The organism is Pseudoalteromonas atlantica, assembly GCF_043641955.1.
GTDB lineage: Bacteria > Pseudomonadota > Gammaproteobacteria > Enterobacterales > Alteromonadaceae > Pseudoalteromonas > Pseudoalteromonas atlantica_A.
Genome location: NZ_JBHZRV010000001.1, coordinates 1 through 230686, shown reverse-complemented (window position 1 = coordinate 230686; position 230686 = coordinate 1). Strand labels below are relative to the sequence as shown.

Annotated in this window: 208 protein-coding genes and 2 pseudogenes (1 of these 210 cut by a window edge); 129 read left to right on the top strand and 81 right to left on the bottom strand. The window is 39.3% G+C overall.

Annotation, left to right across the window (positions count from 1 at the left end; all coding sequences use genetic code 11):
- Together ACHUE3_RS01045 and ACHUE3_RS01040 are read left to right on the top strand one after the other, a co-directional pair.
- Positions 1-888, top strand: the 3' portion of a protein-coding gene (locus ACHUE3_RS01045; RefSeq protein WP_394189303.1) for a RecQ family ATP-dependent DNA helicase. Its footprint begins 1050 nt before the window's first position; 888 of the gene's 1938 nt are visible here — the last part of the coding sequence; the start codon falls outside the window, past its left edge; the stop codon is at positions 886-888.
- 45 nt (positions 889-933) lie between these two features.
- The gene (locus ACHUE3_RS01040) at positions 934-1251 is read left to right on the top strand and encodes a YkgJ family cysteine cluster protein (protein ID WP_394189301.1); all 318 of its coding nucleotides are present in this window, start codon (positions 934-936) and stop codon (positions 1249-1251) included.
- 43 nt (positions 1252-1294) lie between these two features.
- On the opposite strand, the gene ACHUE3_RS01035 is transcribed toward ACHUE3_RS01040, so the two are convergent.
- Together ACHUE3_RS01035 and ACHUE3_RS01030 are read right to left on the bottom strand one after the other, a co-directional pair.
- Positions 1295-2662, bottom strand: a complete 1368-nt coding sequence (locus ACHUE3_RS01035) for a TrkH family potassium uptake protein (RefSeq protein WP_394189299.1) — start codon at positions 2660-2662, stop codon at positions 1295-1297.
- Positions 2659-3318 carry a potassium channel family protein gene (locus tag ACHUE3_RS01030; RefSeq protein WP_394189297.1) on the bottom strand — a complete coding sequence of 220 codons (660 nt, stop codon included), beginning with the start codon at positions 3316-3318 and terminating at the stop codon, positions 2659-2661. Before ACHUE3_RS01030 ends, ACHUE3_RS01035 begins: the two co-directional genes overlap by 4 nt.
- Before the next feature lie 181 nt (positions 3319-3499).
- Here ACHUE3_RS01030 and ACHUE3_RS01025 point away from each other — a divergent pair, with 181 nt between their 5' ends.
- Both ACHUE3_RS01025 and ACHUE3_RS01020 read left to right on the top strand, forming a co-directional pair.
- On the top strand, positions 3500-4822 hold the full coding sequence (locus tag ACHUE3_RS01025; protein WP_394189295.1) for a DUF4118 domain-containing protein: 1323 nt from the start codon (positions 3500-3502) through the stop codon (positions 4820-4822).
- Positions 4815-5483 (top strand): response regulator, encoded by a 669-nt coding sequence (locus ACHUE3_RS01020; protein ID WP_394189293.1) that lies wholly within the window; start codon positions 4815-4817, stop codon positions 5481-5483. The genes ACHUE3_RS01025 and ACHUE3_RS01020 overlap by 8 nt, the downstream gene beginning before the upstream one ends.
- 66 nt (positions 5484-5549) lie before the next feature.
- Here ACHUE3_RS01020 and ACHUE3_RS01015 read toward each other — a convergent pair whose 3' ends face one another.
- Positions 5550-6167 carry a glutathione S-transferase family protein gene (locus ACHUE3_RS01015; protein WP_394189291.1) on the bottom strand — a complete coding sequence of 206 codons (618 nt, stop codon included), beginning with the start codon at positions 6165-6167 and terminating at the stop codon, positions 5550-5552.
- A 41-nt stretch (positions 6168-6208) separates the two neighbouring features.
- A complete protein-coding gene (locus ACHUE3_RS01010) occupies positions 6209-7240 on the bottom strand; it encodes an NADP-dependent oxidoreductase (protein ID WP_394189289.1) in 1032 nt (343 codons plus the stop codon).
- 426 nt (positions 7241-7666) lie between these two features.
- Between ACHUE3_RS01010 and ACHUE3_RS01005 the strand changes: the two genes are divergently transcribed.
- The 4 genes from ACHUE3_RS01005 (at position 7667) to ACHUE3_RS00990 (ending at position 9831) form a co-directional block, all read left to right on the top strand.
- Positions 7667-7918: a hypothetical protein gene (locus ACHUE3_RS01005; RefSeq protein ID WP_394189287.1), complete on the top strand. Its 252-nt coding sequence runs from the start codon at positions 7667-7669 to the stop codon at positions 7916-7918.
- A gap of 425 nt (positions 7919-8343) precedes the next feature.
- A complete protein-coding gene (locus ACHUE3_RS01000; RefSeq protein ID WP_394189285.1) occupies positions 8344-8904 on the top strand; it encodes a GNAT family N-acetyltransferase in 561 nt (186 codons plus the stop codon).
- A gap of 102 nt (positions 8905-9006) precedes the next feature.
- Entirely contained in the window at positions 9007-9483 is a 477-nt protein-coding gene (locus ACHUE3_RS00995) for a hypothetical protein (RefSeq protein ID WP_394189283.1), read from the top strand.
- Between the two features lie 135 nt (positions 9484-9618).
- The gene (locus ACHUE3_RS00990) at positions 9619-9831 is read left to right on the top strand and encodes a hypothetical protein (RefSeq protein WP_394189281.1); all 213 of its coding nucleotides are present in this window, start codon (positions 9619-9621) and stop codon (positions 9829-9831) included.
- Between the two features lie 72 nt (positions 9832-9903).
- Here the strand turns inward: ACHUE3_RS00990 and ACHUE3_RS00985 are convergent, their stop codons facing one another.
- Positions 9904-10518, bottom strand: coding sequence for a response regulator (locus tag ACHUE3_RS00985; RefSeq protein WP_394189279.1), 615 nt, complete (start codon positions 10516-10518; stop codon positions 9904-9906).
- The gene (locus tag ACHUE3_RS00980; RefSeq protein ID WP_394189277.1) at positions 10496-11641 is read right to left on the bottom strand and encodes a sensor histidine kinase; all 1146 of its coding nucleotides are present in this window, start codon (positions 11639-11641) and stop codon (positions 10496-10498) included. The genes ACHUE3_RS00985 and ACHUE3_RS00980 overlap by 23 nt, the downstream gene beginning before the upstream one ends.
- A gap of 153 nt (positions 11642-11794) precedes the next feature.
- Here ACHUE3_RS00980 and ACHUE3_RS00975 point away from each other — a divergent pair, with 153 nt between their 5' ends.
- From ACHUE3_RS00975 to ACHUE3_RS00955, 5 genes are all read left to right on the top strand, one after another.
- A complete protein-coding gene (locus ACHUE3_RS00975) occupies positions 11795-12961 on the top strand; it encodes an acyltransferase family protein (protein ID WP_394189275.1) in 1167 nt (388 codons plus the stop codon).
- 71 nt (positions 12962-13032) lie between these two features.
- Positions 13033-13338: a hypothetical protein gene (locus ACHUE3_RS00970; RefSeq protein ID WP_394189273.1), complete on the top strand. Its 306-nt coding sequence runs from the start codon at positions 13033-13035 to the stop codon at positions 13336-13338.
- 101 nt (positions 13339-13439) lie between these two features.
- Positions 13440-14024 (top strand): DUF6630 family protein, encoded by a 585-nt coding sequence (locus ACHUE3_RS00965; protein ID WP_394189271.1) that lies wholly within the window; start codon positions 13440-13442, stop codon positions 14022-14024.
- Positions 14025-14222: 198 nt separating this feature from the next.
- A complete protein-coding gene (locus ACHUE3_RS00960) occupies positions 14223-14642 on the top strand; it encodes a hypothetical protein (RefSeq protein ID WP_394189269.1) in 420 nt (139 codons plus the stop codon).
- A 255-nt stretch (positions 14643-14897) separates the two neighbouring features.
- Entirely contained in the window at positions 14898-16103 is a 1206-nt protein-coding gene (locus ACHUE3_RS00955) for an anhydro-N-acetylmuramic acid kinase (RefSeq protein ID WP_394189267.1), read from the top strand.
- A gap of 16 nt (positions 16104-16119) precedes the next feature.
- Here the strand turns inward: ACHUE3_RS00955 and ACHUE3_RS00950 are convergent, their stop codons facing one another.
- A complete protein-coding gene (locus ACHUE3_RS00950; RefSeq protein ID WP_394189265.1) occupies positions 16120-16617 on the bottom strand; it encodes a hypothetical protein in 498 nt (165 codons plus the stop codon).
- Between the two features lie 958 nt (positions 16618-17575).
- On the opposite strand from ACHUE3_RS00950, the gene ACHUE3_RS00945 reads away from it, so the two are divergent.
- From ACHUE3_RS00945 to ACHUE3_RS00925, 5 genes are all read left to right on the top strand, one after another.
- Positions 17576-17893, top strand: coding sequence for a hypothetical protein (locus ACHUE3_RS00945; protein WP_394189263.1), 318 nt, complete (start codon positions 17576-17578; stop codon positions 17891-17893).
- Positions 17894-17923: 30 nt separating this feature from the next.
- The gene (locus tag ACHUE3_RS00940) at positions 17924-18109 is read left to right on the top strand and encodes a hypothetical protein (RefSeq protein WP_394189261.1); all 186 of its coding nucleotides are present in this window, start codon (positions 17924-17926) and stop codon (positions 18107-18109) included.
- Between the two features lie 167 nt (positions 18110-18276).
- The gene (locus ACHUE3_RS00935; RefSeq protein ID WP_394189259.1) at positions 18277-19371 is read left to right on the top strand and encodes a serine hydrolase domain-containing protein; all 1095 of its coding nucleotides are present in this window, start codon (positions 18277-18279) and stop codon (positions 19369-19371) included.
- A gap of 110 nt (positions 19372-19481) precedes the next feature.
- Entirely contained in the window at positions 19482-20918 is a 1437-nt protein-coding gene (locus tag ACHUE3_RS00930; protein ID WP_394189257.1) for an MBL fold metallo-hydrolase, read from the top strand.
- 629 nt (positions 20919-21547) lie between these two features.
- Positions 21548-22078, top strand: coding sequence for a DedA family protein (locus ACHUE3_RS00925; protein ID WP_394189255.1), 531 nt, complete (start codon positions 21548-21550; stop codon positions 22076-22078).
- 23 nt (positions 22079-22101) lie between these two features.
- Here ACHUE3_RS00925 and ACHUE3_RS00920 read toward each other — a convergent pair whose 3' ends face one another.
- Positions 22102-22809 carry a hypothetical protein gene (locus tag ACHUE3_RS00920; protein WP_394189253.1) on the bottom strand — a complete coding sequence of 236 codons (708 nt, stop codon included), beginning with the start codon at positions 22807-22809 and terminating at the stop codon, positions 22102-22104.
- 464 nt (positions 22810-23273) lie between these two features.
- Between ACHUE3_RS00920 and ACHUE3_RS00915 the strand changes: the two genes are divergently transcribed.
- A complete protein-coding gene (locus ACHUE3_RS00915; protein ID WP_394189251.1) occupies positions 23274-23693 on the top strand; it encodes a hypothetical protein in 420 nt (139 codons plus the stop codon).
- A 43-nt stretch (positions 23694-23736) separates the two neighbouring features.
- Here ACHUE3_RS00915 and ACHUE3_RS00910 read toward each other — a convergent pair whose 3' ends face one another.
- Positions 23737-24627, bottom strand: coding sequence for a LysR family transcriptional regulator (locus ACHUE3_RS00910; protein ID WP_394189249.1), 891 nt, complete (start codon positions 24625-24627; stop codon positions 23737-23739).
- Between the two features lie 120 nt (positions 24628-24747).
- Here ACHUE3_RS00910 and ACHUE3_RS00905 point away from each other — a divergent pair, with 120 nt between their 5' ends.
- The 6 genes and pseudogenes from ACHUE3_RS00905 to ACHUE3_RS00880 all read left to right on the top strand — a co-directional run bounded on the left by ACHUE3_RS00905 (position 24748) and on the right by ACHUE3_RS00880 (position 29546).
- Entirely contained in the window at positions 24748-25233 is a 486-nt protein-coding gene (locus ACHUE3_RS00905) for a VOC family protein (RefSeq protein ID WP_394189247.1), read from the top strand.
- Between the two features lie 163 nt (positions 25234-25396).
- Positions 25397-25711, top strand: a complete 315-nt coding sequence (locus ACHUE3_RS00900; protein WP_394189245.1) for a hypothetical protein — start codon at positions 25397-25399, stop codon at positions 25709-25711.
- A gap of 37 nt (positions 25712-25748) precedes the next feature.
- Positions 25749-26573, top strand: a complete 825-nt coding sequence (locus ACHUE3_RS00895; RefSeq protein ID WP_394189243.1) for an alpha/beta hydrolase — start codon at positions 25749-25751, stop codon at positions 26571-26573.
- 183 nt (positions 26574-26756) lie between these two features.
- On the top strand, positions 26757-28418 hold the full coding sequence (locus ACHUE3_RS00890; RefSeq protein ID WP_394189241.1) for a GGDEF domain-containing protein: 1662 nt from the start codon (positions 26757-26759) through the stop codon (positions 28416-28418).
- Between the two features lie 14 nt (positions 28419-28432).
- Positions 28433-28897, top strand: a complete 465-nt coding sequence (locus tag ACHUE3_RS00885; RefSeq protein ID WP_394189239.1) for a TlpA family protein disulfide reductase — start codon at positions 28433-28435, stop codon at positions 28895-28897.
- A 56-nt stretch (positions 28898-28953) separates the two neighbouring features.
- A pseudogene (locus ACHUE3_RS00880) lies at positions 28954-29546 on the top strand (DUF4202 domain-containing protein).
- 296 nt (positions 29547-29842) lie between these two features.
- On the opposite strand, the gene ACHUE3_RS00875 reads toward ACHUE3_RS00880, so the two are convergent.
- Positions 29843-32260: a YbcC family protein gene (locus ACHUE3_RS00875; RefSeq protein ID WP_394189237.1), complete on the bottom strand. Its 2418-nt coding sequence runs from the start codon at positions 32258-32260 to the stop codon at positions 29843-29845.
- Positions 32257-33828, bottom strand: coding sequence for an NADH-quinone oxidoreductase subunit L (locus tag ACHUE3_RS00870; RefSeq protein WP_394189235.1), 1572 nt, complete (start codon positions 33826-33828; stop codon positions 32257-32259). The genes ACHUE3_RS00875 and ACHUE3_RS00870 overlap by 4 nt, the downstream gene beginning before the upstream one ends.
- 97 nt (positions 33829-33925) lie before the next feature.
- On the opposite strand from ACHUE3_RS00870, the gene ACHUE3_RS00865 reads away from it, so the two are divergent.
- The gene (locus ACHUE3_RS00865; protein ID WP_394189233.1) at positions 33926-34804 is read left to right on the top strand and encodes a LysR family transcriptional regulator; all 879 of its coding nucleotides are present in this window, start codon (positions 33926-33928) and stop codon (positions 34802-34804) included.
- Positions 34805-34863: 59 nt separating this feature from the next.
- On the opposite strand, the gene ACHUE3_RS00860 is transcribed toward ACHUE3_RS00865, so the two are convergent.
- The 11 genes from ACHUE3_RS00860 to ndk form a co-directional block, all read right to left on the bottom strand.
- Positions 34864-35100: a hypothetical protein gene (locus tag ACHUE3_RS00860; RefSeq protein WP_394189231.1), complete on the bottom strand. Its 237-nt coding sequence runs from the start codon at positions 35098-35100 to the stop codon at positions 34864-34866.
- Between the two features lie 112 nt (positions 35101-35212).
- The gene (locus tag ACHUE3_RS00855; protein ID WP_394190248.1) at positions 35213-35593 is read right to left on the bottom strand and encodes a VOC family protein; all 381 of its coding nucleotides are present in this window, start codon (positions 35591-35593) and stop codon (positions 35213-35215) included.
- A 150-nt stretch (positions 35594-35743) separates the two neighbouring features.
- A complete protein-coding gene (gene der / locus ACHUE3_RS00850) occupies positions 35744-37207 on the bottom strand; it encodes a ribosome biogenesis GTPase Der (RefSeq protein WP_394189229.1) in 1464 nt (487 codons plus the stop codon).
- Positions 37208-37280: 73 nt separating this feature from the next.
- Positions 37281-38459 (bottom strand): outer membrane protein assembly factor BamB, encoded by a 1179-nt coding sequence (gene bamB / locus ACHUE3_RS00845; protein ID WP_394189227.1) that lies wholly within the window; start codon positions 38457-38459, stop codon positions 37281-37283.
- Positions 38460-38468: 9 nt separating this feature from the next.
- Positions 38469-39089 carry a YfgM family protein gene (locus ACHUE3_RS00840; RefSeq protein ID WP_394189225.1) on the bottom strand — a complete coding sequence of 207 codons (621 nt, stop codon included), beginning with the start codon at positions 39087-39089 and terminating at the stop codon, positions 38469-38471.
- A 16-nt stretch (positions 39090-39105) separates the two neighbouring features.
- Complete coding sequence (hisS, locus tag ACHUE3_RS00835) at positions 39106-40386, bottom strand: histidine--tRNA ligase (protein ID WP_394189223.1); 1281 nt, start codon at positions 40384-40386, stop codon at positions 39106-39108.
- Positions 40387-40507: 121 nt separating this feature from the next.
- Positions 40508-41626 carry a flavodoxin-dependent (E)-4-hydroxy-3-methylbut-2-enyl-diphosphate synthase gene (gene ispG, locus ACHUE3_RS00830; RefSeq protein WP_394189221.1) on the bottom strand — a complete coding sequence of 373 codons (1119 nt, stop codon included), beginning with the start codon at positions 41624-41626 and terminating at the stop codon, positions 40508-40510.
- A gap of 5 nt (positions 41627-41631) precedes the next feature.
- Positions 41632-42471 (bottom strand): RodZ domain-containing protein, encoded by an 840-nt coding sequence (locus ACHUE3_RS00825; protein ID WP_394189219.1) that lies wholly within the window; start codon positions 42469-42471, stop codon positions 41632-41634.
- Entirely contained in the window at positions 42468-44402 is a 1935-nt protein-coding gene (gene pilW, locus ACHUE3_RS00820) for a type IV pilus biogenesis/stability protein PilW (protein ID WP_394189217.1), read from the bottom strand. The genes ACHUE3_RS00825 and pilW overlap by 4 nt, the downstream gene beginning before the upstream one ends.
- A gap of 114 nt (positions 44403-44516) precedes the next feature.
- Entirely contained in the window at positions 44517-45647 is a 1131-nt protein-coding gene (gene rlmN, locus ACHUE3_RS00815; RefSeq protein WP_394189215.1) for a dual-specificity RNA methyltransferase RlmN, read from the bottom strand.
- A 156-nt stretch (positions 45648-45803) separates the two neighbouring features.
- Positions 45804-46235, bottom strand: a complete 432-nt coding sequence (gene ndk / locus ACHUE3_RS00810; RefSeq protein ID WP_008111339.1) for a nucleoside-diphosphate kinase — start codon at positions 46233-46235, stop codon at positions 45804-45806.
- 230 nt (positions 46236-46465) lie between these two features.
- Here ndk and ACHUE3_RS00805 point away from each other — a divergent pair, with 230 nt between their 5' ends.
- Entirely contained in the window at positions 46466-47062 is a 597-nt protein-coding gene (locus tag ACHUE3_RS00805; protein ID WP_394189213.1) for a hypothetical protein, read from the top strand.
- Positions 47063-47180: 118 nt separating this feature from the next.
- Positions 47181-48575 carry a prephenate-dependent tRNA uridine(34) hydroxylase TrhP gene (trhP, locus tag ACHUE3_RS00800; RefSeq protein WP_394189211.1) on the top strand — a complete coding sequence of 465 codons (1395 nt, stop codon included), beginning with the start codon at positions 47181-47183 and terminating at the stop codon, positions 48573-48575.
- A gap of 79 nt (positions 48576-48654) precedes the next feature.
- Here the strand turns inward: trhP and ACHUE3_RS00795 are convergent, their stop codons facing one another.
- From ACHUE3_RS00795 to ACHUE3_RS00750, 10 genes are all read right to left on the bottom strand, one after another.
- Complete coding sequence (locus ACHUE3_RS00795) at positions 48655-49941, bottom strand: type II toxin-antitoxin system HipA family toxin (RefSeq protein WP_394189209.1); 1287 nt, start codon at positions 49939-49941, stop codon at positions 48655-48657.
- The gene (locus ACHUE3_RS00790) at positions 49931-50221 is read right to left on the bottom strand and encodes a helix-turn-helix domain-containing protein (RefSeq protein ID WP_394190246.1); all 291 of its coding nucleotides are present in this window, start codon (positions 50219-50221) and stop codon (positions 49931-49933) included. The genes ACHUE3_RS00795 and ACHUE3_RS00790 overlap by 11 nt, the downstream gene beginning before the upstream one ends.
- A 528-nt stretch (positions 50222-50749) precedes the next feature.
- Positions 50750-51199: a hypothetical protein gene (locus ACHUE3_RS00785; RefSeq protein WP_394189207.1), complete on the bottom strand. Its 450-nt coding sequence runs from the start codon at positions 51197-51199 to the stop codon at positions 50750-50752.
- 545 nt (positions 51200-51744) lie between these two features.
- Positions 51745-53565, bottom strand: coding sequence for a hypothetical protein (locus tag ACHUE3_RS00780; protein ID WP_394189205.1), 1821 nt, complete (start codon positions 53563-53565; stop codon positions 51745-51747).
- On the bottom strand, positions 53562-54017 hold the full coding sequence (locus tag ACHUE3_RS00775) for an ABC-three component system middle component 2 (protein ID WP_128583087.1): 456 nt from the start codon (positions 54015-54017) through the stop codon (positions 53562-53564). The genes ACHUE3_RS00780 and ACHUE3_RS00775 overlap by 4 nt, the downstream gene beginning before the upstream one ends.
- Positions 54005-55078 (bottom strand): ABC-three component system protein, encoded by a 1074-nt coding sequence (locus tag ACHUE3_RS00770; protein ID WP_394189203.1) that lies wholly within the window; start codon positions 55076-55078, stop codon positions 54005-54007. The genes ACHUE3_RS00775 and ACHUE3_RS00770 overlap by 13 nt, the downstream gene beginning before the upstream one ends.
- Before the next feature lie 233 nt (positions 55079-55311).
- The gene (locus ACHUE3_RS00765) at positions 55312-55602 is read right to left on the bottom strand and encodes a hypothetical protein (RefSeq protein ID WP_394189201.1); all 291 of its coding nucleotides are present in this window, start codon (positions 55600-55602) and stop codon (positions 55312-55314) included.
- Between the two features lie 147 nt (positions 55603-55749).
- Positions 55750-56190 (bottom strand): MerC family mercury resistance protein, encoded by a 441-nt coding sequence (locus ACHUE3_RS00760; RefSeq protein ID WP_394189199.1) that lies wholly within the window; start codon positions 56188-56190, stop codon positions 55750-55752.
- Between the two features lie 102 nt (positions 56191-56292).
- A complete protein-coding gene (locus ACHUE3_RS00755) occupies positions 56293-56670 on the bottom strand; it encodes a MerR family transcriptional regulator (RefSeq protein WP_004588890.1) in 378 nt (125 codons plus the stop codon).
- A gap of 42 nt (positions 56671-56712) precedes the next feature.
- Complete coding sequence (locus tag ACHUE3_RS00750) at positions 56713-57102, bottom strand: Cd(II)/Pb(II)-responsive transcriptional regulator (RefSeq protein WP_004588889.1); 390 nt, start codon at positions 57100-57102, stop codon at positions 56713-56715.
- Positions 57103-57179: 77 nt separating this feature from the next.
- Here ACHUE3_RS00750 and ACHUE3_RS00745 point away from each other — a divergent pair, with 77 nt between their 5' ends.
- The 7 genes from ACHUE3_RS00745 to ACHUE3_RS00715 all read left to right on the top strand — a co-directional run bounded on the left by ACHUE3_RS00745 (position 57180) and on the right by ACHUE3_RS00715 (position 65710).
- A complete protein-coding gene (locus ACHUE3_RS00745) occupies positions 57180-57794 on the top strand; it encodes a cation efflux transmembrane domain-containing protein (protein WP_004588888.1) in 615 nt (204 codons plus the stop codon).
- Positions 57795-57849: 55 nt separating this feature from the next.
- Complete coding sequence (locus ACHUE3_RS00740) at positions 57850-58581, top strand: transglutaminase-like domain-containing protein (protein ID WP_069439206.1); 732 nt, start codon at positions 57850-57852, stop codon at positions 58579-58581.
- Positions 58568-59470 carry a cation diffusion facilitator family transporter gene (locus ACHUE3_RS00735; RefSeq protein WP_004588886.1) on the top strand — a complete coding sequence of 301 codons (903 nt, stop codon included), beginning with the start codon at positions 58568-58570 and terminating at the stop codon, positions 59468-59470. Before ACHUE3_RS00740 ends, ACHUE3_RS00735 begins: the two co-directional genes overlap by 14 nt.
- Before the next feature lie 55 nt (positions 59471-59525).
- Positions 59526-59876, top strand: a complete 351-nt coding sequence (locus ACHUE3_RS00730; protein ID WP_004588885.1) for a hypothetical protein — start codon at positions 59526-59528, stop codon at positions 59874-59876.
- Positions 59877-59959: 83 nt separating this feature from the next.
- A complete protein-coding gene (locus tag ACHUE3_RS00725) occupies positions 59960-61177 on the top strand; it encodes a TolC family protein (RefSeq protein ID WP_008468875.1) in 1218 nt (405 codons plus the stop codon).
- Between the two features lie 64 nt (positions 61178-61241).
- A complete protein-coding gene (locus ACHUE3_RS00720; RefSeq protein ID WP_069439205.1) occupies positions 61242-62498 on the top strand; it encodes an efflux RND transporter periplasmic adaptor subunit in 1257 nt (418 codons plus the stop codon).
- Positions 62499-62509: 11 nt separating this feature from the next.
- The gene (locus tag ACHUE3_RS00715; RefSeq protein ID WP_069439204.1) at positions 62510-65710 is read left to right on the top strand and encodes an efflux RND transporter permease subunit; all 3201 of its coding nucleotides are present in this window, start codon (positions 62510-62512) and stop codon (positions 65708-65710) included.
- 248 nt (positions 65711-65958) lie between these two features.
- Here ACHUE3_RS00715 and ACHUE3_RS00710 read toward each other — a convergent pair whose 3' ends face one another.
- A complete protein-coding gene (locus ACHUE3_RS00710) occupies positions 65959-66582 on the bottom strand; it encodes a tyrosine-type recombinase/integrase (protein WP_004589486.1) in 624 nt (207 codons plus the stop codon).
- Positions 66583-66731: 149 nt separating this feature from the next.
- Between ACHUE3_RS00710 and ACHUE3_RS00705 the strand changes: the two genes are divergently transcribed.
- The 4 genes from ACHUE3_RS00705 to ACHUE3_RS00690 all read left to right on the top strand — a co-directional run bounded on the left by ACHUE3_RS00705 (position 66732) and on the right by ACHUE3_RS00690 (position 68365).
- Entirely contained in the window at positions 66732-67109 is a 378-nt protein-coding gene (locus tag ACHUE3_RS00705) for a MerR family transcriptional regulator (protein WP_010557530.1), read from the top strand.
- Between the two features lie 65 nt (positions 67110-67174).
- Complete coding sequence (gene merC / locus ACHUE3_RS00700) at positions 67175-67564, top strand: organomercurial transporter MerC (RefSeq protein WP_024601094.1); 390 nt, start codon at positions 67175-67177, stop codon at positions 67562-67564.
- Positions 67552-67767, top strand: a complete 216-nt coding sequence (locus tag ACHUE3_RS00695; protein WP_076916053.1) for a GDCCVxC domain-containing (seleno)protein — start codon at positions 67552-67554, stop codon at positions 67765-67767. The genes merC and ACHUE3_RS00695 overlap by 13 nt, the downstream gene beginning before the upstream one ends.
- 178 nt (positions 67768-67945) lie before the next feature.
- Positions 67946-68365, top strand: a complete 420-nt coding sequence (locus ACHUE3_RS00690; RefSeq protein WP_394189195.1) for a hypothetical protein — start codon at positions 67946-67948, stop codon at positions 68363-68365.
- A 503-nt stretch (positions 68366-68868) separates the two neighbouring features.
- Here the strand turns inward: ACHUE3_RS00690 and ACHUE3_RS00685 are convergent.
- The 3 genes from ACHUE3_RS00685 to ACHUE3_RS00675 all read right to left on the bottom strand — a co-directional run bounded on the left by ACHUE3_RS00685 (position 68869) and on the right by ACHUE3_RS00675 (position 70486).
- Positions 68869-69483, bottom strand: a complete 615-nt coding sequence (locus tag ACHUE3_RS00685) for a hypothetical protein (protein ID WP_394189193.1) — start codon at positions 69481-69483, stop codon at positions 68869-68871.
- A gap of 193 nt (positions 69484-69676) precedes the next feature.
- A complete protein-coding gene (locus tag ACHUE3_RS00680; protein ID WP_248527526.1) occupies positions 69677-69955 on the bottom strand; it encodes a hypothetical protein in 279 nt (92 codons plus the stop codon).
- A gap of 195 nt (positions 69956-70150) precedes the next feature.
- A complete protein-coding gene (locus ACHUE3_RS00675; RefSeq protein WP_394189191.1) occupies positions 70151-70486 on the bottom strand; it encodes a hypothetical protein in 336 nt (111 codons plus the stop codon).
- A 446-nt stretch (positions 70487-70932) separates the two neighbouring features.
- Between ACHUE3_RS00675 and ACHUE3_RS00670 the strand changes: the two genes are divergently transcribed.
- The gene (locus ACHUE3_RS00670) at positions 70933-71244 is read left to right on the top strand and encodes a hypothetical protein (RefSeq protein WP_394189189.1); all 312 of its coding nucleotides are present in this window, start codon (positions 70933-70935) and stop codon (positions 71242-71244) included.
- A 54-nt stretch (positions 71245-71298) separates the two neighbouring features.
- Positions 71299-71700, top strand: coding sequence for a hypothetical protein (locus ACHUE3_RS00665; protein ID WP_394189187.1), 402 nt, complete (start codon positions 71299-71301; stop codon positions 71698-71700).
- 174 nt (positions 71701-71874) lie between these two features.
- On the opposite strand, the gene ACHUE3_RS00660 is transcribed toward ACHUE3_RS00665, so the two are convergent.
- From ACHUE3_RS00660 to ACHUE3_RS00650, 3 genes are all read right to left on the bottom strand, one after another.
- Complete coding sequence (locus tag ACHUE3_RS00660) at positions 71875-72372, bottom strand: hypothetical protein (protein WP_394189185.1); 498 nt, start codon at positions 72370-72372, stop codon at positions 71875-71877.
- Positions 72373-73562: 1190 nt separating this feature from the next.
- Entirely contained in the window at positions 73563-74108 is a 546-nt protein-coding gene (locus ACHUE3_RS00655; protein WP_394189183.1) for a tetratricopeptide repeat protein, read from the bottom strand.
- Positions 74109-74300: 192 nt separating this feature from the next.
- The gene (locus tag ACHUE3_RS00650) at positions 74301-75278 is read right to left on the bottom strand and encodes a hypothetical protein (RefSeq protein WP_394189181.1); all 978 of its coding nucleotides are present in this window, start codon (positions 75276-75278) and stop codon (positions 74301-74303) included.
- A 1049-nt stretch (positions 75279-76327) separates the two neighbouring features.
- On the opposite strand from ACHUE3_RS00650, the gene ACHUE3_RS00645 reads away from it, so the two are divergent.
- The 8 genes from ACHUE3_RS00645 to ACHUE3_RS00610 all read left to right on the top strand — a co-directional run bounded on the left by ACHUE3_RS00645 (position 76328) and on the right by ACHUE3_RS00610 (position 87349).
- A complete protein-coding gene (locus ACHUE3_RS00645) occupies positions 76328-77950 on the top strand; it encodes an AAA family ATPase (RefSeq protein ID WP_394189179.1) in 1623 nt (540 codons plus the stop codon).
- Between the two features lie 2 nt (positions 77951-77952).
- Positions 77953-78804, top strand: coding sequence for a hypothetical protein (locus ACHUE3_RS00640; RefSeq protein ID WP_394189177.1), 852 nt, complete (start codon positions 77953-77955; stop codon positions 78802-78804).
- A gap of 31 nt (positions 78805-78835) precedes the next feature.
- Positions 78836-80074, top strand: coding sequence for a DUF6361 family protein (locus tag ACHUE3_RS00635; protein WP_394189175.1), 1239 nt, complete (start codon positions 78836-78838; stop codon positions 80072-80074).
- Positions 80058-81899, top strand: a complete 1842-nt coding sequence (locus ACHUE3_RS00630) for a phospholipase D family protein (protein WP_394189173.1) — start codon at positions 80058-80060, stop codon at positions 81897-81899. The genes ACHUE3_RS00635 and ACHUE3_RS00630 overlap by 17 nt, the downstream gene beginning before the upstream one ends.
- Positions 81892-85131 (top strand): DEAD/DEAH box helicase, encoded by a 3240-nt coding sequence (locus ACHUE3_RS00625; protein ID WP_394189171.1) that lies wholly within the window; start codon positions 81892-81894, stop codon positions 85129-85131. The genes ACHUE3_RS00630 and ACHUE3_RS00625 overlap by 8 nt, the downstream gene beginning before the upstream one ends.
- 103 nt (positions 85132-85234) lie before the next feature.
- A complete protein-coding gene (locus tag ACHUE3_RS00620) occupies positions 85235-85471 on the top strand; it encodes a hypothetical protein (protein ID WP_394189169.1) in 237 nt (78 codons plus the stop codon).
- 93 nt (positions 85472-85564) lie between these two features.
- Entirely contained in the window at positions 85565-85951 is a 387-nt protein-coding gene (locus ACHUE3_RS00615; protein WP_394189167.1) for a hypothetical protein, read from the top strand.
- Between the two features lie 1212 nt (positions 85952-87163).
- Positions 87164-87349: a helix-turn-helix domain-containing protein gene (locus ACHUE3_RS00610; RefSeq protein ID WP_150111322.1), complete on the top strand. Its 186-nt coding sequence runs from the start codon at positions 87164-87166 to the stop codon at positions 87347-87349.
- Positions 87350-87449: 100 nt separating this feature from the next.
- On the opposite strand, the gene ACHUE3_RS00605 is transcribed toward ACHUE3_RS00610, so the two are convergent.
- Positions 87450-89156, bottom strand: a complete 1707-nt coding sequence (locus tag ACHUE3_RS00605; protein ID WP_394189164.1) for a hypothetical protein — start codon at positions 89154-89156, stop codon at positions 87450-87452.
- A gap of 269 nt (positions 89157-89425) precedes the next feature.
- Here ACHUE3_RS00605 and ACHUE3_RS00600 point away from each other — a divergent pair, with 269 nt between their 5' ends.
- From ACHUE3_RS00600 to ACHUE3_RS00515, 18 genes are all read left to right on the top strand, one after another.
- Positions 89426-89671, top strand: coding sequence for a YfhL family 4Fe-4S dicluster ferredoxin (locus ACHUE3_RS00600; protein ID WP_394189162.1), 246 nt, complete (start codon positions 89426-89428; stop codon positions 89669-89671).
- 417 nt (positions 89672-90088) lie between these two features.
- On the top strand, positions 90089-92605 hold the full coding sequence (locus ACHUE3_RS00595) for a hypothetical protein (RefSeq protein WP_394189160.1): 2517 nt from the start codon (positions 90089-90091) through the stop codon (positions 92603-92605).
- Positions 92606-92731: 126 nt separating this feature from the next.
- On the top strand, positions 92732-93598 hold the full coding sequence (locus ACHUE3_RS00590) for a WYL domain-containing protein (RefSeq protein ID WP_394189158.1): 867 nt from the start codon (positions 92732-92734) through the stop codon (positions 93596-93598).
- A 50-nt stretch (positions 93599-93648) separates the two neighbouring features.
- Positions 93649-96129 (top strand): N-6 DNA methylase, encoded by a 2481-nt coding sequence (locus tag ACHUE3_RS00585; RefSeq protein WP_394189156.1) that lies wholly within the window; start codon positions 93649-93651, stop codon positions 96127-96129.
- 1 nt (position 96130) lies between these two features.
- Positions 96131-97486 (top strand): restriction endonuclease subunit S, encoded by a 1356-nt coding sequence (locus ACHUE3_RS00580; RefSeq protein ID WP_394189154.1) that lies wholly within the window; start codon positions 96131-96133, stop codon positions 97484-97486.
- A 5-nt stretch (positions 97487-97491) separates the two neighbouring features.
- A complete protein-coding gene (locus tag ACHUE3_RS00575; RefSeq protein WP_394189152.1) occupies positions 97492-99033 on the top strand; it encodes a DUF262 domain-containing protein in 1542 nt (513 codons plus the stop codon).
- A complete protein-coding gene (locus tag ACHUE3_RS00570; protein ID WP_394189150.1) occupies positions 99030-101060 on the top strand; it encodes a DUF262 domain-containing protein in 2031 nt (676 codons plus the stop codon). Before ACHUE3_RS00575 ends, ACHUE3_RS00570 begins: the two co-directional genes overlap by 4 nt.
- Before the next feature lie 248 nt (positions 101061-101308).
- Positions 101309-102241 carry a retron St85 family RNA-directed DNA polymerase gene (locus ACHUE3_RS00565; protein WP_394189148.1) on the top strand — a complete coding sequence of 311 codons (933 nt, stop codon included), beginning with the start codon at positions 101309-101311 and terminating at the stop codon, positions 102239-102241.
- Positions 102234-103838 carry a retron Ec78 anti-phage system effector ATPase PtuA gene (gene ptuA, locus ACHUE3_RS00560; RefSeq protein ID WP_394189146.1) on the top strand — a complete coding sequence of 535 codons (1605 nt, stop codon included), beginning with the start codon at positions 102234-102236 and terminating at the stop codon, positions 103836-103838. The genes ACHUE3_RS00565 and ptuA overlap by 8 nt, the downstream gene beginning before the upstream one ends.
- A complete protein-coding gene (locus ACHUE3_RS00555; protein ID WP_394189144.1) occupies positions 103835-104452 on the top strand; it encodes a retron system putative HNH endonuclease in 618 nt (205 codons plus the stop codon). Before ptuA ends, ACHUE3_RS00555 begins: the two co-directional genes overlap by 4 nt.
- A 3-nt stretch (positions 104453-104455) precedes the next feature.
- Complete coding sequence (locus tag ACHUE3_RS00550; RefSeq protein WP_394189142.1) at positions 104456-107482, top strand: type I restriction endonuclease subunit R; 3027 nt, start codon at positions 104456-104458, stop codon at positions 107480-107482.
- Positions 107483-107619: 137 nt separating this feature from the next.
- Positions 107620-108705, top strand: coding sequence for a hypothetical protein (locus ACHUE3_RS00545; protein WP_394189140.1), 1086 nt, complete (start codon positions 107620-107622; stop codon positions 108703-108705).
- Position 108706: 1 nt separating this feature from the next.
- Complete coding sequence (locus ACHUE3_RS00540) at positions 108707-109885, top strand: hypothetical protein (RefSeq protein WP_394189138.1); 1179 nt, start codon at positions 108707-108709, stop codon at positions 109883-109885.
- Positions 109870-111657: an Hsp70 family protein gene (locus tag ACHUE3_RS00535; protein WP_394189136.1), complete on the top strand. Its 1788-nt coding sequence runs from the start codon at positions 109870-109872 to the stop codon at positions 111655-111657. Before ACHUE3_RS00540 ends, ACHUE3_RS00535 begins: the two co-directional genes overlap by 16 nt.
- 323 nt (positions 111658-111980) lie before the next feature.
- Positions 111981-112955 carry a helix-turn-helix transcriptional regulator gene (locus ACHUE3_RS00530; RefSeq protein WP_394189134.1) on the top strand — a complete coding sequence of 325 codons (975 nt, stop codon included), beginning with the start codon at positions 111981-111983 and terminating at the stop codon, positions 112953-112955.
- Between the two features lie 77 nt (positions 112956-113032).
- Positions 113033-114130 carry a cell division protein FtsZ gene (locus tag ACHUE3_RS00525; RefSeq protein ID WP_394189132.1) on the top strand — a complete coding sequence of 366 codons (1098 nt, stop codon included), beginning with the start codon at positions 113033-113035 and terminating at the stop codon, positions 114128-114130.
- Between the two features lie 340 nt (positions 114131-114470).
- Complete coding sequence (locus ACHUE3_RS00520) at positions 114471-114797, top strand: cyclic-phosphate processing receiver domain-containing protein (RefSeq protein WP_394189130.1); 327 nt, start codon at positions 114471-114473, stop codon at positions 114795-114797.
- 25 nt (positions 114798-114822) lie between these two features.
- A complete protein-coding gene (locus tag ACHUE3_RS00515) occupies positions 114823-115539 on the top strand; it encodes an SIR2 family NAD-dependent protein deacylase (protein ID WP_394189128.1) in 717 nt (238 codons plus the stop codon).
- A gap of 126 nt (positions 115540-115665) precedes the next feature.
- Here ACHUE3_RS00515 and dld read toward each other — a convergent pair whose 3' ends face one another.
- The 4 genes from dld to ACHUE3_RS00495 form a co-directional block, all read right to left on the bottom strand.
- Positions 115666-117354, bottom strand: a complete 1689-nt coding sequence (gene dld, locus ACHUE3_RS00510) for a D-lactate dehydrogenase (protein WP_394189126.1) — start codon at positions 117352-117354, stop codon at positions 115666-115668.
- Positions 117355-117367: 13 nt separating this feature from the next.
- Positions 117368-117766 carry a ribbon-helix-helix domain-containing protein gene (locus tag ACHUE3_RS00505; protein WP_394189124.1) on the bottom strand — a complete coding sequence of 133 codons (399 nt, stop codon included), beginning with the start codon at positions 117764-117766 and terminating at the stop codon, positions 117368-117370.
- Between the two features lie 39 nt (positions 117767-117805).
- Positions 117806-118363 (bottom strand): DJ-1/PfpI family protein, encoded by a 558-nt coding sequence (locus ACHUE3_RS00500; protein WP_394189122.1) that lies wholly within the window; start codon positions 118361-118363, stop codon positions 117806-117808.
- A 162-nt stretch (positions 118364-118525) separates the two neighbouring features.
- A complete protein-coding gene (locus tag ACHUE3_RS00495; protein WP_394189120.1) occupies positions 118526-119410 on the bottom strand; it encodes a LysR family transcriptional regulator in 885 nt (294 codons plus the stop codon).
- A gap of 127 nt (positions 119411-119537) precedes the next feature.
- Here ACHUE3_RS00495 and ACHUE3_RS00490 point away from each other — a divergent pair, with 127 nt between their 5' ends.
- From ACHUE3_RS00490 to ACHUE3_RS00480, 3 genes are all read left to right on the top strand, one after another.
- Entirely contained in the window at positions 119538-120167 is a 630-nt protein-coding gene (locus ACHUE3_RS00490; protein WP_394189118.1) for an NAD(P)-dependent oxidoreductase, read from the top strand.
- Between the two features lie 62 nt (positions 120168-120229).
- A complete protein-coding gene (locus ACHUE3_RS00485) occupies positions 120230-121252 on the top strand; it encodes a Kelch repeat-containing protein (protein WP_394189116.1) in 1023 nt (340 codons plus the stop codon).
- A complete protein-coding gene (locus tag ACHUE3_RS00480) occupies positions 121249-121968 on the top strand; it encodes an SIR2 family NAD-dependent protein deacylase (RefSeq protein ID WP_394189114.1) in 720 nt (239 codons plus the stop codon). Before ACHUE3_RS00485 ends, ACHUE3_RS00480 begins: the two co-directional genes overlap by 4 nt.
- Before the next feature lie 58 nt (positions 121969-122026).
- Here the strand turns inward: ACHUE3_RS00480 and ACHUE3_RS00475 are convergent, their stop codons facing one another.
- From ACHUE3_RS00475 to ACHUE3_RS00465, 3 genes are all read right to left on the bottom strand, one after another.
- Positions 122027-124099 (bottom strand): EAL domain-containing protein, encoded by a 2073-nt coding sequence (locus tag ACHUE3_RS00475; RefSeq protein WP_394189112.1) that lies wholly within the window; start codon positions 124097-124099, stop codon positions 122027-122029.
- A gap of 162 nt (positions 124100-124261) precedes the next feature.
- Positions 124262-124942 carry an SDR family oxidoreductase gene (locus ACHUE3_RS00470; protein ID WP_394189110.1) on the bottom strand — a complete coding sequence of 227 codons (681 nt, stop codon included), beginning with the start codon at positions 124940-124942 and terminating at the stop codon, positions 124262-124264.
- A gap of 473 nt (positions 124943-125415) precedes the next feature.
- Positions 125416-126411, bottom strand: coding sequence for a DUF4382 domain-containing protein (locus ACHUE3_RS00465; RefSeq protein ID WP_394189108.1), 996 nt, complete (start codon positions 126409-126411; stop codon positions 125416-125418).
- Between the two features lie 257 nt (positions 126412-126668).
- On the opposite strand from ACHUE3_RS00465, the gene ACHUE3_RS00460 reads away from it, so the two are divergent.
- Entirely contained in the window at positions 126669-127109 is a 441-nt protein-coding gene (locus tag ACHUE3_RS00460; RefSeq protein WP_394189106.1) for a hypothetical protein, read from the top strand.
- An 84-nt stretch (positions 127110-127193) separates the two neighbouring features.
- On the opposite strand, the gene astB is transcribed toward ACHUE3_RS00460, so the two are convergent.
- Positions 127194-128534 (bottom strand): N-succinylarginine dihydrolase, encoded by a 1341-nt coding sequence (gene astB, locus ACHUE3_RS00455; RefSeq protein WP_394190244.1) that lies wholly within the window; start codon positions 128532-128534, stop codon positions 127194-127196.
- Between the two features lie 59 nt (positions 128535-128593).
- A complete protein-coding gene (locus tag ACHUE3_RS00450) occupies positions 128594-128824 on the bottom strand; it encodes a hypothetical protein (RefSeq protein WP_394189105.1) in 231 nt (76 codons plus the stop codon).
- A gap of 506 nt (positions 128825-129330) precedes the next feature.
- On the opposite strand from ACHUE3_RS00450, the gene ACHUE3_RS00445 reads away from it, so the two are divergent.
- Positions 129331-130020 (top strand): alpha/beta hydrolase, encoded by a 690-nt coding sequence (locus ACHUE3_RS00445; protein ID WP_394189103.1) that lies wholly within the window; start codon positions 129331-129333, stop codon positions 130018-130020.
- Positions 130021-130029: 9 nt separating this feature from the next.
- Positions 130030-131043, top strand: a complete 1014-nt coding sequence (locus tag ACHUE3_RS00440; RefSeq protein ID WP_394189101.1) for an acyltransferase family protein — start codon at positions 130030-130032, stop codon at positions 131041-131043.
- A gap of 64 nt (positions 131044-131107) precedes the next feature.
- Here the strand turns inward: ACHUE3_RS00440 and ACHUE3_RS00435 are convergent, their stop codons facing one another.
- On the bottom strand, positions 131108-132118 hold the full coding sequence (locus tag ACHUE3_RS00435; RefSeq protein WP_394189099.1) for a zinc-binding alcohol dehydrogenase family protein: 1011 nt from the start codon (positions 132116-132118) through the stop codon (positions 131108-131110).
- Positions 132119-132209: 91 nt separating this feature from the next.
- Positions 132210-132644 carry a MarR family winged helix-turn-helix transcriptional regulator gene (locus tag ACHUE3_RS00430; protein ID WP_394189097.1) on the bottom strand — a complete coding sequence of 145 codons (435 nt, stop codon included), beginning with the start codon at positions 132642-132644 and terminating at the stop codon, positions 132210-132212.
- 125 nt (positions 132645-132769) lie between these two features.
- On the opposite strand from ACHUE3_RS00430, the gene ACHUE3_RS00425 reads away from it, so the two are divergent.
- The 8 genes and pseudogenes from ACHUE3_RS00425 to ACHUE3_RS00395 all read left to right on the top strand — a co-directional run bounded on the left by ACHUE3_RS00425 (position 132770) and on the right by ACHUE3_RS00395 (position 140465).
- Positions 132770-133198 carry an organic hydroperoxide resistance protein gene (locus ACHUE3_RS00425; RefSeq protein ID WP_394189095.1) on the top strand — a complete coding sequence of 143 codons (429 nt, stop codon included), beginning with the start codon at positions 132770-132772 and terminating at the stop codon, positions 133196-133198.
- A 366-nt stretch (positions 133199-133564) separates the two neighbouring features.
- Entirely contained in the window at positions 133565-135685 is a 2121-nt protein-coding gene (locus tag ACHUE3_RS00420) for a methyl-accepting chemotaxis protein (protein ID WP_394189093.1), read from the top strand.
- Positions 135686-135956: 271 nt separating this feature from the next.
- Positions 135957-136490, top strand: coding sequence for a hypothetical protein (locus ACHUE3_RS00415; RefSeq protein WP_394189091.1), 534 nt, complete (start codon positions 135957-135959; stop codon positions 136488-136490).
- 265 nt (positions 136491-136755) lie between these two features.
- Positions 136756-137049 carry a hypothetical protein gene (locus ACHUE3_RS00410; RefSeq protein ID WP_394189089.1) on the top strand — a complete coding sequence of 98 codons (294 nt, stop codon included), beginning with the start codon at positions 136756-136758 and terminating at the stop codon, positions 137047-137049.
- Between the two features lie 65 nt (positions 137050-137114).
- Positions 137115-137316 (top strand): annotated as a pseudogene (locus ACHUE3_RS19870) (transposase); the annotation flags it as partial.
- A gap of 199 nt (positions 137317-137515) precedes the next feature.
- Positions 137516-138499 carry a PH domain-containing protein gene (locus ACHUE3_RS00405; RefSeq protein ID WP_394189087.1) on the top strand — a complete coding sequence of 328 codons (984 nt, stop codon included), beginning with the start codon at positions 137516-137518 and terminating at the stop codon, positions 138497-138499.
- A 325-nt stretch (positions 138500-138824) separates the two neighbouring features.
- Positions 138825-139574: a type 1 glutamine amidotransferase domain-containing protein gene (locus tag ACHUE3_RS00400; protein ID WP_394189085.1), complete on the top strand. Its 750-nt coding sequence runs from the start codon at positions 138825-138827 to the stop codon at positions 139572-139574.
- A gap of 273 nt (positions 139575-139847) precedes the next feature.
- Positions 139848-140465 carry a suppressor of fused domain protein gene (locus tag ACHUE3_RS00395; protein WP_394189083.1) on the top strand — a complete coding sequence of 206 codons (618 nt, stop codon included), beginning with the start codon at positions 139848-139850 and terminating at the stop codon, positions 140463-140465.
- 232 nt (positions 140466-140697) lie between these two features.
- On the opposite strand, the gene ACHUE3_RS00390 is transcribed toward ACHUE3_RS00395, so the two are convergent.
- Entirely contained in the window at positions 140698-141285 is a 588-nt protein-coding gene (locus tag ACHUE3_RS00390; protein WP_394189081.1) for a TetR/AcrR family transcriptional regulator, read from the bottom strand.
- Between the two features lie 109 nt (positions 141286-141394).
- On the opposite strand from ACHUE3_RS00390, the gene ACHUE3_RS00385 reads away from it, so the two are divergent.
- Positions 141395-141937, top strand: a complete 543-nt coding sequence (locus ACHUE3_RS00385; protein WP_394189079.1) for a carboxymuconolactone decarboxylase family protein — start codon at positions 141395-141397, stop codon at positions 141935-141937.
- 243 nt (positions 141938-142180) lie between these two features.
- Here the strand turns inward: ACHUE3_RS00385 and ACHUE3_RS00380 are convergent, their stop codons facing one another.
- A complete protein-coding gene (locus ACHUE3_RS00380) occupies positions 142181-142669 on the bottom strand; it encodes a hypothetical protein (protein WP_394190242.1) in 489 nt (162 codons plus the stop codon).
- Between the two features lie 86 nt (positions 142670-142755).
- Between ACHUE3_RS00380 and ACHUE3_RS00375 the strand changes: the two genes are divergently transcribed.
- A complete protein-coding gene (locus tag ACHUE3_RS00375; protein ID WP_394189077.1) occupies positions 142756-143115 on the top strand; it encodes a DUF1294 domain-containing protein in 360 nt (119 codons plus the stop codon).
- Positions 143116-143208: 93 nt separating this feature from the next.
- Positions 143209-144399, top strand: a complete 1191-nt coding sequence (locus ACHUE3_RS00370) for an iron-containing alcohol dehydrogenase (RefSeq protein WP_394189075.1) — start codon at positions 143209-143211, stop codon at positions 144397-144399.
- A gap of 32 nt (positions 144400-144431) precedes the next feature.
- Here ACHUE3_RS00370 and ACHUE3_RS00365 read toward each other — a convergent pair whose 3' ends face one another.
- The 3 genes from ACHUE3_RS00365 to soxR form a co-directional block, all read right to left on the bottom strand.
- Complete coding sequence (locus ACHUE3_RS00365; protein ID WP_394189073.1) at positions 144432-145517, bottom strand: rhomboid family intramembrane serine protease; 1086 nt, start codon at positions 145515-145517, stop codon at positions 144432-144434.
- Complete coding sequence (locus ACHUE3_RS00360; RefSeq protein ID WP_394189071.1) at positions 145507-146145, bottom strand: hypothetical protein; 639 nt, start codon at positions 146143-146145, stop codon at positions 145507-145509. The genes ACHUE3_RS00365 and ACHUE3_RS00360 overlap by 11 nt, the downstream gene beginning before the upstream one ends.
- Positions 146146-146325: 180 nt before the next feature.
- Positions 146326-146790, bottom strand: a complete 465-nt coding sequence (soxR, locus tag ACHUE3_RS00355) for a redox-sensitive transcriptional activator SoxR (protein ID WP_394189069.1) — start codon at positions 146788-146790, stop codon at positions 146326-146328.
- Positions 146791-146889: 99 nt separating this feature from the next.
- Between soxR and ACHUE3_RS00350 the strand changes: the two genes are divergently transcribed.
- The 3 genes from ACHUE3_RS00350 to ACHUE3_RS00340 are packed head-to-tail and all read left to right on the top strand — an operon-like array spanning position 146890 to position 148525.
- Positions 146890-147354 (top strand): flavodoxin family protein, encoded by a 465-nt coding sequence (locus tag ACHUE3_RS00350; protein ID WP_394189067.1) that lies wholly within the window; start codon positions 146890-146892, stop codon positions 147352-147354.
- 47 nt (positions 147355-147401) lie between these two features.
- Positions 147402-147926: a DsrE family protein gene (locus ACHUE3_RS00345; RefSeq protein ID WP_394189065.1), complete on the top strand. Its 525-nt coding sequence runs from the start codon at positions 147402-147404 to the stop codon at positions 147924-147926.
- Entirely contained in the window at positions 147926-148525 is a 600-nt protein-coding gene (locus ACHUE3_RS00340; RefSeq protein WP_394189063.1) for a GDSL-type esterase/lipase family protein, read from the top strand. Before ACHUE3_RS00345 ends, ACHUE3_RS00340 begins: the two co-directional genes overlap by 1 nt.
- Here ACHUE3_RS00340 and ACHUE3_RS00335 read toward each other — a convergent pair.
- Positions 148522-149196 carry a LytR/AlgR family response regulator transcription factor gene (locus ACHUE3_RS00335; protein ID WP_394189061.1) on the bottom strand — a complete coding sequence of 225 codons (675 nt, stop codon included), beginning with the start codon at positions 149194-149196 and terminating at the stop codon, positions 148522-148524. The two genes, ACHUE3_RS00340 and ACHUE3_RS00335, sit on opposite strands and share 4 nt — an antisense overlap.
- Positions 149193-150701: a sensor histidine kinase gene (locus tag ACHUE3_RS00330; protein WP_394189059.1), complete on the bottom strand. Its 1509-nt coding sequence runs from the start codon at positions 150699-150701 to the stop codon at positions 149193-149195. Before ACHUE3_RS00330 ends, ACHUE3_RS00335 begins: the two co-directional genes overlap by 4 nt.
- A 226-nt stretch (positions 150702-150927) precedes the next feature.
- On the opposite strand from ACHUE3_RS00330, the gene ACHUE3_RS00325 reads away from it, so the two are divergent.
- The 6 genes from ACHUE3_RS00325 (at position 150928) to ACHUE3_RS00300 (ending at position 157677) form a co-directional block, all read left to right on the top strand.
- A complete protein-coding gene (locus ACHUE3_RS00325) occupies positions 150928-151800 on the top strand; it encodes an ABC transporter ATP-binding protein (RefSeq protein ID WP_394189057.1) in 873 nt (290 codons plus the stop codon).
- Entirely contained in the window at positions 151791-154955 is a 3165-nt protein-coding gene (locus ACHUE3_RS00320) for a M1 family aminopeptidase (protein WP_394189055.1), read from the top strand. Before ACHUE3_RS00325 ends, ACHUE3_RS00320 begins: the two co-directional genes overlap by 10 nt.
- 165 nt (positions 154956-155120) lie before the next feature.
- On the top strand, positions 155121-156326 hold the full coding sequence (locus tag ACHUE3_RS00315; RefSeq protein ID WP_394189053.1) for a sugar efflux transporter: 1206 nt from the start codon (positions 155121-155123) through the stop codon (positions 156324-156326).
- Between the two features lie 246 nt (positions 156327-156572).
- Entirely contained in the window at positions 156573-156926 is a 354-nt protein-coding gene (locus ACHUE3_RS00310; RefSeq protein ID WP_394189051.1) for a hypothetical protein, read from the top strand.
- A 38-nt stretch (positions 156927-156964) separates the two neighbouring features.
- Positions 156965-157264, top strand: coding sequence for a response regulator transcription factor (locus ACHUE3_RS00305; RefSeq protein WP_394189049.1), 300 nt, complete (start codon positions 156965-156967; stop codon positions 157262-157264).
- A 41-nt stretch (positions 157265-157305) separates the two neighbouring features.
- Positions 157306-157677, top strand: a complete 372-nt coding sequence (locus ACHUE3_RS00300; RefSeq protein WP_394189047.1) for a hypothetical protein — start codon at positions 157306-157308, stop codon at positions 157675-157677.
- A gap of 207 nt (positions 157678-157884) precedes the next feature.
- Here the strand turns inward: ACHUE3_RS00300 and ACHUE3_RS00295 are convergent, their stop codons facing one another.
- From ACHUE3_RS00295 to ACHUE3_RS00275, 5 genes are all read right to left on the bottom strand, one after another.
- Complete coding sequence (locus ACHUE3_RS00295) at positions 157885-158361, bottom strand: ankyrin repeat domain-containing protein (protein WP_394189045.1); 477 nt, start codon at positions 158359-158361, stop codon at positions 157885-157887.
- A gap of 83 nt (positions 158362-158444) precedes the next feature.
- The gene (locus ACHUE3_RS00290) at positions 158445-159983 is read right to left on the bottom strand and encodes a catalase (RefSeq protein WP_394189043.1); all 1539 of its coding nucleotides are present in this window, start codon (positions 159981-159983) and stop codon (positions 158445-158447) included.
- Between the two features lie 174 nt (positions 159984-160157).
- Positions 160158-161108 carry a carbohydrate kinase family protein gene (locus tag ACHUE3_RS00285; RefSeq protein WP_394189041.1) on the bottom strand — a complete coding sequence of 317 codons (951 nt, stop codon included), beginning with the start codon at positions 161106-161108 and terminating at the stop codon, positions 160158-160160.
- A 64-nt stretch (positions 161109-161172) separates the two neighbouring features.
- Complete coding sequence (locus tag ACHUE3_RS00280) at positions 161173-163569, bottom strand: TonB-dependent siderophore receptor (RefSeq protein ID WP_394189039.1); 2397 nt, start codon at positions 163567-163569, stop codon at positions 161173-161175.
- A gap of 164 nt (positions 163570-163733) precedes the next feature.
- Positions 163734-164954: an MFS transporter gene (locus ACHUE3_RS00275; RefSeq protein WP_394189037.1), complete on the bottom strand. Its 1221-nt coding sequence runs from the start codon at positions 164952-164954 to the stop codon at positions 163734-163736.
- A gap of 176 nt (positions 164955-165130) precedes the next feature.
- Here ACHUE3_RS00275 and gtfA point away from each other — a divergent pair, with 176 nt between their 5' ends.
- Positions 165131-166609 carry a sucrose phosphorylase gene (gene gtfA / locus ACHUE3_RS00270; protein ID WP_394189035.1) on the top strand — a complete coding sequence of 493 codons (1479 nt, stop codon included), beginning with the start codon at positions 165131-165133 and terminating at the stop codon, positions 166607-166609.
- A gap of 189 nt (positions 166610-166798) precedes the next feature.
- Here the strand turns inward: gtfA and ACHUE3_RS00265 are convergent, their stop codons facing one another.
- Positions 166799-167830, bottom strand: coding sequence for a LacI family DNA-binding transcriptional regulator (locus ACHUE3_RS00265; protein ID WP_394189033.1), 1032 nt, complete (start codon positions 167828-167830; stop codon positions 166799-166801).
- Between the two features lie 402 nt (positions 167831-168232).
- Between ACHUE3_RS00265 and ACHUE3_RS00260 the strand changes: the two genes are divergently transcribed.
- A complete protein-coding gene (locus ACHUE3_RS00260) occupies positions 168233-171007 on the top strand; it encodes a collagenase (RefSeq protein ID WP_394189031.1) in 2775 nt (924 codons plus the stop codon).
- A gap of 69 nt (positions 171008-171076) precedes the next feature.
- On the opposite strand, the gene ACHUE3_RS00255 is transcribed toward ACHUE3_RS00260, so the two are convergent.
- The 5 genes from ACHUE3_RS00255 to ACHUE3_RS00235 form a co-directional block, all read right to left on the bottom strand.
- Positions 171077-172087, bottom strand: a complete 1011-nt coding sequence (locus ACHUE3_RS00255; RefSeq protein WP_394189029.1) for an ABC transporter ATP-binding protein — start codon at positions 172085-172087, stop codon at positions 171077-171079.
- 14 nt (positions 172088-172101) lie between these two features.
- The gene (locus ACHUE3_RS00250) at positions 172102-173601 is read right to left on the bottom strand and encodes an ABC transporter permease (RefSeq protein ID WP_394189027.1); all 1500 of its coding nucleotides are present in this window, start codon (positions 173599-173601) and stop codon (positions 172102-172104) included.
- The gene (locus ACHUE3_RS00245; RefSeq protein WP_394189025.1) at positions 173601-174641 is read right to left on the bottom strand and encodes an extracellular solute-binding protein; all 1041 of its coding nucleotides are present in this window, start codon (positions 174639-174641) and stop codon (positions 173601-173603) included. The genes ACHUE3_RS00250 and ACHUE3_RS00245 overlap by 1 nt, the downstream gene beginning before the upstream one ends.
- Complete coding sequence (locus ACHUE3_RS00240; RefSeq protein ID WP_394189023.1) at positions 174641-175453, bottom strand: hypothetical protein; 813 nt, start codon at positions 175451-175453, stop codon at positions 174641-174643. The genes ACHUE3_RS00245 and ACHUE3_RS00240 overlap by 1 nt, the downstream gene beginning before the upstream one ends.
- A 243-nt stretch (positions 175454-175696) precedes the next feature.
- Positions 175697-178174, bottom strand: a complete 2478-nt coding sequence (locus tag ACHUE3_RS00235) for a hypothetical protein (RefSeq protein WP_394189021.1) — start codon at positions 178172-178174, stop codon at positions 175697-175699.
- A gap of 67 nt (positions 178175-178241) precedes the next feature.
- Between ACHUE3_RS00235 and ACHUE3_RS00230 the strand changes: the two genes are divergently transcribed.
- From ACHUE3_RS00230 to ACHUE3_RS00210, 5 genes are all read left to right on the top strand, one after another.
- On the top strand, positions 178242-179993 hold the full coding sequence (locus ACHUE3_RS00230) for an MFS transporter (protein ID WP_394189019.1): 1752 nt from the start codon (positions 178242-178244) through the stop codon (positions 179991-179993).
- A 4-nt stretch (positions 179994-179997) separates the two neighbouring features.
- Complete coding sequence (ygjK, locus tag ACHUE3_RS00225; protein WP_394189017.1) at positions 179998-182367, top strand: alpha-glucosidase; 2370 nt, start codon at positions 179998-180000, stop codon at positions 182365-182367.
- Between the two features lie 75 nt (positions 182368-182442).
- Positions 182443-182859 (top strand): thiol-disulfide oxidoreductase DCC family protein, encoded by a 417-nt coding sequence (locus tag ACHUE3_RS00220; protein ID WP_394189015.1) that lies wholly within the window; start codon positions 182443-182445, stop codon positions 182857-182859.
- Between the two features lie 43 nt (positions 182860-182902).
- Complete coding sequence (gene ppiC, locus ACHUE3_RS00215; RefSeq protein ID WP_058561577.1) at positions 182903-183181, top strand: peptidylprolyl isomerase PpiC; 279 nt, start codon at positions 182903-182905, stop codon at positions 183179-183181.
- 260 nt (positions 183182-183441) lie between these two features.
- On the top strand, positions 183442-185436 hold the full coding sequence (locus tag ACHUE3_RS00210) for a beta-propeller domain-containing protein (RefSeq protein ID WP_394189013.1): 1995 nt from the start codon (positions 183442-183444) through the stop codon (positions 185434-185436).
- 446 nt (positions 185437-185882) lie between these two features.
- Here the strand turns inward: ACHUE3_RS00210 and ACHUE3_RS00205 are convergent, their stop codons facing one another.
- Positions 185883-187295, bottom strand: a complete 1413-nt coding sequence (locus tag ACHUE3_RS00205) for a YfcC family protein (protein ID WP_394189011.1) — start codon at positions 187293-187295, stop codon at positions 185883-185885.
- Between the two features lie 568 nt (positions 187296-187863).
- Between ACHUE3_RS00205 and ACHUE3_RS00200 the strand changes: the two genes are divergently transcribed.
- Complete coding sequence (locus tag ACHUE3_RS00200) at positions 187864-189195, top strand: ABC1 kinase family protein (RefSeq protein WP_394189009.1); 1332 nt, start codon at positions 187864-187866, stop codon at positions 189193-189195.
- A gap of 24 nt (positions 189196-189219) precedes the next feature.
- Here ACHUE3_RS00200 and ACHUE3_RS00195 read toward each other — a convergent pair whose 3' ends face one another.
- Positions 189220-189870 carry a DsbA family oxidoreductase gene (locus tag ACHUE3_RS00195; protein WP_394189007.1) on the bottom strand — a complete coding sequence of 217 codons (651 nt, stop codon included), beginning with the start codon at positions 189868-189870 and terminating at the stop codon, positions 189220-189222.
- 208 nt (positions 189871-190078) lie between these two features.
- Here ACHUE3_RS00195 and ACHUE3_RS00190 point away from each other — a divergent pair, with 208 nt between their 5' ends.
- Entirely contained in the window at positions 190079-190537 is a 459-nt protein-coding gene (locus ACHUE3_RS00190) for a hypothetical protein (RefSeq protein ID WP_394189005.1), read from the top strand.
- A gap of 16 nt (positions 190538-190553) precedes the next feature.
- On the opposite strand, the gene ACHUE3_RS00185 is transcribed toward ACHUE3_RS00190, so the two are convergent.
- Positions 190554-191771 (bottom strand): M24 family metallopeptidase, encoded by a 1218-nt coding sequence (locus tag ACHUE3_RS00185; RefSeq protein WP_394189003.1) that lies wholly within the window; start codon positions 191769-191771, stop codon positions 190554-190556.
- Between the two features lie 22 nt (positions 191772-191793).
- Entirely contained in the window at positions 191794-193083 is a 1290-nt protein-coding gene (locus tag ACHUE3_RS00180) for an NAD(P)/FAD-dependent oxidoreductase (RefSeq protein WP_394189001.1), read from the bottom strand.
- 271 nt (positions 193084-193354) lie between these two features.
- On the opposite strand from ACHUE3_RS00180, the gene ACHUE3_RS00175 reads away from it, so the two are divergent.
- From ACHUE3_RS00175 to ACHUE3_RS00135, 9 genes are all read left to right on the top strand, one after another.
- Positions 193355-193579 carry a hypothetical protein gene (locus ACHUE3_RS00175; protein WP_394188999.1) on the top strand — a complete coding sequence of 75 codons (225 nt, stop codon included), beginning with the start codon at positions 193355-193357 and terminating at the stop codon, positions 193577-193579.
- Between the two features lie 3 nt (positions 193580-193582).
- Positions 193583-194584, top strand: a complete 1002-nt coding sequence (locus tag ACHUE3_RS00170) for a 4-hydroxyproline epimerase (RefSeq protein ID WP_394188997.1) — start codon at positions 193583-193585, stop codon at positions 194582-194584.
- A 13-nt stretch (positions 194585-194597) separates the two neighbouring features.
- Positions 194598-196094, top strand: a complete 1497-nt coding sequence (locus tag ACHUE3_RS00165) for an aldehyde dehydrogenase (NADP(+)) (RefSeq protein ID WP_394188995.1) — start codon at positions 194598-194600, stop codon at positions 196092-196094.
- 132 nt (positions 196095-196226) lie between these two features.
- Positions 196227-196895, top strand: coding sequence for a GntR family transcriptional regulator (locus ACHUE3_RS00160; protein ID WP_394188993.1), 669 nt, complete (start codon positions 196227-196229; stop codon positions 196893-196895).
- Positions 196896-197227: 332 nt separating this feature from the next.
- Positions 197228-198670 carry an amidohydrolase family protein gene (locus tag ACHUE3_RS00155; RefSeq protein WP_394188991.1) on the top strand — a complete coding sequence of 481 codons (1443 nt, stop codon included), beginning with the start codon at positions 197228-197230 and terminating at the stop codon, positions 198668-198670.
- Positions 198671-198906: 236 nt separating this feature from the next.
- The gene (locus tag ACHUE3_RS00150; RefSeq protein ID WP_394188989.1) at positions 198907-199557 is read left to right on the top strand and encodes a hypothetical protein; all 651 of its coding nucleotides are present in this window, start codon (positions 198907-198909) and stop codon (positions 199555-199557) included.
- Positions 199558-199956: 399 nt separating this feature from the next.
- Positions 199957-200979 carry a sensor histidine kinase gene (locus tag ACHUE3_RS00145; RefSeq protein WP_394188987.1) on the top strand — a complete coding sequence of 341 codons (1023 nt, stop codon included), beginning with the start codon at positions 199957-199959 and terminating at the stop codon, positions 200977-200979.
- A complete protein-coding gene (locus tag ACHUE3_RS00140) occupies positions 200973-201683 on the top strand; it encodes a LytR/AlgR family response regulator transcription factor (protein ID WP_394188985.1) in 711 nt (236 codons plus the stop codon). Before ACHUE3_RS00145 ends, ACHUE3_RS00140 begins: the two co-directional genes overlap by 7 nt.
- Positions 201684-201701: 18 nt before the next feature.
- Entirely contained in the window at positions 201702-202559 is an 858-nt protein-coding gene (locus ACHUE3_RS00135) for an acyl-CoA thioester hydrolase/BAAT C-terminal domain-containing protein (RefSeq protein ID WP_394188983.1), read from the top strand.
- Between the two features lie 40 nt (positions 202560-202599).
- Here the strand turns inward: ACHUE3_RS00135 and ACHUE3_RS00130 are convergent, their stop codons facing one another.
- Positions 202600-203364, bottom strand: coding sequence for an AraC family transcriptional regulator (locus ACHUE3_RS00130; RefSeq protein ID WP_394188981.1), 765 nt, complete (start codon positions 203362-203364; stop codon positions 202600-202602).
- Complete coding sequence (locus ACHUE3_RS00125) at positions 203342-203803, bottom strand: carboxymuconolactone decarboxylase family protein (protein ID WP_394188979.1); 462 nt, start codon at positions 203801-203803, stop codon at positions 203342-203344. The genes ACHUE3_RS00130 and ACHUE3_RS00125 overlap by 23 nt, the downstream gene beginning before the upstream one ends.
- Before the next feature lie 336 nt (positions 203804-204139).
- On the opposite strand from ACHUE3_RS00125, the gene ACHUE3_RS00120 reads away from it, so the two are divergent.
- From ACHUE3_RS00120 to ACHUE3_RS00110, 3 genes are all read left to right on the top strand, one after another.
- Complete coding sequence (locus ACHUE3_RS00120; RefSeq protein ID WP_394188977.1) at positions 204140-204493, top strand: hypothetical protein; 354 nt, start codon at positions 204140-204142, stop codon at positions 204491-204493.
- A 150-nt stretch (positions 204494-204643) separates the two neighbouring features.
- Positions 204644-204997 carry a DUF6559 family protein gene (locus ACHUE3_RS00115; protein WP_394188975.1) on the top strand — a complete coding sequence of 118 codons (354 nt, stop codon included), beginning with the start codon at positions 204644-204646 and terminating at the stop codon, positions 204995-204997.
- Positions 204998-205184: 187 nt separating this feature from the next.
- Complete coding sequence (locus tag ACHUE3_RS00110) at positions 205185-205598, top strand: hypothetical protein (RefSeq protein WP_394188973.1); 414 nt, start codon at positions 205185-205187, stop codon at positions 205596-205598.
- Positions 205599-205699: 101 nt separating this feature from the next.
- On the opposite strand, the gene ACHUE3_RS00105 is transcribed toward ACHUE3_RS00110, so the two are convergent.
- Positions 205700-206668 (bottom strand): dihydrodipicolinate synthase family protein, encoded by a 969-nt coding sequence (locus tag ACHUE3_RS00105; protein WP_394188971.1) that lies wholly within the window; start codon positions 206666-206668, stop codon positions 205700-205702.
- Positions 206669-207155: 487 nt separating this feature from the next.
- Here ACHUE3_RS00105 and ACHUE3_RS00100 point away from each other — a divergent pair, with 487 nt between their 5' ends.
- From ACHUE3_RS00100 to ACHUE3_RS00070, 7 genes are all read left to right on the top strand, one after another.
- A complete protein-coding gene (locus ACHUE3_RS00100; RefSeq protein ID WP_394188969.1) occupies positions 207156-208019 on the top strand; it encodes a PhzF family phenazine biosynthesis protein in 864 nt (287 codons plus the stop codon).
- Positions 208020-208155: 136 nt separating this feature from the next.
- On the top strand, positions 208156-208515 hold the full coding sequence (locus tag ACHUE3_RS00095; protein ID WP_394188967.1) for a hypothetical protein: 360 nt from the start codon (positions 208156-208158) through the stop codon (positions 208513-208515).
- Between the two features lie 393 nt (positions 208516-208908).
- Positions 208909-211902 carry a TonB-dependent receptor gene (locus ACHUE3_RS00090; protein WP_394188965.1) on the top strand — a complete coding sequence of 998 codons (2994 nt, stop codon included), beginning with the start codon at positions 208909-208911 and terminating at the stop codon, positions 211900-211902.
- Between the two features lie 215 nt (positions 211903-212117).
- Positions 212118-213164 (top strand): proline racemase family protein, encoded by a 1047-nt coding sequence (locus ACHUE3_RS00085; RefSeq protein ID WP_394188963.1) that lies wholly within the window; start codon positions 212118-212120, stop codon positions 213162-213164.
- Positions 213161-214246 carry a M24 family metallopeptidase gene (locus ACHUE3_RS00080; protein WP_394188961.1) on the top strand — a complete coding sequence of 362 codons (1086 nt, stop codon included), beginning with the start codon at positions 213161-213163 and terminating at the stop codon, positions 214244-214246. The genes ACHUE3_RS00085 and ACHUE3_RS00080 overlap by 4 nt, the downstream gene beginning before the upstream one ends.
- Before the next feature lies 1 nt (position 214247).
- Entirely contained in the window at positions 214248-215192 is a 945-nt protein-coding gene (lhpI, locus tag ACHUE3_RS00075; RefSeq protein WP_394188959.1) for a bifunctional Delta(1)-pyrroline-2-carboxylate/Delta(1)-piperideine-2-carboxylate reductase, read from the top strand.
- Positions 215193-215198: 6 nt separating this feature from the next.
- Positions 215199-215597, top strand: a complete 399-nt coding sequence (locus ACHUE3_RS00070) for a hypothetical protein (protein ID WP_394188957.1) — start codon at positions 215199-215201, stop codon at positions 215595-215597.
- Positions 215598-215639: 42 nt separating this feature from the next.
- Here the strand turns inward: ACHUE3_RS00070 and ACHUE3_RS00065 are convergent, their stop codons facing one another.
- The 3 genes from ACHUE3_RS00065 to ACHUE3_RS00055 are packed head-to-tail and all read right to left on the bottom strand — an operon-like array spanning position 215640 to position 217363.
- On the bottom strand, positions 215640-216257 hold the full coding sequence (locus ACHUE3_RS00065; protein WP_394188955.1) for a flavin reductase family protein: 618 nt from the start codon (positions 216255-216257) through the stop codon (positions 215640-215642).
- 9 nt (positions 216258-216266) lie between these two features.
- Positions 216267-216998: an SDR family NAD(P)-dependent oxidoreductase gene (locus tag ACHUE3_RS00060; protein ID WP_394188953.1), complete on the bottom strand. Its 732-nt coding sequence runs from the start codon at positions 216996-216998 to the stop codon at positions 216267-216269.
- The gene (locus tag ACHUE3_RS00055; protein ID WP_394188951.1) at positions 216998-217363 is read right to left on the bottom strand and encodes a thiol-disulfide oxidoreductase DCC family protein; all 366 of its coding nucleotides are present in this window, start codon (positions 217361-217363) and stop codon (positions 216998-217000) included. The genes ACHUE3_RS00060 and ACHUE3_RS00055 overlap by 1 nt, the downstream gene beginning before the upstream one ends.
- Before the next feature lie 381 nt (positions 217364-217744).
- Here ACHUE3_RS00055 and ppc point away from each other — a divergent pair, with 381 nt between their 5' ends.
- On the top strand, positions 217745-220390 hold the full coding sequence (gene ppc / locus ACHUE3_RS00050) for a phosphoenolpyruvate carboxylase (RefSeq protein ID WP_394188949.1): 2646 nt from the start codon (positions 217745-217747) through the stop codon (positions 220388-220390).
- Here ppc and ACHUE3_RS00045 read toward each other — a convergent pair whose 3' ends face one another.
- Positions 220391-222433 (bottom strand): tetratricopeptide repeat protein, encoded by a 2043-nt coding sequence (locus tag ACHUE3_RS00045; RefSeq protein ID WP_394188947.1) that lies wholly within the window; start codon positions 222431-222433, stop codon positions 220391-220393.
- Between the two features lie 250 nt (positions 222434-222683).
- Between ACHUE3_RS00045 and ACHUE3_RS00040 the strand changes: the two genes are divergently transcribed.
- Both ACHUE3_RS00040 and cdd read left to right on the top strand, forming a co-directional pair.
- The gene (locus ACHUE3_RS00040) at positions 222684-223061 is read left to right on the top strand and encodes a hypothetical protein (protein ID WP_394188945.1); all 378 of its coding nucleotides are present in this window, start codon (positions 222684-222686) and stop codon (positions 223059-223061) included.
- Between the two features lie 49 nt (positions 223062-223110).
- The gene (gene cdd / locus ACHUE3_RS00035; RefSeq protein ID WP_394188943.1) at positions 223111-224043 is read left to right on the top strand and encodes a cytidine deaminase; all 933 of its coding nucleotides are present in this window, start codon (positions 223111-223113) and stop codon (positions 224041-224043) included.
- Here the strand turns inward: cdd and udp are convergent.
- A complete protein-coding gene (gene udp / locus ACHUE3_RS00030; protein WP_394188941.1) occupies positions 224035-224790 on the bottom strand; it encodes a uridine phosphorylase in 756 nt (251 codons plus the stop codon). The genes cdd and udp overlap by 9 nt on opposite strands.
- A gap of 522 nt (positions 224791-225312) precedes the next feature.
- Between udp and ACHUE3_RS00025 the strand changes: the two genes are divergently transcribed.
- From ACHUE3_RS00025 to ACHUE3_RS00005, 5 genes are all read left to right on the top strand, one after another.
- Positions 225313-226422, top strand: coding sequence for an arginase family protein (locus tag ACHUE3_RS00025; RefSeq protein WP_394188939.1), 1110 nt, complete (start codon positions 225313-225315; stop codon positions 226420-226422).
- 129 nt (positions 226423-226551) lie between these two features.
- The gene (locus ACHUE3_RS00020) at positions 226552-227244 is read left to right on the top strand and encodes an amino acid ABC transporter substrate-binding protein (RefSeq protein WP_394188937.1); all 693 of its coding nucleotides are present in this window, start codon (positions 226552-226554) and stop codon (positions 227242-227244) included.
- Between the two features lie 120 nt (positions 227245-227364).
- Positions 227365-228651, top strand: coding sequence for a polyamine export protein PaeA (paeA, locus tag ACHUE3_RS00015; RefSeq protein WP_394188935.1), 1287 nt, complete (start codon positions 227365-227367; stop codon positions 228649-228651).
- 333 nt (positions 228652-228984) lie between these two features.
- Positions 228985-229824 carry a hypothetical protein gene (locus tag ACHUE3_RS00010; protein ID WP_394188933.1) on the top strand — a complete coding sequence of 280 codons (840 nt, stop codon included), beginning with the start codon at positions 228985-228987 and terminating at the stop codon, positions 229822-229824.
- Positions 229825-229948: 124 nt separating this feature from the next.
- Positions 229949-230470, top strand: coding sequence for a GNAT family N-acetyltransferase (locus ACHUE3_RS00005; protein ID WP_394188931.1), 522 nt, complete (start codon positions 229949-229951; stop codon positions 230468-230470).
- Positions 230471-230686: the final 216 nt, after the last annotated feature.

The window sequence follows — 230686 nt, the reverse complement described above, 5'->3', positions numbered from 1 at the left end:
GAGCTTAGTGGAATCGAGCATGTAATAAAGGATATTCGCCAGCATACTAGTGCTAATCAGCAATGGGAAATGCAAGAATATAGCCTATCTAGTGACAGTAATATTCGCCAGTTAGCACTTAAAACCTTATTAGTGCAATTAGAAATGCAAGGTGCGATAACTCCGCTCTATGCCTATTATGCTGATTTTAAATATAAATTTTTGGTTGATAAGTCACAGTTACTTTCGCAGTTTGATGCCGATAGGCAAGCTTTTTTAAACCAAATATTTAGCCATACTCAGTTTAAAAAAATATGGGGCACACTCAATTTCGATAGCCTAACACAAGCAGCACAAGTAGACCGTAAACGTGTTGTTGCAGCGCTTGATTATTTAGCCGAAAAGAATCTAATTACGCTTGAAACAAAGCGCATTACCCAAGTGTACCAAGTACATAGCGATGTTATTAATAACCCTGAATTAGCACAGCAGTTACATGATTACTTTGTAGATAAAGAGCAGGCTGAAATTAAACGTATTGCAGCATTAATTCGCTTTTTTGAGCTTAAAAACTGCTTGAGTTATAACCTAGCGCGTTATTTTGACGACCATCAAGCGCCAGAGCAGTGCGGCCATTGCTCTGTTTGCCGAGGCCAAGCTGTAACACTTGAGTATTCATTAGCGCATGAGTTTGCAGCAGATGAGGTGATTTATCAAAAAGTAGATGAGTTACTTAGCCACTTGGCTGGTAAAGGTATTGATACGGTTGGCATTGAAACTCAATGTCGCTTTTTAGCCGGTATGAGTGTTCCTCTTTTTGCACGCAATAAGGTACGTCAGCTCAGTGGTTTTGGCTTATGTGAGCAGCAGCGTTACAGTGAAATAAAAGCAAAATTACTGGCGCGATAGGCTCACTCAGGTATGCTAGGGGCTTATTCTTAAAAGTAAGCACCTATGCCCCATACCGTCATACCTAATCAGATCCCAATTGTTGTCAGTAATGAAAATGAACCTGTCTTATGCAGCAACTGCCAAGCGTGTTGTTGCCAATTAGAAGTACAAATACTCACAGACACAGGCGTGCCTTTTCATTATATTGATTATGACCAATGGGGCAGTGAAGTGATGAAACGTGCGGATGATGGCTGGTGCCAAGCCTTAGATCGTAATACTTTAATGTGTTCAATCTACGAAAACCGCCCGCTTATATGCCGCGAGTTTGAAATGGCATCAGACGAGTGTATAACAGAGCGTGAAATCGCAGGAATATGAGTTGTCGTATCATTTTGTCCCTTTGTTAAGTATTTAATTGTTGTCAGCCAATTTGTATTGATGTGGCTGGGTAAGTTAGCGGTTGCTTTTTTTGTCTGGCAAAACAATACGCAAACGTTAGTGGGCCAACACGGCCAATTAGCATTAATAATATAATCAAGCATTGGCTTGCAGTCCCAAGCTCCCCCGTGATGCCTCTTGAAAGACCAACCGTACTCAGAGCTGAAATTACTTCAAAGCTAATATCCATGACCGCGAGTGGCTCAATACGTGCGATGATCATAATGCTGGTGAAGGCGATAAACATATATAAAATCATCACACTCAATGCTTTTATCACTAGCTTGTCACTGAGCTGGCGATTAAACACAGTCACCGTGGCTTGTTGGCGTAAGTAGCTGTACATGGCTAATAATAAAATAACAAAAGTGCCCAATTTTATACCGCTTGCTGTACTTACCGATCCGCCACCAATCAGCATTAGTAACATAGTGAATAATGTTGAGTCGGTAGTCAGCGATTCAATTGGTAACGTATTAAACCCAGCGGTACGCGGGGTTACAGCTTGAAACCATGCACTGATAAGCTGCTCATTCAAAGGTAAATTTGCCAGTGTTAGCGGGTTGGCATACTCAAATAAAAATATCAGTACAAAAGCCAAACTATTAATGATTAAAGTAGCAAGTAGCACAATACGGGTATTGGTTGCTAGCTTCTGCCAACGGCGCTGCTGGTAAATATCAATTAGCACAGTAAAGCCTAATCCGCCGATTATAAACAGCGCGGTGATCACAAAATTGACCATCAAGTCACCACGAAACTGACTAAGGCTATCAGAGCTTAATGCAAAGCCTGCATTGTTAAAGGCTGAGATGGTATAAAATAGGCTTTGATAAGCGCCCTGCCAAAAGCCGTAGTCATCAAACCAACTAACCCAAAGGAGTAAAAAAGCAACGCTTTCGATAATTAATGAATACACCACCACATACTTTGCCACTTTGATCACACCTGATAAGTCGTTAGTATCAAGCGCTGTACTTGCTAGTAACCGCTGTTGTAAGCCCAAAGTTTTACCTAAGCTCAACAGTGAAATGACCGCGACTGTCATAAAGCCAATACCGCCAATTTGAATAAGTACCATAACCACACTTTGGCCAAATACCGTCAGTGCATTTGCAGTATCAATGATGACCAGCCCTGTAACTGTTACCGCAGAAGTGGCGGTAAACATAGCTTGCATTAAACTTAGCGGCTGTATGCTGGCAAGCGGAGTCAGTAATAAACCGGTGCCGATAATAATTAAAACAATAAAGCCACAGGTTAGAATAAGTGGTGGATTTAACTTGCGCTGTTTATAGCGGCTACCTTGTACAAAAGTTTTGGGGTAGCTATTTGCCTGCCAATTGATCATAGCGCTTTGAACCTTTTGGCTAGTTTGGTTAGGTAGGTTTTTGAGCCTAAAAGCACTAAACTGTCGCCATGGCGCAGCTCGGTATCTAAGTTTAATTCAGTATTAAAGTTTTCGTCGCGGCGCAGAGTCAGTGGCTTAATATCGCTGCCACGTTCTTTTAATAACCAGCCGATGGAGCGCCCTGATAAGTGTAAATCAATCGCCAGCTCTACAATAAATGTGCTTTGAGTTAACGCAAAATATTGATTCACCATTGGATAATTAAGCGCTTGTGCAACGCGTACACCCATTTCTTCCTCAGGGTGAATAATTCGCGAGACACCCAACTTACTCAAAATTTGGTGGTGGCTTTTTGTGCAGGCTTTTACCCAAATTTCTTTAGCACCTAAGTTTTTAAGATGCAAAACGCATAAAATACTGGCTTCAATGTTTTCACCTATAGCAACGAGTACTGCCTGGCAGCTGACCAAATCAAGACGTGCTAATTGTGCTTCATCGCTGGCGTCAATCACGACGGTATAGTTAAGTTGATTCGCATAATGATTCACCGTGCTGTCACTTATATCAGCAGCGCAAACATTATGGCCATGATGAGCCAGCTCTAAACAGGCGGTTACACCAAATCGCCCTAAACCAATAACTGCAAACTGCGCCATGTTCATTACTCAATAAAATTAAAAGACCAGCAGAGTGTAAGCTGTGCAAATTAAAAGTCAGTGGCTCAGCGCTAAGCTTTATAAAGATTTAATACTCAGGATAAAAATCTTTATAAAAACTTTATAGTCCCCGCCCAGTAATCGCAGTAAGCTAAGGTGTAAACCTTTACCGAGCGATATAATGAAGATACAACAATACCTCAGTGCAACTGCTGCGAGTGTGCTCATGCCAATACTGATTGTGTTGGCTATTTTTCCGGTGCGTGATTGGTTTACCACCACTGACATTGTAATGCTGCAACTGTTATGGGTTACTTTAGTGGCACTGCGCAGTAATCGTCGCGTAGCGGCTATGACCACCTTAGTCAGTGTGGCCTGCACTGATTGGTTTTTTGTTAGCCCGTATTTCACGTTTCACATTGAAAATATTGAATATGTTGTGACCTTTGCAGTAATGCTGATCGTGGGGTTGGTGATAAGCCAATTAGCAGGCCAGCTTACGAGTAAAATTAGTGATATTAAACATCATGCGAGTAACACCAGTTGCCTATACGAGCTTGCTAAAGGATTAAATGGACTCGATGAAGTAGGCAGTCAGCGCGACTATTTCCAAGCAGTAGTTGAGCAACACTTACACATAGAACTTGATTGGCAACAAGCTAGAATGACTCAAAAAGCACAATCAGCACATTACTTTGCGATCGGTGATATCGATAGTTGTTGGGGCGGTTTTATTGCCTCAGAACCACTTGATGAGGCGCAAAGTGCATTTTTAAATACTGCAATTTCAGTTCTATATCAGGCACATGAGAACACTCAGCTACGTAAGCAGTCAGCTGCTATATCAGTGCAAGCAGAGCTCGAGCGTGCTAAAAATGCTTTATTACGCAGTCTGTCACATGATTTACGAACCCCGCTTGCGACTATTATGGGGGCATCGAGCATGCTAGCGGATAAAAACATTGTGCTCAATGAGGCAATGGCCGCAGAGCAAGCACGTAATATTTATGAACAGAGTAAAATTCTTAACGAACATTTTGATAAAGTGATGGAGCTTAGTCGGGTTAATAAGATGGGCGAAGACTTGCAATGGCAAACGATTAGCTTGCAAACTTTGATCAGCGAAGCCCAAGCGCGTCGCCAGCAGCTATTATTTGATTTTGAGCTAGCAACCCACATAGGTGAACAAGACAACTGCGAAGGTGATATCACCTTACTTGAAATTGCCTTGGCGAATATGCTTGAAAACGCCAGTCGTTATGGTGATGGTCACGCAGAGCTCACCTTTAGTTATCAACAACATGGGCAACAAATTGACTACCAACTTTGCGTTACTAATCAATTGCCAAGCCCTGTGCTAACCAGCACTGATCAAGGTGTTGGTTTAGGTAGTGTGATCTGTGATGTAGTGGCTAAATTTCACCATGGTAGCTTTATGTTAGATATAAATGGCCAACAACAAACTGCCAGCGCTTGCTTAGCATGGAGTAAGTTAAATGATTAATATTTTAGCTTTAGAAGATTCGCCGCCGTTACAAAGCTTTCTAAAAACCCTATTAGCTGCCAGCGGTTATCAGGTGAGTATGAGGGCTAAAGGGCTGGATGGTTTTGCGCTTTTAAGTGAACAACAGTTTGATTTAGTATTATTGGATTTAGGCTTACAAGATATGGATGGCCAAGATTGGTTACTCGAACTGAGGCAGTGGAGTCAATTACCCGTATTGGTACTGTCAGCACGTGATGGCGAAGTTGAAAAAGTCACTGCACTTGATAACGGGGCAAATGATTATATAACCAAACCATTTAGCGCGAATGAGTTACTAGCGCGAATTAGGGTTTTATTGCGCACCCAAAATAAGCCGAGTGCGGCATTTACTTGTGGAAATATAAAAGTAGATCCTCAAAAACATGTAGTAACAGCCTCGGGGAGTGAGATAAAACTAACTAAAAAAGAGTACGCTATATTGCTATTGCTGTTTCAAAATAAAGATAAAGTACTCACGCATAATACAATTTTAAGCCATGTCTGGGGGGAGCAATATATTAATCGCCCTGAATATGTGCGCGTACATATGGCCCAGTTAAGACAAAAGCTCGAACAGAACCCAGCAAGTCCAAAGCATTTACTTACAGAGCCTGCAGTCGGTTACCGTTTAGTTGATTGAGGTGGTTTGAGTATATGAAGCGTAAAGGGGCTTTACACCCCTTTAATTAAACGTTTATAAAAAACATTAATCATATTTCTGCTCGAGTTCCTCGGCGGTATGAAACTTCTCATGAGTTTGCAATTGTTCATCGTATCGCACTAAATTTTTAAAATGACCTAGTTGACCCGCGTTTTTTACAATTTCAACAATAAACGACATCATAAAATCTGCGCCAGTGAGCATGTCGCCTACTAGGTACTTTTTGCCTTCAAGGCGACTGTTAAAATAGCTAATTACTTTAGCGGTTTCAGCATCGGCGTAACCTTCTAGAAACTGTGTTTTAGCGCCATCTTTTTGCACAAACATTTTTAGTAAAAGCGGTAAAATAGCTGAGCTTTCAGCGAAGTGTAGCCATTGTTGATAATCAACATAGTCTTTACTGTCACGGCTTGGAGCAAACTTGCCATTACCGTATTTAGTAATAAGATAATCAGTAATAGCGCCTGATTCAGTAACAATTAAACCGTCGTCTTCGATTACAGGTGACTTACCCAGTTGATGTACGTTTTTTAATTCATCAGGTGCTAAAAAGGTTTCACTGTTGCGCTGATATGCAACAATTTCGTAATCGACTTCGAGCTCTTCTAGTAACCAAATAATCCGTTTTGAACGAGACTTGTTTAGGTGGTGTAATTTAATCATGGTTGTCCTTAAAAGCGCAGCCTTTGCTGCGCATGGTAAATTTAAAGTGGTTGATTGACTTGCACGACTGTTTTGCCGAAGTTTTTGCCGTCAATCATATCGTTAAATGCTGATATTGTGTTTTCAAACCCTGTAACTAGATGCTCACGGTAGTGAATTTTTCCTTCACTCAGCCACTTTTGCATGTCAGTCGCAAACTCATCATAACGATGGCCGTAGTCATCAAAAATAATGAAGCCTTGCATTTTTATACGCTTAGTAAGTATTTGACCCATTAAAGCGCCCATTCTATCTGGCCCTTGGGGTAACTCAGTCGCGTTATACTGTGATACTAATCCGCACAGCGGTACGCGAGCAGCGGTGTTTAATAAAGGTAATACGGCATCAAATACTTTTCCGCCTACGTTTTCATAATAAACATCAATTCCAGCGCCACAGGCTGTGGCTAATTGCTCATTAAAATTATCACTGCGGTGGTCAATACAGGCATCAAAGCCTAAAGTATCGACTGCGTATTGGCATTTTTCATTGCCGCCAGTAATGCCAACTACTTTACAGCCTTTGAGTTTAGCTATTTGCCCAACAGTTGCCCCAACTGGCCCTGTAGCCGCTGCTACAACAACGGTTTCACCTTCTTTAGGATCGCCAATATCAAGTAAACCCATATAAGCGGTAAAACCAGGCATGCCCATAATACCCAGTGCGTAAGATGGGTTAATTGGGTTTTCCCCCAGAGGCATTAAACCCTCACCATTTGAAATAGCGTAGTCTTGCCAACCTGTATAAGCTAGTACCCATTCACCCACGGCAAATTTATCGTTATTTGACTGCTCTATTTGACACACGGTAGCGCCTACCATCACATCACCAATTGCCACAGGTTCAGCATATGATTTTGCATCGCTCATACGTCCACGCATATAGGGGTCGAGCGATAAATAAATAGTACGCAATAATACTTCGCCTTGTTTTAAGGCATCAACAGCCACAGTTTTCAATGAAAAGTTATCGTTTGTAGGTGCCCCATGTGGGCGCGATGCTAAAGTAAATTGCCTGTTTTCAATGGTCTGCATAAAACCTCTCTATCCGTTGTAAGGACTAATAAATCTTGAATAGTAAAGAGGTGGGGTTTTAGAGTATTAATTCAATTGTTTGTTTATCTCTGTGTGGGTAATCACTATTGCAAGGCTGCAACAGTCTCCTTCTGGCGCGGTTTTAGCGGGCTATTTGTATTTTCTGTTCCAAAGTTGGAATGGTTTCTTACAAGGCTGAAATGCAGAGTCATATGCAGCAAAGCCTAAAGAAGAGGTGCTAACGTTCCTTAATTGGGTTTTCTGATAGAACTTTAAAATATATGGGGTAGGTATAAGCGATTAAATAGGTTAACTGTACTTTGATAAAGCTGTTATGCTTTTATTTTGCATAGTCATCTAATAATGAGTTATATTTTATCTCGTAAATTGACTCTTATTAACAATTAATAAATAAAGGAATATCTTATGAAAAATATTATTTTAATTGGTTCAATAATTTTACTTTCGGCTTGTAGTACTAATTCAAATCAATCTCAAACATATACTCTTGCAAATTCAAATGGTACTCCAATTAGTACCCATAAAAGTGTAAATGAATGCCAAGCTGCGGCAATAAGGGCTAATATTCGTAAAACTAATGATTGGAATGCAACTCATAAATCTCATCAAAGCGTCCCTGTGAAAGATGGCTCTCTAAAAAAGGTAAGTTGTAAATAAGCATAACAACACGCCCTGGGGTGGCTAGCAAGCACTAAAGATCCCTTTTCACCGCAAGTTCTAACAGCGGTGATCCCTTATTTTCAATGCCGTTAAGTAAGTTGATTCGTACTCGGGTGAGTCTGTACTCAAGCACCTAAATTGGGTTCGTATCTACTTAAATGCTAATGATCTGATGATGACATTATGAGTTTTTCCTTTGGCTTCTTGTTGCCGGTAATAGGCTTTTTCCCTGAAAGGGTAAGGTACGTATAAAGCCGCTTATTTAAAGTAGCATTTAGATATCAATTAAACACCTCCCCTTTTTTTGTAATGTCAGCAAAATAGATACCACCGATTGAACCAACATAAGAACTCAGATATAGTTGAGCCATTACTAAAATCGATTAAATTGACAAGCCGTTATATTTCAAGGAGAAGACAGGTTGTTATTTCCAGTATTAGAGACGCATCGGTTAACGTTAGATCACTTATCAAAAGAAGACTCAATGAGCTTATTTGAGTTGTTCTCGGATAAGCGAGTTGTCGAATATTATGATTTGGCAGCTTTTACCGAGTTGTCGCAAGCAAGTAATTTAATCGCGTTCTTTAACTCGCGCTTTAATGAAAATTCGGGGGTACGCTGGGCTATTCGTTTAAAAGAAACAAATGAATTTATCGGAACGTGTGGCTTTAATAGTTGGAACCTTAAAATGCAGAGCGCTGTTATTGGGTATGATTTGCTCCCTAAATATTGGGGGATGGGTTTTAGCACTGAAGCAGTACACCGAATAGTGAAAGCAGCATTTTTAGGTGAATTACCTTGTGGTAAGCTTAATCGTATCCAAGGCGATACTGTGCCTGGAAACTCAGCTTCTGAAGCGCTGCTTTTAAAAGTAGGTTTTAAAGAGGAAGGCATAAGGCGTCAAAGTGGTTATTGGAAAAATCAGTTTCATGATCTCACATGTTTTGGGTTAATTAAGTCAGAGTATCGTGAAATAGAATAAAGCGTGAATAAAACACAAATATCACAGCTGACAGTGTTGGCTGCGACCATGATTTTAACCAGCTATGTGCTGCACATGTTGCGTGTTTAGAGGCGTTCATTGATGTATCGAAATGTATTAACAGTGGTTGTTGTTTTGATTTTCCTTTCAGGTTGTGCTGAACGCGCAATTGATATTACTGATAAAGAGGGAAAAATCGTAGTAGGCTGTAATGCCGGTTATGATTGGCACTTTTATGGCTTACAAGACTCAATTGATTATATGCTTTATGAGTGTGCGAAAGGGTCAATAGCAAACGGTTTCAAAGTATCAGATGAAAGACTGCTTACGCTTGATTTTACACTGCCGCCGCCAGAAGGTGAGTCGTGGAATAAACAATTAGCGATGTATCACTTTCATAAAAATACGATTACTGAAAGAAAGCTCGGTTATATTCTTGCCGCTATAGAGTTTGACTATCAGAAGATCGTTTGGTCAGCTGAAAATGATTTAGCCAGCGGAGACATCACGCAAGCTGAATTTAATGACATTGTGAAAGAGGCCAAATTAAGGTGGCTTGGCGAAAAAAATACATCGTAAAACTTCTAAAAAAGCAAGTGAAACTATCCGCCATGAAAATTAAGTTATTCATTGAGTAGGATTAGGAATTTAGCTATTGTTAGGCCATAAAAACGGTTGAATTTATGGGCTCATCAAAGGTTAATAAAGGAATTTATGATGGATAACATTGCTCAAATATTTATATCTTGGTTTCCCTTACTGATTGTTTTATTCATTATGTGGGTGATGCCAATTATACTTATTGCTAGGTCACAAAAAGTGGGACGTCAAGAAAAGCTCGCATGGATAGTCGCCAGTTTGTTTATAAGTTGGTTTTGTTTACTTTTATTTATGTTGATTGCACCACTTAAGCCTGATGACAAATAGTGGCACATAAAAAGCGTTCTGTGTTCATTAATATACTCTAATCAAAAATAGTAATTTAGTGCTGTTAGCGCATTAAATTAGATTTTGATTTATGGCTTTTATAACGGCTTGAGTGCGGTCTTTTACGTCTAATTTAGCAAGGATTTGTGACACATGATTGCGGATAGTCCCCTCAGAATTATCTAATTTTTTGGCAATCACTTTGTTCGACATCCCCAAAGACAAACACTGTAATACGGTTTGTTCTTTGTCCGTTAAGCAGAGCTGAGGACTTAATTGCTTTTTGAGTAAAAAATCAGTCACCGCACTTTGCAATACTCGCTCACCCGCGACGACCTGCTTGATAGCGCTAATGAGTTCTTCAAGCTCAATGTTTTTAAGCACATAGCCACGAGCACCTAGGTTAAGGGCTTTGACTAATACATCACAATCTTCAAATGTGGTTATGATCAGCACGGGGGTTTTATCACCCTTTTCGCGCATTTTTTGCAGCACGCCGAGCCCATCTAAATTCGGCATTCTCATATCGAGTAAAACAATATCAACGCTATGCTCTGCTAATTGGGCAAGCGCTTGTAAGCCATCTTCAGCTTGGGCTTCGATGTTAATGGCGCTATCAAGGTTAAGTAAATTAGCGAGGCCTAAACGAACTAAGGTCTGATCTTCAACTAGTAGGCACTTTATCATGGCTATGTTCTTCTAAATTTAGTGGTAATGTCATGGTGTTGATCAGAGTTTCTTGTTCAAGATGTTGTGAAAATTCACCGCCAAATTGTGTCATTCGCTCATTTAACCCTGCTAGCCCATTCCCTTGTTTTGGTAGGTGGGTCTCTGGTTGATTGTGATACGCTTTTGCAATTAACTGCGGGTGTTGGTTAACGTGGGTGACATTCACCTGCAAAGTAAAATGGTTTGCTTGGGTGTGTTTAAGGGTGTTGCTGATCATCTCTTGGGTAAACCGTAATACACAAAGGGCGAAGTCTTGAGGGAGTTGCTCTGTCTCCTTACTTAGCTGGAGATCGCAGCGTAAATTAGGTGTCAGTTCGCAAATGGCTTCAAGTGCTTGTTTAAGTATCGTTTTGTCGTTGCGCTGAGTGGAAACGATTTCGCGTACTTCTGCTAATACTTCTTGGCTAAGTTGGTGGCAAAGAGATAGGGTTTCAACGGTTGCTTCATTTGCTGCTCTTTTGGCAAAATCTAAGTTAATGCTAAGCGCAGTAAGCTTATGACCGAGTGAGTCATGTAGCTCGCGTGATATATTTTGCCGCTCTTGCGCTGCATGCATTGCCCCCATCATATGTTGGGTGGCTTTTAACTCTTTGTAGTTTTGACGGGATTGATAATGTGTATTTAAACTTTCGACAATACGCCGGCTAACAAACCAATTCATCAAGCAAAAGAAAAACCAAATAGTAAAGGTGATCCAAGGAATGCCATTTTCCCAGCGCGCATAATGCGTTAAACCATACACCAGCATGGCGGCCACAACACAAGCCAGTATTTTAGGCAGTGAAAAGTGAGGGCTAAAAACAGCGGTAAACATAACCAAGTGAATAAAAACTAGGGACGTTGAGCTAAGTTGCATCATTGCTAAAATGAGCAGTAAATAACTTACCGCCACAGCATAAACATATTTATTGGGTTGTTTTAACACATACAACAAAATAGCTAATATAGAGCTACTCACCAAAATTTGTAAATACAGTGCTAGTTCAGAGTTTGCATAATATGCACATGCTGATGTAACACCCAGCCATGAGGCCAATGTTGAGAAACGCCAATCGGTTGTATGTCGTATAGTTGATTCCATTACTACGGCCATGTTTTTTATCAATTATTACAGAACTCGCGTTGTAAAAACAGTGACATCTGTCATAGCGCTCGCTATGAGTTTTGTGACTAGTGCTGCGCCACCCCATTCATTTATTCTTTTATTTATACAGGATATTAGTTGGGTGTATTAATGAATAAAGACAGTCGATTACATTACATTGATAATTTACGAAGCCTCGCACTATTACTCGGCATCGTATTTCATGCTGCTTTGGCCTATAGTCCGTTTTTTAGCAATATTTGGTTTACGGCTGATCCAAGCACACATCGCCTATTTGACTACATCACGCATACTCTGCACTTATTTCGTATGCCATTGTTTTTTATTATTGCAGGGTTTTGCAGTGTATTATTAATTGCTAAATCGAGTAGCCAGCATTTTTTATGTCATCGCAGTAAACATATTTTACTGCCTTTTATTGTTTTTTTACCTTTAGGTTTTGCTGTTTATTACCATGCATTAAGTTTTGGGGCCGGTATAGCTAAACCAATACCACCGATATTTGCTGTGTTTAAAGTCATTAAAGAGCCTGTTCTTAGCACTATGCACTTATGGTTTTTGTGGAACTTATTTCAGTTTTGTCTCATTCACTGGCTGTTGAAAACAAGTCGCTTTTTAGGTAATAAACTCGATGCGCTTAGCGTTCACCCTTTATTTATGTGGATTGTGCTTCCTATCGTGTTAACGCTCTCGTTAATGGGGCAATCTATTCCATTTCCTGCTCCTGATAAACTCACGCCTCAGTTGTGGTCGTATGGTTTTTACGGCAGCCTTTATTGGTTAGGGGTGGGGCTTTATAAAAAACAACCTCTCATTTGGTCATATCATAAGTACTTATGGCCTATTAGCGTTGGTGCGGCTTTATCCCTTATTGCTTATTTTGCTTTGCTGCCAGCGGCGCCGACCCTAGATGAAGTGATAGCTGCTGCCACCACGGGGCATTTTGCAGCAGACCAACAACACGTTCTGCATGTGCTCACTCAGGTCGCAAGTATCATCTTATTAACCGCCATGGTGTTTTTACTTGGGCATCGTTTTTTAAATCACCAAAGTAAGCTAAGCCGCAGCATTTCAAATGCGTCATATTGGGTTTACTTGATACATGTGCCGGTGTTGATTTATATCCAGATGCCATTGATTAACACTGATTTGCCTGTTTTGGTTAAATTTATTATCAGCGTATTTGTAACCTTGCTGATAGGTCAAATAAGTTATTTATTATTAGTTAAAAATACATGGTTGGGCGCACTACTTAACGGTAGGCAAACCAAGAAAAAAGTAATACAGCCAGCTTAAATGTCGTCACTTGGTAATGACTTAAAAACAGCAAAACTGACACATTAATAGCTACATAAAGGAATATTATTATGCAAGCAATAACAATCAAATCGACAATCGCCACGATTCAAAAAGGGGCGATTAAAGCCGATGGTAAGTTTACGTTAACCGATAGCGATGTAACCTTTACCCCATTTAACATGCAATTTGGGCTTGGGCCCTACACTTTTGCACGACATGAAATTGTAAAAGTGAGTAAATGCCTAGGCACAGGCGCGGGTATTTTCCCGTTGACACAGGATGCGATTGAGGTCGTATTAAAAGACAACAGTCACTATCAGTTTATCGTGTCAAACGCAGAGGAGTGGATTAAATTACTTACTCATAGGGCGTAGCGCAATGGCTGGTAATTCATCAAAATAGGTGTTGTTTTAATGTACCTAATAATGCACGATAAAAATATGACGCTATTTAAATTTGGTATTCAGTGAAGAACATGGATTTAATAAACACGTTATTGCTTAAGCTCGGTTTGGCTAAAAAGGCTCATCCACTCATCGTGTTAGGGAAGAAACTATCAAATAACAATAACGCGGTAGTTAAGTCGCTCGAGTTATATTGTGTTTCGCCTGATGCATATTTCGAGGATATTAGTGAGTTTGAGAAAGACAATTGTTTTATTGAATCTGTAGATGATATAACCCCTGTTGATGCATTGGTGAGAGCGCTGAGTAGCACAGGTGTTGTTATTTGTGTAGATAACCGCTCTGAGCCTTTACGTGTTTTGCCACTACTGCAAAAGCTCACGCCCATTCGTTTTGAAGCATCAGGTTTATTTAAAGATCTTGAGACTTTTTACAGGGAAACGAACTATGGTTTTGGCTCTCTAGTGGGAGGAGGAGGGAGTATTGAGCACTCACCCACGCTGTTTGATTGCTTGGATTCAGTTAGACTTAAAATGCTGGCAATAAACGATGATTCAGATGCATTAATCTTGTTTCTTTGCCATGAAGATGAACATACAAAAATTATTGAGCTGGCTAAGGAAGCCAAAATTAATTTATATTTTGAGCACATGTAAATTAATGTTTAGGGTTAGGTCGTTGAGTTTAGGCGTTATTAGGAACTTACTTAACGTAACCAAAGTACTGACACTATGGTTGAGTTTACTGCCTTTAGACTAACAGGTAATCACAGTGTTTGCTTTAAAATCAAGGTTTTATCGAATTGGGTAATACATAGTGGTAAATACCAAAGTTACTTATTTATAAGGAATAGCATGAATAAAAACTTATTACTCCCTTGCGTTGTTTTGCTATGTGCTGGGTTCAGCGTTAATGCAAATAATCACGTGTTATCTGTTGACCAAGTTGCGTTGCAAGGAATGCAGTTTGCATTTGAAAATGATGCGCATATAAAACCAAAAAACAGTGACTTTACGCTGCTCAATACCGTACTTATGAGTAGTGAGCAAGGCCATCGCGTAGCGGTTGTTACAGTACGTAATGATGCTTCTGGTTCTCGTATACTCGAAGGTGCCCATCTTATGGCATTGTTTGCAGATGGTCAGCGTAAAGCGCCTTTGTCTATGTCTGAAGGTATTAAATTAGTGGGTGGTGAGCAGCGCTCGTTTACAGTATCTTTTGGTGAGGCTGATTATCCAATATTAAGCGTTTATAGTAGTAATGATATCAATTAGATAAGTTGTAAATGGCATTAAAAAGCGCACAGGGCAGCGTGCGCTTTAGGGGAATCCATGTGTATTTTCTTACAAATAATTTTGAGTTTGGTGTCGTGTATAAAACATCCAACCTACATGCTAGCTTAGGTGAAAACACTAAAATAACAATAAAAACCTCCTCTTTTAGCCAATTTTATTTATTGCAGTAATTATTTTTACCATTAGTATGACATTCGGTAAATTTAATTGATGCGTATTTAAAAGGTAACCTACATGCACCCACACATTGCTAAGCTTTATGAAAGTGCGAACAAACCGCATAAGCTAATTATTGGCTTAATGAGTGGCACCTCGTTAGATGGCCTTGATGTAGCACTGTGCAAAATATCAAACCATGGCATGAACACTAATATAGCGTTGCTAGCGTTTGATACCATAGCCTATGATGACAATTATAAACAAAAAATTAAAACGGTATTTGCCAAACGTGAATGCGACCTAGAGCAGGTGACTCTGTTGCACCCCTGGGTAGGCCAGGTACATGGCACCATGGTGAACCAATGCCTTGCAAAATGGGGAGTCGCTGCTGATTCTATCGATGTGATCGCAAGCCATGGGCAAACAATTTATCACTGCCCTAAAAATCAACATGGGCGACCTGATTTTGGTAACGGGACATTACAAATTGGTGATAGCGATCATATTGCTGTCGTGACTGGTATCACTACTATTGGCGATTTTCGCCAAAAGCATATTGCTACTGGTGGTGAAGGTGCCCCACTAGCTGTTTATGGTGATTATTTATTTTTTACCAGCCGCGACGAAAATCGAATTTTGCTTAATATGGGAGGCATCGCTAATCTAACCTTCCTCCCTAAATCCGCAGATTCAAGCGCCGTATTCAGTTCAGACATAGGCCCTGGCAATACCATTATGGATGCCTATATTCAGCAATATTTTAAGCCACTAAGCTACGATGTTGACAGTAAAATAGCGCATCAAGGACAAATAAACCAAGCTCTATTAGATGCGTTGTGTGATGACCCGTTTTTTAAACAACCTTTTCCAAAGACAACCGGCCCTGAAGTATTTAACTTGCAATACTTAGCACGTGCTCAAGCTTTATCAAATACAACTGACCTTGCTCATAGCGATGTAATGGCTACATTAACACGCTTTTCAGCGCAGATAATTGCCGATGCAATTAATCATAGTAGTGCAGCTTTAGATAGTGTGAATGTATACGCCAGTGGAGGAGGGGTTCATAACCCATTGTTGATGGAACATATTTTATCTTTATGCCCTCAGTTAACGGCGATTCAAAATACGCAAGCATTGGGTATTAACCCTGACGCAAAAGAAGCTGTTTTGTTTGCTATTTTAGCGAATGAATGCCTCAGCGGGGGGCAAATGCGTTTTGGTAATACAGCACAAGGTATTCCTAATGTAACAATGGGCAAAGTAAGTTTTGCTGATTAGTCCCAGTTTACCAGTGCTAAAAAATAGATAATAACGCACTGCTACAGCTAGCAAAAAAATGGCGAATCGAGAGGTTTTTAGGTGCGTTGACTGTCGTAGGTAGCTGCTCAATATAGCCTTTTTCGTGCGGGGTGATCACAACATCAAACTGGGCACTATCTTTCAAGGTTGCATGTAAGCCATGCAGCATTAACTGCATCACAAACTCATTGCTACCATCTGGCACATCTATTTTAGATAACACTAAATTGACTTCACCAGCTTCAAGATCTTGTTGGGTAACTGTGTGTGCCACTGTGTAACGCGCATTTCTAGCAAGCAAGTGTGTAACATTAACCGAAATGACATCATTCTCATGGGCATCGTCTGGTAAAGCGCAGACGAGGTTGACCTCGTGCTGATCGTTAGCAACTAGGTGCAAGCTATCGAATTCAGATGTGTGGGCCATTGCAGCCGACAATGGATCTTCAAGAGATTGTAATGCGAAGTTCAATCTCACATGAGCGGTGTTCATTTAATTCTGTCATCTTTTAGTCGTTATACCAATTCGCTTAATTAAGTGATCTATTTTGAGGGTAGAAAAACGTGTTGATAGCAAGGCAAAAAACTCACTATTTAGTTGTTCTAAATGAGAATTTTTTAACGCAGGTAGCGACACGTTTAGCCCCGCAAAATGATTAAGTATTATTGCGGATTGGTATTAGTTAAATTGAATAGAAATTATCCTTTAGTTAGATTACAGAATTATGACTGTTGAATAAATCGGCATAGTTTAGTGGTCAAAACATGAATTTTTGTTTTTTCTGTTCCAAAACTGGAATGGTTTCTTACAAGGCTGCAATAGTAAGCTTTTGTAGCAGTGTGCTGCCCTAGAGAGTTTTTAACTAACAATATGCCACTCAACCACTAGAAATCCCCTCTAAACATTAGCAAATCCTCTTGTTATATTTTTCGTAAAATTGAAGTGGTTGACCCAAAATAGGAACTCGGTTATTTTTGATGCATCAATAGAAATAAAGTTAAGATGAGTTAACCTACAAGTTCGTTAGGTTTACTAATTGGTTAAGGATAGAAAATTGAATTATTTAAAATGGTTAAAAAAGACATTTCCTAATTTGTGTGATACTCCAGAGGAAATCGTCCATTCATATATCATAGAAGCAAAATCTAATAGTCAACTGTTCAGGGAGTTTATAAAAGTATTAGGGTTTTTGTTTTTCGTTATACCATTTAATTTGTTTCTTTTGGCTTCAGGAATTCAGTCGCCGTTATACTGGGTGTTACTGCTAGCATCTTTCTTGGTTGGTAGCTTTGTTTCTCTTTATTGTGAACAGCTGTTAATTAAAAAGCGTTTACGCAAAATAGTTTCGTTAACTTAAAACAATAAAAATAGCATGCTGGAAAATTTACTCGCTGAAAAAGCGCAGCTAAAACCCCTCCATGTTAAGCGTTATATTTGTAAAGGAGTATCTATGAAATATCTAGGATTGTTATCAATAATACTATTGGCGGGGTGTAAGTCTACGCCTAATTTTTGTGAAAAAGAGCCTGATTCAAATTTATGTAATCAAAAAACCTATCAATATAGTACAAAAAAAGCGCTAAAAGAGTTTAAAAGCAGAAAATCTAACAAAGCTTTTGCACTTGGACAAACATCTGATGGCTGGGAGTTCTACGGTTACTCTGAAGGTTATAGCTCAACTCATAAAGCGAAAAAGGAAGCTCTTGCACAATGCCAAAAAAGGCTAGATAAACATAGTACGGGTGGTAAGTGCGAGTTAATTCGTTAGCTAATAAATATTTCACATTTGGAGTTGCCAATGGAATCAGGTACAAATAAGTCAAGGCAAAGAGGTGGCGTAAATTCAAAGGAATTAATAAAAATGCAAACAGAAGTAGGTTTGATTGAATCAATGTCACAGTCAAAAACACTTACAGTAGTAGTGATCGTTGCTGTAGTTTTAATTGGTGGTCTTTTTATATTTTTATCTAAAATGGCTAGCTAGGCAAAGTCAATAAATAAATGGGGTAAATCTTACTTTTTATATAAGTGACTTGCACTTTGTTGGCTATACCCTTAGATAAATAGACGGTTGTATAAATTACATGATCCGATGGTAAACAAAACAGTGGTAAAGAGCAAAACCAGATCCTTATAACCACAAGGAAAGTTATGATTAAATCTATTTTAGTAATATCGGCGCTTGTTTTCGCCAATTTTGTTAATGCCGAAGAAATTACGGATGTGTCTGAGCTTACAAAGCGTTTGGACGATGCTGTTCCCAAAATTTTAGATAAACACAAAGCACCGGGTGTCGCAATTGCGCTCGTTGATGGTAAAAAAATCGTTGGGTTTCGCTCCTATGGTTTTGCCGATGTAGCAACTAAAACACAAATAACCCAACGTACAATGTTTAATGTAGGTTCTATTTCTAAGTTGGTGACTGCGTGGGGAGCAATGCAGCTAGTAGCCCAAGGTAAAGTCGATTTAGATGCGCCAATTAATCAATATCTTAAACGCTGGCAGATTCCTAACTCTGAGTTTGACGTACAAAAAGTAACGTTAAGAAATATCCTATCTCACACTTCGGGTTTGTCACTGGGACCCTATTCAGGATGGGACTCTCGTGAAAAGTTATCCTCTATTGTTGATTCACTAAATGGTGATAATAATAATGCTGGGCCCGTTGAACTTATCCACTCGCCAGATACAAAATGGTCTTATTCTGGTGGTGGGTATTCAGTGGTGCAGCTGTTAATTGAAGATGTATCCGGCATGACATTTGATGGCTACATGCAGAAATATGTATTCGCCCCACTAAATATGCAGGATTCTACTTTTAATATTACTGAAAAGGTAATGAATAGGTCGGCAACACCTTATGATGATACTGGCAAAATAACGGGTATGGTGTACTTCAACGAAAAAGCTGCGGCAGGTTTACAAACTACGCCTCTAGACTTAGCACGCTTTAATATGGCTGTATTACGCAACAAAGATGGTCATTATAACGGTTTAACATTGTTATCAGAAAAACTTATTGATCAGATGATAAAGCCAGCACCGAACACTAATGGACGTTGGAGTATGAGCTACGTCGTGGACGCAGAAAACAATAGTCTCGGCTTTGCTGGGTTTAATCGGGGTTGGGTTTCGCTATCACGCTCTGTTACTGACTTAAACTTTGGCTATGTAATATTAAATAACAGCAGCATTGGTGCTGTAAATAACGAAATTGATAGCCTTATTCTCTCTACTGTTAAGTAGAGTCATAATTAAAATATAAGCATTTAGCGGATAAACCGCTTAATGCATTTACTATTTTTATCAGGAAGTTTGGTGGGGCATCTCACTTAATCTATAACAAGGAATTTATTTTGAGGTATTACTTTAAAGCACTTCTGTCTGTAGTGGCTCTTAGCAGCTTTACTTTCAGCACATATGCCAATGAGGCTAAATCACTTATCAGCTTCATTAAGACTCACTATCAAAGTACATCTTCCATTGAAACTTTTTCATTAACTCATAGTTATTTAGGACGAAGTGATCCTTATCAGTCATGGGATTTTCAGGCGCCTACACGCTATAAAGCATTTAAAATCACCGAGATCGATACTAAAAAACAGCGTTACTATCAAAATGTTGTTCATAATTTTACCGGAGGCCAGTATTTTGATGAAGTTCACTTTCAAAATGACGAAGAAAGCTTGCGTTACGAACGCAATGGGATCTCTTTGGGTAAAAGTGTGATTGAACAAAACTTGAATAGCTTTAAACGGTATAAGAACCTTACATTAATGAATTTAGATTTTATGGCAGTGAGACCGTTAATAAACGAAGTCAATATTGATGAAAAAATAGCATATCATCAGGATGATAAGGCAGATACAGTAACGTTAATTCATCGTCCATCTGAAAAGAGCACGATGGAATATGTATTTAATATTGAGCCTTTGCGTCTAGTGTCAATCAACAATAAAAGTAGAAAGCGCATTTATCTTTATGACGACTACAGATATAACAATGGTTTCTATTTTGCTCACTCGCTTATCAAGAAATATAATGGCAACACTATGCCTAGTTTTATTACCCGAATTGAAAAATTTGAAGAAATAGACCAAATTGATAAAGAAAAGTTAATGCTGCCCGATGGCTACTATAAAGCTACTTCAAGCAAAAAGTTAGACCTAGTGGTTAAAGCGATAGCAAATGATCTCTACCTAGTGACCGACGCCTCAGCAACCAGAAATACTCTATTAAAAATAAATAATAACGATATTACAGTGTTCGGTGTTTCAACAAATACTAAATCGTCGCAACAAGTAATCGACGTTATTAAACAGCGGTTCCCAGCTCAAGAAATTACAGCGGTCTTTGTTACTCACCCTTATAGCGACCATATTTCAGGTTTATTACCTTATGTGGAGCGGGGGGCGACGATCTATGCGGATGCTTATACTGTTAAAGCCATTATGGCTTTTCCTCGTTTTTCTAAGGTAATACATAAATTCAGCTTTGAAATTATTTCTAATGAACAAGTTATTGATGGTGTACGTTTTTACGTTTTAGAAAATACGCGGTCAAAACGTCAAAGTTTTGCCTTTTTTGAGCAAGAGGGGATTATATTTCAAACTGACTTTTTGGAAGTCGCTTTCGATAATACCATCGCTAAAATACTGCCAAGTTATAGTAAGCGATTTATAGAATTTGTGAGAAGTGAAAATTTGAAAGTAAATCGGATAGTAGGATTTCATCGAAATAATGATATATCGCCAGAAGTTATGAATAAGTCATATCAAACGAATACAATGTGATGAAAAATACCCTACATACTCATTAATTCAGGTGCGTAACAGCTTGTTCAGTCCAGATGTGTGTGTATGTTTGCAAGTCACAACAGTCGATTATGGCGGCGACAATGTTGTAGGGTTCTTTTTAGGCCCAAAAACATGCGTTTACATGGATTGACCATTGTTTGCTGAATCACCAAATGAATTACCTAACAGCTAGCTTTTAATAAGAGTTGTGTGCGGTAAATTCCCTAGCTTAGATCCTTCGCTACATCTTATTCGTTTGATAATGTGGATAAGTGAGTATTTTTACTTTATAGCTAGATTATAAGGGATGGGAATGGAAGGTTTTTTGGCGCTACTTCAGCAATATGGCAGATTAGTGTATATACCCAAGCCACCTCAAGGTACAGAATTCAGCGTTTCACAGGGGCTTAATATCAAGGCGTTACTTTGCAGCAATGGCAGTCCCTTTTAAGAAGGAACAACGATGAGAGTAAGTGCCTGTGAAACGCCCAACGGGTTGGCTTAAAAGCGATTTATACTGCGTTATTGATTTTAACAAGGGAACAACCATTATTTGCAATCAAATGCCTTGCCTAAATCGCTTTTAATTCCAACGATGCTCGCACCTTGAGGTGGTTTGGGTATAGTTGCTCTTTGCCTATTGTGCCTTAAAAAGTGGCTGGTTACCCCTGTTTGCAGGGTATGCTGCACATACCGGTGCACTCGAAATAAGTATTGTCGCGCTATCCACTTTTTTGGGGGGCTATTTAGGTGACGAATTACGTTTTGCAATTGCTAAAAAATATGGTGTTCGTTGGCTTGAAAAGCCGACACGGTTGGGGTTGTTATTCAAAAAAGCGAGTGAGCTTGCTAACCGCCATGGCGCTGCGTATATGTTTTTGTATCGTTATCCTAAGGGGCTGAGAACAATTGGTGCGCTTCCTGTTGGGTTAACTGACATAACTTGGCGACGCTTTAGTGTATTAAATTCTTGTTCAGCATTATTGTGGGTCATTATTCTAGTGGGAGGGGGATACATCTTTGGTGCGACGTTTGATGCCTTTGGAGCTGAAAACTTAACAGTAATTAGCCTTTTATTTCTGTGTGTATTTTTAGTTTCTCTGTATCGGATTTGGCATAAAAGTGTGGTTCCTGATAATCATGATTATAAAAGCTAAGCAGGAGCGTTTTGTAAAACAGATTAATACTGCAATTTGAGTTTATTATATAGAGCGAGATCATGGGTCAATAAATGCTTGGGCTCAATATTTGCTATTGCTGACTTGGCGAGTTTTAACTTTTTTTGCTCAACTGCGATTTGGGCAATACGTAAATTAGTTAAGCTTTGGTATGAAGCTTCATTTATCTTTTTAGCTTGTAGGACTACACCTTGGAATAAAGGCAAAGCTTCATCCAAACGACCCATAAAATGCAGTGCGCGCGCAATGTTATAGTGCGCCATGACTAAGTAGTGAATATCGTCATCTTTTTTTGCATTTTCTAATGCAATTTGCAAATAAGTCAGAGTTGCGTCTAAGTCATTTTGTTTATGAGCTAAGTAGCCCAATATTGTGTAAATTTGTTTTTTTAAATGGCTGTTTGGGTGGTTTTTAAATTTTTCTTCTAACGCTAATAGCAGCGATGTTCCTTTTTTATAATCACCGGTATAAAGTTGAAAAGTGGCGTAATCAATAATACTTTGCGCATCCCATTGTGCCATATCCGAAAAGGCGGCATCTACACTTTCAATATACTCACCTAAATCAGCTTTTTCATCTTGGCTTGCAAGTTTAACTTTGTACATATTACTATGTATTTCAACCCGTTTAGGCAAAGAAGGGCGATTGAGTAAGTTATCTACTTCTTTATGTAAACGCTCATATTCCTGCGCTTTAAATAGCAGGTCCATTAATGTAAGTTTTTGATGGAACCAAAGGTGAGTAGCTTCAGGGGTATGTTCTAAATTTGTTGATAGATCAATGATGCACTGTGATAAATTTTTCTTACAGATACCGCTTTTAAGTTCGCTAGTTGATGCAAATAGAAGGCAGGAGCTCAATGTAAGAAAACATATTACTGTTCTTATGATCGTCTTCAACGTAATTTATTCCCTAATATTACTTTTTAATAAGATAAACTATTTTAGTGAAAAAGATAAGTCATTATGTTCTATAAGTAAAAATAGCTCAATAACATTGCTCATTTACTGTGTTAAGCGCATGAATTTATCGCAACTAAGCTGCCATATGTATAGCAAAAGCAGCCCGTATGGTGATTTTTTAGCAGGGGGTAAATCACTTTATTGATTTAATGTTTTAATTTATGTGTAATGAAATTTATAAGTTAAATAATGTCATGGAAGAAGGTAAGTATATGAATATTTGGTTGGTTATTGCGGGTGCATTAAATGCAATTGCAGCACTTTTACACTTGGGGTGTATTTATTTTGGTGCTCAATGGTATCGCTTTTTTGGTGCTGGTGAGCACATGGTCATGCTGGCTGAGCAGGGCAGCATTGAGCCAGTACTTATCACTTCTGCAATAGCGTTAGTGCTTGTTACCTGGTCGTTGTATGCACTTTCTGCCGCGGGGCTTATATTTAAATTGCCACTTACCCGAACCGCACTTTTACTTATTACGCTTATCTATTTAATAAGAGGTGCAGCTGGATTTTTGTTGATCCAAAACCCTATGGGACGTACGCCAGACTTTTGGGTTTGGAGCTCATTAATTTGTTTGGCCTTTGGCGTTGTTCACCTTGTTGGTTTAAAAACACAGTGGAAAAACCTTTAACTTCTTACTTTTTAGCCTCACTTTTTTCTATGCTTATATTTTCTCAGTTAATCATTAATTTATTAATAATGGTCATGAGTGCTTTATAGCGCTCGGGTAACTCTCTGTTTTTCTTTTTTACTGTATAAAGTGTTTCTATCACTGGTGTTACTGGCTCAAAAACAGTGAGTAACTGCTGTTGAGTAAAGTTTGCAAGGGCACTTCTAGGTAATACAGTGAAACCCACTCCCTTTGCGACTGGATGCAGAATCTGACTGAGTTGGTTAATGTAGCTAACAACGGGTATATCAGCGGGATTGAGTTTTTTTAGGCTAGACTCTTGGCATTGTTCGAAGTACAGAGACAAGTAGTGCTTAGCATCGGGATGATCGACTAAACCCTTGCTTTTAAGTGTATCTGCTATTGAATGAGTTGGTGTGGTATTTTTAGGTAGTACTAAACACAATTCTTCATTGCCGAGCTTATTTATATCAAACGCGTGCTTATTAGGTGCGTCAGTAACAATACCTAAATCAATGTTGCCCGATTGAATATCATTTAATATTTGATGATTAGGTGCCGCTGTTAGTTTGATAACGAGAGAAGGGTAGCTAATTTGTAAGTCCAACAAGGCAGGATACAGCACAAGCGCCATTGCGCCTGAGCACGCTATGGTACAGTCACCCGCATGCGGGTTATCAAATGCTAAAGTTTCAAGGAGTTTTTGTTCGTTCTGTGCAAGCGTTTTAGCATAACGATAAACAAGGCGGCCTTGCTCTGTTAACTCGAAACTTTTGTTGTCTCTTTTAATGAGCGTAAAACCGCACGCTTGTTCAAGTTTACTTACATGCTGACTAACACCCGGCTGAGTCATAAATAGCTTGTCGGCTGTTTTAGTAAAATGCCCTGTGCTGATCAAGGTTACAAATGTATTTAACCAAATAGGATTTAGCATGTTCATCCATAATTTTAAATTATTAAAACGATTATATTTGATAATTTAATTTAATCAACATTCTGCTCTACACTGGCGTTACTGGTTTAATTGTTAAGTGAACTTTTATAGGAGCAAATTATGAAGATGAATCATGTAGGCCTAATGGTTGGCGATATGGATAAGGCGGTTGAATTTTATACTAAAGTGCTTGGTTTACGTATTATAATGAATAACACTAAGGTACAAGAAGAGCGTGAAACCGCTATTGGCAGAATGTGTATTGCGGTTTTTGGCGAAGGTTTTAAAGGGTTCAACATTGCACACTTAGTAACTACAGATGGTATAGGCGTTGAATTATTTGAAATGAAAGAGCGTGATGAGCGTCATCATGTTGATTTTTCACGGTTAGGGATTTTTCATTTTTGCTTACAAACAGATGACTTTGAAGGTGTGATGAAAAAGACAGAGGAATTTGGTGGCAAAGTTAGAATGGATGTCATGCGATATCACCCTGAAGATGATAATAGACCCGCTAAAATGGTGTACCTAGAAGACCCATTCGGCAACTTATTTGAGCTTTACTCTCATACCTATGAAGAAACATATTCTTCAGATTATGATTAAGTAAACCTTAGAGCGACAATTAAGTCGCTCTTTTTTGTATGTAAAGCGAGATCGCGAGTGACCTTTAGAGTTTAGCATGGCGTGACTCTTTGGGTTGTGCTACGTTTCTTTATTATTGTTATGTAGCATTTTCATCTAGTTGTAACCTTAAGGAGTACAGGCTTTGGAGGTCGTAATTTTAGTTACGTTGGTAAGTGTTTGGGCATTACTCATGCTGCGCTCAGTGATTGCTGAATATACTTATTATCAATCAGTCAAAACTCGTGAACCGCAAATATGGCAACAGCTAGGTGCTCCTCGGTTTCTTAAAATCCCTATGGTGTTTGTTTCAGCTAAAGGCAAGCAATTGCTGAAACAGGTAACCGATACTACGGTGCGTGAAAATGCATTAAAGCACCACCGTGCTGGCAGACAATTTTTGTTTTATATTGTTGCTGTATTGGTGATAGGTATTGTTTATTTAAAACAGGCTCAATAGACTAGCAGACCTTTTATAATTGAATAAGTATTTGCCTATGAAGCCCTTTTTTATCATTATTTTTTTATTATGTGCGTTTGCTACTAGTGCAGAGACTAAATTTGAAATCCCCCGCAGTAATATTGTTCAAATTAAAGACCCTCTTTCAGGTCGCACTTATCCTCTTTTCATTAAATTACCGCGTACTTATGCAGCGAACAGTAACAAAACTTACCCTGTTATTTATTTAACGGACGCGATGTACAGTTTTCAAGTTGTTTCTGGTGCCACCCGTTTTGCGATGAACAGTGCCAAAATGGATGAAGCTATTATTGTGGGTATTTCATACTCAAAAGGATCACGAGGTCCATCAAGTCGGGTGCGCGATTTTACCCACCAGGTAGCCCCCAATTGGAAACTAGAAACGGGTGAAGCCAAAGCGCACGCTCAATTCATTAAAAAATCTGTTTTTGGCTATCTCAACAACCACTACAGAGTGAATGGCTCGCGTACATATGTTGGTAATTCACTTGGTGGGTTATTTGGGGCGTATATTCTTTTTACTGACCCAACCATGTTTGATAATTATGTGTTGGGCAGCCCTTCAATCTGGTACAAAAATAACGATATTTTGAATGTTAAAATTACGCCAAGCTTGCACCCTCATAAAGTGTATATTGGTGTTGGAGAGTATGAAACGCCTGAATTTGACTCGCCAGATCACGACATGGTTTTAGGCGCCAAACAGTTACAATTGAAATTATCTGCTCCGCTATTGCCACATACACAAGTAAGGCTCAATATCATTTCAGGTGCAAACCATGAAACAGCATTTCCAACCACTGCTACTCAAGGCCTGTATTGGTTATTTAAAAAACAATAACACTAAATTTATCTAGTGATGGGTAGCGTTTGAAACATTATTTGATTACGCGCAATTCAAAGTACTATATTTCAACTTATTTAGGGACTTATATAATTTTAATACTATATTTATATTAGTAGTGCTTATGCTGAATAAGTTACTATGCGCGACATTAAACCAAGCCTTCTGGATGGAGTTATTTTGAGAACTACAATAAGCATTATTCTTAGTTTAGTTTTTTTACTTGTTGTTATTTTTCCCCATCAAGTATGCGCTGAAACAATTACTCTTAACAGCGATACTGAGCTGGTTATTAATGATAATAATTTATGGAAAAGGCTGCCGAATAAATTTGACTCACAGAACATTGAGGTGTTGGCTGATTGGTACGATAAACAGCAAGCTGTAGATTCAATTATTGGCGAATCGGGGCGTTTTGTTACCAAGTTAGCCGTACTTGCTAACAGCACAGACCACTGGTTTTTAGTGCCTAAAACTAACTTTATTGATCAAGGGCTCGCCTATTATTTTAACTCTGGCGATGCTGTCGTAACTGCGCAAGAGTTTTCTCAGCTAGCGGATAATAAAACGCCTCAGTTACTGCACTTTCAAGCATTTAGCCTATCTATGGATAAAGGTGAAAGAGGGGAGCTTTGGGTTGTAATTTCAGCGCAAAAATACCCGTCACCAGTGTCTATTAAATTATTAAATAGCGAAGCATTTTACCGTTTTCAAAGTGTTAATAATGTACTGTCGGTTGCGGCTATTTTTGCCATGTTATTGTTAGCCCTATTAACAGGATTTATTTACTTTGGCACCCGCAATCGTATTGCTATAACGTGCGCCGGATACCTAGGCTTTCATGGGATTGGATGGGCTGCGGCTTCAGGGTTGATTGATGATTTGTTTAACCTCTCCATTAATACTGTTTATTTGGGAATGTACATTTTCCCTTTAGCTATCGCCTTTGCGGCTCAGTTTGTGTCTGATTTATTTGAATGTAAGGACAATCATCGTAAAACGTTTAAGTTCTTATATTGGCTAAGTATTGCCAGTGCAGTCGGCGCAGGCTTGATAGCGTTTACTTCTTTCTCATTTGCTTTTGCTGTTTCACATATATTGGCTTTGTTATGGATAAGCGTGACGATTGTTATTGGCGTTTATATGCTCAAACTAAAAGACTTTAGAGCAAAGTATTTCTTATTTGGTAATGTGCTTTATGGGTTATCGCTTCTTTACTACATGCTATCTCATAGTAACGCTTTTGGTGAGCTGCACTATGCAGAGTCGTTGGTAGTATCTGCACTGGCTATTGATTGCATTTGTATCATGCTCTCCCTCACCGAGTGGTTTAAAATAAAGCAGTCGGAGTATAACCGTAACTTTTATTTATCACGATTAGACCCACTTACAAAGTTAGGTAACCGCTATGCATTAAACGAAGGGATTGCAAAATTAGGGCCTCATTATGTAGTGGTTTATTTAGATATTGATGGCCTTAAAAAAACAAATGACAATCTAGGTCATGGTGAAGGCGATAAGTTGATCACTTTCGCGGCTAAGTATTTATTAGAGGCATTTTCTGCTCAAGGCAGTATTTTTAGAACCGGCGGCGATGAATTTGTTATGTTACTACCTCTGCTCAATTTAGAGCAATTAACGAGTAAGTTAGAGAGCACGCAAGCGCTATTGGATATATTGCCTGTAAAAATTCGCGAAAAATGGGCGCAAGCAGGTATTAGCTATGGTCTGTGTGATAGTACTGAGCAAAATACGCCCTCGAAGTGTTTATCCTTGGCGGATAAACGCATGTACCTACAAAAAGAACAACATTGTGCAAAGCACAACTTACTACAACAATAATAAAGGAACATAACATGTTTAAACAATTTCTATTGGTGCTTGCACTGTTCGTTACACCTTTAGCCATGGCAGATAAAGGCCCTTTTGTGGGCGAAATTTCAACTACACGTTTATTGGCTGATTATGTAAAGTTTAATAATGAGTTCACGGCGTTTACCCCTTCAAATGATGAACTTACAAAAACTCAAAAGCTTGATGGTAAAGATATTGTGGTTCTGTTTGGAACCTGGTGCCACGATAGCGAACGTGAAGTACCTCGATTGCTAAAGCTTATTGCGCAGTCTGAGGTGGCACTTAAAAGTTTAACCTTAGTTGGCGTAGGATATGATAAGCGTGACCCACAAGGAATTGCACAGCAATACAATTTAAAATACACCCCAACAATGATTGTGCTGGAGGATGGTAAAGAGATTGCACGCATGATTGAAAAGCCAAAGGTCTCATTAGCCAGCGATCTGAGTCAATTTAACTCACTATAATGTGGTATACCCATTGGTAATCAGGTTAAATAAATATTGAGAGCGGTATCGTTAGTATGTTCAAACAAGTAATACAGTTAATTGATGAAGCAAATAGTCACGATCCAAATAAAGAGCAGCATGCAAACGATGTGTGGCCAAAGGAGCGGTTATATTCAGAGCGTATGACCAACATGCTAGATCGGTTTATGCCAAGCGCCGATGAGTTGATGTATATTGCCGTTCGCGGGCAGCATATTGAACGCTGGCAGTCACCACGCAGTGACTTTGCCTTAGGTAAACAAGGCTACTATAAATGGCGCACGGCGCTGTATGGTTTTCATGCTGGTCGAGTTGTTGGACTAATGCAACAAGTTGGGTTTGATGACAACGCATGCCAACGAGTTTATAACGCTTGGCAAAAAAGCAGATAAAAGCCAACCCTGACAGCCAATTAGTCGAAGATATCGCAAGCCTCGTGTTTATTGAGCATTACATGTTGGCCTTTGCCCAAACAAAGCCAGATTATGATGAGCAAAAGTGGATAGGTATTTTACAGCGTACATGGCAAAAAATGTCACCAAAGGCACATGACTTTGTTTTGGCTGGCAATATTACATTACCAGCGCCTCTAGTGCCTTTGATTGAAAAAGCGCTGGCAGATACCTAACTTAACCAGCGTTTAGTCTAAATTATCAGTGTAAATGGATAACTTTAAGGATTACAAAGTTTGCTGTATCACACTCAGGGTATTTAGCGTTAAGCCGCCTTGCTAAATCTATCGCGCTTGTAATTGAGTTAGGTTAAGCCCTTCTTCCAAAGCATTAGGCAAGGTTAATATCCAGTGCTGACCTTCAAATTTTGCGCATGTTTGTGCCACTACTTTAGTGGTTGTTTGCTCATCAACTTTTAAGCTTCGAGAAGCAAAAGCGTCTGTCTCGCTTACAATAATGAGCCGGCGCAGTGTTATTCGGCTGCGGCTATTTGGCTATACCATGTGCTTTTGCACAAACGTTCAATCTCATTGTTATCTCCCCAACGCAGTAGTGTTAACCAATCATTATCTACTAGGTCTTTAATCATGTTGTGTTTTTGATAAATGGCAAAGATTGCATCACGCGGTGCAGCAATATAAACACTTAGTCTTAAAGGCTCATGCATCCATTGGTTACCATCGTGCAGAGATTGCATGGCTAGGCCAATTCGTAAGTCGCCACCATTGCCCTCAAATACGCCTATGTTACCCCCCACTGCATTATGAAGCACTTTATTGCCACTGCCGTACTTATAGTTATCAGTCACGGAGGCATTGTATTGGGTGTTGATCCAGTTTGTTACAATCATCGGGGCTGTCATAATTAACTCTAAAAGAGCAAACTCAGTATCGTGTTGCCATTGGTAATCATGTAAAAAGCTGCGCCCTTTTAAGTCAGCGTCGCGGGTCCAGTTACGCGGTGCCACAATAAATGCAGCATTATTTGCAAGCCCCCATTCAGGGCGCACTTGTGACCAATCATTAGCACGTTTTTGATAGGCTTGATTAATTTGATTGTGTGACGCATTCGCTAAACTTGGATCGATGTGCTGCAAACGCTCTTGTTGAGCTTGTTTAGTGGCTGTTTGCAGCCATCGCGCCATAGTCGGGTTGAGTGATGAATCAAAAAGAGTTATTTCATCTGTGGTTGTATTATGTAAAGCGGCGACAAATTGGCAATCATTTGGCAATGCCATGTCGCGGCTTTGTAGTTGCTTGCGTACTTCAGGGTCGTTAAGTAAGGATGCTAAAACACGCACATTTACTTCCCCTGTTTGACCGCCGCATGCACCACAATCAAGGCCAGCTGCATGCAAATTGTTAGTACTGTGGCTGCCATGCCCTACTAGTAGTATTTTTTGTGCATAGTCAGTAAGTCCCATTGCATTAAGAACAGTGTAAGCGAGTTCGGTTTTGTCTTCAGTACTTAGCTGGATACTGTCTTTACTCAGTTGCCATTGAATGTCATTTGAATGATGGTTCGACGTATTATTTGCTAAAAAGGTATTTTTTAACAGCTTGAGTGCATAGAGCCAGCCAGTTGATTCAACCATTGAAAATGCTGAAGGGGCTGCTTTAGACCAATTTTGCCATGCGGCAGTTAAGCTGCGTGTGGTTTTTTTACGGCTGCTTTGTTGCTCGTTAACTTGAATTATTGGCTTTAATAAGCCGGGTAATTGCGGGCGCTTTAGCGCGCTTTCACTAGCTTGATACTCTATAGGTAAGCCAAAAAAGCCAGCAAAACCGTAGGTTTCTATTGTTTGACTTTGCGACTCAAGCGCACGGCGCATGACTTCAGAGCGTACATCGATACAAAATACCGCTTGCAGTTGCGCTTTGGCCGCAGCGACTTTGCTTGCATTGATTAGGGTTTCATTCAGCGATTGTTGATAACTTAACTCATGAGCTTTAGCCCATACCCATCCTGGCTGTTGTGCTATTTTATGGTTGTTTAAACGCTCAAATAGCTCGGCTTTTTCGTGTTGCCATTGCGAACGCAGTAATTGAAAATTATTGGGGTCATGTTGCTCAACGTATTGCCATATAACCATGTCCCATGCCATGCGAATTGCCAGCAACTGGTGCATTTCTTCATGGGGCTGTTGATACAAATCCCCTTGCCAACGTAGATAAGCAAGCCAGGATGCCCAGCCATTTATATCGAGTAGTAATGAGTGAGCATAATACTCTAAGGTGTCTTCGCTTATTGCTAAACAATCAATCGCCATGGCTATTAACTCATCTGCTGTATCTGGCAGCTGAGCAAAATACCGGTTGAGGTGTTTTTCATCCATAATAATGCTCACACCTTTGTCTGCCTTTATAACTTTTAGCCAATGAGCATAAAGGTCGTCAATATCGAGTACCTCATTGCGGTGAAGCATGGGGCCAAGTTGCTGATAATGGGCTGCACAAAACTGACTAATTTGCTGAATGATTTCATCATGCCATGCCATTTTATGGGGATCTCGTTGGGTATCCAATAAATCAGCAATGTTATGCCAATGCTTTAAAGGCAACTCAATATTGAGTGAGTCTTTAAGCTGCTCAGTGGTTATATCTACGCCCAATATGAGGGCTGCATCCTGTAGATGTTTATCGGTAATAGTGCGCTGTTTATATTTTTCTTGGTAATACGTTTTAGGCATTTGCAATTTGGCATTGGTCAATGTGCCTATGCGCGCGGCAACCTGTTCAATCGGCAGCATGCGCATTTGCCAAAATGGATTAACGGCAATCATTTGGTCTAACGGCCAGCTAGGTGCAATATACCCACATACAGTGTTTAATATGTCTTTGTGTTTAGGGCTGAGCGTATTTTTTTCGCACTGTGCGATTGCTGCGTTCATGATTTTGACTCCAGTATCGTCACTATTTTAGTGTGATTTTTAGTATTTGTGTGCGCATTAACTGGCAAGCGAATAGGCCAAATTTTTAACGTTAGTCGGGTAAACCATTCGTCAAGATATAACCCAGCAAATAAAAGGGTTGAGAGGGCTTTAACTCTAGGGTGCTGGCTTTGATTTTTTAGTACATAGCTAAACCCTATTAGCGCAACAATGAGCAGGATAGCCCAGTTATCAGCTGGGCTGAAAGCGGCTTCTCGCCATGCGGTAGTGCCAATAGCTAGAGTAAAAAAGGCTTTTAAACTGATATAGCTTAGTGTTGCTAACGAAGCGATAATAATCATTGGGATGAAAATAGTTCCCTGCGATTTACCATGCTTAGTGGCGATGAGAATTGCCAAAGCACCTGCTAATAATAGCCAAATGCTTACAGCTCCATTGTAATCACTAAAATACCAAGCTAAACCAGTAATGACTGAGGATATACTAACTCCCAGTAGCCAATGTGAAGCGCTTGGCGTGTGTTCTGGTGCATGACGGCGGTTTATATCTTCGGTTATTGCATTGCCTGCGTTTAAAAAAGCATAGGCCTTGTACATTGAGTGAGTAACTAAATGAAGTAGCGCCAGTTCAAATAACCCAAGTGCACATTCCAGTAGCATTAAACCCATTTGTGCGCTGGTTGACCAAGCTAGTCTTACTTTAACACTAACTCGTGTTGTCATTACTAACGCACTGATAACTGTGGTTAAACCTGCAACAACTAATACCAACCACTGTGCAACTGTCGCTTGCATAAACAAAGGGGCAAATAAAATCAGTAAAAAACCGCCAAGGTTTATAACCCCAGCATGCAGTAATGCACTCACAGGAGTAGGCGCTTCTACTACTTGAATAAGCCAACCATGCAGAGGTAATTGCGCACATTTTATCAGCGCAGCTATGGCAATAAGCACGGCTGCAAGTTGTTCACTAGCACTAAGTGGGCCTACATTATTGCTATAGGCAAGGCTAATATCGCTAATTAACCACGAGTTATGAACTATATAAAGTAAAACAAAGGCCAGTAATAAACAGCTTTCGGCTAAGCGCGCAACGATGAATTTTTTGTGCGCAGCAAGTGCAGCTCGAGGCCTGTTTGGGTAAAACATAAGTAGTTGATGTAATGCCAAGCTAATACACAGCCAGCCAAGCCAAAAGAGCATTAAATGATTACTGATCACCACCAATGTTACAGCAGACAATGTAGTGAGTAACCAGCGCCAGAAATAGTTAATGCGAGGTTCACCAGCCATATAGTTTTGGCAGAATTTAACGAGGCTAATTCCAATAAACATAATCAGCGCTAGCATAATTAGCCGCGTGGGTGATAAAGATAGAAAAGGGAAGGGAGTGAATGAGAATACTGTGTGTGCTACAGCCACACTGACTAGTAAACACGCATTGGCAATGAGCAAATAATATAGGTGTTTCCCGTTACTTGATTGGGTTTTAACGCCCACATTATAAGCTGAAATTATTAGGCTAACGGGGATTGTTAGCACCAATAATGACATGATTAATTCATTCATTGTCGACTCCTTTTAATAATGGAGCCAGTATGGCAAAGTTGTAAACCAAAGAAAAATAGATATAATCTAAGTAATCGTTCTGTTTTAGTTAACCATTATGAATCGTCTTAATTATCATCATTTGTATTATTTTTGGCGTGTTGCGTTACAGGGCAACTTAACCCACGTTGCAAAAGAATTGCATGTATCTCAATCAGCCTTATCAAGCCAAATCAAGCAGCTCGAGCAAACTATGAACGTTAGTTTATTTGAGCGAAAAGGGCGCAGCCTTAGTTTAACTGATACCGGCAAACGCGTGTTAAAGTACGCAAACGATATTTTTAATACGGGGGAGGAGCTTTCTTCTTTTTTAACTAAAGGAATTATTGCGCAAAAACAGCATTTATCAATTGGTGTGCTCAACACTCTTTCGCGTAACTTTATTGAAGAATTTATAAACCCGCTTTTGAACGACCCTGAAATTAGTTTTTCACTCACTGCACGGCGTATGGATGGTTTATTAAATGGCCTAGCAGAGCATGAGTTAGATCTTGTGTTAACAAATAAACCTGTTGGAACAGAGCATTACGATCAACTGTGGCAAAGCCAACTCGTTTCACGTCAACCTTTAGCGATTGTCGGTCCCGCCAACAAAAAGGTAATGAGTGACTTTCCTGTGGGTTATGAAAATGCACAATGGGTATTACCTAGTAAAACATCGGCAATTAGAGATTCATTTAATGCGCTGTGTGCTCAGTGGCAGTACAAACCTGAGATCAAAGCTGAAGCAGATGATATGGCAATGTTACGATTATTGGTGCGTGATAGTGGCGCTTTTTCGGTACTTCCGCCAGTCGTAATTAAAGATGAGATAGAGCAAAATATCTTATCGCAGTATCAGCGCTTAACCGATGCTTATGAACTGTTTTATGCGATCACCGCTCAGCGGAAATTTGTTCCCGAGAGCTTAACGCGTTTATTAGCTAAAAGTGGCTAATTAACGAAGCGATTTGTCCATATAGTGTCATGCTTGATATGACAGAATTAAACAGCCATTTACTCTTGTGTTAGCGGCTGTTGTTCTGTTTGTACTTTTGCCAATGTTTGTTTATCAACCTTGATAGCAAATAGTGGCTCTGCATTTTTTAGCGTCGCTGATATTTCGGCTTTTAGTTGCAATTCGTGAGTTGTGTTCAGTGCTTTTAAAGTGTGCGCGGTTTGTTGCTTTATCTGTTTATCTAATGCGATGTCAGCAGGGCTAAGTAGTAATAAAGTCAGTAGTAATGTGTTCATTGTCATCTCCTTATTTAGTTGGGTATAAATTAACTAAAGTTGATGACAAAACGGTGTTTCTAATATGTCTACTTGGTTAAGCTTTCATGGTATTTCGATGAAGGGTGACAGTTCAGGCTTGGTATAGACAAATTAACGTTCCCTCTATTGCCCTAACATACGCATAATGCTGCGTTTCTCTTAAACTTGGAGGACAAAGTGGTTCGGCACCTGCAAGTACTGCTTTATCGTAACTTTCAATAAGGTTTGTGCAGCTAAATCTAAGTTCAAAGCCCAGCGCAGGTTGCTTTGGATGCGCGCGAATATACCCTTGTTTAAAATGCGCTTGCGCGTAGGGATGCGCTGCAAATGCTATTTTTATATTGCCCGTAGAGAGCTCACCATATTCAGCATTTTCACTTAATGAAAAAGTAACAAAGCCAAATGCTTGGTAATAAAAGTCTAAGGTTTCTTCAACGTCATCAACATAGATAACTTGGCTCATTAATTCCATATACAGCTCACTGGTGTTCATTTATCTTTTAAATAAAGCACAGTTTTAGCGTATTTGCGAAAAATAAAATACTAAACTATTAATTTTAATCATAAAAAAACCTTGCGAGTTTACCTAGCAAGGTTTTTAAATTGCGCATGAAAAGCGCTACTATTTGTTACGATTTTCTTTACTAAACGCGCGTATCTTACGTTTTTGCGAAAGCGTTACTTTGTTTGTACGCCCTGCAAATGGGTTGTCGCCTTCTCTAAATTCAATTTTGATTGGCGTGCCCATAATTTTTAACGCTTTACGGTAGTAGTTCATCAAGTAACGTTTATAGCTATCAGGTAAATCGTGAACTTGGTTACCGTGAATGACGATTCGTGGCGGGTTATAACCACCGGCATGGGCATACTTAAGCTTCACACGACGACCACGTACAAGTGGCGGCTGGTGGTCTGCTTGTGCCATATCCATAATTCGGCGTAGCATGGCAGTACTAATACGCTTAGTTGCTGACTCGTACGCTTCATCAATTGATTCAAATAAATGACCAACACCCGTACCGTGTAACGCTGAGATAAAGTGGATACGAGCAAAGTCAATAAAACCTAAACGACGATCAAGCTCTGATTTGATACGATCTTTTACGTAGGTGTCTAGGCCATCCCATTTGTTCACTGCAATAACTAATGAACGACCAGAGTTCAATGCAAAACCAAGTAAGCTCAAGTCTTGATCTGAAATACCTTCGCGTGCATCAACAACCACAAGTACGACGTTAGAATCTTCAATAGCTTGAAGCGTTTTGATCACAGAGAACTTTTCAACGACATCGCTTACTTTTTTGCGCTTACGCACACCGGCGGTATCAATTAATATGTACTCTTTGTCGTTGCGTGTCATTGGGATATAAACCGAGTCACGAGTTGTGCCTGGCATATCGTAAACGATTACACGCTCTTCACCGAGTATACGGTTTGTGAGTGTTGACTTACCTACATTTGGACGACCAATGATTGCTAATTTGACCGGTTTATCAGCAAACGCTTGTTGCTCTGCTTCACCGTCTTCTTCAGAATATAAATCAATGAGTTCGTCATCGTTGTCTTCACCATCATCGTTTTCTGCACTGAGCTGAGCGATTACAGGCTGTAAAGTATGTTCTAGCAGTAGTGTAATACCACGGCCATGAGCTGCTGCAATATGGTGCACTTCACCTAAAGATAATTGGTAAAATTCTGCACAATTTGAATCAGCATCAATACCATCGGTTTTATTGGCAACAACAAAACTTTTCTTTTCTTGCTTGCGCAAGTGATTCGCAATGGCTTGATCGGCAACCGTCATACCCACACGGGCATCAACTAAGAACAATACGATATCCGCTTCTTCAATCGCTAGTAGCGACTGATCGGCCATTTCGATTTCAATACCTTCTTCAGAACCATCAATACCGCCCGTGTCTACCACGATAAATTCATAGCCATCATAGTTAGCTTGGCCATATTTTCTATCTCGTGTTAAGCCTGGAAAATCGGCAACGAGTGCATCACGAGTACGTGTTAAACGGTTAAATAATGTGGATTTGCCCACATTGGGTCGCCCAACTAGAGCGATCACGGGAAGCATAAACTACCTCTTTAAAAAACAACAAAAGGCTTCGCAGTGCGAAGCCTTATAAAAATACATGTAGATTAGTATGTTAGTTAGGTATGGTTACCGCACTAACTTCACCATCTCGGGTGTATAAAATCAGTTTGTCGTCTGCAACAATTGGCTCAATAAAAAAGCCTGAGCTGTCGAAGTCTTCGCGCGATACAAGCTCGCCTGATTCTTTATTTAGCCAGTGTAAGTTACCTTCTTGGTCACCTAATGCTAAATAATTTCCTGCTACCGCAGGCCCTGTTAAATACCAACCACGAAGAGCTGGTTGACTCCAGCGTTCAATGCCAGAGGTTTTATCTAATGCGTATACAACACCATCGCTATCAACAACGTAGATGGTCAAAGCGTCCATCGCTATTTCACGATAGCTGCTGTATTCACGTTTCCACACAACATTACCAGAGCGAATATCAACCGCTGCTAAGTTACCATTATAGGCGATAGCATAGGCATATGGGCCGCTAATAAGTGGGCGAGTGTCAACATCAACAAGACGTTCAAACTCAGATGCACCTTTAGCCGTTGCTATTTCAGCACTCCATGCAGAATAACCACTTTCAGAAATAAGTACGCTTAGCTTTCCAGTTTCAAGCCCAACCAGTACACCGCCATTAGCCACAGTCGGTGAGCTTTGACCGCGAAGTGTCAGTGGTGGTACTTCTTGCTCGTGACTCCAACGCTCTTCGCCAGTATCTGGATGAAGCGCAAGTAGTTTGCCCGAACCTAAATTAACAAAAATTAATCCATCACCGGCAGCAGGAGAAGCAAGTACTTCACCAGGTACATTTTTACGCCATACTACTTCACCAGTTTCACGATCAAGGGCAATTAAAAACCCATGCTCTGAGCCAACAAATAATTTACCGTAGGCTTGTAGTATACCACCAGATAACTTGGCACTGATATCACTTTCCCATGGCCAAAATGTAGAATTCTCACGTACGTCTGTTTCCCAGAGCGTATCGCCAGTTTCAACGGATAGTGCTTCTATATCACCATCACGACTGGCTACAAAAACGTGATCTTTATAAATAGCCGGTGTTAAGCGTGAAAAGTAATGTTCTACCCCATCACCAATGCTTTCTTGCCATACAACGTTAGTTTCAAATTGATTAACGATTTCAGGCAATACTAGTTCTTCTTCGTCATCACTTGATGAGCAACCAACAAGGGTCGCCATACATAAAGCAATACTTGCCGCTGTTAACTTTTTCATGGTAACCCCTTATGCCGCTGGGCTAGTTACTGCTAAGTCATCAAGTTTGATTTGCAATAATGGGTTGTTTTCAAGGCCACCTGCATCAGCTGCTGTTTGATAAGCAACGCGTGCTTGCTCAGCGTTACCTTGCGCTAAATAAATGTCGCCTTTAATTTCAGCAACAGCTGCTTTGTATGCGTCATTTTGTGTTTTGTCTAATGTAGCTAATGCATCATCGTATTGCTTTTGAGCAACTTGTACACGCGCTAAACGCGTAATTGCTGTTGCTTTTAAGTCAGCATTATCAACATTTGACATAATCCAAGTTAGTTTTTCACTTGCTACGTCAAGTTGACCTTTTTCTACAGCTTCTTTTGCTGCAACAAATGACGCAAGTACGCTGTAATTAGAGTCTTTATTTTCAGCAATAAATGTATCGGCTGCGCCTAATACTTCACCACTTTCAACTAATGTAGTGTAAGCATCAGATGCACTTTCTGCTGTTGTAATTTGGTGTTGGTTATATGCTTTCCAGCCGTATAAACCGCCTAAACCGATAACAATACCTAGCGCAAGTGATACGCCATTTTCGCGGAAAAATCGTTTAATTGCTTCTGCTTGTTGTTCTTCTGTTGAATAAATATCCATTATTACCTCTAATGTTTTAGCTTTGTACTAGCTCAGCTAAAAGCGTTTTAACTTGTTCTAATTCTAAGGTGACTTGTTCTTTACGTTCACGTAAATATTTAACAGTCACTACGCCTTGTTCTAATTCGTCTTCACCGATAATAAGTGCCACAACTGCATCACTTTTATCTGCGCGTTTAAGCTGCTTTTTTAAATTACCACCGCCAGCGTGAACCATGACTCTAAGTCCTGGTACATCAGCACGTAGTTGAGCTGCAATTAGCGGTGCTTGGATACTTGCCTTATCACCCATTGCTGCCAAATATACATCAGCGTTGCGGCGTATGCCACCTACACATTCTAATGCTTGTAACAGTAATACCAAACGCTCAAGGCCCATAGCAAAGCCAACGGCAGGTGATGCTTTACCACCTAGTTGCTCTACTAAGCCATCATAACGGCCGCCAGCACAAACAGTGCCTTGTGCGCCTAAGCTGTCAGTGACCCACTCAAATACAGTTCGGTTGTAGTAATCTAAACCACGAACGAGTCTTTCATTTACCGTGTATATGACGCCTGCAGCGTCTAAACGTTCACATAAACTTGCAAAATGTTCTTTTGATTCAGCATCTAAATGATCTGACAGTTTTGGTGCATCGACTAAGATGGCTTGAACATCAGGGTTTTTGCTGTCTAAAACTCGCAATGGGTTTGAGTGCATACGACGTTTAGAATCTTCATCTAATACGTCAACATGCTGTTCTAAATAGCTAATTAGCGCATCACGGTACTGTGCACGGGCTTCATTTGAACCCAGTGAGTTAAGTTCTAAGCGGACATGGTCACTGATACCAAATTGTTTCCATAGCTGCGCAGTAAGCAAGATAACTTCTGCGTCGATATCGGGTGTTGCAATACCGAATGTTTCTAGACCAAACTGGTGAAATTGACGATAACGGCCTTTTTGAGGACGTTCGTGTCTAAACATAGGGCCCATATACCATAAGCGCTGCTCTTGGTTATACAGTAATCCGTTTTGGTTACCAGCACGTACGCACACTGCAGTACCTTCTGGGCGAAGCGTTAAGCTATCGCCGTTGTTATCTGCAAAAGTGTACATTTCTTTTTCTACGATATCGGTTACTTCACCAATAGAGCGTTTGAAAAGATCGGTTGATTCTACAATTGGAAAACGAATTTCTTGATAACCGAACGATGCGACCGTCTCGCGTAAAATGTTTTCTACTTTCTGCCAAACTTGGGTGTCGCCCGGCAGACAATCGTTCATTCCACGTATTGCCTGAATTTGTTTTGCCACTGATAAATCCTAAAAACTGTATTTGTGCAGAGAACTGCCACAACAAAAATGCTAAAAATTGACCCGCCATTATAGCTGGCATGCGTGCGGCAAACCACCCAGTTTGCCGACTATATTAACTTTATTCGACGATTTTAACGTCGATTGGGGTCTCTTGCTCTTTCTGCGCGATAAAATCACGCACATAGCCTTCAAGTTGATCGACAATATTATTATTATCGATTCGCGCTTTTTGGCGCTCGCCATTGATATATAAACCAGAACGACGATTAGCGCCGGCTAAACCAATGTCGCTAACGAGAGCTTCACCTGGGCCGTTAACTACACAACCAATGACTGACACCGAAACGGGTTCTATAATATCTTCAAGACGTTCTTCAAGTTGGTTCATGGTGCTTACAACATCAAACTCTTGGCGCGAACAGCTTGGGCAGGCAATAAAGTTAATACCACGAGAGCGGATACGCAATGATTTTAAAATATCAAAGCCGACTTTAATTTCTTGTACAGGGTCTGCTGCTAGTGATACGCGTAGTGTGTCGCCAATGCCTTCTGCGAGTAACATACCCAAACCAACAGCCGATTTAACTGAACCTGAGCGCATGCCGCCAGCTTCAGTGATACCTAAATGTAATGGTTGGTCGATTTCTTTAGCAAGCAGGCGATATGCGCCAACGGCTAAAAATACATCGGACGCTTTTACAGAAATTTTGAATTGATCAAAGTCTAAACGTTGTAAAATTTCAACATGGCGCATGGCTGATTCAAGTAATGCTTCAGGCGTAGGTTCGCCGTATTTCTCTTGCAAATCACGCTCAAGAGAGCCGCCATTTACCCCAATACGAATCGGAATATTATGCTCACGTGCAGAATCAACCACAGCGCGAATACGCTCTTCGCTGCCTATATTACCCGGATTGATACGCAAACAATCAGCGCCATACTGCGCTACTTTTAAAGCGATGCGGTAATCAAAGTGAATATCGGTCACAAGTGGAATAGTCACCTGCTCTTTAATGCTTTTAAATGCTTCAGCGGCAGCCATGGTTGGCACGGATACACGAACAATATCGGCTCCCGCATCCTGAATCGCTTGAATTTGAGCTACGGTGGCATCAATATCCATGGTATCTGTGTTGGTCATTGACTGCACAGCAATAGGTGCGCCATCACCAATAGGGACATTTCCGACATTAATACGGGTTGATTTTCTGCGTTTGATTGGAGATTCTGAGAACATAGCGACTACTCTGCTAATGGTAAATTAAATTTGGCTAAACGATTCTTAGGAAAATTCGAAATATCGATGGCTTCACCATTGAGTGTAATTTCAACTACTTGGTGTTTTCCTAATACCACTGAAAAAGGAGGCGTGCCTGTTACGGTCATTTCATAGCCTGCTTTTTTTACGCCAAAAGCGACTTTTTCGCCTTCACCGTCGTGTATTTCTACCCAGCTATCTTCGTTAAACAACATTACAACCGTACTTAAGCCATTTTGTTCTTGTTGCGCAGGCTCAGTAACTGGCTCTTCAAGCACTTGTGTTGGCTGTTCAGGGGCTTTGTATTCAAGCTCAGGTTGAATTGATTCTGCTTCGTCAGTGTTAACTTGTTGAGGCTCTGGTTGCGTAATGTCGTTTACGCTCAAATCAATCAATGGCTTAGTTACGGTTTGTTGGTTTAATGGGGTTGAATTTTGCCACCACCACAACGCTGATGAGCCAATTGCTATCGCTAAAATAATATAACTAACAAGCATTAATCGACTGTCATGTGCTTCTTTTTCGGTGCGCTTTGAGAAGCTCTGCATATTCGATTTTTTTATGGTTTCCTGACTTTCAGGAAATAATGCCATTACGGCTACGCTGTCTAAATTAAACTCGCGGCAATAACATTTTGCATACCCTTTTACAAAAGTTGCAGGGCCGAGTAAATGGTGTTCGTCATTTTCTAAATGCTGTAATTGCAACACCGATAGTTTTAATTTTTCAGCCAATTGTTCAAGGCTTACACCTGCCGCTTCACGGCCTGTTTTTAATGTTTGGCCTAAGCTTGGTTGAGTTGATTCTGTATTTTCATCATTCATAATGCGTATGATTCGGGATCCACTAGTAAGAGTCTATGCCCAGGTTTGAGAGCAATATCTGGGCTTAATTTATTCCATCGCATTAACTGATCAATTAACAAGCGACGCTCTGTGGCAATACTATACAAAGTATCGCCTGCGTTTATTTTATAAAAAATATTGGGGTCATTAAGGTAAATTTTAGTTCCATTGACCAGTCGATCAGATTCTCTTAACCCATTCCATTGGAGTAATTTTTGTAGTCTAACATTGTATCGTACTGAAATGCTAAATAGGTTTTCACCAGCCTGTAAAATATGAAAAGGAATAGCTGGAGGTGATAACCGTGAGTTTAACAGCGGTGCTTCGTCAATCGGGTCAATAGTATTAAATTGCACTGTAGCTTGGCGGTTATTTCGTGATGCAAACACAGCTGCATTTTTTACTGGTTGATAAAACTCAACTTGCTCACCTACTGATTGAGCATCATTTTGCCTCGGTTGCGTTGCCTTGACATCCGTTTGTGCACTTAGCATTTGTTCGGTTTTTGGTGCACCAAATGACACAATTTTAACCCCATCCTTTGGCTCGTTTGTGCTCCGCGTTGACTCAGGTACATTTGGTTTTGTAGGTGTTGCAGCAGACACTCCTAATGTTTCGACCTTTGAAGTAAAAAAGCCATCAGTGCTTGGAGTTGGCGCTGGATTTTCATTATTTAAATCAGCCACCGATAGCGCAGAAAAAACAGCTTGTGCATTGGAGTTTGTTTTTGCAAGTACAGGCTCGCTAGCTTGAGTAGTCAACGTGGCTGTGGTTGCTACAGTGGTTAATGCACCCATTACCGCTTTAGTATCAATTGGCGTGTTATCGATATTAATATTTGCAGGGATCAGAATTGCTTCATTTGTTTGCTGTATTTGTGATTCTTCACTATTTGATTGTGTATTAGTAACTGAAGCGGTTTCTAATTCTGCTTTGCGAGTAGATGAGTCTTTTTGCGTTGTTTGTGTCGGCTCAGTTGCAAGCTCTACTTTTGCTGCTGCAAATTGAGGCGCCTTTTTCTTTTTTACAATACGCATTTTCGGGTTTGCGTTCACCATAACTGTTGAATTTTCAGACTTAAACTCATCAAGTTTTGCTTGGCGGTATTTAAATCGTAGAATTTCAAATTCACTTTGTTTTAAGCGTTGTTCGCGAATTAAAACGGCTTCATTTGACACAGGGTAGGTTTGTAATATGGTTGCAGCGGTGGCCTCTGCTTTTTCAATATGGCCCATTCGTTGATCAATTAAATAATTCAATAGTAATGAGCGCGGCGAGACTTGGCCTGATTTTTCAAACCTAGTGAGTAATTCTTGTGCTTTATGTAAATCACTTTTTGCGTAATACAGCGCAGACAAGCTAATAATTGAGGATGCGCGCATCGAGCTGTGCTTGATTGCAGAAAGAAAGTACTTTTCAGCTTGTTCAAAGTCATTGAATTCAATTGCACATAACGCTAGGTTTTCATAACTTTCTGCAACGCGGATATAACTTGGGATTTCAATGGCTTTTATAAATTGTTCAGTTGCGCGATCGTATTCATTTATACCACATAAAAACACCCCGTAGTTATTACGAGTATTTGGATCATTGGGATTAATTTTTAGCGCTTTTTGATAGGCGTCATCTGCTAAGCTGTCTTCACCGACCTGTTGATAATAATAAGCAAACGAGTAATGTACTTCGGGCAAGTTTGGCGCAAATGAGGCTGCGCGTTCTAAGTTATACTTGGCCTGAGAGCTGTTGCCAGTGTTGAGGTATTCTAATGCAAGTGCGATACGTGTGCGCGCAGCGCCAGTATTATTGATGGTGTTCTCGACAACGGGTTTATCATTGCCTTCGTAACTGTTTTCAGTCACACAGCCACTAAGCGCAATGACACTGGCCGCTAAAGCAAGTAAAGATCGCATTACCTTATCTCTTATTATTATCCATATCAGCCTATCTTACCGAAAAGCACTTGTGTTGCATCAACTTTTTCAAATTTTAATGCTTAAACACAAGTACTTTAGAGGTTAGTTCGCTTAAGCTTGCTGGATATTGACCGAAATTGCGTTCTCATCACGCATTTTCTTCTTTGCCATACGCTTAGTACGGTCAACCACATCACCCGCTAATTGACCACAAGCAGCATCGATATCGTCCCCTCGAGTACGGCGTACAATACACGTAATACCGCCAGCTTGTAACACCTTAGAAAAACGGTCTATTCGACTGTTGCTTGAACGGGTGTATTCATTGCCCGGGAAAGGGTTGAATGGAATTAAGTTTACTTTAGATGGTGTGCCCTTAAGCGTTTTAACTAGTGCGTGCGCTTGATCGGTGCTGTCGTTCACGCCATTGAGCATAACGTATTCAATAGTGACGTCTTTGTTGGCTTTAGAGCCATCAATGTAACGACGACATGCCGCTAAAAACTCTTCAATTGGGTACTTTTTATTAATTGGTACTAAAATGTCACGCAGTGCGTTATCTGGCGCATGCAATGAAATTGCTAAAGCAACGTCGATTTTTTCTTTTAATAAATCAAGTGCAGGTACTACGCCTGAAGTGCTTAACGTTACGCGGCGTTTAGATAAACCAAAACCCCAATCGTCCATCATCAGTTCCATCGCAGGCACTACATTTTTAACGTTAAGTAGTGGCTCACCCATGCCCATCATGACAACGTTAGTGATTGGGCGTTTTTCACTGTTGCCATCAAGGCCGATATCTTTGGCTACGCGCCATACTTGACCAATAATTTCAGATACTTTTAAATTACGGTTAAAGCCTTGTTGTGCTGTTGAGCAAAAAGTACATTCAAGAGCGCAGCCAACTTGTGATGATACACATAATGTTGCACGCTCTTTTTCTGGGATCCACACAGCTTCAACTTCTTGACCGCCTTCAAGTACTAAAGCGTACTTAATGGTTCCGTCGCTTGCTTGTTGGCGTACTGAAATTTCTGGTGCAACGATTTCACATTCGTTTTTTAGCTTTTCTTTTAGCTTTTTATTTACGTTGCTCATGTCGTCAAAGTTATCAACGCCAAAATGATAAATCCATTTCATCACCTGATCGCCACGAAATGGCTTTTCACCGAATGACACAAATAACTCGCGCATTGCATCTCGGTTTAAATCTAATAAGTTAATCTTTTTTTGCTCGGTCATGAAACAACCTCAATCAGTGACGGTGGTGATAAAATTTACGGGGATGAATTGTACACAATTCGACCAGTTTAGTCATTAGGTAAACATTGTTAATTGCTTAGCTAATCACTAAAAAAGGGCCCGAAAGCCCTTTTTATTTTGCTTAACGCGTTCGAATTAACGAGTACGTGGGCAAAGCTCTTCGTCAGCGAAGAAGTACGCGATTTCGCGAGCAGCAGATTCAACAGCGTCAGAACCGTGAACAGCGTTTTCGTCGATGCTATCAGCGTAGTCTGCACGTAAAGTACCAGCTAGTGCTTCAGCAGGGTTAGTAGCACCCATGATTTCGCGGTTTTTAAGAACAGCGTTTTCGCCTTCAAGAACTGTAACCATTACTGGGCCAGATGTCATGAAAGAAACTAAAGCACCAAAGAAAGGACGCTCGCTGTGCTCAGCATAGAAACCTTCAGCTTTCTCTTGTGAAAGGTGAACCATTTTAGCTGCAACGATTTTAAGGCCAGCAGTTTCGAAACGGTTGTAGATAGCGCCAATGTGGTTTTTAGCTACTGCATCAGGTTTTACGATTGAGAAAGTACGCTCTAAAGCCATCTTTATGCTCCAATAATTTTTAAGTAAAAGTGTGAATATTAACGGGCGCGAATTATACGCGCTTTATGGAAAAATTCCTAATTTTATTAAATAGTGTGTGTGTGGCAATTTAATGAACAAATAAAATAAGGCAAAAATTCTTTCAATAATGAGTACTTAAAAACGATGGTTGTTATTTTTGACGAACTTAACTAATGTTGTTATTCAACATTTTAAGGGATTTAAAAAGTATGGAAAAGTTTTTGTTTATCTGTTTGTTAGGCGTTTTTATCAGCGCGTGCGGTTCAGACAAAGAAGGGGAGCTACCGTGTCCGCCAGCAGCAATCGGTGTGGATGTTAACACAATAGATTTATCGGTAGACGGCGACGTGTCTCAAGAAAACACAGCCGTTGCATTTGATGATCTTGTGTTTAATTTTGAATCAAATGGCGACCCTGTTTATGCGCAGGGTAATGAATTTGAGCCAAATAAAAAATACAGTACAGGCTGTGTTGTACTGCCGGTTATTTTAGGCTCAATCAATACACTCTCTGAGTTTAATATTTATTCTACGGCTGATTATAATGCAGAGTTAACCGCCGGGATGAGCTTAAACGAGGTGTTTTCAGCCCAAAGTATTGATACCGGCGACTTTGACTATGGTGAATCACTGACACTTAAACAGCTACAAGGTGAATTACCAATCAGTGCGCCGCGTTATTTTTCTTTAGTATTAAACCAGCCGCCAGAATTTGAGAGTAGTCATATATTTTATATTGAGTTTATGGTGGATGATAAACAAATTATCATTGAGTCAACTGAGCTATTAATTTCAGGCAATGAATAGCTCAGTTGAGGTTTTGTGATCAAGATCAACATTCCTTCTCACTAGCTATTTATACTATTGCGCTCTATTAAATTATTCATGCAACCGGCTTGACCCCGGTTCGATGTATGGAGCGCACATGTCGTCAATATCCTCTTCAAATACGTTTGTACCAGAATTACTTTCACCAGCTGGTAGTCTAAAAAATATGCGCTACGCATTTGCCTATGGCGCAGATGCTGTTTATGCAGGCCAACCACGTTATAGCCTAAGAGTGCGCAACAATGAGTTTGATCTTGATACCCTTAAAGTTGGGATTGATGAAGCCCATGGATTAAATAAAAAGTTTTATGTGGTATCAAATATTGCACCGCATAACGCCAAAGTTAAATCGTATTTACGTGATATTGAACCTGTTATTGCGATGGGGCCAGATGCCTTGATCATGTCTGATCCAGGATTAATAATGTTGGTACGTGAAAAATGGCCTGACATGCCCATTCATTTATCAGTGCAAGCCAATGCGGTAAACTATGCAAGCGTGAAGTTTTGGGCTAAACAAGGTATTGAGCGGGTTATTTTATCGCGCGAGTTATCACTTGAAGAAATAAGCGAAATTCGCACGCTGTGCCCTGAAACCGAGCTTGAGGTATTTGTGCATGGTGCATTATGTATGGCGTATTCTGGGCGTTGCTTGCTCTCAGGTTACATTAATAAACGCGATCCTAACCAAGGTACTTGCACCAATGCATGCCGTTGGGAATACGACGTTAAACCCGGTACTGAAAACGAAACCGGTGAAATGGTGCACAAAATAGATCCCAAAACGGTAATACCAACACTGGGTGAAGGCGCACCAAGCAATGATGTATTTATGCTTGAAGAACAAGGCCGCCCAGGTGAATACATGCCCGCGTTTGAGGATGAGCACGGCACTTACATCATGAATTCCAAAGACCTGCGCGCCGTGCAATACGTTGAACAATTAACAAAAATGGGCGTACACAGTTTAAAAATAGAAGGGCGTACTAAGTCATTTTATTACGTAGCTCGCACTGCACAGGTTTATCGTAAAGCAATTGACGATGCGGTTGCAGGTAAGCCGTTTGACGCAGACTTATTTAAAACACTTGAAAGCCTCGCGCACCGTGGTTACACGGAAGGCTTTTTAAAGCGCCACGCCCATCAAGATTATCAAAACTACGAATACGGTCATTCAGTTTCTGATAAACAACAGTTTGTTGGAGAAGTGCTTGGCCGAGATGAAGATGGGTTAGTGCAGATTGACGTAAAAAATAAGTTTTGTGTGGGGCATTCACTGGAATTAATGACCCCATTAGGTAATTTTAACTTCACGCTACAAGCCATGAAGAACAATAAAGGCGAGGAAATTACTGATGCAAAAGGGTCAGGCCACGTTGTAAAAATACCACTGCCAGAAAGTATTGATTTAGAACACGCCATTTTAATGCGCAATCTAGATGAAAACCAAGATACCCGCAATCCGTTTAAAAAAGCCGTGGTTGGTGTTTAGGTTATAGCATCGCTGTTAAAAATTAAAACCTCGGCGCTAGTAAAGTAAACGCCGAGGTTTTATAGATAGCTTAATACTATTAGCGACCAGTTAAATGCTTATTTATGGCGTACGTATTATCAAGCTGTTGCTCTATTAAACTAATCGTTTGCTTATTCACGTTTAGCGCTTTAGCAGTGTCTTTAAAGTTGAAAATAATCTCTGCTATCTCAGATATGATAACTTGTACCTGCTTCCAATTTGCATAACCGGCGGCAGAGGCAAGCGTTTGAATCGCTTTTAGTGGCGGTTTTTTTCCAAATCCAGCAAACGAAGTAGCATGCTCATTAAAAGGGTGAGGACTAAAAGTGACATCATAAAAAGGCGCTAAATCCCACTCACCAGAATCTTCTTGTAAAAAAGCCCAGTTTTTACTGTGGTCGTCTTGGTTACAGCTAAATAAATTAAACATAGCCCGACGAAATTGTAATTGCCCTGCAGCAGGTGATTTACATAAAACACGGCTCGCTTTAATTAAATCCTCATAATCTAATGTAGGTGTGCGAAAATCAGCATCTAGCAAGCCACATGCACTATGCATATGTTTGCAGCCCATTTTATCACCCTTAAACCTGTCGAATCGTTTTAGGGCGAGCCATTGCGTTGCACCGGTCCCTTCTGGGGCGGGTACCAGTAATCTCTGAGGAGGGTTTAATCCTGCTTGTTCAGCTAAATCCAAATACACAGCTTCACATAACCCTTCCTCATGTCCTAAAGCAAGGTTTTTGGATGTGAATTTTATTAACCAAGCATCATCACCTGTTTTAGGCTTTGTTCTACATTCTTGTATATTATTGTCAGGAAAATAAATTTGGGCTTTAGGGCGTGCACCGCCGGAGCTACCAGCAGCCACTAACGCAGAAAGTACTTCTTCTGTTTGTCCGTCAAATATTGCTTGGGCTTGTTGACCTAATGTAGCAAGATCAGCTTCATCGTCATTTGTGCCATCATAATGAGTTTCAGGTGTAAACGATAATGCGCCCATAGCCGAATGGCCAACAAAAGATAAGCGGTCCATTGCGGTAACAAAGTTTGGCATTATATTATTTTGTCTGAATACACGGTCCTGTAGTAGTAACCCCCACCCATCAGGTAAACAATCAGAAAAGACCCCATGCAATCCATTATGTGGGCTTTTGGGTGCTAACTGAACATCTCTATTGAAGGCGAGTGAGAATGGCGATAGATTACCATATGTGTCTAAATAGCCTTGATCGAACTGAAAGTAAACACCTTGTCTATTTTGAGCAAGTACACCAACCATTAACTCTGTTGAGTCTGACAGTGTACGTTTTACTTCTAGCTTTTCTATGGGTTTAAAGGCCATTGTTTAATACCTGAGCAATAGACGTTGGCGCATTTTTACCTTGAGTTGGCGCTTTTGTTAATTCATATAAACGAGTTAAGTCGTCGAGTGTTTGCCATAAAAGTAATAGCTGCCTGAATGAAATAAGTCCTGTCACTTCAAACTTTTTTATTGTAGAAGCAGGTACTGTGCTTTTTTTCGCTAGCGCTTCACGTGACATTTTTTCTTTTTTGCGACGTTCTTTTAGATGCTCAGCAAAAGCTAGCTGCACATCACCTTCGCTTAACAATAAATAATTGATAATAAACTCACTCGAATTAATTTGGACATTACTGTAGCTAAAAATCTATATTTTGTAGGTTAATAGACATTATAGTATCTATTGTTTGGTTGTAAAGATAATGGTGGCGCCAATTGCCTGTCATTATTTTTATTGTTTGAGATCAATGAAGCGATAGAGAATAAAGTGCATAATTCACGGCTGTAATTTTATGCTAGCAATATGCAATGAGGTTAGATAGTGGCTTTACTCATAAACAGTAAATGCATTAACTGTGATATGTAAGGCGGGATTCTATTATTTTACAATAATCAACAATTTACCTTGAGTGTGTGACTAGTTGTGTGACTGCTCATTTATAGCAGGTAACTTAAAGTAACACAGTTTGGCTAAAAGAGTCACACAGTTTTCAAACTCAAACATGGGTTATATCCGCTAAGGTAGAACCCATGTTATTGAGCTTCGATTTTTCCCCACAGCATAGTCGTAGTTGAAAAATAGGTTTCACTGTTATTTTTATTATTTCAAAGATTGTGTATAAATAATCAACTAACCGCCAAAACGCCAAAACGCCAAAACGCCAAAACGCCAAAGCAACTGCGACGACACCAAAGCAACTGCGACGACACCAAAGCAACTGCGACGACACCAAAGCAACTGCGACAACACCAAAGTAACTGCGACAACACCAAAGTAACTGCGACAACACCAAAGTAACTGCGACAACACCAAAGTAACTACGACGACACCAAAGCAACTGCGACGACACCAAAGCAACTGCGACAACACCAAAGTAACTGCGACGACACCAAAGTAACTACGACGACACCAAAGCAACTGAGACAACACCAAAGCAACTGCGACAACACCAAAGCAACTGCGACGACACCAAAGCAACTGAGACAACACCAAAGTAACTGCGACGACACCAAAGTAACTACGACGACACCAAAGCAACTGAGACAACACTAAAGCAACTGCGACGACACCAAACGCCAAAGTAACTACAACGACACCAAAAGCCTAAGCAACTAAGACGACACCAAGATATGAGTTTGTTTATCAAGCATGGTAGATAATATTTCGATATCCCCCCACCTCAAGGTCGTAGTTGAAAGCAGGAATATTGCTCATTCACAATAATGTAAATAAGCACTATTACGGCAGAAATTTAGTCATAATATTGCTTATTTACACTATTACGAACAATGCGAAATATTAATTCAAGAATAGGTGAAAGCATTTTGGACGCTCTCAAGCCTGGTTAAAAAATAGGTATTCAAAAGCGATAGTTTTCGGTATTTCCACAGTTTTTTGTTGAAGTTAAAAATACTTATTTAATAATTGCTTATGTTAATAAAATACCATGTACTAAAACTTAAATACGCTTGATAAAACTGTGGCCAAAATCAGTAGACCACTACAGAGCGAGAAGCAGACGGTCGGGTAAACTCGTTTTTGGACAAAATGAGCTATGGTTGGATTTCGCTTTGAATCGTAAAACACATTGATTGTGTGGATACAGCGGATTTACGATCCTTAAATTATGCTACTGGAAAGAATCCATACCGACCAATTTCCTTGTTCTTAGAAAAGTGGTAGTAAGTCATCTTTCGTTTCAAATCTTCATCTGGCTCTTGGTTCTCAAACACGATTATTTGCTTATCTTTAAACGAATCACAAAGATCAATGTAGAAAGCAAAAATCATATCTTTTTGTAGTTGAACCTCATCATCATTCTCATCATTGTCACCCGCTCGATAAGTGGTCAAAGGAGAATCCAGAATTACAAAATTTGGATGGCGTTCAAACTTAGACAAGTATTCCATTAAGCCTAGTGAAAAAGCTGCATACGAAATTGCTCGGTATCCTTTACCAAAATGGGACCTTGGCTTGCCACTAATTACCAAATCCCTAGTTTTCATATCAAAAGTAACGTTTTCATGTCCGGGAAATGACCAACGCTGTAAGATTGCACTAATGTTCTTACACAAGGCTGTTAACTCGGCACTAAAATCAGGAAGTACGTATTTTGCAGTTCTGTTTTCAAGCTGGACACGCAATTCACCTATTTCTTTCAATAAGCTTTCACGAGAATCCACTATGGCTCTTTGTTTCAAAAATTCATTCTTTTTACTATTTAGTAGCCGAATAGCTACGTTATAATCCTTAAATTTCGAAGATATATTCCCTTCGATAATTTCCGATAGCTCTTTAACTGCTGCTTCTTTTTGATCTATCTCTTTTGCAAGCATTTGATACTCATGCTTTAAATCCTCGATTGAATCAGTTAACCCTTTAACTTGAAATTTATTTTTATTAATTTCCGCCTTGGTGCTTTGCACTAATTGCTTTAGCTCTTTTACATCTTTTTCTTGTTCAAACTCTTGTCCGCAAGTAGGGCAATTGGCCATCTCGTATAGCTCAACAAAAGAAGCTGCTTCACTTCCTGCCTCTAACCTTTCCAAGTCAGAGTTATATTTCTCAATTAAAAGGCTAAACCTCCCCTGTAGTAGAAGGTTTTCTTTTTCTGCTTCACGTAATTTACTAAGCTCACCCCTGAACTTGTTTCTATTAGAATCAAGTTCACTATTGGCTGCAACCAGAGCGGTTAGTTCGTCTTGAGCCTTAGATAACGATTCCTCTAACTCATTCAGTTCTGAGTCTAACTTTTCTGTTATGGACTTTACTTCTTCATGGTTAGTAAATTTCTTGGCAACATATTCCTCCAAAGCTTTGACACGCGATTCTACAACTCCTTCTGTATCTTTTTGTTGTTTCAACTCTTTAACTTCTGAATCATCTACACCAGTGAGTAAAGTTTTAAGTAGTGATGTTTCTTGAGTATACTCTCGCTGGCCTTCACCCAAAGGTGAAGATTCGGTAATTATCCGTCCTTCATCGACCAAAAATAATTTACTCAGTACGCGCAATGTCAAAGAAGAGGTTTTTAAACTCTGTACACCTTTTACTAATACTTTGTCGTTTAAGCCCAATTTTCCGAGTATATGTGCCGATAGATTATTTTTTCCTTTGTGGCTTGGGTTTAAAACAATTGTTTCTGACTCTGTACTATCTGGCTCAACTTCAATTAGAGTAACTTTAGGCTTAGCAGTCGATACCTCCCTTCGAAGAATAAAGCTTTCATTTTCGTTAACTTGAATTTCTGCTTCAATGGTATTGTAGCCTTTAGCTTCGTCAATATTTTTAGGAGGCTCTTCACCACCAAAAATATACTGAAAACACTTGATGACATATGACTTACCAGTATCAGATGCACCAGCAACAACATTGAGTCCTTTATCAAAGCAAAGTTCAGCCTTAGGTTTGCCTTTTCCTGTTACGGATATTCTTTTAATAATCATGCCGAACTCGATACTCCTTTTCTTAACTCCATTATTGGTATCTGGATAATCCAATTGTAATGCTCAGACAACCAACTTAATCGTTCCCAAATTTTGATGAAATAACTTGAATTTAAGCAGCTAACAAAGCTACTTGTATTTTCATTCGCACAAAAAGATTTTCCATTTTCATCATAGTGAACATCAATTAGCCCTTTTTTAATAAAAAACAAAAGCGACTTAGGTAGCAACTCTCTCCGTTGTGCAATTTCTGCCAAATGATTTGGGACAGCAGGATGAAGGTTTGATGGCCCATTAAATTCGCTTGAATACAGTAGCGCGTAATCTAATAAGACCAATTCATCTATGTCGAATTTCTTCCCTTCCATACTCGAAAGTATCAGTGCGGCTCTAGTTGCCAATTCAACATCACTATTAAATATCTGAGGGACTTTAAGTTTTACTTGTTCCATTTTAAAGATCCTTTATTCACCAATTGGTGGCAAGCGCCTTTCTTGTCACGAATACTCATGTATAGATTTAATGGATGCGATGAAAATGAAACTTGTGTTACGTGATTCGAGATAGCCAAATATTTATCCCAGCCATTGTTGTGAACCATCAGGACGAGGCTAGAAATTGCTTCATAACAGTCTTCAAGCAAATTTTCGTATGTATCAGGAGGCATTGAGTCTCTGGAAAATTTTTCTAAGCTTTCTGCTGAATAGAAGTTTTTACGCGCACTTTTTAGTTCCATCAAAAACTCAGGAAAGGCTTCTAAATTATCAACAGAACTCACCTGAGATTCTATAGACTCAATTGCCTTTAATAACTCCTCAATATATTTCAATTCATTACTTTGAATATCATTTGGAGGTGTTGCAGGGGCTGGTCGATCAAACTCTAATGCTCCAAATCTTCTTATGTAATAAGGAGTATGATTTTTATGTAATTCGATAAGCCTCAACTGTGGGATTTGATCAAATATTGTAAAATCAACATCATGCTCAACAAATTTAAGAAAATCACCTTCTAGGCTTACACTCTTTGTCGTAGTGATTTTGTCTTTACACTTTTTATCCCAACCAGAAATGAGTTCTGCTTTCAGCTTTTTAGAATCTTTAAGGGCATTAAGGCTAATGCCATTTAAGCCACTTTTAGCAACAAAGTAATATTTTGCAGGCATAGAAAAATGCCCTTGATGTGAGTGGTGACAAAGCTTACCTATTTCTAAAAGAATATCTGTCAAATTCAATGATGAGCTGTAATATTTACACTGAAAATTTTCCCAACTTCCATCTGGAGTGTAAGCAATAACATCACGCCCCATATCACCAGCTCCTCCAACCCGATTGACTCGCAAATACTGTGTTTTCCAATAAGTTGCTAGTTCGCAAGTAAAATCTTCCCAATCGTCTTCGTCCATATGCAGTAATCGCTTTAATGGCGATATAACTTCACCAGTTAAAGCGGATACTGCCGACAATGGAGCATTTGCAATTTTTGGGGAGGGGATCTCGTTTTCTAGTTCCATCTATGTATAAATCATCCAAATTTATTTCTCTGCTTATTATCTTCCTATATTTTACTTAAAAAATATACCGTTATAGCAAGCAGAACGACTAAAGCTCATATTGCCGTATTTCGTAGCGAATGGGGGTCAAATCTTGACTTCACATATTAAGAATCTTCAATGTCTGCTCATGGCACAGAACTGTACTTCGGCAAAAAGCGGAATTTAGATGTAAAATTTCTCCCTTATTTTATTTAAGATAAAAACTCTGTTGCTTTTATCAGTGCATATTGAAGTCCCAAGAATGAGCCAAAAAATGCAAACATAACAATGACGAGGAAACCTCCACCTTTTGTTGATTCGAATACATCCTCGCGTCTTCCATCATAGTTATCAAACTTTGTTTCTAACCTCACTCCAGCTTTAAACGAATCACTCAATCCGTTTCTGTCAGGGTAGAAAAATGGGTGGATTTTACGTCCTATAAATATTGCGAAGGCTAATGATAATATTAAGGTGATTATTGTTGATACTTCAAATTCCATTTTTCTACTCTGCGGGTTGCTTGTCAACTAGCCAATAATTTTTAAATTATTGTTTACAAAATACTTTTTAAAAATATATTAAATTCTAATAAGAAAAATAGCACATACTGTATTGTTTGTTAAGCCGAAGAAGCCACCCACAAAGTTTCAGGTTAACGCCTTGAAGGGCTGCTTCTGGCACTTAGTTGAACTTCGGCAAAGAGCGAAAAGCAGACATTGACCGTTAATCGTTTCAACGACGGCAATTAGCCATACGTTGCATGTTTGCTCCCTTACTGGTTTTACGATATCCAAAACCGACATAACGACCATTAAGCAAATACCAAAGTAAAATAGGTATGTGCTCCAATCATATAGCCAAAGAGGATAAAGCGTTAATAGCACTGCTACAGGCCCTAGAATGCTGAAGACAGCTCTGGTATGGTTTTTATTTTTGTGCCAGTTGTATAAGTTTACCAATAGTTCCAAAGATGCAAAAATAGGTAAAAGCGTATTTACAGCTATTCCTTCGAAGTGAGAGAAGAAGCCTAGTCCTAATGCCGATGCAAGTGACCTTAATGCAGGGAGGCAGGCCGTGCCGCTAGCCAAACGCCACTAGAGCCTACTCTGTCTAATATTTTATTTATCATTTGAAAGTCTATTGGTTGATATTACCATCATTCTAAACTCCGTATACAAGTACGGAGTCAATCATTTTAATGAGTCAATTATGGGGCAATGTGTTGGATCTTCGTTTTGCATACAGGTATTTGTCATACCCACAATTACTTTCTCTAAACGTTGAAGGTCATTAATTTTGTCTCGAATGATTGCTAACTTTTGTCGGTTTAATAGCTCAACTTGAGCGCAGTTGCTGTCCATAGACATTAGCGATTTTATTTCTCTTAACGTAAAGCCGAGCGCTTTGGCTTTTGTGATAAACCTAAGTTGTCCTGCTATTGATTCGTCATATTGTCTATAACCAGATATTGGTTTTTCAGGTTGTGTAATCAGTCCTTCTCGTTCATAAAAACGAATGGTTTCTACATTTAAATTTAATGATTGTGCTAATTTGCCAATGGTTTTCATTATTGCCTTTGTGAATACTACTAATCTAAAGTTATATTTAGTTCAACTATCTAATGACTTGATAATGCCACAGACTTCAATTGTACCGTCAGACCCGCAAGAGCTTGCCATTAGTTTTAACTCTTTTTTGAGTGCATTCAATTCCTTCATTCGTTGATTAACTAAAGTTAGTTGCCGATCAATTAATGCATTTACACTAGAGCAACTCTCCTCTGGCTTGTTTTTTAATTCAATGAGTCGCTTAATATCATTAAGCGGAATATCTAAACTTCGACAATGCTTTACGAACTCTAGCTCTTTAAATGCCTTATTAGAATACAACCTGAAATTCCCTTCAGTGCGATCAGGATCTGACAGCAAGCCCTCCTTTTCATAATATCGGATGGTTTGTACTGAATACCCCGATGTTTTCGATAACTCACCAATTTTCATAAAATTTCCAAATAAACTTGACCCTATAGTCACTATAGGATTTATAGTTAGAGCATACAAGTTAATCGGAGATGAAAATGAGCGATTGTGGGTGTGAAGTTGAGCTAAAAGATAACCAGCAAAAAACGGTGCTTTATTGGCTTCTGGCTATCAATGCCTCGATGTTTGTTTTTGAAATTGGCTTTGGTTGGTTATCAGAATCAACGGCTTTAATTGCAGATTCGTTAGACATGCTAGCGGATGCAATCGTCTATGCAATTGCACTATACGCGGTGGGAAAGTCAATCCAACATAAGGCTAATGCTGCTTTAGTGAGTGGCTATTTCCAACTGGGGTTAGGCGTGCTAATTCTAATGGATATTGCTAGAAGGCTGTATGGTGAAAGTGAGCCTCACTCTTGGTTTATGATTGGCGTAGGCATGGTTGCTTTAGTTGCAAATGTGATTTGTCTCATCCTTATTCGAAAGCACAACAACGATGAAGTACATATGAGAGCTAGCTGGATATTTTCAGCGAATGATGTAATTGCAAATCTTGGTGTCGTTATCGCAGGCATACTCGTTATGGTGCTGAAACAGCGTTGGCCTGATATCGTCATTGGTAGCATCATTTCAATGTTAATTCTTCGAGGCGCTTACCGAATACTAAGCGATGCTAAACAAGAATTAGCTGTTGCTGAGAAAACACGTTAAACACCAAATGAAGATAAACAATCAACCTTTGGTTGTTCAAAGTAAGGAAACATCAATGAATAGCAAATATCTAGAAAAAACCAAGATAGTAAATTTTGAACACTCTACAATTCAATCATTAATTTCTGAGCGTAATTGGCAAGAACTCGATGACTTCAACAAAATTGGTGCAGCCTACCAATTTGTTAAAGATGAAATATTATTTGGTTACAATGAGAGTGATGATATTTCAGCAAGCAGTGTTTTAGCCGATGGTTACGGACAATGCAATACCAAGGGTAACTTGCTGATGGCTTTGTTACGAGGATTAGGTATTCAATGTCGTTTTCACGGCTTTACTATTGAGCAGCGATTACAAAAAGGAGCTATTCCAACTTATGTATTTTGGTTAGCACCTAAATATATCATTCATAGTTGGATTGAAGTTTATTTCAAGGATCGTTGGATAAACTTAGAAGGCTTTATATTAGATGAACAATATTTAAGTTCACTACAGCACAAATTTAGTCAAATAAAAAACGAATTTTGTGGTTATGGTGTTGCAACAAAGTGTTTCTCTTCGCCAGATACAGATTGGCGTGGTCAAGATACCTATATACAAAAAGAAGGTATTCATGATAATTTTGGTGTTTATAATTCCCCTGATGAGTTTTATCTCGAAAAAGGAACTAACTTATCAGGAATCAAACGTTGGATGTATCAACGAGTGATCCGTCACTTTATCAATTTTAACGTAGTCAATGTAAGAAATTTAAAAGTTCTTGAGGTGGAAAATGCACAATCATAGCCATAGCCATTCGCATGGAAAAGACGACCGTATAGGTTGGACATTTTTCCTTAATGTTTCATTTACTATTATCGAATTTATTGGTGGTTGGCTAACCAACAGTACCGCTATTATGGCTGATGCTGTACATGACCTGGGTGACAGTTTATCTATAGGATTCGCTTGGATACTGAGTCGTTTCTCGGATAAAGAAGCATCCGATAGATTTAGCTATGGCTATCGTCGTCTTACCCTGTTTGGCGCATTAATTAACAGTATTGTATTAGTTATTGGTTCTGTCTGGGTGCTATTTGAAGCAATACCAAGATTATCTAATCCTGAAATGCCAATGGCTGAAGGAATGTTGGGTCTTGCATTACTTGGGGTTGCTGTTAATGGGTATGCAGTATTTAAACTAAAAGCGGGTAAAACGCTGAACGAAAAAGTACTTACGTGGCATTTGCTTGAAGACGTACTTGGCTGGGTTGCAGTCCTAATTGTTTCTATCGTGCTGCTTTTTGTAGATCTACCAATATTAGATCCTTTGCTTTCTATAGGCTTTACACTGTTTATATTGTTTAACGTTTTGAAAAACCTGAAAACAACATTGGCACTATTTCTTCAAGCTACACCTGATGAAGAAGTGCAGAATAATATTGAAAAAGCGATAAAGGCTATACCTGAAATTAATGGGATTCATCATATGCACTTTTGGTCATTAGACGGGGAAAGTCACGTATTAACTGCTCACCTAGAGTTAGCCCATAACTTTGAGGTTGATAAATTAATTAGGCTAAAACAACAAGTGGCTAAGGAACTTTCTTCTTATAATTTATCTCATACAACCATTGAGTTTGAGTTTCCTCAAGAAACTTGCCGTGACGAGCATGAAAAACATGCGCATGGCTAGTTTAGAAAACCTTTTTTTGATATTATAATTTTTCATATTTAAGTAGGTGTTTATTTTGAAATTCAATGTTGCGTTAAAAATACTATTAGTCGTTTCGATTGTTTTGCAATCGTTAACTGCTGTTGTATCCGCAACACCTGAGAATCACCAAATAGATATAGAGCACCTTCAAATTCAACATGATCATGCAGATGATCGAAATGTCTCAAATGATAATGTAGGTGATGAGCAGCATAATGAAAAAGATTGTCATCACTGCGGACATTGCAGTGGCAGCCACTTATCTTGGATTTTAGTCAGTAATTCAAATACCACGGGCAAACTAAACATTATCAATAAAACGCCTTATCAAATTGATCAAACAAGTACCTTTCTTGAAGCGATACTTCGTCCGCCCATTTCTTAATTAGATTAATTTTTAATGACCTATTTATCCTTTAATAATGGATAAAGGTTTCGTGTTTATTAATTTTAAAATTAAGAATTTTTATGTATATATATTTAAAAAATGCAGGTTTAGTCCTGTCTTTATGTATGGCTGTGAGTTTTTCAGTTGCCACTTATGCCAAACAGAAAAGTATTTCATGGCTAGATAGTCAAATAAATAAAGATCCCGAAGTTGTTGCGGCTAAAGAGTTACTTAATGCAAGTAATCATAGAGCCAAGAGCTTAACTAAAGCCGTATATAACCCAGAGCTTGAAGCAAGCTATGAAAAAGAGGGTGATTTTGATAATTATTCTATTGGTATCAGTCAAACGATTGATTTTTGGGATAAGCAATCAGCAAATAAAAGCATTGGTGAAATTGGTGTTTATGCAAACCAGCAACAATTGTTATCTCTACTCGATTCTAAAAAGGCTAACGCTTTAACTGCAATAGTTAATTGGCAAGCAGCAAAAAAGGTGGCTCAGTTACTTTCAGTAAGAGAAAATCAATTACAAACGCTCGTTGGAATTATTGAAGATAAGCGAAAAGCAGGACTTTTAGAGCCACTTGACGCTGAACTGGTTTATTTAAACTTGTCCCAAGTTTTCAGTGAAATATCTGAGTCGCAAATTGCTTTGAAAAATGCAGAGGTAAATGTTCAGGAGTTATTGCCTGATTGGACGCCTAATACTACCAATTTGTTTTCATTTACTTTTGGAGCAACAAACTATTCATTTAACTCTCAGTGGGTTGAGGAACATCCAAAAGTTAAACTCGCTAGAGCGCAATGGAAGATAAAACAATCTAAAGCTCAACTAACCACTATGGAATCTAAAGCCAATCCAACCATTGGAGTTAACGCAGGGAAAAGTGGAGATGAAGACTTGATTGGCGTGACTTTCTCAATGCCTTTAAATATCAGAAATAACTATTCAGATACTGTTAAAGCCGCTTATTCAGAAGCAATTGCAGCAGAGGCTAACTTTCGGTCGGTTTATCGAAAGCAGTCATTTGAAGCAAAAGCTAATTATGAATCGCTTATTGTCAGTAAAAAATATTATGAGCAATGGCAAAAACTGACAAAAGGCAGATTAGATAGCAGCGAAAACTTATTAAATAAGCGCTGGGAAGCTGGTGACATTAATACTTCTGACTACTTACTTGCATTAAATCAACGTGCGGAAGGGCTTCATGCAGGAATACGTTTGGAAAATCAATTCAAGCTTGCAGAAATATCCTTCATTTTAAGTATGGGTCAGTTATCCAAATTTGAGATTTGAGCGCTTTGTTTTTTCAGTAGCGAAAAACGAAATCTTAAATTTATTAAAAATATAGGTTACAAAAATGAATACAGTAATTAGTAAAAAATTTTTAGCCGTAGTAATTAGCTGCCTGTTAGTTGGGTTTACTACAAATCATGATGCTTTTGCACAGTCGTCAGATGGAACTGGTTCTGTCACAAACGTTTCGAAACAAGAAGAAAAAGAACATCAAGATGAGCATGAACACGAAAAGGGACATGAAGAAGATAAAGGTGACCATGACGAGCACGGCCATGAAGGTGGTAATAAAGAGGGAGAAGAAGGACATGAAGAAGGTATCACTATTGATCCAAAGAAGATGTCGCTTGCTAACATTAAAGTGGAAAGTGTTAAGCCTGAATATCAATTTAGCTCCGTATATGCACCTGGCGAAATAAAAGCTAATGGCTATAAAAGTTATGTGGTATCGCCACGTACAGAGTCAGTCATTATTAGTCGCCATGCAGCGCTTGGAGAGCATGTAGAAATAGGTCAGAAGTTAGTTACATTATTTAGTGAAGCAATGGCACAAGCACAGGCTGACTATTTAATCGCTTCAACCGAATGGCAACGTGTGAAAAAGCTGGGTAACAAGACGGTGAGTGAAAGTAGATTATTACAAGCAGAGACTACATACAATGCGAGTTACGGGAAGCTTATTGCTTTAGGGTTAACTGAAAAAGCAATAGATGGCATTTCTAACAAAGACATAAAAGCGTTTGGGCAATATACATTAATTGCTCAGCGTGAAGGGGTTGTACTTCAAGACGATTTTATCCAAGGGCAACGTGTTGATGCTGGTGATTCAGTAATGTTGTTAGCAGATGAAAAACAACTATGGGTTGAAGCAAAAGTTTCTCCAAATAAAAAGCTGAATTTATCAATTGATTCTCCTGCGGTACTTAAATTAGAAGGCCAGAGTTACAATGCCAAAGTTATCCAAGAAGCCCATACAATTGACCCTATTACTCGTACTCGAATTATTAGGTTAGGAGTAGATAATTCGGATGATAATCTTCATTCAGGCATGTTTGTAAAAGTTTACTTTCAGTTTGCCACAAAGCAGAAAGTGATGGCTGTGCCAGAAGAAGCATTGATCCGCAGCGCAGATGGTGATTGGACAGTATTTGTCGAAGACCACCCTGGAGAATTTAAAGCTGTAGAAATAGAACTAGGCCGAGCCTTAGGTGGTTTTAGAGAAATCATTGGCCTTGATAGTGGAACGCGAATTGTAACTAAAGGCGCATTTTTTGTTGCGTCTGAAATCGCTAAAGGCGGATTTGATCCGCACAACCACTAAGGAGCAAGACTATGTTTAATAAAATAATAGATTGGTCTGTTAATAATAGACTCCTGATTTTGATTGCGCTGTTTGCCACTATGGTTGGTGCAGTTATGGTGATCCCAAAATTAAATTTGGATGCCTTTCCTGATGTTACTAATGTTCAAGTTGCTGTAAATACTGAAGCGCCAGGACTGGCTGCTGAAGAAGTTGAACAACTCATTACGTACCCCATTGAAGCGGTAATGTATGCCCTACCTGATGTAGAACAAGTGCGCTCAATTTCTAAAACAGGCTTGTCTGGCGTTACGGTTGTTTTCAAAGAAGGCACCGACATTTACTTTGCAAGACAACTCGTATTTGAGCGTCTTCAAGCCGCAAAAGAACTGATACCAGAAGGTGTTGGGACACCCGAAATGGGACCAAACACCTCTGGGCTAGGCCAAGTATTTCAGTATCTTCTTATTTCAGATAAAGGTGCAGGTTATGATGCTATGGCACTCAGGAGTCTCAATGATTGGGTAGTAAAATTACTCGTTATGCCTGTCGATGGAGTCACTGATGTATTATCTTTTGGTGGTAATGTTAGGCAATACCAAGTCAATGTCGATCCATCTAAGCTCTTAGCATATGAACTAACGCAAGAAGACGTTGTTGGTGCCCTAGATAACAACAATGCGAATGTTGGCGGATGGTACATGAACCGTGGGCAAGAGCAGCTTGTGATTAGAGGCACAGGCTGGTTTGAGAGTGGTGAGGCTGGCATCAGTAATATCAAACAAGTTCCCGTTAAAACAGTAGATGGTACGGTTGTTACGGTTTCAGATATTGCTAAAGTTGAAATGGGCAGTGAAATTCGTCAAGGTGCTGTCACCATGACGCGCAAAACCGAAGACGGTAAAGTCGAAAATTTAGGCGAAGTTGTCTCTGGCATTGTCTTAAAACGCATGGGTTCAAATACTAAAGCCACCATTGATGGTATCAATGCAAGAATTCCATTAATTAATCAAGCATTGCCAAAAGGTGTTCGCTTTGAGCCTTTTTATGATCAGGCTGATTTGATTGAAAAAGCGGTAAATACAGTGGTTGATGCACTATTACTAGCATTTATTTTCATCTGTATTGTATTAGCACTATTTTTAATGAATTTACGTGCAACCTTCTTGGTATTAATATCTATTCCAATTTCAATTGGTATCGCGTTAATGATCATGGCTTGGTGGGGCATTTCTGCAAACCTTATGTCACTGGGTGGCATAGCGGTCGCTATTGGTATGCTTGTAGATGGCTCAGTGGTTATGGTTGAAAATATGTTTAAACATTTAAATAGACCTGACGCGACACATTCGAAATCGGTAAAGGAACGTGTTCCAACTTCTGACGCAGATCCGCACGATGTAGAACACGATGAGCACGGCATTAAATTACGTCTGCAAAATGCAGGTAAAGAAGTGGCTCGTCCCGTCTTTTTTGCTGCCTCGATTATTTTAGTCGTATTTGCGCCATTGTTCAGCTTTGAAGGGGTTGAAGCAAAGTTATTCCAACCTATGGCAATAAGCATCATCTTAGCCGTTGTATCTGCGATTGTGGTTGCGTTGTTTATCGTACCTGCACTGGCAACTTATTTATTTAAGTCAGGTGTAAAAGAGAGGGAAAGCTTTGTTCTTAGGCCATTAGACAAACTCTACAGAAAAGGGCTTACATTCGCACTAAAACGCACCAAGTTAGTCATTTCAGCCGCACTTATATTAGTTTTCTCTGCCTTTGCATTAGTTCCATTAATTGGTACTGAATTTGTACCTGAGTTAGAAGAAGGGACGATAAACTTAAGAGCAACGCTGGCACCTTCTTCCAGTTTAGATACCGCGCTCACTGTGGCACCAATTCTAGAAGAAAAACTAATGGCTTTTCCTGAAGTAACCTATGCATTAAGCCGAATTGGTCGAGCCGAAATAGGTGGAGATCCAGAGCCTGTGAATAACATAGAAATTTACATAGGGTTGAAGCCTGTTTCTGAGTGGACCAGTGCATCTAATCGATATGAACTTCAAGGGAAAATGGAGAGATCTTTAGAGGAGTTTCCTGGCTTACTACTAAACTTTTCTCAACCTATTGCGACTCGTGTTGATGAGTTACTATCTGGCGTAAAAGCTCAGTTGGCGATAAAGTTATTTGGCCCTGAGTTAGACGTTTTAGCAGCTAAAGGACAAGAGATCGAAGCGGCTATAAAGAGTGTTGATGGTGCAAGAGATGTTGCTCTTGAGCAAATTGCAGGTGAAGCGCAACTTGTCGTAAAACCTAATAGGCAAGAGCTATCGCGCTTTGGACTTTCAGTTGTTGATATAATGGAAGTTGTGCGAGATGGTATTGGAGGGGTTGAAGCTGGACAAATCATCAAAGGCAATGAACGTTATGATATTTACGTGCGTATTGAAGAAGAGTACCGACAAAATAAGGAAGCTATTTCAGATATTCGAATTCAGTCACCAACAGGCGCCTGGGTACGCTTAGGTGATGTTGCAACTGTTTCATTTGAATCAGGTCCTCCTCAAGTAAGGCGCGATGATGTTCAAAGGCGTGTCGTTATTCAAGCAAACGTTCAGAATAGAGATATGGGTAGTGTAGTAGCCGACATCAGAAAAGTTATTGCTGAGAAAGTTGACCTACCTTCAGGTTACTCGGTAGCAATAGGTGGCCAATTCGAAAGCCAGCAGCGTGCTCAAAGCAGACTAGCTATCGTTGTACCTCTATCTTTAGCGCTAATTGCATTGTTACTTTACTTTGCTTTTGGCTCTGTTGGTCAAGCTATGCTGATATTGGTCAACGTGCCGCTTGCTGTAATTGGCGGAGTTTTCTCCTTATATTTATCTGGACAATACTTGTCTGTACCAAGCTCCGTTGGCTTTATTACCTTATTTGGTGTAGCGGTATTGAATGGGGTCGTTATGGTAGAAAGTATCAACCAACGTATTAAAGACGGTCTAGAAGCATCTAAAGCCGTTTTTGAAGGCGCTACTTCAAGATTAAGACCTGTACTTATGACTGCTATAACATCAGCTTTAGGTTTGATACCGATGTTAATGTCTAATGGTGTTGGTGCAGAAATACAGCGCCCATTAGCGAGTGTTATTGTTGGCGGCTTGGTAACTGCAACACTGTTAACATTATTTGTTTTACCTGTTTTATATCGCTGGTTTTCAGAGAAAAAAATAAAAGAGCTATCCAGATAAAATTACTGTGAACTCTAACCCCACGCTAAAGTCACGTTTAGCGTGGGGTTATTGAGTAGATGAACGAAAAGAAAGATTAGATTTAACAATAAACTAATAGTCATGACTGCTTTGTCGGAATATTTGTCGTTAAACAGGCCAAAGCTAACTTCCGCTTTCGTATCTTTGCAGTCTTAATCTCTATGTGTCTCAAGGTCGGATTATGGCACGTGCCAGACTCTAACTTCGAGTCTGGCTTAGGTTCAAATTTAAGCATCGATCTGTTCTGATACTTCTAACGCATCATCAACTTCTATTCCCAAGTACCTGACAGTGCTCTCTAGTTTTCTATGGCCAAGTAGAAGCTGACAGGCTCTTAAATTTTTAGTTTTTTTGTAAATTAGTGATGGTTTGGTACGTCTCATTGAATGAGTGCCATATTGAGTCTTATCTAACCCAATTGAGGTGACCCAAGAGTCAACTATACGTCCATATTGACGGGTTGAAAGGTGTTCAGAGGAATGAATTCGTGACTTAAACAAGTAATCATAAGAATTGAGAGTAAATTGCTCTATGAGCGCCACAATTGATTTCCTTGTATTTCCAGTAATTTCAAATTGAACAGGCATACCAGTCTTTTTTTGAACGACTATTGCCCGTGATTGGATTGCTTTACCATGTGCAATGTCATTAACTTTTAGTGAAACTAAATCACACCCTCTTAGTTTGCTATCTATGGCTAGGTTAAATAGTGCTAGATCTCTTATTTTATGAAAAAGTTCCAGTCGTATTCGGATAGCCCATATTTGCTGTAATTTTAGAGGTAACTTTTGTCCTACAAGCTTATTTTTATTCCAAGGCTCTTTAGGCTGATATATAGTTAACTGGTGCATTAGTTGTACTCCGGTGTTTATGGAGTTTTAAGCTTAGCTCGCTACAAAAGAATTCGGGTATGAGCGAAAACCAGTCATTGTAGTTCGAGCAATTTTACTTCGTATTGATATACTAATGTCATGATTAAAGTTGATTTTATGGTTGGACGATGAAAACAATAGGCAAGTTGGCTAAAGAACTTGATATAGGCGTAGAAACTATACGGTTTTATGAGCGGGAAGGCTTGATAAAACAGCCTCAAAAACCTCAAAATGGTTATCGTGTCTATGACGACTCAATCACCAAACAATTACAATTCATCTGTAAGGCCAAAGCACTTGGCTTTACTCTAAAAGAAGTGGCTTCATTGATGTCAATGGATGGCGATTGTGCCAAAGTAGAATCCCTAGGCTTGCTGAAATTGAACGTAATTCAAAATAAGATAGCTGACCTTCAACGCTTAGAAGTCGTCATAAAAGAAATGACTAATTCATGCCGCAACAATAACGATCAATCCCACTGCCCAATAATCGATTCGCTAAAATAGTATTGACTCCGTACCTACCTACGGAGTTCATACTCAAATCATTCAAATAATGTTAGACGTTAAAAATGATTAATAAGATTTTAGATAAAGTTAGCTCAGGTGGTGTTTGGCTTGCGGCTCTTAGTTGTACGGGGTGCTTCCCCGCACTCGGCTCGTTAGCATCAGCATTAGGATTAGGCTTTCTCTCTCACTTTGAGGGAATTGCTGTAAATACCTTGTTACCTATATTTGCAACTCTGGCATTGTTGGTAAATTTGTATAACTGGTATAAAAACCAAAATCATGCGAGAGGTATTCTTGGGGTTATTGGCCCTATAGCGGTTTTGTTAACCCTCTATCCACTATGGCAATACGAATGGAGCACTTATTTGTTTTATGTAGGTATTTGTTTGATGATTGTAATGTCCGTATTAGACATTGTTAAACCTTTGAAGGAGCAAACATGCAAAGTATAGAGTTAAATTCTACCATTACTTGCCCTGAGTGTGGCTTCAGTAAAACTGAAGAAATGCCAACCAACGCTTGCCAGTGGTATTATGAATGTGAATCTTGCAAAGTTCTCCTAAAGCCTTTGAAAGGCGATTGTTGCGTATATTGCTCTTATGGAACAGTGAAATGCCCGCCAATTCAAGAAGGTCAAAGTTGTTGCGATAGCTAAATGACAGTCTATTAATGGCAATGAGAAGGCATAAAAAGAAATAGTGAAATGTCAGCAATCGTATCATTGCAGCCTTTATCACTAAGTCACTCAAGGGCTGCTTTTGGCACGAAACGGAAGTTGAACAGGTATATTAACTGGACTTCCAAATGAAGCCCAGATTGAAGAGTTATAATGCATGAGAAAAGTCAAACGCTCTAAAAAAATCACCGATAATATCGACATTATTTACTTTGCAGATTTAGCAATGGTATTGATTGTTGTATTTTTTATAATGACGGCGCAAAAATCAGAATATGTTATAGATATTATTCAAGGCGTTAATAAAGAAAAATGCGGTAATATTTGCGCTCACAATCCTGCGATTAGAGTCATCGTTACTGATGACGGAGGTCTAATCTTTAATTATCCGCGACGTAGTATAAGTGTGTATGATGAAAAAGAGGCGTCAGGCCATATTCAAAAACTATTAAATGAACTTCCTACCAACACAGTATGGATTTTTGCCTCACATAATGTAGCTTTAAAGCATACTATTGCAGCCACAATCCTGTTCAAAAAAAATGATATAGACAGAGTTGTGTGGAATGATTTATGACAAACACTTAAAGAGCAGCTGGCTTTTTTCAGTTTATGTGGGCGTTAGGGGTGTCCGTAATTGGCACATATGAGACTTTCAGGTTTGATTGAGTTCTATTATTCAAATCTGATAGTTCAAGTTAAAGATTATTCATCAAACCATACCGGAATAAGTTAACCTCAATCAGCTTTATCGCTCTTTTTAACTCTGCGAATAGAGTATAAAACCGTGATTGTTAAAATAAGTGCGGGAATAAACCAGAGCAATTCAATAAACATTTTCACCCCTTAGAGCTTACTTTTTCATCGTTGCTGATTGAATTCATAGTGTCCACACTCTTTTTTGTCAGTAAATAATATGCATGACAAACACAAACAATCGTAATAATGAACGCGAGAAGAATATAGATACTTAGTGTCACAGCACTTTCCTTACCTCAGCTTTGTTATAGCGAAATACTAACTATTAGTAAGTAACAAATATACTCAACAGAAGCCAAATAGCAATTACTTCCCTCTAAATCAGATAACGTTACCGTTTACATCAACGAGAGTTATGGCATCGATATCATAAATTCCCAGTTCAACGTCTTTGTAATAAACATCATCTGAGACTTGGTAAATTAGTCGCCAATCTAAACCTTTAGTATCCACAGGATAATAGCCAGTTGCTACCCACTTATTGCCTTTAGCATCAACAGCAACAGCCCCTGGTATAAATCGCTCAGCGTTGTTGTTTAAACTATCTATCCATTGAGTTTCAGTTTTATAACCTGTTACAACATAGCCTTCTCCCTTGACAGAAGTATCGAGATTGGCATTTCGATAATTTTGGGTTGCTAAATACTCAGGATCGACACAAAGGTTATCATTTTCGCGCATAGCTAGGAATTGAATTTCCGATGATGAAGCTATGGTTAACCCATATTTATCTTCAATTTTATCATTGAGTTTGCTTATCGTTCCATGCAACGAGATTTCTTCAATAGTTGGTAAATCATGAAGGTAATCCCACATGTTTTTCTGTATTTTATAGTGATCATGCTCATCACTAATAATCCACCGTCCATTCTCATCATAAAGCGCTTGAATGATCAGATAAGTGTCATGTTTGGCAGCTAAAGTTCGACTACTCAAACTTAACTCAACATGGCCGTCTACTAGGTAAAATGCACAAAATCTTGGTGACGGACAATTAGATTGTTGTTTATTCTCAAAGTGCTCGAAATTATTCAAGGGACTACTACTCGCATGACAAAAGTAAACTAAAACATATTATTCAAAAACACGTTTCCAAAATACAATAAACAGCTTTTCCTGCACTAACCACTTAACCTAAAGAAACAATATTCATATTTGCATCTATTTCAAACTTGAAGCGATTTTTAATCCCGTGGGGTATCGACAAGTTATGGGTTGGTTTAAAACGAAAGAACTCGTCTTGGCTAAAACTTTGGTCGGGATCATCTTCGAATATCATTAAGTCGATTTCTGCCTCTTCACAATAATATTGCTCCAAATCATCTACTGAAAGCTTTGAAACGATATCGGTATAAGTTGAGTCACTGTAGCTAACAGCCCACCGCACATAGAACTTTGGTTTAACCATTTTATTCCTCTAATCAATTTACGCGTTGGTAATAGGTTAAAGGAAACAAGGATTCCGAAATACATGAAAATGCCCACCAAAAGGTGGGCATCAATCTATGTGGTAACAGCTGCACTCTTGTTTGATTAAGTTTGCCGTTAATTTTAAATATGGCCATTAAGGGAAAATTTTGAGTTGTCGTCCCTCATTGTAGATTTAAAGATTCTCAAAAAAATCAGCTATCGAGCAATCAAACAAGTGATAGAAATGCTGCAACTGCCCCGACTGCAATACATGCTCTCTTACGAGGCTTTTAAATTGCTTGAGCACATAAAAGTTAGACTGAACAAAAACGTTGGTTATTGGTCTATGCTCTACTGGCAGCAATTCAAACATTCCCGAACTCAAGACTATGAACTCTTGCGACATGACATAGTTGCGAACATAATAAATATAGTCAGTTCCCCTTTCGTAAAGCGCAATATAGTCTTCATCATAGGCAATGCTAGGTTGCTGTTGTGTTAGCTCTATTGATTTTAAATTAGTGTTCACTGTGATCTCCTAAAATTTAATAACCTCAGAAGTACCTAGCGCCACTATCAGAAAATTAGTGTTAATTATCTTTTATATACTTAGCTTCAAGTGTTTTTTTTATTACATAGTAAACTGATATAAAGATGAACACTGTTGCTAAACCAACACCTGCTAAAAATATTACATCAATCATTACGCATCCATTTTTGCATCGTCTCTACATTTTAGTGGAGTATTACACCACTGCCAAAACGTTTGGTTATTTTGTTTACACTCTTTATAAACCCTAATTGCCTCATAAATGAGGTGGCTTATAAACAATACCCATTCCATAAATTAACTCTTTTTAGCTGTTGTTTGGTTTTTTAACTTTAATGAAAAAAACTTAAAATCAAAGCGTTTTACAAATTTCTCTCAGCCTGCTCCTTGATATCAATTCAAACAAATTAAAAGGAGACAGTTTTATGAAGAATAAACCACTAAAAGGCTCATATATGTGCTTTTTAAATGAAGAGCTAGGACGAGCAATTGCTATGACTGAGCATTCTATAGATTCACAACATTTGACGAGAAAAAAATTACAAGGGTTTGACTGGTATAGTATGTTTGATTATCAATTAGATCACCTGCATCCAGCTGAAAAAGACGCCCTTGCTAGAGTTGCGAAGCTATTAGCTGAGTTGGCTTTTGACACCCAACAATACGACTCACGAAAGAATAATTTGCATCAAATTATCCTTTCTTTGGATAAATTCGATAGCAGCGAAGCTTATTAATTTTCCAGTGATGAACTTAATTACTCATGAGGTTTATCAACAAAGGACTTACTCATGAGTAACAAGACAGAAAATGATCAAACACCTTTTATTCATTTATTTACGAGGAAGACACGAACGCCAGAACATTGGCAAGATAGGTTCAGAGTATGCTGGTATTTTAATTCAAACACTTTGGATTATATCTATGAGCACAAAAATGAGCGCTTTCAAACCAATGGCTTTGTATTGTCTAAGGGCTTGCTGGAACAGCTACCCGAAGAATTTCATAAAAAGTTTTTCGAACCGAAAGAACGAGGTCTAATCTTCTGTGTTTTTGGCGAATTGATGCATGAATATCTTCAGGCTGGCAGTGTTAGTGATAGCGAGTTTATTTCAACCTTTGGGGTATCTAAGTCTCGGTATTTTAACGAAGAGGCGTTCTCTGAATTTGAGGAAATGATCGAGTTTATCTAAGGGCTGATTATCAGCCCTTTTTATTTGCTGTTTGTCTACAGGTTACATAAATAACTGCAAAAGTTAATATTAACGCAGGTAGTGCCCATAGAAACGATATAGACATAGCTCTCCCTAAACCTTTAAAAGCCACTGTTTAGCAATTTATACCGTTATTAATGAAACTGTATAAGGTCAACTTTTAAGCATTGATAGCATCTTTTTTAGATCTTTAGTCCCTTTGTATACTTTAGCAGATATCCAAAGACAGAATATTGCTGGTAACATCATGCCTAAAGACGTTGGATTAATTTTATCTAAACTGAAGCTTATTGCACTAGATATGAAAAATGCTGCCAGTAAAATTGTGATGAAAATACCAACTACTCCTGCTTTCACAGAAGATTTTTGAATATAAATTTTCCGAGATTTATTTGCAAAAATTTCAGGAGCCATATTACCGACACTATCAATCCGACCAACAGCAACCACATCGTCGCCATTCTCAATAAACATCGGTGATGAGCCTGTATCTAGCGTTACTTGCTTATGGCTAACTTTAAAAGTAACGTGGTTACTACCACTATGAATGTATTTTTTTAAACCTTCGACCTTTCCATTTAGCTTTACTGGTTCATTAGAATCTTTTTTCATATTTTTTTTATAATAAAATTTTTGAATAGGATACTTCACTACGTGATTTTCATGCAAGAAAGCGAACAGGCTCTTCCATTATTAGCTCTCTTTTAACTCACCTTAATTTAAGCAAAATTTGGTTCCAAAATTATCGTCGTGCGTAACTAGTTATATTTAAGTAAGAACCAAAACATTAACTTTTCACAATGTCGTTGCCATGCTTTATGCAGCGGCGAACGTATTGAAAATTTGATAAACCTCATATCGAATTTTTACATTGGTTCGACAAGTAATGAGGTTACTTGTTAAGTGCTCAACATTGTTCAGTATGAGCAGTTTTGGGTGCCGAATGCTTAGGTCAAAAAGAAGGGAGCTAAAAGCTCCCTGAGGTCAATTACTGTTTCGCGTGGTATAGGGTACTAGAGTAACTGTTACAACTTATAAGTCTTCTAGAATCCGTTGCATTATTAACTCCTAAATTCCTAAGCGACTTTAAACCACAAACCCACAAGCTATCCCTGATATGGTTTTCGCACTCGGATAGGTTGCAAGATACTCTTCTAAATTCAACGGGTGCTTACTTTTCCATCCACCAAATGCTCTAGCACGACGCCAGCCTCTTCAAATCCAAATAAGTGTTCGAAATAGTCCTTTGTAATGAATAAAGCAGTATTTACTTCGTTGGTGAGTTTATGAACTGTACAAAAGGTTTAGCGGGTTTCACTTCTTATATTTTTTAAAAATATTTGCGCTGACAATTGCGTGTAAGGTTTGACACTGTTTAAAATAATTGTATTCAATAAAAACAATAAGATTAATAAATGCTGCGATACTGCAATTCCTATAAAACTATAACCCTCCCCGTTACTCTTTGTATTTTGGTTAGTTTCATCGCATATTATTTGAAAGCTTCCACTGGAAATGAGGATTATTTAGCGATTGCTATATATTTCTGGGTTGCCTCGCTTTATGGTTACGGTGAGTACGAGCGTCGTTATAAAGATAACCCACCTAAATATCCTGTGTTAAAGGCTCAGCTACTTTGTATTGTTTATGTACCGTACTACGTCTTTAAAAAGCTAACATTTAGAAAGTAACGCCTCTGTTCTTTCTGATGCTAAGTATTCGGGGGGGGGAATGATGAGCTATTTTGAATATTGAAGCTAAGGGCAAAAATAAGGGAGCTGTAGTTGCGCTCCCCAAGGCCACTTAATGCTAGGATGATTTAATTATTACATCAGGAAAATTTAGCTTTTAACACCAATTTTTTGAAGGAGATTGATTGCTGGCCCATGACCATCTTTGGCTCCTTGCTTCAACCATTCAATACCAATGCTTTGATTTTTAGTCACACCTTTACCATTGTATAGCATGAATCCTGTAAATGTTTTTGCCTTGGTGTGACCATTTATTGCTGCTTTCAATGTATATTCATACGCTTTTTCAGCATTAGGCGTTACAACTCCATTACCTTGCAAATATGATGAACCAATTACGAACATTGCATCAATGACACCATTATCCGCAGCTTTTAAAGTCCATTCGAAAGACTTTTTCATATCTTTTTCTACCCCTTTACCATAGTGATAAAGGTTTCCTAAATCATACTGTGCTTTAGCGTGGCCTACATAAGCGGCCTCGAAAAAGAGGACTGAAGCTGCTTTATAATTTTCAGAATTATAGAATTGAAGACCTTTCTCATATTTCTCTTGGGCTGAAAGGTTTTCAGAAAAAGCAGGTTGAGTCATAACACTCAAAACTAGTAGAATAAGAGTGGTAGTGAATTTTTTCATTTACATTTTCCTATTATTTTTTAATTAATTTTGTAGATCATTGCCTTCTCTTTTCACAGTAGATAAAGACTTCACCGAATTCGCATTGAATCTAGTTTTCAACGCACTAAATAACATTAAACCTATAATTTATTTAATGTTTTTAGTTCTTGAGTTCGGAAATTTAATGGTTTCAAATATAAAAGTAAATACTTATTCAATCAAACCAAGTACCACACCAGCATCACGAAACCCATCCAAACGTAACTTCAATATGGTATCTGATGATGATTCTGCCAATGCCGTCAGTTCATCTAATTTTTCTAAATAGCTTTTTACATTGACCTCTTGAGCCTTTGTTACGCCAGTGAGCTTACGATCGGAGTTAAACATTAAATTGTAAATATGGCGGCACTCATGGGCCTTAAATTTTATGTTATTTTTCAACGTAGCAACTTGTTGCTCAGTGAAACCAAACTTAGTTATTGTAAAAATACGCTGATGCGCTTTCTCAATCTGAGTTAAAAAACGTTGACGATGGCTGTACATATAGACTTGCCTATATAACCCATCACTTAACTCTAGTTGTTGATGGTATTTATCTAAGATTCGTTTGCGAAGCTCACCATTTCCTTTGTTTTTTGAGTTCGATGTTTCCATTTCAATAGCAACACAGGTTTTAGACCCTGCAAGCCTAGCAATTCCATCGACCAAGCGGTCGTCATTCTTACGCTGCTCCAAAATTAATGCTAATTCACGCTCAGTTACCAAACCATCAATTTTGTTGTCACGAATTAAATTAATCTTCACAAGCTGAATACTGAGATCATGAACCAAGTTTCTTTCATTTATTCGGCTTGCATCAGACTTCAGATGCAGCTCTTGCTGCAATAAAAACTCAGCACGTCGAATACCTTCGCTAGTTAATACAATAAACGCTTGATCAGTATTACCGAATGTTTGGTGAACATGTAAAAGCCCTTTGTGCTTCATTCTATTTACGAGTTTGTTAACAGCTTCACGTGTTAATGACAGTAACTGTTGAAGTACAGTTTTACTGCTCATACTGAATCGACCAATCCAGGTAATAACAGCATCTTCACGCATAGAGCCGAGTTGAGCTGGGTTAGTAATGCCTGATGTTACAAAATAGGCTAGAGGTAGTTGCAAGTATTTTTCGATTTGTTTCATGCTTCATCCTTGTTTTATTTAATCCAAATTAACAAGGTTCAAACCATGCGAATTATCAGCACAGGCTTAGCATATGCCTTGCTGTATGCTAAAGCTTCGCTTTGCTAAGCAGTCTGCTTAGCAAACTCAATTTTCTCAAATTGATTAGAGCTTCGCTCTTTTAGTAAATCTCTTACACGCCAGTGTACACGCGACTTGTCGCTACACTGGCTCTTCGCGCTTCGCTTGTCGGTAATAGATTTACTCGGAGTCAGCTACCGCTGATCAAGCGCCTTCTCACCTGTCATTGTTCAGGGGAAGAGGCATAAATGCACCTGCACAACTCGATGCCGCTGCCGCGTTGTGGCTGGCTATCACTTTGCTTCGCAGTGATAACCAGTTTTGCTTAAGCAAAATTCGAACGCGCTTGATCTGCGATGCTGACTCCGGCTTCACATCCAGAGCAATTTCATTGCACTAGATGCTACGCGATTTGATGTTGAGCTTTGCTCAAGCTTTTATTAACTTTTTCATGTTTGAAAAAGTAGTTGGTCACTTCGTTAATTTATTTCCATTCTTCAGCTAAACAATAACCTCAATATTAAAATTGATACTCGATATACAATCTTTTGCTGAAAGTTAAAGTCGGTTACAGAAGAAAACCTAAAATTATATCAAGGCCATTAATTCACACACTATCTAATTGTTTTTTAAATGACAAATCATGAAGGTTTTGCTAGTTTATTTCTCACAAAATGAATTTACCTATTGATGAATTAAGAAGAATAATAGGCAAAATTGAAGTTTTATTCTCAATTTGCTACTCAGTTAAGTTAGAAATTATTCAGGCAAAAGATACTCAACAAACTCTTGCTAGTTTAATCACGTATTCATTTGTAAATTCACTCTATTTGTAACAAGGACGTTAAATGAAATTAATAAACGAAAAGTATCGCGCATTAAAACCTTCTTTAGATTACTTAACCGATGAAGTTGTTATTGCTCAAGCATGGAAGAATATGCACGATTAAATTGATTGCTGTTAAAACTATGATTAAATAGGAATTTAAATGGAATTACTACAGGTTTTATTTAGCCTAAACAAAACCGCTGAACATGCCCCATTAGATGGTCAAGTGATCATTTCACCCGCTGAAACATCTTGGAACGACTTCGGGTATAAAATTAGGTGCGAATTTAAAGTTTGTATTTCTAAAAACCAAAGACCGATGGAAGGGACTATGCTCATTGGTTTTATGGCTCCTGATAATATAGAAGAAGAGGAAGAGTCTCTATTTTATGAAAAAAGAGAAACCTTATCTGAGCACCTAACAAAGACCAATCAAGAGGTTGCTTATTCGGAAGACCTTCCTCCATTTTTTACCTTGCTACCTGACATGCAAAGCTACCGAGACCTTTATGACGAATTTGGCCGTGAAGGAGTTGAACTATTTTTGCGCTCAGTAAACGATCTTTCTCAATATAAAGATACCGATGAAAAGTGGGTAAAAAAAGCCATTGATACCGAAGTGTTTAAATTCGGCTTTATGCGTAACTCGGAACCGTTTTTCGCTTATCATAATGCCAAAAGCATTGCTATTGGTGAAGAGTTAAAAATTGATAGTGCGATATCCAATTCGTTAGAACTTAAGTTCCAACTGGATGGCTTTGATGAGCCTCACCAGCTGTCATTAAAATACAATCACCAAAGTATTATACCAAAGCGAATATTTGTACTTATTGGCAAAAATGGTGTTGGCAAAAGCGAATCACTAAAGGCATTTTGTCGTGGTGCACTTCAATACAAAGATAAGGGGTTGTCGCTAGTTGATGATAACGGCAAGCGACCTCTTATTAACCGTATTATCGCGATAGCGACACCTGGAGAAACAACGAATACCTTTCCACCAGAAAGAAAAGCAACACAAAAGCTTTACTATCGACGCTTAACCCTCACTCGCAAAGGAACACATAACATTGGCGATTGCTTAGTACAATTAGCTAGAAGTGAAGATGAAATTGGTGAGTATTCACGTAAAGAGCTATTTTTAGACGCTTTGAAACAAACTGGCTTAGACCCTAATAAAATTTGCGTTCAATTAAAGTCAGAACGACTTTTAAACTTATCAACATTTTTACATGGGAGTGGCGAACAGGATACTTTAAACCGTTGGGCTACTGTTGAACCTAATTTAGATCCAAAAATAAAAAGAGGCGATGGCTTTTACCCGCTTAGTAGTGGTCAATTAACCTTTTTTAAGTTTGCCTTACTAAGTTGCTTGTTCATTGAAAATGGTACGTTTGTGCTGATGGATGAACCAGAAACGCACATGCACCCCAACATGATTGTTGATTTCATAGGGCTATTAGACTTCTTACTAGAAAAAACAGGCTCTCAGGCACTTATCGCTACTCATTCAGCATACTTTGTTCGAGAAGTACCTAATGAACAGGTGGCAGTGCTCTCATTATCAGATAATAGACTGGTGACCGATAGACCAAGGTTACCAACATTTGGAGCAACAGTAGATTCGATTTCACAGTTTATCTTTCAGGAAGATACTGAAATAAGGCTTTCAGAAAAGCTCTATGACAAAGTGAAAGACAAGAACTTTGCTGACATAGAAGAACAGCTTGATAATGAAATATCACTTTCAGCTTTAATGCGATTGAAACGTATGTTGGAGGCTTAATTTTGAAAAAGCTTTCTTTACCAGCGGTAAATGATACTCAAAAAATAACGGCTACTTCTCAAAGTGCTAGGCTTCATAGAACAAGCTACCCGCATTTGAGCAATCAATTACAAATTATTTTAAATGGATATCAAAACTATCACGCTAATAGTGGTAACGCTCTTTCAGTTGCTAACGTAACTATTACCAATGATTTATCAACAGCGCTAAAGAAGCATTATGCTTCGCCACCAGCTGACTTAAAGTTCATTGATGAACTGAGGGCTTCTTCACCAAACGTTTGCCCAATGTGTGGTTCATTAAAAACAGGGACTCTTGATCACCTATTTCCTAAAGATGATTACCCTTGGTTTGCTGTTTATTCAAAGAACTTAGTCCCAGCTTGTGACTGCAACAGTAAACGTAGAACGAACTTAACTAATGGAAATAAAAGGATACTACACCCCTATTATGACCTTTTTCTAAACCAAAGGCTTTTGTCGTGTAGTATTACTCAAGACCCTCTATTTCCGAAGGCTAAGATTGAAATAGATTATGTTTTGCCACATCACGCTGAGATAAACAGTATTAAATACCATACAGAAAAAGTTGTTCTTCCATCAGGCATTATCAATTGGCTAGAGGGGGAGTGGGAAACAACGACGCTGAATCCCAGCTCTAAAATTCAAACATTACCGCTAGCTAATATTCCAACAATTGAAGACTTTTCAAGGTACTTAAATGATGCATTGAATAGGTATGATCAGTCTTACAGTACACCCAATAACTGGTTTTCAATCTTCATTCATGGCGTATTGAACTCAGCAGGCGTCCTTAGATATCTGTTTGATAAACATAATAGTATTTACCCTTGATTATAAAGTTGAACAAAAATAAGGATTTTTAATGAGTGAGCTAGGTTGGGTTGATTTCTCATCAGAAGACAGGGAAAGGGTCAAGCATGTGATGGCGATGATGCGAGAGCCTGGAACCTTAGATGAGTTAGGTATAGGGCAAATTAGAGACGCTTTTGCTGACTTGCTATTTCCTGGTATTTCTACCATCCAAACCCGTGCCAAGTATTTTATTACTGTTCCACGTATTTTACGCGACTATTATGAGTTGTGCTCAGCCAATAAACGGAAAGCGCCTTCAATAGAGTCTTATTTGAAAGACGCAGAAAACAACGTAGCAAAGCGATTGACTGAAGTTCATGGCGATGACGAAACAGGCATTATTGGCCGCACCCAAATTGATAAAGGAGGCGTTGCCAGAAGACCGTCTTCTGTTTACTGGAATGGGTTAAGGCAACTTGGCATTATCGACACACAAAGTTCTTTAGCCGAATTTTGTAGGCACTATGGCAATGTTAAAACTAGACTAGATTTGGCGATAAGCGAGTTTGGTGAAGATGATACCAGCAGCCTTAACACCAAACAGATAGTTCATTTACCCAAAGGTCACTCAGCTAACTGGCAAGAACACCTCACATTAAATTTAAGTGCCAATGAAGCTAAGTTTTTAGTTAATAAAATTAAGTATGCCAAAAGTCTAGAACATAGCGTGCTTGGGCAGCTTTACTTACGTGGCTTAACGGATGAAGCCTTGAATTTAAATGATGAATTTGTAAGTGGGTTTACCCAGCTTCAAGCTTTTTTAAAAAGACAGGATGAGGTTTCTGCTTTATGCAAATCAAGGCTTGATGCCGCTGAAGCTTTCAGTCTAGCAATGGAAGGTGCACACCTTCGATATAATATCTTGCTGGCTAAGAATAATGGGTTTGATGAAAAAGTAGCTGAGTACGAAGGTGATTATAATAATTGGGCCGAAATAGCTAAACAAGCTTTACATGAAAACAGTATAGATAACTGGTTAGATATCGCTGAAATTAAAGCAATCAAGCCTAAGACAAAGACTTTTATTCAAGAGTTCATCAAGCAAGTACAAACAGGCGCTACTCTTAAAGAAATAGATACTTTGGTTGAAAGTCAGGCTAAAAATAACAAAAAGAAACGCTCGTTATTATATAAAAAGCTTACTCATCAAGGCTGGGTTGGAATTCGCCGATTGGATTACAGGTGGAGCGCAGCGCGACCAATTTTAGCAGATATACAACAAGGATTAGACAATGCTAAAAGCAGATGAAAACCGCGTTGACTATGGAGAGCAGTTAACACCTCCCTTTATTGATGGTGTGCAATATGAGTTTGATGCCGCTATTGCGACAACATATTCACTAGATTTAGACACGTTATTAGCTGCCCCTATCGCGCTTTGCTTTAATGAAACACTTGAGGGCGATCTCCGAGGTGAGAAACTTGCGTTATTAGAAGCGTTTGGGCAATTAAAAGGTCGGCTTCGTGTTTTTTATCAAAAGGGCAATATTAAAGTTCCAACTCAGTACAACAAGTTGTTCACACTATTGGAGCCGTGTTTAAGGGCGATAGTACCAAGTGGTGGAGAGCACGCTTCCTTTCACCCTAAAATATGGTTAATTCGCTATAAGGGATCAGGTGGGAAAAAGAGAGCTAATGTAATTTATCGACTTATTGTTTTATCTCGCAACCTTACCTTTGATAGAAGCTGGGATATAGCAGCTTCGCTTGATGGAAAATTAACGAAGGCTAAGGTAACGGAATTGGGCACCGAAAGCTGGGCTGATTTTTTTCTTAACCTACTTGATGAGCAGAATGATGCTGAACTAAAAAAAATCTTAAAAAAAGAGCTTCCTAAAATTAGCTGGTCGATAAGCTATGGGCGTAATCCATTGTTATTACCAGGTGGTGGCAAGTTTAATAAACCACTTGATTTACACAACAGCAATGACTCAATACTGGTTGTTTCACCTTTTATAAAAGATTCAGCAGGACAAGTGAAAGCACTTGATTGGTTGGAGACTAAAGCACCTGACACTAAAAGAATGTTAGTCAGTCGCGCTACTGAGCTAAACGAAATTGGGCAAGAAAAGTTAAGATCTTGGCAGTGTTACTCAATAAATGACGCCATTGTTGATGGTGCAGAAAGAGTTGGATTAGCGGAAGAATCCCATGATCTTCATGCCAAGCTTATGATCACTCAACGCGGTGGCACAAGCCATTGGCATTTAGGGTCGGCAAATGCCACAAGCGCCGCACTTGGTACAGTTAAAAAACCACCTAGAAATGAAGAATTCATGCTGAGGTTTACAGGCAACACAGCTCAAATCGGCCCACAACGTATATTAGAGACATGGCTAAGCGATAAAGAAGGCGAAGGCTTGATAGTGTCGCATGAGTTTTCAGCACTACAAAATGAAGCGGAATCGAAGGGTTTTGATTTCAGAAAGGTATCTTTTCCTATTATTAATGCTGATTGGCAGTTGGAAGCCCGATACAGTGATAAAACCGAACTGTATGAGTTAACTCTGTCTCATAACATAGACGATGAATCTTTGACTCACATTTTAGCCCTTTGTGATATTGAGATAGGCCAGCTAGGTATTGCTGGTGCAAATAAGTGTATATCGTCTGAACTTCATTGGTCGGGCGTTGAGCTGAGCGCTATTAGCGCGTTGATACCTGTATATTTAACGTCTAAAAGTGAGAGTGACTCACAGCAAAAGAGTCTAATTATACAAGCAAACCTTCATATTGAGGGTGGCGATACTCGCGAGAAAAGGGTTTTGTCTGAGTTGCTAGATAATGAAGATAAATTACTGAACTACGTCCGGCTATTATTAAATCCTTTTAGCACTAAAGAAGAGTGGCTTGAAATTACAACACGATCAGCTGGATTCAGTGACGGTAGCGGTGCGAGCCTGTTTGAAAGTGAACCGATATATGAACAATTAATGTTAGCTGCAGCTCGCAACCCGTCGGCACTCAATAGAATTCAGGCATTACTTGAGAGATTAGAGCAAACGGAAGTTCAAATCCCAGAGCAATTTTTGTCACTATGGAAGCATTTTGAACAAGAGGTGATATATGAGTGATGACGTAATAGCGTTATTGAACCAGTCGCTTTCGAAACTCAAAGATTTTCAATTAGCAACCGTGCACCAAGTGATGAGCAATTTTGTCGATAGTCGTCACTCAGGAAGAGTATTAGTTGCCGATGAGGTTGGCTTAGGTAAAACCGTTGTTGCAAAAGGCGTAATAGCTGAAATGCTCAAGGCAAGGTTGAATCAATTACCTTTTAAGCCTTTAAGGGTAACGTATATTTGCTCTAACCTAACACTTGCTAATGAAAATATAAGGAAACTAGCTGTATTTGATGGCGCTGAGCACGAAAAATATGTATCAGAGCCTTCATTTAGCCGTTTGACTGAATTAGCGATAAAGGATAGTCAAAATGATAATGACTCTAGTAAATTATTAGAAGTCTGCTCCCTCACACCCTCTACCTCATTTACTTTAACCCAAGGCGATGGTACTCACTGGGAACGCTTTATTATTTATCAATTGCTTTGTGAACATGAAAGTTTATCAAAGTATAAAAGTAAGCTAAGCCAGTTGTTTCGTGGCTATTGTGGAAGTGAAACTTGGCAGAGCAATCAATATTGGTTCGACAAAAATAAAACGCTTGATAAATGTGTATTGCACTCGTTTCATCAACAACTTAACGCTCAATCAGACTATATCGAAAGTGACTGGGAGATAGAGCAAGATAGTAGCTGGCTTTCAATTATTGAAATGGTTTGCACTGATCAAGTTAAGTGTGAACACCCAAATAGATTACGCTCTTATTTAAGAAGAGTGCTTGCTAGGTGTTGCGTTCAAAACCTAAAGTCAGATTTATTTATATTAGATGAGTTTCAGAGGTTTAATAGCCTTCTCGACACCAATGAAGACAATGAATTATCAGTTATTGCCAGAGGGATTTTTTCAAAAAAGTCGGCATCTAAATTGTTATTGCTCTCAGCTACGCCATTTAAAGCCATGTCTAAAGTTGATGAAGAAGAAACCCAAACCGCTCATGTTGATGAATTAAGGTATTTACTTAATTTTTTAAGTAAAAAAGATCATAACTTTTTAAGTCAATATGAATACAACAGAGAGAAGCTTCATAGCGAAATTATAAGCCTGCGTGATCCGAGTAAATGCCCAAGCAATTTGATTTCAACTCATAAGGATAGTATTGAAAACTCACTTAGTTCATACATTTGCCGTACAGAGCGAGCACAGATCGTCAATAAGGCAGACTCAATAGTTTGCTTTAGAAAAGGCGGTGAACAAGCTACCGAGTGTTTAGCAAAGTTTGATGGTAATGAAATTCTGGCATTTAAAGAGTTAGTTCAAATAGCAGAAGAGCTGAATAAGGTTAATAAGAAAAGTCATTCAAGCTATTTATTAGAGTACCAAAAGTCGGCCCCTTGGGCTTTGTCATTTATGAATGGCTATCAATTTAAAAATCATATTGATGATTCATTACAAAAGCACGCACCTCTATCAAAGGTTATAAAGCAGTCGAAAATGAGTTGGTTGTCACGAGATTTAATCCAGTCATATAAATTGAATTTGTCTAAGCAAGGCTCGAACGCAAGGTTTAAGGCTGTGATTGATACTTTTTTTGACGGCAATGGCGAAGAGTTGCTGTGGGTTCCACCGTCAAACCCTTATTACCCTTTAGAAGGAAGCTTTAAAAATCAACAAGGCTTCAGTAAGTCGTTGTTGTTCTCTGCATGGGCAATGGTGCCAAGGGCGCTAAGCGGTTTGATATCCTATGAAGCTGAACGCAGATTACTTGAAGGCAGAAGAGGCGTAGCTAAAGAATATTACCGTTCAAAAAAACATGTTCCTGAGATTAGGTTTGATGGTAAGTCAAACCTTGTTGCATGGTCTTATATTTACCCTAGCCGAACACTAGCAAGCTTTAAGCTCTCTGATAACAACAAAACTCTCGATAAGCTAGTAAAGGATGTGAGTAAAAAGATTAAAAGCCAGTTTAGGGCAAAGCTCAAGCCCTATGAAAACAAAGGAAAGAAGTCCAAAACACATTGGTATGCCGTAGCACCAATATTTTTAGATATGTTAAATGGATACCAAGATGACGTAGATGACTGGCAGATTGAGTTTGAAAACAGGCTATCTGATGGCGGAAATAAAGGTCGCTTAGATAGTATTCGGCATTTATTTAATTTGATTAGAGAAGGTGAGTTAGGAAAGCTCCCTAATGACCTTTTTAACTATTTAGCGCAACTCTCAATTACAGGCCCTTCTATATGTATCCTTCGTTCGTTAGCGGGACAAAATGCACACTATCACTCTGTTGATATAAGTGAGAGTGCTTTAGGCTTTGTTAGTTTGTTTAATAAACCTGAGTCAGAAAAAGCGATTAAAAAACGCTATTACAAAGTACCTTATTGGCAAGCTGTTATTAATTATTGCGCAGACGGTAACTTACAAGCGGTGATTGATGAGTATTTTCATTTATTAATTGGCTCTGGACAAAATAGTAGCGAAGCATTATCAAAATTAAACAGTGTGTTAAATACCAATACGGTTTCTGTAGGTTGCCACTTTCACGAAGACACTGCCCTCAAGAAGAGCGAAAGCACGTTAGAAGAAAAGTCCACGCTAAGATGTCATTATGCTGTTCCTCTGGGTAACCAGAAAATGACAGATGAAAAAGGCATGGTAAGGGTCTCTTATGTTCGCGATGCGTTTAACTCACCATTTAGACCCTTTGTGCTAAATTCAACATCTATTGGGCAGGAAGGGCTGGATTTTCATTGGTATTGCAGCCGCATAGTGCATTGGAACTTGCCATCAAACCCAATCGACCTTGAACAGCGAGAAGGGCGTGTAAACCGCTATAAATCGTTAGTTGTTCGTAGGCGACTTGTAGAAAGGTTTAAAGATGAAGTTAACTCAAGCTACCAACACTCTTGGGATAAGTTGTTTGAGTACGCAGATCAACACACAAAAAACGAAAGGCTTAGTGATTTGGAACCATATTGGCACTTGTCTTCAGGTAGTGCTCAAATAGAGCGCATTGTACCTTTGATGCCAATGAGCAAGGACTTAATTAAGTTAAATGAATCTTTGAAGGTGCTTTCGCTATATCGGTTAGCATTTGGGCAGCCCAGACAAGAAGAATTAATAGATAACCTTCTAGAACGAAGCTTTACAGATGAAGAAATTGAGAACATTAAGCATAAGTTGGTGGTAAATCTGTCACCTTTATTCCGCTCGATGAAAGAGAATAAAGAACTCGCTTCATAAATGCTCAAACAGAGAGGGCTGAGTTTAGCCGTAGCATAAAGAACTGTATTTCCCTTTTTTTGAATCTACTTAGTCATGCAGGACATAACAATAGGAGGACTGCATGACTTCAAATCAAAGACATAAATTGTTTTTCCTAAGTGAATTGGCATCGATCTTCAAGATATTATCAACTGTGATTTTAATCACCATCATTCTTGAACGAGTTGTTGGTATGGAGCTACATGAATCTTTTCCACTGAAAGGTGGTTATGCGATTGTTGGTTGGCTAATAACAAGCTTGTCGGAGCTTGGCTTGAGGATTTTCAAACTCAAACTTAAGAAGAAGTATCGACAATAATCTGAAGCGCTCCATTGAGCGCTTTTTTTGTTTGCATCTCATTTAATTTTCATTAAGTTCAAGAAGTACCAAAACAAACACAGGTATAAAATTATGAATTTATTGAGTTATCAACTATTTGAACATTGCTCTGTTGAGTATGAGTCACCAACAACGGAGCCAATGGCTCTTATAGAGACTTGTGAGGTTACTGTTACAGGAGTTAATCTAGCATTAATAGACAATAACTGTATTGACGCTGGTGGTAACTCATTTGGCGAATCAATTGATGTCGGCATTAGTGGTGCACTGGATACTAGTTGTTCAGTAATGGAAATTACTGATACTTGTTTTGATGACTCAAGCAACTTAAGTATTGAATATGGCTCATCAAGTAGCGGTTTTATGCTCATCGATGATAATTTCGTTACATTCGATAACGAGCATCCTGCGTGTAGTTGGGGTGATAATATCGATATGTCGATGAACGCAGAATTTTAGATATGGCTACGCTCAATCACATATTGCAAAACCTGACATTAGTAATCGAACAAATGGGTTTGTTTATGATTCTAACATGCCGTCAGTATTTGGCTGTGAATACGCGGAATACACGAGCGCTGGTATGACGTTATTTCAATGTGTCTTATTGGCTACATTGCTAATGTTCGCAATGGGTACTTGGCTTATACCAATAGTAGTAAGATGGCTATACAAAAAGTTTAAACAAAAGATAAATAGATAAACTCACAAATCCTCGTTAGTTAGTGTTCCCCAAAGCCTATTTTCTTAATAGGCTTTTTTTAAACTTCCACTGAGAATAACTACTTAGAATTATTATGCAGTATTTTTGAATAAATGGTTAATGGATCGCACTTTACCTCAAAAAGACCCTCAATGCGATTTTAAGCTTTTAAATTACACTTACCCTAGTGTTGATGTGAATTTTTAATAAAAATCTCTTAGAAAGCCTTAGAGGGGCGATTTTGATAACATTTTATATTAGTGTTACGTTTATATATGCAATTAGCATCATAAAAGTTTAAGATTAAGAATCATCATCCTCTCTCTTTATCTATTTCTAATTTCTATATCTAGATCTAGAGGTAATGCCTAAAAAATGACACATTACGAGTTAACCACATGATTTTACTAAGATAAAATGGGTATTATTTTGTTATGCGGGTATTTTTCAGTTATGTTTTTAAATCATACTTTGCATTTAATACTATGTTTTTTCAATGACTTAAACGGGTATTTTTCAGTTATATTTGATGGGTATTTTTCAGTTATTTATAACAAAATAATACCCGACCAACATAACAAATTAATACCCACTTAAACACTTTGAATTCATTAATTTAAGGTTTCTGAGAAGTGTTTTATCAGTAAAACATAACTCATGTGTTAGACAAACCTAACAAAATAATACCCGCTTCAATAAAACACTATAAATTCATGGGTTTAATAGTATTAACCATGTATTTTAAAAACAGATTTATAACAAATAATTACCCGCTTTGTTTTTGCCTAGCTTGTGTTTAATTATGCAAGTTTTATTCATTAGCTTCATCTTTTTTCTCACTTCCAAAATTTATCTTACGATGAAGGCTATTGTGTTTACATTTTTTTGGAAACGTGAAATTCGGTAAAATACTCTTATCTTCTTTGAAGAGATATTTAAATTAACTTACTAATATATTTGGAGTATTTATGAAACCATTAATGACTATCGAAGAAACTTGTGCTGCATTGCGTGTGTGTGAAAAAACTTTAGGTGAATACCGTAAATCTCACCCGTTTAAAGAGCTTATAAAGTGCTATAAGTTTTCACGTAAAAATGTACTGTTTTGTCCAGACTCTATCATCAAGTTTCGCGACGCCTGCCACGTTAGATAATTTAGCAGCTATAAATAGGAAAAAAGCCCCGACTTCGGGGCTTTCTTTTTGCTGTTTGAGTTTAAAAGCCCCAATTAATTGAGGCTTGTTGCATGTGGCTCTATGCGGCCTGTTTATCTCCCAAATCAAGAAAATTTCGTATTAACTTTCGACCTTGTTCTGTGTGAATTATATCTTTAACAACGCGTGTCGCACCAGGCAATACCGAGTTAATAAACTTTGCATAGTCAGGCTTTCCAAAGATCTTCATGATCTCACTTCTCAATTGTTGTTTTTCATCGTTTTCAGCCTTTCTCATACGGTCTTTCGCTTGACGGCCAGTCTCTCTTAATCCCGTATCTTTCAAAGTGTCTATATCATCTAATATACTCTGGTGGTGAAGCTTAAAGCCTTCTAATTTTAGAAGAAATTCAAACCCATACTCTTCTTCTGAGAAATCATAATGCTGCTTCAAATTGTCCATAAAATCTTTTAGTTCACTGGATTCTCCATCAGTTGCGTTTACCGAGTGATGCATAACAAGTTTAGAAATTAACGTGGCGCGGCTTAAATCAGTTTTATTTGACGCTAAATACACCAAAGACTTAACGTTTGTTTTTAGGTGTTTACGGCACATAGTATTAAACGCTCCTGATTTTCCTTTTACAGCGTCAGCACTAATCTTTCCTTTAATACAATTAATCGGACTGTAATCTTTTACTAGCTTATCGAGGCTTCTTTTCGAAAAAGGTTTTGTTGGGTCTGAAGGCTGTACAAATAGCCACTCAGATTTAAAGTTAAAAAAATTATCGTTATGCCACTTAATTTGATCTAATAATAGTTCCCTCAAAGTATCGGTAACAGGCATCACAAACTCTTCACCATTTTTCATGTCTGCTTCCTCGCCTTCATAAATACCATCAGGATATGTAATCTTGCTAGGCGATTCTAAACAATCAATGTATTCCAGCTTTACATTGCAAACATTAATTGGTCGAACACCTTGAAGGATCATGTAACGAACAGCGTTTTTTTGATTAACGCTAGGTGCCATTCCCATATTTACAAAAAGTTCTGCAATTGACTTTCTGTCGGTATGAGCCTTAGAAGGAAGGGGCTTTTTAGTTTTGTTTATAACGTATTTTTTACTTAAACCTGATAGATGATTCTCACCATCATTAAATTGCTGGCTAGCAACATCCCAAACGCGCTTTAGCTCATCCACAAGCTCTCTGACATAAGCTTTGCCATCAAAATCTTCTATAATCTGGTCAATAATTTTAACCAGAGAGGTTAACGATAGCTCGGAAAATCTTTGTGTTTCTGAAAAATAAGGACGAAGAATATTGATACGGCTAATATAAGTATTAGCCGAATTTCGCTTTAATGAGCCAGCTGATACACGTAATTCTAAATCTTTTTCATAGGCATCAAATGCAGCCAAAGGGCTTACATCATAATCTCTATTAGTATTAGTTAGTTCTATAGCTTTTGCTTTGGCTAATTCAAAGTCCATTTGAGGCAAAGTACCAATTTTTCTATTTTTTAATCCCATTTTTTTCGGAAAGTCAGTAAAAAAGTGTGTGGCTTTATTTGTAAAGAGCACTCTAACGTAGTGTACCTTGCAATATTTACTCTGTCTTAAGTCTGGCCTTTTACTATTTGGGGTTAACAGGTGTTGCTCAACAAGGTATTGGCTCATGGTTTTATGTAAAGTCACACACTTTTCAATGTCTAACATCGATCCAATGCCTTTTACACTTTTCCAGTCAGCCTGGGCTTGCTCAAACTCTTCTAATGAGACGTTAACTTGATTCATTTTTTTCATAATAATTTATCCGTGAGGCTTTAATTTAAAGGACTCCAACTAATTTTGGCCTTTGGCCTGCACACACGTGGTAAATTGTATGAGAAGAGACGTTTCCGAAAAAATGTAAACACAATTAAACACAAAGTTGTGTGACTAACTGTGTTACTAATTATCTCCATTTATTGTAAAATAGCTCCGCTAATAGTCGGCTATATGTCAGCCGCTAGATTAGCGCAATAGGGCTTTAAGCCACGTTTTTACTGACTTTACATAGAGAATTCAACTACATGGCTTTATTAATAAACGCCAAATGCATTAACTGTGACATGTGCGATCCAGAGTGCCCAAATGAAGCCATTTACATGGGCGCTAAAATTTATCAAATAGACCCAGATAAATGCACCGAATGCGTAGGCCACTACGACAAGCCAACGTGCGTCAGTGTATGCCCAATTGATTGCATTAAACCTGATCCTAATCATCGTGAGAGTATAAATGAATTGGCAGAGAAGTATGTGGGATTGATAGGTTAAATAACAGCATGATTTAATATAAAATATACTTTATAGTTCAATGAGTATTAAATAAGGTAAATACACTACTAACTAAGAACAAATTTGTAAATTTAATACTCTTACTCACGCAATGGAAATTAAATATCCAGACTTTAAAAAGCTCAGGGTGGTTATAGTTAATAATTAAATCAATCATTAAACTCAGCCATTAATCAACCCCCTGGACAAGAGTGCCTATTATATCTTTAGCGTACCTTATAGGTATCGTTTTTTATACTAACCTAATATTAGCCTTATGATGAATCAAGAGTTTACAAGTGCTCATACTTTGCTTAAACGGAAACACATATCAATAAATTCATGAAATATTAGTGTAAGTAGAATAAGTTTATGAGATAAATGTAGTGTTACTAAATAACAAGGAAGCAATTTTTCATGCCAAATTACATCTACCCTGAAGCAATAGAAAGCTATGTTGCAACTAAATTAAAAAAGTTACCAAGTGATTTTCGTGACTTAATCATCTCTAAAGTTGTTAAATATATAAAAACAACTAATTCTTTTGCTGAGCCTTCACATATAAGCAAAGATCATTTACCAGATTGGGCAAAACGACTGTTGACTAATGGAGAGCTACTACATCGTTTTAAACCTAATGAGCAACTAGAAAAAGACCTTCATAAAATTACAAAGTTTACCAATGAACTCGTTGAAATTAGTAAAAAGAAAACTAAGGGTGATTTACATGCAAAAGCACTAAAAAACATGCGCTCCATTGAACACTCCCATTTTAAAAGCTTATTAAAACTTGTTGAAGATTGGTTTAGAAATATTGACCGCAAGGTGTTTTTAGAAAATACAAACGAAGCAAAGAAAGACTTGGACCTAAGGGACTACTTCTGGTCACCTGCAAGTCAAACTTCAGAAATAGAGCGTTGGGGCCAGCGACTGGGGGGAAATTGCTTAGCAGATGGCCATTACCATGATGAGCTTGAAGATGGTGAAGTTGAAATTTGGGGACTGTTTTCTCGTTCTGAAAATTTACTAGCGGTAGCTGCTTTTATGGATAATCAGTTAGTGGATTTTGAGAGCAAAGGTAAAGATGGCGATGAACGATTAGAAAATGCAGCTCAATATAGAGAACAGTTACTTGAGCTTATTAAGTTCAATAATTACAGCGCCATATCTGAAGATGCTACCGAGGTTTTGGAAATACACGGCCAAACAGATATAAAAATATATAACGACGATAGTCCAGCTTATGCCATGTTCGATGAAAAAGAACAGACACTGTTAATATATTCTAAACTACTTAAATGTATCATTTCCCTTCAATTAGACTCTATTTACGAACAATCAGCACCTTCACTGCAGTTTGATATTGAATATGTACTAAATAGAGATGTTTCCCCTGAGGTAATAGATGAAATTTGCTTAGCGTTAATTCAAGCTTACGATAACAAAATCACGCCAGAGTGGTTTGATATTAGCCAATTACAAGAGTTTTCAAGCAGTGGTTTATATTGGAAAGACCCAACAGCAAATAAATTTTCTACAGATTGTAACTTTGTATTTTCAGAGTTAGATGGTGAGCTATGGTATTGCTACTCTAGTGGGTGGGTAAAAAAATTAATCAGTCATGACTTAGATGGCTCACACGTTGTGGATAACAGAAATAGGTTTGCTCAAGTATTTTCAAGTAAAGAACAACGAAATAGCGAACTTGAATTTATTTGCAATCATATTGATGCGTTTCCTGATCTCATGCACAGCCAAACCGGAAATGTACACCTTACCCCTACTATTTCTAACGGAAAAGTTCTAAGTTCAAAGCAAGGGTGGGAACTACTTGTAGAATCAGCAGAACAACGAATTAAAGTATACGAAAGGGTCGTAGATGATTACTTTGACACATTACAGACTAAACAAGTAATTTGCTTATATAACAGTAAACTTAAAGCTGGCTGCTTAGTAAGGCAGCTATCAGCAAGAAAGCATGACGTTAAAATTCAAGCGCCAGGTAATAGCCCTGAAGCATACGAGTTTATGATGCAAAATATCCCCTGGAATAACTATTCTGATGAGTACCCAGAGCATAGCATTCGACATAAAGACAACTATGTAGATGATAATTTTTTAAATAAAAACGGTAATGGAATTATTCCTGATGAAAATGTTTTAGGAACTCCATATAAATATAAAGCTTACAAAAATAAAGCTTTAATTTTTGATGAAAACAACCTTCTTCAATTAGTTTTCTTATTGAAGGGTGACGTTATTACTCATGTTTACGAATTAAGAAAGAGCAAACAATTAGCCAAAGACTTTTTTAAAATTATTGAAGTACTTCATTATCAATTAGCAGACAGTATTAAAGAATTAAGAGTGTTGGGAATTAAAAATAATGTAGATGAATTAATTCAAACCATTAGATACGAAAGCAATACAATAGAAATTGTTAGATTTGATGAGACACTAGAAATAAATTACCAAAGTGAGAATGACGACGTTTGCCAAGTTGTTATTAATGTTGATGAAATTTATGTTTTGGGAAGTATTGCTTCGAAAGAGCAATATGATGATATGAGGCAGGCTTTATTATTTACCTTAAATTTAAAGCCATTAACTTTTTCTCATTGCAACTTGAGCACATACGAAATTTTAGTGTTTTTTGGCATTACGCTTTGCTCAATAACAAACGAGTTTTTCCTTGAGGACCTTAATGAAGATGATACCCCACCAGAAGGGTGGATAATCAATGAAAATGGCATATCGAATACACTATTTGATGAAGTACAAGGCTTATACTATAAAGATAGACAATTTAATGTGAACTATCACAACATAGATTTATTTAATAAAAATCAGCAGGCTATTAAAGAGCTTTTAAGTTGGTTTGAAAGCCGCATTGAGCCATTAGAAAAGCACTTTTATAGAGTGTTTCTCGAATAACTCCCTTTATACTGAAGTGATTAGCTCTAGCACACAGAGGTAGGTGTTATCAAAATGATTGCACCTATTATCCCCATCTAGTAATATCAGTCGTAATGTTAATAGCTAAAGTTGATTTTATACTAAATGGATTTAGATAAGCTGAATTACGCGCAACGTGAGCGTTTAGCGTTTATTGACTTTTGTTTGCAATTTGTAGGGCAAATGTCGCGTGCAGATCTCATCAGCCACTTTGGTATTGGGTTAGCATCAAGCTCTAGAGATTTAACGCTTTACAAAGAGCTTGCTCCAAGTAATTTAGTACTCGAGCACAAAACCAAGCAGTATTATCGTACAAACGAGTTCCAACCTGCCTTTACTCATAGTCCAGAAGCCGTTTTAACTAGCCTTTGCCGAGGCTTTGGCGATGGCTTATCGAATGGCTCACAACCATCAAAACATTGCTTAGATGCGACTCGTTTAATCCATCCTGATTCAAGTCTAATTGCCACTTTAATGCGTGCAATCAATAGCAAAAAAGCAGTTCTATGCGATTATGTTTCTCTGTCGTCTGGTGAAACCCGTAGAGAGATAGTCCCTCACTCCATTGTAAATAATGGTCAACGTTGGCATGTAAGAGCATTTGATTGCAAAACCAATGAGTTCCGAGATTTTGTCTGTACACGATTACAAAACGTTTCAGAAATTCCTCAGCCAGTCAGTGACAATCAACTCGCAAGAAATGACATGAGTTGGAACAATATTATCAATGTTAAGTTACGTGTTCACCCCTCAATTAAACACAAAAAAGCAATAGAGCTAGATTACAACATGGCTGACGGTGTTTTGCGCTTAGAAGTAAGAGAAGCACTGCTTGGCTACCTAATGCGACAGTGGAATGTTGACTGCACAAAAGATGCCTCCTTAGTGGGTGATGAGTATCACCTTTGGCTAAGCAATATCAATGAATTAGAGAACGTGGCGAGTATGACAATCTCGCCCGGATACAAATAGAATTTTAAGAATTAATCAAAGCGAAAGAGTCGCTTTCTATAGGAATAACAATGGATCACAGCGTACACAACAAATTAGTTTCTTTTATCTGGTCAATTGCTGACGACTGCTTACGAGATGTATACGTGCGAGGTAAATACCGTGACGTAATTTTACCTATGGTGGTGTTACGCCGTTTAGACACCTTACTTGAGCCCACTAAACAAGCGGTACTTGATGAAGTTAAGTTTCAAGTTGAGGAAATGGAAGCCACAGAGCTTGATGATGCGCCGTTAATTGATGCCGCAGGTTATGTGTTTTACAACACCTCTAAATGGACATTAACCAGTATTAAAAATACCGCGACCAATAACCGCCAAATCATTCTGGCAAATATTGAAGAATACCTAAACGGTTTCAGCGCTAACGTTAAAGAAATTATCGAATGCTTTAACCTTAAATCTCAATTTCAACATATGGCAGGTAAAGATGTACTACTTGATGTACTAGAGAAATTTGTTTCTCCTTATATCAACTTAACGCCAGATGAAATTGAAGATCCAGAAGGTAATAGACTACCAGCATTAAGCAACTTAGGCATGGGTTATGTGTTTGAAGAATTGATCCGTAAATTTAATGAAGATAACAACGAAGAGGCCGGTGAACACTTTACCCCACGTGAAGTTATTGAGTTAATGATCCACTTGGTGTTTGACCCAATTAAGTCAGACTTACCATTAACACTAACCGTTTATGACCCAGCCTGTGGAAGTGGCGGTATGCTTACCGAAACACAAAACTTTATTAATGAAAAATACCCAGTAGAAAACACCACCCGCGATATTAATTTATACGGTAAAGAGATAAACGACGAAACCTACGCTATTTGTAAATCAGACATGATGATCAAAGGCAACGATCCTAAAAACATTAAAGTAGGTTCCACACTTTCTACCGATGAATTTGCAGGCCAACGCTTTGATTTTTGTTTATCTAACCCGCCATACGGTAAAAGCTGGGCAAGTGAGCAAAAGCATATTAAAGAAGGCTCAGATGTAATCGATTCACGCTTTCAGATTGTGCTAAAAGATTACTGGGGTAACTTACCGAAAGAAGGCTTTGCTGACGCCACACCACGCTCATCTGACGGCCAATTGCTGTTTTTAATGGAAATGGTCAGCAAGATGAAGTCAACAGCTACCAGTCCGTTAGGTTCTCGTATTGCTTCGGTTCATAACGGCTCTAGTTTATTTACCGGTGATGCTGGCTCGGGCGAAAGCAACATTCGCCGTTACATTATCGAAAACGATATGCTAGATGCCATAGTGCAACTACCCAATAACTTGTTCTATAACACGGGTATTACTACGTATATTTGGTTACTTAATAATAACAAACCACAAGAGCGCCAAGGCAAAGTACAGCTTATTGATGCTAGTTTATTATTTAAAAAACTACGTAAAAACTTAGGTAATAAAAACTGTGAGTTCTCGCCAGAACATATCAGTGAAATTACCCAAACGTATCTTGATGCAGCGAGCGTTGAGCGCAAGTTAACGGAAGAAAACAATCCAACGGGCATTGCCGCTAAGGTATTTAATAATGATGATTTTGGTTACTACAAAGTAAATATTGAACGCCCAGACAGACGCAGTGCGCAATTTAAAGACGAACTTATTGCGCCGCTGCGTTTTGATAAAACCCTTCGTGAACCAATGGAATACCTGTTTGCGGAATATGGCGAGAAGGTTTATCAAGCAGACTTTTTTACCGCTAACGATAAAGCGATGGAAAAAGAAATTGTTGGATGGTGTGAAGATAACGATATCAGTCTAAACGCTAAATCAAAAGCCAAGCTACTTTCTACCGATACATGGCAGCAAGGTAAGCTTCTAGTAGCGCTTGCCAATAAACTCGCTGAAACTATCACCACAGAATATAACGATTACAACCTGTTTAAAGCCGATGTTGAAGCCCAATTTAAAGAAGTTTCGGCTGATGTATTAGCCGACATTAAGGCAAATAAGCGCAAAGCTTTTTACACCACAGTCGTTAATGCTATGAGCTGGTACGACGAAAATGCCGAAAAAGTAGTTAAGAAAGTGGTTAAGTTTAAGCAAGATAAATTGGATGAGTTATTAAACCATTTAGGCTGTGAACAAACTGGCTCTTTATCTGAGGTGATGGCTGACTTTGGTTATTACGCTACTGGAAATAAAAACGAGTTCACCACTTACGAGTCAAATTCTGATTTACGTGATGCTGAATCAGTACCACTTACTTATCTTGAAGACAAAGAAACAGCTAACAATAACAGCGAAATCCACCAGTACTTCCTTGATGAAGTTCAACCTCATGTTAGTGAGGCGTGGATAAACCTTGATAGCACTAAAATAGGTTACGAAATTAGCTTCAATAAATACTTCTACCAACACAAACCTCTACGAGCAATGGATGACGTAGCGACCGACATCATTAATCTTGAGCAAAAAGCAGAAGGGTTAATAGCGGACATTCTTGGTGTTGATTTGGCTAAGGTTCAAGGAGAGTAATATGGCTGAATTAGCCAAAATGCCTAAGTATAGTACTTATATTAATTCAGGTATTGATTGGATTGGAAACGTTCCTGCTACCTGGAAAATATATACTTTAAAAAGAACTGTTGACGGATGCACTAATGGTTTGTGGGGAAGTGACCCTAAAGGCAATGATGAAATTATTGTTTTGCGAGTAGCTGATTTTAATAGAAATACATTAAATGTTTTGGATGACAAACTTACATATAGAGCGATACCTGTAAAGGAAAGACAAGGGAGGCTATTAAAAAAAGGTGATTTACTAATTGAAAAATCTGGTGGTGGTGACAAAACATTAGTCGGATGTGTTGTTCGTTTTGATAAAGATTATGAAGCAGTAACGTCAAATTTTGTAGCGAAAATGACACCTCAAAAAGGTTTTGATAGTCGTTTTCTGAAATATGTATTTTCTACAATATATGACCAAAAGATAACTTATAAGTCTATAAAGCAGACAACGGGCATTCAAAATTTAGACTCAGCATCTTATTTGAATGAAAAATTTCCATTTCCTATTCTTCCTGAACAAATAACAATAGCTAATTTTCTTGATTTAAAGTCAACACAAATTGATGAAGCCATTGCAATCAAAGAAAAACAAATTGAGCTGTTAAAAGAGCGCAAGCAAATCATCATCCAGCAAGCCGTTACTCAAGGCTTGAACCTTAATGCGCCAACGAAAGATTCAGGTGTTGATTGGATTGGTGAAATCCCTGAGCATTGGGCTTACGAACCTATTAAGCACTCTTTGAAAGGGATTATTGATTGTGAGCATAAAACTGCCCCATTTGTAGATGAGACTGATTACTTTGTTGTTAGAACAACAAATGTAAAGGGAGGTAAATTACAAATGGCAGGAGCAAAATATACGCATGAAAAAGGTTTTAAAGAATGGACTCGTCGAGGTGTCCCCAAAGTTGGTGATGTACTCCTAACAAGGGAAGCGCCCGCAGGTGAAGCTTGCCTTGTTCCTGAGAATATTAACTTATGCCTCGGGCAACGGATGGTTTGGCTTAAGATTAATAGAGAGAGACTTATTCCTGAATTCGCCATTTCGTTAATTTATTCAAGTATAGGTAGAACATATATTGATTTCCTTTCCTCAGGCTCTACTGTGCTTCACTTTAATATGGCTGACATTAATAATATTCCAGTAGTTCTACCACCGCTTAAAGAGCAACAAGAGTTAGTAGAGTTTATTAGAAATGAGTCAGGAAAAGTTGATGATGGTATTGAGATCCAAATCCAACAAATCGAAAAACTCAAAGAATACAAAACAACGCTGATCAATAGTGCGGTAACAGGCAAAATCAAAGTGCCGGGTGTGGTTTAGCAGGGATGACGATGCAACAGGACGTAGTAAATAATCCAATGGACATTGCCGTTACCAGTGTAACGGCTGCTCAGTTATTCTCTGGTAATGTAATCGATGTTAATAAAAAGCCCCTGAATGGCTTAAAGGTGCGGTTAAACCTTCCTGAATATCAGCGACCCTACAAATGGTCTCCTAATGATGTAAAAGCTTTATTAGGCGATCTAGAGGCTTATTTTAATACGAATAGTGAAACCATTGATTCGCAAAAGCATGATAAACCGATGCTCTATTTAGGCAGTGTGGTGTTGCATCAGGTTGCTAATGGCTCTGAAACTATTTTGAATATTATTGATGGTCAACAGCGTATTACGACCTTGCAGTTGATCTGCATGGGAATTGCAGCAAAAAATGGTAACAGTTACTCCCTGCCAAATATGCAGTATGGTTCGCCAAGTAGCCATGAGCGAATAGCTAAAAACTATCGATGGTTAACAGCACAACCGCTATCAGAGTCGTTGTTAGCACTCGATTTAAGCCGCATTAACTTTACAGTTGTGATCACACAATCTGAAGATGAAGCCTATCGCTTTTTTGAAACACAAAATACGGGTGGCGTAAGACTATCTGGTCCACAAGTCATTAAAGCTCACCATTTACGTGCTATACCCAGTGAGATACAAAACAACTTTGCGAGAAAGTGGGAGTCATTTAACTATTTAGATGGTGTAGTTAACAGGCTACTAAAAGCGAGACGCTGGCAGGCATTTGGTTTTAAACATGTGCCTTCACACCGAGCACCTGAAGGTGTTAAAAAAGTCATTGTAAAAGAGTTTGCCGAGAACACTGGTAGTAAAAATGAAGATTTAGCCTTCAGCCGTGGCGCTCAAATTAAAAGCTTGTCAGGAGTAATATCACAGCAACTTGTTGATGGCTATTTAGCTAAGCAGCCACTAAATGCAGGTATTAATACGGTTAATTATTTGGCCTATTTTAATGAGTTATATCACACCCTGATGGTTGAGCAGTCTCAACCTTATCTAGACTCATTCTATTCGTTTTATAACGAGGTGGTGTTAAAGGCAAATAATAGCGATTTTTTAACAGAATTATTTGATATCGCTATTTTGCTATACGTCAGTGAGTTTGGAACAGAGTATCTTAATGAAGCCAGCTTTTGGTTAGCTCGATGTGTCTTTTCTATTCGACTTTACAATGAAAAAACAGTCAGAGAAGACTCTATTTCTTCATTTGTTAATAAGTACCCGTTACTCGACTGGATAACCACGGCTTATGAGCACAAACAGCTAGTTACAATGTTGCAAAGTTTTGAGCGAGATATATCGCCCGATAATATTGGAATATCAGATAGAGACGGTAAGACTGCTAATGGAGTAAAGCAAAAATTCTTAAAAGGTTATGCTAAGTTTTTTAGCATTCTTGTAGCAGCGCGTACTGGTAATCAAATAGCCGAGTCTTTTGATGCTGATTTAAAACAAGGCATAGCGAACAAGTTAGTTGAGATTAAAGAGCAAAACATTAAAGCATTACAGGAGTGCGTTGCATGAGTTTAGCTGTATCAAACAACGCACAGCGCAGTGCTAGTCAGGTTGAAACAAAAGTACAAACGCCACAAGATTTATTAATAAACAAAATCGCGTTTGAAATTCCATCTTATCAGCGGCCTTATGTGTGGGGCGGTGAAGGTGTTTTAAAACTATTACAGGACATAGAGCAAGCATTTATTGCCAAAGAGCATCAATATTATATTGGCACTGTACTTTCTTCTCAATTGCCAAAAAAAGCTAACAAAGATGCATCCGTGAGCTTTGAATTGATCGATGGGCAACAGCGCATGACTACCTTGATGCTAATTGCCATTGCATTTAAAAAGGCCAATGTTGATTGTGAGCTTTCAAACGTTGCGATATTAGCGAATTTTCCTCGTGTTACGTTTTCAATTAGAGAAATGGTACAAGGTTTATTGTGCTCATGGACTGATTTAGAGTTTACTCATAAGCCCTCTGATGAAGATATTCATAAGAACGAGTACACCAAACATTTAGCCGAAGCGTTAAATACGGCAACGAGCTTTATTAAAGAAATACGTAAGGACAGTAAAAAAGGTGAAGCGCATTTAGTTAATTTTGCTAAGTACTTTCATCAGCAAGTGCGTTGGGTTAACAACATTATTCCTGCTGGAACCGATTTAAATAAACTGTTCGCGACTATGAATACCAGTGGTGTGCAGTTAGAGCAATCCGATATTTTAAAATCGAAGCTATTAGGTAAGCTGAGCAAAAACCGCCAAGAGTATGATGGCTTGTGGCAAGTGTGCGAAAACCTAAATAATTACTTTGAGCGCAATGTGAGGCGGGTGTTTACAGCTTCTGACTGGAAAGAAGTTCAAGATGTAGAGCTAGCTAGTTTTGACAAAATAAAGTTTAAGCTTGCCGATGCCCCTTTGTATCAATATGGTGTAGATACTGAATCTGATAATGTTAGAGGACTAACGCTTGAAGAGATTGTAAGTGATGTATCGTTGTTAGGTAAGCTTGAGCCTAAAAGGGGCACTAACAGCAATGCTAACGATACCGATGATGAAGTATATTGCCGTTCTATTATTAGTTTTCCGCTCCTTTTAATTCATACATTTAGAATTTACAACGTTCAATCAGGCAATGATGATATTGAGAGCCGTGTTAATGGTGAACGGTTAAATCAAGCATTTGAACGGTTTGTAATAGATGCTTCTGAAGCTGAGGTAATTAAGTTTTTAGATTGCTTATGGCAAGTACGCTACCAATTTGATAAGTGGGTTGTGAAGTGGGTAGAAAAGGGCGAAGAGTCCACGGCAGTTTTACGATTAAGTAATGTTAATTTCTCAAAGACACAAAGCAGACTAAACCGAGTACCTACAGAAATTATAGAACTAAGCCAACTTCAAAGCGTTCGATACTTCACAGGTGAACGAAGCGCTCAGTATTGGCTTACATCTTTTCTAGGCTGGTTAGTTAAAAACAATACGGAAGATAAAAATATAGTAATGGCTAAGTTAGAAGATATTGATAATAAGATGTCACTCGCTTTGTTCCATGCCGAACTTAGCCAAAAGCAGGCAAGTTTTAACTACCTTACGAAAACAAAAGGCAGTTTTGGATCTTCAAATGAAATGAGTGATTATTTAAAGCAAATCAACGGCATTGGGTTTGAGCATTATTGGTTTCAGAAGCTGGAATATGTGCTCTGGAAAAATGAACAAAATAGGGCAGATGAGAAATTCAAAAAATACCGTATTAGCTCAAAAAATTCTGTTGAGCATGTTCACCCGCAACATGAAGAATACGATATGCGGCTAGAAGATAGCTATTTGAATGCTTTTGGTAATCTTGTGTTACTGAGTCCGGGTGAAAATTCGTCCTACAGTAATCAAACCGTTGGTAAAAAACAGGAAGACTTCAAAGGTAAACCCGTATATGACTCACTCAAGTTAAAACAAATTTTTGAGTTGAAGCAAAACGATGAGTGGGACAAAGACAAGATTAAACAGCATCAAAAAGAGATGGTTGATTTGTTGACTAAACACTATTACTAATAAGTATATGAAAGAGAGAGTTGTTGTAATTTATATCATAATGTAAACTAACTTGGCTCTTTAGCTTAGGACGAAATTCGTCTAGTCGGGTGTTTAGCCAGACTCTAATTTATTGAACGACTTTATGGTTGCGATATGTTCGCAACCGTCATTCGTTCCTCATGAAGGTTGCGAACATATCGCTTCCTCTAGTAAAGAGCAAAGCCCAAGAGCATTGTTCTTGGGCTTTTTTGTTTGTGGACTAAAGAATGGAATTGATAAATAAACTAGCTACTAAATTAAATAAGAGTGAATCAGAAGTGATCCGCTTTTTGGCTAGTGCGCCATTAAAATATAAGGTCTACACGATTCCCAAGCGCACTTCGGGACATCGAGTTATTGCTCAACCTTCGAGAGAATTAAAAGAATACCAGCGTGCTTTTATATCTTTATATCGATTGAATATTCACGATGCTGCGATGGCTTACAGAGAAAGGCTTAGCATAAAAGATAATGCCAAATTTCATTGTAAAAACAGATACCTTTTAAAGATAGACTTAGAAAGCTTTTTTAACTCTATTACCAGCGAGCTATTCTGGACGATTTGGCAACAGCACTATGAAATGCCCAATAATGATGACAAGGTTCTTATGGAGCGACTTTTATTTTGGTCTCCAGGTAAGTCATCGACAGGCAAGTTGGTTTTAAGTATAGGTGCACCAAGTTCTCCTCTTCTATCTAATTTCTTTATGTACCAGTTCGATGAGTTAGTTACACGACATTGTGAAAAGCTGGAAATTAAGTATACGCGCTACGCTGACGATTTAACGTTTTCGACAAACGCTAAGAATGTGTTATTTGATATGCCTAGATACATTTCTGACACACTAACTACTTTGTTTGGAAGTGCGCTAATTATCAATCGCAGAAAAACGGCTTTCTCATCTAAAGCACACAATCGTCATGTAACGGGAATAACAATAGATAATGAAAGTGATTTATCACTTGGGCGAGAAAAGAAACGCTATATCAAGCATTTGGTGCATCAATATAGATTAAATAAGTTAGATAAAGAAAACGTTTTTCATCTTAAAGGCTTATTAGCCTTTGCTAAACATATAGAGCCTAAATTTATAACGTCACTAGAAACTAAGTATTCAGCAGAAGTGATCACTCAAATATTTGAGGAACAGCATGGATAAACCGCATAAGACTCACAGTAAAACCATAAAAACGCTAAAAAATAATGCAGCAAAAGGGAATTTGCTGTCGATGTTTCAGCTTTACGAAAATTATAAATCTGGAAAAAATGTTGAAGCTGTAGACGATGAGTTAGCTCAAACATATTTAGATGTGATTTCGGAAAAGCTACCAAATGCTAAATTGAAGCTTAAATCTGTTGATTTATATAACTTTAGGCGTTTGATGTCTTTCGATTTAACCTTCAATGATAAGCTAACAATTATCATTGGTAACAACGGTTCAGGTAAAACAGCCATAGTAGAGTCTTTAGCAAAAACTTTTACGTGGTTTAATAAAGCTCTAGAAAAAAGTACTAATGGTAGGCCTGTTACTGAATCTGATGTAAATGTGAACGCTAAAGATTATGGTGAAATTGTAACGGATATTGAGATAGGAGAAGCGACTCTATTTGAAACAGTTTTATCTAAAGTTGCTCCAGAAAGTAATCATTCAAAATCTAGTGAGGTCAGCGATATTAAATTGGCTGGATCGTTGTATCGATACTTGGCCTCAAATGATCAAGTTAACCTTCCTCTTCTTGCTTATTATTCTGTTGAACGTTCAGATTTTACTTTACAACAAACGTATTCTGAAAGTGCTAGAGGAGATGTTTCAACCAATCGGTTTGATTCACTAGATGATGCTTTGGATGGAACTGGAAAGCTAGATAAGTTTTCTCAATTGTATATTGAGCTGGTAAATCTAGCTGATGGGGAAGTAGCTTCTGAAGTAAAAGCTTTGAGGCAGCAGATAACTAATATCGAATCAATTTTAGCTGAAGCCTATGAAGGGGAAATACCCTCTAAAAGTGATCCAGTAGTAAAGAAACTAGAACTAAAGAAAAAAGAGTTAAAAGCAGCGTTAGATAATAACTGTTCAGTTAAGCATCAAAACCAACTTGCTCTTGTAAATAAAGCAATCGAAACTATTGTGCCTGATGTAACTGATTTAGAAGTTGACCGTAGCTCAGGTAAAGTGAAGCTCATGGTTAAAAATTTTGGTAATCGAGTAAATATTTCTCAGCTATCTCAAGGACAGAAAACGTTAGTGGCGCTTATAGGTGATATAGCAAGACGGCTTGTTGTACTGAATCCTAATTCAGAAAATGCTTTAGCTAGTCATGGGATAGTGATTATTGATGAGGTTGAACTTCACTTGCATCCTAAATGGCAACAAGAAGTACTTGTAGGGCTGCAAAAAGTATTTAGCAATATTCAGTTCATAGTGACTACTCACAGCCCACAAGTTCTTAGCCATATCGATCCAAAGCACACTACGGTTATTAAATTAAGCAGTGAAAATAACCAAATTAAAAAGGTTATAGTGCGTGACACTTATGGCAGAAATGCTGATCTTATTTATGAAGGCAATATGGGCGTAACATCTCGACCAGAAGAAATTCAAAGTAAGATTGAAGAAATATTTAAATTGATAGAGCAAAAGGATTTATCAAAAGCAAAAAGCGAAATAACCTCACTATCAGAAAAAATTGGTGATGATGGTCAATTAGTAAAAGCCATGACTTTAATAAAGCGAATGGAGCTTATTGGTAAATGAGGTATATAAGGAAAGGGGTAGAGCCTCAATCATTTATTGATTGGAAAGGAGCTGCCAGTGAAGAATGGACACCAACTTATAAAGAACTATCAAATCCAGAGAAAAAGGCAGTTTATGAAGCCTTGTTACAGGAGCAAGGGTATATCTGTTGTTACTGCGAAAGAAGGCTTACTCTAGAGTCAGGCGACTACCATATAGAGCATTTGAACCCTCAATCAGCCGATGATGACGATGCTCTGGATTTCGCTAATTTTTTGTGCTCTTGCCTAAGAACAACCGTCAAAGGTGACCCGCTACATTGTGGAATGAAAAAAGGCGCTAATGTTATTCCGGTAACCCCTTTTCAGCTCAATTGTAGCGAAAATTTCAAGTTTACTGGCGATGGAAAAATAAATGGTGTTAACGAGCAAGCGATTAAAACAATTGAAATATTGGCTTTAGATATAAGCAAGTTAAACGACCTTAGAGAAAAGGCTTTAGAGCCTTTTTTGGACCCCGATTTGTCTGTAGATGATTTGAAAGTATTTGTAGAAAAATATATTGATATTGGGCAAGAACTTAATCCCTTTATATCAATGGTAGAACATGTATTTAGTGAGTTTATACAGGGATAGAAAATGGTTAGTCAAACAAACGAACAAGCATTAGAAGCTGCGATAGAAAAAGCATTAACGGGAACTTGCCTAGAAGACATCAAAGCAGGTGTGCAAGAAGCTGCGCCTGATTTTGGCAACAAGTTTTATAAGCTTGGTCAACCGACTGACTTTGATATGCACTATGCGTTAGACACGAACTTTTTCTGGCAGTTTTTAGAAACCACACAAGAGGAAGAGCTGGAAAAACTTAAACGTAATAGCCCGAATGACTGGCAGCGTAAAGTGCTTGAACGTTTTGACAGACTAATTAAAAAACACGGAATATTACACCTATTGAAAAAAGGCTTAAGTGTTGGTGATGCGCATTTAAACTTAATGTACCCAGCTCCTCTGGCAAGTAGCAGCGACAAAGTTCACCAGAACTTTGCAGCAAATATTTTCAGCGCAACTCGACAGCTTCGTTATTCAAAAGCCAATCCGCTTCAAGAAATAGATTTGGTGCTGTTTATTAATGGTATTCCATTAATAACCTTAGAACTTAAGAATGCTTGGACAGGCCAAAATGCTCGTTACCACGGTCAAAAGCAGTACCGTAATGATAGAGATACCTCGCAGTCGTTATTGCAGTTTGGGCGCTGTCTAGTGCACATGGCAGTTGACACAGACGAAGTGTATATGACCACCAAGCTTGCAGGTAAAAGCACCTTCTTTTTACCTTTCAATAAAGGAAACGGACATGGGCAAGGCAATCCAACTAATATGTTTGGACACAAGACAGCCTACTTATGGGAGGAGGTGTTTACCAAAGAAAGCTTGGCTAATATTATTCATCACTTTGTTCGCTTAGATGGCTCAAGCAAAGATGATCTCAAAAAGCGCACGCTTTTCTTCCCCCGTTATCATCAAATGGATGTTGTTCGTAAGCTAGTAAACCATGCCGCCACGCATGGCGTGGGTCAAACCTATCTGATACAGCATTCGGCAGGCTCTGGTAAATCAAGCTCTATAACGTGGGCTGCGTACCAGCTAATTGAAACTTACCCGCAATCAGCAGATATACCGGGAAGTCGAGGTGTCGAGCAGCCACTATTTGATTCGGTCATTGTTGTAACGGACAGAAGGCTTTTAGATAAACAGCTAAGAGACAATATTAAAGAGTTTTCTGAAATTAAGAATATTGTTGCTCCTGCTTTTAAATCATCAGAATTAAAGTCAGCGCTTGAAAATGGTAAGAAGATTATTATCACTACAATTCAGAAGTTTCCATTTATCATTGATGGTATCAGTGATTTAAGTGATAAACGTTTTGCGGTGATTATTGATGAAGCACATAGCTCTCAGTCAGGCTCTGCGCATGACAATATGAACCGAGCTATGGGTAAATCTGAAATAGAAGAGGCTGAGGATGCTCAAGATAAAGTACTTCAAGCCATGCGTTCAAGAAAGATGCGAGGTAATGCGTCTTACTTAGCATTCACTGCGACACCTAAAAATAGTACCTTAGAGAAATTCGGACAACAACAAGAAGACGGCAGTTTTAAACCATTCCACTTGTATTCAATGAAACAAGCAATTGAAGAAGGCTTTATTCTTGATGTCATAGCGAATTACACCACCTATAAAAGTTACTATGAAATTGAAAAGTCAATTCAGGATAACCCTGAGTTCGATACAAAGAAAGCTCAGAAACGTTTACGAGCTTACGTAGAGACTAGTCAGCAAACTATCGATACCAAAGCTGAGATCATGCTTGAGCATTTCATACCGCATGTTGTGAATAGCAAAAAGCTTAAAGGTAAAGCTAAAGGCATGGTTGTTACTCAAAATATTGAAACAGCTATTCGTTATTACAAAGCGATAACTAGACAGCTTGAGCAACAAGGCAATCCATTTAAAGCCGTTATTGCATTTTCTGGAACCAAAGAAGTTGACGGTATTGAATATACCGAAGCAGATATGAATGGCTTTCCAGAAGGAGAGACCAAAGATAAATTTGATACAGATGAGTATCGCTTACTGGTCGTTGCTAATAAGTATTTAACAGGCTTTGATCAGCCAAAACTGTGCGCAATGTACGTTGATAAAAAGCTAGCGAGTGTTCTTTGTGTTCAAACGTTGTCTCGTCTAAACCGCTCAGCTCCTAAGTTTGGCAAAAAGACAGAGGATCTGTTCGTGCTAGATTTCTTTAATAGTGTTGATGATATCAAAACATCATTCGATCCATTCTACACCTCAACAACGTTATCAGAAGCAACTGACATTAATGTATTGCATGAGTTGAAAGACTCTATGGATGATGTTGGCGTTTATGAATGGTATGAAGTTGAAGACTTTATTAAACGTTATTTTAATAATGAAGATGCTCAGACGCTTAGCCCAATTATCGATACCGCTGCGAACCGTTTTAATTATGAATTAGAGCTTGAAGACGAAGATAAAGTTGATTTCAAAGTAAAAGCTAAACAGTTCGTGAAAATCTACGGGCAGATGGCTTCAATCATGCCATATGAGATTGTTGCATGGGAAAAACTGTTTTGGTTTTTAAAATTCTTAATACCGAAACTTATTGTTAAAGACCCTGACTCTGAAGCGCTTGATGAATTATTAGAGTCCGTTGATTTAAGTTCTTATGGTCTTCAACGAGTTAAGTTGAATTATGGTATTGGGCTCGATGATGATGAAACTGAGTTAGCACCACAAAACCCTAACCCTCGTGGTTCGTATGGTGGTGAAGAAGAACGAGATCCGTTGGATGATATTATCAAAAACTTTAACGAAAAGTGGTTCCAAGGCTGGAGTGCAACGCCAGAAGAACAGAAAGTTAAGTTCATAAATATTGCACAAAGTATAAAGCAACATCCAGACTTTGAAGCTAAATACCAAAACAACCCTGATCCACATAACCGTGAATTAGCATTCGAAAAAATGGTGAAAGAGGTAATGCTGGCTAGGCGTAAAGATGAGTTAGAACTTTATAAATTATTTGCAAATGATCCAGCTTTTAAGGTCTCTTGGATGCAAAGTATGCAGCACACAGTTGGGTTGTAAACCTTCAAAAACTCGTAATAAGAAGTAATAGAAGTAAAATAAATGTATGGATAGGCATATTTCAGCAATTCAAAATATTATAGCAGTTTTAGGGTTATCGGATACACATTATCCAGTAGTAAAGGAGTAACTATTCAATGTCTTATTACATAAACTTTATCGATCCAGGAAACGCTGGTGGTAGCGTTCCAATACCCGACACCCGTTACAAAGGTCCTATTAAACCAATAGAATATGGCTGCCGTTATTGTAAAGCGAAATTCCTAAGCGATCCTGAAAGGAGTCAGCATGAATGGGAAGCGCACCCTACTCGCAACCCTTTACTTCTAATAGATAATAATGAAATTAGTGCAACTCGTTTAAAAGTGAGAGATATCAGTTTTTTTGAAAATATTGAATTTCTCTACGTAGACCAAATATCGATAAATGGTGAGCTGTTAGAGGAAACTAAGGCTAAGCAAATATTAACTTCCTCTAATAAGAAATTCTTTAAAATTGAATTGGTGAATCAGCAAGTTTCAAGAAGCTTTGAACTTGAAGTTGATATTGTAGATCCCAGCGATATTAAAGCAATAGACGCTCTGTTTTATGAAATGCTTGCTGGTGACGATATTAAAGATGAACTAGTAAACAAATTTATCGACATATGCGAAGATCGATATCCGAATGCTACATCGTATACAGATGCATTGGTAAAATACTTGCAAGGCATAAAAGCCAAAGATGGCAGAGCTAGTCATATTACTTTTGAAGAACATGTAACCAAGCTAAATCAAGCTTTAGGTACTTTGAAGTGGTTTAAATCTGACCTTGCAAGATCAATCATAAATTTAATTGAGTTTAATTTTAATCGCTTTGATAAAAACCAGGGGGCATATCAAAGTCCCAGTTTAGATTTTTCATTAAGTTTCTTTAATGGCAAAGAACTCCCTAAAGTTAACCTTGATTTAGAAAGCAGCTCTATCCCTATCCCCGTAGATTGGGTTACATCACTGATCATCAATTCAATATTAAAAGAATATGACAAGCTTGAATTTCAAGAAATAGAAGGTTTAGCCAGATCGTCTAAAACAACAGGGCTTACAGCTCAAGATAGAGCAAAGCTGAATTTTATTTTATATAGAAAAGCATTAGCTGAAGGGCTTTCAACGGAAGCCAAAAGACTTTTGAAGAAATTAAATCATAACGAGGTGTTTAAAGACAAACTCGTAGTAGAGAATTAAAATGAACGAAACATTAACATTGAATAAAGTTGCCAAAAAAGAAGTCGTTTTTAATAGTATTGATGAGGTTATCGTTGATGTATTTAAAGAGGGTGAAGCCGGAAAAACTAAAAAACCATTAAAACTATTATCTGCTCACAAGAAATATCTTAATAACATCGTTTTTAAAGATAGAGTGTCTGCCGATCTTTTAAAGAATTATCCAGTTATTATTCTTGCCAGAGATTCGGAGCTTAAGCTTACAACTGAAATTATCACCAATGTTTATAATGCTACAAACAATGAAGCAAAGAATAGTTGTATTAACTTTTTTTGCGACGTTATTGGTGAGATATCTTTCTTAAACCCTACTAAGCATGACACTAACGTTTTTCGCGCAATTTTGTCATCACTAGGTGACAATGAAAACGCTCTCCCTTACCTGATAAATGAGTTAAATCAGCGATTTGATAAACGTCTAGAGGGGATTAAAAAATCCAAATCAAAAGCCGAAGCAGCCAAAACAGTCGAAATTAACGAAAGTGAAATTGATTCTGCGCCTAAAAGCATGACTGCGGCTCAGTTAAAGAGTTTAAGGTATAACGTATTGGCAATAGCCACTTTGTGGTCAGTTAGTCTCGGTAAAGCAACTCAAACTAAAGCTATTGATACCCTTTCCAATATTTTCACGGTAGAAATTGATGAAAAATCACCAAGTTTGTCTATCGAATCTTTCCTCGCTGGACACATAAACAGTAGCAGTAAAAAAGAGCTAGGTGCTCTTATAGCTCGTTTTCTAAAAAGTGAGCAAGATGCTGTAGATGATAAAAGAAACGCGCAAGAACAATCTCAATATTACAAAAAGCAACTGGATAAAGCATTAGTTGATAAGCAAAGTTTAAATTTGCAGCTAAGTGATAGTAATAAGAAGATTGAAGAGCTTCAGACACAGCTACAAAAATTACAGGAAGCTATTGAGTCAAAAGAACAGATGGGTAAAGCTGAGAGAGTACACCTCAAAGATGACACAGGAAAAGTAAAATCCAAGGCGATCAACTTGTTAGAAGAAGAGGTTATTCCCCCACTTCGTACATCTCTTAAAGCATTAGACAGAAGTGAACCTAAAGTTAAAGTAGCGATTCATAACATAGACGTAATCATTGAAGAAGTAGAAGGAGCATTACAGTGGTTCAAAAAATAGGGATAGATTTCGGGACTACCAATAGTCTGATCTCAGTTGTTACTCATCAAAATAAAATAAAATCTTTTACGGAAAAAGATAGACCTCATCCTTCTGTTGTTCACTATGAAGGAGAGACAGTTATTTGTGGCATGAAAGCCAAGAATAAGCTTGAACAAAATACTATTGGAATACACGGCAACGCTGTTCGTGGGCCAAAAAAGTTTTTGGATAAAGATGCCATAAATGTTGGGGGAATTATTAAAAGCCCTAAAGAGGTAGTTTCAAATCTAATGTCTTTTTTGATAGAGCACGCTCAAGAGGAAGATGAAGACGGCATTGCAGATTTAAAGCACGCCGTTGTAACTATTCCAGTTGCGATGGATGGTCGTGGTCGGCAAGCTCTTCGTGAGGCATTTCTAGATTCAGGTATATTAATAGAATCATTTGTACATGAACCTTTAGCAGCCTTATATGGGTATTACAAAGATCTTGAAGATACTCAAAATGCGATTTTAAAAGATGAAGGCCAGCTGATTTTAGTTTTTGACTGGGGCGGCGGTACGTTAGATCTAACACTATGCCAAATCAAAAACGGAAATATAGTTCAAATTTTAAATAAAGGTAATAATAAAATAGGCGGTGATTATCTTGACGAAGCCATCTTAAAGTATGTTGAAGAGCAACATGCTGAAAAATTCAATTGGACTGAAAACACTCAAAAGTCACGTAATCCAAGCATGAGGGCTAGATTACTTGAAGAATGTGAGCGTGCCAAAATAACACTTTCTAAGAGAAGTGAAGCGCCAATATTTATACCGGATTACTACAACGCTGATGGTGATGAAGCTGAAATCGATTGCTGGATATCAAGAAATGATCTGGACAAAATATCTAAACCCTTGATAGATGCTGGTCTTAGAGAGATTGATTCAATTCTCAGCCCTGAGCAAGCTGATATAGATAGACAGTGTGTCGCTTTGTGTCTTGCTACTGGTGGAATGGTTAATATGCCTGCGATAAAGCAAAGCTTACGTGAGATATTTGGAGTGTCAGCGCTTCATGTTTCGGAAAAAGGCGACAGAATAATTTCAGAGGGTGCAGCTTGGATTGCGAAAGACAATGTAGCTCTAGCATTAGCAAAACCCATTGAGCTTGTTGAAGCAAGGAACTCTCTACTGACTCTTATTCCCGAAGGAACATTGCTCCCTAAACGCGGCAACACGCAAAGCACACAACAAGCTCTGTATTGCGCTGACCCGCGTGATGGCAAGGCTGTATTGAGCTTTAAACGTGCTCAAATGGTAGGAAAAACTGCCGCTGCTGACAGACGAACATCTATGGGTAACTTGGTAGTTCCTGTTAATAGTGACTTTCCTCCATTAAAAGAACGAATTGATATAGATGTTAAAATAGATGAAAACTTGATTATGACAGTTAATGCTAAATCGTTAGATGAAGACATTCCACAAGAGTTAAATGTCTATGATATTGAGTTTTCTATTAACGTATTAGGTGACTCAACTCAAAAAAAAAAGACCTCTAGGATAACGAAAGGTATTGGTGAAAAAATGGGAGTCGCAGTCAGGTCAAATGTAACCCATCAAAATGAAGGGTGGAGTTTAGTGCCTGGGGAACTTTTAAAAAAATACAACGACGAAAACCCTTATCTAAAGCAAAAACTGACAGAAGAACAAAGGTTGGAAGATCTTTATTATAAACCATGTTCAAACTGCGGTGCGAGATGGCAAGTGGGCTGTTGTAATAGCTTATCGACTTCTGGTGTTGCCTAGATGCTATTAGAAGTTAGTGGACTAACTAAATGGTGGTATAGACTACGAGGAATAGATGTCAGAATTGCTTTAGACAATACAAGTATTAAGAAATTCAACAATGCCTTCTGAAACAAAGTTATAGCAAGTAGTTATTTAGTTATTGTGCCGCTGTCAGGTAGTGGCACTTTACTGAAGTTTTACTTAGCACTGAATAGTGCCTATTAAGTAGTGGGAAGTACTAGCATAATATGTATTAATCTATAATGACTTTTTAAAATTTGAATAAGATATACAAATGTATTTAAAAGTAATTCAAAAATATTTTCATATCACTTAATTTAATGATTTCACACCGCCATTTATCAATTTTAGAGCTTGTGCCAATAGCGCCAAGCTCTATCTCGACCCGGCAGCTACAGCAAAAGCTGATTGAACGTGGCTTTGATATTTCAACCCGCATGCTTCAACGAGACCTACAATCACTTTACGAGCAGGGTTGCTTTGGGCTTGAAAAAGATATGCAGAGTAAACCGTTTGGTTGGTCTATCAATGCGCAGTGGCGAGGTGGTAATGCAAAAGTAATGAGCAGTGAAGTGGCTGAACATTATTTATTGTTGGAGCAGTTATTACCACACTCGACCCCGAGTGATGTTAAACAGTCTGTACGCATTAAAGCTGAGCAAGCGCTTAAACGTTTTAATGGGCATGTACCTGACTGGCTTTCAACCCTTCCTAAGTCTTCGTTAAAAGTGAATGCTGATACTCAGTTAGTGGCGCAAATTGAGCATGCGATTAAGCATAAGCGTGCTGTGAGTGCCGAGCTTTATAGAGTGTTGTACGATGAGGCGCATTGGTTAAAGTTTGCTGAGTTGAGTTTTTACAACTTGGTTGAGCAAGGTGGTGTGTTGATGGCGCAGTTTATGGTGGGGGGGCTTCACGAAAAGTGTTACCAAATGCCGGTTTACCGCATCCGTAATGTACATATTCTGCAAAAAATACGACGTGAGCCAAGTGCTGAGCAGTTAAAATCGTTACGCAGTGCGATTAACAAAGGCAAGTCGCAAGAAGCGATTGAGTTAATTGTAAAAGTACCCAAGCACTCGGCGGTTAATCAAGGCTTTATTGAACTTGGTGAGCTGACTGACAAGCAACAGATTGACGATAAAAACGTATTACTTACCTACCAAACTATTGATACCGAACAACTAACCGATGAGCTATTTAAATGTGCTCATTGGCTTGAAGTCATACAACCTGAGCTAATCAGGAAAAGAATTACCACAAAGCTCAAAGCGGCTGCTAAAAACTACCTTTAATTGATTTGAAAAGTTTAGGTGCGTCAAAATTTGACGCACCCATTTGTTATGCTCCTTTTAAATATGAAGGGGGTGTTATGTTTCAATTAATTGAGCAACAAGATGGTTTATCTATTGGTGTATTTGGCATTGGTGGTTGTGGCTGTAATACGTTAAACAGCATTTATGAGCAACGCGAAGGTAAACAAGCAAAGTTGTTTAGTGTTAATACCGACAAAGTGGTGCTTGAGCATACTCAAAGTGATGATACTGTGCTTATTGGCGCTGAACTGACACATGGTTATGGCGCTGGCGCCGATCCTGAAATTGGCTTACAAGCGGCGCAAGAAAGCAAAGAGTCACTTTTAGCGTTAATAAATAACTGCGATATTTTATTGTGCGCAACAGGGCTCGGTGGGGGTACTGGCACCGGTGCAAGCCCGTATATCGCAGAACTTGCTCGTGAGCAAAATAAGCCTGTGATATTTGTTGCAACGCTGCCTTTTAGTAGTGAGGGGCAGTTTAGAACACATGTTGCACAAACAGGGTTAAACACTCTAAAAGAGTATGCAAATGCGGTGATCACATTACCCAATGATCAGCTTATTGAGGTTTTAGGTAATGACGTTGGCTTGTTTGATGCGTTTAAACATAGCAACCAAATATTGCACTCACTGATTAAGTCGTTGATCGATATGCTGTGCTATCAAGGTTTGATCAACGTTGATTTAAACGACTTTGCTAAAATCATGGATTGCCAAGGAGATGCCGTTTTAGGCGTAGGAAAATGTGATGAGGAAAGTGAGTTTGCCACTGCATTGGATAGTGCCCTTAATAACCCCTTAGTTAATCAGGTCGATATGTCATCCAGCTCGGGCGTTATTGTACAAGTAAACTGTAAAGATGAAATTTCACTGGGCAGTTATAACCTCATTACCGACACGGTACGCCAACAGGTAAGCCCTAATGCTTTAGTTATTTGTGGTGTTTCTAAAATCGAAAATTTAGCCAGCAACTATGAATTATTGATCATCGCTACGGGCGCAAGCGCAAAGATGGTTGTAGAGCCACGCGATAAAACAGTAGACACCGAATTAAAAAAGCCCGAAGCGGTGATCACTCAACCTCAAGCCTCTGATATTTTTGATATCCCCGCGTTTATTCGTAATCAAGCACCAGCACCTTGTGGGAAGTAACGGTTATCTATACCCAAACCCCCTCAAGATGCGAGTTTCAGTTGGAATTAAAAGCGATTTAGGCAAGGCATTGATTGCAAGTAATAGTGGTTCTATTGTTAAAATCAATAACGCAGTATAAATCGCTTTTAAACCAACCCCTTGGGCGCTTCACAGGCACTTACTCTCATCGTTGTTCCTTCTTAAAAGGGAATGCCATTCTTGCAAAGTAACGCCTTGATATTAAGCCCCTGTGAAACGCTGAATTCTGTATCTTGAGGTGGTTTGGGTATATATGCATTTTAAGGGTTGTTAGCTGTTGTTTTCAGAGTCTGAATAATTTTTTAAGTGGTATTAACTTATGAACGTATATTTAGATGATGAAAGAGAAAGTCCAGCCGGTTGGTTGCGGGCTTATTGGCAAGAAGAGGTCATTACACTTTTGAAGAGCGGCAAAGTAAAGCAATTGAGCCTTGATCATGATTTAGGGAGTGATGCAAAAGGCACAGGTTACGATGTTTTACTTTGGATTGAGCACGCAGTGTTTATTGATGGCTTTGTGCCGCCAACAATAGCAATTCATTCTGCTAATAGTTCAGCACGCATAAAAATGGCACGCGCAATCACACAAATTTATTTACTGGCTAGAGAACAAAAGGGTTCTAAACGCTGTAATGACGAGTCGTAAACTTTGTAATTGAATAGGTGTGTTTATGACTACGTTATACATTACAGGTGCAGGCGTGAGCGCGGCTAGTGGCATTCCCACTTTTCGAGGGCAAGATGGTTATTGGACTATCGGCAGTAAAAATTATACACCAATGAAAATGGCCACTCGTGCTATGTATAAATTTAATCCTCACGAATTTTTAGCGTGGTATTACCATCGATTTACGACTTATAGAGATTGTGGGCCAAATGAAGTACATAAATGGCTCAGTAATAAAAATCTGATCACCCAAAATATAGATGGGCTTGATGATAAAGCGGGTAATAAAAACTACATTGCCATTCATGGGCGGCTTGACCAAATGACCCTCTATCAAAAAAATGGTTTGCCAGAACCAATAGCCGCACCGTGGCATAAAGTTGATGAAAGCCGCTTACACGATTCTTTGCTTGAGTTGTTTAACATTAAAAATAACAATCCAAAGGTTTATCGCTCGTTTAAACCTTATGTGTTGTTATTTGATGAATACTACACTGAACTTTACCGTATTCGTGAAGCTAAGCAGCGTATGTTTGATGCGGATAAAATGGTATTTATTGGTACGTCTTTCAATGTTGGTATCACCAGTATGGCGCTCGATATAGCTATAAAAGCGAAAATACTAGTAGAAATTGTTGATCCCGATCCTGTGATATTTTCAAGCAGGAATATCACCTATAAAAAAATGACAGCTATTGAATATATACAAAAAATGGGGTGACTTTTATTCGCTGAGGAGGAATTGACCATCGAATGATTAAAAGCACCTGTAATGTTGATCATCAAACCATTTAGTGCTTTCGGGACAGAGGTTAAACGCCTTTATTATTTGGCTTTAACCTTACTATTACTCTGTGTAATCACGTTTTTTAGACATGCCGCCAATGCCTGCATTTAAGGTGTTGGTTGGGTCTAAATTACGGTAATTATCAGCCAGTGCGGGTTTTGCATGGTAATGATGCCCCACGTTGTGTTCTGCTGGATATTCAGCGCCGCGTTGCTCTAATAGCTCAAGCAGGGCGGCTTTAACTACTGCGCAGTCTTCACCTTTTTTTACTAAGTAATCTTGATGGAATACGTGGCATAAAAAGTGGCCGTAATAGAGTTTGCTAATGAGCTTATTGGTAATACTAGATGGCAGTTTTTCAAACCAATCGGTGTCGTTACGTTTTAAGGCAATATCCAGTGCGAGTATATCTTCTACTTGTTGGTGATTAACTTTGGCGTATTGCACAGCAGCGCCTGCGGCTGCAAAACGCAGTAAATAGGCTGCTTTAGTTTCTTGTTCGCTGCACTGGAAAAAATTGAGCTGATATTCTTTTTGTACTTGCTCAAGTAACGCTAAGGTGTGTTGATATGCATTGCCTTTAACGGTCAAGATTAATTGATGTTGAAATTGTTTGTTATATTGCTTTAGCGTGTCAGGTGTTTGGCTTGGGAATAGCTTGCTAAGGCGGTAAACGAGCTTATCGACGGCGTTTTTTGGTAACAAAGACAATTTTTGGCAAACAGTATCTAACTGGCGTTTTATATTAAAAAATTTGGGCAGCCAGTTAGTGCCTAAGTTTTTGATCAAAAGCACGGTGTCGCGGCCATAATCATCAGCAAGCTCAAACATATCACGATGCAAATACTCAGCATAAACTGGCAGGCTGGTGGCTTGCTCAAGTACTGTTTTACGTACAGCTTGCAATGCGCTGCTGGAGTTAGTACCCAAATAAAATGTATGTTCAAGCTCATTTTTAGCAAAGGTGTCTACACGCACAGCAAATACCGCGAGTTTACCTGCACAGCCACTGGCTTGATGTAAGCGCCTAGGATCTGCGTTGAAACGTGCAGGAGTATCTTGATCTGTTTTTCTTACCCAATCGGCGTAGTCGCGGTCGGATGCTTGTTTTGAGGTGGTTTTGATATCAGACTGAGTATAATTTTTATTTTGTAAGTTAGTGATTATTTGCTCGGGCGTGGTGCCAAGCTCAATATCAAGGTTGTTAACTAAGCTGACTGTTCCATCGGCGTTTATTTGTGCATACAATGCCAGCTCTGTGTAGGCTGGACCTCGCTCTACAAGTGCGCCACCGGAGTTATTGCAAACCCCGCCAACAATTGATGCGCCAATGCATGATGAACCGATAACTGAATGTGGTACGCGTCCAAACGGTGCTAATGCTTTTTCTAGTGAAAATAGGCTGGCACCTGGAAATGCGACAATTTGTTGCTGTGCCGGAAGTACCTGAATATCTTTGATGCGGGTGGTGTTGATGATCACCGTATTTCGATCGCAGTTTTCAGTAGGGGTAGAGCCACCCGTTAACCCTGTATTCGCGGCTTGCATAATAACAATTACTCCCGCGTCTACACAGGCGCGCAAAATATGCCATTGCTGCAATAATGTTGCAGGCTTTACAACCGCAAGTGCCGGGCCATGACCTTCTCTAAAGCCTTTACGATACGGGGCTGTTGCGCGTTCAGAGGTTAGTACATGCCGCGCGCCCGCTATTTCTTTTAACGAGGCAATAAGTGATAAGTGTGACATTTATGTTCTCAGATCAGTTTATAGCGGGTTTTATAGGAGAGTCTTCAAAGCGTGTTTTGCGTAGTGTTGCTCGAAGTTGCTCCTGCTGTAAAACCTGTTTGGCATCGATATCGTTAAGAGCCGCGGTCTCCTCACGGGTTATATCGCCATCCGCTACCAGCGATAAATAGCGTGAGCAACAAACCCGCAAGAACGACGTAAAGTTGCCAATATCATGGTCAGCATCTAGGGATTCAAGATACAGTTTGGTGATCATTTGATTAACGGTCATTTGGTCACGAAACGCCACTTCAGCTAAAATATCCCAAAAGAACTCTTCGAGACGAATAGAGGTGACTACGCCATCAATGCGTAAAGATTTGGTACGACATGTCCATAATCGGCTGTCAGCATTTATAAAAAGTTGGCACATATCATTCATCCCTTGATGCTTTGTACGTTGATATTCTGTTTATAACAATGCCACAAATTGCTTTAACATGGCAGGGTGGGCAGGCCATGCAGGCGCAGTGACTAATTGGCCGTCGGTTATTGCGCCGTCCATAGGTAGTTCAACATATTCTGCACCGGCCATTTTTACTTCAGGTTGGCATGCAGGGTAAGCAGATACTTTTTTCCCTTCAATAACACCAGCAGCTGTTAATAATTGCGGGCCATGGCAAATAGAGGCGATTGGTTTGTCTGCATTGGCAAAATGTTGGATGATTTCAATCACACCAGGGTTTAAACGTAAATATTCAGGGGCACGGCCACCAGGTAAATACAAAGCATCGTAATCAGCGGCATTTACATTGGCGAACGTCGCGTTGAGTGCAAAGTTGTGGCCACGTTTTTCTGTGTAAGTTTGATCGCCCTCAAAGTCATGGATTGAGGTTGCTATGGTATCACCGGCTTTTTTATCAGGGCATACAGCATCAACATCATGTCCCATTGCTAATAACGCTTGAAAAGGCACCATGTTTTCATAGTCTTCTACAAAGTCACCCGTGATCATAAGTACTTTAGCCATTTTATGCTCCGTTTTTGTGTGTAAATCAGCGTAGGGAAAGTACTCTACGCATTGTCGGTTTCTAGTAAAACATACACAAATCGGGAACGGGTAATATGTCAATACTACACGTTTCATTAATACCGTGTTGAAATGACCACAGTGTGGGGGAGGCGATAATGGTTACAGTATGTCTTGTTGCCAACGTTGGGTTAAAAAGTCAATAAATGCTCGAACCAAATTTTGTTGGTAGTTACGTGATAAGTAAACGGCCCATAAATGGTTACCAGGGGTAGAGTAGGTTGGCATTACTTTAACCAGTTGTTTTGTCTTTAAATATTCTTGTGCTAAATCACAAGGTAAATTAGCAATTCCCATCCCTCTGATTGCTGCCTTGCGTAATACCGTCATATCATTAGCGTTAATATTACCCTTTACGGTGACTTTTTCATCTGAATTCTCACCTAGAAAGTGCCATATTGAATTGCCACTATGCAATAAGCAGTTATGCTGTAATAAATCTTGTGGAGTGGTTATTTTATTTGTACTTGCTAAATAGTCTGGGGATGCGCAAACAACTGTATTTATAAACATTAATTTTCGAGCTATGAGCTGCTCATCAGGCTGATGAGTGTAACGCAGGGCGATGTCTACTCGCTCATCCACTAATTGCGATAAGCTATCAGAGAGCACCAGTTGAAATGTCGTATTGGGGTGCATAGTGACAAACGCTTCAATTGCTTCAAATAATAAGTTTTGCCCAAGACCAATAGGCGCTGCGATTCTAATTGTTCCCACCAGCTCGTTATTGTGGCTATGGGCTCTACTTTGCAAATCCGATACGGTGCTGAGTAATTGTTTACAGTAGGTAAGCGCCTCTTCGCCTTGATTGGTTAAACTGACTTTACGTGTGGTGCGATGAAATAACCGCAAACTAAGCCACTGCTCAATATCTTGTACATGGCGGGTAACTTGTAAACGGCTAAGGTTTAGGTTGTCAGCTGCTTTTGTAAAGCTGCCACAGCGTGCAACTTCAACAAAGCTTTGAATTGCAGTTATTTTATCCATTAGTAACTTAATATGAACCAATTTGTATCTATAAGGTTTATTTATCATCAATTAGTATGCAAGTAAACTTGTTTTCAACAGCTGAGAACATTCCTCAGATGATAAATACTTTTTTAAGGATACAGATATGAATATTACTATTTTAGGGGCTACAGGTTGGATTGGTGGTCACATTATGTCGCAAGCGAAAGAAAACGGCCACAATGTAACAGCGGTAGTGCGTGATGCAGGAAAAGTAACAGATGGTACGGCAGTGAAAGAGTTTGACTTACATTCGCAAAGTGACATTGCAGAGGTATTAGTTGGCGCTGATGTGGTGATTGCTTCAGTTGGTGGGCGTGCTGCTGGTAACCATGAGATAGTTTCCCGTACTGCTGAGCGTTTATTAGCGGCACTTTCTGGAACGAACACGCGACTATTGTGGGTTGGTGGTGCGGGCAGCTTAGAAGTGTCACCAGGCGTTACTTTAGTATCATCCCCCGATTTTCCTGCTGAATATAAAGATGAAGCATTAGCGCAAGGTGAGGCGTTAAAAGTATTCAGATCAACAAGCACAGCAACACCATGGACGTTTGTATGCCCTGCAGCCGTTATTTATCCGGGCAAAAGTGAAGGTGCATATCGTATAGGTGGTGATGCATTTTTTACCAATGAGCAAGGTGAAAGTAAAATTTCGGTCACCGATTATGCCATTGCGATGTTAGATGAAGCGCAAAATACCGCGCATGTTAATCAACGTATTAGTGTGGCTTATTAAGGATTTTTCCATGGGCACATAAATGTTATTATTAATCAATATTTGATCATTGAATGATATTTATGAGCCTACTTCTCTCACTTGCTTTAGCAAGTTTACCAGCCTTACCAGAGCCTGTTGCAAACAACGCAGTCGCTAAAGTTATTGTAGATAAACAGCCTTACTTTTTAAGCTTTATGGGCTTAGGTGCAAATAAAGATCACCACAGCGTGCATAATAAAGTATGGGCATTAAAGCTGGGTGAGCAGCAATGGCAGAATAAAAGCCCTGTTCCTAGCAGTTTAAAACCTACAGGACGATTGGCGAGCACAGCAATCGGTATGGGGGAATACGCGTATATATTTGGTGGTTATACTGTAAGTCACGATCATACTGAAGTCTCAAGTCCTGATGTTTACCGGTACGATGTTAAAAACGATAGTTACACTCAACTTGCCTCTATGCCGGTGCCTGTTGATGATAGTGTAGCGCTTGAATATAAACAGCGTTACATATACCTCCTTAGTGGTTGGCATAATGATGGTAATGTAAATCTTGTACAGGTTTACGATACGCAAACAAATACTTGGCAACAAGCCTCGCCATTTTTAGGTGAGCCAGTGTTTGGCCAAGCAGCTGCAATCAGTGACAACACTATTGTGATTTGTGATGGCGTAAAAACACAGGCTAATCCAGATAAACGGCGCTCATTTGCAGCAGTTGCTCAGTGTTTAAAAGGCACGATAGATCATAATAATCCGCTTAAAATTGATTGGCGAACACTGCCTCACCCCACAGGTATTGCTCATTACCGTATGGCGGCAACAAGCTTTAATGAGTTTGTTTATATGTTGGGCGGCTCACCCAACCCTTATAATTACAACGGGCTGGGATATAACGGTGAACCAGCTCCCGCAAGCGCGCATGTATGGCGTTTTGATATTAAGCGTAATCGTTGGGAGATACTCCCTCCTATGGACACTGCGAGTATGGATCATCGCGGCCTATTAGAGCACCAAGGTGTGTTATACACAGTGGGTGGCATGAATAACACTCAACAGGTTATCAATTCTGTCTCAGCACATACTGTAAGGGACTCACAATGAATACACTGTATATTACAGGGGCTGGAGTTAGTGCAGCCAGTGGCATACCTACTTTTCGTGGTGAAGATGGTTTTTGGACTATTGGTAGTAAAAATTATACGCCAATGGAAATGGCAACAAGAGCGATGTACCAAAACAACCCACGTGAATTTTTAGCGTGGTATTACCATCGTTTTGCAACGTATCGTAATCATGGGCCAAATGAAGTACATCATTGGCTAAGTGATAAAAACTTAATCACCCAAAATATTGATGGCCTAGATGGTAAAGCAGGGAATAAAGATTACATTGCTATTCATGGTCGGCTTGATCAAATGACGTTGTTTCATCATCAGGGCGATGAGGTAACACTACACACCACTCCTTGGAATAACGTAGATGAAAGTCGTTTGCATGATTCATTATTTGAGTTGTTTAAAATAGAAAACCACCAGCCTGTGCTCAACCAATCATTAAAACCCTATGTGTTATTATTTGATGAGTTTTACACTGAGCTTTATCGTATCAGTGAGGCGCAGCAGCGTATGCTTGATGCTGATAAAATCGTGTTTATGGGCACTTCGTTTAGTGTAAATATAACTCAAATGGCGTTGGATATTGCACGTAGTTATAACACCCCCATAGAAATAGTCGATCCTGAACCTACTCATGTTATGCATCCAAATGTAAGTTATAAAGCAATGACTGCGCTGGAGTATATACAAAACCACGGATAATTTTTTAAATGAATTTAAGCTAAAAGTAGTTCGTATTTCCAGTTAGAAGTGCTGAACTTTACTTTAATGAAAAGTCGAGCATTTGAGAAGCTGGTAAAGGTTTACTTAAATAAAAACCCTGAGCGATGTCGCAGTAAAGCGTATTAAGTAAATCGAGTTGCTCCTTTGTTTCCACGCCTTCTGCGACGACTTTTATTTCTAGGCTATGTGACATAGCAATAGCCGCTTTAACTAAATTACAATCCGCTTTATTATCCGTTATGGCATTGATAAAACTACGGTCAATTTTCAAAACATCAAATGAGTATTGCCGTAAGTAACTTAAAGATGAATACCCTGTACCAAAATCATCCATTGATAACTTTATACCTAGTTTACTAATTTGCATCAGCGCTTCACGAATAGAGTCTTGCTCATTCATCAATACTCCTTCGGTGATTTCTAATTCTAAACATTCGTGATTTATATTATTTTCATTTAAGGAATGTAGGATCATATTTAGTAGCTCTGGATCCCTAAACTGACAAGGTGATAAATTAACAGCCATCGTGTACTTTTGTTTATGAGATGCTTGCCATTCTTTTAAGAAAAGCAGAGCTTGTTTGATAACAAATTCACCTATAGGGATAATTAAACCAGTTTGTTCAGCAATGGGTATAAATTCATCCGGTGTAATTGCACCAAGTTTATTATTCTGCCAACGCAGTAATGCTTCTGCACCTATAAGGGTATTTGTCTTGACGTCTATTTGTGGTTGGTAATAAACCGTAAATTCATTTTTTGTCAGCGCGTTTTGCATTTGCTCTTCTATTTCAAAACGGCGCTGCATGGCCGTATTCATTTGTTGGGTGAAAAAAGAAGAAGTGTTTCGCCCAAGCGCTTTTGCTTGATACATTGCGGTGTCTGCATTACGTAATAATTCTGATGCTGACGTTCCATCTTTTGGTGACATAGCGATGCCAATACTTAATGTAAGTATTAATTCTCTTCCCTCTAGTTTAAAAGGCTCTCTAAACGCGTTGAGTAAGCGTTCAGTGATAGCTTTGGCATTACTTTCATCATTTAAATTAGAAATTAAAACAATAAACTCATCACCACCTAATCGGCCTACGGTATCATCTTGTTTTAAAGCATGTTTTAACCTATGTGCAGCTTCGATCAAAAGTTTATCGCCTACTTCATGACCTAATGAGTCGTTCACTTTTTTAAAGTTATCAAGATCTAAAAAGAAGACTGCGGCCTTTTCATGCTTTTTCTTAACTGAACCTAGCATTTGCGATAACCGGTCAAGTGATAAAAAACGGTTAGGCAATGCGGTTAAACTATCAAAATGCGCTTGACGGCGAATGAGCTCCGCTGAACGGTGGGGCTCTGTAATATCGCGAATGATCACCATGATTTGGTTTTTCTTTGGCAGCAAGCGCATTCTGGCTTCATAATAACTAGTACCATCTGGCATGCTTAATTCATATTCAAAGCTGACCATTTCATTGTGTGTGAGCGCTTTTTCTATATGGATCCTAAATATATCTGCAACTTTGTCAGGTAATACCTCAACCATTTTTTGACCAATGAATTTCTCGGGGGGGATGTAAAGATCAGTTTTATTACTTGCGTGGTAATCAGTAATCGTACCATCGTGCTCTAAGACAAAAAATAAGTCAGGGATCGCTTCAAAGATGGTTTGTAACATAGTGGCATTTAACGTGGCTTCGGCTTGTGCTTTATGTACGTCGGATAAATCAATGTCAATGCAATACATTTGCTTGGCGTTGTATTGATTAGTAAGCATTACATGACTTGAAAATACCGCAATCTCACTGCCATCTTTATGATTTAATGTTAGTTCAGCCGCTGGGATTTCAATTCCTAGCGTAATCCAATCGCTATGAGCTTTAATAACGGGTTCTTGCATAGGCTCTGGAATAATTAAATCTTCGAGCTTCTTGCCCATAGCCTCTTGCTTAGTATACCCGTAGAGTATTTCACTGCCTTTGTTCCAGTAAATGACTTGCCTTTGCTCATCATAGCCCTGCACCGAAATAGAATCGATTGCATCAAAAAGTTGATGCAATGGATCATTAGTCACATAGTGATCTGTGGGTAAACCATGGGCATTATGCAGAGCCATTCAGTGATGTCCTATCATTGGATTGATCTACTCTAAGCATAGACAAAAAAACGTGATTTTTAGTAGTTATTCATTAAAAATTTTTGTAATAGGCACTCATGTTTTATGGTAATTAATAAATTAAAGGTAGTAGATAGACTTAAAGGCTATCTACTATTTATACTAGTTTGCTGGCATTAAAAATAACTCGCGCACGTTACAGCGAGGGTTGGCTTCAATAGCAAATAAAACCGCTTCTGCTACATCATGTGGGTCGAGTTTGTCTGGTTTGGCTTCATCAAAAAATGGGGTATTTACCATGCCAGGCGCTATTGTAGTGCAGCGGCCTTGCCACTCTTTCATCTCTTCTGCGAGGTTTTGGCCAAAACCGTAAGCAAACCACTTGGTTGCTCCGTAAATTGAGCCTGGAATAGTAACCCTTCCTGCAGCAGAGCTGGTTAAAATAAAGTGCCCGGTGGTTTCACGTAAATGAGGCAAAGTGAGTTTTGCGGTGTAAAGCAACGCATTAATGTTAATATCTAGCATCTGACGCCATTCGTCTACATCACCATTCTCTGTGCCGGCTGTGCTTACGCCCATTCCAGCATTTGCGAAAGCAACATCCAAGCGGCCATATTTTTCTATACCTTTTTTAACGACATTTTCTAGCTCATTAAAGTCAGTTGCATCTGCAGTAATAGCATAAGCATTCTCAGCCCCTAACTCATTTACAAGAGCTGTTAATTTGTCTTTGCTGCGTGCGGTTAAAATGACTTTATGGCCATTTTCAACTAGTGTTTTTGCTGTAGCTTCCCCAATACCACTGGAAGCGCCTGTAATAAGTACTATTTTTTCTTCGACCATGTTTATTTCTCCTTAATTACATATTCAAAAGAGTGTGATACTAACTAACTTTAATTAGAGCGTATTGACCACACTAACATCCCTCGATTAACTCAAATTGAATAAGCTGAAGTGAAGAAAATATAACTATAAAAATTTAAGTGGCCAATTTGGGATATGTGAAATGAAATAGTTTTAAATACGTTATCGCCACATACTCGCGCGACTTTTATTTGATGGTTAAATTTGAGCTAGCTTATGCGAAGTAGTGGCCTTTAGTTAGAAGCTATGGGGGTTTGCTTATTTTTATATTGTGCTGAGTTACGGCAATAATCAAAGAAATTAAAACGTGAAAGTATGCTTTTAATATTTTCGCAACGTACGCTGCACATTGCAGAGTCGGTGACCTCGAATAGGTACCAGAACGTAGATAAAAAAGCCCGCCAGCGTTAACTGAGGGGCTTTTCTACCTAAACAGGACAAATAGTTTTTTGTTACTGACTAACAGTAAAAGTCACGTCAAGATCATCACCCGCAGTTACCGTAACCGGTTTAATTTGATACAGTGTAAATGCCTCATCGCGTAGTTCAGCATCATCAATATGTGCTGCACAGGTATAAGCTAATTGGTAATCACCAGCAGTGATGAAGGCAAGCTCAAACTCATATTGATTGTCGTCACTATCAAATACCACATTGGCTGTCGCTAAAGGCGCATCAGCAGGAGTTTCAGCTTCGGTTACTTCGTAATTATCCAGTGGCTCGGCTACATCATCGCTATAAAGGTAAACAGCATGACCAAATGAGCCATCTTCAGCAGCCAGTGCGATATTGTCTGTTTCGCAGTTGGCAATAAGTGCGTCGCTTATAGTACCTTCAATTTCTTCTGACTCAGCTAAGTTTTCTAAACGAACGCCGCGAGGTTTTAAGAATATTTCATCGCTGTTTTGTGGATTTACAAGCGACTTCTTCAAGTCGAATTCAAGTACAAAATCATTATCAGTTTGATTTAGGGTAAAGCCGTCAAGTTGAATCTCACCAATACCGTCGTTACCCTTACGTTTAACAACCAAAGGTGCAATGCTTCCGTCTTCATACACAACGTGTGAGGTCATAGTAAGGTCATTTTCATCGCCATTAATAACATCGGCACGGATCCATGAATATTGCCCAGTTGGCACGTCTTCATCATCTATTAATGAGAAAACATCATCGCCAGTGTAATCAAGCAAATTTACCATTTCAGGTTTAGTTTGGTCATCTGTCTGGCGTGTTTCAAAGGTAATATCTTCTGCGCCATTAGTTTGTCTTAAGGTGATAGAGTTAAATACAACGTTAACCTCACGTAACCCACTAACCGGTGCATCGGAAACACCTAAGTTAAATTTTGCCGATTGTGGAGTTGTTGGCGAATCAATATTGTCTGAACCACCACATGCCGTGAGTGCAACTAAAATAGTGCTACTTAAAAGTGTTGTTTTGATGTTCATAATTTAACCTTTTCCTTTTCAGTGTTGGCGTCAGTATAGGAGTTAATACTTAACACAACTTGAATGAGGATTGAGTAATACCTATTAGATTTAGTCGGTTTAATTGGAGGCCTAGATAATGGTTAGCACTTATATTTGCTGATGAAACTCATTACTAGTAATTGCTTAAACCATATCCGTCATTTCTACATTTTTGCTCCACATTTGTTGGGTAATTTTACGGTGTTAACGCCAGCCCCATAAAACCAGGAATAAAAATGCACGTCTTAGATTTAGAAAAACAAGGTGAAGTAAACACATTAATGACGTTAGTACTCATCAATTTATTAATATTATTGGCTAACCTAATCAGCCCTGATGGTTGGCTGAACATACTAACCTATAGTTTAACTGTGTTAGTAACAGCGCTTATTGTTGTATTGCTTGGTAATGGCAAAAAAACACTCACTATATGTAAGCATGGTGTGCATACGCTTTCTATTTTTAAGCGAGCGAATTATTTTTCGGCTAAACAAATTAACCATATTCGTCCTTATTCAATATGTGGCATAAAAGGTGTGATTATTACGGGTGAGAAGTTTATTTGTGTGGCGCCTTTCTATACGCTTACAAATAAGCACCAACAACGTTTAAAACGCTATGAAAATGGCTTATATGAATGGCTTATAACATTACAAAATCGTAATGATTACTGCTAAAAAACCTTTTTATATCGCTGTAAGTTACTTATTACTAACAGCGATAGTCCTAGATAGAGCGTTAAAATCAATACTCAGAACAAGTTAACGCTGGAATGAATATACAGAGCCCAGTTTTAATATTTGCGTTAATTCGTCAAGCGCTTGTCGACTTTCCAGTAATAGGTTCGGATCTGCAAAATCATCACTGGTCAATCTATCGCGGTAGTTGTCGTTGGCCCATGCACACAGCTGCAGGTATTTATCATCTGTTAAGATAACCTCTGGGTTAACAGCTGCGAGTTCTTGTTGGTTAAGTGCAACACGTAACCGTAAGCACGCAGGCCCGCCTCCATTTTGCATACTTTGCTTTAAATCAAAAAATTGAACCTGATTAACAGGGTTATCTGCCGCGATCATTTCATTTATAAAGGTATTTACGGCGTTGTTATTTTGGCATTCTTGCGGCGCTACTAGCATCATATTGCCATTATTTAAACTAACAAGCTGGCTGTTAAAAAGGTAGCTTGAGACAGCGTCTTGGATACTTACTTTAGCTGTTGGTACCTCAATGATATGCAGTGTTTTTTCGCCTATATAGGCACGCTTTATTTGTTCAATAGCTTGCGGCTGATTAATAAAGGCTTGTTCATGACACAGCAAAACATTTGCGTTACCCACGGCAATAACATCATTATGGAACACACCTTGATCAATTACATCTGGGTTTTGCTGTAACAAAATTTGGCTGGTGGGCTTTAATTCATGTAAACGGCAAATAGCTTGTGAGGCCTCAAGGGTTTGTCGTGCTGGAAATTTAACGGGTTTTGGTAACGCGCTATTAAAGGCGCTGGCACCATAAACAAACATTTCAAGCCCAGTGCTGGCATGATCATCCGCTAAGCGAGTGTGGTTTGCCGCCCCTTCATCGCCAAAAAAACCTTGTTCAGGAAGATGAGTATGATGACTAAAGTGAGTGTCATTATTGAACATAGCTTTTAATAAACGAGTAGTCGTTGCAGGCTCTAAAGAGCGGTGAAATTTATTATTTAAATTGGCGGCAGTAAAATGCACTTTCCCATTGAGAGTATCAGCTGAGGGAGAGACAGTTGCGGCATTTGCTGTCCACATTGCTGACGCTGAATAACATGCGCGTAGCAGGATTGGGTCAACCTTAAAGGCTTTGTTTATTACATCTGTATCGCTGCCACTAAAACCGAGGTGGCGTAAAACATCCACATCGGGCCTTGCATGAGGAGCGAACACACCTTGGGTTAAGCCCAAGTCATGCATAGCTTTCATTTTAGCGAGACCTTGCAGCACCGCCTCTTTAGGATTGGAATAACTTGCCGCATTATTTAGTGATGCAACGTTACCGTATGATAATCCTGCGTAATTGTGAGTCGGGCCTACAAGGCCATCAAAGTTTACTTCTACTGCTTTAATCATTATTAGACAACATATTTAGGTTTTATATAACTATAGTGAAATTTATACGTTTTTGATCAATTTAAATTAGCTAATTCTAGCTCTACAGTTTGCAATGTTTGCTGCAAACGCTTTTGCGCGGCTATTAAGTAAGCTTTTTGTTTCGTATTTTTGGCCTGCTGTTGGCGCAGTGCTTTATAAATGACCCGCTTTGGTAAATCATACTGTTCTGCCGCTTCAGTAATCGTTAGTTGATAACCACTGAGCTTTTGTAGCACTTCATCCAGGTGAGGAGCGTTATTTAACATATCGACGCTCCTTTTCGGCTGTTGTATGCGTGTCGTTTGCTTCATGGACATGCCAAACGCTTATATCTAAGCGCCATAATAGATACAGAGTGTGGTAAAAATTAGTCATAGCTCGTGCTCCCTGTAGAAGAGGTATAATTTCGCATGTTATGTAGCTAGGTTTTATAAATCTCTAGCCACTCATCCTTTAAAAAGTATGAAACGTTTTAAAAGACTCATCATTACTAATGAAAGATCCATGCCAGCCATTAAATTATTTTTATCTGCTTTAAATCAATAGCTTATTTTATTTAGGAAAATCCCAAAAACCACAAAAGCACTAAAACGGTGAAACTTTTTAAGTTGCTGCACTTTGCTGGCGCAATAAAATAAAGGTAAGTGAAATACTGTTTAATTATGTACCACATTTGAAACAAGCAATCAGTTAGTCAGCGTCTGTTGGTAAATAAAACTTGGTTAGGGTATTGTTTTATAATTAATTATATAAATATGGAAAGTGTATTTTTATGGCCTTTGACGCCAATTCGCTAAGCAACATGTTTTGGAGGAATATTAAACTACTGTTTATTGCATTTTTTCCCTCATCGCTCTTTGCGGCAAATGTGTACGATCACTTTCCCGACAAAATAGAAAGCTCGCAAAAATATGTATTTTATTCTCATGGCTTAATTGTTGAGGGCACTAACCCGACACCTGTTAACGCTCGGTGGGGAAAGTATGAATTTCCAATGATAAAAAAAGCCTTAGCAGATACTGATTATAATTTGATTGCATATCACAGAGCTAAAAATACCGAGCCTAAAGCGTTTGCCCAAAAACTCGTTAGCGATGTTCGTTTGCTCATCGCACAGGGGGTTTCTGCGAGTAATATTTCACTGATTGGTTTTTCTCGTGGTGGCGCGATTACTATCGTGACATCAAATTTGTTAGCCAATGAAAAGGTAAATTTTATTCTTTTGGCGGCTTGTGGTCGCTATGTGAGTAACCAACCTAGTTTAAAAATGTACGGCAATGTTTTATCAATTTACGAAACCTCGGATGAAGTGGGTTCTTGTCAGTTTTTGATTGATCGTAGTAAACAGGTTACGCATTTTACTGAAATTGCGATAAGTACATCGAAAGAGCACGGGGCTTTTTATACTCCAATACCGCAGTGGGTTGAACCCGTTAAAAAATGGCTTAAAGATGCAAATTAAGGAGCTATTTTGCAAATCAGAAAATTGAATTCACTGCGGGGACTCGCTGCAATTATTGTTTTTATTACCCACTTTAGTGATATCACTCAATGGTTTGAAGGCGCATTAGGTGGTGGTTCAGGTGCTTACGGTGTGATGCTGTTTTTTATGTTAAGTGGTTTTTTAATGTCGCACCTGTACTCAAAAAAAGCGTTCAATAAAACAACCGTAAAACATTACTTTTTGGCTCGCGCGGCAAGGGTAGTACCATTATATTTAGCGGTTGTACTAGGCTCTTATATTTTTACCTTGTTAGATTTCCCTCTGTTATATGACATTGCTAACGTCAACGTGCTAATTGGCCACCTGTTATTTTTGCATGGTGAGAGCGTGCTGTGGTCAATACCGCCTGAAGTACATTTTTATTTTGTTTTCATTATATTTTGGGCGCTTGCTAAAAATCGTCTTGGGTATATTTATATCGTTAGCATTGCAATAATGATTTTATTATTTTTAACTAATTTCCCCAGAATAAGTAGTGAGATTAATGGCATCCCGTACAACTTTTTTAACACCATTAGGAGTTTACCTTACTTTTTTATAGGTGTTATTTTTGGGCTAAATTATTCAACTTTAACAATTCCTAATTACTTAAAAAGCCATGGCTTTGTACTAACGCTTTGCTTGATTCCTTTACTTTACCCAGCTTTTTCACCCGTAACGAGTGATGCCAAATATAGAATGTGGCTAAGTTATGAAGTACTTCTTGTGATGGCGAGTGTGTTTTTTGCCATTGTATTTTTAGTACCGGACAACAATCGAGTATTAGCTAACAGGGTAGGTGATTTATTAGGTAAGATTTCATATTCATTATATTTACTGCATATGCCAATCATTTTATTGGTCGATAAACTGAGTGTATCGGTGGAGCTCAAGTTATTCATTTCTTTGCTTGCAAGTATAATGGCCGCCTTTGTGTCGTACACCTATTTTGAAAAACCAGTAGCAAACTTAATTCGAAACAAAAGAGCAACTAACCTGTAGTGTGGGCGGTAAAGTTAATGCCTCAGGGGTTGAGGCATTACAATAATGGCTTAATAACGCTGCCTTAAAACCCTTCTAGTACTAGTTTACCGCGTGACTGATGAGATTCTAAAATTTGGTGCGCTTTGACTAAATTCTCAACGCTGATTTTTCCTAGGTGTTGGCCTAAGGTCGTTTTAATAGTGCCGTTATCAACTAACTCTGCTAATTCAGTAAGTAGTTGATGTTGTTCTATTATGTCGTCGGTTTGGTACATCGAACGGGTGTACATAAACTCCCAGTGAAGTGAAATACTCTTACGTTTTAATTTTAAAATATCAAAGCTTGCAGGGTCGTCGATTAACGCCAGCTTTCCTTGTGGTTTAATAACATTAATAATCTCATCAAGGTGCTGATCTGTATGCGTTAAGCTAATTACATAGTCAAACTCATCCATATTACGTTGGATGCGTTGTTCATTTAAGCTTTGTGTGTGATCAAGCACCTCGTCTACACCTAACTTATTAAGCCAATCAACACTTTGAGCCCGTGATGCTGTAGCCACAACGGTTAAATTAGTAAGCTGTTTTGCTAACTGCACTAAAATAGAGCCCACACCTCCTGCAGCACCAATGACTAAAAGTGATGCCGGTTTTGCCGAGTGACTTTTTGAAACTTGAAGGCGGTCAAATAAAAGCTCCCATGCAGTAATACTGGTTAAAGGAAGAGCCGCAGCTTCTGGGTTGCTCAATGTGGTAGGGGCGCGGCCAACAATGCGTTCGTCAACAAGTTGTAACTCAGCATTACTGCCTTGGCGGGTTAAATCGCCTGCGTAGTAAACACGATCGCCCACATTAAATAGGCTTACTTTATCGCCAACGGCTTTGATAATACCGACAGCATCCCAACCAATTACTTTATAGCCTTGTTCAGGAGACACATTTGCCCGTATTTTTGCATCAACAGGGTTCACAGAAATAGCTGACACTTCAACTAATATATCATGGCCGTGTGCCTCTGGTGTGGGAAGCTCAATCGCTTGAAATGACTCAGGTATGAGCGTTTTAGTTGCTTGTGTATAACCAAATGCTTTCATGTTTACTCCGATAAGGTAACGTTATGGCGTTACTATAACGCAGTTTTCATAGATAAAAAGTCCCGCTTAGTAGAATGACATTCAAAAATTATTAGTTAATTAAATCACTATTCAACTTATCGAGTAAGGTTATTAGCTGCGCGGCTTCTTGTTCAGAAATCGAAGGAAACTTACAGCGGACTTGCATTGGAATTTCTGCCGCTTTATGTTGCAGTTCATGCCCAGCTTGTTGCAGTTTTACTAACCTTTTTCGCTTATCTTGGTCATCATGTACAATTTTAAGTAGCTGTTTATCCGTCATCTTTTTTAATATTTGCGTCATAGCACCGCCATCAATGGCTGTTTTTTCAAGCAGCGTGTTAATACTAATATTATCTTTTTCCCACAGCGCCATCATTACAACATATTGCGGATAAGTAAGATCAAGCGCGAGTAACGCTTCTCGGTATGTACGAACAATGCCGTTTGACGCCATGTATAAGCGATGACAGATTTGATTATCTAACCTTAATTGTGAAAATTTCATACTGACTCAAAGTGTAATGTATTACTGGTATTTTAATTTGCATACAAAGTATTTGCAATGTTGAATTTTTAGTTCTATTATTTTGCATGCAAAATAAATAAATCAACCAACTTAAAGAGGCATTCATGAAAGAATTACAAAGCGTAGCGTATACGGCAAAAGCAGCGGCAACAGGTGGACGTGAAGGCACAGCAAAATCAGATGATGGTCGTCTAGATGTTGCTTTATCAACACCAAAAGGTTTGGGTGGAGATGATGGTAAAGGCACTAACCCAGAGCAATTATTTGCAGCAGGCTATGCGGCATGCTTCATTGGTGCATTAAAACTTGTTGCAGGACAAGCTAAAGTCAAACTACCTGCAGACACTCGCATAGATTCAGAAGTATCAATAGGCCCAATCGAAGGCGGTTTCGGTATTGCTGTTAAGCTTGCTGTGTTTGTTGGTGATGTGGATAAAGATACAGCCAATGCACTTGTTGCTAAAGCACATGAGGTGTGCCCATATTCTAATGCAACTCGCGGTAATATTGCCGTAGAGCTTTCAGTTATTTAATTGGAAACCTAATACCAACTTAGCAAACCGCTAAGTTGGTATGTAACCTGATCTCTGGATAATAAACTCGCTTCCAGAGACTACTTTCAATATTACTGCGTTGAATTTACTTGCAATAGGCCCGCTATTTCCACGTAAATTCGCTTTGGTAGCAACGAACCTCGCCGACTGAGATTTATAAAAAGCTATTTTAATATTGAAATAAAACTATTAATAAACCTCTTAACCAAAGTTCAGGTTGTGTACTTTTATTGTTTAACATATCAATGATTTCGTTAGCCATGTTTTTTCAATAATATACGGTAACTTTTCATAATTAGACTAAACTCAAAACAGTAGTTTAATTAAGGGTTAAGGAACGCAGTAATGCAGCAAATAGCATTATCAAAAAAGTTACTTTGGATAACCGTAGGTAGTATTTTTACCACTGTTTTTGTTTTATCAAGCATTTTATGGTGGGAGTTATCAAATAGTAATGAAGATTTATCTGCTGAATCTAAAAAGCTTATCGTTGCAGAAGTAGAACAAAAACTAGTCGCTAATGCTTCATCCTATGGTGAGCGTATTGCAGGGTTTATTAATGAATCATATCGCGTGCCGTTTTCGTTTGCTGCAATATTAGGCGATGAAAAAGCGGCGAGCACATTAAGCCGCGAGTCAGTGGTTGCGTTGAACCAGTCGCTAATTGAAAAAAATACAAATATTTCATCTATTTACTCGCAATTTGAAGCGAATGGCTTTGATGGCAATGATGCCCAATATCAAACGGGCTTTAAACATTCAGTTGCAGGTGCAGGCACGCTAGAAGTATATTTTACACGCAGCCGTGATGGTGTGATTGAACAGCAGGTTGTTGAAGATATTAATGAAAAGTACCTAACTAAACTTAATGAATTCGGCCAACGAGAAGCTGAGTGGTATTTGTGCGCTAAAGACACGAAACAGCCCTGCATAATGGAACCTTATTTGTATGAAATATCGCCGGGTTATTCCGAGATGATGACATCCCTTGTTGTACCAGTTATGAGAAATGGGCGCTTTATCGGTATCGCAGGGGTTGATTTAACGTTACCGGTTTTTCAAACTATGACCGAGCAGCTTTCAAAAGAGCTGTATAACGGCAAGGCGAGAGTGACCTTGCTGAGCTCGTTAGATTTAATTGTTGGTAGTAGTCATTACAAAGATAAATTAGGCCGCCCTTTAAAAGAAGCGACCTCTTCTAGTTTGGCAACCAGCTATGACCGCCTGAAAAAAGAAAGCGGTATTCATAAAGTAAACGATGACTATTTAGTTAACTACCCCATTTCCATTAAGTTAGCGGGTAAACAATGGAACCTACTTATAGAGGTACCTGCCGAACTTGCCTTAATGGGTCCGCAAGCGCTAGCTAAAACAATGGATGAAAACGCCAATACACTCGGTGGTATTATTTTGATTACAGGCATCATTATCGCCGTCGTTGCCTTTTTAATAATGACTCTTGTGATCAAGAGTATCATTGCGCCACTGCAACAAATTCAACAGCGTGTAGATAATCTAGCAAGCTCAGAAGGTGACTTAACGCAAACATTAACTGTTGAATCTCACGCTGAGTTAATTGCTCTTGCTGATGGTTTTAATGCCTTTTTGGCCAAACTACGCGACTTAATAGCCCAACTAAAAGACGTTTCAGGGCAAACTAAACTACAGGCGCAAACAGCAGCGCATGTTGCTGTTGATACCAAACAAAATGTGCAGGCTCAGTTTCAAGAGATTGAAAGTGTTGTAACAGCAATGAATGAAATGAGTGCTACTGCACTTGAGGTAGCACGTGCTTCTGAGCAATCAGCCCAACAAGCTGACGAAATAAACTCGTTAGTTGTAAGCAGTGAAACAAGTTTATCCTCCGCGGTTAAGCAAGTTAAAACCATGTCGAATGAAATTGAACAAGCAAATCAAGCCGTGGAAAAAGTAGCAGCGCGCAGCAATGATATTACACAAATCTTGGATGTTATTCGTACTATTTCAGAACAAACCAACTTACTTGCGCTTAACGCAGCAATTGAGGCTGCACGAGCAGGTGAGCAGGGACGAGGTTTTGCCGTTGTAGCCGACGAAGTTAGGGCGCTTGCATCAAAAACCCGCGCATCGACAGATGATATTAGTGGTTTAATAGACAGCCTACAACTCGAAGTGGGTAATGCTTCAACGGTAATTGAGAAGGGCGTTGTAAGGGCGCAAACAGCTGTGGATGAAACCACTGTAGCTTTTGACGCATTACACAGTGTAGTGACTAAAGTTGAAGATATTACCGGGCAGATAACACATATAGCAACAGCTGCAGAAGAGCAAAGCTCTGTTACAGAAGAGATCAACCGAAACCTTACTTTGATTTCGGATGCTGCGTCACAACTAGCGGAACTTTCAACGCAAGCTGGCGACGGTAGCCAAATGCTAAATCAATTAGTCGCCCAGCAAGATGACGAATTGAATAAGTTAAAAACCTGATAAACTATTTAAGCGCTGTTATACCAAGCGAGTGGATAGGTATAACAGCGCTATTGTGTTCTGAAAAGCAGCGATGAATAACGACTCAAGCACGTGTCATACCTTCCAAAACACCAATTAAAGCAACAGCAAATCCTCTTTTATCTTTTATGCAGAATCGAAGTAACCGATTGAATCAAAATAGGAACTCGGCTATGGTTAATGCATCAATAAAAATAAATTTAAAACGAGTTATTCTACAGGCTCGTTATGAACCTATCAGGAGATAAGTGTGAAATTTAAGGCATTGGTAGTTATGTTTCCATTACTTGCACTCACAGGATGTGCTGCCACTTCATTATCAGAACAATCTTTTGGCACAAAGCTTCCGCAATATAAGAATACTGCGGACCAAAATTTTGCCACTATAGAATTTAGCGCAGATAAAAAATATGAGACTGAGAAAGGGGTTCCTTTCAACGGAGAGCCTGTTGTCTGTTCAAACTCAGGGCTACAATCAACCTTTAGCGAAACCGAACGAAACACAAAAATTAAAGTAGCTGCAAATGAGCCTATTACATTGACTTCAATCATAAAGTGGCACAATTCAGGCTGGGAAAAGTCATGCTGGCCTTTTGTAAGTTTCACTCCTGAAATCGGTGGTAATTATGTTTTAGTAAATGAGCGGATTGGAGGCAAAGGTATTTCTGCATTGTGGACAGGTGTTGCTTTTCAATCTTGTAAGATTTCAGTATATAAACTGGAGAATGACTTACCAATCCCAATTGAGGTTAAAGAAGTCAAACCAAGAGGCTGTGGTTCATAACAAAGTTGTAAACGCGGACGAAAAACAGTTGGCTTTGTTCGTACTTCACAAAATTTTAGCCAACTATTTTTAGCCGGTTACAACACCGTTGAGGCTGTAGAATTACTCTTTTAAAAGAAAATCAGCCTGTTTTATGGGTTCCAAATGCATTACCTAATGCTTTAAAAGCGCTTAGAGTTAATTACAGGAGCTCGTTTTTTAATTGAATTTGGCTGTTGGAGTTATTCTACAGTCTCGTTATGTTTTTTATCGAATGGATGTGTATATGAATAAATGGATGATTAATAAAAGAACCTTTATGTTAAGTTTCTTACCTGTTATTGGTTTTCTTATAACACTTCTTTTAAGTTTTATTGCTGGCTCTGGTTATACAACCTCAGTAAATCAAGGAGCATTTTACGTATATTTTATGGGCTCTGTTATGTGGTCGGTACTAGCCTTTTTTACAGGTATATATATGTATTCCAAATGTAGTTCTATAAGTCACATAAAATTTATACTTGGTATTTCATCAGTCAGTTTTGGTGCTGCTATGCCTTGGATAATCGGTATGTCATAGTAATCAAAAACATAACACTGGTTGGGTCAGACTTGACTTCAGACATCAAGTGCTTTTAGAAAAATAGCAAACGACTCGAGTATATAAAGCCTGCTTTCTTTTATATAAAAGGTGAAGTATGACCGCCAAGAAGGGCATGAATAAATTGACCTTGCGCGGTCAAACGAAAGTGAATGCATTTACTTGATTCTGTGGCAACTGTATTGTCTTGTTTATAACATAGAAAAGCTGCAAAACAGGCTGCATGAAAAATGGAGGCCTTTTTAAGCCGAAATATAGCGACTCAAGCACCTGTAATTCCCTCTAAAACAGCCATTAAAACAACCGTACACTCTTTTTTATATTTTATGTAAACTAGCGATAACCGATTGAACCAAAATAGGAACTTGGCTATGGTTAATTCATCAATAACAATAAATTTAAAACGAGTTAATCTACAGGCTCGTTATAACGATAAGGAGTATCTGTGCAAACTCTAGCTAAAAAGAATATCCCTTTTATCTTTCTTGCAGTTATTTCTATTTTTTGGGCTTTTTACTACAAAAGCTCCAATGCTCTTAATGGATATGGCGTAGAAAAACCAGAATGGCTTTTACTAATCGATGGTTTAGTTGCCTTACCTATTTTATGCTTTTGGTTTGTTAAAGATAAGAAAGAAGCCGCTATCAAAGCTGTTGCCTACAGCTGTTTAATTATATTACTTGGTAGTTTTGTCATTCCTGAAAGTTCGAAGGTTGTATGGCCTTATCTTGAATCTTTGCGCTATCTTGCTATCGCTGCGTTTGTTGTTTTAGAAATCATCACTGTTCTGACCGTATTTTTTGCTATTAAAGCTTCTCTTACCAAAGATGAAGATCCAGATTTGGCTATATCAAAGCCAATTGAAAGAATTCTAGGTAAAGGTGCTATAAGTTCATTACTCTCTTTTGAGGCGCGAGTTTGGACATACGCATTATTTTCCAAAAAGATAAGGCAGCAAAGTTTTACTGGTGATAAGCATTTTAGCTGTCATAAAAAAGATGGCGCTCAAAGCAATCAATTAGGCTTTATTCTTCTTATTTTATTTGAACTACCCGTTATGCATTTGTTGTTACATTTCTTATGGTCACCGTTTGCGGCCAATTTAATAACAGGTTTAACTCTTCTGAGTTTAGTCTTTTTTATTGCAGAGTATAAAGCCATTGCAATTAGGCCTATTTCAATTGTTACAGACTGCATTATAGTAAGGTACGGCATATGGAACCCATTAAAAATTGCTTTAAGTGAAATTAATCACATAAAACCTAATTCAAATTTTATATCTCGGTCAGGTAATGTTAATAGGTTCAATTTGGCAGGTAACCCAAATATAGAGATCAAGCTCAATTCCGGTAAGTTAATATATTTAGGTGTGGATTCACCTGACGAGTTTATTTTAACTATAGAAAACTATCGAGAAAAATCGTTATAACAAACTGTTTAAAAAGGATAAAATACAGTTGGCTTTTGCTCGTTCCTCGCTTATTCTAGCCAACAAAATTTTGCCCATTAACGAGGGTGTTAAGGCTGTAGAATTACTCTTTTTTAAGAAAAACAGTCTGTTTATTGGGTTCCAAAAGCATTACCTAATACCTTAAATGTGCTTAGGGTTGATTACGGGAGCTCGTTTTTTAGTTAATTTTGGCTGTTGGGGTTATTCTACAGTCTCGTTAAGTGCCTAGGATGTTTGAGTATTTAAACCTTTTACTCACTTTCATCGTCTAAGTAATGATTTTAATTAACTGACTAGGAAAATAATGAAATTATTAACTACTATTTTACTGTCTGCTCTCTTGCTTGCCACAAATGCTATGGCAGAACCAACCAAAAAAGTATTAATCATAGTATCGAACAAGTTAGATATGGGAGATCCTGAAAAGCATGACGCAAGAAATAATTTATGGGAATTTGCTCCTCCTTATCACGTTTTTGTTAGTCATGGCTTTGAAGTCGACTTCGTATCGCCCAAAGGTGGAAACGTTGAGTTTATGATGGATCCTCTCGGGATAAGTAGTTACACCATCAAATATGAAGGTTTCTTAGAAAAAGCTAACAGCTCATTATCACCTGCTGAAATTGACCCTAATGACTATTGGGGAGTGTTTATTGGTGGTGGCTACGGTGTAATGTTTGATGTAGCAGATAACAGGGAAATTCATTCCATTATAAGCCGTGTATATGAGTCTAACGGTGTTGTTGGTGTTGGTGGTCATGGCTCTGCAGGTATCGCTAACGTCACATTATCTAATGGGGATTTTTTGGTTAAAGGGAAAAAAGTAGCGGGTTTTCCTAACTCCACTGAAATATCCAAGTCGTGGGCGAAGCAAGGAACACTTTTACCTTTTCTTATTGAAAGCCAACTTAATAAAAATGGTGCTATAGCTCAAAATAAGCAGACACTAAAAGATAAACACACGGTGATAACAGATCAACGTATTGTATCTACAATGTTTCTACCTTCAGCTGCACTCGTTGCAAAAGAAATGATAATCTTAAATAAGTTGTAAAGGCACTTAAAAAGCCACTCAAAAGGACAAATAACAGTTGGCTTTTGCTCCTGCGTCGCTTATTTTAACCAACTATTATTTGCCTCTTAGTGAGGCGTTGAGGCTGTAGAATTATTCTTTTTAAAGAAAATTAGCCTGTTTTATTGGTTCCAAATGCATTACCTAATGCTTTAAAAACGCTTAGAGTTAATTACAGGAGCTCGTTTTTAATTGAATTTGGCTGTTGGAGTTATTCTACAGTCTCGTTATAACTAAAGGAAGAGTATGAGTCTGTTGGAAGGTTCGTGGGAACAACGAGAAGAACAAATATATCCTGAATTATTTGGTGGAACGGGTGAAGGTATTTACCCGTTGGATGCTTCTTTGTTCAAAAATCAATTTGGTGTCGATGACGTTGATCCTCGATGGTTATATTATGGTGTTTTTAAATGCGCACCAACAATTGAGCGTAATACTTGGCTTTACGTTACTTCTGGTATGTCTAATGCTTGGGAGTCGGATAACCCAGAAGAATACTCAGGTTTTGGTACCGAATTTATCCTTGAAACAAACGGAGAAAATGATTGGGCTATAAATACTTTACGGAGTTTGGTGGCTTTTAATATTCTAGTTTCTGTTGGGCAATATGGTGACAAGCCTCTTCTAGACTATGGAGATCGTATTCCGATGTCAATTGAACCAAATATTTCAAGCTTAATGGTCGTAAAGCCAAATCAATTCCCTGAATCATTCGACTTAATATCTGGCAAAGTAGATATACTTCAAATTACAGGTATTACAGCTCAAGAATTGGATTTTGCAAAAGAGAATAGTTCTGAGGCTCTAGCAAATAGGCTATTCGAAACTCAAGGTTCATTTACCATAAAACCAGATAGGTTAGGTGTAATTTAGTTATAACACATATGAGCCTTAACTCTGTCAGTAGGTGCTATTATTCTTTTCGACCGCTTTTATACAGTGACGGTCAATTCTAAATCAATAAACAAATTCGTTTACTTCGTCTCTCGATGCGGCTGTTAGGCAAGTAGCTTACGGCAAACATTTACAGGCTGGGCTTGATCTTCTCAGTTTGAATAAGCGTATTATTTTAAATTAATAATTGTTTATTGTGTCGCTATTGCTCTCAAAGTTGTTTGAGTGATGTAAACATTTGCTCAATTAATGTTGTTGCCAATGCTTGGGTGTCTGGGCGATTTAAATAACTACGTAAACCAGTGAACTGTATTTGAAAATACCGGGCATATTCCAGTGCGCTCAGGTGCGTACTAAGCTCATTTTGGTTTTGTGCTTGTTCAAATAGTGCTGTTAGAAAGGCCTCGAATTCATTGGCTAATTCAACACTCAGTACCTTTAATGCCGGTTCATTTTGCGTAAATTCGTTATTTGCTTTTATTAACATACACAACCTACTCGGGGCGCAATCAGCGTCTTCAATAAGTACCCTTGTTACAAAGCTTGCTAAACCACCTAGCACTGACTCGTGTTCATTTATTGATTGCGACAGTTGGCCTTCCATTAATTGTGCATAGTCTTTGAGTGCCTCGCAATACAACCCTTCTTTAGAGCCAAACGCTGCATATATGCTGCCGGGGCGCATGTTCGTTGCATTTTGTAAGTCACGTGTAGAGGTTGCATTAAAACCTTTTTGCCAAAACAATTGACCCGCAGTTCGCACCACTTCATTACGTTCGAACTTTAATTTGTTAGCCATACTTGAAACCTATTTTGAACACTTGCTCAATTTTAACTTGAGCGACCGCTCAAAATCAAATAGTATACTCATGAACTTTCAAAAACACTTTATTATTTGGAGTATTAAAATGGCAGAATTTACATTACACACAGAGCAAACGGCACCTGAGGCGTCAAAACCACTTATTGCTAATTCGAAAGCTGCATTTGGTATGCTACCAAACTTGCATGCTGTGATGGCAGAGGCACCAACCTTGCTTGAAGGTTATCAAGTGCTGCATGAACTGTTTCAAAACACATCATTTAATGCTGAGGAATTAACGGTTGTGTGGCAAACGATTAATGTTGAACATAATTGTCACTATTGCGTACCAGCACACAGTGCAATTGCAGCAAGTATGAAAGTTGACCCGGCCATTGTTGATGCGCTGGTTAATAAAACGCCATTGGCAGATAAGAAATTAGAAACATTACGAGAAACAACATTAGCAATGACACAAAACCGCGGTGTTATAAGTGATGAGCAAATAGAGGCTTTTTTTGCTGTGGGTTATGCGCAACAGCAATTGTTAGAGATAGTGGTTGGTTTATCGCAAAAAGTGATGAGCAATTATACAAATCACCTTGCAAAAACACCTATTGATGAGCCTTTTAAAGCGTTTGTTAAATGATTAAATTGAGTACGCAGACATGTTCTGCGTACTCAACACCTTATTATTTAACCTGAACTCTGGATAATAAATTTATCTCCAGCGGTTACTTTCAACGCTAACTGCGTTGAATTTACTTGCAATAGACCAGCTATTGACGCGTAAATTCGCCTTGTTATCGCTAAAAGTCTCCGGCTGGAGATGAATAAATATATTTGTGGTTTAATATCAATACCTTAGTATATCTCTTAACCAGAGTTCAGGTTATTTAAATTTTACTTTTTTACCGCTGCGGGTATAAACTCGTTGCTCGGGTTTAGTCCACTCGCCCTTTTTTAGGTATGAAGTAAGTACAGTAAACTTGTCATCTTTGTATTCGCTGGTTGATTTTACTTTGGTGATACCTTCTTTTGAGCCTGTTACTGTTTCGTAAGCGACAAATTTGCTTTGAGACAGCACGCTCATTGTTCCCTTAGTGTAAAAGCCCGCGGTGGTGAAATAGTAAAATACTAAAGACTGTTCCTTACTGTCCCAAAAGATCATAGATTCGCCTCCATACACTCCCTCATTGATTGAGTGTGATGTACGAATAGCCATGCCGTTTAGCGCTCGTTCCCATTTACTTACATCTTGAATGGCAGGTTTGTCTTTTTCTACTTCAAAATCAGCTTGCCATGTACCTAGGTAGGGCGCGAATACTTGTAGCTCTTTGGCTAAATTTTTATGTTCTTCAGCACTTATAACAGGCGCCATAAATACGGTTAGAAATAGTAAAATTGTTTTTATATATGACATAATTAGCTCTAGTTATTATTAATTATTCTAGTATAGGTCAGGGCTTGTTAATTAAAAAATTTTTAATCACTTTCTCGGTGGGTTTTTTAGCCACACTCTTGGTCGGGAGCTTACTGGGTTATTGGCCCCATATAGTTGTAGGTGGCTATGCGTTAATGAGTATGATTACATTATTGGTCTATAAATGGGATAAGCGTTTAGCTACCAACCCGTCAACGAAAATGATGCGAGTTCCTGAACGTAGCTTACATATTTTAGCAATATTGTGTGGTTGGCCAGGGGCCCTCATAGCGCAACAGTGGTTTAGGCATAAATCAAAAAAACGCGCGTTTATATTTGTTCTGTGGATCACTATTTTTATAAACTGCGGCATTCTTGGCTACCTTTATACCCAAACTAGCTGAATTCTGCATCTTGAGTTGGCTTGAGTATATTACTGGCAATATCGTTAAATTGATGCAATATTAAGCTTACGATTAACATGATAAGTTATTGAAATGAAATTTTTTTACCGCTGCTATCATTTTATTTTACAGTGTATTATTTCATTTATTGGTGTACCGAACCCTCGCTTGTACACTGGCTACAATGGCTTTGAGCAGTGGTTAGAAACATGGAATAATAAAAAGGCTTTACTAGTTGTTAGCGACTCAACACTGTTTAATTTGGGCCTGCTCGAGCATACGCTAGCACTGCTCGATAAGCATAAAATAACGTGGCATTTATACATTGATGTTTCGCCAAACCCAACCATTGATAATGTTGAAAATGGATTATCTTTGTACCACGAAAAACAATGTGCAGGCCTTGTTGCCATAGGTGGTGGATCAGTACTGGATTGTGCAAAAATGATTGCGGTTCGTTCTGTTAAACCTAAAAAGTCTATCAAACAATTAAAAGGCTTGTTTAAAGTTTTGAAGAAACTGCCGCCACTTTGTGCGATCCCTACAACGGCAGGCACGGGCTCTGAAACTACAGTTGCAGCAGTGATCAATGATCCTAAAGCGCAAACTAAATACGCAATAACTGATTTTTGTTTAGTCCCCAGCGATGCCGTTTTAATTGCGCCATTAACTCAAAGTGTGCCTAACTTTATCACTGCAGCAACGGGTGTAGATGCGTTAACACATGCAATTGAATCCTACATTGGTAAAATTGGCACAGACTTTAGTAATCAAAAAGCATTAAATGCGATTAAACTTATTTTTAATAACCTACCCACGGCATTTAATCATGGTGATAATTTAGTGGCGCGTGAAAACATGTTACTAGCATCTTTTTATGCGGGCCAAGCATTTACTCGCGCATCGGTGGGTTATGTACATGCGATAGCGCATCAGTTTGGGGCGCGCTATGGCACAGCGCATGGTTTAGCCAATAGTGTATTGCTGATGCCTATATTAACGTTTTACGGTGAGAAAATTTATCCTCAGCTTGCAGCTATTGGTGATTTTTGTGAGTTAACACACGCTGAGCAAAGTACGCAGGAGAAAGCAAAAATAGTGCTCAAAACAATAGAGCAACTATTACTTGAGCTGAAAATCCCTAATAAATTAGCAGAAATACGTGCTACAGATGTTGGTGAGCTGGCAACGGCTGCGATGAAAGAAGCACATCCAGACTACCCCGTTCCCGCGTTTATGGGCCACACTGAATGTGAGGCGATTATTAGCCAACTCACCGAATGAGAAATAGCCTTCGTGGTTGAAGGCTATAATGATCAGCGTTTTAGTTGAGCTTCAGGTTGGTTTAACAACCGAATGATTGGATTGTTTTGATTAATTTTAGTTTTAAGTAAGTAACCGATGATTAAACCTGCAACAAAACCACCCAAATGCGCTCCATAATCAACACCATCAGGTGCTGATAACATACCAAATATGTTGATACCTAACCAAATCACAAAGAACCAGACCGCTGAGAGTTTCTTTTGATAAATAATGATCATAAACGTTAAACTTGCATGCCTAAACCACATTAAATACATGCCAAATAATCCAGCTATGGCACCACTTGCACCAACGCTTGGTATCGTTGAATTTGGGTGAACGGCGAAGCTGGCAAACGACGCCGCTAAACCGCATATCATATACCACATTAAAAACTTTTTATGGCCAAGAACGTCTTCAAGGTTATCGCCAATTATGTAAAGGAAGTACATATTTCCGGCTAAGTGCATAATCGAGCCATGCAAGAAAACACAGGTGATCACAGTCCATAAATGTTCACCCTGTGAAATTTTACTGGGGTTCATAGCAAACATGTCCAGTGTAGCCATAAAAGTGTCGCTATTAAAAAAGTACAATGCAAAAATGATTGCATTAATCACGATTAAGCCACGTGTAACCCATGGGGTCTGTTTTGGCTTTAGGTTATATTCAACCGGCATTTGCGTTAGAAACTGGAAGAGATATGTTTTCCAGCTTATTTTTTTATTCAATTCGTCTAAGCTTGCTTTTAGTTTAGGACTATTTTCAACAGTTTCTAACTGGTCTTTTTCAATCCAACTACCGTCACAGTGGCGGCAAACATCAATTTCTGTATGAAAATCTTCAAGCAAATGAAAGCGCTCTAGGTTTTTATGGCAATCAGGGCAATCTAATTGTGAGATACCCAATGACTCGCCAAAATGAGTTTCGTATTTTTCACCTATTGGTCCATCATTTATTTCTGTGATCATGCGATTTACTTCGTTTTTTTCGAACCATAAACCACCACATTTTCGGCAAATATCTATCTCTTCACCTTGGTAATAGGTTGTCTCTAAAGCTATATTTTTACAGTGAGGGCAAACTTTAGTTGGCATTATCAGTCTCCTTGAGTGCGCCAATTATAATGTCGTTTTGTTTGAGTTGTTGTTGTAACTTTAATGCGCTTTGTTGAAGCTTTGGTAAAGTTTGCAGTTCAATCATATCGGCAATTTTAATGAGTTCAATTGATGCTTGTCGTGCAGACATCTGGCGTTTGAGGGCTGCTTCGATGACAAAATTGGCACGACTATAAAAACGGCGTACTTGTGTTAAAAATATACTTGGAGTTTCGAGCGTGGTTGGCGAATATTGCATTGTTTGCCATATGTATTTCTCGAGTGTTGGTTTGTGGTATTGCATTTCTGAGCTGGATGGGCTTTTAGCTAGACGCTCAGCGTAAGCACGTATATTTATTGCATTATCTTTAACTTCATCAAATAGTGAGGTACGTAGGTAGAAATTGTCTTCCATTTTGCTAAATGTGTCGAACTTTAGCGCTTGTTGCAAACCACTTTGCGCGGCAAGGTAAACGCCAAAAATAGTTGAAAGCACTAAAAAGACTTGGTTTAACCAAAACCCCGTACTTTTTAATTCTTTATTATCAACAGTTTTCAGTGCTTGAACTAATTTGGGCTTATTTGCAGATTCATTTGGTTTATTCACTGCTTCATCAGTGGGTTCCATAAATGTCCTTATTATGAGCTTCCTTTTTGAGCGCGGTAGATTACGTTAATTTGTATAAATTAACAACAGCCTATGTTGTTTTACCTCATTTAATTTTATCTCAACACTTAAGAGCATTAAGTTTTTTAGATTTCAGTGGGCGTTTTTTTGTTATACCAGTTGTCACGTATTGCTCTATTTTTATGTGTTTTTTTCTAATAACACAGCGCCACTTTGGGTTTTGCCAAGGTGATCGTCTTTATTGTAAATAGGGCATTTGTCCATTGATAAACAACCACAGCCAATACAACCATCAACGCGTTCGCGTAAGCGCTGCATAAAAGCGATACGCTCATCGAGTTGGGTTTGCCACTGCTTAGAAAGGGCTGACCAATCTTTTTTTGTGGGGGTACGTTCATCGGGCAAGGTAGCAAGCGTTTGTTTTACTTCCTCCAGCGTTATTCCCATCGCCTGGGCGGCTTTAATAACAGCAACTCGGCGTAGTACATCTGGTTTATAGCGGCGTTGATTACCGTTATTACGCCAACTACGTATTAAACCTTTGGTTTCGTAAAAGTGTAGAGTCGATACTTTTACACCGCTACGTTTGGCGACAAAGCCAACTGTTAAGTTTGCTTCAATGAGCTTTTTTTGTTGTGTCGTCATTATTTTAACTCCTTTTAAAAAATTTAATTATTACTTATTTACCTTAACTTAACTTGAGGTTTTAAGCTTTGCTCCATCATAAAAAAAGGAGTGATACAAATGCAAGGTAAATCAAATAATAATACAGCCATTATATTTTCAAGCGCACGCAAAACAGGCAATACTAGCTCACAGGTCAGTGAGTACTTACAAAAAGAGGGTGGGCAAGGTTTTTGCCTAGATGACTTTGTTATTTCTCCATACCGATACGATAAAAACTACCCAGAAGATGACTTTTATACATTGTTTGAGCAGCTACTGAGTTTTGAGCATTGGGTAATAGCGTCACCTATTTATTGGTATAACACCACCCCTCAAATGAAGGCGTTTATGGATAGAATTACTGATTATATGGATGATGAGGCACTTAAGCCTAAACTAAGAAAGTTAAGGACAAAACAGTTTTCACTGCTCTCTAATGCTGCATCCCCTGAGGCACCTGATGCATTTTTGGATATGTTTAAACATACATTCAATTATTTGGGAATGACTTTTAAAGCACATTCACATGTTCAGGCTAGTTAATCAGATTAAATAGCGTTAGGCTAAACAAAAAGTAAAAAGGATGATGTATGAAAACGTTACTTACTGGATTTATTCTTCTTTTAACTAGCTTTAGTAATTTGGCAGCAGAGCCTGCGCCAGTGATTAAAGACTATGGTTATTTTTATAATGTGCCAAGCCATGGGTCAGATTTAAGCCAAGCACAGTTCAAAATCGCCTTTGATGTAGGAGATGGCGCTGAAATGGGCGCGCAAAATAATCATATCAACTCGCTCGCCCGTTTTATTAATATGCATGTAGCTCATGGGGTAAAGCCAGAAAACATTCAGCTGGCATTAGTGGTACACGGTGGCGCAAGTGTTGATGTACTCCAAAACAGCTTTTATAAAGCGCGTTTTGACAAAGATAACAAAACCGAATCTTTGATTAAACAACTGCTTGCTAATAACACGCAGGTATATGTGTGTGGGCAGTCGGCAACGCATATGAAAGTTTCATCTGAGCAACTCATTCCTGGAGTGAAAATGGCGCTTTCAGCGATGACCGCTCACGCCCAGTTACAGCAACAAGGCTATACGTTGAATCCGTTTTAATGAATATTCTGTGTTTTGGCGACTCTAATACATATGGGATCTCTCCTATTGATGGTAAACGGCTGCCTGCGTGTGAGCGTTGGCCCGGTATACTTGCAGAGCTATTGGGTTCAGATCACCTTGTAATTGAAGCAGGTCAACCAAATAGAACCTTAGTGAATAACCCGCCATTTAGCGGCGATAAGTTGGGCGTAAAGTATTTGGAGCCTTATCTTGAGGCGCAGCCATTGGATGTCATTATTATTCAGCTTGGTACTAATGATTTAAAAGCCCGTTTTGGATTGTCTGCTATCGATATTGGCAAAGCGCTTGAGCAGTTAATCTTAGCGACTAAAGCGTTTTATCATGGTAAAGCACATCCAAAAATAATTACCTTGAGCCCACCAAAGGTGCATGAAGTGGGGAACTATAAAAATATTTACAAAGGCGCTGGTAAAAAAGCTGAACAATTATCTATTGAATTCAAAGCCATCGCTGATCGCCAAGAATGTGTTTTTATCGATGGCTTTACACTTATTGATGCTTGTGAAAGTGAGGGGGTACATTGGCCTTATAAAGAGCATGTTCGCCTTGCAAAGCAGCTACTACTTTTAGTTTAAAGTAGAGTGCGAGAATGTTCTTTATATGATTTGCCAATTTTAACTTTAGCCCCTGTTGTTAGTTCAACATATTCATGATTAACAGCAGTCACTTTGTTTTTATTAATTAAATACGATTTATGAATTTGTATAAATGTATCTGCTAGCTGTTCACTCAGTTGCTTAAGTGTCGCTGTGGCAAGCGTGGTATTCTGCGCTTGATGCAACTTTACATAATTACCGTAAGCTTCAAAATACTCAATTGTGTCTAACGCGAACTTGCGTTTTTCTCGGTCGACTTTGAGCGTTATATCTTTGGGCTTTTGGTCTAAAGGCTTGGCAGTGCGTTGACACACTTTGCTGAGGGCTTGCTTTAGTCTTTGCGCTGAAACGGGTTTGAGTAAGTAGTCTGTGACATTTAAATCAAAGCCGGCTAGGGCATATTCTTGATAGGCACTATTAATAATTACTTGCGGCGGATTAGCGAGTGCTTTTAATAGCTCAAGCCCTGTTAATTCTGGCATATTAATGTCAAGAAACACTAAATCAATGCCTGGTTTGGCAAGCACACATAAGGCATCTTTAGCGCTATAGTATTGGCCTACCACATTTATATTAGTGTGTTCTGTTAAATGATGCAGCAGCACTTGGTGCGCCAATGGCTCGTCATCAACAATGATGGCTTTTATCATTTTTGCAGCTCCAAGGTCAGTGTTGTTTGCCACATTGCATCTTGCTTATGGGTTATTAGTGAATGTTTATTAGGGTATAAAAGTTGCAGTCGTTTTTGTAAATTAGCAAGCCCCATCCCTTGTTCTTTTTTTGCTACTCGAGCGGGTATTGGGTTGGCGCAATATAGCGTTAAAGTATTGCTATTGATTGTTATTTCAATTGATACATGTGTTTTGTCGCTCGCGGGTTCAACCCCATGTTTTATGGCGTTTTCAACAATAATAATCAACAACAGCGGTGTGATACTCAAGGCGTCAAAATTGTTTGGCCAAACAAGGTTAAACTCACATTTATTTGCGCTTCTTATTTTTTGTAATTCAATAAAGTTTTTAAGGTAGTCTAGCTCTTTTTCTAGTGGCACTGATGATTTTTGCCCTTCATAAACTGTGTAGCGTAGTAGATCAGCTAAATGTAGCACCAACTGTGGAGCTTGTTCTGATTTTGTCAGCGTAAGCGCATATAAGTTATTTAATGTATTAAATAAAAAATGAGGGTTCACTTGTTGTTGGAGTAATTTTAATTCGGTTTGAGTTTGCTGTTTAGCGACCTCATTTAACTTGCTTTGTTGCTGTTGACGCTCAAACGCTAAAATAATAGGTGTGCTTATAACAAGAAAAAGCAGCATAAACTGATAATTGTATTTGTTAAAAACCTCTTGGCTGCCACTCGGCGTTAGGTTAGCTATGTGAGCAGGTAAATTATTTACAGGTAATGTAAGGACAGCAGCAATCAATAAGGGAGTCAGCACCGCGATTACAATGATACACGCAGCAACAAAGGTAAACACACCGTATGTAGCAAGCAAATGACGAATAAGAAGGTAGCGGTTCAATAAGTATAAGCCATAAAGTATTGCAACATACACGCTAAGTTGCCAAAAATAAGTCATAAATCGGCTAAATTGGGAGATTATTTTACTCGGCTCAATTATCAATTCGAATGGCTGGTTTAGTAAAGGATGTTCATGTGTATTGAGTACCCCAGCCATGATGAAAGACCAGCAAAAAAGAAGTATTAAAACTACATTATCTAACGATATTAATGAGCTAAACCTGTTGCTGATGAGTAACTTGTGGTTTGCTGTGGTGCGCTGAGATAGCAGCCAAATGCTACTTGCTCCAGTGCATAAAACCCACCCTTGCAGTCCAAGGTGTTGCCAATAGGCAAATTGTGGAAACAGCACATTGAGCGCGTATATCAAGATAGGGTAAGCAATAAAACCTAACAACCAGCCCATTAAGGCCAGCCTTAATGGCTGTTTAAATGCCATTACATGGGCGATTAAAAAAGGCAGGCATGTTAAAAAAAGTTGCATATTTATTTGTAAGTAATGCGCCGTTGAGCTGAGTCTTAACGATAGAAAGCGAATATGGGCTTCAAGCAAAATTGCAGCCAATAGCGGCAGTAAGGCAATGACATATTTTACCTTAATCCGTTGTGATAAAAAGGAAATAACCGTCTGCACATTTCACCTAAATATAATTTTAACTTCACACTACTTTACCTTTTAAACATCAATAACACATCTTTACGCTGCTAAAAAACTACAATTAATGATGAAAGTAAGGTTTTTAATGATGAGTAGCCAATTGTTCCTCTTATCCCTTATTTTTTGGCTTAGATCATTACTTGCTAGCTGATTTGTTAGGTGTTGCTTAATGTGGCTATTCGTCAATTAAGGAGCGCAATAGATGCTGACACTTACAAATATAAATAAAAAATACGCAGATGGTACGCACGCATTAAATGATGTGAATATTCGCTTGCCTGCTGGCATGGTTGGTTTACTCGGTCCAAATGGGGCAGGTAAATCAAGTTTAATGCGCACCCTTGCGTGTTTGCAAAGCGTTGATAATGGTCAGGTAAATTTTGATGGTTTGGATGTGTTGCAACACCCCGAACAGATGCGCAAACAACTTGGCTATTTACCACAACAATTTGGTGTCTATCCAAATATGAGTTGTATTGCCTTGCTGGAACATATTGCAATTTTAAAGGGGCTCAATAAACAAGACCGAAAACAGCAAATAAGTGAGCTTTTGGCTCTGTTAAATTTATCTCCGTTCGCCAACAAAAACGTGAGCCACTTTTCGGGTGGGATGAAACAACGCTTTGGTATTGCACAAGCGTTGCTTGGCTCCCCTAAACTGATTATTTTAGATGAACCAACCGCAGGACTCGACCCTGCTGAGCGTGAAAGCCTTAACAATTTATTGGTGACCATTAGTAAACAGCGCCTAGTGCTGTTATCGACCCACATTGTAGAAGACATAGAAAATCAGTGTCACTTTGTTGCAATGATTAACCAAGGCCAGCTAATTCAAAGTGGTGAAGTGACCTCTCTTATCAATCCATTGCATGGATGTGTATGGCTGCTCGACACCCTTCCAAGTGAACTACCTAAAGAGAGTTTGGTACTAAGCAAAAGTTATCGATATGGCAAACCTTCATTTCGTGTTTATGCCAAAGCGCCCCCCGCTGAGAGTGCAGTACCCGCTGAACCAACACTGCAAGATAGCTATTTTTATGAATTGAAAGCACGAGGGGGTCACGCATGTTATTGATCAATGAGCTTCGTTATATCATTCGTCAGCCATTGCTTTGGCTGTGTTTTTTAGTAGCTCCTTTATTTGCGTGTACATTGTCAGCAGGGTTAGCTGTTGAAGGGAGTGATGCGATAAACCAATTAAAGCTGCACCTTGTTGCACTACAAATGATGCAACTTGCTTTACTGACAGGTGCGCTTGCACCGACATTTTTTTTACGAGATCAAATTCACAATATGCACGAGCTTGTGGCGGCTACACCTGTTACGTTAAAGCAACGCGCATTGCTACGTTTAAGCGCTTTGGTGCTGTGTGTATTTGCCATTGCATTTATTAGTATGTTGGTGATGGTTGTAACACAGTTGTTCAGTAAGGGGTTTGACTGGCAAATTATTAATCTACTGGCTGCTAATAGCTTTTTTGTGTTGTTTCCAAATACGTGTTTGCTCAGTGTAATTGCATTTTGGTTTTGTCAAAAGTTCAGCAGTGCTTTAGTGAGTTATGTGGTATTTGCAGCTTTGTGGATTGGCTATTTATTGCTTGCAAGTGTTACTGGTAATCCTATATTGGCGGGCAGTAGTATTATCAGTGAAACTAGCTATCAACTATTTATATGGTTAGACCCTTTCGCATACACCACCATTATAGCCAGCTTTAGTGAGCCGCAAGGCTGGATTATCGCTGTTAATCGGGTGCTGATCTTATTACTCACAAGTCTTATCTGTTTTAGTGCTGTAGCAAGTAATGGGTCTAACTCGTTTAATAAGCCAGCTAAAAATACAGAGAGCAAGCTACAATCCGTTACAGTAGCAAATGCCTCGTACCGACCTGTGGCTGCAAAAAATCATGGACTAGCGATATTAATCACGTTCTATAAAGTAGCGCTTTTCAATGTATTAAAGTATCCAATAACATTAATAATTTTATTAGCTTGGCCGGCCATGGTGTTTAATAATGTAGCCTCTTCTGCTGCCTATGCTGAGCCATTGAGTGTAATAAATGCAACCAGCATTGATGCTATTAGTCACTATGCTTTTGATATGCAAGTACTGTTTGGGTGTTTACTGACGGTGCTTTGGAGCTGGCAAATCAGTTGTTATGCAAAGCGCTTTAATATGGCTGAGCTAATTGCTGCAACGCCTATCAAAACAGCCACTATTTTATATGGCCAATTACTGGTATTGACTACCCTAGTTATTATTTTTTCAACGATGAGCTTTGTGGGCGCTTCATTAGCGCAGTGGTTTATTGATAGCCAATATAATGCATACGACCATGTATATATTCTGTGTTTAACGGCACTGCCCTTAATGCTGATTGGCTGGGTAACGGTGTGTGTGTTTAATATTTGTCGCTCAACACTGGTTGCTGGAGTAATCATTTTTGTGATGCTGTTGCTAAAATTTACACCCGTTATGACTTATTTAGGCCTCACACACACGTTTTGGAGCCTAGCTTGGACGCCATTACAGCCGCCGAGTGAATTTTGGGGTTATCGAGCGAGTATTAGCAGTTATTGGCCTTATATGCAGGTGTGGTTACCAGCCTGTATAAGCTTAATATTGCTAACGTGTTTATTTAGTCACCGCGGTGCGGGGCTTGATAGGCGCGCAGTTGTGCGAAAAGATGCATGGCTAATAATACCAGTATTGCTCTGCGTTAGCTTATTTGTGCAATTACACCTACGTTTAGTGGATGAAAAACCGCTTACCAATTCACATAAACGCGAAGCTTTTAAAGCCAATTATGAAAAGAACTTCGCCGATTGGCAGCATAAGTTGCAGCCTCAAGTTAGCCATATTGATGCAAAAATTGATTTTTACCCGCATCAGCAGTTGGCTAAGTTTGATCTGACATACACCTTAAAAAATCTTCATCCAACGGCCATTAAGCAAATTTTAGTTGGCAGAGCAGGGTTTTATAAATGGGCGAATGTGAAGATTGACGGTGCTACCCAAGTTGCGTTTTATCCTGAATTAAATCAAGCTGTTTATGAGTTTGATATTGCATTAAAACCGCATGAAACACGACAATTAACCACACAGTTTGAGATTCATCAAGCAACACTGTGGCCTGCTGGTGGGCATCAAATAATTACGCCTGAATTTAGTTATATTCGTGCAGTTCCTGCGTTGCCAACCATTGGTTATCAAGTCAACTATGAGCTAACAGATACACAGTTACGCGCTCAATATGGTTTGCAACAAAAGGGTTGGCCTTTAGCTTCTGAGTTATTTAATGAGCAGCAAAAAAGGCCTGAACACTATAAGCGCATAACGATGTCGAGCACAATATCAACGGCAGCGGGGTATCAAGTTGTGACACAGGGCAAGCAAATTGCACATCAACATGAACAGGGCCTTGAGATATTTGAGTTTAAGACATTGACTGCAATTAATAATTTACCAGCTTGGCTCTCTGTGCCTTTTAATGCTGAATCTAAAAAGCATGACGGTGTTACCTTACAAGTATTTGCAAAAAAACAAGAGCTGATTGAGCGTTCAGATGCAGTTGCCGTTAATTTTCAAGCGATGATGGACACACTTGATTGGTTTAAAAATAATATTGTTGCTTACAAACCAAAGCAATTAAGCATAGTTGCGGCCCCACCCTTTGGGGGCACAGGGTATGCCTTACCCCAAATAATATTAATTGAAGATACCGTCGGCTTTAGGTCTCGGCCAAGCGATGATGCTGGCTTTGATCAGCGTTATCGCCGTGCAGTGCATGAAACAGCGCATCAATGGTTTGGCCATGACATAGGCAATAGTGCGCCTGTTGATAGTGCGTTTTTAATTGAATCGATGGCCAAATATATCGAGTTGGTGGTGATAGAAAAACACTACGGCAAAGCGGCTATGAACGCTTTAGTCGATTATGAAACACAGCGATACGAGCAAGCATCACGTATGGATATTACTGCTAAAATGGCATTGATTGATTCAACTAAAAGCTATGATCAATATTCAAGAGCCACTATCGTATTTGCAAAATTAAGGGATGAAATAGGTGATGACGCGATAATTAAGGCACTTAAGTTTGTATGGCAAAAGCATGCACACCCAAATCGGCCAGCCACTGCAATGGACTTTATTTTTGCGTTAAAAGAGCAAGTTGAGGTGCAGCATATTGCATTTATCAATTTGCTGTTTTTAGACGCTCAAATGAACTAAATGCACATTTTACAAATCGCGGCTTGATTTTTATGCTTTGTTTAGTAGTTGGTAAAAGGGGCGAAGTTTAAATTTTAGTGATTATTATATAAGCTAATTTGTATTTTAATATTACTTAAAGCTGCGTATAATGCGCGGCTTATTTTTAGGTCTGTGTGGTGCTTCTTGAAGTCAATATTCAAACAATATGGTGTGGTTTTTATTTTATTAAGCTTATTAACGGGCTTAATTGGCGCATTTGTTAATCCACTTATGAGTTTGTTTATTGTTGAAGGTTTACAAAGCCCCCCTATTTATTTGGGTGTATACACCACAGGGGTCACTTTGATGGGCATTCTCTTTAGTCAATGGTTAGGTGGGTTGGCCGATAAGGGCGTGAGCGCTAAAAAAATGTTTATGATTGCGGTCTCTGGCATGGGGATGGCATTAGTTGTGTTTGCCAACGCAACGTCTTTTTGGCAGGTGTTTGCAGCTGGAATTCTTTTGCTTTCGATGGGAAACGCTGCGATACCGCAAGTTATGACCATTGCTCGCCAGTGGGCTGATCAGCAAGCGCATATTGATATCACCCAGTTTAATACTCGCCTAAGAGCCGCTATTTCATTTGCCTGGGTCGCAGGCCCGCCACTTGGTTACCTTCTTGCGTCAGGGGTTGCTTTTAGCCGCTCATTTTATACCGCGGCGACGTTTGCATTACTGGCATTAATTTTTGCAATGAAGTTTTTACCAAGTATTGATGCTAACGACAGAGCTAAAAAAGCTGAGCCAAATCAGCCTATCAATCTATCGTTTTGGGCTTTAGGTGCTGCTATAACCTTTGGCTCAATTGGCAATATTATGTACGCCAGTGCCTTACCGCTTTATACAATTAATGAACTGGGCTTTGCCAATAATATGCCTGGAATATTTATGGGCATGGTGGCATTAATTGAAATACCCGTAATGCTGTATACCGCAAAGCTCAGCAAACGCATCACTAAAACAACCTTGCTAGGTTTGGCTTTTAGCTGTGCTATTTTGTTTTATCTAGGTGTATTTTTTGCCAACCAAGTATGGCAATTCTTTATACTTCAAGGTGTTAATGCTATTTTTTATGGCATCTTTGCGGGTATCGGTCTGACAATTTTACAAGAGCAGCTGCCGTCACGGATAGGTTTTACCTCCGCTTTTTACGGTAATGCAATTAAAGTAGGGGTTATGCTTGGTACTGCCAGTACGGGTTTAATTGCGCAGTGGTTTAGTTTTCGTTTTGCTACACTTGGCTCGCTTATTGCGGCAAGTCTTGCGCTGAGTTGTTTATTATTGTTTAGTTATTTAAAGCGCCAAGAGAGCGAGTCGCAAGGACAGCTGTTAGCTCAAAATGTGATTTAAAAAAGAGCTGTCGGTGATGTACCTGACTAACATAACAAGTGCAGGTTAAAGGTTAGGCTATAAGGGTTACTAGAAATTTCCTGAATAATATAAAGGCCTGATTGTTGTTAGGGGGAAGAAGTTTAAACTGCTAGATAGCTATTCAGCATATTTTAATTAAATATCATAGGATTAATCATTATTTAACGGTTGAATCTTGTTTTCGAATTGGGTATTGTTAATAAAATATTTCAAGGACGAGATACAATGATTCAACCAACCTCAGTTTATGTAAAAACAGCCCTAAAAGCGCCTTCTCAATCTCAAAGCTATTCCTATTTAATTAAAATATTAGAAGCTTTTTTTAGTAAAGTTAAAATGGACGACAACTTACCTCATGCGGAGCATCGCTCTGAATTTGATTTGTACTTAATTGATAGTGCAGGGAGCAACTGGCAGGACTTAATACCTGCAGATCTGATTGCACTTGCTAAAAAGTGCCCGGTCATTATATTTAATGCCTGTGGGGACGCTATTAGTGAAAAAAACTTATTACTAAATAATTTCAAAGGAGTCTTTTATCAAAACACTCAGCCTGAAGATTTCTTTAGGGGTTGGTAAGAATTATTGATGATGAGCTCTGGTTTAGTCGTAAAATAATGTCTACGACATTTATAGAAATATTAGGCATGCTGGGTAACTTTAACCAAGCAAATATTTCCAATGCTGATAGCACACATGAGCAATTATCCAACCTGACTAAACGTGAAAAATCGGTTATTCATTTATTAGCGCAAGGTGCCAGCAATCTGGATATTGCTCATCGACTTAATATTAGTGATCACACGGTAAAAACCCATCTTTATAGCGCATTTAAAAAAACGCATTCGCGCAATCGTATTGAACTTGCAAATTGGGCTCAAAGATATATGTCGGTACGCTTGCCTTTGCATGACTAACGTTACGCATTGGTTGATGACTACACTATGGACGAAAAACTATGTTAGAGGCAGCAGCACTGTTACTGTTATTTTGTGGGATTGTTCACTCATACTTGGGTGAAAAGTATATCTTGATTCGCTTATTTAAACGCGACAATTTACCTAAATTACTCGGTAGTGACTGGTTTACAAAGCGAGTATTGCGATTTGCTTGGCACTTAACCACCATTGCTTGGTGGGGCTTTGCAGCCATTATTTATTGTATACTTAACCCAAGCGGCAATTACAGCATTGATATTCTGCATATTATTGCTGTGGTTTTTATCTTAAGTGGCATTATTTCGCTGGCGTTTACTCGAGGTAAACACTTGTCGTGGTTATTCTTTTTCTGTATTGCAGGATTGTGCATTGCCGTTGGCAATAACTACTAGCAGGGGGGATTTCCCCAAGTTAGTTATTGGGCTGAGCCTTTAGGTTATTTAATAGCCAAGAGTATACAGCCTTAGCAATAGATTTAATCTTTAATCTGAACTCTCTGATTAAGGGAAGAATTAGAGAGCTTAGGTCATTACTAAGGCTGTGGCTTAACTACGTTTGGTTGCCGATATGCATTTGATAACCAAGTCACTAAGTGCTTTTTACTGTTTTGGCTTTATTGAATCTAGTAACTCAAGCACCTTCTCTTGACCAAATGTTTGTGCAAATTGCTCGGCTGTTTGCCCTGCTTTATTTGCATGATCAGTATCGCAATCAAGACTTACTAAGGTTTTGGCAATACTAAACTCACCTCTAAAAATAGCCGCCATGAGTGCTGTATTACCGCGGTTGTCTTCAAGGCATGCATTAGCTCCTAAATTTAATAATGAATCTACCGTGTTTTTATGACCGTGATAGGTAGCAATCATTAACGCTGAATATCCTTTATTGTTAAAGCTATCAATTGGGATACCGGCAGTGACGAATTGTTCAATAACTTGTTCATCACCTGTACGAGCTGCTGCAAAATAATAGGCAAGTAAATTGTCGTATTGTGATTGTGCGTCAGCGCGTGCAGGCTCAACGGCTTCTGAGTTAAAACTTAAAACAATGGCAAGAATAATAAATAGTTTACGCATCAATGTGCCCTTTAAAAAAGTGTATCCTATAAGAGAGGAAGGTCAGCCTTCCTCATAAAGTTGGAGAATAAGTAATTAAAGGGTTACAGCTTTTCGGCCAGTTGTTTTACCATTTTCAGGTTGCCATTTACGGCCTTAGTTAAACGTGTGCCATAGTCACTATCAGCTTTGTAAAAGTGGCTGAGCATTTTGTGCTTCACATCGCTGTTTTGTACTTTGCCTAAATCGCCGGCTAGGTTATTGATGAGGTTAGTACGCTCTTGCTTGCTAAAGCCTCTGTATAGCACACCCGCTTGGGCAAAATTTTGCTGCTTTTTAATCGCTGCTTGTTGTACATAGCCTTTAAGCTCGGTTTGGCTTCTACGTGCAATAGGGTTTTCACTGACATTTTCGTGACTCGGTTGATAGTTCACATTGCTAGTGGTGTTGCCATAATTCATCGCACCGTCTTGGTTGTAATTTACAACATCCACTTTTGCACGGTTAATGGGCAGTTGCTGGTGGTTAGCACCTAAACGATACATTTGTGTATCAGAGTATGAAAATACACGCCCTTGCAATAAGCGGTCTTCCGATGGCTCAATACCTGGAATAATATTACCTGGCGCCATAGCTACTTGTTCAGTCGATTGGAAAAAGTTAGTCGGCATACGGTTTAGTGTCATAGTACCGACTTTTGTTTCCTCAACGTTTAGCCACATTTTGGTTGCATCTAACGGGTTGTAGTCAAAGTCATCAAGCTGTGATGGCTCAAGGGTTTTGATATAAAGATCCCATTTCGGGAAGTTACCTTTGCCTATCTCTTGATACAAATCACGTGTTAAGTGTTGAAAATCTTGGCTTTGCACTTTAGCGACTTCTTTGCCATCTAAGTTATCTATACCTTGCTGACTTACCCAATGAAACTTAACGTATTTAACATCGCCTGATTTATTAATCATTTTGTATGCATGTACGCCCCAACCATCCATTTTACGTAGGCTGGCTGGCGTACCGTAATCGCTGTAAACCCAGGTTAACATATGAGTTGAACCGGGCTCATATGAGAAAAAGTCAAAAAAGCGATTTGGATCTTGAATGTTATCTACCGGAGATGGCTTTAATGAATGCACCATGTCTGGGAATTTTATCGCATCACGAATAAAGAATACCGGTAGGTTATTACCCACTAGATCCCAGTTACCTTCATCAGTGTAAAATTTCGTTGCAAAGCCGCGTGGGTCGCGAAGAGTCTCTGGGCTGCCTTTGGAGTGAATAACTGATGAGAAACGTACAAATACCTCAGTTTCTTTACCTGCTTCGCTAAAGGGGGCCGCAATCGTTAAATCGTCTAATTCTTTACTTGCAACAAACACACCGTGTGCGCCAGTGCCACGGGCATGAACCACGCGCTCAGGAATACGTTCGCGAGCGAAACGTTGTAATTTTTGAATTAACTGCACATCTTCAAGTAACACACTACCGCGCTCACCGGCAGTGATTGAATTTTGGTTATCGCCAACTGCCGCGCCATTGTCTTTTGTAAGCACCGTTGCTGCACTTGCAGGTAGTGCCACTGCAAGCGCTAAAGCACTTAATGTTAAAGCAGATTTATTGTTTGTTTTGTTAAGTTGCGTATTCATAGTGAACCTCATGTATTTTAAGCACTTGCGTATGCAAGCTTTTTAACTGAGCTCAGTGTATGAAATGTTTTTTGTTCGGTAAAATTGATTGTTTAGATTAGTGTGATTTGTATTTTGAATGTATAAGCAGGGGCATTGTATAAAAGGCCTTAACAGGCCTTTTATACAACAATCTCAGTCTAGAATTGACACTCTATCAGGCAGTGCAGGAAAAGCGCCTTTAACTAAACAGGCTTTTGAGCCACATTTAAGGCCAAAGTTAAGCGCCTCTTTCACATAATGACTGCTGTTTAACTTTTCAGTTAATTCAAGTTCTGTATGGGTATGGTTTAAGTGATATAACACGCCTGCAATAAAGGCATCACCTGCACAGGTGGTATCAACAGGCTTAATGAAGGGCGCTGCTTGTTCGATAACGAATGTTTGGTGGTAGACTTTAGCAGGGTTAGCACCGTCAGTTAAAAAGACCAAGGTAACACCTTCATCTAACAGTGACTGGGTATATTCTAACGGCGAAATAGACGCCTGCTTGGCTAAAAACGTTAATTCATCATAAGACAATTTAACAACATCACAATAGCGATAACAAGCAAACACACGATCTGCTATATCAGCGGTGTCTGACCATAAACTATAACGCAAATTAACATCAAAACTTACTAATATATTGTGAGTGTTAGCGGCCTGTAATGCGCTTAATGTTGTCGTGTTAATACTATCGTGAGTCAATGTGTTAGAACAAAAATGAAATGTACTTAACGCTGACCAGTTTATTCTATCTATATGGGCTTTAGTGACTAACAAATCTGCAGTGTTATGACGATAAAAATTAAAACTGCGTTCACCTACCTCATCAAGGCTGACGATAACAAGGGCTGTTTGTGCCTCTTCGATGGTAAATAAATACTCGGTACTGACTTGATAATGTTCGAGTGAGCGTCGCAATTGGCTCGCAAAATGATCATTGCCCATGCCACCACAAAAATAAGCGTCACCACCTAATTTTTGATACCCAACAGCCACATTTGCAGGTGCTCCGCCTGGGATAGGTGCATAAGCACTATTATCATTATCAACCGGCAGCATATCGATGAGTAGTTCGCCAAAGCTCAATAGTTTTTTCATGTGTTAAAACCTTAAAAAGCCCAGCAAATAGCTGGGCACTCAACAAGGGAGAGAGAGTATTCGTTTAGTTAAACAAGTACTTTAACGTTAATGACGTTGTACGACCATTGATGGCACGGGCACGGATAATATTATTATCTGGCACGCTGCCTTCTTCTGCTTCAGTAATACCCACAGTATCGAATAGGTTATTAACGTTAAAAGCAAGATTGAGGTTTTCAGATAAATCGTAGCTTACAAAGCCATTTACCTGAGTATAGCCATCAAACTTAAGATCATTATTATCTTGAGCATAGGCATCTGTGGTACCAATAAAGCTCAGGCCAGCAGAGCCTTTGTTAAAGTTGTAACGTGCCATCAATGAATAAATAAAGTCAGCTTGGCGGCGTGGGGTATTGCCAACAACTTCAGGTGTTAGCGCATCTTTAGCGATTTCAGCATCTGTCCAGGTAAAGTTACCGCGAAAATCCCATGAATCCAGGAAGTAAGTTGATTCAAGCTCAATCCCTTTTGCTTCATACTCACGGTCAAAGAATTTTTGTGACGTAGCCTCGAAGTTCTGCTCTTCTGTTTCAGCGTAAAATGCGGTCGCGAATACTGACAATGAATCAAAACGCTTTTTAACACCAAACTCGTATTGATTTACTTCATCTACCGCATCTTCATCGGCAACAGACCCATCAGGCTGGACTTTACCAAATAGTAAGCGGTCAGCATTGGCGCGGCCACCTTGGCTAATACGTGCAAATGCAGCAAGGCTTGGGTCTATCTGATAATTAGCACCGACAGAGTAAGAGGTGTAGCTCCAGTCGTAATCAACTATACTTGGATTGCTGATATCAATACCGGCAACATTTTGCTCTGGAATTGAAATCGCGCCATCTCGATTCATATCAACGGTTGATGTGACAGCGCCCGCATACGTACCGCGTGCTTCACCACTGTCATAACGTGCGCTGGCATCAATGCTCACATCACCAAGCTTGGTTGAAAATGCAACATAAGGTGCGCGGGTTTCGTAATCAGTATCGTAGTTACGTTGGCAACAATTACCCCAAAAAGGTGTACCGTAGGCATATAATCCGCTGTCAGAATAGCTATCGCCATTTTGTGCGAATACATCAAGTAGCGCCGCATTATCGCCTTTTAACTCCATTAAATATGAGTTCCATAGCCATGACATGCTAATGGTTTGGCTTGATGCGTAATAACCAAGAGTTACGCTGGTATCGTCGCTGAGTTCTTTGGTTAGCTTTAAGTCATTAACGATTGAGCCAAAGTCATTCATGGTGACATCAAAGGTATGAATACGCATCGCAAGGTCATCGGTAAAGGCTTGCCCTTTTGAGCCTCCCGTTGCGTAGTTTAATGTTGCGCCACTGCCTGCAATACTTGCGGCAATATCACCTGCATTACCAACTTCAGCTGGGATCAAAGAAGTAAAGTTACCGCTGACTGATGATTTTCTGAAGCGGTTTTCAATACGCCAATCGTTATTTAAATCAAACACGGCTTCAAAGCCAACAGCATCTACTTGTGGGTTCATACCGTTGCGCATATCGCCGCGGCTAATTTGGTTATTACCATCTAAGCGAGTTGTTGATAAAAATTGTGCTGAATGTGGTGTGTCAGTTTGTGCATCAAACCCTTTAATGGAGCTGCCATCAGCGTACATTGGCATGGGTAAATAACCAACGCTTTGGTCGTCTAAGTGTTTGTAGTAAAGACGTACATAACCAGCATCGAACTCTTTAGTAATATTCGCTTTTATTTGACCACCTTTGTTAGCTGTGTAGCCTGTTTCACGAGGGCCTTCGCCTTGGCGAATAAAACCACCAACATGAAAGCGCACACTGTCGTTTAAGTAAGTACCATATTCAAAATCAGTTCTTAAAGAGTCATAATCAAGTCCAATTGTAGTCGCGACAGAGCCTGATTCTTCTTCGCCCGTTTTTGAAATAATGTTAATAATTCCACCTGGTGCATCACTGGCTGCAGTAGAGGCTGAACCACCACGGATAGATTCAACAGTTTGCACTGTGCTGTCTAAACGCATAAAAATATCGGCATTGCCGAACGCAACATCGCCAAATTGCATGATAGGAAGGCCATCTTCTTGTAGTTGAAGGAATTTTGCACCACCTGAGGCAACTGGTAAGCCACGTACCGCGATATTTGCATTGCCTTCACCGCCTGTAGATTCAGAGCGAACACCCGGAATTATTCTAAATGCTTCTGCTGTTGAGCGTGGCGTTGCTACTTGAATCTCATTTAATGAAACGCTACTCACCGATACACTCGATGCCATGATACTTGTGCGTCTTGGTACACCGGTTACGACAATGGTTTCAAGGCCTTTTTTAGCTTGTTCAGTTTGCTGTGCTTCTTCGGCGTAAATACCTTGGCTTACTGCTAATGCAAGCGAGCTGAGTAAATAGAGTGATGTGTTAAGTGTTGTCATAGTATGCCTCGTTGATTACCTATCAGTAGGTTTGTCATTTTACTTAATCGATTAAGTAAAAATAACAAACTTTTTACATTAAGCAACTTTTTTTTATATTAAATTGTATGTTTTTTGCACGTGCATTGTTTTTAAAGAATTTTTTTTGCACAAAATTAATCATGTTACGCAGCCGTTTGTTGTAAAGCTGCGCTTGAAGGGTCTTTAAAATAGTTATAAACCATAGCTAAAAAGAGTAACACTGCAAAGCCTGTGGCAAGTATAAAACCGTATCTCACATGGCCAAACATATCACTGATCATACCCATAAACAGGGGCGCTAAAGCTGCAGAGAGGGCAGTAAAAAATAGTATTACGCCCGCAACTGCACCGTGTTGTTGCACTGCAAAGCATGAAATACCTTTAGAGTTAAGTGTCGGGTAGACCATTGACATGAATAACCCTGACAATGGCAGTAATACTACTGCTGTATTAACCCCACCAATAAGTGTACCGACATAACACAAGGCAATACCAAAGCTTAGCCAAACCATAACGCTTTGCCAGCTAAAGCGATTCAGTAACCACACTGCAAGAAAGCGCCCGGCTGCGCGTAGTATAAAGAAAATAGTAAGCGCATAGGTCGCCAGTAATGTCCACGACCCGCTGTAGTCTGCCAATAGTGTTGGCATCCAGACATATATCGCCACTTCGGTAGCAACATATAACGCGATCGCCAATGAGAACCCTAATGCATATGGGTTTTTAACCATTTTCATGGTGGTCGCAAAAGACGTTGTTTGTGAGGTGGTTTTAACAACGGGCGGATAGTCTGCTCGCCAGGCAAGAACGGCAAGTACTAAGCACATAATACCAGCGATGATGTAAAGGTAAGTCCAACTGACTTGCTGAGTTAATAAAAAGCTGACGATAGCCGGGCCAACAATTGCGCCAATACCAAAGAAGCCTTCAACTTTATTCATGGTTTTAGTGTGTTCGTTGTTACTTTGCGAAATATCACCCAGTAGTGCTAGTGCACCTGTTTTAAATAAGCCGATTGCTAACCCTATTAGGCATAACAGTAAAACAAAAATAATGAAGCTACTGCTTACTGCAAATAAAAAGCAGCTTACAGAGAAGATAAGCAGTCCTAACATAATTGTTTGTTTTCGACCAAAACTGTCTGCTAAAAAGCCAAGGAATAAACCGCTTAGCGCTATTAAAGCCATAGGAGCATAATGAAATGCACTGGCTTGAGTCATGGTTAAATCAAATTCTTTAATAAGTTCAGGAATGATCATGCCAACGGCGTCTGAGGTCATAGCAAACATAAAAAACATCATATATGTTAACCAGCGTATGTGTTGCAATGAAGTATTGCTAACGAGAGTGTGTGTGTTGTTCATCTTTATATCCTCGCCAGGTGACTAAGCATTTTATTAATTAACTCAATAGATTAATTAATAAATAGTAGTTTAATCACGCCGCCTTATGTATCAAAGTTGTAAAAACTTCTTGTAAAAATTGGTTTCGTAGTTAAAGATATATCTTAATCGATTAAGAATCAACTTGGTATTTACACATGATGAAGAATAACGTTCAACTGATTACATATGCAGACCGTATCACTGGTGAAGGTATAAATGAGTTAACAAAGCTTATTAATGGCCCACTTAAAAATGTGTTTGGGGGCGTGCATTTACTCCCTTTTTACAACCCAATTGATGGCAGTGATGCTGGCTTTGATCCTATTGACCACAGCGCCGTTGATGAACGCATTGGTACTTGGCAAGACATAAACGCGCTTGGTAAAGAGTATGATTTAATGGCCGATCTCATCGTGAACCATGTTTCTGCGCAATCGTTTCAATTCAGTGATGTGTTAAAATTGGGAGAAGAGTCCACTTATTGGGATTTATTTTTAACAAAGGACGATGTTTTTCCAATGGGCATGAGCAATGCAGAGCAAGAGGCTATTTACCGCCCGCGCCCAGGCAGCTGCTTTACGCCAATAACCTGTGGTAATGGTAAAACATATGATTTTTGGACCACCTTCACTGACAATCAAATTGATATTAATGTTAAATCTGATGCGGGTGTTGAATATTTAAACAACGTGTTGACTAAGTTTGCAGAAAATAACGTCAACATTATTCGTCTTGATGCGGCTGGTTACGCCATAAAAGAAGCAGGGACTAACTGCTTTATGCTTGATCAAACCTTTGACTACCTAGATAAGCTTTCTGCCCAAGCCAATGATTTAGGTATGGAAACCATTGCAGAGATACACAGTCACTATCAAACGCAGGTTGAAGTCGCGAAGCGGGTCAACATGGTGTATGACTTTGCGTTACCGCCACTAATTTTACACAGCTTATTTACCAACGATAGTGATGCTTTGGTTAAGTGGTTAAATATTTCACCTAGAAATTGTTTAACCGTTCTGGATACTCACGATGGTATCGGCATTATTGATGCGGGTCCTATGGGTGATAAAGCAGGGCTTTTAGATGCAAATCAGATAGATAACTTGGTTGAGACAATTCATACAAACAGTGACAATCAAAGCCGTCAGGCTACAGGGGCAGCAGCGAGCAATGTAGACTTGTACCAAGTTAATTGCACGTATTATAACGCCCTAGGCGCCAGTGATTTCGATTACCTCGTTGCTAGAGCTATTCAATTTTTTGCACCAGGTGTGCCACAAGTTTACTATGGTGGTTTGTTTGCCTCTGAAAACGATATGGCATTACTGGCAAGCTCTAATGTTGGTCGCGATATTAACCGCCCATATTTAAATGCAGAGGTAATAACTCAATCACTTGAAAAACCTGTTGTGAAGGGGCTGTTAAAATTAATTGCAATACGTAATACACACCCTGCATTTGCGGGTGAATTTAGCGTTCATGGCGCAGTGGGAACATGCAATTTAAAATGGCAACTCGATGATGAGGCAATCGAATTAAGTGTTAACTTTACTCAAAGGCATGTCGAGATAATTGAATACACACTAAATGATAAAACAGTAACGCAGCTGAGTGACTTTCTTAAAAACGGCTGATTTCTCTGGGTAAAATGTGTTGACCTAGTGGCGGTTTACAAATAGTTGACCGCCTAGGTTAAATGAGTTATCGACTATTTAAACAAATAATCACGCCACTTGGGCGCTGAGTTGCCGAAATACCAAACCGACTGCTGCAAATTTAACCTGAAAAGATCAACTGGCTCGAATGTATTAATTTTGCGCTTATTAGCCACTTTCACCTAATTGGAGTTGGTAGTTAATAAGCGCTTTTTTCTTCTCTTTAGTGATGAATAGCTGGGCTGCCAACGCGCCTTTTTCCTCACTATTTTGATGGATTGTGGTGAGCGTTGGAACAAAACGTTTAGCTTCATCAATGCCATCAAAGCCAACAATGCGAATATCTTGCGGAATTTTTAGGCCGATAGTGAATGCTTCTCGCATTGCAGCTAGTGCGATTAAATCACTCATGCACAGTAATACTTCGGGCCGTGGTGAAATTGATAGAGCTTCTTTTGCAGCGATTGATGCAAAACGCTCACTACTTTCTGGTATATTCCAAATTCGATCTTGGGCAATTGAAATTGTAAGCTCATTGAGGGCTTTTTGGTAACCTCGCAAGCGTTGATGCGCAATAGATTGTCCCGCTTCACATTCGTGATGTTCATACACGCGGCAAAGTACGTTTTCATCTAATAAGCGAAGGCCTAAAATAGCCACATTATCAGTTTTATTTTGCAGTGCGTGGATGGCTACTTCGTAGCTTGCTTGTTCGTTGTCAATATTAACCGAGGCGTCACGGTCTATATCAAAGTCTACAGTAACAACGTGTTTAGGCACCGTTTTGAGTTGTTCGACCAAAAGTGGATTTCGTGGTCGACCATAGCAAATAAAGCCATCAACAAAATCAACAACACTGTTTAAGTTATCGTTGTTACCAGAGAATAATAATAAGTTACTGCCGTTTTTTTCAAGTACAGAGGCAACACCTCGCATAAAGCTGCTTGCTACCGGATCAGACACCATATATTCAACACTATCTGGCAACACCATTGCGACGATATTAAATTTACCGCGGCGCAGTGATTGAGCCGCTTTATTAGGACCGAAATACCCCAGTTCCTTACATGCCGCTAGGATTGACTCCCTACGACTTTTTGATAGCTGATCTGGACGATTAAACGCATTCGACACTGTGGCGTTTGAAACACCGAGTTCTTTAGCAATACTTTTAAGTGTCCAGTGGTTTTTCGTGCTCATATACTTAACTCAAGAAATAACTGTTATTTGAGCCTGTAAATTACCATATTTATCGCTTAATCAAAGCGCTAATTCTATAAAAGTAGAGTTACTTCTGACGCTAATCTAAAAAGCTACTTAGGCCACGTTTTATTTGTGGCACCGCATAGATACTCACAGTTGAATAACGCCATGGTCAAAGCATACTTTTTGTACTCAGGTATTCGGTTTCATTAAATAATGTCTAAAATGCGCATTTTAAGTAATATAAAAAAAGTATAAAAAATAATTTTATTAAAACTAATATAGTGATATTCGTTAATGTTATATAAAATATATTGTATACAATGATAATTAAATGTTACAAAGTGTTCCTCAATAACCCGTTCTAAATTGAGAACACACAATTATTAAAGGTACAGTATGAAAATTAAGACTCTGATTCTGGCGTTACCTCTGTTGGGCATGAGCTCAATGACATTGGCTGAGCAGATGGGGGAGCGAACATTTAAACCCCAGTCAGCTGTAATTGAGCGAGTACATCATCACGGCGTTGAGCAAAACCATAATGAAAAAGCGCCCATTGCAAAAGTACACACTCAGCCTCAGCTAGTCAGCTCACGCATGATGACGATGCAAGCTGCTGTGGTTAGTTGTGACTTGGATGCACTAGCAAGTGCCAATACAGCTACTATTATTAGTGAAGTTAAAAACCAAGGTACACAATGTATTAATGAGTTATTTAGTGCTTCTGATTCGATACAAAGCCAAGTGTTTACTTCAAACAAAATGGTCGCTGTTGCGAACCATGTAAAGTCGTTGTCACAGACTTATGCGGGTGGCGGTGATGTTGATATTGAAGCACTGTTTTTATATTTGCGGACAGGTTTTTACAGCGAATTTTATAATGATAGCGTGAGTTTTGAATCGTGGGTAATGACTGCGGTGGTAGAGGCAATAGACGCATTTGTTGCAAACATTCATTTTTATGATGACAACGACGGTCATGCTAAGACTCTTAGCGAAGTGATCATTACTATGGATAGCTCAGAGCAGCAACATCGCTACTTAGGTGTTGTAAAGCAGTGGCTTACACGCTTTAATGAAAGTTACGCTGCTAAGTGGAATATGCGCAGTGCCGTTAACGGTATTTTTACTTTACTCTATCGTGGCCAATGGAATGATGCATTTGTAACAGCTGTCGGCACAGACACGGATTTAGTCGCTAAATTAAGTGCATTTACTCAAAAACAATGGATGATAGGTTCTGACGCGCAATATCTAATAGTTAATGCTGCAAGTGAGCTGGCTCGCTTAAAACAATATTCAAACACCCCAATTCAGAACGCTGTTGATTCTGGTTTAAACGCAATTTTTAGTACTTATAATAGTTATGGCTTTGGCGATGCTGTATGGCTTGCTGCTGCTGATTCAGTGAGTTATTACGCTGATTGTAACGATTATGGCATTTGTGGTTTTGTTGATGACTTGGTCACTCAAGTATTATCACAAAGCTATAGTTGTAGTAGCACAATAAAAGTTCGATCACAAAATATGACCGCCGTGCAACAGAGTGCTGCATGTGATGCGATGGGCGCTGAAGAAGGGTTGTTTCACACAAAACTGGCAACAAATAATACCCCTGTGGCCGATGATAATAACAGCTTTTTACAAGTTAATATTTTTGACAGTAGTGATGACTATGGTAAGTACGCAGGTGTTATTTTTGGTATTAACACCAATAATGGCGGCATGTATTTAGAAGGCGACCCATCTGTTGTAGGCAATCAGGCCAACTTTATTGCTTATGAAGCCAGTTACGCTAATGCGGAACACTATGTATGGAACTTAGAGCACGAATATGTGCATTACCTAGATGGACGTTTTGACTTATACGGCAACTTTAACTCGCCGACAGAAGATATTGTTTGGTGGTCTGAAGGTGTTGCAGAGTATGTGGCTAATTTAGATAATAATGATGCTGCAAAAGCAACCATTAGCGATGGCTCACGGTTTACCTTGACACAAATTTTTGCCACTACGTATGATGGTTTTGATCAAGACCGAATTTATCGCTGGGGCTACTTAGCTGTGCGCTTTATGTTTGAGCGCCATAATGATGAAATTAACGCTATGCTGGCACATACTCGAGTTGGTGATTGGAGCGCATATAAAGCTAAAACAGTGCAATGGGCGAACAGTTACGAAAATGAATTTGTGCAATGGTGTGATGATTTAGTTGCGGGTACAACGACAAATCCACCGCCAGTTGCGCAAATTAACGGGCCTTACTTAGGCACTCAAAATAGTGAAGTAAGTTTTACTAGTAATGGCAGCAGTGATAGTAATGGCACAATCACAGATTACCTGTGGGACTTCGGTGATGGCAGCAGCTCTAACCAAGCAAATCCATCACATGCATATGTTAGTGCTGGGCAGTACAGCGTAAGCTTAACAGTGACCGACAATCAAGGTGCAAGTCAAACAACAACAACAACAGCCACTATCGAGCAAGATAGTAGTGTTGGGGATGGTGTTTTACAGAATAATCAAACAATTCGTGTTAGTGGTGCACAAGATGAGCTGCAATATTACACCTTTGCAGTGCCGCAAGGCGCCAGTGATTTAGCCTTCACGCTAACAGGGGGATCGGGTGATGCGGATTTATATGTAAGTTACGAAGCAACGCCGACAGAATCTCAGTTTGATTGTCGCCCTTATATTGGTGGAAACGAAGAGCAGTGTGTAATTAATCCAGCGCAAGTGGGTACTTATCAAGTCATGCTGCGAGGTTACAACGCGTTTGACAATGTAGAACTCACAGCATCATTTACGCAAGCAACCTCAAATGTACCCGATGTGTGTGCAACGCAAGGTAGCCGCAGTAATGGCCGATTAAATGATGGCGAGGTGATTTGTTTGGGAAACAGCGATCCGATGTGGTTTAGCATTGCCGATGTCCAAAGCCAAAGTGGTGTTGCAATTACAACAGCAAATGGATCTGGCGATATCAGCTTGAGCTATGCAGCAAGTGGCTGGCCAAATGGTAGTAATGAAGTTGATATCTCAAGCAATAGCGGTAATGGTGAATGTATATATATCACCAATCAAAGCGAATACTGGGGGTACTTAAAAGTATCAGGCAGTAGCAATGGCGCAAGCTTGGTCGTTGATTTTAACAGCCAAGGCTGTCGTTAATAACACTTAATTATAAAAGTAAAACTCCTACGCAAAGCCCATGAAAATGGGCTTTTTTATTTTAATAGCTCAGCGTTTATATACCGCTAATGGGTGAGAGGTGCTTAGCGATACATGTACATTATCGCCCGGTCTCACAATAAGCTCATGGCTAACGCGACTGGTGACAATGGTTTTACACGCCAGTTCGATGGCGCATAGTCGGCTGGTGCCTTCAAAACGAACCCACACTACAGTGCCATTACTGCCTACGTCACTTTGTACTAAAACCACATCATCTGGTCGTAATAAAACGTCTACATCACCTTCTTCTGTATCAATGGCATGTGCTGGTACATTGCCTATCGCAGTGGTTGCTTGGTTATTGGCAAACTGCCCTGATATAAAGCTGGCTTCACCTAAAAAGCGCGCGACAAACCGTGTTTTAGGCAGACTAAAGCAGCGTTCAGGCGTATCAATTTGCTGCACTTGACCCGCTTGTAAAATACCGACACGATCACCAATAGATAGTGCTTCTTCTTGATCGTGAGTCACCCAAATGGCCGGTACGCCCGCTTCTTTTAAGGCATTACGAATATCCCAGCGCAACATATCTTTAAGGGCAGCATCAAGATTTGATAAAGGTTCATCTAATAGTACAAAGTCAGGCTGGTGGGCAAGTGTTCGTGCAAGTGCCACACGTTGTTTTTGACCACCAGAAAGCGTTGCCGGTTTTTTATCAACAAATGCCTCAAGGCCAAGCAATTTGATCCAGTGATCGGCAATGGCAGTGTCTTTTAACCGAAAGCAAATGTTTTGCTTAACCGTTAAATGAGGGAACAAAGCAAAGTCTTGAAACACCATGCCCACACTGCGCTTTTCTGGTGGAACAGTGTGTTTAGGCGTTGCATGCCACTTACCCATTTTAATGTTGCCTTCACTAATTGGAATAAGCCCAGCGAGCGCTTGTAATATTGTACTTTTACCACACCCTGTCGGGCCAACAAGCATGAGGATTTCACTTTTTTCGAGCGACAAGTTAAGGTCGCTCACAACACGGTTACTGCCGTAATCTATAGACAACTGACTTACAGATAACATTATTATTTATATCCTCAATGATCGAGTTGCTGACGTTTTTCGCCAGACATCATGATAGCTAAACCACAGGCAGAAATCACCACAAGCAATAAGCCAGGAATAGCGGCGCGGCCAAAATAGCCCGCTTCATAGACTCGCCACAAATAAGTTGAGAGGGTTTCAAACCCTGTAGGACCAAGTAAAAGCGTGGCCTCTAATTCGCGCATTGATTCTAAAAACACCAGTGCCGCACCCGCCACAATTCCACGCATTGTTAGAGGTAATGTTATACGCGTAAAGGCTTCACGAGGGCTCGCGCCAAGCACTCTAGCTGAGTTTACTAAACTAGGGTCGAGGTGTTCAGTACTGGTTCTTACCGAACCCACCGCCAGAGGTAAAAAACGCAGCATGTAGGCAATAATTAATAGCCCCAACGTTTGGTATAAAAATGGCAATTGCAAGCCCCCATAGACCAGCGCGGTGCCCATCACGATACCTGGAATACCAAAACCAAAATAAGTTACGCGTTCCATCACTCGGCCTGCTTTTCCAGTTAATGCGGCATGAGCAACTGGAATGGCGACGATAACCGCAACCACAGCAGCAATCGCAGAGGCGTACGCTGAGTGCCATGCAATACTAAAATCAAAACTGCTTAAGCCATCTCGCGCAAGCCAAAGGGCAAAAATTGCCAAAGGCAGGCCTATTGCGAGTAAAAGTACGGGTGCAAAAGTGGCAAACATCGCGGCTAATTGCCATTTTTTAGGAAATAAAATTAAGGGGCGACCATGGCGCTCACTGGCTGTTTTTATTTGCGATTCGATCAGTAGTAAAAAGCCGACAATGACCATTAACTGTAAAGACAACATGGCAGCACGGCTTAGATCAAAGGCATTATATTCTACATAAATGACGCGCGTAAATGTATCAAGTCGCATCATCGCGGGGGTACCAAAATCAGAGAGTGTATATAAGGCAACAAGCAATGAACCGGCGGCAATACCGTTTACTACCCGCGGTAAAATGACCTTAAACACACTTTGCGTCATCGACATGCCTAACGTACGAGCCGCATTAACCATGCTCGCATCAAGGCTAAGTAAGGCTGAACGCGTCGTCATCATCACAAAAGGAAACGTGTATAACGTCATGACAATCGCAGCGCCGCTCAAACCATCCATTGCAGGCAATTCAATACCAAAGAGGTTATGTATTTCACCCCCTGTGCCAAATGCGGCATACAAGGTAAATGCGCCAATGTAACTTGGAATGGCTAACGGGGCAGCAAAAAAAACAAGCCAAAACTTTTTAAAAGGCAGCACAACATAGGCACTTATAAAGGCCAGCGGTACGCCAATTAAAATAGAGCCAAGTACTGTTAATAGCATTAAAGATAAGGTATTACCAAGTATGGTTAAATGATGGCTATCAAAAAAAGAACTGGCATCAGAGGCCAGCGTAATTAAAATAAAAACAGGTGTCAGTGTGATAAGCGCTGCAAGCAGCGCCATCGGGTAGGAGGCTGGTAATCGCATTAAAGTACGCCGCTATTTCGCATCAAATCTATGGTTGGTCGTAAATCAGCTAGCTGAGTTAAATCAATTTTTGGTGGTGAAATAGCTGCTAAAGAAGGCAGTCCTTCTGGTTGCGCTACGCCGTTAACCAAAGGTATTTCATAGGCTTCTTGTGCTAAATAACTTTGCACTTGGGTGCTTAATAAGTAACGCATAAAGTTGGTTGCCAGTGGATCTGGGTTTAAAGCCAAAATACCTGAAGCATTGACTAAACAGCCTGCATCTTGCTCGGTGAAGGCTAAATCAAGTTTTGCATTAGGTTTTCCTGATTTTAATCGTAATGTGTAATAATGATTGGCAAAACCAATATCCACTTCACCACGCTCAACAGCCATTACTACACCTAACTCACCCGCATAGGTTTTGGCACGCTGTTTGGTTTTTTTAAGCCACTTAACGGTTTTATCATCACCTTCAAGTAAACGCATTGCAGTAACGAATGATTGGAATGAAGAATAAGCGGGTGCCCAGCCTATGCTTAAATCGCTGTCTGCAATATCCATAATACTTGTAGGAATTTGTTCTTTCGTAAGCCTTGCTGTATTAAAAGGCAGGGTACGCACTCTTCCCGTTACGGGTGCCCAATCTTTGTAGCGAAACTGCGGTTGTAATTGTGCCGCTAAATCGCTTGGCATAGGTTGTGCAAGTCCTGCATCAGAGACTAAACCAATAGCACCAGAGTCAACAGCCCAAAATAAATCGGCGCGTCTAATGCCCGCTTTTGCTTCGGCAACAATAGTATTCGCTAACGCGGCAGTTGGGCCGCGACGTATTGCGAGTTTAAGATCGGGATTTCTCTTTTCGATTGCTTTGAGCACATCTTCATATAACCCGCCTTCACCACGGCCTAAATAAAGCGTAAGTGCTCCTTTAAGCTTGGGTAAATCCTCGACTGAAACCGGGTTTGCTACAGTGGCGGCAAATGCTTGAGAGAGTGACAACGGGAGTGCTCCCATTGCCCCCATCGCAGCAAGGCCTTGTATAAAGGTTCTACGCTCCACTAAAAAACATCCTTACGTGTTTTTTCAGCTTTCTCTATCAGTGCTTTTGCACGATCAAGTTTGGTCTGCATATCTGTGATTACATCACGTACTTGGTCCACTGTTTTATTGTCTGAAATGGCTTTTGGTAGTGTGACGTTAAAGTCTTTTTCAAGCACTTCTACTAGGTTTGCATCTTGTTCAATTAATGTGCCTTCAATCCCTTCAAAAAGGTGTAAGTAGGTATCGTGAACAATGCTAGTTGCTTCATCGCTTAAACGCTCTGCATATTTTGCGACAACACGGTCAAGTTTATGTTTGATTTCGTCAACTGTGGCGCTTTGTGTCATGTTTTCTGTTGCGGTAGTTTTAACGGCATCTAGTACGCCTTTTTGTTGAAACTTTGCCGCTAATTTAACGGCACCAAGGCCTTGCCAAAGAGCAGCATTTAATGCAGTTTGTTGTTTGCGTACGTCGCTTGCAGGCTTGTTGTTATCAATCGCCATTTTGATGCCATACAGGCTCTGCCAAATTGATGCGTAAACAGGTACGTAATTGGTTTCAATTGCACTATGAAATTTAACTGATTCCCAGTATTCAATTAAATCATCGCTGTTTACTGCTTTTGCACCTTTAGTCTCATAGTTGCTTACTAATGTATCTACTTTAGCAACCATCCACTCAACTTCTTCTGAGTAATCTTTAATATTGGCTTGCAGGTGATTTACATGTTCACCGATTGGACCATTGGCGTAAGCAGGTTGTGTAACAAAGGTTGACACTAAAAGAAGACTAACACCTAAGGTTGTTGCTGATTTAAATAATGCATTCATGAAAGAGATCCAAAATGTAACTGTAAATGATAGCCATTATCATATCCGTAAAAATAACCAAAATCAATAAATCAAAAAAGGCATTTAGCGGTAATTTTGTTATTACTTTTGGGCATTTAAGCAGTGATACGCATTCAGATGAGCTGGGGATTATCTATCTGAGTAAAAAAGAATCTAAACAGACGTATTTTAAAAAGTGAACGCCCTTTACTATTTTCATAGTAAAGGGCGTTTTAATGGGGATTATTTAGCTAAATTGACCGTTTCTATTAAACGAATTGCTTCACCATCGACATCTAAAAGCGCCGTTATAGTGATAAGTTGTGGTTGATTCGTTGGGGTAACTTCAAACTCATAGTTTTTTTGCTCATAAGGTGCAATGACCACCTCGTGTTGTTGTGTGTTGTTTGCACTGAGTTGATTAAACGCATTGGTATGCAACGTAATTTTACCAGCCGTTTTTCCTGAATAAGGCCCTGTTAGTCCCGTTGTAAATTGCCAATTTCCGTTCTCGTTCATTTGATAAGATACACTCAATTCAACCCCGTTAAACGGTTTCACCGTATTCTGCAATGTTGCTTTTGCCACAAGCGATTGCCAGTACAGCGTTTGGTTGACGGTTACTGTGTGTGCGTCTTCATCATGCGGCAGCGCAATGGTGTGAACGCCGGGAGCCAGAGTTTGCTCTAACATAGCAATGTCAGTTACACGACCAGAGCGTGATTTAAGCTCAACTTTTGCAGAGAGTTGCACATCAAATTCGCTGGGGTTTTCCACGTTTAAAAAGGGTTTTGCATGGTGGTATTCAATCGTACTACGTACACCTGATAGCGTATTGAACCCATCGTGATTGAGTGTGTTTTGATAATCTTTGGCAACCTTGATAAGGGAATTTTGCACTTCAGTATGTAAATCAGCCTTGGGTATTTTAGCCATCAATTGACTTAATTCTTCATCACACCGAGTTAGTTGTGTACTGTGTTGTTGGCAGGTTTTAAAAACACGTTCGAGTAAGTCATAGCCTTTGAATAACCATGGGTTTGTCAGTGACGCATTAGCAGTTAGTTGTGTGTTGCCCGCTTGATGAGTGTATAAATAGGGCGTTACTGTGTGGTTGTTGTTTTTACTTAACAGGCTTATTTTTTGTGCATCAAGCTTTTCTAACTGTGTGCTATTAAGTGGCAGGGTAAAATGCTGTTCAATTACATTATTGTTCAGCTCTGCGTTTAATGTCATGTCTATATGGGTATCAGTTAAAGAAAGGTTGAGCCCTAAAGTATGATTTTGTGCAAGTGCGGCTTTTATTGCAGGTGAAAGTGCAATACCTTGTGGTTTAAGACCTTTAACGTGGTTAGCAATGATCATTAAGCGCTGGGCATCTTTAACAATAAATTTAAGTAACTGGTCGTTATTTGCTTCTTCTTTACCAATAAACGAGGCACGAAATTGTTGGTTTTGTTCACTGCGCTGACCTTGTAAAGCAAAGCCTATTTCGCCTCTGTTTAATTGAGCCGGCTCAAAATTAAGCAGGACCGAAACATGCTGCTTATCATCTACTTTGATTAATTTGTTTTTAATAGGCGCAGGAAAGTCCATAACAGGGTGCGTGGCTTGCATTGCAGGGTTGATGTCTAGTCGTGATAGTTCTGTTGCATCTGTGTTTCGTAGCCAGTATGCATTGCCATTTTGTTCCCACGGACCATTAACAATGTGGAAGCTAGGCTGGATTGACTGCACAAAATCAGCGAACCCTTGCTCGATTTTTTGCCAGTCTTTAAAGGTTTTTTTGAGTAAGGTGTTGGCGGTAGAAAGAGTTGCTTCACTGTGTGGGTTAGCTAAGCGAAGTTGTTCAACGAAGTAGCCAAAGTATTGAGCACGCTCAGGTGAACTTAAAAGATAATGTATAATAAAAAAGTTAAGGCCGCGTTTTAAAGCTGGGTCGTCATTTATTTGTTCAATTGTAGGCTCGTTTGCACTGTAGTATTGCTTAAGGCCTGTTTCAATGTAGTTCATTGGGGCACGGTCAAACACCATAACAGTGAGTTGTTTTTGCTCAGGGTCGTAAACATGATGGGCAACAGAGTCAGCTAACCCTTCAGTGATCCAATTAGGCGCCCATGTTGAGTGGCCGTTCAGTGCCATGTGAAAAGCATGCATGGTTTCGTGAATTACAATATAGCGTTGGTGGTGTTCACGGTGACTTGGAAAGTTATATCCCGCACGATTATAAAACATGGTTTCGCCGCCTGCATGTTTGTGCACGCCGCGTAAAAAGCCATCATCGAGCATCGCTTCTCGCACTCTGGCACGTGAGCTGCCATACACCACAGCAATGCGTTGGCGCTCAATGTTGGGTGGCGCCATTCCCAAAAGAGTCACATAATGCGGGTAGGCCATTTCTAATAGCTCAAGATACAAAATCACTTTCTCTTTTGGTAAATCACTTTTTAATGCGAAGTGTTTACTGACCCACCAGTCATAACCTCGGCTGTTGCCAATTTTGCCATCACTGTATGTGTAGGGAATTGTTTTGCCTAAAAACTTAACATCCATTGATTTTAATGTGCTGGTGTAACCTTGCACACTGAGATCAACATTTAAGTTTGTCATAATTGCCTTAGCATCATGAGTACTGGACTGGCTATTAATAGAGTGATTATTGGGGGTTGGCTGACAGGCTATAAGTGCCATGGCCACGAGTGTGAGTAATAAATTTTTCATATTGCGGTTGTTTTATTTGTATATTGTATGCAATATAAAATACTGCGTTTAATTTGAAAAGTAAACTATGAATAACAATCAACAATTAAAATCATCAGCACAGCATTCACAAATAGCGACAAACAAAACCGGGTGGCGTGGGTTTGGGCTAGCGTTTTACATCGCTAATACGATGGAGATATTTGAACGTTTAGCATGGTATGGCTTTTTTGCTGTGTCGTCGGTATACATGACAACCCCAGTAGCACAAGGTGGTGTTGGCTTTAATGATGCCCAGCGCGGTGCAATTCAGGGGATTATTCCGTTCTTTTTATATATTTTGCCTGTTGTAACAGGGGCGCTTGCAGATAGGTATGGTTATAAAAGGATGTTTTTTTGCTCATTTATTTTAATGGCACCCAGTTATTATTTTTTAGGTCAAGTAACTGACTTTAATTCGTTTTTTATGATCTTAATGTTGGTGGCCTTTGGCGCGGCATGTTTTAAACCTGTGGTAGTCGGCACAATAAGCCAAAGCACCAACGACACTAACTGCGGGTTAGGCTTTGGTATTTTTTATACCATGGTTAATTTAGGCGGATTTATTGGCCCGCTTGTCGCAGGGTATTTACGCGCTATTAGCTGGGATGCGGTATTTATAATGTCGTCAGCGTGGATTTTAATTAATTTTATACCACTTATTTTTTATCGCGATACAGTGAAAGACCCGCAAAATAACAAAGGGCTTGGGCATGTTTTACAACAAGCTCAACAAGTATTAGGAAATAGCCGTTTTGCACTTTTGCTATTTATGAGTGTAATTATTTTAATGACCGCAGGTGTGAGTTGGTTAAGTTATCCGCAGGCGTTTTCCTTTATTGCGGTTTGGCTGATTTTAAATGGCCTGTGGGACAAACTGGTGTGTAAGCAAAATACTACAAAATGGTATTTTCAACGGGTGCATGTGAGTAACCGCAACTTCGCACTTTATTTGGCAGTGTTGACCGGGTTTTGGACAGTATATAACCAATTGTTTTATACCTTACCTTTGTTTATTCGCGATTATACTGATACACAGGATTTAGTGGCCTTTTTAAGCTATTTTGGTCAATCAGCGGTTGATTTTTTTGCGTACGTAGATAGCCAAGCGCTCAGTCAAAAATTACACGACCTTGCAGCAAACTACGCAACCACATTAAGTACAAATATTGATTTAGAGGCCATTCGATTGGAGTTGGTTCACTTAAAGGTCAATGTGCCTGTTTCTGAAATTGCGCTATTTATCAATCAGGCTAATGCGGGTGGCTTTACTCTAGAACAAAGTAAACAGCTGAGTGAACAATGGCTTGTTTATCGCCAAATAAATCCTGAGTATTTAATTAATTTAGACTTTGCTGCCATTGTATTATTACAGATAGTTGTCAGCGTAAAATGCCAGCATTTTAAAGTGATCTCGGTATTAATAAGTGGCCTAATTGTGACTGCAGGGGCTTTTTTATTATTGCTGTTAATGAGTTCGGGGCTATTATTAACACAATTAGGTGGGATTGTTATGGTGACGGTAATTTTACTCATTGCCTTTGGTGAAATGCTCACCTCACCTAAAAGCCAAGAGTATGTTGCGAGCATAGCGCCTAAAGGCAGTGCAGCAATGTTTATGGGGTACTATTTTGTATCAATGGCGTTGGGGTTTTTATTCGCAGGATTTTTGTCAGGGTGGAGCTATGGCTACTTGGTCAAAACATTACATAGCCCCGGACTAATGTGGCTACTCTTTGGTTTAATTGCGTTAGCAACGGGGTTAGGTTTTTATTTTTTAGCGCGTTATAAAAAGGACTAAAATAGTGAAGGTAAGCTATGTAACGATACTTGTGCTGGCTATGGTATTGGTGAGTATAAAAACAAATGCAAACAGTGAGCCGAGTTATAAAAACCTCATCAATAGAACTGGTACACCTTATTACATGCAAGATTTTGAGCAAGGCGGCCACCAACGGTTTAGTCCGCTGTTTGATTTAGGGGCTTGGCATGGCCATTTGCTACCAGATGAAGATCATGCGGGTGGATTTAGTGGCCCTGCGCTTGTGACAGAAGAATACCTTAATTTTATTGCACCTTACTTTGAAAAGCTGAGTGTTTATAGAGGCGATAAAATTAATAGCGCAAATAAAATTGAGTTTACAATGCAGGCATACAGTCTGCCGGGCGCCCTTGTACAAGTGCTCAAAGGGGAAGGGGTAACAATCACCCTGACGCTTCGCTTTGCAAGTAATCGTACGTCGTTGGTTAAAACTCAAATAACGACACAGCAACCACTCACATTGTATTTTGAAGGTGAACTTGTTAACCACCTCACTGCAAAAAATGGCAAAGCGACTGACCCACGTTCGCCCTTTAAAGTACACCCTAACTTCTTGCCTAGATGGAATATTTCAGCTAACAGCCTCATCCTAAGTTTTGGTAAAGTGCGTGATTTTGGCCATCTACTCACCTCCGGCAGTTCACAGTTGCAGCTGCACAAAACACTGCCTGTAAAAACCACCCATGATGATGCGAGCTATTCAAGCCGTGCATATATCACTAAAAGTAAAACTTTTTTTACCACTTACTCATACCTTCTTAATGAGCAGGAAGAAAAGTCTGAAAAACCTGTTATTGCTGACATTTTAAAGCGGCCTGATTATTATATGACGCGCAGCAAATTACGTTGGCAAGGTTATATTTACCATGCGACAGAGGCTATTGCACCAGATCAAACACAGTACCTAAAGTTAGCAGTAAAAAGCGTAGAAACTTTAATGGCTAATTGGCGAAGTGCCGCTGGTGCTCTTAGTTATGACACGGTGAGCCCCGCTGTTACAGGGCGCTGGTTTTCTGGCAATCAAACTTGGCCATGGGATAGCTATAAACAAGCATTTGCGTTAGCGACCTTTAATCCTCAGCTAGCAAAACAGAACCTTAATACCGTATTTGAACACCAAATACATGGTGATGACTCAATACGGCCATGGGATAAAGGGTTCGTTCCTGATTTAGTTGCTTACAACTTAAGCCCTGAGCGCGGTGGCGATGGTACCAATTGGAATGAGAGAAACACTAAACCTAGTTTGGCTGCTTGGGCTGTTTGGCAAGTGTTCAAACACACCAATGACAGTGAGTGGTTAGCACAAATGTTCCCAAAACTAGTTGCATACCGTAATTGGTGGCTAAGTAATCGCGATCATAACAAAAATGGCGTGCCTGAATATGGCGCGACGGTAGACAAAGCGCATAACAACGCGCAGGACCAATTAATATTTGCAGTGAAAGAAGAGGCAAAGTGGCACACTCAATATGGTCTAAAACAGTATGAAGCTGTGCGAGCCAAAAATGAAATGGTAAAAATCAAGGTGCCTGCGCAAACAGCAGCCTCTTGGGAATCAGGTCGAGATGATGCGGGGGTTTTTGGCTTCATTAGTCCCCAGCAACTTACTAATTATATTGAACAAGGTGGAAGAGCCAGTGATTGGCAAGTCGGCTTTGCCCAAAATACTAACGCGAACGGAGCTTTGGTTGGGTACTCATTATTACAGGAGTCAGTGGATCAAGCATCTTACATGGCCGCAGATAACCGCTACTTAGGAAAAATAGCTAAACAGCTTAATTATCCGCATCAGGCAAGTTACTTTTTAAAACAAGCCACGCAGCTCAGAGACTATATTAATACCTGTATGTTTGATGATAAAACAGGGTTTTACTATGACATTAAAATAGAAGATACACCGATGAGTAACGGCTGTGCAGGCAAGCCACTGGTTAAGCGAGGCAAAGGCCCTGAAGGCTGGTCACCTTTGTTTAACCAAGTTGCACGTGTTGAGCAAGCGGATAAAGTGATACAGGTTATGCTGGACGAAAACGAGTTCAATACGCGTGTGCCACTTGGGAGCGCAGCATTGAGCAACCCAGCCTTTGGCGCTGATATCTATTGGCGAGGTCGAGTGTGGCTGGATCAACTTTACTTTGGCTTAATTGGAATGAGCCATTATGGATATTGCACTCAAGCTCAACAGTTAAGTGAAAAATTATTAGCCAACGCTGATGGCATTTTATCAACCGCACCCATTCGCGAAAATTACAACCCACTTACAGGCGAGCAGCAAGGCGCACCAAACTTTTCATGGAGTGCGGCACATTTGTTGTTAATTGCGCAGAAACAGGGGCAATGGTGCCAATAGCAAACGTTGCTTATTGTGTTAATTTAGTGCATGTTTGCTACCAATCAATATGATGAAAGTGTGGCTATTTAAGCGATGAATGTTCAACAGCTGATTCAAAATAAACACGTCATTTTATATGATGGTCAGTGTAAGTTATGTGATGCGTGGTGTAATTTTATTATCAAACGCGACAAAAAAGTGCGTTTTAAACTGTGCAGTGTCCAGTCACAAAAAGGCCAAGCTGTGCTTAATTATTTTGATTACCCAACCGATAACGTGAAAAGCATGGTGTATGTTGATAACGAACATTGTTACACACAAAGTGATGCCGTCATTCGTGTGTTGAGTCAATTAGGCTGGCCATGGCGCGCAGTGAAAATCCTGTGTTTAATACCTAAACGATTGCGCGATTGGGGGTATGACCGTGTGGCGTTTAATCGTTATACCTTATTTGGCAAATTTAACTACTGTCGTTTACCTCATCGTGAGGATCAACGACATTATTTATAATAAATGATAAAATCAGCGCAGTTTAGTTTAGTAGAGATACATTATGGCCAGCACCGCCCATGCACTTCATATTTTGGTTAAGCATAAAGAGCTTGCCGAAGACATTATCAAACAGCTTAAAAAAGGCGCTAAGTTTCAAGTCCTCGCAAAAAAACACTCTACTTGCCCGTCTGGTAAAAAAGGTGGTGATTTAGGTGAGTTTAAACGCGGTCAAATGGTACCTCAATTTGACAAAATAGCGTTTAATGGTGAAATTCTTGAACCGCATTTAGTTAAAACAAAATTTGGTTGGCATGTCATTAAAGTGCTTTATCGTACTTAAATGAGTAATACAAAAAACCGTTTCTTTGGGATTCGTATAGGTTTGGTAGGTGGAGTTTTTAATGTTCTAAACATTTTAAACTCTTCTTCAACATAAGTGCTTATAGAGTCAAACGAAGAAAAATTAACTTAAATTTTTTGTAGTTAATTAAATGTAGAAGAGTGAATAGACCTTAATATCACCACTATTTAAAAATCTAATTAGCACTTCATAATTATATAAGAGTATTGTTTACAATCGTTTATTGCGAATAGAAGGACATGGAAGTAATGTTAAGCATCAAACCCAAAGCTACCGATTTGATTTATCGTCTCACCTTGATTGTGCTTATTACTTTAGTTAGTGCATGCTCAATAGTAGAAAAGCCAAACCTGAAACAGTTGTCCTCAAATCGAGTTGAAGAATTTAAATCTAAGGATGAACTTATAGATTATGTTTCGAATGTTTCAGCGCTTATCAATTATCGCAATACCAAAGAGAGAGAACATTTTAAAGAATTGTATGGCGATGAGAGGATACAGGTAACAGGAAGTAGGGTCGACTCTACTTTCTCTAGTATTACAAACAATCAGGTTAATGGAATCGATGAAGGAGACATAGTTAAAGTATCAGGTGATTACTTACTGATCTTACGACAAGGGAAAATATACTCAGTTAGGCTTTCTGAATATGGCGCAGGTGAATTTAATCTACCATATGAAATTGATGTTATTCAACCGGGCTGGGGTAAGGACGTTTGGTATGACGAATTGTTAGTTGTTGAAGATATAGTATTGGTTCTTGGGTATAGCTATTCACTTGACGCATCGCAAATACTAAGATTCAAAATTAATGACAATGGCGTCATAAGCTACAAAGATGGGATCGCAATTAAGTCTAATGATTACTTTAGTAGTGACAACTACGCATCTCGATTATTCAAAGGAAAGTATCTTACTTATTTACCAGTCGAGCTGATTGCAAATCGTTCAGGTGAATTAAACGATCTTGGCGTTAATATTCCCAAATTTGCAAGGCTAAATTCTAGCAACGCAGATAATTTAATCTGGGAGGAAATTGTCAAACCTAGTGATATTTACAAGCCCAATCAAATCGTTACCGATCCAATATTACACACTATTATTACATGTAGTCCTTTATCTGAAAATTTTGAATGCACTGGGAAAGGAGTGATTAGCTCCAACAATTATGAATACTTTGTTTCTCAGTCCGCGTTTTATTTATGGACGTATGCATTACCTAAATCACTTGTAACCGATTTCAACTTCGATGAAAATTGGAATACTCACTATGAATCTACAGCTACTTCGCACATGAGCGGGGATTCTAAGCTGTTCAAATTAGAACATTTGAGTCAACAATTTAAGGTTGTTGACGTTGATGGAGTACCTGTTGATCAGTTTTCCTTTTATGAAAGTGAAGGAGTGCTAAATATTGTGTCTGTGAATAATCCATGGTCAGAAACTAAAGAAAAAGCTCAACTATTCCAAATACCAAAAGATGAATTTGACTCATCGAGCAAAGACCGAATAATGCCTTCTAGAATTTGGTATCTTTCACCAAATTATATAAATAATCGTTTTGTAGAAAGTTGGCTTGTTCTAGGTTATTACGCGGATATAAATGGAGGTTATAAGTCAAAAGCTTCAGTAAAACCCCAATTTACTTTGTATTTTAAGTCATTAAATACTGCTGAAGATTTAAATATTGAATTAGGACACAGTGTAGATCGAATAGAAACGGTTGGCAGGAAGTTATTTATTTCAGGCATAGATACAGACTTTAATTTTAATGTTTCAATCATAAATATCGAAAACAAGCCATTTTTGGAGGGGGGCGGGGTATTTGAGGACTTTTTAGAACACGATACTCGCAGTCATGCATTCAACTTCGCTCAATTTGATAACCACTTTGGTGTTGCCGGAATTACTGCATATAATAAAGTTAACAATACTGGTAATACACTACTAAATGATTTTTATTGGGAAGAAAACGTAGCAGCAAACATAATCTTCTTCGGATTAGCTGGGGGTTACGAAGTAATAAAAGCTGGAGAGGTTAAGAGTCATGCTAAACAAATATCATTGGCTGATAATTGCGAAGTATCTTGTGTCGATTGGTACGGTAACTCAAGGCCTTTTTTCATTAATGACAGGATATTTGTATTAACAGGTGATGAACTGATTGAATCACAACTAGTTGGAAATCAAGTTGAAGAAATAAAAAGAATTAATATTAAGACTAAGTCTTATTGACGGGGGATTCTATGTATCTTATTGCAGCCTCTGTTTTAAGGTCGTGAAGGCTTTTTATAATTTTCTAACTATATTTGTGATATTAACTCGCTAATGCCCGTTTTCTCGAACAATGAAATGGGTAATTACAATTTAGATACACAAGTTGGTTGTTGGGTTGAATCTACAAGAGAGCTATGTATTAGATAGATTTAGATTATCTAGTCAGAATAGCTGTCGATTTGAAATGCGAATTACGTAAATTAATTACAAGCCATTATTTCTGAGACGCTAAATGTCATTAATTTCACAAATTAATCAAGTTTTTAGTTAACACTTTGTATAAAGGTTATTACCACTTACCAAACCTAAAGTAAGGTTTTAGGTGTGTAATAGTGAACTTGGTTTTAAATCCATCCACCAAGTTCACTAGCCCGCCGCAACGGTATTTTTAAACGCGGCTGCGTTTATCCACCGATTGCGGTGGGTTGCACATCAAGCCCATAACCAAACATAACAGCTAGTACCAATACAATTGACGCTGCAGTCATTAGTTTGAGTAATAGCGGTAAACAAAAACGGAACCAGTGCCCGTAAGGAACACCCGCCATACCCAATATGCCCATTAATACCGCATTGGTCGGAATGATCATATTTGAGAAGCCATCACCAAATTGATAAGCCAGTACAGCTACTTGGCGTGGTACACCGACAAGATCGCCCAGCGGCGCCATCAGCGGCATAGTCACGTAAGCTTGACCAGAGCCAGATGGTATAAAGGTATTTAGTAAGGTTTGAATAACTAACATGCCTACGGCTGATATTTCAGCGCTCACATACGATAACGGCAGTGACATACCATGCACTAAACTATGCAGTATTTGACCGTCTTCGAGGATTAACGCAATACCTCTTGCAACACCAATTAAAATAGCTGTAGTCACAAGATCAGACACACCTTCAATAAAGCGGTTAGCTGTTTCATCCGCAGATAAACGCCCTAATACAGCAATAACAGCACCCCAAGCAATAAAGACACCGCCTAACTCGTATAAGTACCATCCCTTGGTGGCAATGCCCCAAACAGCGATACCTAAGGTAATAATGAAACTACCTAAAATCAGTTTATGGCGCATCGCAAGCGCAGGATAATGGGGAGTGGCTTTGTCACTTAAAGGGCATGGCACATCAAGCATCATTGATTTACTAGGGTCTGCTGCAACGCGTTTGGTGTATTGCCATACGTGATGAAAACCAATTAATACAAATGGTACAAAGATTGCCAAACGCAACCATAGGCCTGAATAAACAGGTACTTCAGCAATTTGTTGTGCAATGAGTACGGTAAAAGGGTTAAACGCTGATACCCCATAGCCAATACCATAACCTGCTACAATCATGCCTACAGCGGTCATTGCATCGAGTCTCATAGCTTTACATAACGCAACTAAAATTAATACAAAAGGAATATATTCGCCTGCTGTACCAATACTGCTAGAGGCTAACGCAAAACAAAAAACCACCATGAAGATTAAACGTTGTGGTTTTTCGCCGTGGCGTTCAAGTAATCGGCCAATCAATGCATCAACAGTGCCCGTGGCACGTGCAATAGCCAGTACACCACCTACTATCAACACAAAGAAGATCACATCTTGCGCGGCGGCAAAAGCACGGGGAATAGCTGTTAATAAATCCCAAGGGGTTAAATAATGGCGCTCAGCAACGGTTTGGTAGGTGCCAGCCATGACCATTTCACGGCCATTTTCAGTCAAAGTGGTATCAAAAAAACCTTGAGGTACTAACCAGGTTGCGACCAATGCAGTGACCATCATACCAAGCAGTAAAATCAAAGTATGCGGGACTTTGAAGGTATTACTCATACGTTCTCCATATTTTTAATTAAGACAGCAAATAACGATATATGCCGATTTTTGCGAAGGAGAATAGCACGACTTACTAAGTCAAAATTAAAAAAGGGACAGTTGTCTGTAAAGGATTGTAACAATAATAGAGCATGCTTTTAAAAGAGAGTAAAAGCGCCTTAGTAACTAGTTCTCAATATTCAACTTTTTAGTTTATGGCGTATACCCAAACCACCTCAAGATGCGAGTTTCAGTTGGAATTAAAAGCGATTTAGGCAAGGCATTGATTGCAAGTAATAGTGGTTCTATTGCTAAAATCAATAACGCAGTATAAATCGCTTTTAAACCAACCCGTTGGGCGTTTCACAGGCACTTACTCTCATCGTTGTTCCTTCTTAAAAGGGATGGCCATTCTTGCAAAGTAACGCCTTGATATTAAGCCCCTGTGAAACGCTGAATTCTGCATCTTGAGGTGGCTTGGGTATATAAGTAATGCATTTTTATAGAAGGCAAAAAAGGATCTAAATAGTGTGGTTTGACGTAAGATATAACTATTAAATAAACACACTTTGAAGCGTTGTATTGTATGAGTAAGTCAAAATCGGTGCCAACATCGCGATTTGCAAGATTAAGTAAATTTGGATTACTGGCATCAAAGGTCGCTGGTAACGTATTGCTTGATGGCGCGAAAACAATGGCAAAGGGTGAAAAGCCTAATCGGCAGTCGTTGCTGATGTCACCCAAAAATATTGAAAGCCTCGCAGAACAACTAGCGCAACTTCGGGGGGCGGCGATGAAGCTAGGTCAGCTCTTATCGATGGATTCAGGGGAATTATTACCCCCTGAGCTCAGCCAATTACTTGCTAGGCTAAGATCCGAAGGACATGCCATGCCACACAAGCAGCTCGTGGGTGTGTTTAAGTCGCAATGGGGGGAAGAATGGCTCGACAAACTTTCACATATTGAACTCAAACCTTTTGCCGCCGCCTCGATAGGGCAAGTACACAAGGCAACGTTAGAGAAAGGGCAAACACTGGCGATTAAGGTGCAGTATCCGGGCATCGCTAAAAGTATTGAAAGTGATGTCGATAACCTAGCCAGCTTACTCAAGCTCAGTGGTTTATTACCTAAGCATATAAATATAGATCCCCTCATAGCTGAAGCTAAGCAGCAACTTTTGGATGAATCTGATTATGAACGAGAAAGATCGTACTTAGATAAATATAACCGTTACCTTGCATCATCCCCGCAGTTTAAAGTGCCACAAAGTGATGCATCATTAAGTACAAAACACATTTTGGCAATGGAGTTTGTTGAAGGTACAAACCTTGATGAGTGTGTTGGGTTGGAGCAAGCGCAAAGAGACGAACTCGCCAGTAATTTAATACAGTTGTTCTTCCATGAATTACTGCAATTTAATACCGTTCAAACGGATCCTAATTTTGCTAACTATTTATATCAACCTGCTGAAAAAACAATTGTGCTACTTGATTTCGGTGCAACTCGGCAGTTATCAAAAACAATTTGTGATGGTTATTTTAAACTTTTTGCGGGCGCCATTGCGAATGATGAGGCAGAGGTAGCTCTCGCCGCAGAGCAAATAGGTTATTTTGATCAGAGCATAGATAGCCAGTATAAACAAAATGTTCTCGATATATTTAAACTCGCGTGTGAGCCGCTGATAATTGATGCAGAGTATGATTTTGCCGCTAGTCCACTAGCTAAGCAAATTCGTGATCGTGGGATGCAAATGAGTACACAAAAACAACAATGGCATTCACCGCCCATTGATGCATTATTTGTTCACCGCAAGCTTGCTGGCTTGTACCTGATTGCTGCAAAGTTAAATGCTAAAGTGAATGTTTATCAGCTTTACCAGGCATTTTTAGCTGACTATGAGTTAAGTCACACCACGTAACTAGCATTACGTGGTGCTTAAGCGTTATTGACTGTCTTGCTCTGCTATTTGCTTAAGGGCTTGTACAAATGCATCGCTTGGTTGTCCGCCGGTTAGTGCATATTCATCATTTATAATGAATGTAGGGACAGACGTTATGTCCATTTGTTGTAAGGCATTTTGTTCACTACGCACCTCTTGAAAATACTCACCACCGGCTAATATTTCTTTTGCGCGATTACTATCAAGGCCAACACTTTGCACCACATCTAATAAGCTTTCTTCATCGTTTAAATACAGCAAATCGGTAAAATGTGCTTTGAAGAATGCCAGTTTTAATGCGGTTTGTTTCCCTTCGGTAGCTGCCCAAGTGAGTAAACGGTGAAGATCAAAACTGTTAATCATGATGCGTTTACCATCAAGGTTAAAAGTAAACCCTGCTTTTTCACCCATCTCTAAAATATGTTTTCGATTTGCATCACCTTGCTCTTCAGTTAGGCCATATTTTTGCGTTAAATGTTCGTTTAAATCTTGCCCTTCAATGGGCATATCCGGATTCAGTTCAAAGGGTTTCCAGCTTATTTCAGCGTCAAACTCGTTACTTAATTGGGTTAATGCGGTTTCAAGGTTTTTATAGCCAATAATGCACCAAGGGCACATTACGTCAGAGACGATGTCGATTTTTAGCTTTTTCATTGGGGGAACCTGTTTTACACAATATAGTGAGGATATGCAGGCGGACATCACAAAGTTCAAGGAAACACAGCAGAGATAGTCAATTAAAGTGAATTAATGTAGTTATTGCACAGTTTTTTACATCTTTAGAACACTCTTGAACAGTTTTAATTTTAAAACCCAATACACTCATTATTAGACAAACAAAAACTATCCAAAGGGCAACATTATGAACAAGGCATTTGTCGTTTTACTATTATTAACAGGTTGTGCTGCAGGCCCAGGTATTGACCGAGCTGAAGAAAACCAAATAGTAACTGAATTCTATGCAACCGTTGACTCTGTTAGGCCTGTCGAACTGTCTTCACAAATGAAAACAGGCATTATGATGGGAGCGGGTGTCGGTGTAATTGAAGAGTTAGACGGTAATCATGAAGATATGGTTTCAGGCGCTATTGCTGGGGCACTTGTTGGCGGCCTATTTACTGCTTTATTTGAAGGCAGTGATGAGGCATATGAATATCAATTATTTGCTCAAAGACAAGGTGCTTTTTCAATTGTGCAAAAGGAGCAATTACCCAATGATACGCAATGTGTAAAAGTCCGCGTAGCAGATAAAGCAACATTGGAAAAAGCACCAAATCAATGGTGCGAAAATAATGAGTTACTCACACGATCAGCCATGTAGGCTGATCGTTAAACTCTTATTCTAAACCAAATGGGTCATCAATACTGTGAGCTGGCTGAGTAAACCACTTAGGCCCGTTTGCGGTCATGTAAAAATGGTCTTCCAAACGAACACCAAACTCATCAGGCACAACCAACATTGGTTCATTACTAAAGCACATACCTGCTGCAAGAGGAGTTTTATCACCTCCTACTAAATACGGCCATTCGTGAATGTCTAAGCCAATGCCGTGGCCGGTACGGTGCGGGCACCCAGGCGTGTGATATTCAGGACCAAGGCCTTGCTCAGCTAAATAATTACGAGCTCCAGCATCTACGGCTTCACATGTTTGGCCAATTTTTGCTTCATTAAATGCAGCTATTTGTGCGGCTTTTTCATAATCCCAAAATTGGCGCTGGCGATTACTTGCCTCACCAAAAACATAGGTGCGCGTGATGTCAGAGAGGTAATCATGCACTTTACAACCAGTATCAATCAGTACCATATCGCCTTTTTTAAGAATTTGTGCGTCTTTTACGCCATGGGGGAATGAGGTTGCTACACCAAATAAAACAATACAAAAATAGTTGCCCGGCGCGCCTACTTTTTGATGAGCTTGCTTGATGAAAGCTTCCACTTCTGTGGTGCTAATACCTTCGTGCAGCATACTGGCTGTTGCTTTATGAACTGCCAGCGTCATATCCATTGCTCGTTGTATTAGTTTTAGCTCATTGGCTGATTTATGCATTCGACAATGTGCAGTGACAGGTTGTGCATTAATCAGTTTTAAGCCATTTTGAGCTTTGTTTATACCATCAAAAATAAAAAACTGCGCGCTTTCATCAATGCCAATCGTACCATCTTGTGCAATGCCCATTTCGGTGATGACATCGACAAATAGTTGGTATGGGTTTTCATGCTCTTGCCAGCCACGAATAGGCCCATCAATCACTTTAAAGCCATTTAATGAACCAATTTCAAAATAAGGCGCAATATACTGCACATCACCTTTTGCAGGTAAAATAGCGCCCACCATACGCTCACTGGCGTACCAGCGCATGCCAGTAAAGTAAGTTAAGTTTGTGCCAGCGTTCAAGTAAATAGCATCAATATCATTTGCTTGCATGTAGGCTTGGGCTTTTTTAATTCGCAATTGATATTCTTGCGCTTGAATCGGCGATAGGTCTTCAGTCATATTAGATAGACTGGCAAGTGCTTGCTCTTTGGTGTGGGTACCAATACCTTTGGTCATCATAATTGTCTCCTCGTTAGTGGGGCTATTGTGCGTGTGGTATGTGTGAACTGCAAGCTGCATGAGTTGAAAAGCGGCTAATGCAATAAGGGGTCGTATCTACTTGGGTTGGTTTTTTTAAACATAAGGCAGTAATAAGCTCACCTGTGATAGCACCTTGTGTAAGGCCTAAATGCTGGTGGCCAAATGCAAAGTAAAGGTCTGAATGTAAAGGGGCCTCGCCAATAACTGGCAACGAATCAGGTAGAGAAGGCCGACATCCCATCCACGTACTTTGAGCATGTAATGAAATAGCCGACTTATTGAGCATGGCCTTGGCGTTAGGCAATAATGCTAACGCGCGCTTGTTGTTCATTTTTCGTTTTGTACCTGCAAATTCAACTGTGCCAGCAACACGTAAGCCTTGGCTCATTGGCGTCATTATAAAGTTACGTTCGGCTGAGGCAACAGGGCGTGACAGGCCATAGTTACTTGCTAGCATGCAGTGGTAGCCTCGCTCAGTGTCTAAGGGAACTTTATATCCAAGTGGTTTTATGAGGGTGTCGCTCCATGCTCCTGCAGCTATAACCACTTTATTAACTGCATATTTTTGTTCATCGCTGACAAGTGTATAACCGCTGTCATTAGGTTTAATTGCGGTAATTTTACGCTGACAAAATTGCCCGCCTAATGCACTAAACTGCTCTGCTAAGTTTAAACAAAATAAGTGCGGGTCAACGCTGTGGGCAACGTCTTTAAACATCAAAGCATGAGTAATTGTGTTTGCTAAATTTGGTTCAAGAGCTTTTACTTGATCAGCATCGAGTAAATCTACAGCTATGCCTTGAGCTTGGTAGCTGTTTAATAGATTCATAATTTGCGCCATTGGGGTTTTTTCAAACGTAAGCAAACTGCCTTTTTTAGTTAATAAATAGCCTAAGTTATACTCGTTAAGTAGCCTTTCATATGCATTAATAGCGTCGTGGTTTAGCGCTTTTAGCGCCTCAGAGTTTGCTCGATAGGTATCTTTATGCATGTTTTTCATAAACAACCAAAACCAAGGAATTGCCTTAAAAGCATGGCGCCAATCTATCCTTAATGGCCCTAATGGGTTTAATAGCATGGCTGGAAGCTTTGTAATTAATGAAGGGTGTGCAAGGGGAAATACCTGCTCTGTAGCAAAATGCCCTGCATTTCCCTTGGAGCAGCCTTGCGCTAATCCATTTTCATCATACAAGGTTACAGAAAATCCAGCTCGTTGCAGGTTTAATGCGCAACATATACCGATTATTCCTGCCCCAACAACGCCAATGTGCTGTGTGTTTTGCTCTGCCAAACTAGTTACCTCTCAATGCAATGTACGATGCTAGGTTGCGAACTTACTGCTTACACCTATATTGCATTTGCTTATAAATTATTAAATTAAAACGTTTAAATATGTGTGCTTTATATTTTTAATTTGTTTATTTTCAGTTGGTTAACTCTTTTTAGTACACTGTTGATTAACTGATTAAATAGTCAGTTTTAACTATTCGCCAAATAGGATATTGATTATTGTATACAATATACTTACTATATCAAGCCTAAACATCAATCAGGTAATTAAAATGACAGTAAATTGGCAAGGAGTCTTAGATGCAGTAACGACTCAGTTCAATGCAGAGGGCGCCATTAACTTTGCAACAACAGTAAAAATGATCGATGAGGTTATTAAAGCAGTTTTTCATAGCGAAACTATAAAGCATGTGCCAGACGTAAAAGCTGCTTTCACGTCGCTCAGTAATCAAATGACGGCAAGCCGTTTTGACTTAACTAGATGTAAATTGGACTAAGTTATGCGTAAAGGCACCTTTTTTTGTATTGACGGCCACACCTGTGGCAACCCGGTTAGGTTAATAACCAGTGGTCATCCGCACCTGCTTGGTCAAACTATGAGTGAAAAGCGCCAAGATTTTTTACAACAACATGATTGGATTCGCCAAGCACTGATGTTTGAGCCCCGTGGGCACGATATGATGTCGGGTGGTTTTTTATATCCTCCAACAACACACGATGGTGACGCGGCTATTTTATTTGTAGAAACGTCGGGCTGTTTACCCATGTGTGGTCACGGCACAATGGGTATTGTTACGTTTGCATTAGAGCATGGCTTGTTGCATGCAAATGTGCCAGGAACACTTAAGCTCGATACACCTGCAGGACGTGTTGAAGTCAATTATGAAATGATTGACGGTAAAGTCCAGTGGGTCAAAATTTATAATGTACCAGCGTACTTAGCACATCAATCAATCGCTATAACCATACCCGAGCTCGGTGATCTAGTTGTAGATATCGCCTATGGCGGCAACTTCTACATTATTGTCGAGCCCCAAGGCGACTACAAGGGCATTGAACACTTTACAGCTAGCGAAATACTCAAATATAGCCCAATGGTTCGTGATGCTATTAACGCAAAAGTACAATGCATTCACCCACAAGACTCAACAGTACAAGGCGCAAGTCATGTGCTGTGGACGGGGACTCCAAAAAACGCCAATTCAGACGCTGCCAATGCTGTTTTTTATGGCGACAAAGCTATAGATCGTTCGCCGTGTGGAACAGGCACAAGTGCCCGCATGGCGCAGTTATTTGCTAAAGGCAAATTAGTGCCACAACAAAGTTTCATACATGAAAGCTATATCGGTAGCCAATTTATAGGCTGTATCGAACAGGTAACAGAAATTGCAGGTATAACCGCTATCCTACCAAGCATTCGTGGTTGGTCTCGGGTAACCGGCAGCAACACTATTACAGTTGACGACGATGACCCATACGCATTTGGGTTTCAAGTAATCTAACGAGGAGCAAAATATGACATTAACAGGACAAAGTTTAGTAGCAGGGCAGTGGATTGGTGACTCTGCGAATGGTGAATTTAACGCATTTTCTCCGGCGCGTAATGAGCCACTACCAACGCGCTTTTTTAACCTCAGTAGCGCTGAGTTAGACAATGCTATTGATGCTGCTCACAGTGCTTTTGTGGAATATCGTAAAACCAGCTTTGCTCAGCGGGCTGATTTTTTAACATCTATCGCGGATCACATATTAGCGCTTGGCGATGAGCTGCTTGAGCAAACTCATCAAGAAACTAATTTACCAATGATGCGTTTGCAAGGCGAGCGTATGCGAACAGTGAATCAACTTAAGGCGTTTGCAGGTGCTCTGCGTGAAAACCCAGAATCACCACTAGGGTTAAAAGTAGTGGATGAGGCAGATGCCACAAGAGCACCATTGCCAAAACCACACACAGAGCTTAATTATTTACCGCTTGGGCCCGTGGCTGTTTTTGGTGCATCTAATTTTCCATATGCCTTTTCAACATTGGGTGGCGATACCGCAGCTGCGCTCGCTGCTGGATGCCCAGTCATTGTAAAAAATCATACGGCGCACCCAGGAACGGGTGAGTTAATGGCGCGTGCGGCGCTTGCGGCTATTAAAGAATGCGCAATGCCATTAGGTGTATTTGCGATGGTGCAAAGTAAATCTTACGATACATCGCATCAGTTGGTCGCAGCTTCAGCCATAAAAGCCGTGGGCTTTACTGGTTCATTTAATGTTGCATGCAAACTGCAAGAAACGATTGCCAAGCGCGATGAACCAATCCCATTTTACGGGGAGTTAGGCAGTATTAATCCGCAGGTTATCATGCCTAATAAAGCAATACAGCATGGCAAAGAAATAGCACAGTCATTGTGTCAATCATTGTTAATGGGCAACGGCCAATTTTGTACCAGCCCTGGACTTTGGTTAATACCTACTGGATGCGATGAACTTGAAGCTCAAATAATAAACTCAATTGAAAGTGCGCCATCCGATACATTGTTGACGCCAGGCATTGTGAAAACCTTTAAGCAACAAATCACAGAGCGAAGCGAGCTTTGTAATGTAGAACTACTTGGCAAAGGGCAACTTGAGCAGGAATTTCATGCTAATGCACACGTCTTTGCATGCAATGTGGATGAGTATTTAGCAACCCCAACGTTGCACGAAGAAGTATTTGGTCCAGCTGCATTGGTAGTGCGTTACGATAGTGAGCAACAGCTAATGGCTGTTATAGCACAGTTGCAAGGGCAACTAACAGCCAGTGTACACGGCACGCCAGAGGACTTTTTAAAAGTGGAGCATATTATTGAAGAGCTACAATATAAAGTGGGTCGTTTAATTGAAAACCAAATGCCAACCGGTGTTGAGGTGTGCGGCTCGATGAATCATGGTGGCCCTTTCCCAAGCTCTACAGACGTACGCAGTACCTCAGTAGGAACAAATGCAATGTTGCGATTTGTGCGCCCTATTTGTTACCAGGCATAAAATAATGAATGCGGGAGTCAATATTGCATATTCCCGCATTCCTCTATAAACGCTAGCTGAGGATGGAATCTAACTTGGCATCTCATGCTACTTGGGTATAATGTATGCTAAATGCAATGTTTAAGGAACACCATGGCAATTGAGCATAAAACCCGCACCCAACTTGTTGCAGAAGCAATTCGTGAAAAAATATTAACAGGCGAAATTAAAGCTGGTGATCCGCTTCGTCAAGCTGCATTGGCTGCTGAGCTTAATGTGAGCCGTATTCCTGTTCGCGAGGCGCTGCTTCAGCTTGAAGCCGAAGGGCTGGTTAACTTTGAGGCCCATAAAGGTGCCACAGCAACGGAGCTTTCAGCATCACAAATTGATGAAATCTTTGATTTAAGAGCATTACTCGAAGCAGAACTGCTAAGCCACTCAATAGGCGGTTTAACAGATCAAGACCTAATTGATGCAGAGCTTATTTTAACTGAGCTTGAGAGTGCTATGGATGCAGGCGATACGCACCTCGCAACGGGCGATTTAAACAGCCGCTTTCATGGTAAATTGTATTCCCGCGCGCAACGCCCACAAACCCGTGAGCTGGTTGATATGTATAGTAAAAATTCAGAGCGCTATGTACGTATGCATATTTTACTCGCCGGCGGTTTAACCACCGCACCAGAAGAGCACCGCACATTGTTAGCTCACTGCCGTGCAAAAGACACACAAAAAGCATGTGAGTTTTTAAAATCGCACATACTGGGCGCAAAAGACGACATTAAAAAGCTTTTGCTTAAAATAGAAGACGAAAAAAGGTAGTTTTAAATAAGGCCATGGTAACGCAGAATTTTGCGCTGGTGGACTCTTCACCGTGGCTTTTCATTTCATTATTTATTGGCTGAACAATGGTCTTATTCAATAAGACCTTCTGTTCGGAAAAATCCCCGTAGTATGCCAATCAAGTACCTATAATTCCCTCTAAAACATCCATTAAAAAACAGCAAATCCTTTTTATATTTTACGTGAAATAGCGATAACTGATTGAATCAAAATAGGAACTCGGCTAAGGTTGATTCATCAATAAAAATAAATTTTAAACGAGTTAACCTACAAGCTCGTTAGCTATTTAATTAATTTCACATGGAAGTATCATGTTTAAAGTATTATTACTCTCAATTTCATTGTTTTCTTTTGCTTCATTAGCGAAGGACAACGTTCTAATAGAAAATGTCACTATCGTTTCACCTCACTTGCAAGCTCCAAAAAAGCAGATGAATGTATTAATAAGTGACGGACGAATTAGCGAAATAACGAGCAAAAAGATTACATCCTACGATCTTAAAATAAATGGTTTAGGTAAATTTTTAACGCCAGGCCTTATGGATAGCCACGCACATGTATCGTCAATCCCGGGGATGGGATTTGGCGTTGAGCCAGTGGCGATTAAAAACCCAAAACTCGTCAATGCTTATTTTGAACAACAGCCAAGAAGCTTTTTATATTATGGGGTTACACAAATACTTGATCCGAATCCGGGAGTGAGTTTCAATTATTTTACTTCAGCGCCTCATCATCCTGATTACTTTCGCTGTGAAGTGTTAACATCAAAAAACACCTTTCCATATGTAGAGAAAACAGACGATCTATCAAGATCAATGTTTACTTATTTAATCGATGAAAGTGCACAAGCGACCGCAGAAAATTCAGTAGAAAGATTAATCGGTAAAATTGCCGATTCAGGTGCTTCGTGTATAAAGCTTTATTTTGAAGACGGTTATGGTAATGCCAATCAATGGGCAACACTTTCAGTTAATACACTGAAACGAATTAAATTAGCTGCTAAAAAGTCTAATTTGCTGATAGTTGCTCATGCTAATGCCCTAGATATGCAGCAATTAGCACTTGCAGCAGGTGTTGATGTTATCGCTCATGGTATGTGGAATTGGGGGCAATATAATCGCGAACAAAATATACCTAAAGAAATAGCTAACACGCTAGACAAAATAATTAATGACGAAGTAGGTTATATGCCAACACAAAGAGTGATTGCTGGCTTAGGTGAAGTCATGCTCCCTACTATTGTTAATTCTCCTGAATTTTCATCTATCACGCCTAAGTCACTTATTGATTGGTATAAAACCACTGAAGCGCAATGGTTCAAAGAAGAGCTTCGAATTGGCTTTGATGGAATGCCAGATCAATCAATCGCAGATGCATTTTTATATGGACGAATAGGAAAAGGTAATAAAGTTATTCAATACCTAAGAGGCGCTGATCATCCTATTTTATTGGCTTCGGATTTCCCTGGAAGCCCTAGTTTTGCTAATCAACCTGGGCTGACAACCTACCAAGAAATGAAAGCCATGGTTAGCGCAGGGCTATCGCTTGAAGACGTAATGGCAGCTACAACCATTAATAATGCTAAGCAATTTAGAATTGATAAAGATTATGGCACTGTAGAAATTGGTAAGATTGCTAACCTTCTGCTGCTTAAAACAAATCCTTTAGATTCTATAGAATCGTGGAATAGTATAGAAACGATTATTTTGCATGGAGAGCCCATAGCTAGAGAAAGTTTGGTGGTCAATAAATAGCTCACAACACGCCTGAGATAGACAGCAAGCACTTAAGCCCACTTTCCACAGGGGTTACATTTTGGCTTTTATTAACAGGCTTTATTATTTTTGTCACAAGTAAAGCAAAGTCGGTGTGAATTTACTGATAAAAAATTATTAAAGAAAGACTCGTCATGGCTTGCCGAGCTTCTTTGCCACTTAGTTTAGCAAGCCCAACTCGTTTCTTAACGAGGCGACATATTTTTAGGTTACTCATGTTACATTCAAAATATTTATTAAGCCTGGCTCTTTTTTTGTTTATATCGGGTTGTTCTAGTATGAACTTACCTATTGATGAACAAGCACTTATTAATGATATAAAAGCAAAATATCAGGGAGAAATCCTCACCCCCGAAGATCTAAATACTGACGCTGCTTTTACTAATCGCTTACCGCCTATCTGGGGCTTTAATGTTAGAAGCTTTAGACAAGACGGAAGCTTTAGTTTGGATAGGGAGTTCTATAAATTCAAAAACGAAAATGATGGTTCAACAGTATTCGAGCATTTCATCGAATCAGAGGTAAAAATAGAAGAGACGGGGCATCAGCTTGTTCTTAGGGATAAAAGAGCTTATTTTAAATATAGCACCTCTAGTGATATGAATTACCTGAGTACTTTTAATGAATGTGAGTTCAAGTTGGGCACATGCACGTATCAGTCGGTAATAGGTAAACAAAAGAAAGTAAAAACATCTTTTAATAATGGCGTTTGGACTACGGAATATGAAGGCTTTAGAAATTCAAAAATGATAGCGACCAAAATATATCATAAAAGTGGCTTGCTTATATTTAGATCACTTAAAGGGATAATTAGAGGAAAAGTTACCTACTCAAATAGAGAAGTTTTTGAGGCCGACAATCTATAAATTCGGGCATTAAAATGGATATTGGGTAGCAGCTTTTTGGTATCAACAAATAAAAAATTCACATAAAAAGACAACTAACAATTTATTTTTCTGCTTAATGAATATTCTTAGCAAGCTATTTTTCCTGTTAATAATCAGGGATTGTTTGAATTTTACTTTGGCTTGGAAAAGAAAAAAATGTCTAGTGAAACCTGGAGGTTCAGATGAACAAAGTAGCTCCAAGTGTTTACGGTTTAAAGTGAGTTAATCAGTTCTTTTTTAAGCGCTTACTTGGATGTAACAGTGCGCCTAAAGCAAACAACCATTTAGCATTGAAAAGCGACCATTCAGCAATATTCAGGGTGCTTTTCGACACTAAATGGGTACCATGAATATATTCATTAACTACTTGTATTGATTATGGTCAATCTCACATTGCAGCGAAACGAACAATTTGCAATTTTAGCCATCGTTGCCGCAATAAGCTTTGCTATCAGTCTTACTGATTGGGTGCAGCGGGGCATGCTGTTGTCGGCGCATATCGTGTTTTCTTCTATTTTGGCTGTAGTGTTGCTCTACTGGCTACCTATGATAATGAGTTATGTACTCATCACCCGTTTCAATATAGGCAATTGGCCGCTGCAATATATCGGCTTTTACGGGTTGATGGCAATTGGCTGCTTATGTTGGGGTGTACTCAGAAGTGGAATGTTAAATACCCATGCATTTTCATTGTTTGAGGCGTTAACCATCGCACTGCCTTGGTCTAGCGGTATTTTTGTGGTTATTAAGTTCTACCTTTCCCAAAAGTTGCTAAAACAAGAAAAACAGCTTCGCCAACTTGCTGAAATTAAGTTATTACACAGCCAGTTAAACCCGCACTTTATGTTCAACAGTCTCAACACAATCGCAGCTTTTGTACCAAAACAACCAGAAGTAGCACAGTCTCTGGTTCATAGCCTCGCTGCTGTATTAAGGTATTCATTAACACATTCAGTGACAAGCGGAAAAATACAGAGCAAAGTATCTGTTGCTGATGAGCTTATCGCACTAAATCAATGGTGTGAGATAGAGCAAAGCCGATTTGGGGATGCGCTTATCTTCGACTTTGATATCGACGACGCGCTGTTGAGCGAAGTAATACCGCCAATGATTTTACAGCCTATTTTGGAAAATGCAGTAAAACATGGCAATAGCAGGCCGCTTCACATTGATGTATTAATCAAAAGGGTAGCGAACCAGTTAGTGTTTAAAATCAGTGACAACGGGACGGGCTTTAAGGAGCCGGACATAGTGGGTTCTTCAAACGCGGGAATCGGTCTTTCGATCACGCGCTCACGGTTAAAATTGGAAGAAAATGCCGAACTTAGGCTTTGTAACGACTTGCACACTGGCGGTGCAGTTGTCAGCTTTTCACTGACAAGAGGAACAGAGAAATGTTGAACATTGCGATTGTGGAAGATGAGCAACCCGCCATTGATAAGTTAATTGAGCAACTTGGCCAGATCACTAAGCACAACTTGGTACTGACTTGCAACACGTCATCAGGTTTTCTTGATTCACAGCAAGAGCTTGCGATAGATATTTTGTTTGTCGATATTAACTTGCCCGAATGTAATGGTGTCACTTTGGTCGAAGAACTACAAGGGCTGGGGTTTTCAGGTGCGATAATTTTTACCACGGCTTACAGTGAGTTTGCGGTTGAGGCCTTTACGCTCGGCGCGGTAGATTATCTGCTCAAACCATATAGTACTGACCGACTAGCGCTCGCTTTATCAAGAGTAAATCGTGCTATAACAACGGGTTCAGTCGCTACTTTAACGAGTAAGGTAGCAGGGAAAACATCGCTCATTGAAGTAAGTAGTATAGAACTTATAAAGCTAGAATACGGTCAAGCCATCGCGTTTAGTAATGGACAGCAATATCCTATTGATGGCTCCCTGGAGGAGATCCACCACCAATTGCCAACACACTTCTTAAGAGTTCACCGTAATGCCATTGTAAACCAAAGTTCGATAACTGCATTTGAACGCTGGGTTACAGGGGGATACCTTGTCAAATTGCGTGATAGCAATTTGCAAGTTGTGACCAGCCGGGGCGGTGCAAAACTACTCAAACAACAACTGAGCAACACAGGGCTCAGCTAACTCAAAAAAGGTAATAAAATGATTAAAATTATGATGCCATTTTCTTTGGTAGGGCTTCTTGCGGCCTGTTCAAACGCGACTATTCCTGATGTTAAGCGCCAGTTTATCGACGATGGTAAGACTCACCCACTGGTTGTGGTGTTAGGCGGGAGCGAAGGGGGAAATACACTCGCTAATTCTCAGTGGAAACCATTTTTAGATGGGTTTAATGATATTGGTATCTCAGTCGCGGCACTTGGTTATTATGGCACTGAAAATACATCGAACAGTGCAGCTGTATTATCTTTGGATGACATAGCCAAACGGATAAAAGCATTGAGTGCAGATCCAAAGATAAACCAAAACTGCGTGGCGGTATATGGTTTTTCTAAAGGAGCGGAGCTTGCATTGTTACTCGGTGCGCACTTTGATGAGATAAACCATGTAGTGTCCATTATGCCTAGTCACGTAAGCTGGAATGCTGTTAAGACCTTGTCTTCTCGCTCGAGTTGGACGCTCAGCGGCAATGCTCTGGACTACATTGATGCACCACTGCTGTCATGGAAAATGCAAAAGGGGAATGTAACGGGTGAGTTTACACCTGCTTTTGAGGCTGCATTGGCTGAGGCAACTCCTGAAGCAATTGCAGCCGCCCGTATCCCGGTGGAAAAAACCAATGGGCCAGTGCTACTGGTCTCTGCCAAACACGATGAAATTTGGCCATCGTACAAAATGGCCGGATATATAGAAGCTGGTTTACACGAAGCTAGTTTCTCTCATCCATTTAAACATATTGAACTTAACTCGGGCCACTACAGTTTTAACAAAAAAGTGCGAACTGAGGTAAATCAATTTTTAATTGAAACCTTGGTAGCACGATGCGCGAATAAGCAGTAATGAATTAACCCAGTTCTTATATTCTATGTCGTTGAAAAATTTATCGAGCTGCAGGCATCGTTGCGGCTGCAGCTTTTAATTGCTTTTTGTATTTTGCCGGTGTGATCTGAAAGATCGTTTTAAACTCTCGAATCAAATGAGATTGATCAGCGAAGCCGCAATCTAATGCGAGTTGAGCGATGTTAATATCAGGAGTTTCTTTCAGTTTTTGTTTGGCCAATCGGACTCGATAAATGCGAGCTAAATGTTTGGGAGTAATACCACAATGTGTTTTAACTAGTCTCTCTAATTGCCGTTTTCCGATTGGGGTTTGGGCGTATGCTTGCTTTAGAGGGGTCATTGAAACAATATGATTAAGGAGTGCTTGGGTATGTAGGGCAGAATTCTGTCGAGGAATTGGCATATTCAATATTGGTTCTAATAGTTGAAGTAATGTTGTGAGGTTGGCACTGCTTTGCAGCGCACTCAACAATGGCAATATTTTTTTTGGATTTGCAATAGGATGTTGCAGCGTTTTCAGAAATGCGAGTCCTGCAGGTTTAAAGCGGATCCCAAAAAAACATGCCTGTTCAGAATAGTTGACTTTGCTAGACTGAATGGCAGTTGGTTGTATAAAAAAGGGAGCTTTGAGTTCGTTGTCATTGAGGCTAACGAGCCCACGAAGAGGAAAAATAAACCCAGTTGCACCGTCGCTTGGGAGCCAAGCTTCTCCTCGCTTGCATGATTGTGCAAACCAAATAGCTTGCACATAGTTAGCGATTTCACCTGTTGGATTTATTAATTTAAGCGTTAGATCTGTTTTCATTAAACTCTACATTCGGCTTAAACACTTTCACGATCCTATTCCAGCTGTTGATGGCATTAATAGCGACAGTTAAAGTGGTCAATGCTTTATCATCAAATTCTAAATTGAGTGTTTGATACAAAGCGCCGTCAATTATTTGTGCACTTGTCAGTTTTTCACAAAGCGCTAATGCCAGTTTCTCTTTATTGGTGTATAACGGCATGTCTTGCCATGCAGTTAATCCAATAATACGATTAGTGGCTTCACCATACTCTAGTGCTTGTTTAGTGTGCATTGCAATACAAAACGCGCATTGATTGATTTGTGATGTTCTAAGTTTAACAAGCTCCCAGATTGTGACTCCAAAAGTTGCATGTGCCTGCTGTTTTAATAATTCCTCTTGGGTCAACAAGTGTTGGATAAGTTCAGGTGCCTGATTGAAGTAGTCTGCTCTTTTCATTTATGAGTCCTCATGTTTAGTGATGCGTATAGTGTAATGAGGTATAAGCGGTAAAAATTGAAAAAAAACGTCTTTGTAAGAACTTTAAAGAGGGACCACGTTTTTTTGCCTTTTTGTAGTGACTTGTTCCTTGCCTAATAGACCCTTAAACAAATGACGTTTTTTGATTGCATTATTCGAGTGAGAGTAAGATAGTGCAATAAGCAATACCTGAACTTTATGGTCGCATTACCCTTATGGTTGCAAAACCAAAGAAGGACTTAAAAAGCTTAGCTTAATTTTTTCGTTTTTAAGTTTAGCCAAGCTCTTCTAAGTGATTAATTAATAAGGATAGTTATGAATTATGAAAACGTTTACCTGCCAATTAAAGCATTAGCTTTATTATCTTTTATTTCTACCGCTTTGAAGTATTGGGGTCCAAGTGAAGTGGGCTTTTATTTGATGCTATCGCCTTATGCAGTGTTGTTTTATCTGTCAAATGCTAATAATTATCGAAACACCAAACTTACGATTATAAGAAGTATTCCTGCGGTACTAACACTGCTGTTAGTACCTTTTTTGTTGTTTGGTATTGAGCCGGATGCGCAAGCAGGAATAGCAATAATGTTTGGGATGTTGTTGCAGCTAGCATCTATTAGTGCAGCGGAATTAATCATTTTATTTTTTCTCAATGACGAACAGAGAGTTTAATTTGCAGTAAAAACACACGTTTTTAAACAGAAAGTACGTTTTATGCGAATAACAATGTCATTAAAAGTGTGAGTGAAAGTCAGCTAATGTGTTATTTTCAATAATCGTGATAGCGCTCAACATAGCGTTTAAAGTAAAGGAGGTACATTCATGTTTGGTAAAAAGTCGACAGTTCGAAAGTATAAATACAAACTTCGCCCAGCATTAGCTAAAAGGTATGGCGGGAGTGCAACATACACAAAAGGGCAAGTTGATAAAACGGTAGATGAAATGGGCTTTGATAGAAGGCATATTCACTACGCATATTTAATGTATTGCGATACGGCTACTTATAAGGCTAATACGCCTGAGAACGAATCAACCGAATCAATGAACAGCACAATTTCTTCAGTCTCTGGAGCGGGTATTTTAGGGGCACTTTTTGGAGCTTCATACTACAGTGATGGAGGCGATGGCGGAGGTTTTGGTGGGGGAGACGGCGGCGGTGGCGGCGGCGGTGACTAATGAGCGCAGTAGTGACTATTTAATAAAGTAAAGGCGGTTTTTTGATAATTCATCCATCGTGTAAAGCTCAAATAAGTCATTAAATAAAAAGAGTTTAACTTAGTTGAGCTATCTATAAAAACAAAAAACGAGTCAACCTGTTGGTTTGTCTTATGCCGCTGTATTTTATCGAAAGTTAAGGGCTATAATGAAAAAAACTATTTTAATATTAATGACACTTACGTTATTTGCATGTTCTTCAACACCTAAACCTGATGCAAATATAGAGTTTGAGCGGCTTTACGTTGCGCTTGGAATGGAAGAAATATTAAGCTCATTCGGCGGCGAAATAAACATCAGTCCCGAACAACTATTTTCAGAAACGCTGAGAGACTTACCTGAAAGTCAAAAACGAGTTTTTATTGAATCTATTCCATCAAAAGTAATGACCGATCCTATTAATGTAAATGCAGCAAAGGTTGTTTTTAAAACTAAATTACTCTCACTATTAACAACAGAAGAGTTAAAGCTTGCAGCAGATTTTTACTCTAGTGATGCTGGTTTAAAGGCCCACCGAGCTATTATTGATGCTGAGGTAGCTGTTTCTGAGTCTTTAGATTAATTTAATATCGTATAACACAGATAAGTTTTCACTTTATCAATGTGGCGGTTTGGGTAAAACGCCGTAATGACGGCGCTTTTGTTTGCGAGTATTTAAAATAATCAGTCTATTAAACCCAGCGCCTCTAGCCTTTCTTTTGCTAAAGCGTATCGTGTGTGCACGTCATCAATTTGCTGTTGAGTTAACTTTTTACCAAAAGTACGAAGCCCGCCGGTTACATCATTATGATGAATGCCAAATGCAAACTTAAGGTATTCCAACAGCAGCGGTTGTGCATCAAGGTAAGATAGCGAATTCATAGCCTGTGATATTTTATTTGCCTCGTCCCATTCGCCTTTATTTACGTGCTCTTGCATAGTGACACTCGCTTTAGGGAATATACAACCCACGCCTGTAATTCCACCGCATGCACCAGCAAGCCCTGCATGAACAGTAACAGTGTCAACACCAGCTAGCACTTTTAAATCTTTGTTTTCTAGCATCATGGTTTCAATCACTGATACATCAATAGTCGATATTTTTAGTGCCGTGACTTCAGGTAGTGCTGCAAGCCGAGTGAGAAGGTCAGTTGAAAGCGCATGATAGCCTGCTGCGTCAGGGTTGTTATAAGGCATTATTGTAATACCGGCTTCTTTTGCAGCGGATGCAGAAAGCGCGTAATACGCATACATTTGGTCATCAGAAGGGGTTTCTTTAGTTTTTGGCGGCATGACCATAACAGTATCTACACCAACCGTTGCGAGTTCTTTAACGATTTCGGCAAGCTCTTCTTTAGTTTCTGCCGCAGCGCCACTGATTAATGGCACATTGTATTCTTTAGCCACACTTGAAAGAGCGTTTAGTAAAGAAAGGCGTTGCTCAGAGCTTAGGTAGCTGTTCTCACCCAATGTGCCAGAGCCGACAAGTCCACCCATGCGGGTGCCACCTTTTCCTTGCACTTTTAAAATATCTGCAGCGTATTTTTTTGTTGCATCAAGGTCAATTTCAAGGGCGCCGGACTCTGACTCTTTTAGCCATGTAAATACAGCAGGCATTACGGTATATCGCCAATCTTTACTGTTCGTTTGCATTATCTTTCCTCTTATAAATACATATTGTATACATTATACAAATTGATTGTATCAGTTAAAATACTTTCGGCAAGGCTGGATTAAAAATAAACTAACTACTGAGCTTAAAATTTATATATAGCCAAGGCAGCTTAGTAAGTAGTAAGGCTTCATTATGTTCAAAAATATTTCTTTAATCTTACAAAGTGCTAGGGCATGAAAAAGGGATGAATAAGTTGACCTTGCAAGCTCAAACTAAAACGCATGATCAATAGTAAGTGTTCTATCATTTTTATAATAAACTTTTAAATATGCTGCTAAGTACTGAGTAAAATAATCCCGCACCACAAAAGCCCAATAAGAAGGTGTAAAAACAGCGTAAAACGTATTTTACACTTTGGCTAAATACATCTTACTCATTGAATCCAAATAGGAACTCGATTATGGTTGAGTGTCCAAATCATTAAAACGCGCTGTTTTATAGCTCTATAATACAAAGGAGAAGTAAGTGAATATCGAGGTTATATTGGTTGACTCATTTACTGTAAAGGGAAAAGGTGGAAACCCTGCAGGTGTGGTTTTAAATGCTGATGGACTGACGGATGCGCAAAAGTTAAAAATTGCACAAGCTGTGGGTTACTCGGAGACAGCTTTTGTGTCTAGTGATAACGACGCTGATTTTGAAGTTTCTTTTTTTACAACAACAGATGAAGTTGATTTTTGCGGGCACGCAACGTTAGCTACTTTTTCTACTTTGTACCAAAAGGGCATACTTACTGCTGGCACTTATACTCAACGCACCAAAGTGGGCATATTATCTGTGACTATCGAACCTAGTGGTAAGGTAATCATGGCGCAGCAACTACCACAAACGCTAGCGTGTTTTTCATACCATGAAATCTCACAGGTTATTGGCATCGAAAGTAGTATATTGCAAAGTACTCAGTTACCGATTGAGGTTATTTCAACCGGCCTCCCCGATGTGATTATTCCTGTGCCTCATGGTTATTTAGACCTCATAAAACCAAATGACGAACTTATCACTGCATTTTGTAAGAAACATAAAGTGGTTGGTTTTCATGTTTTTGAGCTTTGTAGCGCTGACAGTAATCCAACGGCGAGTTGCCGTAATTTTGCACCATTATTTGGTATCTCTGAAGAGTCAGCTACGGGTAGCTCAAGTGGGGCACTTGCATGTTATTTGACAGAACATTTAGCTCTGGGCAGTGAATATGTTTTTGAGCAAGGTAGAGCAATGGGGTGTACGTCAATAATTACAGCATCCATAGAATCAGATAACGCCACTGTAACCAGCGTTAAAGTAGGTGGCTTTGCAAGTATCATCGAGACAGTAATGATTCCTTTAATTTAGGGCTAAAATTTTGAGCTGGCAACATATTCAGCCAATGTACTCCGGTATTGTGCTCTTGAACATTAAGTGTAAGCTAAGCAAGAAAAGCTTTTCTAACTTTATTACAGAGGTAGCTTTTAGTTTTTAAGGATTTTGTATGAATATAGTCTTTTTACTGTTGTCTTTGTTAACCTTTATCGCAATGGGAGCGAATGCCAATTTATTTGTGGCATGGAATATTTTGCCTATTGCATTTGTTGCGATTGTTTATAATAAAACGGATTTTAAAGGTGTTCTAAAATCGAGTGTTTTTCATATGATTTTGGGCACTATCTTATTGCATATCTTTTTTCACACCGTGATGTACTTTGATATTGGTGAAGCAGCTACAGGGTCTTCAACAGCGGCTCTTAGCTATATTTTCTTCCCTATTCATTCAATGTTGTTCGGTGGCCTAATGTACTTACTTTCTAAGGCCATAAAGTTGATTTATATAAAATTAAAGCAATGTAAGTGATGTAATGAAAGATAAGAAGCTGATGTGCCCCTACTAATTTAAACTTGCTGCATAGCACCCATTTTGTGCATCGGTTTTAAGCATAGGCTTAATTGGCACCCTTTTTAATTTTTTATTTTATTGCTTAAATAATAACGACTTTCACCTGACATTCTGCTCCTACCTTTAACTTCTACATATGCATTAACCACTGATAATTATAGATAACTTCACTTTTACCCAATTTAAATCTTGTTTAATTAGCTTGTAATTTCATTGTTAAAGGTTGTGGAATTTTAAGTATATGTGAAATAAATGTATATTTAATATTGTATACAATATGTAATAAGTGTATATTTTTTACGTCGAGGTTAGCTAGACGATAAAAAATCAACAGGATCTAAGGAACACTCAATGTTTACATATAATAAAAAACAAACTCGGGGACTTGGCGTTAAAACGCTATTGGCATCAGCCGTTACTGCAGCATTAATGATGGCACCCGCCGCGCAAGCGGTTGACGGTAGCAGTGTAGTGAAAGGGCACGTGGTTGCTCAATCTGGCACTGACTTAATCGGTGCAACCATAACATTAAAACATAAAAGCAAAGGTCTGGTTTATACCATTACCAGTAATGCTGATGGCGACTATTTATTGCGTAATGTACCTGTTGGTACCTACGATGTAACCATCGTAAAAGATGGTTACCAAACACTGGTTGAAGAAAATGTAGCGGTAACAATTGGTCAGTCAATTATTCTTGATGTTCAGCTTTATAAATCAGGCGCAGACATGGAGCGTATTGCTGTTACTGGTGCTGCAATTCGTCGTGTTGATATGGCGTCATCAACATCAGGGTTAACCTTTAGTGATGCAGAGCTCAAAGCGATGCCTGTAAATACAGGGTTTGAGAGTATTGCATTACTTGCCCCAGGTACTGCGGTGCCGGGTGGATCAAGTTTTAATGGTGCATCGAGTTTTGGTGGCTCTTCAGCGGCTGAAAACGGTTATTATTTTAACGGATTAAATGTAACTAGTATTCGTACTGGGCTTGGTTCTATCCGTCTTCCTTGGGAAGCGATTTCGCAAACACAAGTTAAAACCGGTGGTGTTAGCCCTGAGTTTGGTGGTGCATTGGGTGGTATTGTTAATGCTGTATCTAAATCAGGTGATAATGATTTTAAATTTGGCGCAGAAGTACGCTGGGATCCAGATAGCGTGCGTAGTCAACATGACTCTATCTTTCAAGAAAATGGCACTATTAGCACTAATACACAGCAAAGTGGTTACGATTTTAAAGAGCTGCAATTATGGGCCAGTGGTGCATTAATTGAAGATACGTTGTTCTTTTATGGTTTATTTGCGCCACGTCGTGAAGAATCAACAGGCGCGGGCCAAACCACCTATTCTGATTTTGAGCGTGATGAAGACCGTTGGTTTACCAAAGTCGATTGGTTTATAAATGAAGACCATTCGGTTGGCTTTTCAGCAATGAATAACAAGCGTACTTGGACTGATAAAACGTATGCATATAGCTGGCAAGATAATGTTATTGGTGCACAGCAAGGTGTTGATGCGCCAGGCGAAGACGGCGGTAATGTATTTAGCATTAATTATAATGGTTATCTTACTGATACATTTTCAGTATCAGCAGTTGTAGGGCGTGTAACTGAAAACGTAGAAAATGTTGTGGCGTCTCCTAACCCGGGTGTGTGGGATGAGCGTGACGGTTTTACTACATTGAGCCAGCATACTAACTCGTCAGTTAGTGAAGAAGAATATACGCGTGATCAGGCGCGTATCGATTTTAGCTGGGATTTAGATATGCACTCTATTCAATTTGGTGTCGATTACACTAATGTAGAAGTGGCATTTCATTCAGGTCAAAACGGTTTAGGTGATGCAGAAGGTTGGTGGACTGCTAAAACAGCTGGTGAAAATGATATTTCTGGCGCAGAAGCAGGCACTGATTTTATTGAGCGACGCATTCGTACTCGTGATGTTAACTCTGACGTTTCGTCATTGGCTTTTTACATTAATGATTCATGGCAAGCGACTGATAACCTAGTACTTAACATGGGCCTGCGTTACAGCCAATTTGAAAATACCGTAACTGATGGCCGCGCTTTTGTTGATATAGATAATCAAATTGCGCCACGCTTACAAGCAATTTACGACATCAGCGGTGATGGCAGTGCAAAAGTATTTGCCACTTACGGCCGCTATTTTCAGCCAGTATCTGCCAATATGAATATTACACAGGGCTCTGCATCTGTTGAGTGGTTTGAGTATTTTGAATTGGATGAGCTTGATGGTAACGGTGCACCTAGTTTATTAGCTGATGGGTCACCAAGCCGTGGCGATATGTTACGTGATAGACGCTGGCGTCAACGTGGTATTACAGAGCCGGGTTTGATTGCATCATCTTCACTTAAGCCTATGTACAGTGATGAATTTACAATTGGTTATCAGCAAGAAGTATTTGACTCTATGTCAGCGGGTGTTCGTGCTATTTATCGCGATTTAGGCCGCAGTGTTGAAGACACCGATGTAGGCCCCGTTTTAGCTAAAAAATTAGCTGAGATGGGCATTACTGACAACGTAGGGCAAGGTTCTTACTATGTATTGAACAACCCAGGCGAAGCGATTCAAATGTCATATGACTTTGATGGTGATGGTCAAGTTGATAATGTGAATTTAAGTGCTGCTGAGCTTGCTTTACCAGAGGCAAAACGTAAGTACCTTGCGCTTGAGTTTACCCTTGATGGTAATGTGACTGACGATTTACGTATTAACAGCTCATACACATGGTCACACAGTTACGGGAATACAGAAGGATTGGTTAAAACAGACAATGACCAAGCAGATCCAGGTTGGACAACTTCTTATGACTATGGCGATTTGATGGATCATGGTTATGGTAATCTGCCGAATGATCACCGTCATGCGATTAAATTTAGTGGCGCTTACAACATTACAGATTCGCTTACTTTAGGTTTAGTTGCACGCACAACATCAGGCCGTCCTAAGAGTTATTTTTCTGTTCACCCAGAAGGTGTTGATAGTTGCCAAGCTGGCAGCCCATGGGATGCATGTATCAGTAAATATTATGGTCAAGCCTCACACTATGATGAAAATGGTAACCCTGCACCGCGCGGTAGCAAAGGTAACTTACCATGGCTGACCAATATTGATATGTCACTAACGTATTACACTGACTTTTTTGGCTCTGATATGACGTTAAAAGGCACTGTTTATAATTTGCTTGATAGTGATAGCGCACTTTCAATTAATGAAGAGCGTGCTCAGTATGGTGACAATGGTTTAGAGCTTAACCCTGATTATGGATTAGTGACGGGCCGTCAAGGCGCACGTTATGTGTCGTTGACCGCACGTATAGAGTTTTAATTTCCCCTGGTAAGACGCTGTAAGAACTCAGCTTTAGTATCTCATCGCCGTGTAGGTGAGTGCTAAAGTTGAGTTAATGTTTAAGCACATTCTCGTTAAGAGCAACACAGTCTTGATGCCGGGCAGGCAACTGTTCGGCATTTTTTGTAGTGAGTTATTGGTATTTGCTCTACAAAAATAAAGATATCGCATATAAAAAATAACAAAGGACAATTATGACCCCAACTTTGTTTTCTCATTGGCAGCAGCCGCACCCAGATTGGTTACATATCCATACTCTTGATATGCATACGGGCGGTGAGCCTCTACGTATTATTATTGACGGCTTTGAACAGTTAAAAGGTCACACAATATTAGAAAAGCGAGCCGACTGTTTAGCGCGTTTTGATGACTTACGAAAAGCCTTGATGTTTGAACCCAGAGGCCATGCAGATATGTATGGTGCTGTTATTACAGCCTCTGAGCGTGCTGACAGCCATTTTGGTGTACTGTTTTTACATAATGAAGGCTACAGTACCATGTGTGGGCACGCCATTATTGCATTAGCAACAGCTGCTAAAGATTGCGCCGTTTTTGAATTTAAACCAGGGGTAAACGAACTTAGAATAGACACCCCCGCAGGGCTTATTAAAGCCTATGTAACGCTTAATGGGGATAAATTAGAACAAGTGTATTTTGACAACGTAGCCAGCTATGTTGAAAAAGTAGGCTTATCAATTGAACTGCCAATGTTTGGCACTTTAGAGTGTGATATTGCATTTGGTGGCGCTTATTATGCATTTGTAGATGCAGACACTATCGACTTAAATTTAACACCCAGTAATCATGAGCAAATTATTAGTCTTGGCAAAGCGATAAAGCAGCAAGTGAATAGCCAATACCAACCCAATCATCCAGTTGATAGTGAGCTGAGCTTTTTATACGGGGTTATTTTTTACTCCAATTCGCAAACCACAGAGGACGTATTTAGTCGTCACGTATGTATTTTTGCCCAAGGTGAACTTGACCGCAGCCCAACGGGCACCGGCGTGAGTGCTCGCGCTGCGCTTGAGCATACAAAAGGTCGCTTATCGTTACATCAGCGCATTGGCATTGAAAGCATTTTAGGCTCTGTGTTTACTGTTGAACTTAAGCAGTCATGCGAGTTTGAAGGTATGCAGGCAATTATTCCGAGAGTTAGCGGAAATGCGCATGTAACCGGTAAACACACATTTTTAATTGATCCCCGTGATCCCTTAAAGCAAGGATTTATATTTCGATGAACGATCACTTTTTACAACGCCAGCAATTAATTAAACAAAAAATGACGCAACAGAACCTGAGTGCTCTTTTAGTATTAGGGCATGAAAATATTCGTTATTTAACGGGGTTTAGTGGCAATGCGGCATACGCTCTGATAACGGAGAGTACGCAAGTTTTGATCACAGACTATCGCTACTTTGAGCGTGCTCAAAATGAATGCGAAGGCTTTGAGGTGATCAGCAGAGATCGCGATAACGAAAGTTTAGGTCAGTGCATTGCGCGGTTTTTAACTGTTAATAGCCAGCTTGGCTTTGATGCCGCTTTTATTAATGTGGCGCTTTGGCAGCAAGTAGCGGCAGATTTACATGCGCATACATTAATGCCAATCCAAGGACTGGTTGAGTCGTTGAGAATGGTAAAAAACGAATGGGAAGTTGCTCAAATCAAAGCAGCAGCGGCAATTGCGGATCAGGCATTGGCACAGACGTTACCTTATTTTAAAGAAGGCGTTACTGAGCGTGACTTAGCCCTCGAGCTTGAATTTAGAATGCAGCGACTTGGTTCAGAGGGCATATCGTTTGACACTATTTTAATGTTTGCAGAGCGTACATCGCTTCCGCATGGCAGCCCAAGCAGCCGAACACTTAACCTAGGTGATGCAATTACATTAGACTTTGGCGCTGTGATCAATGGTTATCGTTCAGATATGACCAGAAGTTATGTATTAGGTGAGGCATCAACAAAACAACGCACAATATACGACACGGTGGCCAATGCACAGCAAACCGCCATTAATTTACTCAAACCGGGTGTCAAATGTATTGAGTTACAACACGCTGCGCAAAAGGTGCTTGACGATTCAGGCTATGGGGAGTTTTCGGGCCAAGGTTTGGGTCATGGATTAGGCTTGTTTTTGCATGAGCAGCCATTTATTAATAGTCACTGCGCACATGTACTTGAGACGGGTAATGTAATTACAATTGAACCTGGTATTTATATTCCAGATTTTGGCGGTGTACGTTTAGAAGAAGATATTTTAATAACAGCTGAAGGCTTTGAAGTGTTAACCCATGCGCCAAAACCGTTTGAGTTGGAACCTTAACATGCAAATTATTGATAAAATACAAATAGATAATGCACTCAATTTCGAGACGCTAATAACGGCGATGCAAACTGGGTTTGCACACGATTTTGGTATGCCAAAGCGCAATGTATATCAGTTAGATACAAATGATAGTAATCACGATGCGTTTGCAGTTTTACCGGCCTGGAATGAGCAAGTCATTGGAGTAAAAGCGTTTACGTATTTTCCTAATAATGCACAGTCAGGGTATGAATCTTTGTACTCTAAAATTATGTTGTTTTCACGTCAGCATGGTGAGCCGTTAGCATTAGTTGATGGCACGCGTATAACGTTATGGCGAACCGCGGCTGTATCAGCTTTGGCGAGTCGCTATCTTTCGCGAGAAGACAGTCGCCATTTAGTGTTCTATGGCAGCGGCAATTTAGCTGAGTATATGATACGCGCTCACCTTACGGTTAGAAATATTAAGCGTGTAACATTAATTGCGCGCAATGTGCAAAAAGTGACGGCTTTGCAGGCACAATTACAAGCTGCATACAAAGATATTGAGTTTGTCATTGGGCAAAGTAATGAAGCAACAATATACAGTGCCGATATTATAAGTTGCGCAACGGGGTCCACGGTGCCTTTATTTGATGGTAATTGGCTAAAAGGTGGCACTCACGTTGACTTAATTGGTAATCACAATAGTGACGCGCGTGAATGCGACAGCCAAACGATTAGCCGCAGCAAAGTGTATGTTGATAGCCGTGCTAATGTGTTAGCTGAAGCTGGAGAGCTATTAATTCCTATTAAAGAAGGCACTTTTAGCGAGGATAACGTGTGTGCCCAGCTTGCTCAACTAGCGCAACAAAATAGTTATGCACGCTTTAACGAAACGGATATAACATTATTCAAATCAGTAGGTACAGCGCTGAGTGACCTAGTGGCCGCAAATCATGTGTATCAATCTTTACAAGGCTAAAAAAGAATGAGTAGTGTGTTATTAATCTTAGGTGTGTGCTTTATTTGTGCAGGCCTTTTACCCTTGTTACGTTGGTTTAAAAGCAAAGTGAGTAAGCATCATTGGCGCGTCTGCGAGGTTGATAATATCACTGTAGCGATTAATAACCGTATTTCATCGCTAGAGCTTGCGCAGCAACAAACCATGATGGTGAGTTTTTGGTTTGAGGGCAATATTTATAGCGTGATGGTAGATTACAGTGACTCGCTTTTCTTACGATTTAAGCAAGGTAAATCGTGCACATTACTCGTTGATAAAAATAACCCTCTCAATGTGTATAGCAATATTTATATGTGGCATGGCTTTGCATTATCATGGCTGTTGGCTGGTTGTGTTCTAATATTAGCTAGTTATTTATTTTATTAAATAAAAAGGGGGCCTGATTTTCAGACACCCCCCTAGGGAAGATTAATCTTTTGGCTTCTTTGCGTACGGCAAACGCATTAAATGACGGGTTTTGTGGTAACTGTCTAAACCACTTATTGCAACCGTATTGATGGTTTCAAGATCAAGAAAGCCATCCTCCATCACGGCGGTGTCATCAACGTGTATATCCATAATTTCGCCTATCACTAACTCAGTGCCGTTAACTTTTAGGTGTTGGTTTTCTACAAATTTAACAGCGTATTTTAGTCGACTTTGCTCTACAAATGGCGCTTTAAAATCGGCCAAGTACTGAGGAGTAAGCCCGGTGGCTGTAAACTCAGATTCGTCTTTGTCATACCGTGCAGATGTTTGATGTGCTTGCTCTACTATATCGCTGTTCACTTGATTGATAGTAAATACACCCGTTTCTAGTATATTTTCAAACGTATGGCGAGGAACGCTGTGTGGTCTCATTATCATGCCAACTAAAGGAGGGTGTGCGCCTAAGTGGATCACCGAACTTACAATGGCAAGGTTGGTATTGCCACTGCTATCTTGCGTACCAATTAGGTTAGCGCTTTTGTAACCTGATAAAGAATTAATCAAATGAGTGCGGTAATGTTTTTCGAAATTATCAATCTCGGTTTTAGTTATATGCATAGTGGATCCTTACCAGTTAATAGGTTGACCTTGCCAGTCAATGTAAGCAGGTTTGCCAATCTCGGTTAGTGTTTCAGGGTTCTTTAACAGCGTAAAGAGTTGAGATGCAACAAACTCTGGCGTAAAAAGCTTTCCTTCAGGAACGTTTTTTTGAAATGGCTTTGATAAATGTGTATCTGTAGTGCCTGGGTGAAATAAAACTAATCGTGTTTGTTTAGCACGGCGCTGTAGCTCTATAGCAGCAGTTTTAAACAGCATATTTAGAGCGGCTTTAGAAGCACGATAACTGTACCAACCACCCAGGGCGTTGTCAGAAATACTGCCTACTCTGGCACTCAATGCTGTGATAGTACATGGCGTTTTGTGGTTTAATAATGGTGCCACAGCTTGAAGGCACAGTATGGGTATTAATGTGTTGGAGTTTAGCAATGAGCTGAAATACGACTCGTCAATTTCTTCTAACTTTTTTTCAGGCATAGCATCTTCAAAATGCAGTTGGCCATTAAAAATAACCACTTGATGAGGCGCTATTGCTCTAGCTTTTAGGCTATTCGTTAATTCTGACAAGCTTTGTTTTGAGTAGTCCGTTATATAGTGTTCAATATCATGGTTGTGATTACTTGTTATTGGACTTCGGCTGACAGAAATGATTTTTGCATCTGGGTTGTTGCGTAAAACCTCGCTGATATATGCATTAGCAATACCACTACTTGAGCCAAACAATATATATACTGGGTTCATTATTTAATCCTGCAATTTGACTTACATAACACTGACGTTATTTGGAGCCTGTACTTGGCAAATAACCAATAACCGGCATCAGCGAAGGAGCGAATGATCGGCAGTTGTAATATTTTTAACCAAGAGTGCTTTCCAACAGCTTGCCAAGCAGCGAATGTCACGTCGAGGCCATAAATCATTTCACCGTTATCACGCTGACCATGAAGGTAGCCCATTGCATCTGAGCGTTTTATGTTAGTAAAGCGTTGTTCAAAATCATCTTTATTTATGTCCTCGAGGGTAATTTTATTCTCTTTGTCTGCGCGTTTGAGAGATTGCATCTCTTTGGCGCACAAGGGGCAATTGCCATCGTAAAATATGATCATTATCAGCAAAAAAGTTGGCGATACGTTATTTAATGTTACGAAATAGAATATGCTTTGGATCTATTCAATTGCTCTTTTGAATGATATTAATAGGGGCACAGAATAAAAAAATAAGCTTACACCGACTTTTGTTTCTACTCTCACTCCACGGTTTAAAGTCCGGTTAAGTTTATTATACCAATCGTGTTAAGTTATTAGTCATTTATAGCGACTGATAAATAGAGTGATAACAAGGCATAAATTTTGACATATAGTTGGTCTACATGAAAAATTTATAACGCAGTTAGCGCTTTATTTAGCACGCTAGAATGGCTAAATATTTAAGTCGATTGGTATTATTAGTACCCTTTGGGTCGAATCATCAACAATGGAGTATTTGGAATGAGTGAACAATATGCCGCCTTGCGTGGGAACGTCAACTTACTAGGTCAATTACTGGGCCAAACAATTAAAGACACCCAAGGACAAGCGATATTAGACAAAGTAGAAGAAATTCGTGCTTTGGCTAAATCATCACGCACAGGCAACGAGCAAGATCGCCAAGCCTTAATTGATGTATTGCATGCGTTAACAGACGAAGAACTTTTACCAGTTGCACGTGCATTTAATCATTTTTTAAATTTGGCTAACGTTGCTGAACAATTTCACACTATTTCACGTTTTAATGATGTTGGTTTTTGCCAGCTTAGCCCGCTCACTCAAACGCTAAAAGCGCTATCAAGCCAGGCTGCACAAGGTAAGTTAAACCCCAATGAAATTGCCGAAAGTTTATCTAAGCTGCATATTAATTTAGTTTTAACGGCGCACCCTACTGAGGTGACTCGCCGTACAATTATCAATAAACATGTGGAGCTGAGCGATTGCTTGGCTTCGCTTGAGCGTACAGATAACCTTCCTTACGAGCGCGAAAATATTCTAAATCGAATTGCGCAGCTAATTAGTCAAGCATGGCATACCGATGATATTCGCCGCTCAAGGCCGACGCCAATTGATGAAGCAAAATGGGGCTTCGCGGTGATTGAAAACAGCCTTTGGCATGCGGTGCCGCGTTTTTTAAGAGATTTTAGCAAAGAGGTTAAGGAGCATCTTGATTTAGAACTACCGAATGATTATAGCCCGCTTGAGTTTACTTCATGGATGGGAGGGGACCGAGATGGCAACCCGTTTGTAACCTCACAGGTGACACAACAAGTGCTTGATCACGGTCGTTGGATGGCGCTTGATTTGTACAGCCGAGATATAGATACACTCAGTACTGAGCTTTCGATGTCGCAAGCCAGTGATGAGCTTGTCAAATTAGCGGGGCAAGATTTCGAACCATACCGCGCTGTGTTAAAAGCCTTAAAAGCACAGATAAGTGAAACTGTAGCGCACCTCGGCGCTAAAATTATGAACACGCGCACCGAAGCACAAGACATCGTCACGCATATTAATCAAATAAAGCAGCCACTTGAAGTGTGCTATCGCTCATTATTAAAAACAAATATGAGTGTTGTAGCCGATGGACTTTTGCTTGATGTACTTCACCGAATCAATAGCTTTGGTATTCGATTAGCTAAACTTGATGTTCGCCAAGATTCATCTCGCCATGCTGATGTGTTTTCAGAGTTAACACGTTATCTAGGACTAGGTGATTACAACCAATGGCAAGAAGAAGACAAACAAGCGTTTTTACTGGCAGAACTTAACTCGCGACGTCCTCTTATTCCAAAGCATTGGCAGCCGGGTGCAGATGTGCAAGAAGTGCTCGATACGTTTGATGTAATTGCAAAACAAGATGCATCAACCTTTGGTTTGTATGTTATTTCGATGGCACGCACGGCGTCTGATGTATTGGCGGTTCAGCTGTTACTAAAAGAAAGTGGTTGTCGCTTTAAACTTCCTGTAGCTCCCTTATTTGAAACGCTTGATGATTTGAATGCAGGCCATAATGTAATTACCCAGCTGCTTGATAACACGTGGTACCGAGGGCAGGCAGATGGTGTGCAAAATGTCATGATTGGCTATTCAGATTCAGCCAAAGACGCTGGAATGATGGCCGCTGGCTGGGCGCAGTACGAGGCAATGGATAAGCTAGTACAACTAGCGAAGCAACGTGATATTGAATTAGTATTATTTCATGGTCGTGGTGGCACGGTTGGCCGTGGTGGTGCTCCAGCTGCACAAGCCTTGCGCTCGCAACCTCCTGGATCATTAAAAGGAGGTTTACGTGTAACCGAGCAAGGCGAAATGATCCGCTTTAAGTTTGGTTTACCCAATGTTGCGCTTCAAAGTTTAAATATTTACGCAGGAGCTGTGCTTGAAAGCAATTTATTACCACCGCCAGAGCCTGAAGATAAGTGGCGTGATGTTATGGCATTGATCAGTGAAAAGTCATGTGAGCATTATCGTAATGTGGTGCGCTTTGATGAAAACTTTGTCCCTTACTTTAGAATGGCGACCCCTGAGCAGGAGCTTGGTAAATTGCCATTAGGCTCACGCCCTGCAAAGCGTAACCCAAATGGCGGTGTGGAAAGTTTACGCGCAATCCCATGGATATTTGCGTGGAGCCAAAATCGTTTAATGCTGCCAGCATGGTTAGGAGCATTAACGGGTTTACAAGCTGCATTGGAAAAATACGGGGTTGAGACATTAAATGAAATGAGCCAGCAATGGCCATTCTTTAGAGCGCGTTTAGAAATGCTAGAAATGGTGTTTAGTAAAGCTGATTGCTGGTTAAGTGCCCACTATGATGATGCGCTTGTTGAACCACAATATAAGCCTCTAGGAGAAGAGTTACGCAAAGAGCTTAAACAAGCAATTGCCTTGGTGCAATCATTAAGCCCACAGCAAAGCTTATTGGCTGATCAGCCTTGGATCAAAGAATCAATTGGCCTTCGTAATCCGTATACAGATCCACTCAACGTACTTCAAGTTGAGTTGCTAAAACGTTCACGAGAGGCGAAAGAAGGTGCTTCAGGTGATATTGATAATGCCTTAATGATCACTATGACAGGTATTGCAGCAGGTATGCGCAATACGGGTTAGTTATAGAGAGTGTTGATTGGCCTTAATATGTGCTTTTTCAGCAGTAGACCCATCTATAGGTAAATCAAGTACAAAACAAGCGCCATACTCACAAGGTATGGCGCTTATATTACCTAACAAGTTGTACTTAACCGCATTAAATACCACATTTAAGCCAAGCCCTAAATTGTTTCCGCCTAAGTTGGTTGAGTAAAAGGGGGTAAAAATATCTTTTAGAATTTGTTCATCAATTCCGCTGCCATTATCTTGAAAAGTAATAAGCGCCTTGTTTTGCCTTTTTTTAATATCGATAGTTATGAGCGGATTTTGTTTATCATTAAAACCGTGTTCGTAGGCGTTTATAACTAAGGTTTTAAATACATCACTTATAATTAATGGGTGTGAAGTGAGAGTAATCTCATCCCCTGTAACTTGAAAATCGATATGAGTTGAAAAATTATGTTTTAATGAGTCAACTCTCTGTATCGTAAAGTTTTTGATTTCAAATTTTTTCATTGGGTTTTGTATAGCATTAGCCACGTTCAATGCTTTAAATTGCTCAATCATGCTGGCTAATCGATTAATATTACTGATCACTAAGTCTTTGGCTTGATCAGTGTTAATAATGAACTGGTTAAAGTCTTTAGTATTTAAGCTTTTATTTTTAAATTTATAATCAAGTTGCTGTAGATTGTCACTAATGAAAGAAATTGCCGTTGTTGCTGTGCCAATAGGTGTATTAAGCTGGTGTGCAATTCCAGATACTAAAGCGGTTAACGCCGCCATTTTCTCAGCCTCAACAAGACTCTTTTGAGTAATTTCTAATTGTACTAAAGCTTGCGCTAGGCGTTGTTTACGTTTGTATATGTTAGATATGGTAAAAAATGATCCTACACAAATAATAAACAGTGAAATAGCAATACTTAATGCAAGATTTTTAAAGGCATCCGCGTGTGCAGTTTTTAATTGCTTTTCGCGCGTAAGCTCAGCGATTTCAACTTCCTTTTCATTTAAATCAGCCTGAGCAAGTGCTTTGGCTAGGTTGACATCAGCTTGTTGTTGTATAAGTTTTGTTTGAACCTCAGAGTATTGTTTATAAGACTTAATCGCTTGTTTATAAAGACCTCGTGACTCATAAAAATAAGACTCAAATTGGTAAACCTTTGCTATAAATGATAAGTCATCACCACTATTACTAATTGATTTCAGCTGATTTTCTGCAAGATTATTATCCCCAGTTTTACTGTGGATTTTAGCCGATTCCAAGCGTACTTCATTTTGTCCATGGACTAAATTTTGATGAGTAAAAATAGCCATTGATTTATCGAGCAAAGTTAAAGCTTGAGGGTACTGTAGTTCAGCGTGTTCTATTTTCGCCATTAGGAGGTAGGCTTTTCCTAACAAGTAATCAAACTTGTTTTGCTGTTTTAACTGAATAACCTCTTTGAGTCTTTTTCTTGCCTCGCTGTACTGTTTTTTCGCAATAAGGGTATCAACTAAATTTAAGGTTGCTATTGCGTTGTCTAATGGCTTATTAGATTGTTTTAAATAATCTAAGTATCGCCTAAATGTGGATTCGGCTTCGTCCAGCATGTTTAATGCTAAGTACACCGTGCCTATATTGTTTAGTGTCTGATTTGTTATATCGTCGTTTAATAGAGCAGCATATTTAAGTGCTTCAGAAAGGTGTTCGAGGGCAAGCTGATGCATGCCTAACTCTATATAAACACCAGCCGAGATATTATAATAACCATACATCAAACCACGTTTGTTAGATTTCTCTGCTAAGTTTTTATAGATAACGAGCGTTTTCATTGCGTTTGAAAACTGTTTAGCTTCAAGTTGAAACCAGGCTTTGTAATTGAGTAAAACTAGGCGTTGATCAGAGGTAAATCTGTCGCTGCTTAATTGCTTGCTTAGACTCTCCAGAGCAATGTGAGGGCTTTGGGCATAATTGTCACGAATATCAGTACGTAGTTTCTCAAATTCGTTCTTATTTAACGTCTCGGCATTTACATGAGAAAAACAAATTAAAAGGGTAAACAGAAACACAATTTGACGCATACAATTTTACCGCTAACGCTTATCTCAAAATATTCGGCCATATTGTAAAGTACAAAAAGTCGAAAAAATCTCAGAATATTCCTATTTCAAGCTCAGAAAATTAGTACTTTTTTATGTTTTAACGCTGTGGTATGACCTGTTGGTATGGTATTTCTTGACTCAAACTAATAAAAAACTACAATACTCGCCTTTGTTGAATAAGAGCCCTTCTTATTTAGCTTAACCTGTTTTAATTCGACCGAGCCGTTTAATGTCAAATATATCAACATGCATCACATTTGATGCATCTTCATCATTAATTATGATGACATTGCGAGGGAACGCGTCAGCACAGGATGTGATTAACTTTTATCAAATAGCGCAACAGCATGTTGCAATTTATGGCAGCAACAAATTGCTTGTTGATGTTTCTGAGGTAACACATAACTTTCCTGCCAGTGATTTATTAAATGTTATGCCTGTTATTTCGAATTGGCTAAAACATTGTGTTGTTGCCAGAGTGGTTAGTTTTGATGGCTATATGCATGACTTATTTTTACAAAAAGCGAAACGCTTTGATATTACAGCTGAGAATTTTGAGTGTTTTAGAAGTGCAAAAACATGGCTTGAAAATCAATCTGGTAATTAGCGACTGAACATTTTACACTATGAAGCCATTAGATAAGTAAAATGTGTTTATGACTTCATCAACATCTTCTTCGCCTATAAATTTAATAACAGGGCACACACATCTTTTTGATGAACCAAAGCGCGATGCGTTGTTCAATCAAGTAAAGTTACAAAAAGGTAAGTTAACTACCCAAGACATAGAAAATCTATGTAGTGAATATTCACTTACTCAAGAGCAGTTACTAAAAGCGTGTTTACCGATAGCCTCTTTGTTTGCAGTGGCGCCCATATCTGACTTTTTAGTGGGTGCTATTGTGGTTGGTTTAGATAGTAATCAGCAAGCGAGCTTTTATTTTGGCGCAAATGTAGAGTTTGAACGCCAGCCACTTAGCCTGGTGGTACATGCTGAACAATCTGCAATAAATAATGCATGGCTAAATGGTGCCAAGTCTATTACCAAAATAGCAATCAGCGATGCGCCTTGTGGTTATTGCCGACAATTTATGAACGAATTAGCAGATGCCGATACGTTTGATATTTTATTACCCTCTGAAGAATTTAAACTGACTGAGTTGCTCCCCGCAGCATTTGGCCCTAAAGACTTAGGTAATCAATACAGTTTGTTTAATCCTAATCCCGCTAGCGTTAGGTTAATAGCGAGTCCAGAGGTTTGTCCGTTACTTGTTGGTCAAGCTGAGCAGGCTTATGTTCCTTATACACAAAACTACAGTGCTGTAAAAATTACCACATTTACACAAGGGAATTTTTATGGCCGATACGCTGAAAACGCAGCTTATAGTCCGAGCTTGGCTCCACTGCAAAGTGCAATTAGTCAATTACACCTTGCTGGTTTACGTATGGATACTGAAACAATTCAGAAGATAGAGTTAGTACAGACAATAGGCGCCGAGAATCAGCAGCAAGTAAGTGAGGCTGTGCTGGCAAGTTATGCTAACTTACCAGCAATGAAAGCGTATAGTGTGGAGTTAGAATTAATTTAGTAGCACTTTAGCGGCTTCAAGTACCACGGCAACGGATTTTTTCTCAATCTCGCCGTGGTCAACATTGGGTATTTCTTGACGAGTTCGGTTAACTAAAACACCCGCAACGCACGCCGCTTTAAGTCCTAGTGCTGCACACATTGTAAATAATGTGGCAGATTCCATTTCGTAATTCATAACGCCGAGCTTTTGCCACTCTTCACAGCTACCTTGGAATGCTTTAGGCACGTAGCCAGAGTAAGTGTCATAACGCTCTTGGCCTGGGTAGAATGTATCGCTTGATGCGGTGATACCAATGTGAAAATCAATATCTAAATTATTACAGGCAGTTACCATTGCTTGTGTCGCAAAAAAGTCAGATACCGCGGGGTAGCTAAGCGGTGCAAAGTGTTGGCTTGCACCATCTAAGCGAACAGATGCTTGGCTAATTAAAATATCGCCTTCATTAATATGCGGCTGAATGGCACCTGTAGTACCAATACGCAAAAATGTATCTATACCAAGTTGAGCGAGTTCTTCTACAGCAATTGAAGTAGATGGCCCACCAATACCTGTTGAGCAAATAACCACGGATTGACCACTGAGTGTGCCTAAGTAGGCATGGAACTCTCGGGTGCGAACTAAGCAACGTGGGTTTTCTAACTGTTCAGATATACGAGCAGAACGATCAGGATCGCCTGGTACAATTGCTAATGTTGCGCCTTGCAAGTCATCGCGAGTAAGTCCTAGGTGAAATACCTTTTCCATATTGGTGCTACCTTATTATCACTTTTTATAATTAACGTTTAACAACGCTAAATTTATAGAGAATTGTTGTCAATCTAGCATCATTACGATTAAAGATAGCTAAGTACAGGACGGATGTCCGTTTGTAGCTAAACTACTTTAAACCGTGTGGTACTAATTAATTGTGAGCTTACCGTTCAAAGGCGGTATTGCGCGCGAAGTTAGCAAGCATGCTTTACTGAATTTATTCATTCTCTATGAATATTCAATCACATAGCGCTATATCAACAATTTTACAAAGGTTGACTTGTCTAAACAGACACTATATCACTCACCTAATGTACTTTATTTGAATTAATGTGTTGTATGGTAGTGAAGTTTAATCCACTGATATTAAATGATATTTTTGTTTTTCACAGTGTGAAAACGAAACCAGTCTAAGTAGATTAAACCGTGTAAACCCGCAATATTAAAATTTTATTAAACTTATTTGCAACAACGCTTTTTTGCATAATTACGCAATTATACAGTTAAGGAATCGAAATGAGCACACAATGGCAAACATTCAAAAGTAAAGTTGAGCACTGTTTATGCCCACCTGGCGATGGTGTTTTTACGGTTAATACAGCCAAAGAACGAAAAGCTGCGTTACGTAACAAGCTTTATGGTCAAGAAGATAACGTTGAGCCATTATGGCGTGACTCTTTAGATACTCTTTCAGATAGCCCACATAAAGCGGTTATGCTTGGCATTAGCTCTGATTGTGGCGGTGGTATTTTGCGCGGCGCAAATTGGGGGCCGCTGTTTTTACGTTCAACGTTGATTGATCAACAGCCACAGGCTAAATCGTTTGATTTAGGTGATGTACGCGTTATTCCACATTTATTACACGATAAATATTTGAATGAAGCAACCATCAGCAATTGTCAAAAAGCCTTATACGACAATCCAAACAGTGATTATTATGTTAGTCCTTTGTCAATCACTGAAGATGTGTGCGACAGCTTTTATGCTACATACACAGACAAAGGTATTTTTGGTATCGGTGGCGACCATTCAATTAGTTACCCATTAACTAAATCATACCTAAAAGCAAAGCGTGAGCAGGGTAAACGCACAGCAATCATTCACTTTGATGCGCATACAGACTTACTTGTTGAACGCTTAGGTATCGATTTATGCTTTGGCTCATGGTGCACGCATATTTTAGAGTTTTTACCTGCGCCAAAAAATTTAATCCAGTTTGGTATTCGCTCAAGTGGCAAACCTAAAGAGCACTGGGAGTCAACGTTTGGTATCAAGCAGCATTGGGCAAACGAAATTATTGAGCGCGGTGCGCAAGATATTGCCAATGAAGTAATCGCACAGTTAAAAGCAGATAATGTCGATGAGCTTTATGTGAGTTTTGATATTGATGCCCTTGATGAAGAGTTTGCATCTGCTACTGGTACACCTGAAGGCAATGGTTTAACACCACAGCATGCGCTTGATATATTGTCTGCTCTTGCAGACGAGTTCCCAATTACGGGTGCTGATATGATGGAAATTGCGCCATTTACTGATAGCTCCTTAGTAGGGCAATCAAGCTCAGAAACAACATTGAGAGAAGGTGCTAAAATTTCAGCATTTTTAATTAATGCAATGAACCGCTAATTTATTTAGATTATTAAAATTAAAACAGGCTTTATAGCCTGTTTTCTATTCACTTATCAGTTAATTGACGCTATATTTAATCAATCATCAACAAATAATGATGAAACAATTAAGTAAAGTGGGGTTGTAGTGAATAAATGGATCTATTTATTGTGTGTTTTTTTTAGCTCACCTTGCCTTGCTAAATTACATGTTGTGACTGAAAACTTCCCGCCAGCGCAATACCTCGATCACAATAATAAGTTAACCGGTCATGTTTACGACAGAGTTCGCAAGGCGCTAGATAATTCTTCACTTGATTACAGTATTTCAGTCCATAGTTGGAGTACGGCATATAACACTGCACTTCGCGATCCACAGACCTGTATTTTTTCTATATCACGATCAGAATTACGTGAAGATAAACTAGTTTGGATTGCTCAATTATCAGATTTAAACACCTACCTCTATAAGTTAAATTCTAAAAATATTACGCTAGATAATTTAGAACAAGCAAAACAATATCGCATAGCTGTGCTCAAAGACAATTACAGCCATCATTACTTGTTATCACAAGGCTTTGAAGAGGGTAAAAATCTGTTGTTGATAGATAGCTTTGATAATATTTTTAATATTGTCAGCAGTCGAAAGAACAGCATTGACTTAGTCATTCTGCCTGAGCAGCGTGTAGAGTATGAACACAGTAGAAGTGGCGTAAAAGAAAACTTAAAAGCGGTACTAAAACTTCAAGTATCGCAACCTGCACTTTACTTTGCTTGCCATAAACAGCTAGATGCTGCCACTAAAGAAGAATTAACCCGCGTATTTTCAAAAATAAACTAAATTATCTAAGTTGTTGTTTTTGTTTGTTTTTATATTTATAAATAGTTGTTGCTCTGCGCTCAAAAGAGCCTATAATTCAGCAGCTTTTATTGATGGAAGCGCATCTTGTTGGAGTAATAAATGGGTGATTTAATCGGGATTGGCTTATTGATCTTGATCAGTGCGTTGTTTGCTATGTCTGAAATTGCAATAGCGGCTTCGCGCAAAATAAAATTAAGAGTTATGGCCGATGAAGGAAGTGCCAACGCAGCAGCAGTATTAAAACTGCAAGAGCAGCCCGGCGCTTTTTTTGCCATGATTCAAATTGCACTCAATGCCATTGCAATTTTAGGTGGTATTGTGGGGGAGCAAGCGTTATCTCCCTATGTTGAACGTGTTTTAGTCATGGTTTATCAAGGCCCATTACTAGCTCAAATTAGCTTTATCATTTCGTTTTTTACGATTACATCGTTGTTTATTTTATTTGCCGATTTAATGCCAAAGCGTTTAGCAATGATTATGCCCGAAGCTGTAGCGGTTAGGCTTGTTACACTCATGCGCTGGGTGACGTTTGCTCTGACGCCACTGGTGATGTTTTTTAATGGTCTAACAAATATTATTTTAAAGTTGTTTAAAGTACCCGCAGAGCGTGAAGATATTGTTACCACGGAAGACATTGTGGCAATGATGGATGCCGGCGCTGAATATGGCAGCTTGCAGCAACAAGAATATAACTTAATTGGTAACGTGTTTGACCTTGAAGCGCGCTTTTTATCCAGTGTGATGACACCCCGCGATCAAATAGTTTATTTTGATATTAAAGAAGCAAGTGCAGATATAGCCAGTAAGATTATTGATCACCCGCATAATCACTTTTTAGTGTGCAATGGTAATTTGGATAAACTAATTGGTTCTGTCGAGTCTAAAGATATACTGCGCCAAGTGCTCAAAGGCGAAGCGGCCAACATTAATGATGAACTATTAGAAAAAGAAACCTTTTATTTACCTGAAACACTGAGTTTGTCAGAGGCATTAAACGCATTTAAAGGTGCGGCCAAACCATTTGCAGTGGTTGTGAATGAATATGCGCTGGTGGTCGGTATTGTGACCGTTAAAGACTTAATGAAAGGGTTTATGGGCGATTTAATAACCCACACTGGTGATGAGTTGATTATAGCGCGCGACGAGAGTTCGTGGTTGGTAGATGGCTTAACCCCTGTAGTAGAGTTGGCTAAAGTACTTGAAATTGATGAGTTTCCAGAACAAATGCACTATGAAACCGTTGCTGGTTTTCTAATTTACTCAATGAAGCGCATTCCAAAACGAGCAGAGTTTATTAACTACGCTGGTTTTAAATTTGAAGTGGTGGACGTAGAAGGCGTAAGAGTAGAGCAATTACTGGTCTCAAAAATACCTTCAGTAATATAAATTAAGGGTAGTAGATTTCATCTGTCTTCCCGTTTGGATGAAAAGGCTCAGACCTCAACTGACAGGCAGTTTTGAGCTATAACCTGCACTGAAAAAGTTAAATTTATTCTGACTTATTTGAGTAGGAGCCTAATTTGTCCGATAACATTATTAACCACCGTTTTGGTGCAAAATAACATGCTTTGAATTCGTGTTATCTTAATTAACTGTTTACAATAGTAATTACTGGTGAAATTATCAGGCTATGTAATATACGCCGTTTTGGTGTGTTATAAACCACCACAATGGTGTTCAATAAGATGTTAGTTTCTTATTTATTTTCGGAGCATAGTTGTGCCAAAAATCGAAGTTTCAAAAGATATGAATGATATATTAAGAGGGATTTGGCATGACAGACTGTCCCCAAAAGGAATTATCTTTACTTACTTGTGTGCGAAGGCGTTTAATGTAGTTAGGTATCCTTCGACACCAGATCGTAGTTTAGATGGAATAGATATAGCTAATGAAGAATTAACAACATTAATTAACTCTTATGGAGTCGAAAAAATTTCATTATTAGTTAAAGAAGTTATTGAGATAAAAAAACAAACGAAAGCTTTGTTACAAAAAAAATACCACAATAATTTTGTTACTCTTCAAAGAGCACTTTCCCCTCTAAATGACTCCCAATATCAAACTGCATTAAGAGCATGTGATAGGCCAGAGTTGTTTCCTATGTTAGTTATTGCATCACAGGAAGCTGACATAGCTTCTTTTAAAATAGACGTCGACATTGTTAGTGGTTGGTCTACCTCTTCCTCGAATAGGTACGGTAGCTTACATATCGAGAAAGACTGGCATATAGATGACATCATTATTGTATCTGATTATATTTGCTCGAGTAATGGTGGCTCTGGAGCCCTTGAGAGTAATGAATGGCTTTGCTTAAACAGAAATGAAAATGGTTTGATGGAATTCGTTACAAGTAAATGCTTAGTAAACGATGCCCCCCAATATCTCTATAATAAGGTTGAAAATACACTCAATACAAAAGGATACGAATACTTAAAAATGGAATGTTTAAAAATGTCATCTGCTCGAATAGTTAACCCTAGAGTAATACCAAATATCAACATCCCTCGTGAAGAATTATCATTCAAAGAAAAGTTTAAAATTCTGTTCGGAATAAAGTAGAAACTAACAAGCTGTTTAAGGCGGGACTGCTAAAGTTTGGCTCGGTTTCGCTTCGCTACACATTTTTGCCAAACATTATCAGCCCCTTAACAGGGCGTTATGCCTACAGTAAAATGGAAGATTTATGGAAATATTCATATCTAAGGATATCGTCCTAAGGGAGTTAGAAATTTCAGATGCTTTAGCGCTTCTCGGTGCTGTTGAATATAGTAGGGTGAACTTATCAAAATATATGCCTTGGGGAAAAGTAATTGTAGATCTGAGTAGTGCTCAATCTTATATCGAGAGTCGAGTAAATAGTGGTGACGAGGGTTCAGAATGGTTCGCAATCTACTTTAAAAACCAGTTCGGTGGTGTTTTCGGGATAAAGTCAATTGATTTTGATTCTAAAGCTTGTGAATTAGGCTATTGGCTTTCTGACAACGCAAGAGGCAATAGGGTTATAGGGCAAGTATTGGATGTAGTTATCCCTTATTTATTAAACGTTCATGGCGTTCGAGTGGTTGAGTTCCATTGCTTAGAAAGCAACTCGGCTAGTATCAAGATCGTGGAGCGTGTTGGTGCAACGTTGAAGCGGAAAATATGCAACACATTAGATGTGCCTAACAAAGAACAATTAATGTGTATCTATGCGTTAGAAATGTAGGCATAACAAAGCATTTAAACGGAACAAAAACAGTGGGTTACGTTTCGCTTCGCTACACATTTTAACCCACTATTTTTGTCCGCTTAATGCGGCGTTAGGTGTATCTTGAGTTTGGTGAATAATGTTATAAAAATAAAATAGGACAGGCACAATTTTTTTTGCAAAACCCATAGTATCGACTACTGTTTTTATATACAGTTAAAATAAAGTTGGTAT

Excerpts from the sequence above, each read along its gene's own strand:
- ACHUE3_RS00495 (WP_394189120.1), bottom strand. The coding sequence starts at position 119,410 with ATGGATAAAATAACTGCAATTCAAAGCTTTGTTGAAGTTGCACGCTGT.
- ACHUE3_RS00630 (WP_394189173.1), top strand. The coding sequence starts at position 80,058 with ATGCTAAAAGCAGATGAAAACCGCGTTGACTATGGAGAGCAGTTAACA.
- ACHUE3_RS00255 (WP_394189029.1), bottom strand. The coding sequence starts at position 172,087 with ATGTTATCTGTAAGTCAGTTGTCTATAGATTACGGCAGTAACCGTGTT.
- ACHUE3_RS00485 (WP_394189116.1), top strand. The coding sequence starts at position 120,230 with ATGAGCCTACTTCTCTCACTTGCTTTAGCAAGTTTACCAGCCTTACCA.
- ACHUE3_RS00105 (WP_394188971.1), bottom strand. The coding sequence starts at position 206,668 with ATGCAAACGAACAGTAAAGATTGGCGATATACCGTAATGCCTGCTGTA.
- ACHUE3_RS00230 (WP_394189019.1), top strand. The coding sequence starts at position 178,242 with ATGAATAACAATCAACAATTAAAATCATCAGCACAGCATTCACAAATA.
- ACHUE3_RS00885 (WP_394189239.1), top strand. The coding sequence starts at position 28,433 with ATGTTTAAACAATTTCTATTGGTGCTTGCACTGTTCGTTACACCTTTA.
- ACHUE3_RS00235 (WP_394189021.1), bottom strand. The coding sequence starts at position 178,174 with ATGAAAAATTTATTACTCACACTCGTGGCCATGGCACTTATAGCCTGT.
- ACHUE3_RS00480 (WP_394189114.1), top strand. The coding sequence starts at position 121,249 with ATGAATACACTGTATATTACAGGGGCTGGAGTTAGTGCAGCCAGTGGC.
- ACHUE3_RS00725 (WP_008468875.1), top strand. The coding sequence starts at position 59,960 with ATGTATATATATTTAAAAAATGCAGGTTTAGTCCTGTCTTTATGTATG.
- merC (WP_024601094.1), top strand. The coding sequence starts at position 67,175 with ATGATTAATAAGATTTTAGATAAAGTTAGCTCAGGTGGTGTTTGGCTT.
- ACHUE3_RS00505 (WP_394189124.1), bottom strand. The coding sequence starts at position 117,766 with ATGTGCCAACTTTTTATAAATGCTGACAGCCGATTATGGACATGTCGT.
- ACHUE3_RS01025 (WP_394189295.1), top strand. The coding sequence starts at position 3,500 with ATGAAGATACAACAATACCTCAGTGCAACTGCTGCGAGTGTGCTCATG.
- ACHUE3_RS00280 (WP_394189039.1), bottom strand. The coding sequence starts at position 163,569 with ATGACAACACTTAACACATCACTCTATTTACTCAGCTCGCTTGCATTA.
- ptuA (WP_394189146.1), top strand. The coding sequence starts at position 102,234 with ATGGATAAACCGCATAAGACTCACAGTAAAACCATAAAAACGCTAAAA.
- ACHUE3_RS00855 (WP_394190248.1), bottom strand. The coding sequence starts at position 35,593 with ATGGAATTAATGAGCCAAGTTATCTATGTTGATGACGTTGAAGAAACC.
- ACHUE3_RS00625 (WP_394189171.1), top strand. The coding sequence starts at position 81,892 with ATGAGTGATGACGTAATAGCGTTATTGAACCAGTCGCTTTCGAAACTC.
- ACHUE3_RS00805 (WP_394189213.1), top strand. The coding sequence starts at position 46,466 with ATGGAAAAGTTTTTGTTTATCTGTTTGTTAGGCGTTTTTATCAGCGCG.
- ACHUE3_RS00765 (WP_394189201.1), bottom strand. The coding sequence starts at position 55,602 with ATGGAATTTGAAGTATCAACAATAATCACCTTAATATTATCATTAGCC.
- cdd (WP_394188943.1), top strand. The coding sequence starts at position 223,111 with ATGACTTCATCAACATCTTCTTCGCCTATAAATTTAATAACAGGGCAC.
- ACHUE3_RS00710 (WP_004589486.1), bottom strand. The coding sequence starts at position 66,582 with ATGCACCAGTTAACTATATATCAGCCTAAAGAGCCTTGGAATAAAAAT.
- ACHUE3_RS00450 (WP_394189105.1), bottom strand. The coding sequence starts at position 128,824 with ATGTTAAATAACGCTCCTCACCTGGATGAAGTGCTACAAAAGCTCAGT.
- ndk (WP_008111339.1), bottom strand. The coding sequence starts at position 46,235 with ATGGCTTTAGAGCGTACTTTCTCAATCGTAAAACCTGATGCAGTAGCT.
- ACHUE3_RS01020 (WP_394189293.1), top strand. The coding sequence starts at position 4,815 with ATGATTAATATTTTAGCTTTAGAAGATTCGCCGCCGTTACAAAGCTTT.
- paeA (WP_394188935.1), top strand. The coding sequence starts at position 227,365 with ATGGGTGATTTAATCGGGATTGGCTTATTGATCTTGATCAGTGCGTTG.
- ACHUE3_RS00955 (WP_394189267.1), top strand. The coding sequence starts at position 14,898 with ATGCACCCACACATTGCTAAGCTTTATGAAAGTGCGAACAAACCGCAT.
- ACHUE3_RS00580 (WP_394189154.1), top strand. The coding sequence starts at position 96,131 with ATGGCTGAATTAGCCAAAATGCCTAAGTATAGTACTTATATTAATTCA.
- ACHUE3_RS00115 (WP_394188975.1), top strand. The coding sequence starts at position 204,644 with ATGTTTGGTAAAAAGTCGACAGTTCGAAAGTATAAATACAAACTTCGC.
- ACHUE3_RS00690 (WP_394189195.1), top strand. The coding sequence starts at position 67,946 with ATGAGAAAAGTCAAACGCTCTAAAAAAATCACCGATAATATCGACATT.
- ACHUE3_RS00720 (WP_069439205.1), top strand. The coding sequence starts at position 61,242 with ATGAATACAGTAATTAGTAAAAAATTTTTAGCCGTAGTAATTAGCTGC.
- ACHUE3_RS00160 (WP_394188993.1), top strand. The coding sequence starts at position 196,227 with ATGGCAATTGAGCATAAAACCCGCACCCAACTTGTTGCAGAAGCAATT.
- ACHUE3_RS00200 (WP_394189009.1), top strand. The coding sequence starts at position 187,864 with ATGAGTAAGTCAAAATCGGTGCCAACATCGCGATTTGCAAGATTAAGT.
- ACHUE3_RS00750 (WP_004588889.1), bottom strand. The coding sequence starts at position 57,102 with ATGAAAATTGGTGAGTTATCGAAAACATCGGGGTATTCAGTACAAACC.
- ACHUE3_RS00435 (WP_394189099.1), bottom strand. The coding sequence starts at position 132,118 with ATGAAAGCATTTGGTTATACACAAGCAACTAAAACGCTCATACCTGAG.
- ACHUE3_RS00895 (WP_394189243.1), top strand. The coding sequence starts at position 25,749 with ATGAAGCCCTTTTTTATCATTATTTTTTTATTATGTGCGTTTGCTACT.
- ppiC (WP_058561577.1), top strand. The coding sequence starts at position 182,903 with ATGGCCAGCACCGCCCATGCACTTCATATTTTGGTTAAGCATAAAGAG.
- ACHUE3_RS01010 (WP_394189289.1), bottom strand. The coding sequence starts at position 7,240 with ATGCAGACCATTGAAAACAGGCAATTTACTTTAGCATCGCGCCCACAT.
- gtfA (WP_394189035.1), top strand. The coding sequence starts at position 165,131 with ATGATGAAGAATAACGTTCAACTGATTACATATGCAGACCGTATCACT.
- ACHUE3_RS00320 (WP_394189055.1), top strand. The coding sequence starts at position 151,791 with ATGTTATTGATCAATGAGCTTCGTTATATCATTCGTCAGCCATTGCTT.
- trhP (WP_394189211.1), top strand. The coding sequence starts at position 47,181 with ATGTCGTCAATATCCTCTTCAAATACGTTTGTACCAGAATTACTTTCA.
- ppc (WP_394188949.1), top strand. The coding sequence starts at position 217,745 with ATGAGTGAACAATATGCCGCCTTGCGTGGGAACGTCAACTTACTAGGT.
- ACHUE3_RS00325 (WP_394189057.1), top strand. The coding sequence starts at position 150,928 with ATGCTGACACTTACAAATATAAATAAAAAATACGCAGATGGTACGCAC.
- ACHUE3_RS00840 (WP_394189225.1), bottom strand. The coding sequence starts at position 39,089 with ATGGATATTTATTCAACAGAAGAACAACAAGCAGAAGCAATTAAACGA.
- ACHUE3_RS00870 (WP_394189235.1), bottom strand. The coding sequence starts at position 33,828 with ATGAATGAATTAATCATGTCATTATTGGTGCTAACAATCCCCGTTAGC.
- ACHUE3_RS00860 (WP_394189231.1), bottom strand. The coding sequence starts at position 35,100 with ATGAACACATTACTACTGACTTTATTACTACTTAGCCCTGCTGACATC.
- ACHUE3_RS00910 (WP_394189249.1), bottom strand. The coding sequence starts at position 24,627 with ATGCTAAATCCTATTTGGTTAAATACATTTGTAACCTTGATCAGCACA.
- ACHUE3_RS00190 (WP_394189005.1), top strand. The coding sequence starts at position 190,079 with ATGAACAAGGCATTTGTCGTTTTACTATTATTAACAGGTTGTGCTGCA.
- ACHUE3_RS00095 (WP_394188967.1), top strand. The coding sequence starts at position 208,156 with ATGAATATAGTCTTTTTACTGTTGTCTTTGTTAACCTTTATCGCAATG.
- bamB (WP_394189227.1), bottom strand. The coding sequence starts at position 38,459 with ATGAAAAAGTTAACAGCGGCAAGTATTGCTTTATGTATGGCGACCCTT.
- ACHUE3_RS00265 (WP_394189033.1), bottom strand. The coding sequence starts at position 167,830 with ATGAGCACGAAAAACCACTGGACACTTAAAAGTATTGCTAAAGAACTC.
- ACHUE3_RS00575 (WP_394189152.1), top strand. The coding sequence starts at position 97,492 with ATGACGATGCAACAGGACGTAGTAAATAATCCAATGGACATTGCCGTT.
- ACHUE3_RS00565 (WP_394189148.1), top strand. The coding sequence starts at position 101,309 with ATGGAATTGATAAATAAACTAGCTACTAAATTAAATAAGAGTGAATCA.
- ACHUE3_RS00125 (WP_394188979.1), bottom strand. The coding sequence starts at position 203,803 with ATGAAAAGAGCAGACTACTTCAATCAGGCACCTGAACTTATCCAACAC.
- ACHUE3_RS00060 (WP_394188953.1), bottom strand. The coding sequence starts at position 216,998 with ATGAACCCAGTATATATATTGTTTGGCTCAAGTAGTGGTATTGCTAAT.
- ACHUE3_RS00210 (WP_394189013.1), top strand. The coding sequence starts at position 183,442 with ATGGAAGTAATGTTAAGCATCAAACCCAAAGCTACCGATTTGATTTAT.
- ACHUE3_RS00970 (WP_394189273.1), top strand. The coding sequence starts at position 13,033 with ATGCAAGCAATAACAATCAAATCGACAATCGCCACGATTCAAAAAGGG.
- ACHUE3_RS00145 (WP_394188987.1), top strand. The coding sequence starts at position 199,957 with ATGGTCAATCTCACATTGCAGCGAAACGAACAATTTGCAATTTTAGCC.
- ACHUE3_RS01005 (WP_394189287.1), top strand. The coding sequence starts at position 7,667 with ATGAAAAATATTATTTTAATTGGTTCAATAATTTTACTTTCGGCTTGT.
- ACHUE3_RS00530 (WP_394189134.1), top strand. The coding sequence starts at position 111,981 with ATGATTTCACACCGCCATTTATCAATTTTAGAGCTTGTGCCAATAGCG.
- ACHUE3_RS00705 (WP_010557530.1), top strand. The coding sequence starts at position 66,732 with ATGAAAACAATAGGCAAGTTGGCTAAAGAACTTGATATAGGCGTAGAA.
- ACHUE3_RS00025 (WP_394188939.1), top strand. The coding sequence starts at position 225,313 with ATGAGCACACAATGGCAAACATTCAAAAGTAAAGTTGAGCACTGTTTA.
- ACHUE3_RS00390 (WP_394189081.1), bottom strand. The coding sequence starts at position 141,285 with ATGGCTAACAAATTAAAGTTCGAACGTAATGAAGTGGTGCGAACTGCG.
- ACHUE3_RS00290 (WP_394189043.1), bottom strand. The coding sequence starts at position 159,983 with ATGAATACGCAACTTAACAAAACAAACAATAAATCTGCTTTAACATTA.
- ACHUE3_RS00995 (WP_394189283.1), top strand. The coding sequence starts at position 9,007 with ATGTATCGAAATGTATTAACAGTGGTTGTTGTTTTGATTTTCCTTTCA.
- ACHUE3_RS00045 (WP_394188947.1), bottom strand. The coding sequence starts at position 222,433 with ATGCGTCAAATTGTGTTTCTGTTTACCCTTTTAATTTGTTTTTCTCAT.
- ACHUE3_RS00745 (WP_004588888.1), top strand. The coding sequence starts at position 57,180 with ATGAGCGATTGTGGGTGTGAAGTTGAGCTAAAAGATAACCAGCAAAAA.
- ACHUE3_RS00520 (WP_394189130.1), top strand. The coding sequence starts at position 114,471 with ATGAACGTATATTTAGATGATGAAAGAGAAAGTCCAGCCGGTTGGTTG.
- ACHUE3_RS00240 (WP_394189023.1), bottom strand. The coding sequence starts at position 175,453 with ATGAATGCATTATTTAAATCAGCAACAACCTTAGGTGTTAGTCTTCTT.
- ACHUE3_RS00400 (WP_394189085.1), top strand. The coding sequence starts at position 138,825 with ATGAAATTATTAACTACTATTTTACTGTCTGCTCTCTTGCTTGCCACA.
- ACHUE3_RS00965 (WP_394189271.1), top strand. The coding sequence starts at position 13,440 with ATGGATTTAATAAACACGTTATTGCTTAAGCTCGGTTTGGCTAAAAAG.
- ACHUE3_RS00695 (WP_076916053.1), top strand. The coding sequence starts at position 67,552 with ATGCAAAGTATAGAGTTAAATTCTACCATTACTTGCCCTGAGTGTGGC.
- ACHUE3_RS00475 (WP_394189112.1), bottom strand. The coding sequence starts at position 124,099 with ATGGCTCTGCATAATGCCCATGGTTTACCCACAGATCACTATGTGACT.
- ACHUE3_RS00005 (WP_394188931.1), top strand. The coding sequence starts at position 229,949 with ATGGAAATATTCATATCTAAGGATATCGTCCTAAGGGAGTTAGAAATT.
- ACHUE3_RS00430 (WP_394189097.1), bottom strand. The coding sequence starts at position 132,644 with ATGAAATTTTCACAATTAAGGTTAGATAATCAAATCTGTCATCGCTTA.
- ACHUE3_RS00795 (WP_394189209.1), bottom strand. The coding sequence starts at position 49,941 with ATGGCCTTTAAACCCATAGAAAAGCTAGAAGTAAAACGTACACTGTCA.
- ACHUE3_RS00515 (WP_394189128.1), top strand. The coding sequence starts at position 114,823 with ATGACTACGTTATACATTACAGGTGCAGGCGTGAGCGCGGCTAGTGGC.
- ACHUE3_RS00775 (WP_128583087.1), bottom strand. The coding sequence starts at position 54,017 with ATGGAACAAGTAAAACTTAAAGTCCCTCAGATATTTAATAGTGATGTT.
- ACHUE3_RS00165 (WP_394188995.1), top strand. The coding sequence starts at position 194,598 with ATGACATTAACAGGACAAAGTTTAGTAGCAGGGCAGTGGATTGGTGAC.
- ACHUE3_RS00150 (WP_394188989.1), top strand. The coding sequence starts at position 198,907 with ATGTTACATTCAAAATATTTATTAAGCCTGGCTCTTTTTTTGTTTATA.
- ACHUE3_RS00550 (WP_394189142.1), top strand. The coding sequence starts at position 104,456 with ATGGTTAGTCAAACAAACGAACAAGCATTAGAAGCTGCGATAGAAAAA.
- ispG (WP_394189221.1), bottom strand. The coding sequence starts at position 41,626 with ATGTTCTCAGAATCTCCAATCAAACGCAGAAAATCAACCCGTATTAAT.
- ACHUE3_RS00175 (WP_394188999.1), top strand. The coding sequence starts at position 193,355 with ATGACAGTAAATTGGCAAGGAGTCTTAGATGCAGTAACGACTCAGTTC.
- ACHUE3_RS00335 (WP_394189061.1), bottom strand. The coding sequence starts at position 149,196 with ATGATAAAAGCCATCATTGTTGATGACGAGCCATTGGCGCACCAAGTG.
- ACHUE3_RS00985 (WP_394189279.1), bottom strand. The coding sequence starts at position 10,518 with ATGATAAAGTGCCTACTAGTTGAAGATCAGACCTTAGTTCGTTTAGGC.
- ACHUE3_RS00600 (WP_394189162.1), top strand. The coding sequence starts at position 89,426 with ATGGCTTTATTAATAAACGCCAAATGCATTAACTGTGACATGTGCGAT.
- ACHUE3_RS00875 (WP_394189237.1), bottom strand. The coding sequence starts at position 32,260 with ATGAACGCAGCAATCGCACAGTGCGAAAAAAATACGCTCAGCCCTAAA.
- pilW (WP_394189217.1), bottom strand. The coding sequence starts at position 44,402 with ATGCGATCTTTACTTGCTTTAGCGGCCAGTGTCATTGCGCTTAGTGGC.
- ACHUE3_RS00945 (WP_394189263.1), top strand. The coding sequence starts at position 17,576 with ATGAAATATCTAGGATTGTTATCAATAATACTATTGGCGGGGTGTAAG.
- ACHUE3_RS00610 (WP_150111322.1), top strand. The coding sequence starts at position 87,164 with ATGAAACCATTAATGACTATCGAAGAAACTTGTGCTGCATTGCGTGTG.
- ACHUE3_RS00195 (WP_394189007.1), bottom strand. The coding sequence starts at position 189,870 with ATGAAAAAGCTAAAAATCGACATCGTCTCTGACGTAATGTGCCCTTGG.
- ACHUE3_RS01040 (WP_394189301.1), top strand. The coding sequence starts at position 934 with ATGCCCCATACCGTCATACCTAATCAGATCCCAATTGTTGTCAGTAAT.
- ACHUE3_RS00865 (WP_394189233.1), top strand. The coding sequence starts at position 33,926 with ATGAATCGTCTTAATTATCATCATTTGTATTATTTTTGGCGTGTTGCG.
- ACHUE3_RS00055 (WP_394188951.1), bottom strand. The coding sequence starts at position 217,363 with ATGATCATATTTTACGATGGCAATTGCCCCTTGTGCGCCAAAGAGATG.
- ACHUE3_RS00310 (WP_394189051.1), top strand. The coding sequence starts at position 156,573 with ATGATTCAACCAACCTCAGTTTATGTAAAAACAGCCCTAAAAGCGCCT.
- ACHUE3_RS00120 (WP_394188977.1), top strand. The coding sequence starts at position 204,140 with ATGAATTATGAAAACGTTTACCTGCCAATTAAAGCATTAGCTTTATTA.
- rlmN (WP_394189215.1), bottom strand. The coding sequence starts at position 45,647 with ATGACCGAGCAAAAAAAGATTAACTTATTAGATTTAAACCGAGATGCA.
- ACHUE3_RS00650 (WP_394189181.1), bottom strand. The coding sequence starts at position 75,278 with ATGAAACAAATCGAAAAATACTTGCAACTACCTCTAGCCTATTTTGTA.
- soxR (WP_394189069.1), bottom strand. The coding sequence starts at position 146,790 with ATGACGACACAACAAAAAAAGCTCATTGAAGCAAACTTAACAGTTGGC.
- ACHUE3_RS00135 (WP_394188983.1), top strand. The coding sequence starts at position 201,702 with ATGATTAAAATTATGATGCCATTTTCTTTGGTAGGGCTTCTTGCGGCC.
- lhpI (WP_394188959.1), top strand. The coding sequence starts at position 214,248 with ATGCAAATTATTGATAAAATACAAATAGATAATGCACTCAATTTCGAG.
- der (WP_394189229.1), bottom strand. The coding sequence starts at position 37,207 with ATGCTTCCCGTGATCGCTCTAGTTGGGCGACCCAATGTGGGCAAATCC.
- ACHUE3_RS00755 (WP_004588890.1), bottom strand. The coding sequence starts at position 56,670 with ATGAAAACCATTGGCAAATTAGCACAATCATTAAATTTAAATGTAGAA.
- ACHUE3_RS00715 (WP_069439204.1), top strand. The coding sequence starts at position 62,510 with ATGTTTAATAAAATAATAGATTGGTCTGTTAATAATAGACTCCTGATT.
- ACHUE3_RS01030 (WP_394189297.1), bottom strand. The coding sequence starts at position 3,318 with ATGGCGCAGTTTGCAGTTATTGGTTTAGGGCGATTTGGTGTAACCGCC.
- ACHUE3_RS00490 (WP_394189118.1), top strand. The coding sequence starts at position 119,538 with ATGAATATTACTATTTTAGGGGCTACAGGTTGGATTGGTGGTCACATT.
- ACHUE3_RS00420 (WP_394189093.1), top strand. The coding sequence starts at position 133,565 with ATGCAGCAAATAGCATTATCAAAAAAGTTACTTTGGATAACCGTAGGT.
- ACHUE3_RS00305 (WP_394189049.1), top strand. The coding sequence starts at position 156,965 with ATGTCTACGACATTTATAGAAATATTAGGCATGCTGGGTAACTTTAAC.
- ACHUE3_RS00410 (WP_394189089.1), top strand. The coding sequence starts at position 136,756 with ATGAATAAATGGATGATTAATAAAAGAACCTTTATGTTAAGTTTCTTA.
- ACHUE3_RS00460 (WP_394189106.1), top strand. The coding sequence starts at position 126,669 with ATGCACGTCTTAGATTTAGAAAAACAAGGTGAAGTAAACACATTAATG.
- ACHUE3_RS00360 (WP_394189071.1), bottom strand. The coding sequence starts at position 146,145 with ATGGAACCCACTGATGAAGCAGTGAATAAACCAAATGAATCTGCAAAT.
- ACHUE3_RS00555 (WP_394189144.1), top strand. The coding sequence starts at position 103,835 with ATGAGGTATATAAGGAAAGGGGTAGAGCCTCAATCATTTATTGATTGG.
- ACHUE3_RS00645 (WP_394189179.1), top strand. The coding sequence starts at position 76,328 with ATGGAATTACTACAGGTTTTATTTAGCCTAAACAAAACCGCTGAACAT.
- ACHUE3_RS00920 (WP_394189253.1), bottom strand. The coding sequence starts at position 22,809 with ATGGACCTGCTATTTAAAGCGCAGGAATATGAGCGTTTACATAAAGAA.
- ACHUE3_RS00990 (WP_394189281.1), top strand. The coding sequence starts at position 9,619 with ATGATGGATAACATTGCTCAAATATTTATATCTTGGTTTCCCTTACTG.
- ACHUE3_RS00065 (WP_394188955.1), bottom strand. The coding sequence starts at position 216,257 with ATGCATATAACTAAAACCGAGATTGATAATTTCGAAAAACATTACCGC.
- ACHUE3_RS00110 (WP_394188973.1), top strand. The coding sequence starts at position 205,185 with ATGAAAAAAACTATTTTAATATTAATGACACTTACGTTATTTGCATGT.
- ACHUE3_RS00915 (WP_394189251.1), top strand. The coding sequence starts at position 23,274 with ATGAATATTTGGTTGGTTATTGCGGGTGCATTAAATGCAATTGCAGCA.
- ACHUE3_RS00780 (WP_394189205.1), bottom strand. The coding sequence starts at position 53,565 with ATGATTATTAAAAGAATATCCGTAACAGGAAAAGGCAAACCTAAGGCT.
- ACHUE3_RS00185 (WP_394189003.1), bottom strand. The coding sequence starts at position 191,771 with ATGATGACCAAAGGTATTGGTACCCACACCAAAGAGCAAGCACTTGCC.
- ACHUE3_RS00615 (WP_394189167.1), top strand. The coding sequence starts at position 85,565 with ATGAATTTATTGAGTTATCAACTATTTGAACATTGCTCTGTTGAGTAT.
- ACHUE3_RS00370 (WP_394189075.1), top strand. The coding sequence starts at position 143,209 with ATGAAATTTTTTTACCGCTGCTATCATTTTATTTTACAGTGTATTATT.
- ACHUE3_RS00940 (WP_394189261.1), top strand. The coding sequence starts at position 17,924 with ATGGAATCAGGTACAAATAAGTCAAGGCAAAGAGGTGGCGTAAATTCA.
- ACHUE3_RS00825 (WP_394189219.1), bottom strand. The coding sequence starts at position 42,471 with ATGAATGATGAAAATACAGAATCAACTCAACCAAGCTTAGGCCAAACA.
- ACHUE3_RS00140 (WP_394188985.1), top strand. The coding sequence starts at position 200,973 with ATGTTGAACATTGCGATTGTGGAAGATGAGCAACCCGCCATTGATAAG.
- ACHUE3_RS00205 (WP_394189011.1), bottom strand. The coding sequence starts at position 187,295 with ATGAGTAATACCTTCAAAGTCCCGCATACTTTGATTTTACTGCTTGGT.
- ACHUE3_RS00295 (WP_394189045.1), bottom strand. The coding sequence starts at position 158,361 with ATGCGTAAACTATTTATTATTCTTGCCATTGTTTTAAGTTTTAACTCA.
- ACHUE3_RS00605 (WP_394189164.1), bottom strand. The coding sequence starts at position 89,156 with ATGAAAAAAATGAATCAAGTTAACGTCTCATTAGAAGAGTTTGAGCAA.
- ACHUE3_RS00680 (WP_248527526.1), bottom strand. The coding sequence starts at position 69,955 with ATGGTTAAACCAAAGTTCTATGTGCGGTGGGCTGTTAGCTACAGTGAC.
- ACHUE3_RS00635 (WP_394189175.1), top strand. The coding sequence starts at position 78,836 with ATGAGTGAGCTAGGTTGGGTTGATTTCTCATCAGAAGACAGGGAAAGG.
- ACHUE3_RS00155 (WP_394188991.1), top strand. The coding sequence starts at position 197,228 with ATGTTTAAAGTATTATTACTCTCAATTTCATTGTTTTCTTTTGCTTCA.
- ACHUE3_RS00905 (WP_394189247.1), top strand. The coding sequence starts at position 24,748 with ATGAAGATGAATCATGTAGGCCTAATGGTTGGCGATATGGATAAGGCG.
- ACHUE3_RS00740 (WP_069439206.1), top strand. The coding sequence starts at position 57,850 with ATGAATAGCAAATATCTAGAAAAAACCAAGATAGTAAATTTTGAACAC.
- ACHUE3_RS00445 (WP_394189103.1), top strand. The coding sequence starts at position 129,331 with ATGGCCTTTGACGCCAATTCGCTAAGCAACATGTTTTGGAGGAATATT.
- ACHUE3_RS01015 (WP_394189291.1), bottom strand. The coding sequence starts at position 6,167 with ATGATTAAATTACACCACCTAAACAAGTCTCGTTCAAAACGGATTATT.
- ACHUE3_RS00525 (WP_394189132.1), top strand. The coding sequence starts at position 113,033 with ATGTTTCAATTAATTGAGCAACAAGATGGTTTATCTATTGGTGTATTT.
- dld (WP_394189126.1), bottom strand. The coding sequence starts at position 117,354 with ATGTCACACTTATCACTTATTGCCTCGTTAAAAGAAATAGCGGGCGCG.
- ACHUE3_RS00085 (WP_394188963.1), top strand. The coding sequence starts at position 212,118 with ATGACCCCAACTTTGTTTTCTCATTGGCAGCAGCCGCACCCAGATTGG.
- ACHUE3_RS00770 (WP_394189203.1), bottom strand. The coding sequence starts at position 55,078 with ATGGAACTAGAAAACGAGATCCCCTCCCCAAAAATTGCAAATGCTCCA.
- ACHUE3_RS00380 (WP_394190242.1), bottom strand. The coding sequence starts at position 142,669 with ATGGCGCCTGTTATAAGTGCTGAAGAACATAAAAATTTAGCCAAAGAG.
- ACHUE3_RS00735 (WP_004588886.1), top strand. The coding sequence starts at position 58,568 with ATGCACAATCATAGCCATAGCCATTCGCATGGAAAAGACGACCGTATA.
- ACHUE3_RS01035 (WP_394189299.1), bottom strand. The coding sequence starts at position 2,662 with ATGATCAATTGGCAGGCAAATAGCTACCCCAAAACTTTTGTACAAGGT.
- ACHUE3_RS00465 (WP_394189108.1), bottom strand. The coding sequence starts at position 126,411 with ATGAACATCAAAACAACACTTTTAAGTAGCACTATTTTAGTTGCACTC.
- ACHUE3_RS00365 (WP_394189073.1), bottom strand. The coding sequence starts at position 145,517 with ATGCCAACTAAAGTTTGCCCTCACTGTAAAAATATAGCTTTAGAGACA.
- ACHUE3_RS00500 (WP_394189122.1), bottom strand. The coding sequence starts at position 118,363 with ATGGCTAAAGTACTTATGATCACGGGTGACTTTGTAGAAGACTATGAA.
- ACHUE3_RS00285 (WP_394189041.1), bottom strand. The coding sequence starts at position 161,108 with ATGAAAAAACTATTGAGCTTTGGCGAACTACTCATCGATATGCTGCCG.
- ACHUE3_RS00090 (WP_394188965.1), top strand. The coding sequence starts at position 208,909 with ATGTTTACATATAATAAAAAACAAACTCGGGGACTTGGCGTTAAAACG.
- ACHUE3_RS00960 (WP_394189269.1), top strand. The coding sequence starts at position 14,223 with ATGAATAAAAACTTATTACTCCCTTGCGTTGTTTTGCTATGTGCTGGG.
- ACHUE3_RS00080 (WP_394188961.1), top strand. The coding sequence starts at position 213,161 with ATGAACGATCACTTTTTACAACGCCAGCAATTAATTAAACAAAAAATG.
- ACHUE3_RS00620 (WP_394189169.1), top strand. The coding sequence starts at position 85,235 with ATGACTTCAAATCAAAGACATAAATTGTTTTTCCTAAGTGAATTGGCA.
- ACHUE3_RS00070 (WP_394188957.1), top strand. The coding sequence starts at position 215,199 with ATGAGTAGTGTGTTATTAATCTTAGGTGTGTGCTTTATTTGTGCAGGC.
- ACHUE3_RS00975 (WP_394189275.1), top strand. The coding sequence starts at position 11,795 with ATGAATAAAGACAGTCGATTACATTACATTGATAATTTACGAAGCCTC.
- ACHUE3_RS00300 (WP_394189047.1), top strand. The coding sequence starts at position 157,306 with ATGTTAGAGGCAGCAGCACTGTTACTGTTATTTTGTGGGATTGTTCAC.
- ACHUE3_RS00385 (WP_394189079.1), top strand. The coding sequence starts at position 141,395 with ATGGCAGAATTTACATTACACACAGAGCAAACGGCACCTGAGGCGTCA.
- ACHUE3_RS00250 (WP_394189027.1), bottom strand. The coding sequence starts at position 173,601 with ATGCGATTACCAGCCTCCTACCCGATGGCGCTGCTTGCAGCGCTTATC.
- ACHUE3_RS00170 (WP_394188997.1), top strand. The coding sequence starts at position 193,583 with ATGCGTAAAGGCACCTTTTTTTGTATTGACGGCCACACCTGTGGCAAC.
- ACHUE3_RS00345 (WP_394189065.1), top strand. The coding sequence starts at position 147,402 with ATGAAAACGTTACTTACTGGATTTATTCTTCTTTTAACTAGCTTTAGT.
- ACHUE3_RS00595 (WP_394189160.1), top strand. The coding sequence starts at position 90,089 with ATGCCAAATTACATCTACCCTGAAGCAATAGAAAGCTATGTTGCAACT.
- ACHUE3_RS00935 (WP_394189259.1), top strand. The coding sequence starts at position 18,277 with ATGATTAAATCTATTTTAGTAATATCGGCGCTTGTTTTCGCCAATTTT.
- ACHUE3_RS00470 (WP_394189110.1), bottom strand. The coding sequence starts at position 124,942 with ATGGTCGAAGAAAAAATAGTACTTATTACAGGCGCTTCCAGTGGTATT.
- ACHUE3_RS00570 (WP_394189150.1), top strand. The coding sequence starts at position 99,030 with ATGAGTTTAGCTGTATCAAACAACGCACAGCGCAGTGCTAGTCAGGTT.
- ACHUE3_RS00540 (WP_394189138.1), top strand. The coding sequence starts at position 108,707 with ATGAACGAAACATTAACATTGAATAAAGTTGCCAAAAAAGAAGTCGTT.
- ACHUE3_RS00655 (WP_394189183.1), bottom strand. The coding sequence starts at position 74,108 with ATGAAAAAATTCACTACCACTCTTATTCTACTAGTTTTGAGTGTTATG.
- ACHUE3_RS00585 (WP_394189156.1), top strand. The coding sequence starts at position 93,649 with ATGGATCACAGCGTACACAACAAATTAGTTTCTTTTATCTGGTCAATT.
- ACHUE3_RS00590 (WP_394189158.1), top strand. The coding sequence starts at position 92,732 with ATGGATTTAGATAAGCTGAATTACGCGCAACGTGAGCGTTTAGCGTTT.
- ACHUE3_RS00340 (WP_394189063.1), top strand. The coding sequence starts at position 147,926 with ATGAATATTCTGTGTTTTGGCGACTCTAATACATATGGGATCTCTCCT.
- ACHUE3_RS00275 (WP_394189037.1), bottom strand. The coding sequence starts at position 164,954 with ATGAACAACACACACACTCTCGTTAGCAATACTTCATTGCAACACATA.
- ACHUE3_RS00260 (WP_394189031.1), top strand. The coding sequence starts at position 168,233 with ATGAAAATTAAGACTCTGATTCTGGCGTTACCTCTGTTGGGCATGAGC.
- ACHUE3_RS00350 (WP_394189067.1), top strand. The coding sequence starts at position 146,890 with ATGCAAGGTAAATCAAATAATAATACAGCCATTATATTTTCAAGCGCA.
- ACHUE3_RS00425 (WP_394189095.1), top strand. The coding sequence starts at position 132,770 with ATGAAAGAATTACAAAGCGTAGCGTATACGGCAAAAGCAGCGGCAACA.
- ACHUE3_RS00950 (WP_394189265.1), bottom strand. The coding sequence starts at position 16,617 with ATGAACACCGCTCATGTGAGATTGAACTTCGCATTACAATCTCTTGAA.
- ACHUE3_RS00220 (WP_394189015.1), top strand. The coding sequence starts at position 182,443 with ATGAATGTTCAACAGCTGATTCAAAATAAACACGTCATTTTATATGAT.
- ACHUE3_RS00545 (WP_394189140.1), top strand. The coding sequence starts at position 107,620 with ATGTCTTATTACATAAACTTTATCGATCCAGGAAACGCTGGTGGTAGC.
- ACHUE3_RS00040 (WP_394188945.1), top strand. The coding sequence starts at position 222,684 with ATGTCAAATATATCAACATGCATCACATTTGATGCATCTTCATCATTA.
- ACHUE3_RS00670 (WP_394189189.1), top strand. The coding sequence starts at position 70,933 with ATGAAGAATAAACCACTAAAAGGCTCATATATGTGCTTTTTAAATGAA.
- ACHUE3_RS00665 (WP_394189187.1), top strand. The coding sequence starts at position 71,299 with ATGAGTAACAAGACAGAAAATGATCAAACACCTTTTATTCATTTATTT.
- ACHUE3_RS00130 (WP_394188981.1), bottom strand. The coding sequence starts at position 203,364 with ATGAAAACAGATCTAACGCTTAAATTAATAAATCCAACAGGTGAAATC.
- ACHUE3_RS00980 (WP_394189277.1), bottom strand. The coding sequence starts at position 11,641 with ATGGAATCAACTATACGACATACAACCGATTGGCGTTTCTCAACATTG.
- udp (WP_394188941.1), bottom strand. The coding sequence starts at position 224,790 with ATGGAAAAGGTATTTCACCTAGGACTTACTCGCGATGACTTGCAAGGC.